The following is a 230,686-nucleotide window of genomic DNA, read 5'->3' as shown; positions in this document are numbered from 1 at the left end:
GACATCCGCTGGGTGGGCAACGAGGCAGGCGTGGGACGCGAAACGGAGTGGAGCTCCACGGTGCTTCCCCCATCTACGGCAACCGACTCGGAAAAAACTCTTGCACAGCTCGGCATCAACAACATGTCGAAAGACTTGGGCAGCCGCGACATGTTGCAAAAGGTGGACAGGCTCTTCTGGTATCCTTCGGAGGTAGACGTGTCCATCCGTCCGGGATGGTTCTACCATACGGCGGAAGACGACAAGGTGAAGCCGCTCGCCCACCTCGTGGATATTTACTTCAAATCGGTGGGCTACAATTCCGTGCTGCTGCTCAACATTCCGCCCGACCGCCGCGGACGGATTCATGAAAACGATGCCGCACGCATCAAGGAACTGGCCGATTACATCGCAGCAACATTCGCCACCGACTACGTGCGCAAAGGCAGCGCACCGTGGCAACCTGCCGAGGGCGAAAGCCGCGTGTACAAACTGAAAACGAAGGCAAGGATAAACGTCGTGATGCTGCAAGAAGACATCCGTCGGGGGCAACGTGTGGAGGCCTTCAAGGTAGAAGCCCTTACATCCGAAGGCTGGACGGAAGTGGCGCAAGGCACAACCGTGGGCTACAAACGCCTGCTCCGTTTCCCCGCCATAGAGGCGAAAGCCTTGCGCGTCACACTGATGGCATCGCGCCTGAAAGCCAACATAGCCAAAGTGGGGGCTTATTTTGCCGGGCCCGTGAAAGAGGCATCTAAGGCGAAAGAGCCTGACGCAATGAAACGCGACGGCTGGAAGCTGCTCTCAGAGGCTCCGCTCACGGTCGATTTGGGAAAAAACTGCCTGCTGAAAAGCTTCACCTATGCCCCTGCCAACGGCGAAGCCACACCCGACATGGCCTATAAGTTCTGCTTCTTGGTGAGCAACGACGGCGAGCACTGGACGGAAGTACGCACGCATGGCGAGTTCAGCAACATCATGCACAACCCGCAACCGCAGACCGTGGTCTTCGACAAAGCCGTGGAAGCCCGGTACGTCAAGCTCGAAGCCACTTCGCCCAACGGCCGCAAGGCAAAAGTGACGATGGGTGAGATAGCGTTGAGCGATTAGCCATCATCCCAGCGACTGCATGTCGTTCAGCCGCTTGTAGTAGCCGTTCTTTGCCAGCAGCTCTTCGTGCTTGCCGCGCTCCACTATTTCGCCTTCGTAGAGCACGCAGATTTCATCCGCATTCTTGATGGTGGAGAGGCGGTGGGCAATGGCAATGGTGGTGCGTGTCTTCATCAGACGCTCCAAAGCCTCCTGCACAAGGCGTTCGCTCTCGGTGTCGAGAGCGGAGGTGGCCTCGTCGAGGATGAGGATGGGCGGGTTCTTAAGGATGGCACGGGCAATGCTGATGCGCTGGCGCTGGCCGCCCGAGAGTTTGCCTCCACGGTCGCCGATATTGGTTTGGTAGCCCAGTTCGGTTTCCATGATGAAGTCGTGGGCATTGGCAATCTTGGCCGCTTCCATCACCTGCTCCGGCGTGGCGTTCTCCACCCCGAAAGCGATGTTGTTGAAGAACGTATCGTTGAAGAGGATGGCCTCCTGGTTCACGTTGCCTATCAAAGCGCGCAGATCGTGGATGCGGAAGTTCTTGATGTTCACGCCGTCTATAAGGATTTCACCCTGATGCACATCGTGGTAGCGCGGAAGCAGGTCTACCAGCGTCGACTTTCCCGAACCCGACTGCCCCACCAAGGCGATGGTCTGTCCTTTGGCCACGGTGAGGTCGATGTGCTTCAGCACTTCACGCTTTCCGTCGTAGCTGAACGACAGATCCCTGAACTCGATTTGCCGCTCCATACCGGTCAGGGCAACGGGATGGGCGGGTTCCTTGATGGGATTTTCGGCATTCAATATCTTGTCCACACGCTCCATCGAGGCGAGTCCCTTCGGGATGTTATAGCCCGCCTTTGCAAAGTCCTTCAACGGGTTGATGATGCTGTATAGAATCACCATGTAGAAGATGAACGTGGAAGCCTCCATCGAAGTGCCCTCGCCCAGAATGAGCAGACCGCCGAACCACAGTACGAACACGATGAGCAGTGTGCCGAGGAACTCGCTCATGGGGTGCGCCAACGCCTGACGGGTGGCCACCCTGTTGGTTGCGTCGCGCAGTTCGTCGCTGCACTGCTTGAAGCGGTCCACCATCTTGTCTTCGGCAATGAATGCCTTGATGATGCGCAGTCCGCCCAGCGTCTCTTCCAATTGCGACATGGTGTCGCTCCACTTTCCCTGCGCTTCGAGCGACCTGCGTTTGAGTTTCTTGCCCACCTTGCCCATGAACCAGCCCATGCCGGGCAGCACCAAGATGGTGAACAGCGTCAGCTGCCAACTGGTGACAATCAGCGTAGAGAAATAAAGTATTATCAGGATGGGATTCTTGAGCAGCATATCCAGCGAGCTGGTGATGGAATTCTCTATCTCGCCCACGTCGCCGCTCATTCGGGCGATGATGTCGCCCTTTCTCTCTTCGGAAAAAAAGCCCAGCGGCAGATGCATCACTTTGGAGTAGACCATCACCCGGATGTCGCGCACCACGCCTGTGCGCAACGGAATCATCACGGCCGAAGAGCCGAAGTAGCAGGAGGTCTTCAGCATCGTCATGAAGGCGAGGAAGAACCCCAGGAAGAGCAACGTGGTAGACGGCCCGTAGACTTCAATGAGACGGGTGACGTAGTAGTAGAAGTTGTTCACCGCCACCTCTTTCAGGCTTCCGGCACCCCACTCCATGAAGCGGTAGGCCTGCGCATTATCTCCCGTCTTGAAGAGGATGTTCAGAATGGGAATCAACAAGGTGAACGAAAAAACGTTGAAAATGGCAGACAATACATTGAGCACGATGGCCCGGCCGATATACTTCTTATAAGGCGTCACGAAACGCCGCATCAGTTGCAGAAATTCCTTCATTGCTAATTGTTAGTGGATTGCAGGGACAAATATACGACAATAAACGGAAATACGGGACAAAGGCAACGCCTTTAGTACGCCAAGTCCACTTTTTCCGGAAAAGCCGCCAAGCTTTCTCTCCTTTTTATTTACCTTTGCGCCGTGACGGGAAAAATGCCTGCACAAACCAACGCTTAAACTCTTATTTCGTATGACAAGACCACGCTTCACGCGTTGCCCCGCCAACATCGACCGGATGGTACTTTGGTTCGGCACCGCCCTGTTCTTCAAGTTCCTGCTGTTCGATTTCATCTGGAGCATACCCACCACGTTCGCCTCGTTCTCCACCGTAGAGTTCTACGCCACGAAAGTCATCGCCACACTGCTGCTGCTCGTGCCCTACCGTTTCTTCCGGCTGTGGAAGACGCAAATCGCCGTCATGCTGCTGATGGACATGCTGCTGGTGGCCAACCTGATGTATTTCCGCACCTACTACACGGCCATCCCCCTGAGCAGCTATGCCCTGTCGGGCAATCTGGCCGACTTCACCGGAAGCGTGTACGACTCTTTCCGTTGGTACGACGCCTTTTTCCCCCTCTCAACCCTTGCCTGCATTCCGCCGGCACTGCGCCGCAGGCAGATGCGTGAGCGCACGTCGTACCGCCGCTACGCAGTGCTTTCAGGCACCGCCATCGTGCTCTTCGCCACAACCACCTTGCTGAAGGGCGGTTTCGGCGCGGCCTATAAAGCCGTCCGCCAAGACGCCTACATGTGCGCAAGCACCACCTCCATGTACACCGTGTTCGGAGATATGTGCCACGACCTGATGAGCCGCAAGCAGACGCTCACCCCCGAAACACGGCAGCAGATAGAGGCGTGGTTGAGCCGGAAGCCCGTGCACCGTGCCCTGCCCGACTCCATCGGCACACGGAACAACTGCATCGTCATCCTTGCCGAGTCGCTCGAAAGCTGGGTATTGGAGACGGAAGTGGAAGGGCAGGAAATCACGCCCTGCCTCAACAGGCTGATAAAGGACTCCACCACCCTGTATGCTCCCCGTGTGCTGACGCAGGTGAAAGGAGGACGATCCATCGACGCGCAGCTGATGCTCTGCGCCGGACTGCTGCCCATCAACAGCGGCACGTACAGCAGCCTCTACCCCGACCATACCTACCACACCTTGCAGAAAGCCATGCACCAAAAGAAAGCCTCGCGCAACTACCTCCTCACCATCGACAAGGTGTCCACATGGAATCAGGGCGTCATTGCTTACAGCTTCGGCACGGACACCATCATAGCCTATCACGACTTCAAGCTGGAGGAAGCCTTCGGCACGCACAAGCGCACGGGCGACGGCGCTTTTCTGGCACAGTGCCGCCGCAAGATAGAGAACGGCGAGATATGGAAGCAGGGCGAAAACGTGTACATGCAGCTCGTCACCTATTCGGGACACGCCCCCTTCAAACTGCCCGAAGAGCTGAAAGAGGTGCGTTTCTCCCCGGCCATCCCGCAGAAGATGAACGACTACATGACCACCGCACGCTACACGGACAAGGCCATAGGACGGTTTGTGGAATACCTGAAGACGCTGCCGCAATACGCCGAAACCCTCATCGTCATCACCGGCGACCACGAGGGGCTGGCCTCGCACCGCGAGGAGTTGTGCAACGCCCCCGGCGGCAAGGGTGTCGTGTCCGACAAGACGTTTACGCCCTTCATCGTGGTGAACTCGCCCGTAGGCATGCGCTACGACAAGGTGATGGGGCAGATAGACATGTATCCCACGCTGCTGAACCTGCTCCGCCTCGACGATTACTGCTGGAGCGGGCTGGGGCAAAGCATCTTCGACCCCTCGAAGAAAGGGTTTGCCGTCAGTTCCCAACTGAAGGTGGAGGGAGAAAGCGTCACGCCGCAGGAAGCAGCCTATGCGCAAGAGGCATACGAAATCTCCGACCGCATGATACAATTCGACTATCTGGGGCGATATGCCGGGGAATAGCCTTTTTCGGTAGACGATCATCCTTACCGCCTCATAATCAGCAGCTTTCCCGGCATCCGTCAGAGGCTTGTGTGTGACGCGACAAAGGCTTGTGCCTGACACGACAAACACTTGTGCCTGCCGGCTCAAAGTCCGGTGTTTGTCAAGACATAGACTTGCGCCTGTCCTTACGGGCACAAACCCTCGCTCTCAACCGGCAAGCAGGCATGCCTCTACAAAGCCCCGGCAAAACACGATGGGCAAAATTAATTATAGAAACTTGGCTAAATATTTGTTTCTCTAATATTTAATCTGTTATTTTGTAATAATATCTTTTGTTGGCTTCTGTCCATTACACTGCGCAAAGATGGTCGAGCCACATTCTTTAATATAAACCTCTAAAAACCTTACCGCTATGAAACATTTTATTCCTTTCAGCATCCTCTTTTGCCTGACGCTCTGCCTCGGTTGCAGCAAAGAAGAACCCACCACAAGACGGATTTATCCGGAGAAACCGCAAAAGCCCATCGAACTGAGCGCGTTCGAAGGAAGTATGAAGTATCACAACGAATTAGAAAAGTGGGTTATCTATGCGAGAGTTGAACCCGGAGATGAAGTAGTAAATGTGCTCATGATAGAGAACATGAAAGACGAGTACAAGGTGTACGAAAATCAGCGGATTGTCTTTAGCGGCACAGCCCAGCACTTGTACACGGATATTAATTTGCCGGATAATGGAGCAAGAGGATACACAAAGTATTACTCTCTAAAGCTAAAGGATATAAAAACACGCGCAAAGTGTGGAACGCCCGCCCCTCCCCCTCCCGCATGGTTCTTTGAACCGCAATCACGTGCCATAGGAAGTGGCAACTATCTTCTGAACGTTTATGTGCATGTCATAAGAAGCTCCGCCGGAAATGGACTTAATAAAACTACCGTTTCACCGGGAGTGATAAGTTCCTTAAACAACTACTATTCCGGATCTAATATCAGTTTCTGTTTATCCGGCGATGAATATATTGACTCTGACGCGCATAACAACACGCTCGGAACAATGGCAGAGTTAGCCAATATCTTCAATACCAATCCTCACCCAGATGCTATAGACATTTATATTATTAGTTCAGAAGAAAATTCAGACAAATTCATAGGACAAGCCAAGAACATTCCTTCCTCCGCATGCATTATCAGATCACGATACCACGAAGGTTCTACCCTGCCACATGAGGTAGGACATTGCTTAGGCTTGTATCATACACATCATGGGACATGGGATGAAGAACCCGGAATAAAAGAGTTGGTCAACGGAAGCAATGCGACTACGGCCGGTGACTATATAGCCGACACCCCAGCCGATCCGCAAAAGTGGCATCCATATTTTTGCGAATACATAGGAACAAGCGTGGATGCAAATGGGGACAGCTACAACCCAGACCCTACAAACATGATGTCATATTCCCATAAGCCATGCCGCACTAATTTCACTCCCTTACAGATACAACGGATGCATGCATCCATTAACCAGAGCAGCATTCTCCGGCAAGTGATACATCACAAGAAAATAGAAGGACCGAAAATGTTTTGCAGCAATGCCTCCTATTCCATTTCCGCACTATCTCCGAATGAAAGCGTTTCTTGGACAGTGAAAACCTTCTTCCCCTCTTCAGTAATGGATGACCAGCCTTTATCGAACTCGACAAATACATATAACGGGCCGACTATCACACTGAACTCCAACGGAATGAATTCCCGATACCATACAATCGAGGCTGAGCTGACTTCTCCGGCAGGAACAACTTCTCTGACAACCTTTGCCACAAGCGGTCCTCCATCGCCCTACATAGGAAATTTGTATTGGTTTGTAAACGGACAATCCGGAATGACTACGAATATGAATCACGGTAATCCTATTTACGTTTCGGACGACTTTACGCTAAGGTTAGAATATACCGACAAAGCAAGTAATAACTCTTCTACCAACAACACATCGAATTATTTCACTTTTAAAATGGTAACTTCCGCACATCGCTATTTGCAGGGAAACCCCACGTTTAATTTAAGGGTAGGCGATTGTACCGATGGTTGGCTGAAAATCAGAACAGAAAACAATTGCGGAACCTCCGCCAATTTCTTCACAATTCCTTGTGAGATAATCGTTCCTTATTACAATATCTCTTTTGATGACAGTAGAGGGGAAATCACAATACGAGTGGTGAAACCTGAAGTAACGCAGAAAACGGAAGTGACAAACCGCAATCTTTCAATAAGTAAAGTTGAAGTATATACGGGTCGAGGCGTAAAACTCTTTTCTGACACCAAGAAAGAGAAAACCTACGAAATGAAAATAGATACACGTACATGGACTTCGGGAGAGTATCGCATTGTCGTTTCTGACAACACCTACACTCAAGAACGAAGAGTGATTATTGAGTAGCACTTCAGTTAGAATTTTAAACAGCGATTTATGTTATACTTAAAACCTTACCATTATGAAACATTTTATTCCTTTCAGCATCCTCTTGTGCCTGACGCTCTGCCTCGGTTGCAGCAAAGAAGAACCCACCACAAGACGGATTTATCCGGAGAAACCGCAAAAGCCCATCGAACTGAGCGCGTTCGAAGGAAGTATGAAGTATCACAACGAATTAGAAAAGTGGGTTATCTATGCGGAAATTGAGCAAGGAGATGAGGTAACAGATGTACTCATGATAGAGAACATGAAGGACGAGTACAAGGTGTACAAAAATCGGCGGATTGTCTTTAGCGGCACAGCCCAGCACCTGTACACGGATGTTATTTGGCCTATTAATGGAGCAATCACAATTTATTACTCTCTAAAGCTAAAGGATATAAAGCTGAATAAGGATGCGTCTAATATAAGTCATTAGAAAAGTACGGGTTGTAACAGATAAATAATAAAGAGCCCTATCACACTCTATTTCTTGAGTAATGATATGGCTCTTTTTTTCTGAAATTGAGTTTTCCCATATAGGCATCTTCCGCCGGAACGCTCATTTGTAAAATATTATACATAGATACGACAGGTGCAAATCGTATCTCGGTGCCGAAAGCCTCGTTCCTCGGTGAGGAAGAGGGTGTTCCTCGGTGTGGAACGACGTGTTCCTCGGTGCCGAACATACGCCATCTCGAAGAAAAGAGAAAAGGAGAGTATTATCCACTGAAAATCAAGCCAATACACACTCTTCTTCTGAAAGGCACACACAAACTGTCTATTGTCATGTTTTTTCCACGTCAATCGAGCAAAAATGCACGAAACAAAACACTGCTAAAAGCTGTATTTGGCCTTGACCCACACTTCCGAGTTGCGTTTGTACAGACCAAGCACACCCTCATCGCCGCCAAACCAAGCAAAACCGGCAGAAAGACGGACGAGGTCGTTTAGGGCATAATCGGCGGAAAAGCGGCTGAACCGTCCTCGATGATTCAAGTCGAAACAGGTAAGGGCAAAATTAATCGGGCCGCGAATTGGATATGCAAGAAAGTTTGCTTAGCTTTGTTCTTCTTAACAACAACGCTTTCTTTCTCATTCGAGAGGCGTAACAACAGATGCTTATGAATTACTTTATAGCCATACAGTCGGCCAACAAGGCCAAAAACGACATTGACGACATCGTAGAAGGAATGGGATTCCGGAACCTGACGCCGACAAGGAAGCAGAACGGCATGATGGCCCGTTTCACGGCCAAAGTGTGCGGGGTGGCACGCATCCTCACGAAGATGAAACGCGGAGACATCCTGTTCCTGCAATACCCCATGAAGAAATTCTACAAAACGGCTTGCGTCTTCGCACACCTGAAAGGAGCGAAAGTGGTAACCGTCATCCACGATTTAGGGGCTTTCCGCCGCCACAAGCTGACGCCGGAGCAAGAGAACGCCCTCCTGTCGCGCACGGATTTCATCATCGTGCACAACGAGAAGATGAAAGAGCACCTGCTTCGGCACGGTTGCTTGTCGCCCCTGCATTGCCTCGGCATTTTCGACTACCTGTCGCAGGCCGAACCCGCCCGATACGCCACACCCCACCATCCCCGGTCGGTGGTCTATGCCGGCGGACTGGGGAGATGGAGAAACGAATTCCTGTACAAACTGGATCCTCACATCCGCAACTGGACTCTGGACATCTACGGCAAAGGATTTGAAGAAGCTTACGCCAAAAACTGGCGGCACATCGCCTATCACGGCTTCCTGAACTCCGAAGAGTTTGTAAACCGTGTGGAAGCCGACTTCGGGCTGGTATGGGACGGTGACTCCGTCGACGAATGTTCGGGCAACTGGGGGGAATACCTGCGGATAAACAATCCGCACAAGACATCGTTCTACCTGCGGAGCGGACTTCCCGTCATCGTATGGAGCCAAGCCGCCATGGCGCCGTTCGTGTCGGAACACCGCATAGGCATAGCCATAGACTCGCTGGCCGACATCGACAATGCTCTGGAAGCACTGACCGAGGAAGAATATGGCATAATGAAAGAGAACGCCCTGAAGATGGGCAGACAGCTGGGCGAAGGCTACTTCATAAAGCAGGCACTCGACGAGGCTTTCAACGCATTGAACTAAAGGGAATGGAAACAAAGAAACAATACGATTACCTCATCGTGGGGGCAGGCCTGTTCGGCAGTGTCTTTGCCCACGAGGCCAAAGCGGCCGGGAAACGCTGTCTGGTGATAGACAAGCGTCCGCACACCGGCGGAAACATCTACTGCGAAGATATCGACGGCATTCATGTGCATACATACGGCGCCCACATCTTCCATACCGACCGGGCCGAAGTGTGGGAGTACGTCAACCGGCTGGTAAAGTTCAACCGCTACACCAACTCTCCCCTCGCTCTTTTCGACGGCAAGCTGTACAACCTGCCTTTCAACATGAACACGTTCTACCGGCTGTGGGGCGTGCGCACTCCCCAAGAGGCCAAAGCCAAGCTCGAAGAGCAACGTGCGGCGTATGCCCACATCGAAACGCCCCGCAACCTCGAAGAGCAAGCCTTGAAACTTTGCGGAAAAGACATATACCTCCGCCTCATCAAAGGATACACGGAAAAACAGTGGGGACGCTCCGCCACCGAACTTCCGGCATTCATCATCAAGCGCATCCCGTTCCGTTTCACGTTCGACAATAATTACTTCGACGACCCTTATCAGGGCATTCCCATAGGAGGATACAACAAACTGACGGATGCGCTGCTGGAAGGGATAGAAGTGCGTACAAGCACCAACTACTTTGAACAACGTCAGGAACTGGACCGGATGGCCGGCAAGATTCTCTACACGGGGTGCATCGACGAGTATTTCGATTATTGCTTCGGACGCTTGGAATACCGCAGCCTGCGCTTCGAGCACAAGCGGCTGGACGATACGGACAACCATCAGGGCAACGCCGTGGTGAACTACTGCGAGCGCGAAGTGCCATACACGCGTCTCATCGAGCATAAGCACTTTGAGTACGGCACGCAACCGTTCACCGTCATCACCTACGAGTTCCCCGACTCCTTTGAACCGGGCAAGGAACCTTACTACCCCATAAACGACGAACGGAACATGCGCATCTTCGGGCAATATCAGGCATTGGCACGGCAGCAAAGCCGCGTGCTGTTCGGCGGCCGGCTGGCGCAATACACCTATGCCGACATGGACGACACCGTTGCCGCCGCCCTTGCGCTTTGGCGGACTACCGCTTCAAAAGATAAAAACGGATAGTCAGCCAGACGTGCTTGACGAAGAGTTCCAGTTTACGTCCGAACTTCCGCTTCCTCCAACTCCCGTAGATGCGATGCTCTGCAAACGTATCGGGTGTGGAGGGGTATTTGTGACGGGGAATCACGTAATGCGAGGGGTATATGGTGATGTCATCAGTCGGATGCTGCTCCCTGTCTTCGGGAAGGCAGCCTTTCTTGCTCGCCATGTCGAACATCACCACCGGTGATATAATGGTGTTGTAGCTGCCGTCGGCATTCAGGAAAGGAGTTGCCTGATAGTGCTCGAACATCTCCTTGCAGAACAGGTTTCCTTTCTCTCCCATGAAGAAAGCCGCCTGCAACTGCGTGTTCTCATTCTCGAAAGTGGTGACAAATCCGCGTTCGGGTATGAGGTGGTCGAAACGCTTCCTGATAAAGATGTCGCTATCCATATAGATACCGCCTTCGCTATACACGGCATAAAAACGTACGGCATCGGCGGCAAAAGCCCACTTCTTGGCTTCCAATGCTTCATCTATGAATCGGCAACCGATGGCTTTGGCATCCTGATATGTCCAACGCCTCACCCGGAAATCGGGCAACAGTCGTTTCCATGTCTCGAGACAGAGTTTTATTTCCACCGGAAATGGGTCGTCACTGAACCAACATAAATGAATTACTTTAGGTATCATAAGCTGTTAGAGTTTGCTTTCAGGCTACAAAAATACTATTATGCTACATTATATTCAAAAAAGAAAGAAATAAAAGTCAGTACATACTCAAAGAACACTATCTTTGCAACATTTTCAGAACTATATGTTCTGATTGTATCAGAAAACCCAACAGGCTTACACTATGATTATCTTTGATTGTGAACGAATGAGGCATGCCAATTGCGGATTCTTCTCTTTCTGCAATTATCTGGCACAGGCATTGCACGAAGAGGCTCGCCAGAATCCTGAATATCCTTTGAGTTTTTACATGCCCAGAAAGCTTATCGGTTTGTGGGGAGACGACTACCGGTATATGAAAACAAATCATTTTCTTCATAAGCATTTCCTCTACAACCCGAACATCACCCTGTGGCACTCGTGCTGCCAGCTGACGCGCTACATGCCGCTCCGCACCAGAATCGTACAAACCATTCATGACTTGAACTATCTGTACGAGCCTGTTCCGCAGGAGGAAAAACAGCGCATCATCAAACGAATAGGGAAACATATAGAGAAGGTTTCGCAAATCGTTGCCATATCGGAATGGACCAAGAAAGACATCCTGAACAATTTCGACGTGAAAGATAGGCCGGTCAGGGTAATATACAACGGATGCAACGTATGGAACGGTCCTGTCGAAGAGCCCAAACGAAAACCCGCCCGTCCTTTCCTCTTCTCCATCAGCTCCATGTATCCCAAAAAGAACTTCCACGTACTGGCATGCCTGCTGAAAGACAATGATTATGAACTGATACTTGCCGGCGCTCACAACTCTCCGGAGTATGTACGGCAGATTTACGAAGAGGCTGCACGATGGCAGGTGACGGACAGAATCCATCTGCCGGGTGCCATTCCCGAAAGCGAAAAGCACTGGTATCTGCGCCACTGCACCGCTTTCCTGTTCCCCTCCATAGCCGAAGGGTTCGGGCTTCCCATTATCGAAGCCATGCAATACGGCAAGCCGGTGTTCCTCTCCACACACACCTGCCTGCCCGAAATAGGAAAGGAGCACGCCTACTATTTCAACCACGACTTCGACAGGGAGGTGATGAGAAGCGAGTTCCGGAAAGGGCTCGACGACTTCTACAACGGCCATAAAGATCCGGAGAGAATCAAAGCCCACGCACTGAGTTTCTCATGGGAAAATACGGCGAAGCAATATTGGGAAGTCTATAAAGAAGTGATTAACCGGTAAGAAACGCTTCTTTCCCCCGATAAAACAGACCCCGAAAATCGGATATAACTCTTTTAGGATGTACCTCAATACGGACATCGAAAAAGTAAGAAAGTACGGAGACCTCGGGTAACCTCCCTCGCCCGAAATCACCGGAGAAGAAACCATCGCTTTTCAAAAGTATGCCGAAGGAAGCCGGAGAGCCTGTTTTACTTTTGCCCGATATTCTTTTGAAGAGAGTTCGGACAAACTCTTAAGCAGGCTCTGAGTTTTGGATATGTAAGAAACTTTGCTTAGTTTTGTCCATCAATAAACTGTTTATCATTTAATCCCTGAAGTTATGAGCTTTACAACACTCGGCAACCGCATCTTTACAGAGTCCATTCTTGAGTATCACAAGAACGACCATGTGGACACCCCTATCCGGAACCCTTACCCACTGAAAAGCATCGAGTACTACCTGTACCTGAAGAACTGGATCGACACCGTGCAGTGGCACTTGGAAGATATCATACGCGACCCCGCCATCGACCCGGCGGAGGCTTTGAAGATTAAAAGAAGAATAGACAAGTCCAACCAAGACCGCACGGACTTGGTGGAACTGATAGACAGCTATTTCCTCGACAAATACAAGGACGTGCGGGTAAGCCCCGAGGCCATCATCAACACCGAAAGTCCGGCATGGGCCATCGACCGCCTGTCCATCCTCGCACTCAAAATCTATCACATGCGTCAGGAAGCGGAGCGCACCGATACCACTCCCGAACACCACGCCCGGTGCGAAGCCAAACTGAACGTGCTGCTGGAACAACAAAAAGACCTCTCCTCCGCCATCGACCAACTGATTGCCGACATCGAAGCGGGAAAGAAGTATATGAAGGTGTACAAGCAGATGAAGATGTATAACGACCCCAGCCTGAATCCGGTTCTTTACGGCAAGAAATGAGAATACTCGTCATCCGTCTTTCAGCATTGGGCGACGTGGCGATGACCGTGCCGGTCATCGACGCCGTGGCCCGTCGATACCCGCAGTTGGAAATCACCGTACTGAGCAAGCCTTTCGTGTCTCCCCTGTTCGGGCAGATGCCTGCCAACGTACGGTTTCAGGGTGTCGACGTAGGCCGATACAAGGGAGCGGGCGGACTGTTCCGCCTGTTCCGTAAGCTCAGGAAAGAGAGATACGATGCCGTGGCCGACCTGCACGACGTGCTCCGTTCCAAACTCTTGCGCACCCTATTCGCCTTGCGCGGCACGAAGACGGCACATATAGACAAAGGAAGGAAAGAGAAAAAAGAGCTTACAAGAGCGCGAAACAAGAAGCTGGTTCCGCTGACGTCCTCCTTCAAGCGTTATGCCGATGTGTTCGGGCAGTTGGGTTTCCCCGCAGAAGCGGCCTTCCGCTCCATCTATGGCGAAGGCAAAGGAGAGGCGGACCTTTTCCGGGCCGTCGCAGGTCTGCCCGACGGCAGGCATTGGATAGGCATTGCCCCTTTTGCCGCACACGCAGGAAAGATATTGCCCGAAAGCACCCTCACAAAACTCATCGAAGAAGTCGCATCGAACAAAGACCGGAAGATATTCCTGTTCGGAGGCGGAAAGGACGAGGCGGAGAAGCTGGAACGCTGGAGCAAGCCCTACGACAACGTGGTGCCGCTGGCCGGAAAACTGAAACTGAGCGGCGAGCTGGCCCTGATGAGCCACCTGGAAGTGATGGTGTGCATGGACTCGGCCAACATGCATCTGGCTTCGCTCACCGCCACGCCGGTCGTATCCGTCTGGGGTGCAACGCATCCCTTTGCCGGATTCATGGGATGGGGACAAAGCCTTGACAATGCGGTGCAGACCGACTTGCCTTGCCGCCCGTGTTCCATCTTCGGCAACAAGCCCTGCCTCAGAGGTGATTATGCCTGCCTGACGGAGATATCCGCCCAAGATATCGCAAAGAAGATAGAATCAATCCTGTGAACGCATGAAAATAATCGTCCTGCCCAAATACCGGTCGGCTTCCGACTTCGTTGCCCGCCTGCCCGAAGCGTTCGAGAAGGAGGGAGAAGTGATATATGCAGGCCGCAATGTGGTCAAGAGATTCGATACCGCCTACGGCGAGTGGATTGTGAAGCGATACAAAACACCGAACCTCATCCAGCGACTGGCTTATACGTTCTGGCGCAAAAGCAAGGCGGAAAGAGCCTTCCTGTATGCCGGGAAACTGAACTCCATCGGGATAGACACACCCGAAGGCATCGGGTATGTGGAATGCAGGAAAAACGGACTGTTCCACACCGGCTACTTCATATCCACGGCATGCCATTACCCATCGCTCCATCCGGCATTGGTGACAAGCACCGACTTCGACAAACGGCTGGCTTCGGCCTTGGCCTCTTTCCTTGTATCCATGCACCGCAAGGGGGTGATGCATGGCGACCCCAATCCGGCCAACATCCTCTATCACACCGATGAGGAGGGGCGATTCCGCTTTTCCGTCATCGACACCAACCGCTCCGTATTCAAGGCTTCGCTTTCACGCAAGGAGTGTCTGGACAACCTGAAGCGGGTGACCCACCGGCGCGACTTGCTGCAATACATCGTAGAGGAATATGCCACGCTGCGCCAATGGGATGCAGGGCAGAGCGTGGAGCAGGTGATGCACGCACTGGGCAGGTTTGAGAAAAGAAGACAATTCAAACGCTTCCTCAAGCCCAAGCGTCCGTCCTGAAAGTTCGGCACAGACAGACTCTTTACCGGCTCTCTTTACCGTTCTCCCCAACGCATTCGATATTCGACGTAAGAAAAGAAGTCCGCGGGATACTTTCCGAAAGTCGACGACTCCTGCCCGGAAACATTCGCCGCCAAGGGGAGAGAACTCCATCTTAGCACCTGCGTTGTACATCGCAAGCCCTAAGATGTACATCGCAAGGCGCAAGATATACATCGCAAGCCCTGCGATAGAGATTTCCCCCTAATCTCTTCCTACTTTAGATAAGGCAGCGACGGACTTTACTCGCAGACGACGAGATTTTCCTGTTGCGCATAGTTCGCGCGGCACATCTCGTACACCAGCTTCAGCCATATCACGAAACAGGGCAATGCCTTCAAGGCATAGGGACGCACGATTTCTTTACGGATAAAGGCCGGGAAGAGGTCGGACGACGACATGCTCGTCAGCACGAAGGCAAAAACCATCAACGCCACGTCCCACTTCGACCGCTTCCAAGGAGCCGACCAATACCAGTAGCCCACTCCGGCAAAGGCGATGATATAAGTACTCGACTCGCTGCCCGTGCTGAAGAGCACCACGAACAGCAGCACCGAAGCCAACAGCGCATAGCGGAAAGAGGCGTACTTGTATTGCTCGCGGCGCAGATAGGGAAGACCGAAAAGAAGCAGGGCGGGGACTATGAGCCAGAGGTCGGAATAGGCGGCGCAGCCCGAAATCTTGCGTACCATGCCCAGCAGCGAGATGTTCTGGTAGCCCGAAAACATGTTCTCCACGTTCTTTGCCGAAAGGCTCTCCCACCAGTCGGCATACTGCGACACGATATAGTCGGGGCTGCTGATGAGCATGGGAGCCGCAAACATCACCGCCGCCCAAAGCAGCAGCCACAGCACGAACCTGGCCTTATGCCGTGAGAAGAAGAAAAACGCCAGCCCCACGATGCCGTAGAGCTTCACGAACGTTCCCGCCATGATGAGGCACGCCGCCCAGAACTCCTTTTCCTTCTCTATGCAATAGAAAGCGGCAATGATGATGGCCGCGACGGCAATGTTGAACTGCGACATGAAGAGTGCCGACAACAGCTCGTGGGCGCAAAACCAGTAGAGGAAGATGCGCTTGCGGTCGGGGAAAGGAAGCAGCCGCATGGCATAGTAGAGGCAGAGCGACAAGGCAATGTGCCAGAACAGCATCCCCACCCACTCGGGCAGCAGGGCGAAGGGGGCTATCACCAGACTGAAGAAAGGCCCGTAGTGGTTCGTGTCCCAATACTCGTCATAGGCCGCATAAAGCGGTTTCTGCTCTGTCGTATGCCAGAAGACATATCTGAAGATGAGGTAATTGTTGTGTTTCGATATTTTCAGCAAAGATGCAATCACCGGCAGCAGGAGCCACAGAGCGAAGAGGGTGCGGCCGTCGCTGAAAAAGGGTTTCTGCAAGAAAGCGCGAAAACGCCGCAACCGTGTCATAACGTCATTTTTCATACCATCGTTTTATACCATTCACGCCGCAAAGATAGATAATTTAACGAAGCCGGACGCTCCACATCCAAATATTACCTATATTTGTGCCTAAAAAAAAGTTCCTATGTTTAAAATCGGATTCGACGCCAAACGAGCGGCACAAAACAAAACCGGACTGGGCAACTACAGCCGGTTCGTCATCGAGAGCCTTGCCGAGACCATCCCTGCGGGGCGGTATCTGCTATACGTTCCCCATCCCGGAAAGACAGCGTGCATGGACAACCTCCTTCAACGATACAACGTGGACATGCGTTGCCCCCGCACAGGCTTCTGGAAAAGGCTGCGTTCGCTGTGGCGCGTATGGGGCGTCACCGCCGACTTTGAGCAGGACCGCATACGGCTGTTTCACGGCCTGAGCAACGAGTTGCCCCTGAACATACGCAAAGCCCGCCGTGTGCGCAGCATCGTCACCATCCACGATCTCATCTTCCTGCGCCATCCGGAGTATTACCCGTACATCGACCGCAAAATCTACGCCTACAAGTTCCGCAAGGCCTGCCAGAATGCCGACCGCATCATCGCCGTGAGCCAATGCACCAAGCAAGACATCATAGACTTCTTCCACATCCCCGAGGAGAAGATAGACGTGGTGTATCAGGGTTGCGACGCCAGCTTCAAACGCCCCGTCGACGCCGAAAAGAAAGAGAGCGTACGCCGGAAGTACCGCCTGCCCGAACAATACATCCTCTATGTGGGAAGCATCGAAGAGCGGAAAAACCTGATGCTGCTGGCGCAAGCCCTGCCTTTCCTGCCCGATGAAACAAAGGTGATAGCCGTGGGCAAGCGCACCCGCTATGCCAATAAGGTAGAAACCTTCCTCAGGCGGAACGGGCTGGAACACCGCATGCGGCTCATCAGCGACGTGCCCTTCGACGACCTGCCCGCCTTCTATCAGATGGCCTCCGTGTTTGTATATCCCTCCAAGTTCGAAGGTTTCGGCATTCCGCTGCTGGAAGCGCTGAACAGCGGCACGCCTGCCATAGGCGCCACAGGCTCGTGCCTGGAAGAAGCCGGCGGGCCGCATTCGCTGTACGTGAGTCCCACCGATGCCCGCGCACTGGCCCAAGCCATTACCCGCACGCTCACCGAACCCGGGCTCAGGGAAAAGATGATTACCGAAGGAAAGAAATACGCCATCAACTTCGAGCCGGAGAGAATAGCCACAGAGATAATGACGGTGTATGAGAAAGTAATATACACATAAGAAGAAATGAAAGTCATCGTAGACAACAAAATCCCCTTTATCAGCGAAGCCATCGGGAAGATTGCCGACAGCGTGGTCTATGCCCCCGGCGCAGGCTTCACGCCGGAGTTGGTAAGAGATGCGGACGCACTCATCATCCGCACCCGTACCCTGTGCGACCGCCGTCTGCTGGAGGGTAGCCGGGTACGCTTCATCGCCACCGCCACCATCGGGTTCGACCATATCGACACCGACTATTGCCGACAGGCAGGCATCACGTGGAGCAACGCTCCCGGCTGCAACTCCTCTTCCGTGGCCCAATACCTGCAATCGACGCTCCTGCTGCTGCAAGAGTTGCGGGGCATGCGTCTGCCGGAACTGACGCTTGGCGTTGTGGGCGTGGGCAACGTGGGCGGCAAAGTGGCGCAAGTGGCTCAGAGGCTCGGCATGCGCGTACTGCTGAACGACCTTCCGCGCGAGGAGCGTGAGGGAACGGCCGCTTTCCGGTCGTTGCAAACCTTGGCCGAAGAGTGCGACATCATCAGCTTTCACGTACCGTTATATAAGGAGGGAAGATACAAGACGTTCCATCTGGCGGACGAGGGCTTCTTCCGCTCGCTGAAACGCCGGCCTGTCATCATCAACACCTCGCGAGGCGAAGTGGTCGAAACCCGTGCGCTCATCGCCGCTCTGGAGGACGGGCTGGTTTCGGATGCCGTCATCGACGTTTGGGAGCACGAGCCCGACATCGACCTTACCTTATTAAATAAGGTGCTGCTCGGCACACCCCACATTGCCGGCTACTCGGCCGACGGCAAGGCAAACGCCACACGCATGGCGCTGGATGCCCTCTGCCGCTTCTTCCACATAGAGGCCGATTATCAGATTTCCCCTCCCCCACCGCCGAACCCCGTCGTCACCGCCGCCTCGCTTGCCGAGGCCTGCCTGCAAATGTACGACCCACGGCGCGACAGCGACGCACTGAAAGCCCGCCCCGGACAGTTCGAGGCGCTGCGGGGCGACTATCCGTTGCGAAGAGAAGAAGAAGCGTATAGGGTAGTGGTGAACGGATAGCGGTAACGTTAGCGGCAGCACAGGTTCGTCTCGCAGATACACCTGTCTACTCATCGCCAATCCCTCATCGCTAAGCACTATATACACCTCGTTTGCTGGATATATAGATGCCGCTCGGTGGACATATATCTCCACCGTGCTGGAAGTATATATCCACCAAAGGCTGAAAAACAGTATGTTAGGAAAAGGCTTTTGAATGGAAGTACGAGATGCGGAAAGATGCTCGCATAAGGTCACCGCAACAGTTGCTCTATCACCCTCGGATAGTGCTCGTACTCCAGTTGATGGATGCGCTGCGCCAGACTTTGGGGCGTATCTTCGGGCAGCACGGGGCACTTCAGTTGGCAAATCACGGCGCCCTCGTCGTAACGCTCGTTGGTATAGTGAATCGTGATGCCGCTCTCCCGCTCGCCGGCGGCAATCACCGCCTCATGCACGCGGTCGCCATACATGCCCTTCCCCCCGAACTTGGGCAGCAGCGACGGATGTATATTTATCATTTTATCGGGATAAGCATGCAAAACATTGTCGGGCACGCGCGCCAAGAAGCCCGCCAGCACCACAAAATCTATATCATACCGGCGAAGCATGGCCAAAACAGCCTCCCCACTCTCCCACTCCTCCTTCGAGAGAGAGGCACAGGGCACTCCCAAGCCCTTTGCACGCTCCAGAACAAAGGCTTTCTGCCGATTTGTCAAAACCAGAGCCACACGGGCCGAACCCTTTTCGCGGAAATAGCGGATGATATTCTCGGCATTCGTACCGCTTCCCGATGCCAAAACCGCAATATTTTTCCCCATAAACCCTCCTTTTGCTGCACAAAAGCGTAAAAAATGTGCAAAACTTTGCATTTAATTCATCAAATATTTGCGAGGAAAGATAAATATTCATTCCTTTGCACCGCAAAATTAAAGAAATAAAACCAATTATTAATTAAAAACTTAAAGTTATGTCTGAAATTGCATCAAGAGTGAAAGCGATTATCGTCGACAAATTGGGCGTAGAAGAATCAGAAGTTACTAACGAAGCTAGCTTCACTAACGATTTAGGAGCTGATTCTCTTGACACCGTGGAACTGATCATGGAATTCGAAAAAGAATTCGGTATCTCCATTCCCGATGACCAAGCCGAAAAGATTGGTACTGTGGGTGATGCCGTATCTTACATCGAAGAACACTCTAAGTAACTTTATCCATCGGTTTATAAACATGGAATTAAAAAGAGTTGTAGTAACAGGTCTCGGTGCCGTTACCCCCATTGGCAACAGCGTTCCCGAATTCTGGGAGAACCTGGTGAACGGGGTCAGCGGAGCGGGACCTATTACTTATTTCGACGCATCGCTTTTCAAAACCCGGTTTGCCTGCGAAGTGAAAGGCTTCGACGCAACAAAATACATAGACCGCAAAGAGGTCCGCAAGATGGACTTGTACACGCAATACGCCATCGCCGTGGCCAAAGAAGCGGTGAGTGACTCCGGGCTCGACGTCGAAAACGAAGATTTAAACAGAATCGGTGTCATCTTCGGCGCCGGCATCGGCGGCATCCGCACCTTCGAAGAAGAGGCGGGAAACTATGCCCTGACCGGCAAGGAAAACGGTCCGAAGTTCAATCCGTTCTTCATCCCCAAGATGATTTCGGACATCGCTGCCGGACAGATTTCCATCATGTACGGTTTCCACGGCCCCAACTATGCCACATGCTCCGCATGCGCCACTTCCACCAACGCCATAGCCGATGCCTTCAACCTCATCCGTCTGGGTAAGGCCAACGCCATCGTATCCGGCGGCTCCGAAGCAGCCATCTTCGCCTGCGGCGTGGGCGGTTTCAACGCCATGCACGCATTGTCCACCCGCAACGAGGAACCCGAAAAGGCATCACGCCCGTTCAGCGCAAGCCGCGACGGATTCGTCATGGGCGAGGGCGGCGGTTGCATCGTCCTTGAAGAACTGGAGCACGCCAAAGCCCGCGGAGCAAAAATCTATGCGGAAGTGGCCGGCGTAGGCATGTCTGCCGACGCCCATCACCTGACAGCCTCCCACCCCGAAGGCCTGGGAGCCAAACTCGTGATGCTGAACGCGCTGGAAGATGCAGAGATGAAACCCGAAGAAGTAGACTATATCAATGTTCACGGTACATCTACTCCCGTAGGTGATGTTTCGGAAGCCAAAGCCATCAAAGAGGTATTCGGCCGGCATGCTTACGAACTGAACATCAGTTCGACCAAGTCCATGACAGGCCACTTGCTGGGTGCCGCCGGTGCGGTAGAAGCCATTGCAAGCATCCTCGCCATCAAAAACGGCATTGTGCCTCCCACCATCAACCACGAAGAGGGTGATAACGACGAAAACATCGACTATGACCTCAACTTCACGTTCAACAAGGCGCAGAAGCGCGAAGTGAACGTGGCCCTTTCCAATACTTTCGGATTCGGTGGTCATAACGCGTGTGCTATTTTCAAGAAATACGAAGAATAACATACGGTCGTGTTACGTAACCAAATAGATAAAATAAGGCTCTTGTTCCGCAAGGACAGAGAGTCTTATTTTTGTTTTTACAGAATCCTCGGATTCTTTCCCCGCAACATCAAAGTCTACCAGCAAGCCCTGCTGCACAAGTCCACCTCCCTGCGCTCGGAGAAAGGACGCCCCATCAACAACGAACGGCTGGAGTTTCTGGGCGACGCCATCCTCGACGCCATCGTGGGCGACATCGTCTACAAGCATTTCGAAGGTCGTCGCGAAGGTTTCCTCACCAACACCCGCTCCAAAATCGTGCAGCGCGAAACGCTGAACAAGCTCGCCGTGGAAATCGGTCTGGACAAGCTGGTGAAGTATTCCACCCGCTCCTCCTCGCACAACAGCTATATGTATGGAAACGCCTTCGAGGCGTTCATCGGCGCCATCTATTTAGACCGGGGCTACGACCGTTGCAGGCAGTTCATGGAGAAGAAGATTTTCAAAAACCACATCGACCTCGACAAAATGTCGCGCAAAGAGGTGAACTTCAAGTCGAGGCTCATCGAATGGAGCCAGAAGAACAAGATGGAGGTATCCTTCGAGCTTATCGAACAGTTGCTCGACAAGGACTACAACCCGATGTTCCACACCGAAGTGCGCATCGAAGGCCTGTCGGCCGGCACCGGCACGGGATACTCCAAGAAAGAGTCGCAACAGAACGCCGCGCAAATGGCACTGAAGAAAATCAAGAACGACAACGACTTCATGGAAGAAATCCTCGCAGCCAAAGAGCAGAACAGCCCGGCAGAGGTGGAGGAGGTTAAAGAAGAGATGGCGGAGACGGAAGGCGCCGAAAACACCGAATACGACTTCTCCAACCCCGGTGAAGAGACGGAGAAAGCACTTATGGCAGAACCGGAAGAAGAATCATCCGAAGCAAATCCCCATTCTGCGCCCCTGAACCACTAAGTCACACTCTTCGGTCACCAACTTCAGCTTGCCGGCAACCTCTTCAAGCGGCATAGAGTCTATTTCATTTCCTTTCAAAGTAATCATGCGGCCGAATTGTCCGTTGGCTATAAGCTCCGTGGCATGCCCGCCCATACGGGTGGAGAGGTTGCGGTCGAACGGTGTGGGCGAACCTCCGCGCTGAATGTAGCCCAACACAGTCTCGCGGGTTTCGATGCCTGTCTCATACTCTACCTCTTGTGCAATATACTCTGCCGCACGCTTCTTGCCATCGGTTTGGATGCCCTCGGCCACCACCACGATGGAATAAGGCTTTCCCTTCTTCAGCCGGTTCAGGATGGTGCGGCCTATGTTATGGATGTCATAGGGAATTTCGGGAATCAGAATCACATCGCCCCCACCTGCCATGCCTGAGTAAAGAGCTATCCAACCTGCCTTATGCCCCATCACCTCGATGACCATCACCCGCTTGTGCGAACTGGCCGTGGAGTGAAGGCGGTCAATGGCATCCGTGGCAATGCTGACGGCTGTGTCGAAGCCGAAAGAGAAATCGGTTCCCCAGATGTCGTTGTCGATGGTTTTGGGCACGCCAACGATGTTCATCCCTCTGGCGGCAAACTTGGCAGCCGTCTTCTGCGTGCCATTTCCACCGATGCAGACGATGCAGTCCAGCCCCAGCTCCTTGGCATTCTTCTCTATCAATGCGGGTTTATCCACGTCGGACATCACCCCGTTCTTCTTGAACGGCTTCTCGCGCGAAGTGCCCAGCATCGTGCCTCCCAAGTTGAGCAAGCCCGACAAGGAACTTTCCGTAAAGAGTTCCACGTCTTTCGTCAGCAGTCCCTGGAAACCACTGTGAATACCCATTACTTCCATTCCATAATGATTGATGGCTGTTTTGCACACGCCGCGAATAGTGGCATTGATGCCGGGGCAGTCGCCTCCTGCGGTTAAAATTCCGATTCTCATAAGATGTGTCAGTTTTATCTCTCCGTAAAGATATAAAAAAAAGAGAAAAAAGATAGAGAAGAAGATAAATAAGATTACTTTTGCACTTTAAAACAAGATTTCACCAAGAACGATGAATGTTACAAGAATCCTGAATAAAGTCTATTTTTCTCCCCGTTTGAAAGAAATCGAGCAATATGCCGACCATGCCGGCAAACTGCAGCAAGACGTGTTGCAACGCCTCATGGGCATGGCCACGGATACGGAATGGGGAAAGAAATACGGCTATGCTTCCATCCTCACTTACGAAGACTTCAAGAACCGCCTCCCCATACAGACTTACGAAGAGATAAAGCCCTACGTGACCCGCCTGCGTGCCGGCGAGCAGAATCTGCTATGGCCTTCGGAGATACGCTGGTTTGCCAAATCGTCGGGCACAACGAACGACAAGAGCAAGTTCCTGCCCGTCAGCCGGGAATCTTTGCAGGACACGCATTACAAAGGAGGCAGAGACGCCGTAGCCATCTATTTGGGGCAGAACCCCGAAAGCCGCTTCTTCTCCGGCAAGGGACTCATACTGGGAGGCAGCCACGCCCCCAACCTGAATACCAACCACAGCCTTGTGGGCGACCTCTCGGCCATACTGATAGAGAACATCAATCCGCTGGTGAACTTCGTGCGGGTGCCAAGCAAGCAGACCGCACTGATGGAGCACTTCGAGCCAAAGATGGAGGCGATTGCCAACGAAACCATCCGCGCAAACGTAAGCAATCTATCGGGCGTGCCGTCGTGGATGCTGGTGCTCATCAAGCACGTACTCCAGAAGACGGGCAAGCAGAGCCTCGATGAGGTATGGCCCAATCTGGAAGTGTTCTTCCACGGAGGTGTGGCCTTTACGCCCTACCGCGAACAATACAAAGAGGTGATCCGCAGCAGTAAGATGCACTATGTGGAGACCTACAACGCCTCGGAAGGCTACTTCGGCACACAAAACGACCCGAACGACTCCTCTATGCTGCTGATGATAGATTACGGCGTCTTCTACGAGTTCATACCGTTGGAAGACGTGGGGATGGACAACCCGCGTACCTATTGTCTGGAAGAGGTGGAACTGAACAAGAACTACGCGATGGTGATCTCCACTTCCGCCGGTTTGTGGCGCTACATGATTGGCGACACGGTGAAGTTCACGTCAAAGAATCCCTATAAGTTTGTCATCACCGGACGCACCAAGCACTTCATCAACGCCTTTGGCGAGGAGCTGATAGTGGATAACGCGGAAAGAGGGCTTGCCAAGGCATGTGCCGCCACGGGCGCACTGATTTCCGACTATTCCGCCGCCCCCGTCTTCATGGATAAAGACGCCAAGTGCCGCCACCAATGGCTGATAGAGTTCGCCCAGATGCCGAACAGCATGGAAGAGTTCGTGAAGACGCTGGACGCCACGCTGAAAGAAGTCAACTCCGACTACGAAGCCAAGCGGCAGAACAATCTGGCTCTGCAACTGCCGGAGGTAGTAGTTGCCCGCAAAAGCCTGTTCCACGACTGGCTGGACAGCAAGGGGAAGCTGGGCGGGCAGCATAAAGTGCCGCGACTGAGCAACACAAGGGAGTACATGGAGGAGATGCTGCGACTGAACAGGTAGAAACAGCACGATTGCGCCGCCGACCGAGTATCCAGAATCTGTTATTCTAAAATGAAACATACATTGCTTTACATACTATTGCTCGTTGCCATCTGTCCGCTTTGGGCGCAAGACTCCTCCAAAGCAGCAGATGCTTACATCCGGTTCTATCAAAAATATATCAGCGAACAGAAGAACAGCCATTGCGCCATGTATCCTTCTTGTTCGGCATTCGGCCGCATGGTTTTCAAGGAGCGCCCGTTTGCGGAGGCCATCACGTTGGTTGCCGACCGAATGATGAGGTGCAGCCACGACGCGAAGTTCTACGACATCGCCTCTCCGCATGGCTACAGAAGCCTCATAGACTACCCATACTACCATACCCCCCACCGAACAGACTACCCCCTTCCGGGCACCGACATACTGAAACGCTCAACAGGAAGAGAAGACACACGGCTATTCATCAATCACCTCATCAACAGAAAAGAATATCAGACTGCCTTGCTCGAAATAGAAAGAGTACTCTTCTTCAATCCGCAGGCAAGCGATACGCTTTTTGCGCAAAAGTTGCTGTGCCGCCGAGCCACGCAAGGCATGGAAAAAGGAATATTCGAATACGAGACTGAATTTCCTGAACACATCCGGCAGTCGGACTACGTGGGAATGCAGGCCGCCATGCTCTACTACATCATCGACAATCGCCCCTCTGCCGCCGACATCCTCGACCGCATCATAGAGAGAAAAGGGCATACGGAGACCACCGAAAAGGCATATGCGCTAAGGGGTATCATAGAGGCCGATGCCCAAAGGTTTGCAGAGGCACGACAGTACTTCGCAAAAGCTTCGGCCACACAACCGGAAACACTATCCGCCAAGAACCTCGAGGTACTGAGCCGCATGGAACGGCAAAAAAAGAAGAGCCCCGCGCTGGCACGGATTCTCTCCATCATTCCCGGCGGAGGGTATCTCTACACCGGGCACAAAGGAAGCGCACTGACGGCTTTCGTCATCAATTCTTTATTGGGATATGCCACTTACACCAGCATCAAACAGCAGAACTACGGTGTAGCCGGCTTATGCGGTTTCATGTCCTTGTCGTTCTATATAGGCAACATCAACGGTGCGGGGCGCAGCGCTTCAAGGCACAATCGGAAAAAGCACAATACGTTAATCAAGCAACTTGAGAACTCTAACAATATTTTTATTAACTAAAAGACTTAATCTCATTATGTTTATCAAATTCATGAAATCGGTATTCTTCAAGCCGGTAACTCTGTTGATGGCCATCGCCATGCTTACAATGTCATTCACCCTGCCTAACGGTACGGTAGTGCTGAAAGCGGGAACCATCGTTCCCATGGAACTCATGAGCACAATCACCAGTGCCGGTGCACGCAGCGGCCAGATCGTAGACTTCAGAGTGCCGAACGACATCAAAGTGGATGGAAAGACCGTGATCGAGGCAGGTTCCATCGCACAGGGACAGGTGGTAAGAGCCAAGAAGAACAATCTGCTGGGTATGCAAGGTGAATTGGAAATCGCCGTAAGAAGCGTGAAAGCCGTCGACGGCACCACTATCTATCTGACTGCCGGCAATCTGAACGACGAAGGCAACAATCAGATGGCATTATCTATCATCCTGACCTTCTGCTGCCTCTTCGGATTCCTGATAAAGGGCGGCAACGCCGAAATTCCTGCCGGTACACAAGTCAATGCCATGGTGGGTTCCAACGTGGAAATCGACGCATAGAGACGTTGTTTCTATTATTTGCGCTTTCCATGCACACAAACCGAAAAGGCTATCGAAAAGTCTTTCAGGAGGATTCCTTCTTACTTTGGGCGACGAGCATAGCTGCTCCATGCCGATGTGTCAATTAATAATACCGTAGAGCTTTTGAGAGGAATCCCCTGCGAGAGATACCTGCAAGGCGGTTTTGGTGGAGATATATCTCCACCAAACTGCATGTATATTCCGAGCGTGCTGCATCTATACTTCCAGTCGGGGACATCTATATAGCGAGCCGGAGCGAGGGAAAACATCCTCTAATAAGTAAATATTTTTCCTCCATCCCATCGCTGTTTTTCCAATAATCAGAAAAAGCGTTTGCGGATTATCCGGATTCGCGTTAAATATCAAAAGCGCCGTAGCGATAAAGAGACATAAATCGGAATTTGGTTATGCAGAATAGGCAGAATAGGCAGACAAACATGCAAGAATCTCAATAAATCATTCCGAAAAGTCTACGTATTCAATTATATATCTCTATTTTTGCAACCGAATACGATTTACAAAACAAGAAAGCGTTATGGAACATCAACTGACCGTCTACAACACCCTGAATAGAAGAAAAGAACTGTTCGTGCCCCTGCACGCCCCCCACGTGGGCATGTACGTCTGCGGCCCCACCGTCTACGGCGACCCGCACTTGGGACACGCACGCCCCTCCATCACCTTCGACCTCCTTTTCCGCTACCTCAAGCACTTGGGCTACAAGGTGCGCTACGTGCGCAACATCACCGACGTGGGCCATCTGGAGCACGACGCCGACGAGGGCGAGGACAAGATAGCCAAGAAAGCCCGTCTGGAACAGCTCGAACCCATGGAAGTGGCGCAATACTACATCAACCGCTACCACAAGGCGATGGACGCGCTCAACGTTCTGCCCCCAAGCATCGAGCCGCATGCCAGCGGACATATCATCGAGCAGGAGGAGCTGGTTAAGAAGATAATCGACAACGGATATGCCTATCTGAGCGAAGGTTCTGTCTACTTCGACGTGGTCAAGTACAACAAAGACCATCACTACGGCAAACTCTCCGGCCGAAACCTCGACGATGTGCTCAACACCACCCGCGAGCTGGACGGGCAGGAGGAGAAGCGCAACCCCGCCGACTTCGCCCTCTGGAAACGGGCGCAACCCGAGCACATCATGCGCTGGCCCTCGCCGTGGAGCGACGGTTTCCCCGGCTGGCACTGCGAGTGCACGGCCATGGGCAAGAAATACCTCGGAGCGCACTTCGACATTCACGGCGGCGGCATGGACCTCGTCTTCCCCCACCACGAATGCGAGATAGCCCAAGCCGTGGCCAGTCAGGGCGACGACATGGTGCGCTACTGGATGCACAACAACATGATTACCATCAACGGGCAGAAGATGGGCAAGAGCCTCGGCAACTTCATCACCCTCGAAGAGTTCTTCACCGGTTCCAACAAGCTGCTGGCACAGGCCTACACCCCGATGACCATCCGCTTCTTCATCCTCCAAGCCCACTACCGCAGCACAGTGGACTTCAGCAACGAGGCCCTGCAAGCCGCCGAGAAGGGACTGGCACGACTGATGGATGCCATCCGCGGACTGGAGAAGATTGTGCCCTCCGCCACGTCTACGGTAGACGCGAAATCGCTGCGCGCCAAGTGTCTCGAAGCCATGAACGACGACCTCAACTCTCCGATTGTCATCGCCCACCTCTTCGACGGTGCCAAGATGGTGAACAATATTCTGGCCGGAAACGACTCCATCACCGCCGACGACCTGAAGGAGCTGAAAGAAACCTTCCACCTCTTCAGCTTCGACATCCTCGGACTGAAAGAAGACAACGCCTCCAACGAAGCCCGCGAAGCCGCCTTCGGCAAGGTGGTGGACATGCTGCTCGACGAGCGTGCCAAGGCCAAAGCCAACAAGGACTGGGCCACCAGCGACAAAATCCGCAACGAGCTCACCGCCCTCGGCTTCGAGATTAAGGACGGCAAGGAAGGCAGCGAGTGGAAGCTGAACAAGTGATGAATTCTGCGTCATCCTCACATAAAACAGGGGCATTATGGAAGAAATTCTTTTAAAAGACAAAGTGGTATATATAACCCCACACACATACGAGATAAAAAGGCTGAACGGGAAATGGTTCAGATCTTTTTTTCAAATCGATGTCATAAACCATGTATATATCATCGACTTCATGCTGGCATGGATGATTGTACTGTTTTCCTTACTGCAAATAAAAACAGCCTCTTTACATCTGTCGAGTCTCTTTGGCGGATTTCTCTTCTCTTTAGTGCTTTCTTTTTTAAGGTATTATCAACCTGTCTCTATTCCTGTGGGCGGAGTACGGAAAACATACGTCAACAACAACAATCAGTTGGTGATAGATTATATCCGCAAGAAAAGAAAGCTGAGTAAAGCCGTAAATCTGCCGGCAGAAGCATCCGAAAGAGAAAAGGCAATCCATGAGCTGCAAGAAGCGGGAGTAGTAACGCAGAGCGGAGTCCCCTATCCCCTTCGTGATGAGACAACACGCGTACGCAAAACAGGTACATATACGACTGTCGTAAATACTTTTGTCAACATTGCATTCTACATCGTATTGTTTCATGTCGTTGCCGATGGACAGGTGCTTGGTGTCAGTTCGTTCAGTTTCCTCTTTTGTGTTTTTATCGGCATATTCAGTGTTTATAATCTGTATAAAAGGGTGAAAGCCGTTTGATGAAAAGCGGCCCGTATTAAAAGAGAGAATATCTTAGGCGCAACATGCCGTACCTAAGATATTCTCTCTTTTTTATCAACCTGTCAGTCAAGGCTTTTTTCTACCCTGCATACAAGCATTGTCAATACGGAATCATATCCGGCAAGATTCTCTCTTCATACCACGGGTCGCCAATCTCTTTCAGCACCTTGCCCATCTCTGCGCAAAGCTCTTTCACGATTTCGGCGTTCTGTTCGAGCGGGAGGTTGTGCATCTGGTAAGGGTCGTTCTCGTCGTCGAACAGCAGGCTTTTCACCAAGCGGCGGCTTTTGCGGTCGATGTAGAGCGCCAGCGTGTAGCGGGCCGACTTGAAGCCGCGCGACGAGGGGAAGTAAGAACGAACCAGCCCCTCGGCATCCTTTTCTCCATCCATGTTCTGAATGTAAAGCGCACCGGAAGGACGCACAATTTCGGCCTTTTCATCGAAGAAAAGCGGTGCATAGTTGCGTCCCTGCACCTCTGCGGGAATGGAGTCGGAAAGGCCGGATAACCCCAGCAGCGTGGGCATGATGTCGGGCGAAGAGAGTATCAGGTTGTCTACGCGCGGTTTCACCTTCTGCGGATAGCGAACCAGAAAAGGTATGTTCATGGATTCGGAGTAGGGCGAGTTCTTCGGGTCGTCCGTGCGCTGGCTGCACATGGTTTCGCCGTGGTCGGAGGCAAACACAACGATGGTGTTCTCTTCCATCCCAAGCTCTTTCAATGCGTCGAGAATCTGCCCGAAGGCACGGTCTACGCCGGTGACGGAGGCGAAGTAATAAGGCGCGCTTCCGGCTTTGTGCATCGTGGGGTCGGCATTCGGACGAACGAGGAGACTGTCAAGCGAGCGGTTCTTGTAGAGGTCGAAGTCCTGCTCCATGCAGTCGTCCAACGAGCGATACGGGCTGTGCGGCGGATTCATGCCCACCATGATGAAGAAAGGCTTCTTGGGATTGCGCACGCCGCCCTCGTTCTTCAGATAAGAGACCACTTTGCCCGCCTCGTGCAACGGCGACCACTCGTGCGGGTCGTGACGCCGGCCTTCGGTGTCCCAATAGTGCGGGTTCTTATGTTCGTCGAAAGTTCCGTAAGCATACCAATGGTTGAAGCCGTGGCGGCGCGACGGGGGCGTGTAGGCATCCCATGCGGGTACGCGGTCTTCCACATAGCGGCCGGGACGTTCGGGGTCGTTGGGCGTGGGGAAGTCGGCATGCAGCTTGCCGAAATAGGCACAATCATATCCGGCACGGGCGAACACGTCGCTCACGCACACGGCATCCTCGCGCAGCGAACTGATGGGGCGGCTTGCATTACAGTTCAGGGGCACACCGCTTTTGTTGGGATACATGCCCGTGAGCAACGAGCCGCGATGCGGACTGCTCAACGGGCAGTTGCTCATGGCCGAAGTCAGCACCATCGACTGCCGTGCGAAGTCGTTCAGCCGGGGAGTGTGCACCGGGTCGTTACGGAAGTTCACCTTATCCCGAAACCCTTCCTGCCCCCAGAACTCCATTGCCTGATTGCGCATCTGGTCGGGGAACACGTAGATGACGTTGGGGCGGACGGCTTCTGCCGCCTGCCGGGCTTTGCAGCCTTGCAGGGCAAGCAGTGCCACACTGCCTGCCAATATGCCGTATCCTGTTTTCATTTCTCCAAGTCTCTTTTACGTTTCAGTCCTTCCAGAAAATAGTAGTCGGCATAGTTCAGGGGCACGTCTATTTCGGCACCGTGGGGAATGCTGCCTACGGAGTGCATCAGGATGAAGTTCCCGTTGGTTCCCACTGCGGCACGGTAGGCAGGCGAAGCAAGGCTTTCCATCACCTTGTCTGCCGTCTCCTTGTAGCCCTTGCCGGGCAGGTAGGTACTCAATTCATACAGGGCGGAAGCCGTGCAAGCGGCTGCCGAAGCATCGCGAGGCTCATTGGGGATGCCGGGAGCGTCGAAGTCCCAATACGGAACCAAGTCTTCCGGAAGATTCTTGTGGTTGAAGATGAAGCCGTAAATCTTTTCGGCCTGCTCCAGATAGCGTGCGTCGCGCGTGTAGCGGTAGCACATGGTGTAGCCGTACAATGCCCAAGCCTGACCGCGTGCCCAAGCCGATTCGTCGGCATATCCCTGCGCCGTTTGCCGGTTGCGCACTTCGCCGGTTTCGGGGTCGTAGTCCACCACGTGATAGCAACTGTTATCGGCACGGAAATGGTGGGCCAGCGTGGTGTCGGCATGTTTCTTGGCTATATGATAATAGGTAGAATCGCCCGACAGTAAAGACGCCTCGAACAGCAGTTCCAGATTCATCATGTTGTCGATGATGACGGGGCACTTCCAGCCGCGCTCTGCCTGCCAGCCCTTGTCAGCATCCCACGACTGGAGCACTCCGGCTGCCGGACGGAAACGGGTGGAGAGCGATTTCGCCGCCTGCACAACGACCGGCTTGTAGACCTCTTTCCCGGCAAAGCGGTATCCGTTCAGGTAGCTGGAGCCTATCATGAAGCCCACGTCGTGATGCCACGTCAGGTATTGCACGGAGTCGAGCGCTTCGGTATACTTCTCGGCAAGCGGCAGCCATTTCTTGTCGCCTGTCAGCTCGTAGGTGTACCACATGTTACCGGGGAAGAAGCCCGAGCACCAGTCGTCGATGGGCACGTAGACGATGTTGCCGTCCTTGTCCACTGTACGTGGATTGAGGACTTTGCCCGACTGCTCGATAATGTCCGTCTGGAGCGTTTCCTGCTTCACGGCGTTGTCTATGTTCTCCCGGATGAAGTCGTTTCCGGTCTGCTTCCGGCTTGCGCAGCCGGTCAATACGAAAAGGGAAATACCCAATGTAGCGAGTACTGTTTTCATGATAAAATGGGTTATTATGGTTTATGACATTTTTTCTACTTGCAAAGGTAGAAGAAAGACACCGGCCGCACCCTCCTAAATAATCCAATAAATGGATAAAATCGTTATTTTGCACCCCGTGGATATGCCGCACCGCTCTTTTAGGGGCTGAAATTCCTAATAAATGAGGATTGCCCGTTTCTTTGCGGCTGTGGGCTTCTACGTCGACGGCATTCCCCATTTCGAGACATCGGCCTTCGATGCCAATATGCTCGACCTCAGGGCCGTCGAAGTGTTTCGAGGTCCGCAAGGCACACTGTACGGGCGCAACACCATCGGCGGAGTAATCAACCTATATACTCCCACGCCTTTCGAATATCAGGGCACGAAGGTCAGGTTGGGCTACGGCAACTACAACCACACGTTGGCGCAGTTCTCCAACTACACCCGTATGGGGAACAGCTTCGGGACACACGTAAGCGGCTATTACCAGCACAACGGCGGATACTTCGAGAACACCTTCCTCGGCAGGAAAGCCGACAAGATGAACCTCGGCGGCAGAAAACTGGGCTTTTACTGGAACCCTGCCGCACGGTGGAACCTGCGTCTGATTTCCTCGCTCGACTATACCAATCAGGGCGGCTACCCGTATGCCGTGTATGATGCCGCAAAGCAGGAGGCGGGCAACGTGGACTACAACCGCGAAAAGACCGACCACACGGACGGCAGGCAAACCCATCTGAAAGACTTCACATCGAGCCTTAACCATACCCGGCTGATTCCGAAAATAGGCGTACAATATAAGTTCGACAACCGCAACACGGCTTTCGCCAACATCACGCAGGGCTATAAAGCAGGCGCTTTCAACCAGACGTTCCAGAAGGACGAGGAGCGCAGCTATGCCCCCGAATATAACTGAAACTACGAGGTGGGTGTCAAAACAGGCACCCGCAACGGCAAAGTATCCGGCGAACTGACCCTGTTCTACATCGACTGGCGCCATCAGCAGATAAGCAGAACCGTGCCCGAAGTGGGAAATATCATCAGCAATGCCGGACACTCCGAAAGCAAGGGGATGGAGGCGTCGCTGCAACTGCGCCCCGCCGGAGGATGGCTCGTACAGGCCAATTACGGATACACTTACGCGCGCTTCCTCGACTACAAGAAGAACGAGAAGACCGATTATTCGCACAACATGATTCCGATGGTTCCGCGCCATACGGTGGCGTTGAACGCAGAATACAGCATCTGCCCCCGCCGCATACTCGACCGCCTGACTTTCAGCGCCAACCTCACCGGAACGGGCAAACTCTACTGGATAGAGGACAACGAGCAGGTGCAGGATTTCTACATGCTGCTGGGCGGAAAGATCATTGCACGCAAGGGCATCTTCAGCCTTGAACTGTGGGGCAAGAACCTGACGAACACCGACTATCTGAGCTATTACTTCCGTTCCTCGGCCAAGTATGCGCAAAAGGGAGTGCCCCTGACGTTCGGCATCAACGCCGCAATCGAATTGTAAAGGCAGACGATTGGTGCCGAAACAATCGGCAAGACATATCCCTGCCTGTATTACCGAACCTGTTTATATGAATAACCGCCAATAAGAGCGAACAAATGATTCCGATAGAGAAATACAACGTCTCCGTGCCGCGCTACACCAGCTATCCGCCTGCCAACTTCTTCGGGCCTACGGACGGAGCATCTTATATAGAGGCGGTGAAACGGAGCAACTCGGAGGGTAGCGCAAACATCTCCTTCTATCTGCACATGCCTTTCTGCCATCGGCTTTGCCACTACTGCGGCTGCAACTCGTACGTGATGCCCCGCCGGGGCGACACCGTGAGGCGGTATGCCGGGGCGTTGCACAAGGAGATAGACATGGTGGCCGCACACCTCGACAAGAGCCGCCCGTGGCTGGTGGATTTGGGTTATTCCATGAAGGAGATAGGATTCATGAGCGGCATCCTCGTGTCGGTGCTGAGCGGACACGTGGCCGAGCAACTGGGCTACCGGTGGTTCTTCGCTTTCGCCACGGTCGTGGCATGCCTCGGTGCGGGGTATGTGTTCCTCGTGTTCAGGCGGAAATAGCGGTGAGTGGCGAACGGTTAGTAAGAATATGCAATTATAAGGTAGTAACTGCCGCCATCTCTTCTTGGTTCCAAAATAACTACATAAGATTCGTCTCTGTATTTTTTTCAACCAGTTTCATTTTAGGAATAGACTTTTTCTCTTTATCGTTTGCATTTTCATAATCAACGCCTTGAACTCTTCCTTGAAAATTTATATTTGAAAAGTATTGTTTCTTAAATAAAACCTTTCTTATATTTGCAAAGACAAAAACACATATTGTGACCATTCAGTGCAAAATAAAAAGAAAAGATTATATGAAAGATACACCCTGCATTTCCAATTCCGAAACCTTGCCAAGAAAGAAAAATAATTACTCGTCAGAGAAACCTCCGCCTCATTCCGGCTCGCCATACAGATGTCCCGACCGGGAAGTATAGATGCAGCACGCTCCGCATATATATGTATCACGGTGGAGATATATCTCCACCGAAACCCACCTACAGGTGTCTCTCACAAGGGATACCACAAGAAAAACTTATCGTATTAATTCTTAACAAAACAAAATCATGATGAAACAAAACACTGAAAAACGAACCCGCACCTGCGGATGTTGCCACCAAGAGCAACCCCTCGAAAACTTCTACGTGGACAAACGCACCCTCGCTGCCGACAGCTACTGCAAGGCCTGCCGACGGGAGTTGAGCAAAGCTCGGCACCGCCTCCGGGCACTGGCCCAAGAAGCTGACCGGCACTATCCCGTCATCACCGAAACGGCCGACCCCGAAGAACGCATGTCGCTCATCCTGAAAGCCTTGTCCGTGGTCCGAGAAAGCATGATGCGCAAGCGCACACGGCAAGAAGAAGAAGAAGCGTTGATAACGATGAGTGATTAACGTTTAAATCCTCATCCTAATCAACAAACGCTCATCATTAATCACTAATCGTTAATTCATTAATCACTTTTTTAAAACCCATGTCCAGAATCAAGAAACGGGGACTCGACTACTTCCCCATGAACACCGACTTTATGCACGACCGCCTCGTGCGCCGCATCATGAAACGCGAGGGCGACGGCGCCTTTGCCATCCTGCTGGGAGCCCTCTCCTGCATCTACGCCGACGAGGGCTACTACGTATGCGCCGACGAACTCTTCTACGAAGACCTCTCCGCCTGCCTCTACGAGAAGACGGCCGACGACGTGAAGCGCATCCTTGCCCTTGCTGTGGAATACGGCATCTTCAGCGCCCAACTCTTCGAGCAGTACGCCATACTTACCTCTGCCGAGATACAACGTCAGTACCTCTTCAGCACCAAACGGCGCAAATCGTCCGCCATCGACCCCCTCTACAGCTTGGTGGACGACACGCAAGCCGAAGAAGAGATGCCACAACCGGAGAAAAACGCCGAAAAACCCCGTCAGGAAGCTGTTTCGCAACCTGCGGAGGATGCCGTGACGCAACCGGTCTGCGCCCCTATCGAACCCCAAAATGTAACATTTAAGGGTCAAAATGCAACATTTGGTACACATAGCATAGCACAGCATAGCATAGCACACCCCCTCCTCAAGAGTTCCCCCGAAACCGGGGACACTGAAGGCGCGGCCGTTCCGTCCGCGGAGGAGGAATATCACCGGAAGATAGAGAAGCTGCAACCACCTGCCGACGGTATCAGCCGCAACCTCGACGGGCTTATCTTCAACCTGCGGCAGCTGCGCATCTCTCCGCAAGAACAGTACGCCATCATTCTGAAGAGCAACTTCGGCATCATCGGTCATCCGCTGTGGAAAGGATTCTACACCCTGCGAGAGAGTCGCGGCAAGATACGCCAGCCGGGCCGCTATCTGTTGAGCCTATGCGCCAAGTAGAGTTTACGCTGCGTAAACAAAGCCGTGACAGCGTCTGCATCGGAAACGTGATGAGACCGTGACAAGACCCTGTGGCGAGAGGGAACGGTAGGATTGTGATGAGGATATGGCAAGATTGTGATTATGCTGTGATGCGATTGTGATAAAACCACAGATAATTCCGCAGACAAAACCATCGGTGAAAACAGGATAAACCATCGGTGAAATCGTGGAAAAACATCGGGAGACACATGGAAATACGGCAACGGAAACATAAACGGATATGTGATGCAAGTGTGATTGATGTGTGATGCGGAGGCAAGCCGTATGTGATGAAAGCGTGATGAAAAACTTGAAGAAATTCTTGAAGAAAAACGGTGTTTATAATTTGCCCTCCTCTTCGGATGTCGTTATCTTTGCAATGTGATTAAGCTTGATACACATAAATAAAACAACATTCTATTCATTAAAAAAAGAGAACTATTATGCCAGTAATTTACAAATCATTCCAATCGGTTCTTGCCACCAAAAAGGGCAAGAAACTCTTCTACCCCCGTGTGGTGGTGACGGGAAACATAAGCACGACCCAAGTGGCGAAAGAGATAGCCGAACTCTCCTCACTCTCCACCGGCGACACGAAAAACGTCATCGACAACCTCGTCACCGTGATGACCCGCCACCTGCAAGCCTCCGAAAGCGTCACGCTGGATGGTCTGGGCACGTTCCGCCTTGCGATGAAGTCCACCATGAACGGTGTGGAAGAAGCCGCAAAGGTCTCCGCCGCACAATCCACGCTACGAGTGCGCTTCATGCCCGCCTCCAAACGCAAGCCCGACGGCACCGTCGCCACCCGTTCGCTGCTGAATGGTGTGAAGTGCGTGCGCTTCGACTTCAAAGATGCACCTCCCAAACCGGACGGCAACTCCCCGGCCGAAGATAACGGTTCATCGGAAAACCCTTCGGGCGGCTCTTCGGGCGGTGAAAATCAGAACGTAAACCCACTGGGCTGACGTTGAACACTCATCACTAAACACTATCTACGTATGAGAACAATCACACACATCGTGGTGCATTGCAGCGCCACGCGGGAGGGGCATGCCCTCACCCCCGAAGCCCTCGAAGCAGAGCACCGCCGCCGCGGCTTCCGTACGACGGGCTATCACTACTACATCCGCCGCGACGGGTCGGTGCTATCCACCCGCCCGTTGGAGCAGCCCGGCGCACACGTGCGAGGCTGCAACCGCCACTCCGTGGGCATCTGCTACGAAGGCGGACTGGATGCCGAAGGCCGTGCCAAGGATACCCGTACGCCCGAACAGCGTTCGGCCCTGCGCCTGCTCGTCTGCCAACTGCTGAAGCAGTTCCGCAACGCCCGTGTCTGCGGCCACCGCGACCTCAGCCCCGACCTCGACGGCAACGGCACGGTGGAGCCTGCCGAGTGGACAAAGCAATGTCCCTGCTTCGACGTGGCCCGCGAGTTGTAAGCCGGCGGCACACACAAACACAAAACACACACGCATTTTTTTATTAACCATCCTTCCGTCCCTCCTCCCGGCCGCAGCAAGCGACCGGCAAGCCTGCCCGAAAGCGCGCAGGTCCGGAACTGCAACTCCGGCAGGCCTGCCCCTCTGCTGCACGGTCGGGAACGGACGGAAAGAACTAAAAACACAAACATCATGAAAATAAGTAAAGACACCCTGAAAACCATTCTGAAAGTAATCGTCACCGTAGCCACCGCCATTGCCGGCGTGCTCGGAGTGAAGGCGATGACGCCGTAACGGCGGACTGACACCCTGCGGGCTGCCTGCCACGACGTGCGGACTGTTTGCCCAAAAGCATGCAGACTACTGCCTGAAACAGGCAGCCCCTTTTTCTTCAAAAACATCTCATTTTATAATTTACCGAACATGAAAAAAATAATCACTCTCTTATGCCTTCTGTTCCTGTCCGTAACGATTTGGGGACAGACCTACGACGTCAGCATACCGGTAATGTCACCCGAAGCAGCCTCTCTGGGCCGATTCGGAGCCTATCCGATATCTTATTATACGGGAACTCCCGATATCAGCATTCCGCTATATCAATTGAACGTGCATAATCTGGAAATCCCCATTACCTTACAATACGACGCCTCCGGCTTCATTCCCAACAAAGACTCGGGAAAGGTGGGACATGACTGGGTTCTGATGGCAGGCGGGGTCATCACGCGCAGCGTGAACAGCGTTCCCGACGAGCTATGGACAAACTTCGGCGAACGCCCCAACTACGGAGTGCACGGACATTGGTATGCCATCAAGGATTTGAACCGAAAACTGAATGAAGACTCGGTACGTACACTGAAATACATAACTACCTCGGCCGCTAAGGGCATCGATTTTGAGACTACACCCGATATGTTCTCTTTCAACTTCGGCAAACACCGGGGGCAGTTCTTCATAGCGCATGACGGCACACCCAAAGTAATAAGCGACGGAAACTACCGGATTGACCTGACAAACTTTGCCATTCAGCACATGGGGCAATTCACTGTGGACAGCAGTATTTCCATCACTACGGATGATGGAACCAAATATACCTTCGGCGGCAGCCCGGAATCTCTGGAGATTTCTTTACGTCTGCGTCTGGTAGAAGGAGAAGTTGACGACCTCATGGAAGATACTTACAACGGAGTCATCAATGCTTTCTATCTGACCTCCATCGAAACGCCGGACGGTGAAAAAGTGGAATTCATCTATAAGACCTATGAAAAACAAACCTCTCAATATGTGGATGATGACAATATTGTGAAGAATTGCTATTATGCCGATGGCGCTAATACAATCATGAACTACCCCGATAATTTTTGGTCGGGTAGCGGCATGACTCTCAAACGCCGTTACACATTCACCAAAGTAGCTTATTTGTCAGAGATCTGTTCGTCGGCAGGTACTGTGACATTCAATTATATGACTAAAGAGTACCCCTTCTGTGATACCCGAAAACATTTCTGGAATCAGAAAACTTTGCGCCTCGACAATATTCTCGTAACAAACAACAACGGCACCATAGTGAAAGGTATCAAACTATATCATTCTTACTTTGTTGCCAATGACAATACATCGTATCGGATGTTCCTGACAGACATCCTTTGCGGGAAAGAGAAATACTCTTTTACCTATACCGATCAGAAGAACCTCCCCAGACCTGAAACACGAGGAATCGATCTACGCGGTTATTACAACGGATACGACAATAATCGCTCACTACTAACTTCAAAATACGTATACAATCCTGATCAGGTTGACTTTTCTCACCGTCAACCGGATTTTAATTGTGCTTCTAAAGCCATGCTGAAAAGAATCACTTATCCCACAGGAGGATATACGGAGTTTACGTTTGAGAACCACCAATATGGAACCCGCATGCACCGAGTGTTTACTTCTCATGACATCGTAAACGACAGAGTATCGGGAATGGTGGGCGGACTACGCATCAAGGAAATCAGGAATGTGCCGGGAGAGGTACGTACCTTTACTTATGAAACCGAATCTCCGGAAACGAAAAAAACTATTTCCAGCGGTGTATTCAGCGACTTAAAGACGTATGCCATCCTTGCGCATTTCGAACACATCGGTCTCGGCATCAATGCATGGTTCATTTCAGAGGCCAGCAACGTGGTACATGCCAACTCTTTCTCCGAGTCGGAAATCGTTTATTCGCGCGTGACAGAGACACACGGAACCGGCAATGGAAAGACGGTATATGATTATTCCACATACCTCGACCATCCCGACTTGCCTACTTTAGGCAGCGGTACCTATGCTTACTATAAACAAACGGCATTGACAAACGATCAGAAGAACTTGCTGCGATACATGCTTGCCTATACCAGCCAACGCATCAAACGCGGAAAGCTGCAAAGCTTGACGGAATATGCCGAGGGAAACACACTGCCGAAGCGCAAGACCACTTACACTTACACTGTGAAGGGGAATATGGATGCGCAAGCTGTCTATGCCGCCGAAGTGCGAATGCTGATAGTTTCCCAATACGGCATCTGCAATTCACAGGCTTTTTATTATTATCCCTATCAACTGACCCGCGAAGTGGTCGAAGAATATTCCGGTTCTCAATGCCTCACCCGGCAAACGGACTATGTATATAACGACCACAACAAGCAACTGAAGGAGGTACGAACCATCGGCAGTGACGGAGTGGTGCATCGTACGGAATACAGCTATCCTGCGGATAATATGGGAGAAACGGCATGTGCTGCAATGGTAGGACGCTTTATGGTCGCTCCCGTTATTTACGAGAAGCAGTATGCAGGGAACGCACTCCTCAAGACCCGCCATAACAAGTATGCTTTGTTCCAAAATACATTTTATGCCCTTAGCAGTGTAGAAGAAGCTTACGGCAACGGACCTTACCATACACTTGTCACTTTTCACGACTATGACAAGCGACGCAATCTGCTTTCGTTTACTGAACGGGGTAAACCGACAGAAGTTTTTCTGTGGGGATATGGCTACCAGTATCCGGTAATCCGTATGGTCAACGCTTCGCTCGACGCTGTTCGCCATCATGCAGGTGCTGCCACACTGGACGTACTGGCCGATGAACCGATGCCGATGGGAAAAGACACTCTCCTTGCCGACCGGTTGGCGGCAGCCTTCCCCTCGGCGCAGATAACGACTTACGAATACAATCCGTTGGTAGGGATGACAGCGATGAAAAACCTACGCGGATTGCGGCACACCTATAACTACGATGTATGGGGCAGACTTCAAGAGCTCTATGTTGACGGCAAGAGAGTACAGGAACTGATATATAACCACACCCATACGGCTTCTGCTTTGTCGGCTTCGTTCGGCAGCAGCGCTTCCTCTTACGACCAAGGAACGCAAACATTCTCAATGAATGTATCGGGCGGCAGTGATGTTTACGATTACAAATGGGAACTGAAAGACAGTAACGGCAAACGGGTGGCCTCCTCTACCGGCAACACATTGACCTATACTTTCAAAGAAGCGGGTTCGTATACATTGACGTGCACGGTAAAGGATTTGATTACGCAGGAAGAGATAACGAAAAGCCGTAGCTTTACGATTAACAAATTCCAGGTAAAGTTCAGTAACATATCCGATTCTTCGTTTCCGTCTACCGGCGATGCATCGACCCGAGCTACCATCAATTGCCAGAAGCCTACTACGATAGAATTCAGGATGGAATATCGAGTGAAAGCGGCGTCTCCCACCACTCATTTTGAATGTCGTATAGGTAATTACTTCCATAGCGGCAGCGGAAGGGGCAAAAAAGATTTCACACTGACATTACCTCAAGGGAAGACGAATGTTTCACTAGACTTATTCAATATTTATGCGGAGAGTATGGTAGAACTCTATATAGTCAAAGTCACCGCCGAAGGCAGTCAAGTAGGTTCACCGAATTTTTTGGAAGTAGCTTTCTAACTTAAAAATGATGGATTATGAAAAAACTTATTCTTTTCTTATTATTGGCTTGCGGATGCTCAGCCTTGTGCGCGCAAGAGCCCACGCAGAATTATATCAATACCCGCACCATGCTGAACGAAGCGGGTACATCTCATTGGAACGACATTTCATATTATGACGGCATAGGACGCCCGTTTCAAACAGTGCAAAAAGCGGTAAAAAACGGGGTACAAACCGGAACGATGCTTGCCACCCTCCAAGAGTACGATGCCCTCGGCCGTAAAAGCAACAGTTGGCTACCTGTCCCGGTGACGGCGAATTATGTCGAACCTGCTGCTTTGAAATCCATTGCCGTCGGCCATAACGGATATGCCGACAGCCGCCCCTACAACGAGCCTGTTTACGAAGCCTCTCCGCTGGGACGCGTCGTGCAGCAGTACGGCCCCGGCGCGGCTTGGCACGATGCGGGTCGTCCGGTAAAGACGGAGTATCTCGTAAACGGCAGCTCCGCCCCGTTGAACTGCATCCACTACTCCGTGAACTCGTCTTATGCGTTATCCGCTGCCGGAGTCTACGCCCCCGGTCAACTCTCCGTGGTGAAAACCACGGATGAGGACGGGAATACGGGCTACGCCTTTACCGACAAGTTGGGACGTCTGCTGCTGGAACGACGCCTGAACGGCAAAGAGTCACACGACACCTATTATGTGTACAACGACCTCGGCAACCTATGCTTTGTACTCCAACCCAAGTATCAGGAGGAGGCTGCCTTAGGAAAGTTTGCCTTTCAATACCGGTACGACGACCGTAACCGATGCACCTGGAAAAAGATGCCGGGAGTGGAACACGTCGTATCTGTCTATGACGACGCCGACCGTTTGACGTTCTCGCAAGACGGGGTTCAACGTGCTGCCGGTCGCTGGACGTATTACAAGTACGACGCCTTCAGCCGCCTGACCGAACAGGGAGAGTGCAAGAACCAAAACTCCGCATCCGGCACCGTCGTACACCTCAGAAACTATTACGACGATTACAGCTTCGTGGGCAGCGCGGGGTTCCGGAGGTTTCCGAAAGACGCTTCCGGACACGGAAAGGGGTTACTGACGGGCAGCGTGATTACGGTACTCGGCAGCAACGAGAAAATATACGTCGCACAGTATTACGACCTCAAAGGGCGTGAGACGCAAAGGGTGCAGAGCAACTTGCTCGGCGGACATGACGTGACGAACACGGTCTATACCTTTACCGGAAATCCCGCCACCGTGACGCATACGCATACCGCAATAAAGAAGCCTACCCGCACGGAAGTCTATACGTACACCTACGACCACGCCGACCGTTTAAGCAAAGTGCAGCACCGTCTTGGCAACGCTACGGTTACACTGTATGAAGCCTTTTATGATGATTTCGGCAGAGTGTCGGCGAAGCAGCATCACGGGGCAGCAGCCAACAAGCTGACCTACGCTTACAATGTGCGCGGCTGGCTGACGGGCATCACGGGTGCCAAGTTCAACCAGAACCTGTACTACAACACAGGCGCAGGAACGCCAAGCTATAACGGAAACATCAGCAGCCTGACGTGGAAGTCGGGCAATGAGAGCGCCGTGCGCGGCTATAAGTTCACCTACGACGGTCTGAACCGCATGCTGAATGCCGTGTACGGCGAAACGGCAGCCCTCAATGCGAACGCGAACCGCTTCTCGGAAAACGTGACGGGGTATGACAAGAACGGGAATATCAGGGGTCTGCAACGCTTCGGGCAGACGGGTGCAAACAGTTACGGACTGATAGACAACCTGACTTTCAGTCTGGATGGCAACCGATTGAACCGTGTGGACGATGCTGTCACTACTTCCGCTTACAACGGTGGCTTTGAATTCAAGGACGGTGCAAAGCAGGCAGGCGAGTACGCCTACGACGCTAACGGCAACTTAACCAAAGATTTGAATAAAAAAATCACTGCCATTCAATATAATTGTCTAAATTTGCCAAGCACAGTTACCTTCAGTGACGGCGGCGCCATCTCTTACACCTATGCGGCGGACGGCACGAAGCTCCGCACCGTTCATAAGACGGGTGGCGCGGCCGTAACAACGGACTACTGCGGCAGTGTGATCTATGAAAACGGCACTCAAAAGCTGTTGCTCACCGAAGAGGGTTACATCACCCTTGCCGATGGCAAGTATCACTACTACCTGAAAGACCATCAGGGAAACAACCGGGTAGTCATCGACCCATCAGGAACGGTAGAGGAGGTGAACCATTACTATCCTTTCGGCGGCATATTTGCCGGAACTGGAAATGTGCAGCCTTACAAGTACAACGGCAAGGAGCTTGACGCAAGAAAAGGCCTGAACTGGTACGACTACGGCGCAAGGCATTATGATGCAGCATTGGGACGGTTCACTACGGTAGACCCGCTGGCGGAGAAGTATTACGGGATGAGTCTGTATGGGTATTGCAACAATAATCCTGTGAGGTTTATTGACCCAACAGGCAAATTTCCGATAGAAACGATTTGGGATATTGGAAATGTGCTTTATGATATTGGTGCTGTCATTGTTAATCACATAAAAGGCGACCACCAAGCGGCGAAAGCCAATTGGGCCGATTTAGGATTAGATGCTGGGGCTATGCTAATCCCTTATGTTCCCGCAGGAACAAGTAAAGTCTTGAAAGCGGGAGCAACAGGAGCCAAGGCTTTGGATAAAGCGGCTGATGGCATAAAAACAATGGATAAAGCAGTAGATGCGAGAAAAAGTACTAAAATCTTTGATGGTGGAGTATCTACTAATAGCAAAACGAGCAATGAGGCTCTTCGAAAAGCTAAAGATGCTAATGGAATACCTCGCTCACAACAACCTGATAAAACAGTTAAACCTAACACTCCAGAAGGCGAAAAAGCAGGATTAGATTCTCGTAATATTAAACAATATGAATATACAAATTCTAAAGGAGAAAAAGTTACTATTAGACAGGATAAACCTGCTAATTATCTAGATGGAGGTCGACAACCAGCTCATTATAATGCAGGGAAAAATAAAAAATTAGATCAACATCATAACTATTAAACCATATATGTATGGTAGAAACAAATGTAATAAAAGAAATTTATAAAGGACATTATCAAGTTGTTTTAGATTTTCCAACTCCAAGTGATTTAATAAATATCATAGATACATCTTATAAATATGTATGGAGTATTGAACATCATGAAAATTCATTAGAATGGCAGAAATACGATTATTGTTTATATGGTAAAAAGGTAAGCCCCAACTCTGTGTTCGCAAGAAATATAGAAATGGAATATTTAATGAAAACATCTGATTTTTTACAATTGATTTTCGATATTAGAAAAACTGTAAAGATTATACAGACAAATATTATTCCACCTCACTATATAAACATCAAACAATTATCAGGTAAAGGGAGGTATGATTTATTGAAAAACAAAATTGATTATTTATTTGAATTGGAAATACCTGGAGCTGTTGATTATGCTCCTATAATAAGTCCGCATGTTGATTTTTTAGAGACTGTTATTAAAAAGATCACTTCTGCAACTTTTCCAAATATTAAATAGATGGTGGTAATACTCCAAATCGGAAGTTCTTTCATAACAATCTGATAAACAGTATTAATATTTAAGATTAAGGCAAAAGGCAAGACTAAATTTCTTGCCTTTTGCTATTTAATGTCATTTATGGATAGCTTAGTTAATTTCAAAACCAATTCATCCATCCTATCACATATTTTCCTACATTTGCCAAGCACGGTAACTTTCAGCGACGGAAGTGCGATCGCCTACACCTATGCTGCGGACGGAACGAAGCTCCGCACCGTTCATAAGGCAGGCGGCGCCACCGTAACAACGGATTACTGCAGCAATGTGATCTATGAAAACGGCATCCAGAAACTCCTGCTCACCCAAGAGGGCTACGTAACCCTGAAGGACGCCAAGTATCACTACTACCTGAAGGACCATCAAGGAAATAACCGGGTAGTCATCACCCCTTCGGGAACGGCAGAGGAGGTAAACCACTACTATCCCTTCGGCGGCGTGTTTGCAAGCACGGGAAATGTACAACCCTACAAGTACAACGGCAAGGAACTTGACGCAAGGAAAGGCCTGAACCTGTACGACTACGGCGCACGGCATTACGATGCCTCACTGGGGAGGTTTACTACGGTAGACCGGCTGGCGGAGAAGTATTACGGGATGAGTCTGTATGGGTATTGCAACGATAATCCTGTGAGGTTTATTGACCCTACAGGCGAATATATAAGTCCTATCTATGATGAAAACGGAATATTGTTAGGAACAGACGATGAAGGGCTGAAAGGCAGACCTATCATTATGAGTGAATCGAACTTTAAGCAAGGGATGTCTCATAAAGAAGCATTAAAGCATAGCTTAGGTTATGAGGGCCTAACTAACGATGAAGCACGCTCTAATTATATAAAAAGCTATAATAGTTTGAAGGATAGACCGGATTATGATGGTCATTTGACTTTTAAAGAAGCAAATAAGTGGTATAGAGAAGGAAATGGAGAGCCTTTATTTGTGGATTTAGACAAAATTGATTTATCAGGAATTGTTTCTTTGGGAGAAAAATATGTTGGACAAGTTAAAGCTTTTAATCTTCTATTAGTTAGCAATTCGGTAAATGACGGTTTAGTTTATGGGCAAATCACATTAAAACGTTATCCTAATCACACAGTAAGAGCATTTGCGGATAAATATAATTTTGAAATGCACAGTTGGAAAAATCCTTTGAATTGGGGAAGAAATGCCGAGACAGTAATAGGAGGTATCGTAGCAGGAAAAGGAACTGGTTACGAGATTAACATTTATGGTAGTAAGAAATTAAAACCAATATTGCCGTGGATAAAATAAAATTTTTTGCTCTTTTCTTATTAATACTATGCCTTTTTTTGCTCTTTCCGCTGATGTGTGATACGGAGAATAAAAATTTAGGCAGTGGTTTTGTTTATAATGCAGAGCATAAACATATTTTAGGGAAAATAGATATACCACCAACAATTATCTCGTATAATTATGATGAACATTTTATTGTTGCCAAGCAAAGACCCCAAAAATATAACGAGGCAATTTATGATAAAACAGAATATGTATATCCATTAGGATGTGATACTATTTACTATTGGCTGATTATCAAGCATGAACAAAAAGTTTTTGGTGCTATGGATTATGAAAGTTTTCAGAAACTGAAAAAAAAATATAAGGTCCCTGATAAATTAGTATTAGAATAAAATTAAGGTAATACTCCAAATTTGAAATAGAATAGTATATTAAATTCTAACTTAAAGCGTAAAGGCAGGGATATATTCCTTGCCTTTTGCTATTTACCTCTTATATATTACTTCCATAACGGTAGCGGGAAGGGCACAAAAATTTCACACTGACATTACCTCAAGGAAAGACGAATGTCTCAGAACAATCTGCTCGGTGGCTATGAGGTGACAAACACGGTCTATACCTTTACGGACAATCCCGCAACGGTGACGCATACGCATACCGCAATAAAGAAGCCTACACGCACGAGCAACATCAGCAGCCTGACGTGGAAGTCGGGCAGTGAGAGCACCGTCCGCGGCTATAAGTTCACTTACGACGGTCTGAACCGCATACAGAATGCCATGTACGGCGAAACGGCAAACCTTAATGCCAATGCGAACCGCTTCTCGGAAAACGTGACGGGCTACGACAGGAACGGGAACATCAGAAGCCTGCAACGCTTCGGGCAGACGGGCGCAAGCAGCTACGGATTGACAGACAACCTGACTTTCAGTCTGGACGGCAACCGCTTGAACCGTGTGGACGACGCCATCTCCGCTTCTGCCTATAACGGAGGCTTCGAGTTCAAGGACGGTGCGAAGCAGGCCGGTGAGTACGCCTACGACGCTAACGGCAACTTAACCAAAGATTTGAATAAAAAAATCACTGCCATTCAATATAATTATCTAAATTTGCCAAGCACGGTTACTTTCAGTGGCGGCGGCGCCATCTCTTACACCTATGCTGCGGACGGCACGAAGCTGCGCACCGTTCATAAGACAGGAGGCGCCACCGTAACAACGGATTACTGTGGCAGTGTGATCTATGAAAACGGCACTCAAAAGCTGCTACTCACCGAAGAGGGCTACGTCACCCTTGCCGACGGCAAGTATCACTACTACCTGAAAGACCACCAAGGGAACAACCGGGTAGTCATCGACCCTTCGGGAACGGCAGAGGAGGTGAACCATTACTATCCCTTCGGCGGCACGTTTGCCGGAACAAACAGCATCCAGCCCTACAAGTACAACGCCAAGGAGCTCGACACAAGCAAAGGATTGAATTGGTACGACTACGGGGCAAGGCATTATGATGCAGCATTGGGACGGTTCACTACCGTAGACCCGCTGGCGGAGAAGTTTTATGGGATGAGTCTGTATGAGTATGTGGGGAATAATCCGGTAAGGTATATTGACCCAACAGGTATGATTTGGGAAGACCCACAAGAAGCGGAACGGCTAAAAAGAAATATAGATAATAGAATTACTTCTCTTAACAAAGACATAGCCAAAAATCAAGATAAACTTGACAAAGGAGGTTTGAGCGTAAAACAAGTCAGCAAACTTGAAAGTAAAATATTAGAAGCCAATAATCGTATATCAAACTTGAATGCAAGTAAGGCAGATATTGATGTATTAGGAGCAGACCAAAACAATGTGTATGTTTTAAGCTCAATTAGCGGTGGAGAACATAAAGTGCGTCAGAGTAGCGATGGAAAGGTTTATATTGAAACTTCTTCGGATGCTCTATCCATACATGAAATCACGCATGTTCGACAATCATTGGATGCAGGAGGCTTAAAGTTTTCCACTAATGGAGAATTGCTTAATGCAGGAGTTGGTATAAAAGGTGTAGCAAAAATGGAGATTGAAGCCTATAAAATGCAATACTCCTATGATAGGTCTTTCCCTGGTAGTTTAGGTGGAAGAGGATTACAAGGTATAGATGTACACTCTGTAGGTGGTATAATAAATGACGGAAAACATGTTTATCCGGTTATTTATCAGTATTCTTTTGACTTAAATAAATTCTTTAAACAGCAAAAAAAACTGATAAGGGGAGGAAAGTAATATGAAAACACGAGTTTTGTTATATCTTTATATTTGTTTTAGCCTTTACGCGTTTGGACAAAAAAAAGATATATCAGGAACCTATTTTAGCAAATCTGGAACAAAAATAGAAATTATAGGAAATGAATTAAATTACATTATACCTCAAATTCATTCTCCTGTTTGGAGTAATGATACATTGGCTAAATGTACTTTCAAGTGGATTGATGTTGATTTTATTGAATTAAATTCAACTTCGCCGAACATCCTTGCATTAAAAGGATTAAAAGTTGCTCAATTTTCAGATTCTACTATAAATGACAGTATAAAAGTTTCTTTTTTAATTCCTTATCAAAGGTCGAATCTTAAAATATCAGTATATACCAATACTTTCAAAACATTTGATTTTATTTACTCCAAGAGTAGTAGTGAGTTGATGTTGCCTAATAATATTGAATCAATAACATTTTATATTGTGCCTGAACATATGCTACCTCATACTTCTGATGGTCTATTTTATGGTATAATTGGATTTGATTCATTTCAGGAATATAAAATAAAAAAGAACATTAATCATATTTCGATAGAAATTCCCGCAATAGATGATTCTTTTTTTGAAAAATATTATGTTAAAGGCGATTACATTAAAATATCGAAAGACATCATTACTTGGAAAGGGGAAGTTTTTATGAAAGAAAAATAATTTATCACGAGGGTGTGTCAAAATAGGCACATCCTCTTTTTTTCTTTTTCGGTAGAGTTCGGAAACTGTTCCACTCAAGAAAAAACACAATCAATTTCTCCGTTCTATTACATAATTTTCTAAATTTGCCCAAGCACGGTAACTTTCGGCGACGGCAGCACCATCTCTTACACCTATGCTGCGGACGGCACGAAGCTCCGCACCGTTCATAAGACAGGCGGCGCCACCGTAACAACGGACTACTGCGGCAATGTGATCTATGAAAACGGCATCCAGAAGCTCCTGATCACCGAAAAGGGCTACATCACCCTTGCCGACGGCAAGTATCACTACTACTTGAAAGATCATCAGGGAAACAACCGGGTAGTCATCGACCATTCGGGCACGGTAGAGGAGGTAAACCACTACTACCCCTTCGGCGGCACGTTTGCCGGAACAAACAGCATCCAGCCTTACAAGTACAACGGCAAGGAGCTCGACGCAAGCAAAGGCCTCAACTGGTACGACTACGGCGCACGGCATTACGATGCCGCATTGGGACGGTTCACTACGGTTGATAGATTTGCGGAAAAATATTATTCACTTTCCCCCTTTCAATATGGGGCAAACAATCCGGCGAATAATATTGATATAAATGGAGACAGTATTATTATCAAACCTAATGAAAATGGAGTGGTTGATAAAGTAAAACAATTATTGGGATATGACACCAAATATCAGAAAGATGTAAAAGCGGATCTTTGGCAGCTTAAGCAAGATGATAGTGAAGTGGCCAAAATTATTTCCCAATTAGAAGAAAGCAAAAATATTCATTACATTACGATGCCTAAAAAAGGAGCATACAACTCAACAAGAATTGATGCAGAAAAAGTGAGAAGACAAATTTCACAAGGCAGTGAAATTTATTATAATCCTTACAGTCAACGAAAAAATGAGATTAACAAGGAAGTGAGATTACCCAGAATAGGCCTTGCTCATGAACTTCAACACTCATTCGATGTAGATAAGAAGATAGCTACTTATGAAAGTACTAAAAATGGAATCTTACTAATGGAGGTGCGTGCCATTAACACTGAAAATCGAATAAGAAGAGTTGTCGGTGCACCCAAAAGAATAACATATGGAAGTCAAAAAGTACCTGAAGAATTATTGGAGTAATTTGTTGATTCTGATAATGACTATTGTTGGAGCGATGTTCATATTCCGGAGTATAAAGTCTTATTCAGTGGAGAAAGAGGATTGTGATTCTTGCATGATGGTTACAACCTCGCCTCGAGTGGTGTCAGGAAGTGTAGAATGGCAAGACTCCATTTGTACGATTATATTAGATGAACTGAAGCTAATGTCTGCTTTGTATGAAAACGAAGACACCACGATACAACATCGTAAGGACTTGGCCGAACAGTTTGAAAAGGATACCTTAATTGTAGATAGTCTTTTGTATATGCAGTTGAGCAAGTACCGTGTTATTCCGCAATATCGTATTGATTCCATTTATAAGAGCAAGGGTATAGACGGTCTGCTGTTTTCTTTCTTTGACGGTGTATGGTTTATACCCCAATGCAGTACTGATAGTATGTTGACGCCACCGGAACAAAGATATGTGATTTACCTACTTCAACAGCACGGCTTTTCTGTAAAAATAGATTGTGAGTCGGGTTGCCTGTATATAATAAAAGCTACGACTTCTGAAAGATAAAATATTTAACAATCTAATCTGTTGATACCTTTCTCTCCCGATGGCAGTGGAAATTTTTACTGCTTTGACACGAAGGTAAAAACGAAGAATGGAGATTCTAATCAGATTGTATTCTGGTATTCGAATTATATATACTGAATCGGATTCTCCCGAGATAGCGCACGAGTGCTTGGCAGATTTTATCAACGAGTGTATAATCGGTTGGACATTGAGCGATTATAACTACGACGGAAGCGATAGGGAAGTTACTTCGGAAGAATAGACGTTCCCCGACGGACATCGGATAGTGAGAGTAAATAATCTGAGGCTGTGTCATAATGCCAAAAAATAAGAATTTACCCCTGCTACAGCTATCTGTGGCAGGGGTCGTTTCTTCAAAAAAGGCATTTTTACCCCTCATTTTCTTTTTCTGGTAATTGAAAAGGGGGTATATCGAAAGATGTAAACCTAAAAATCACCGGTTTATCATAGATTTGTCTAAATTTGCCAAGCACAGGAAATGTGTAGCCCTACAAGTACAACGCCAAGGAGCTCGACGCAAGCAAAGGCCTGAACCTGTACGACTACGGCGCACGGCATTACGATGCCGCACTGGGACGGTTCACTACGGTGGACCCGCTGGCGGAGAAGTATTACGGGATTAGCCCGTATGCGTATTGCGGGAACGAGCCGGTGAGAAGGATAGACCCGGATGGAAAGGATTGGCGCGTGCAGATTTACTATGATGAAGAGACCCGGAGAATGCAATATCTCTTGACAGTGAACGCTGCTCTTTATAATACCTCCAACGATCAGAGTCTTGATATGAAAGCTTTGTCCGACGCAATCACCAAGCAAGTTGCTGACGCTTATAATTTCTCAGGTAAAGATTTTGATGTGAAGATGAATTTTAATTTGAGAGTCATTGATTCGGCAGACAAGTTAAAGGAAAGGGAACATTTGATTCAAGTGGTGAATCAGAATGAAATTGGCAGTAGTAGTCCTAAGACTATGGGACGTGCTTATACATTTCTGCATGGCTTGGATATCAAAGTTGGCACAGTGGCCGTTTCCGATATGTTGAAAGGAAGCGATAATCGGACGATAGGGCATGAACTGGGACATACGGGAGGATTATTCCACAAAGATGAAAAAGAAAGTGACGACAATTTAATGTTACAGAAATCATCCCTCCAAAAAAATCAGATAGACCCTCTGACTGCTAACAAGCTGGAACGGAAACAAATAGAAATCATCCAGCAAAACTATATTCATGGCAAGTTAAATAGACGTATTCCACACAGTAAAACGAGGAAATAAGATGAAGAAAACATTTTTTATTATCATGTGCCTCTGCGTTTTAATAGGCAGTTGCGGCAAGAAAAATACGCAAAAGTCTTGTCTTGTAACCGTAGAGAACTATGCTGAACACGCCAATCTCGATGAGCGCGACAGTAAGGACTATATTAAGTTCTGGATAAACGACAGCTTGTATTTCAGCGGATTGTATCGTACCCCTTACGATTCCGTATGGATTACTAACTTTGGAACAGACGTTGCGAACTTTGTTCCTCAGACGGACAGTGTAAAGATGCGGATCAGAATCATCTCTTTGGACTCTGTGCTGTTCGGCAGCAAGAGGATAATCGACACGGTGTTTCATTACAAGGTAAAAGACATCCCGGCCATGATAATTGTTACCGTGAGACCTTATGAGAATTTCAGTGTATTTGATTTTGTTAATCATCCCGGGTGTTTTGAATTAGGAGGATAATGGACACTGTTTTCCCAATAAACAGACTTCATTTATAATCGCATCCTACGATTTGGAAGTGCTTTCATTCGATAAGCCGATTCTCAAATGCTCTTGATTTGGAAACCGAACAGATTCCCTGCTTATGTCTCTGACATGGGCAGGGAATTTTATTTCATCCCAAGCGCAAGAAGCGTGCAAACATCGGTTTACTCGCCTTCGGAGGACGGCATCCGAAAACGAATAGCAATCGGATTGTTTCTTTTTTTGCTCCCGGCTTTCCAAATAGTGTTAAAAAACGGCTTCCTTTTGATTTTTCAGACATCTTTTTTTATGTTTGTAAACAAATAAACCTGAAAAAAAACAATGTTATGATGACTTTTATTATTGTAGCAGTGGTTGTTGTGCTGCTTGTTATGTGGCTTGTAGGCATATACAACAATCTTGTCAAATTGAAGAACAATCGTGAAAACGCTTTCGCCAATATCGACGTGCAGCTTAAGCAGCGCTACGACCTCATCCCCCAGCTGGTGGCATCGGTCAAAGGGTATGCCGACCACGAGAAGGAAGTGCTTCAGAAAGTGACCGAAGCACGCGCCGCCGCGATGGGAGCAACGTCCATCAACGATAAGATACAGGCAGACAATGCCCTATCGGGCGCATTGGCCGGACTGAAAGCAGTATTGGAAAACTACCCGGAACTGAAGGCAAACCAGAACTTCCTGCAACTGCAATTCGAGATTTCGGATGTGGAAAACAAACTGGCGGCCGTGCGCCGTTTTTTCAATTCGGCCACCAAGGAGCTGAACACGGCGGTAGAGACTTTCCCTTCCAACATCTTCGCCAAAATGTTCGGTTTCTCAAAACAGCCGATGTTTGAAGTTTCCGTACAAGACCGTGTGGTGCTTGACAAAGCGCCCGAAATCAAGTTCTAATCCCCCCTCTCTCTCCTTCATTCCATCAGCAGTGGTGATTTACGCATGAAATACGTAGGATTGCAGACCCAGATCGATCGCAACAACCGCCTGAGCGTCTTGTTGTTGCTGTTGTTCCCGTCCATCATTTTGGGGATGGTGTGGGTGTTTCTGGCCTTAGCCGATTACTTCGGGACAGATTACCGGGACGAGTATGGCGAACCGGTGCGGCAGTTGGATGTGGCAACGGTCAACTATTATTTCATGACCTCCATACCGTGGGTGGTGGCGGGTGTGGCAATATGGTTTGCCATTGCCTACTTCTTCAATGCCTCGATGGTGAAGCGTGCCACAGGCGCACGGCCGTTGACCCGGAACGAGAACCCGCGCATTTACAATATCGTAGAGAATCTTTGCATGGCTTGCGGCATGGACATGCCTCAAATAAACGTCGTGAACGACCCGATGCTGAACGCCTTTGCAAGCGGCATCGACAAGCGGAGCTATACGGTGACCGTAACCACAGGGCTGGCCGACAGGCTGGACGATGACGAGCTGGCCGGAGTGATAGCGCACGAGCTGACCCACATACGCAACAAAGACACCCGCCTGCTCATCACAAGCATCATCTTCGTGGGCATCGTCTCCACCGTCATGAACCTCACTACGCAAATGATTTACCGCACGCTCCTTTCAGGCGGAAGCAGCCGGCGCAACGGTAAGAACAACGGCCTTTCCATCATCGTCGTGATGGCTGTCGCATTGATATGCATCGCCATAGCCTACTTCTTCACTTTGCTGACGCGTTTTGCCATTTCGCGTAAGCGTGAGTATATGGCCGATGCCGGCGGTGCGGAACTTTGCGGAAACCCGCTTGCTCTGGCATCGGCCTTGCGGAAGATTTCCGAGAAGCCCGGCTTGAAGAACGTGAAGAGAGACGATGTGGCGCAATTGTTCATCGTGCATCCGAAGTCCGTAGGGCAAGGCATCGTGAGCTTCCTGAATTCGCTTTTCGCCACACACCCCGACACCGCCAGACGAATAGAAATCTTGGAGCAGTTCTGACGCCCTTTCTTGCTGTAAAAGAGACCTCTTAGGTGAAAATACGCTAAACCATAGAGGAATATTGCAGGATAAACTTTATTTTTGCGGCATGATAAAGATTAAAAACATTTCATGCCGATGAAAAGAATCTTCCGTAAGCTCTACGTGCCGATGGCCGTGCTGGCAGTGCTCTACTCTTGTGCAAGCGTAGGCCGGATAGAGGGCGGGCCGATAGACGAGACGCCTCCCCGATTCGTTGGCGGAACCCCGTCGCAGGGTGCGCTCCATGCCCGAAAGAACAAGATTGTGCTTGAGTTCGACGAGTTCATCAAGCTGGACAAACCGAACGAGAAGATTGTGATTTCTCCTCCGCAGGTGCAGCAGCCGGAAATAAGGTCTAACGGCAAGAAGGTGGTCATCACACTGCAAGACACACTGAAGGACAATGTCACTTACACGTTCGACTTCGGCGATGCCATTCAGGACAACAACGAGAGCAATCCGCTGGAAAACTTCTCTTACTCTTTCTCCACCGGCGACCGTCTGGACTCTATGGCCGTAGCGGGAACGTTGCTGAATGCTTTCAACCTCGAACCGGTGAAGGGCCTGCTCGTGGGATTGCATTCCAACCTCTCCGACTCGGCTTTCACCAAGTTGCCCTTCGAGCGTGTGGGACGTACGGACAGTCGCGGGCATTTCTCCATCCGCGGAGTGGCTCCCGGCACTTACCGCATCTATGCCTTGCAGGATGCCGACCAGAACTTCGCCTACTCGCAACCTACCGAAATCATCGCTTTCAACGATTCGCTCGTAATTCCCTCCATGGAACGACGCATGCGCCAAGACACCACGTGGGTGGACTCGCTGACCGTGGATACAATCGTGGAGAAGGAATATACCCACTACCTGCCGGACAACCTCTTGCTGCGCAGCTTCAAAGAGCCCAACTTCTCGCAACGCTTCCTGAAGTACGAACGGCTGACGCCCGAAAAATTCTCCCTCTTCTTCACTGCCCCTGCCGCCGAACCGCCCCTGCTGAAAGGGCTGAACTTCGACGAGCGCGATGCGTTCATTGTGGAGAACGTCACCGGGCGCAACGACACCCTCTGCTATTGGATAAAGGACTCGCTGCTATACAGACAAGACTCGCTGAGGATGAGCATCACCTACCTCCACACGGACAGTCTGAAGCAGCTGGTTCCGCGCACCGACACGCTGAACGTGCTGGCCAAACTGACCTACGCCAAGCAGCTGAAGCAGAAGCAGGAGGCCAAAGAAAAGGAGCGGAAAGAGCGCGAAAAGAGAAAGAAGAAGAACGACAAGGAAGAGGCTGAGCCGGTATCTGCGGAATTCCTGCAGGCCGACGTATATGCGCCATCGTCGATGGACGTATACGATTACATCACGCTCTCTTTCAACGAACCGGTGACGAGGGTAGATACCGCCGCTTTCCACTTGAAAGAGAAGGTCGATTCGCTGTGGAAGGACATCCCGTTCGACTTGGCACGCGATTCGGCCGACCTGAAACGGTATAACCTCTATGCGGAGTGGGAGCCGGACAAGTCGTACAGCTTTGAGGTGGATTCTGCCGCCATAGGAGGATTGTACGGCCTGCACACGGACAAGATAAAAAAAGAGTTCAAAGCCAAGAAGCTGGAAGAATACGGACAGATTTTCTTCAACGTGCACGGTGCCGGTTCGCCGGCTTTCGTTGAGTTGCTCAACGGGCAAGACAACGTGGTGCGCACAGTGCAGGTGACGGACGGAAAGGCCGACTTCTACTTCCTCAACCCCGACAAGTATGGGGCGAGACTGATATACGATGCCAACGGAAACGGCGTGTGGGACACGGGAAATTATGCCGAGAAACGCCAGCCGGAAATGGTCTATTATTACCCGATGCTGCTGGAGCTGAAGGCCAACTTCGACCTGACACAGGAATGGGACGTCGAAGCCAAGCCTCTGGACAAGCAGAAACCGGAAGAACTAAAAAAGCAAAAACCGGATGAAGACAAGAACAAGAAGAGAAACAGGAGCGGCAATCGTGCCAACGACAACCGCAGCAACAACATTCGCGGCAACAGTGGCAGGGGTTACAGCTATTAAACGGAGTTCCCTGCACCTGCTACTGATGGCGGGGCTGCTCTGCCTGACGGCTTTCTCATCGGTACGCGCCCAATGCACGGCCAAGAACGAGGCCTTCCAGTCGGGCGAGCACGTGATGTACGACCTATACTTCAACTGGAAATTCATCTGGAAGAAGGTGGGTACGGCCAGCCTCACCACGAACGCCACCACTTACCAATCCAAACCGGCATATCGTTTCAACCTGCTTTCCGTGGGAAGCAAGCAGACCGATTTCTTCTTCAAGATGCGCGACACGCTGACCTGCTACGTCAGCGACCGCTTGGAGCCGCTCTACTTCCGCAAGGCAGCCGAAGAGGGAAGCCGCCACACGGTGGACGAGGCTTGGTTTTCTTACGAGGGCGGCCTGTCGAAGGTGAAGCAACGCCGCATCTGGCGCAATCCCGCACGCGAGACTCAGGAGATGGAGTACAGCGACAGCCGTTGCATATTCGACATGCTGAGCATTCTGGCACAGGCACGCTCCTACGACCCGAAGGACTACAAGGTGGGCGAAAAGATACGTTTCCCTATGGCCACGGGGCGCGAAGTAGAAGAACAGACCCTGATCTATCGCGGCAAGGAAAACGTGGAAGCCAATAACGACACCATCTACCGTTGCCTTGTATTCTCCTTCGTAGAGTACAAAAAGGGCAAGGAGAAGGAGGTTATCACCTTTTTTGTGTCCGATGATAAGAACCATCTCCCCATCCGCCTCGACATGTATCTGAACTTCGGCTCGGCCAAGGCATTCCTCAAGAGGGTACGGGGCAACCGCTCGCCCATGACGTCGGTGGTGGGACATGAGTAAATAAGCGGCACTTCACTTTTATTTCCGGACTTTTTTCGCACTGCGCGGATATTTGTCCGCACAGTGCGAACATCTGTCCGCAGGTTGCGTTTTTGTATCCGCACGGTGCGAACAGAGATTTATTCAAACAGTGAACAAGTTTACTGTTTACCGCAAACGATTTTATTCTATGAACACAAGATGTTTTTTCTATAAGTGCAACAATCCTCTTAAACATTCCAACGATCGACTCGGAATTACCTCTGTTGCCAAAGATTCCATCCGGTACATGCTGCCGATATAGCCCGGATCGGGAAAGGGCATAGGGCTTTTTCCGTCCGTCGCCCGATTCCCTGTCCGGCAAGAACTTTAAAAAAAAGGCTTAAAAGCAACGGCTTATGCAAAGAATGGATTATCTTTGTCTTTTGATACCACCGATAAACATTGTTCAGATATGCTGGAAGATTACAGAAGATTCCCGATAGGGATACAGAATTTTGAGCAGTTGCGCAACAACAATTGCGTGTATGTGGACAAGACGGAACTTATCTACCGACTGACGCATACCGACCAAGTGTATTTCCTCAGCCGTCCGCGCCGCTTCGGCAAGAGCCTGCTTGTGTCCACGCTCGAAGCCTACTTCCGGGGGAAGAGGGAGCTTTTCGAGGGACTGGCCATGGAGCGGCTGGAGCAGGAGTGGGACGCCTACCCTGTGCTGCACATCGATTTCAGCCTGACGAAGTACACCGAAGTTTCCGAACTGACGGGACAACTGAACCTGTTCCTCTCCCGATGGGAAGAAGAATATGGAAAGAATGAGGCCGAAAAAACAGCCGCCGAGCGTCTGCAAGGCATCCTGATGCGTGCATACAGACAGACGGGAAAGCCTGTCGTGGTGCTGATTGACGAGTACGACGCCCCACTGCTGGACAGCAATTCGGACGTTGCCCTGCAGCAACAACTCCGCACCGAGATGCGCAAGTTCTTCAGCCCCCTGAAAGGGTTGGGCCAATATCTCCGCTTCCTCTTCATCACGGGCATCAGCAAGTTCAGCCAGATGAGCATCTTCAGCGAGCTGAACAACCTGAAGAACATCAGCATGCGCGATGACTTCAGTGCACTGTGCGGCATCACCGAGAACGAGCTGCTGACCGTATTGAAGCCGGACATCGAACGGATGGCCCAAGCCAACGGCGAGACCTACGAAGAGGCCCGTGCGCACCTGAAACACCAGTACGACGGCTACCACTTCAGCAAGCAGTGCGAAGACATCTACAACCCCTTCAGCCTTTTCAATGCTTTCGATGCCAAGGAATACAAAAACTTCTGGTTCTCCACCGGCACGCCTACCTTCCTGATAGACCTGCTTCGGGAGGCGGACTTCGACATACGCTGCCTCGAAGGCATAGAAGCCACCGACGAGCAGTTCGATGCACCCACCGAGCGCATCACCAGTCCCGTGCCCGTGCTCTACCAGAGCGGCTACCTCACCATCAAGGGCTACGACCCCGACTTCCGCATTTACCGGCTGGCCTATCCCAACGGCGAGGTGCGCAAGGGCTTCATCGAATCACTGTTGCCCGCCTACGTCCACCTGCCGGGAGAGAACAACACCTTCTACGTGGTGTCGTTCATCCGCGATTTGCGCAAGGGTGACATCGAGAGCTGTCTGGAACGCACACGCTCTTTCTTCGCCTCCATTCCCCACGATTTGGAGAACAAGACGGAGAAGCACTATCAGACGGTCTTCTACCTGCTGTTCCGCCTCATGGGGCAGTACGTGGATGCCGAGGTGAAGAGCGCCGTGGGCCGTGCCGATGTAGTGGTAAGGATGAAAGATGCCGTCTACGTCTTCGAATTCAAGTTCGACGGTACGCCCGAAGAAGCGCTGGCACAGATTGAGAGCAAGCAATATGCCATCCCCTATGGGGCGGAGGGACGCCGGATAGTCAAAGTCGGAGTGAACTTCGACAGCGCCACCCGCACCATAGGAGCGTGGAAAATAGAATCATAGAGCGTAGGTCAGAACTTCACTTCCGTCTTACTTCCGTCGTAGGCCACGGCCATCACCTTGATGCCGGAGCCTGCCTCCGTATCCAGACTGAAAGAAGGCCTGTTGGATACGAATACCGGCGTATCGCCATCATACACTTCGTAGGCCGCCACGTTTTGCCAGCCCGTCATGGTAATGGTTTTACCGCTCTTCACGGCAGTTCCTTGGCGTACGGGCAAACGGTCCTTGAATACCTTCCAGTTGGAATCGCAGATATACTCTATCTTTTCGCCGGCCGACGGATAGTTTTTAGCTTTTATCTCGGCCACGGCTTTGTCTATCCGGTTCTGCTCAAGCAGGAAGCGTCTTTTCCCGTAGTCGTCTATCTCGCCGTCGAAGGGCGACAGGTAGCCCCACTTCCGGAAGAAATCGGTCAAGTCGGCCTGCGCAATGTCGCACACCATCTTCACGAATTCCAGTTGCTGGGCTCCGGGGTCCGGCCGGTCGGGCGAGATGCGTATCTTTTCATACAAATCCTTGTAGAAGTCCGTCTTGCCGCGCGCATTGGAGAAGTAGAGCTGCAACTGCCACAACGAAACCAGCTTGCAGAAGACATCTTCCTCGCCGGGATGGGGCACATGCTTCACGAACGAGTTGTAGTAAGCCTTCTCGTAGCGGTTATTGAAACGCTCCAACGCTTCCGTCTCGATGCGCGAGGCGTTGCCCCATTCGGTTTGCACGTAGAGAGAGTGGACGTTGTTCGTCACCTCGGTCATGCCGTGCCATTTAAATCCGGGACGGGTTTGAAACGAGTGCCCTTGCTCGTGTGCCGGACCCCACGGCGATTTCTTCAGTTCGTTCACGTCCAGCAGCGTCCGGCGTTCGTTTTCGCCCGTCACATTATAGGCCGTGCGATAGGAGGTGGAGTAGAAATAGTCATGGTACATGGCATGGAAATAGGCGCGGTTCACGGTGGGACGATTGTACTTCATCAGTCCCATGAACTCTTTCTCCATACGCACCAGCTCATCGTAAGCATCAATCAGTTGCTTGCCGTTGTTGGCCGCATAGGTCTTGAAGTGTGCGGTGGAGAATGTGAGGTGAGCGTGCTTGCCCAACACGTCGAAATACTCGTCGACGGCTGCATGGAGGTACTTCTGCCAATCGGACGCCTGATGCTTCTGCGAGTCGAAATATCCGTTCACCTTTCCGGTGGCAAAGTGAATCTTGACCTGAGGCGCCGACTGATAATCGGGGGTATGATAGAATACATAGACCAACCCTCTGTTCCTCATCTTCAGTTTGTTCACTCCCTCCGAAAGCGAATAGTGCGACGCGTTCCCATAACCGTCGCCTCCGGGTTTGTTCAGGTTCTGTACCTTCAAGCCGAGTTTATATCCTCCGGTGGGGCCTACGAAGACAATAAGCTCGTCGCTTTCGTCGACACTGATACCCGTGGGATTGTCGAGCAGGCTCAACGTGGAGGTCTTGTTCACACGTGCCCAGTCGTCGGGATGCGGCCAAGCACGGTAGTTCTGGATGCGGAACTCGTGCGGATAACTTCCTTTGTGCAGATAGTAGGCTATGTTGCGGTAGAGGCTGTTCGGCACTTTCTCAATCTCTTCGAGAGAGATGCCGGGTTTCAGTTCCGAGCAGGTGAGGTCGGTAAAGAGCGTAAGCGGGTCGAAGTTGTCGGGGTTGCGGCGATAGAACTCCATTTCGGCACAAGAGGCAAACCCTTGCCCGTCGCCGTGACCCGACTTCACGATGAACTTGATGGACAGCGGTTTTATCAGAGGCTTGTCCAGCATGACTTTTGCCGCCAGCGGAGAGCCTTTGAAGTCATAGTCCGTCACTTTCGCATAATCGGGGGCGGCCTGTGTGGACGCCCAAATCTCCACTTCCTTGAAATGGCCGTTGTAGCCCTCGGTGCGGGGATAGTAAATCAGGTAGTCGATGCTTTCCTGATGCTCGAAGAAATACTCCAGTGTGATGGGAAAATAATGCTCTCCCTTATTGTTCCACGACGAGTGGTAAATGCTTTTGTAATCGCCGTCGAACGATTTCTCTATTTCTCCGCCCTGCTGTGAAGAGCTTGCCGCGGCACGGCTTACGGGCACTTTTACGTCGTCCTTGATGTCGCCGGAAGTTTCTCCCGTATAGCCTGTTTGTGCTTTCTGCGTCACCGGAACTTTCTTTTCAAGTGTTCCGCCTTTCTGCTTTACAACCAGCTCGGTGGTGCGCGCCGCATCTGCGGCGTTGAACGACACGCTGAAGCGATGCGCCTTCTTCACCATCTCCACGGCGCGCGTATCGGCCATGGGCTTAATCCAAGCGGCATCTGCCGGAATGCTGATGTCGTACTCTACGTTGGCCGTAACTTCCAGATTTATCTCTCCGCCGCTTGCGGCAACGGTGAACATCTCGGAAGAAAGCAGCAGGGCCGGAGCCATGCCCAGTTGTTCCACAACGATGATTTCGGACAGTCTCCCGGCTGTTACCTTAATCTCTCCGCGGCGTTTTTCCATCTCCTCGTTGGCAGACACACTGATTTGCAGTATAGAGCCGCGGCCCTGCGTCTTGAGCCATGTTGCGGCATCGCCTTGCACGGTTGCCGTCCAATGGCTGTCGTTCGTCTTTATCTGAATGTCGGATGAGGAAGCCGTCTCGGCGAAGTTCACCGTTTTCTGCCCGATGATGAGGGACAAAGCTTCGTCTTCAGGTTTGTCACTGCACGCAGGCGTCAGGAAAACGGATATGGTTAAAAGAAAAAACAAGTGCAATCTCATGGTAAGTGTTTTTATAGGTTTTCTTAGAAAAGTCTGTTTGGATTTACCACGCCGGTTCAGGACAGAGGTCCTAAATCCTGCCGGCATCTTGTGCCCTTATTACGGTTGAATCCGCAATGGTTTCAGACACTTGCCCCTATCGTGACAAAGGCTTGTGTCTGTCACGACAGGGGCTTTTGCCTGTCGGCCTGAACACTTGCATCTGTCACGACAGGGACATGTGTCTGTCAAAAAGAAAATCAAAACAATATCTTGCTTCTAACCGGCTGCTACAATACGGTTGTTTCTCCGGTCTCCGGGTCGAACATCTCCAGCTTGTATTTGTAAAGCTTGATTTCGGCCAGGGCGAAGTACAGTCCGCTGCCGTGAGGCTCGAGAACTTCGAACCATACATACTGCATCGGAGACGGAAGAACGTAACCCGGAGATTCCACTTCGCTGCCGCTTCCTTCGGGCATGCCTCTGAACTCGGCCACCTTATGCGCCGAGAACCCGGCCGGGTTGAAAGTGGTTCCGTCAAAGGTTTCGCTCACCCAAAGATTCATATTCTTCGGACGATTGTTGTTGTTGGCATGCGTACGGTTTTTGAAGAAGAAGCTCAATGCGCCGATTGCCTCGGGGGCCTTCATCACAATGTAATGCGGGAAAGGCTTGGGGCTGCTCCAACTCATGTGAAAATACGTGTTATAATTATTATCCACCAAGTTTGCAATTACGCCTTCGCCATAGAGCGGCTCGGGATTGCTGGCCCAGATTTGGGTTGCATCTATCTTCATTTGCTCCTTGGAGTCGGAAATTACTTTGATTTTCTTGGGCAACGCGAGCGACTCGGCAGTTATGGTACGCACTTCTCCTTCGCGTCCTTTGGCGGTTACGGGCATCAGCTTGAACTCGATGGCCCCGTAGCGCTTGAGCAAACCGTCAATGACGATGTGGTCGGCATAGACGCTGGCCAGGCGGATGTGCTCCTTGCCCGTGCCGGGATGCGTATAAGTGACCCGGATGTATTCGTAGTTGGCCGCTTCCGGAATCTTCCAGCTTATTTTGACGGCTCCTTCCTGCGGCTCGGCAGTGAGTGAAGAAGCTTCGATTGCCACGGGCTGCGGACCCATATCTTCTTTCTGGCAACCCGAAAGTGCAAGCAGCGCAATGGTCCCTGCAAAGGCATACAAAAATAAAGGTTTCATATCGTAAAATAGATTTAAGCGTTAATAACCGGGATTGTTCACAAGTTTGGGATTTCTGTTGACGTCATCGCTCGGTATGGGCAACAGATAGTTTTTCGGCGCCTCGAATTTGCGTTCGAAAGAGATTTCCCTGAGTTGTGCAAATTCGTCGATGTCGTTCCCCTCGATATTAAGTCCCTGAGCTTTCTTGCTGAAGGTTTCTTGGGCAATCATCCAGCGGCGCATATCCCAGAAGTTCTGATTTTCGAGATAAAGTTCTATCTGGCGTTCCCGGCGTACGATTTGGCGCAGTTTGTCCTTATTGAGTTCGGCCACGCCCTCCCATGATTTCTCTACGGTGGGAATGCCCGCACGCGTACGCACTTTGTTCAGGTAAGTCTTTGCGGCATCCGGTTCGTCCGTCTCCACGCATGCTTCGGCGTAACCCAGATAAAGGTCGGCCAAACGGATGACCGGCCATGGATATACCGTGCGGTTGGGGCCGCTTTTTCCCATCACCATGTTGGGGTCTGTACCTTTCTTATTGAGGTATCCGCCGGGAGAATAGTTGTTGGTGCGGTTCTTGCGCCCCTGATTGCCATCCTTGAAGAAGTTCAGGAGGACACGTCCCCGTTCGCTCATGTAACCGGGAATGGGGTATGCGTTGTCGGTTCCGTTCAGCACTTCGAAATATCCGCCATGAAAACCCACCCAGGCATAAAAGCGCGGTTCGCGGTTGAGGTTGAAGGCGATGGTCTTCTCTCCCTCCTTGCCATAGGCGGCATGGCCGGCGTCTATGCTGACAACCGCCAGCTTGTTGTCCGACTTGAATTCAGGGTCTTCATCCCACGGCAGTCCGTTCTTCGTATAGAAACGGTTCAGCATGGTCCACGTGAGCGACACACCGTTGGCACCTTGCTCCACGGAGGTTTTCGGCATACATTTCAGTTGTATGTCGTAGTAGCCTTCTCCCCGCGTGTCGGCAAACAACACTTCGGGGTTGGCTGCGCCTTTCCAGTCGAGGGTCAGGGTACGCATACGTCGCACGATGCCTTTCTCCGGGAACTTGTTTGCCGAGCCGTCTTCGCCCCGGTAGGCGTCGTTGACGTAGAGGCTGTGACCGTTGCTCTCGGCCAGCTTGATGGCTTCCATCAGTGCGTCGCGTGCTTTCATCCACTTCTGCGCGTCGTATGAGGCGGGCATCAACGCTACGCCTTCTTTATCTTTGAAACCGGCATACGCACTGTTTCCGTTGAACAGGGGCGAAGCGGCGTAGAGCAGCATTTTGGCCTTTACCGATTTGGCCATGATGCTGGTGGCCAATCCGTATTGGTTCTTTATGTCCCGCTTGGCAGGCAGGTCTTTGGCGGCTTCGTCAAGCAGGTCGCAAATCCAAGCCACACACTCGTCGTAAGGCACACGGGTGGGATATTCGGAGGCAAGAATGTCTGTCGACGGCGTTTCCTTAATCAGCAGGATGGGGCCGTAGGCACGCGAAAGCAGGAAGTGATAGTAGGCGATGAGGAACTTGGCCTGTGCCCGATAATCATTCTTCTCGGCATCCGTGGTGTCGGGAAACCTGTCTATTCTTTCCATGAACATGTAGCACTGGCGTATTCCCTGGAAGAAAGTATTCCAGTATGAGATGACCGGTGAGGAGGCCGAATAATTCCCTTTGGGGAAGGCGGCGAACGTTTCGTGCTCGAAAGCGGTTATCACCTCATCGCCCGTGAGCAGATCGAGACCTCCGGGCGTGTTGGACGGGTTGGGCAGATAGGCATAGCAGGAATACAGATAGTCGATACCGTTGTTGCGCCCCGCATACGTGTCGGTGTCCGTAGTCCGCTCGTCGGGCACTACGTCCAGAAAATCGCAAGATACACTGCATATCATGGCCAGTGTCAGGGCAAATATTTTGGATAATAATTTCATATATGTCTATATTTAAGGATGCAAAACTTATTTATCATTGAAGCGGACTTGCACACCTACGTTGAACGTGCGTTGCAACGGATACTTCATTCCGCTTCCTCCTCCCAGTTCAGGATCCCAGAGCTTGAAGCCGGAGAGCGTGAACAGATTGGTTACGCTTGCGTAAACGCGCATGCCCTTATAAGTATAACCCACTTCGAGGTTTTTCAGCTTCAGGAATGCGGCATTGCGCAGCCAATGCGTGGAGGTTTGCTGGTTGTTATTGTTGTAATAGTGCGTCAGACGCGGATAGCGGGCACGGTTGTTCTGGTTGTCTTTGCTCCAGTAGTCATCGGCTATCCATTGCAGCACGTTGCGCCTCTCTTGTGTGCCGAAGGGGTGAAAACCGCTCATCATGAGCGACACGTTGGCCTGGCCTTGGAAGAAGAGCGACAGGTCTACGTTTTTATACTTCATGGAGGGGCCGAAACCATATACGATTTCCGGAACATGGGGATGTCCTATTTCAATCCGGTCATCGGACGTTATCTTTCCGTCATACTTGCCGTCGGCATCGGGCTGGTCCACATACTTTATATCGCCCGGAGCAATGGTGATGTTGCCCAGCGTGGAAGTGGGGTTGTTGGCTATATCCGCTTCGTCGATGTAAAGGCCGTCGGCCACGTATCCCATGTAGGTGTTCAGCCGTCGACCCACTTGGCGCAGGGCGGGACGCAGGCCGGGAGCTTCGTCGTATTCGAGCACCCGGTTGCGGGCAAAGGTAAACGTGCCTCTGAACTGCAAGGAAAAGTCCTTGGTGATTTGTTTCCCGTAATCCATGGAGGCGTCGATACCCCAGTTCTTCACTTTGGCGTAGTTTCCGAAGATTTTCGTGTCGGCCGTTCCGAACGAGTTCGGGATGGATTGCTTTTGCTGGAAGATGTCGCTGCGTATTTCCTTGAAGGCGTCGATGGTGAGGTTCAGCGAGTTGAAGAACTGCAAGTCCACCCCGACGTTGTATTTCCGTCCTATCTCCCAAGTGATGTTGTCGTTTTGCAGGCGCGAATAGGTGGGGCCTTTGCGTTCGCCCGTCCGGGCGTCGTCGTAGCCGGTGATGTATCCGGGCGTATTGTTCAATGAAACGATGCCCATGTAGATGAAGCGTTCGCCACCGATCTGGTCGTTTCCTACCAATCCGTAAGAAGTGCGGATTTTGAAATTGGACACGATGGACTTGAGCGGAGTCCAGAAATTCTCTTCACTGACGTTCCATCCTGCCGACACGGAAGGGAAGAATCCGAAGCGGTGCCCCTTTGCGAAGTTTTCCGAACCGTTGTATCCGGCATTGACTTCGAACAAGTATCTGTTGGCATAATCGTAAGTGATACGTCCCGCAAAGCCGAGCTTGCGTTTGGGAAGCGAGCCTATCAGATTATTGTTGCCTATCACGTTATTGTTGTACTCGCTCATGTTGTATAGCAGCATGGCCGACACGTTGTGATTGCCGAACGAGCGATTGTAGTCGAAGTAGCTCTGGAAATAGTAGTTGCGGTCTCCGGCCACGCCCGATCCGGCATTCAGGTTCGGTTTGGAGGGGTTTCCGTCTACGGGAGTCTGTACATATACGGTGTTGCCTTCGGCGTCGGTTTCCACTCTTTCAAGGATGTATCTGTTGCCACCCTGATAGCGGAAATTCGTAGTCCGGCTCCAGTTCTTGAACGAGAAGAGCGCTTTGAAACCCAGTCCCTTGGTGATGAAGTCGAGTTTCTGTTCGTAGTTGAGGATGGACACAACGGTGCTCTCGAACATGTCCTTGTAGCCCGCAGTGGCCACCACCATGGGGTTTTCTATGGGGGTGGAGCCTATCCGTGTGCCTCCCCAATGATACCACGGGTCGCCGCCTTGCGGATACATGACGGGGAAGTCGACGGCGTTGTTCTGCATGATGGCGTTGAAGATGTTGCCCACTCCTCCGCCGCCGTCGCTGGCCGTAATGGGACCGTGCAGGCTGTTGAGCTGCACATTGAGGTTAAGCCCTATCTTGGCGGTCTTGGAGAGGTTGAAGTCGATGTTGTTCTGGAAGGCGTACTTCATGTAGTTGATGTTGTTGTCGAACGAGAAGAACTCCTTGCTGCGTCCTCTCAGCATACCGGTTTCGTGCACGGTGTTGACATTCATGAAGTAGGTGATTTTGCTTGTACCGCCGCGAACGTTGAAGTTGGCTTTCTGGTTGAACGTAGAGTTGTTGAACAGCTCGTTATACCAGTTTACGTTCGGGTACAGATAGGGGTCGAGCCCTTTCAGGGTTCCGTTGATTTTGTCTTCGGAATAGAGCAGGGCGTCGGTTCCTTGGTTGGTGACCGCTTCGTTGAACATGCGCATGAACGTGACGGGGCTTACCACTTGCGGCACGTTGATGGGCTTGTTCACATAGCCTTCCACACGCACGCTTATCACCGGTTTGTCGAGGTTGGCGCCGCTTTTGGTCTTGATGATGAGCACTCCGTTGGCACCGCGCGTACCATACATGGCCGAGGCCGTGGCATCTTTCAGCACCGAAAAGCCTTCGATTACTTCCGGGTCCAATGCGTCGAGGTCTGCTTTACTCACTTCCACGCCGTCGAGGATGATGAGCGGATTGGTGGCGCCGCTCATGGTGGAGACGCCGCGCACAAAGAAATTGGCTCCGTTGCTTCCCGGTTCGCCGCTTCGCTGATAGGCGATGACTCCCGAAAGGCGTCCGGCAAAGGCGGTGGAGAGGTTCGTTGCCGGCACTTTCAAGTCGCTGGGGCGCAGTGTCTGTATCGAACCCGTCATGGTGGCTTTTTTCTGACCCATGTTGAAGGCCGTCACCACCACTTCGCCCAGCGCGGTCGCGTCTTCCGACAGGGAGATGCTGAGTATCTTCCGGTTGCCTATTTTTACTTCTTGGGACAGGTAGCCGATGAAGCTGACCACCAGCACATCGTCGGGCGACACCGAAAGTTCGAATTTTCCGTCCACATCGGCTGTGACGCCGTAGGGGGGAGTGGCGTTCTTCACGAGCACGGAGGCACCGGTCAGCGGGTCGCCCGTCACGGCATCTACCACTGCGCCTATCACCTTGCTGCGGCGCGAAGATTGTTGCTTGGCATTTGTTCCGGCTTTCTTCGGAGAGGTAATGATTACGTTTTTTCCTTTTATGGTTACGTTGTAGCCCGCAAAAATGGTTTTGGCCGCCGTTTCCACGGTTGCGTTCTCTATGTTTACGCTGATTTTGCGCGAAACGTCTACATCGGCATTGTTGTACACAAATTTGTAGGTGGATTGTTTTTCGACTGCTCTTACGGCTTCTACTACCGTTGCGTTATCCAGCTTTAAGGTTATCGGCTTGTTTTGGGCCACGGCCTCTATGCTGAAGGCGGAGGCAAGCAAGCCTATGACAAGCAGGCACAATTGTGTGCAAAACGTTATTTTTTTGCAACAGAATGAAAAGTCGTTCTGTTTTCCTATGTAATTCATACTATTTATTTATTTTTGTTGAGTAATTAGCTTCCTCCTCTTGCGCTCTCTCGGTTTTGGGCAAGAGTGGAAGAAATAGTTAGAACGAGGGGCGGATAGGTGAAGGCATCCGCTCCTTATTTTTTTATGTATGCTTCGTTTTTATGTTTTCATAGGCATTCAGGTTTTAAGGGGTTATTATTCGATTGTTATTTCGTTGGTTCCGGTTTTTTCCCATGTCAGAGGCGTGATGCTCTGCAAGATGCTCAGGATGTCGTCCACGGTTTCATTGTCGAGCGTGAAAGATACCGGTGTGTCCAGCAGTTTCGGGCTGCACGTCTTGCACGAGATGCTTATGTTGTACCACTTGCCCAACTGGATAAACACGTCTCTGAGCGGCGTATTCTCGAACAGGAGATATTCTTTTCGCCAGTTGGTGTAGTCCGAAGCGTTCACCACTCTCATCTCCGTGGATTTCTCTTTTTTATTGTAGATAAGCTGGCGGTCGGGCTGCATTTCCAGTTTCCGGCCCGTCTCTTTCACCGTCACGTCGATCTTGCCCGTCTCCAATACGGCCTCGGCATGCGGCAGTTCTTTCCTGTCGGTGACTACGAAAGTGGTTCCGGACACTCTTACGGTCATCGTCGGCGTATTCACCGAGAAGGGTCTCTTCTTGTCTTTCCTCACGTCGAAGAAAGCTTCGCCCTTCAAAGCCACGTTGCGGCGCTTGCGGCCGAACTTCTTCGGATACGTCAGCTCGCTTCGGGCATTGAGCCAGACGATGGAGCTGTCCGGGAGGATGACCTCTTTCTTGCTGTCGCAAGTGGCAACGGTCAGCATCCGCTCGCCGAACGGGAGTCCGGCGTCCCACATCTGCAATCCCAGCAGCAAAAGAAGCACTGCCGCCGCCGAACTTGCCACCCACCGATACAGCTTGCGGCGTTTCTTTGCCTGCATTCGTGCAAAGAACATATTCGCCGCTTTCCGGGCCGATTCTCTGTCTTGAAGTTCGATGGTCGATTCTTCCCACACTTTCGCCATCTGCACAAAGTAGTCTTCGTTCTCTTTCGATGCCCTTACCCATTGCATAAGCGCGTCTTTCCCTTCCGGCGTGATATGGCCTTCCAGATAATTGGCGATGAGTACATTATAATCTGTCATATTCTGTTTCATAATACCTATTCTTTTACTGACTTTATCTATCACGACTCACAAAGAAAATACCCTACCTCATGATTGCAAATTATTTTATTAACACACCTATCCGCATAACGGTTACGCACCACGCACTCCCGTTCGCGAGAGCTTTCAGGAAAAGAAAAAACGTTACTTATCAGAGAATTTCCCTCCTCGCCCCGGCTTGCTATATAGATGTCACCGGCTGGAAATATAGATGCAGCACGCTCCATATATACATGCAGCACGGTGGAGATATATCTCCACCAAAACCCTCCTGCAAGTATCTCTCGCAAGGGATAAGCCCTCAAAAGGCATACAGTATAAATTATTAACAAAGAAAGGTTCTGATGAAGCAGAAAGCACGCATGCTTCGCCCGCCGGGAAGGAACATCGCCGGAAAGCTAAATGGCGGCATGCCGCTTCCTTGCGCAAAGCGTGTTAAATACAGTTAAAAATGGGGGGGGGGGTAAAAGAGAGTGAGAGTATCAAAGCCACAACAGGCATATATCCGTTCTGCAACAGATGGGTACGAATATCTTTGAGCGCTTTCGAAATGTGCTTTTCCACCGCCTTTACCGTGATGTTGAGTTTCTCGGCTATTTCTCGGTTCTTAAGATCATGATAACGGCTCATCATAAAAACCTCTTTACACTTATCAGGCAGAAGGGACACACAATGCGCTATTTCCTTTTTTATCTCATCCGTACTCAATTGCTCGTCCACGGTGAACGAAGTGAAAAGCAGGTTATCCAGATAAGAAACGTCGTCAGACAATTCTTTTCGGGCGTATTGGGATGATTTCAGCAGGTCGAGACAACGATGATAGGTCAATGTATAGAGATAAGATTTTATAGGGATAGAGACGTCTATCCGTTTTCTATTCTCCCAGCAGTGGGTAAAAACCTCTTGAACAATATCTTCGGCATGCGACATATCGCCGACGATACGCATGGCAAAGAGGCGCAGTACTTTATAGTAATCGGCGTATATACGTTCGAAACATGCTCTATCCATTGTAGAATTAAAAAGATTTACTCAATAAGATAAGTAACAAATAGCAAAATTAGCAAAAAATCTTCTGTTGCACACGAATCTGTTTGAAAAAACAAAAAGAGAACAACGGCCGGCCCTTCCGGTTTTGTTTACGGTTTGCTATTTTAAGGGGATAAATGTAGTGATTTAATTCGCCTTTTTACTACTTTTGCACCCATGAACGCAGAAAAACGTGTATTGCTGGGCATGAGCGGCGGGACAGACAGCTCCGTGGCAGCCATGAAATTGCAGGAGGCGGGGTATGAAGTCACCGGCGTGACGTTCCGTTTCTACGAGCAGAACGGGGCCACGGAGTATCTGGACGATGCACGCGCACTGGCGGCAAGGCTGGGAATAGAGCACATAGCCTACGACGCACGCGAGGTGTTCCGTTCGCGCGTCATCCGCTACTTCATCGACGAATACCTGTCGGGGCGCACACCCGTTCCCTGCATCGTATGCAACAACGAGCTGAAGTGGGCGCTACTGGCAAAAACGGCCGATGAAAAGGGAATTTATTGGATTTCTACCGGACACTACGTGCGCAAAGTGCAGCAAGGCGGAAAGTGGTACATAGCCCCTGCCGCCGACCGCGACAAAGACCAAACGTTTTTCCTTTGGGGCTTGAAGCAGGACATCCTGCGGCGCATGCTGCTGCCGATGGGCGACATTACCAAAAGCGAAGCGAGAAGATACGCCGCCGACCGGGGATTCCGGCACGTGGCAACGAAGAAAGACAGCATCGGCGTATGCTTCTGCCCGCTCGACTACCGTTCTTTCCTGCGCCGTGAGGTTGAAGAGTGCCCAAAAACTGCCCAACCGACAACAGTCCACTGCCCAAATAGTGCCCAAAAACTGCCCAAAAACTGCCTAAGCAGTGCCCAAAAACTGCCCGGAAAGGGGAAATTCATTGATGAGAAGGGCGATTTCTTGGGATGGCACGCAGGTTACCCCTTCTATACCGTAGGCCAACGGCGCGGATTGGGCATACACCTGAACCGTGCCGTCTACGTCAAAGAAACAAGGCCGGCGACCAACGAAGTGGTGCTTGCCCCGCTCTCCTCCCTCTATAAGCAAGAGATGCTGCTGAAAGAGTGGAACCTGACGGAGAACAGCCGCGTGCTGGATGCCGCCGAGGTGATTGTAAAGATACGCTACCGCAAACAAGCCAACCGCTGCAAGGTGAGCCTCACGCCGGAGGGACTGCTGCACGTCGGCCTCACCGAGCCTCTGGAAGCCATTGCTCCGGGACAAGCGGCCGCTTTTTACGATGAGAACGGCTTGCTGCTGGGCGGAGGAATCATTGTTTGAGGAGTAACGAAACAAGCCGACAGTGCAAAACGCTTGACAGCATCCCGACCAAGCACATAGATCGCCTTTTATTTGCGTTTATAAAACACATCTCCTATATTTGTCGTCGGAATATATCTTTTGAAACCCTACGCACCAGTCCAACGAAAAGACTCAGAGCAAGCAAAGGATCGAATCTTACGCATAGAAAGCATAAATAAAGGACAAAAAAGATGAGCAAAGACAAAGACCTGATGTTCTGCGCCGCAGACATCGTGAAGCGCGCCAAGATGGTGATGGACTTCCGCACCGACGCGCAACTGGCCGCCTGGCTGGGCATTTCGCGCTCCACCCTGAGCAACTGGGTGGCACGAAACAGTATCGACTTCCCGCTGGTGCTGGGCAAGCTGAAGCATGTGGATTACAACTGGCTGCTGACCGGTAAGGGAAAACCTTCCAATCGTACAAAGCGCATAGAGAGCGAACTGGTGCAGGGCGAACTGGAAATCCTTCACAATCCGAAAACAACCGAAGCCATGGACGACCGCAGCGTAACGCTCTACGACATCTCTGCCGCCGCCAACCTCAAGACCATGCTGGCCGACCGCCCACAGTATGCGCTGGGCAAGATAGTGATTCCCAATGTGCCCGTATGCGACGGTGCCCTCTACATCTCAGGCGACTCGATGTATCCCATCCTGAAGTCGGGCGATATCGTAGGCTTCAAGTCCATCCAGAGCTTCACCGACGTCATTTACGGAGAGATGTATCTCGTCTCCTTCAGTCTTGGAGGAGACGAATACCTGGCCGTGAAATACGTCAACCACTCAGAGCAGCCCGACTGCATCCGCCTTGTCAGCTACAACACGCACCACGACCCCATGGATTTGCCGCTGGCATCCATCAGCGCCATGGCCATCGTGAAATTCTCCATAAGGAAGAACATGATTATGTGATGCCTCACTCCATCTTCAGGACTCCGAAGAACTCCGGACAGTGGAAGTTGGGTTTCTCCAATCCGATGGGACTCCAAGAAAGGAAGTGCGGAGTGCGGAGCTTATCGCCGCATTTATAGAAGTTGGCACGGATGGCCTTTCCCTCCAGCGAGGTGATGTGATGCAGGAAGAAAGTGGTGTAGGGAATCACCAGCGCCACCTCCCAACTGCAATCTCCTACCCGCTCTTCAAAGTCCTCGCAACCCAGAGACGACCAACGTTGCACCTTGTCCATCACCTCCTGCGGGGCATGGCGGCGATTCTCGCGACCGACACCGGCACCCACAAGCAACGTACCCACGCAGTTGCATTCTACGTTGTAATACACCCCGTCATCGGCAGGTATGGAAAAGAACTCCACACAAGCATCTTCCCAAACGGGACCGTTGTCGTGTCCTGCCACCGCACGCACGCTCTCTTCTCTCACCTTGAAGTGGAGCAAGATTGCATCCTGCGTATAGGCTATGCGGAATTCTACATCGGGACGGTAAGGGAATGCGGACCAATTCACCGTGTTGACAGGCTGAAAAGCCACCTTTTCTTTATCCAGAAGGGCGGGCACCGATTCCACCGGTATGTTTGCCGCGCTCACCTTCTTCACGCTTAATTCTTTCATTCTATTCTTTTCGGGGGTTATGGCAGACAGCGACAGCACGCAAAGCGCCGCCGCCGTCAAGGTAAGATACTTTTTTCAGATACATGAGGCAATGAAGCTTTTCATTTCCGGCGTATGTTCTTCCGCACTTTGCAGCAGTTTGAACTGCGCCTTGGCACGCACGAGGTTGTGCTCCGGATAGCGGATTTTATAATAGGTGTCGCCGTTGATGTAGTCGGCCAAAAAGCGCACGCACTGCATGTAGGGGAACAGGGCGGCAGCATATGGCAGGTTCTCTATCTCAATAGGTAGCAAGAAGCTGCGGGCAGACTCCAGATAACCCTTGGTGAAAGCACGGAAGATATCCATGTTGAAATTCACATTCGTGAGGTTTGGGTCGTCTTCCAGACCGGTATTGGCGGCCGAACGGAGAAAGTCGCCGTAGTCGGAGAAAATGAAGCTGGGCATCACGGTGTCGAGGTCGATGACGCAAAGCACCGTGCCGTCCTCATCGAACATCATGTTGTTCACCTTCGTGTCGCAGTGGCACACGCGCTTGGGCAGACGTCCCTCACGGTGCAGACGCTCGGCCTTGCACATCTCGTCGGCACGCTTCTCCAGTTCGTCAAGCAACGGACGTACCTCCTTCACCCGTCCGGCGGCATCGACAGCCACGGCCTCTCGAAGCTGCTTCAGGCGGAATTCCATGTTGTGGAAGTCGGGGATGGTTTCGCCCAACGTGTCGGGGATATCGGCCAGCATCGCCTGAAAGTGGCCAAAGGCACTACCTGCATAATAGGAATACTCAGGATTGACGGTCTCGTAGGTTTTGGCACGGGGAATGAACACCATCATGCGCCAGTAGTTCTCGCCGTCGTGCCAATAGGTCTTGCCCGTATCAGTGGGGAGAAAATGCAGCACTTTGCGCTCGATGTCGGCTTCGCCTTGCTGCCCCAGCTTCTTGCGGATGTGACGGGTGACAGCCTCGATGTTGCCCTGCAACATATCCACATCGCGGAAGATGGCATGATTGACACGTTGCAGCACATAGTCCGGGGCATCCGCCTCGACGGTAGTCACTTTATACGTGTCGTTAATCAATCCCGAACCCAAAGGGTTGACAGTTCCGGTCGTTCCCTTCAATTGAAAATGAGATACAATAGATAAAAGGTGTTTCATAATGATTTATTTATTAATAAACTGTTTACTAAAATGTGCTTTCCGATTCATATCAGAGGCAAAAAAGTACGGCAAGCATACAAAATTATATATTTAAGCAGACATAGACGCTAAAACCGGACGACAAATAAGCCTTTATGCACAAAATATAACTATATTTGTGACAGAAACCTTAAAAAACATCCGAAAAGTGCGAAAGTTTACTACCCGGCTGCTGATTGTCCTATTGAGCATGGTTGCCATAACCCTGCAAGGGCAGAACATCACCTTCAACCATCTGACTACCGACGACGGACTGTCTCAATTCTCCGTAAACAGCCTTTACATCGACGAGAACGGTGTGCTGTGGATAGGAACCCGCGAAGGACTGAACCGCTACGACGGCAGGGAGATACAGACCTACAAACTGCGGAAGAACGACCCGCACAGCCTCTTCTGCAACACCGTGCTGCGTCTGGCCGGAAACCGCAACGGGAAAATCTACCTGCTCTGCACCGAAGGCGTCGCCGAGTTCAACCTCGCCACCCGGCGATTCACCACTCTGCTACAAGGAAACATCAACAGTATCTACTACAAAAATGCCCTTTTCATCGGTAAAAAGAACGAAATATACCGCTACAACGAGCAGACCGGGAATTTCGATCTGTACTATCAACTGGCGGGCAACAACCTCGAAATCTTCTGCATGCATCTGGACAAGGACTACCTGTGGATGGGAACTACCGACAGAGGTGTGTACCGCCTGAGACTGGCCGACAAGGAACTTACCCACCCCATACCGGAAGGAAACATCACCAGTATCTACTGCGACAGCCGGAACGAGTTGTGGATAGGAAGCTGGGAAGAGGGACTGCACCATGTGAAAACCGACGGAACAATCGAGACCTTTACTTACGATGACAAGAATCCGCACAGCCTCTCGTCCAACTTCGTCAGGGCATGTTGCGAAGACAATCTGGGCAACATCTGGATAGGAACTTTCAACGGGCTGAACCGATACGACAGGAGCACGGGACTGTTTCAGAACCACACCGCCGACGACGTCCGTAACGACGGGCTGACGCACTCCTCCATCTGGTGCATCGTGAAAGACAATCAGGGCACACTGTGGCTGGGCACTTACTTCGGAGGCGTCAACTACTTCAATCCGGAATACGAGATATACACCCGTTACACCTACTCGCCCACAGAGAAGAAAGGACTGAGCTATCCCGTGGTGGGACGCATGGTGGAAGATAAGCACGGTGACCTCTGGATAGGCACCGAAGGGGGCGGACTGAACCACTACAACCGACGTACGCACGAATTCAAATGGTTTCGCCCCGGAAACGGACCCAACAGCATTTCGCAAAACAACGTCAAGGCGCTCTATTACGACCCTTCCAAGGAGATTATCTGGATAGGGACGCATCTGGGCGGACTAAACAGACTGGACATCCGTTCGGGACGTTTCACCCACTACCGGGCCAAACCCGGCAATCCGGAGACGTTGCCCTCCGACATCATACGCGACATCGCTCCCTACCGGGACTCGCTGATTGTGGCTACCCAAAACGGCATCTGCCTCTTCAACCCCGCCGACGGGAAGTGCCGGCAACTCTTCACCGACAGCAAGGAGGGGAATAGAATCAAGATGGTGGCCGACATCACTTTCGACAAGAAAGGAACGCTTTGGATTGCGGCCACCGGCGAGGGTGTGTTCAGCTACCGCTTCGACAACGGACAACTGACGAACTACCGTCACGACCCCGCCACTCCGCACAGCCTCAGCAACAACAACGTGAACAACATCATGCAGGACGGCAAAGGACATCTGTGGTTCGCCACATCGGGCAGCGGACTGGACTTGTTCAGCCCCTCGACCGGCAACTTCGAGAACTTCGACCGGGCAAAGAACGGGCTTTCCAGCGACTGCATATACGAGGTGCGCGAGTCTCCCGTAAGCGAGCAACTGCTGCTCATCACCAACGAGGGCTTTTCCATCTTCGACCAGAGAAGCAAACGGTTCAGGAATTACAGTGCCGAGAACGGTTTCCCACTGACGGCCGTCAACGAAAACGCCCTCTGTGTGACCCGCGACGGCGAGATATTCCTCGGAGGAACGCAGGGCATGATTTCCTTCCACGAAATGGAGCTGAACTTCACGCCGAAACCCTACAACATCATCCTCTCGCGCCTCATCGTGAACGGTACGGAGATAGAGGTGGGAGACGAAACAGGCATCTTGCAGAAAGCCCTCCGCTTCACACGGGAGATTACACTGAACGCCGACCAATCGATGTTCAGCATCGAATTTGCCACCTCCAACTACGTGGCGGCCAACAAGGACGACATCATCTACAAATTAGAGGGATTCTCCGACGACTGGAACAGCACGCGCGGCCTTCACAACATCACCTACACCAACCTGAATGCCGGAACCTACACACTGCTTATCAAGCCCAACGGAAAGGACGAAAGCCTCTGCCCGCAAGTGGGCCTGACCATCCGCGTGCTGCCTCCCTACTACAAGACACCTCTTGCCTACCTACTCTACCTGCTGGTGACGGGAGGCCTGCTCTGGTATCTGGTGCGCACGTACAAGACGAGAATCAAGCTGCGCGAATCACTGAAGTACGAGCAGAAACACATACGTGATGTGGAGGCGCTGAACCAGTCGAAACTGCGCTTCTTCACCAACATATCGCACGAGTTCCGCACCCCGCTGACGCTCATCGTGGCGCAGGTGGAGGCACTGATGCAACTGCAGAACTTCACGCCCGGCATATATAATAAGGTATTAAGCATCTACAAAAACAGCATACAACTGCGCGAGCTTATCACCGAACTGCTGGACTTCCGCAAGCAGGAGCAGGGGCACATGAAGATAAAGGTCAGCCCGCACAACATCGTGGACTTCCTTTACGAGAACTACCTCCTCTTCCTCGAATACGCCTCGGCCAAGCAGATAGACTTCCGGTTTGAGAAAGAGACGGACGAGCTGGAGGTGTGGTACGACCAGAAGCAGATGCAGAAGGTGATAAACAACCTGCTGTCCAACGCCATCAAACACACCAAGGCCGAAGGCAGCATCACCCTTAGTATCAAGAGCGAGGAGAATCGCGCCATTATCCGTGTGACGGACACCGGAAGCGGCATCGAAGCCGGCGAGGTCGACAAAATCTTCGACCGCTTCTACCAGATAGACCCCACGGACAGCACCGATGCCGACAAAACAGGCACGGGCATAGGGTTGGCACTGACCAAGGGCATCGTGGAGCTGCATCACGGAACCATCCGCGTGGAAAGCGAACCGGGCAAGGGAGCCAGCTTCATAGTGAGCCTGCAACGGGGCAACGCGCAGTTCGACGAGGAGCAAATCAGCAGGAACCCCGACAACGTGCAACAGATAGAAGCGCCCGTGGCGGAGAACGACGCCCTGCTGAAAGCCGAATTGGAGGAGAACGCCCCCAACAAGCGTCTGCCCGACGCCACGATACTGATAGTGGAGGACAACGACTCCATCCGCCGGATGCTGGCAGCCCTCTTCAAGCCTTTTTACGAAGTGCTGACGGCTGCCGACGGCGAAGAGGGGCTGGAGCAGGTGCAAAGCCGTATGCCCCACATTGTGGTGAGCGACGTGGTGATGCCCCGCATGTCGGGCACGGAACTGTGCAAACGGATAAAGAGCGACTTCAACACCTGCCACATCCCCGTGGTGCTGCTCACGGCCCGCGCTGCCGTAGAGCAGAACATCGAAGGGTTGCGCATCGGTGCGGACGACTACATCACCAAGCCTTTCAACACCGGCCTGCTGATTTCGCGCTGCAACAACCTTGTGAACTCGCGCATCCTCCTGCAAGAGAAGTTCAGCAAGCAACCGCAAGCCACAGCCCGGATGCTGGCCACCAACCCCATCGACAAGGAGATTCTGGACCGTGCCACCGCCATCATCGAGCAGCATCTGGACGACACGGGCTTCAACGTCAATGTCTTTGCCCGCGAAATGATGATGGCGCGCACCAACCTCTTCACCAAGCTGAAAGCCATCACCGGCCAGACGCCGAACGACTTCATCCTCACCATCCGCCTGAAGAAGGGCGCACTGATGCTCCGCAACAACCCGGAGCTGAACGTCACCGAGATTTCGGATAAGATAGGGTTCAGCTCTCCGCGCTACTTCTCGAAATGTTTCAAGGAGGTGTATCAGGTGAGTCCGTTGGCATACCGCAAAGGAGAGTGAAGTAATTTCTTCTGTTTTTTGAGTAAAATTACAGAGCCTTGCGTCTGACGTGTCAGAGGTAAGACTTTGTCATGTCAAACACAGGACTCTGTCGCGTCAGACACAAGACTTTGTCGGGACAGACACAGGCCTTTGTAACAAAGGGGAGTATGTACTTTTTCTTTTGCTTGCCCAAAAGAAAAAGATACCAAAAAGAAAAGGCCCGGGCTAAGCCTCCGGCGCTACTCCGACACTGCCATTCGCAGACGGGGTTATAACTCGCTTCGCTCAAACAATCGCCCCTTACCTGCGCCTGACAGCGCCTCCGCTTTACGCGCCTGCGACTATGCCCTAGGTTGCGCGGTGAGGGCGTTTATACCTTTTTCTCACTAACATTATTTATAAGGAAGAATAGAACAAAACCATCACGCCGCATGTTTTCGGCCTCATCGCAGGGACGTTAAGCGGAGGAAGCCTTTTACGCGTTAAAAAGGGCAGACCTGTTTGAGCGAAGCGAGTTTTCTGTCCTTTAGTGTAAAAGGTTTTCGGAGTGGCCCCGGAGGTGCAGCCTTGATTTTTTCTTTTGTATCAAGACAAAAGAAAGTACATCCGCTTTTTGTACGTTTTTACCTCTTCCCCGTACTTCCTTGTACGTCCGGAATCCACAAATCCCTTACCTTTGCCTGCCGAATCAGAATCTTAACACAAAGAACTATGAAGCAATTCTCCCCCTTATGGTCTTTAATACCCGGTGCCGTCTTGGCAACGGGATGCGGAAGCCGCCCGAAAGGCGAAGCCACCGACCACTCCCGGCAAAAGCCGAACGTGGTCTACCTGATTGCCGATGACCTCGGCATCGGCGACCTGAGCTGCTATGGCGCTACCAAAGTCAGCACGCCCAACATCGACCGTCTGGCCGGACAAGGCATGCAGTTCACCAACGCATACGCCACTTCCTCCACCAGCACGCCCTCGCGCTTCGGACTGCTGACGGGCATGTATCCGTGGCGGCAGCAGAACACCGGCATTGCTCCGGGTAATTCGGAACTCATCATCGACACCGCCTGCGTCACCATGGCCGACCTCTTCAAGGAAGAAGGCTATGCCACAGCCGCCGTGGGCAAGTGGCACCTTGGGCTGGGGCCGAAGGGCGGAACCGACTTCAACCGCCTCATCAAGCCGAACACGCACGATATCGGTTTCAATTACGAATACATCATCCCCGCCACGGTAGACCGCGTGCCCTGCGTGTTCGTGGAGAACGGACGCGTCGTGGGCCTCGACCCCGACGACCCCATCACCGTGAGCTACGAGCATAAAGTGGGCAACCGCCCCACCGGACTGGAAAACCCCGAACTGGTGAAGATGAAACCCAGCCAAGGACACAACAATACCATCATCAACGGCATCCCGCGCATCGGCTGGATGGCAGGCGGAGAATCAGCCCTCTGGACGGACGAAGACATTGCCGATGTGATTACCGCCAAAGCCAAAGACTTCATCAGCACCCACAAGAACGAGCCTTTCTTCCTCTATATGGGCACGCAGGACGTGCACGTGCCCCGCGTGCCTCACCCCCGTTTTGCAGGGAAGAGCGGCCTGGGTCCTCGCGGAGACGTCATCCTGCAACTGGACTGGACGGTGGGAGAAATCATGCGCACGCTGGACAGCCTGAACATTGCCGACAACACCATCTTTGTGCTTTGCAGCGACAACGGACCCGTGATTGACGACGGCTATCAGGACCAAGCCCTCGAACTGCTGAATGGGCACACCCCGATGAAGCACTACCGTGGCGGAAAGTACAGCGCTTTCGACGCCGGCACACGCATCCCCTTCATCGTGCGCTGGCCCTGCGGCATCAAGCCGGGAAAACAACAGGCACTCTTCTCGATGATAGACGTGTATGCCTCGTTCGCCGCCCTGCTGAACCATCCGTTGCCTCCGGGCATCGCCCCCGACAGCCGCGACCGGCTGGGCACTTTTCTGGGTACGGACACTGCCGGATGTCCCTACATCGTGCAGCAAAACCTGAACAGCACCCTCTCCATCGTTCAGGGAGACTGGAAGTACATAGAACCCAGCGACAAACCTGCATTGGAATACTGGACGCGGATGGAGATGGGCAACGCCCCCACTCCCCAACTGTACTGCCTTTCGGCCGACCCGTCGGAGAAAGAGAATGCCGCGGCAACCCATCCCGAAAAGGTGAAAACCCTCTCCACTCTGCTGGAGGAAGTGAAACAGGGAAAGAATCAAGCCGAAAGAAGATGACGAAGCACGGAACGCCGCACCCGTTATGTACGAATTCGTACTATTTGCGAACGATTGACTAACACCCCTGCATCGCCTTTCTTTTACCTTTGTTTTCCCATCCGGCAGGAAGAGCGGATGGGAAAACAAAGAACAACCTTTATTAATAACTAACAAATTAATATGTATGAAACAAAGAGTAACCTTATTCTTATTGCTGACCCTATTCTGCTCCGTATTGTCCATACAGGCACAGACGGGTGGTCAAGTTACGGGTAAAACGGTAGACACGATGGGAGAACTTCCCGGTGTAAGTGTCGCCGTCAAAGGAACCGCCAACGGAACCGTGACCGGGCTCGACGGCTCTTTCAAGCTCAACAACGTGAAGCCCACCGATGTCTTGCAATTCTCCTTTGTAGGCTATAAGACTCAGGAAATCAAAGTAGGAAACCGGAAAGTATTCAACATCACCATGCAGGAAGACGCGCAAGCCCTCGAAGAGGTGGTGGTAGTGGCCGTGGGCTACGGCGACGTGAAACGCCGCGACCTGACCGGCTCCATCGGCAAGGCCAACATGAGCGACCTGACGAAGACACCCGTAAACAACGTGACCGAAACGCTGGGCGGACGCATTGCCGGTGTACAAGTATCGTCCACAGACGGTGGTCTGGGCGACAATTACAGCATCGTGATTCGCGGCGCAGGCTCTCTGACCCAAAGCACCGCCCCGCTCTACGTCATCGACGGTTTCCCCAGCGAAACATCGGGCATGAGCGCCCTCAACCCCAACGACATCGAATCCATCGACGTGCTGAAAGACGCTTCGGCCACCGCCATCTACGGTTCGCGCGGAGCAAACGGCGTTGTCATCATCACCACCAAGAAAGGCAAGGCAGGAAAAGCCACGCTTACATACAACGGCAGTGTCACCATGAGCAACGTGAAGAACCCCATGAACCTGATGAACGGTTACGACTTCGTCAACCTGCAAAAAGAAATCATGGAAGGCAATACAAAGGAGGTAGACGGACAGACTGTTGACGAGTTTACCTACTTTTATCTGAAAGACGGCATCACGCTCGACGATTACAAAAAATTCAAAAGCTACGACTGGCAAGACGAAATCTACCGCACTGCCGTCAGCCACAACCACCACATGGCTCTGAGCGGAGGAAGCGACAAGATGAACTACTCCGCATCGCTCTCTTACAGCAACCAACAGGGTGTCATCATCAATTCAGATCTCTCCCGTTATCAGGGTCGCTTCAACTTCAGTCAACGAATCAACAAGCGGATAAAAATAGACGCTAATGCCAACTTTGCAAGCAACGTGCAGAGAGGTTCCAATCCTTCGTCTGCCACTTCAGGCCTCACCAACTCGCTGATGTATAGCGTATGGGGATACCGGCCGGTTTCTCCCTCCGGCTCCGACCTCCTTGCCGAACTGTATGACGACGACATCGACATGAGCAACGACTACCGCTTCAACCCCGTATTGTCTGCCCGCAACGAATACCGGCGCAACACCACCGACCACCTGCAAGCCAACTTGGGCGTGGAATGGGAAATCATCAAGAACCTGAAGTTCAAGACCACCGCCGGATACACCGGACGCGACATAAAAAGAGAAGAGTTCAACGGAAGCCAAACCCGCACCGGAAACACACATCCGAAGAACACGCAAAGCAAGGGCATCAACGCCTTCCTTGAACAGGCTCAGATGCGTAACTACCTGAACGAAAATACGCTGACTTACGTTTACAAGAAGAAGAAGCATAACCTGAATGCTTTGGCGGGTGTCACATTCCAAAAATACACCAGCTATAAGAGTTCCATCACCCAAGAGGAAATCACCAACGAGAGCTTCGGCATGTCCGGCATCGGGAAGAGTTCGGCAACGCCCGTCGTAAAAGCCTCGCAGGGAGAAAACGCCATGGTGTCTTATCTGGGACGCGTTCACTACAACTACGCTTCCAAGTATTACCTCACAGCTTCCATGCGTACCGATGGCTCATCCAAGTTTGCTCGCCAGAATCGTTGGGGATACTTCCCCTCGGGTTCGCTGGCATGGGCATTCGGACGCGAAAAGTTCATCACGCAGGCACTGCCTTGGCTGTCCAACGGTAAACTGCGAACCAGTTGGGGACTCACGGGAAACAACCGTATCGGCGACTTCGACTATATGGCGCAGCTCGTCACCAGCTCCGACGTTTACAAATATCCTTGGAACAGCACCTTCCACCCCGGCTATGTGCTCGGCTCCATGGCCAATGAAAAACTGAAATGGGAAACCACCGAACAATACGACTTCGGCCTGGACCTCGGATTCTTCGACGGACGCATCAACCTGACGCTCGACTACTACATCAAAACCACCAAAGACCTGCTGCTGAAAGCCGACGTTCCGGCAAGTTCGGGTTATTCGAGCGCAACCTTGAACGTGGGCAAACTACGCAACCAAGGTTTAGAGGTGACGCTGGAAACCACCAACGCCAAGACAAAGAACTTCACGTGGACATCATCTTTCAATATCGCCTTCAACAACAACAAGATTCTGGAACTCAACGACGGACAGGAAAGCATGATAAGCTACATCAACTGGGATAATAAATACCGCACGATGCCCGCCTACATCAGCAAGAAAGGAGAGGCGGCCGGAAAGATGTACGGCTTCGTCTACGATGGAACGTACAAGTACGATGACTTCAACACCTCAACAGATGCCAACGGCAACACAACCTACAAGTTAAAAGACAACGTGCCCCGCATAGCCAACAATGTGCAACCGGGTGACCCCAAATACAAGAAACTGACCAACGACGGCACCAATAAGATTACCGATGCCGACCGTACCGCCATCGGCAACGGACATCCCAAGCACACCGGAGGTTTCAATAACAACTTCACCTATAAGAACTGGGACCTGAACATCTTCATGCAGTGGAGCTATGGCAATGATATACTGAACGCCAACCGCATGATATTCGAGAACCCGCAAAGCAGGAAGAATGCCAACATGTTTGCTTCCTACAACAACCGTTGGACGGCCGAAAATCCCAACAGCAACATGCCGCGCGCCAAAGCCATCGGCTCTGAATATTACAGTTCGCTGTACATAGAAGACGGTTCATACCTGAAGCTGAAAACTATCTCGTTAGGATATAACTTTACCCGCAGGACATTACGCCCATTGGGCATCAGTGCCGCCAGAATCTTCGCTTCGGCCGAGAACATCGCAACCATCACCGGTTACTCCGGTTCCGACCCCGAAGTATCCACACGCAACAGCGTGCTGACTCCCGGTTTCGACTGGTCGGCCTATCCGCGTTCGTTCAACGCTTCGCTGGGCGTCAACATCACTTTCTAACCACCTGTAATCAAGACAATGAAATATGAAAAGTATCAATAGCATCTTCAAAAAGATTTGTGTCCTCACCATTGCCGCATCTATGGCCGGTTGCGACATGCTCGACACCAAACCTTACGATTTTGTGGCCCCCGAAACATTCTACAAAAACGAAACGGACTGCAGCATGGCTCTTGCCGGCATATACTGGACAATGGCCACCGAGAACGTGTACGGCAACCGCTACTCGTGCATGTTGTCCAACGTCGACGACCTGAGCTACTACTACCGTCAGAACCAGACGGGAGCCGTATTTGCCAATGCGCACAACACCGGCAACACCGACTTGTGGTACACGTGGACATCGCTCTACTCTGGCATCAACAATGCCAACGTGCTGCTCGACCATATCGACAATGCCGACATCTCCGACGGAAAGACAAAACAACGCATCAAAGGAGAGGCCAAGTTTCTGCGTGCCTATTATCACTTCCTGCTAGTACAAGGATGGTACGAAGTGCCCATCCGCAAAACAGCCGTGACCGACATTGCAACCGGTAGCCTGAAGGGAACTCCTCATGCCGAAGCGCTGGACTGGATTATCCAAGAAATGGAAGATTGTATTGACATGGTGGATAACAGCAGTTACGACTTGTCTCCGTCGCACGTGAAAAAGACTGTGGTGGAAGGAATCCTTGCACGCGTATGCTTGTGGCGCGCAGGCGAACCGTCAAATGGCGGAAAGCCCTTTTATGAAAAGGCCGCACGGCATGCCAAGAACGTCTGCGACTCTCAAAAGCACAAACTGAACCCCGACGTATCCGAATTGTGGAAATCCTTGAATTCCGACCGTTATGACAAAGTATACAACGAAAGCATGTGGGAAGTGGAATTCATCGGCACTCGCAATGACGGAAACTACACCGAAAGCCGCATCGGAAACGTCATCGGCAACCTGCAAGAAAACTCCTCTCCCACAGGTGCGGGATATACGTATGCTTTCTATGCGGGCAGCCTCATCCTTTGGGACCTGTTCGACGAGAAAGATACTCGCCGCGACTTGTCCATGGCTCCTTACAAGCTGAACAACAAAGACGTGCAAGTGGCATGGAAAAAAGGCCAAATCACCGACCGCCGTTGTGGCAAGTATCGCCGCGAATGGGAAACCAGCAATCCCAAGCACAAGAACTATACGCAAGAGAACTACTGCCTCCTGCGCTATGCCGACGTGCTGCTTATGTTGGCCGAAGCCGAGAACGAAGCACACCAAGGTCCTACGGAGTTGGCTTACAACTGCATCAACGAAGTACGCAAGCGTGCCGGTATCAGCGAAGTGAAAGGCCTTTCGTTCGCCGATTTCCGCAAGCTCGTTCAAGACGAACGCGGCAGGGAACTTTGTTTCGAGTCGCTGCGTAAGTACGACCTCGTGCGTTGGGGTATCTACTACAAGACCATCAAGGAAAGCCTCGGCACTGCCGTGAAAGATCCGCGCTGGTCTACCGCCAACAACGCCAAGGGAGCTGCGCAATACGTAGGCAACACGGAAGAGAAGCACCAGTTCCTCCCTATTCCCACCAAAGAATTGGGTGTAAACACCAAATTAGAGCAGAACAAGTATTGGAAATAAAGAACCGACGACACAACGATTCTAACCTTATACAAAAAGACCTTAATCATTTTGTGAAAGAAGATGCGTAAGAACATCTTCGTACTCCCCCAAGGCACGGACTACACAGCTCTCATAAATTTAGACCATACTAACCGAGTGAAGCTGTGAAATCCGTGCCTTTTTATTCGTATCTTTGTCCTCCGATAAAGACATATCCGCAATGAATCCACTTCCCATCCATTTCGCACCGTTGCAAGGTCATACCGAAGCGGTCTACCGGCAGGCACACGCCCGTGTCTTCGGGGGCGTAGACACCTACTATTCCCCTTTTGTACGCATAGAACACGGCGAGATACGTCGCAGAGATGTGCGCGACATAAGTCCGGAACACAACCAAGCCCTGCACCTCATCCCCCAACTCATGGCTCCGGATGCCGACAAGTTGGAACAGATAATGCCCCTTTTCATCGAGAAAGGCCATCGCGAAGCAAATATCAACTTGGGCTGTCCCTTTCCTCTGCTGGCCAAACGGCACAACGGCGCAGGCATGCTTCCCTATCCCGAGGAGGTGAAGGCGTTGCTGGAGGCGGCCATACAGAAGTACCCCGACGTGCATTTCTCCGTGAAACTGCGACTGGGATGGGAGAATGCCGAAGAATGCCTCGCCTTGCTGCCTTTGTTCAACGAACTGCCTTTGTCGCACCTCATCCTGCACCCCCGCCTCGGCAAGCAGCAGTATAAGGGCGAAGTGGATTTGGATGCTTTCGAGGCATTCTACAACGGATGCTCCAAGCCCCTGTACTACAACGGAGACCTGCACACCACGGCAGACATCCATACCATTGCCGGCCGATTCCCCCGACTGGCAGGCATCGTCATCGGGCGCGGGCTGCTGGCCAACCCCGCCTTGGCGCAGGAATATCGGGAAGGGAAGTCACTTTCCACCGATGAAATGGCTAAAAAAGTGGGGCAACTGCATGCGATGGTCTTTGCCGGCTATCAGGAGCAACTGCAAGGCGGAGAGGCCCAACTGTTGATGAAGATGAAGAGCTTCTGGGAGTATCTTTTGCCCGATACAGACCGCAAAGCCAGAAAGATTATTCACAAAACCTCCAAGCTGTCCAACTACCGGGCGGCGGTGAGCAATCTGCTCGGTTCTTACCGATAGAGGGCTTCCGCCTGCTTGTCATACGCTTTGGGCAGGCTCTCTCTCTTCACGAAGCAACGTTTTTATACTTCTTATGTACGATTCGCCCTCTTCCCTTTGAAGAAATGGAGGTTTCTTTGTACAATACCTATAAAATAACCAGATATGACGCAACTCAATAAATGGAAGACGGGAGCGGCAATGCTCCTTTGGATGTTATGCCCCGCGAACGGGCAAGCGCAAACAGTGAAGAACGAACGCCTGCTCTCTTTCGAAGAAACGCAAGTTCCGCCCTTTATAACGGGCACAGACTCTCAACTATCCGTCAGCGACGAACATTACAGAGACGGCGGGCACAGCCTGAGCTGGAATTACGCCCCTCATGCCGTGCTCTCCATCAAGAAAGACCTGAAGTTTGAGCCGAAAGACCCGACGGGACGCGATACCTATCTCTCTGCCTTCATCGTATGGATATATAACGAGCAGGCACAGGACAAAACCATCCGGTTCGAGTTCTTGAAAGACGGCAGATTGTGCACCTCCTTTCCCTTCGGCATCAACTTCACCGGCTGGCGCGGAGCGTGGGTGTGCTACGAGCGCGACATGCAAGGAACGCCCGAAGAGGGGATGGACGAAGTGCGCATCGTGGCTCCGGATGTAAAAGGCAAGCTCTTCTTCGACCATGTGCTGACTGCCTCGAAAGTGGATGCCCGCCAACAGACGCCCGACTTGCAAGTGCCCTTCGTCAATAAAGGCACCACCAACCACTGGCTGGTGGTCTACGAGCATTCGCTGTTGAAGCCGGACATTCCTCTGACACCCGTAACGGATGCGCAAAGGCAAGACATGCGGAAGATGGAAAGGCGCTTCCGGGATATGCTCTACACACCTGCCGCCCTTTCGGACAAGGAGATGGAAGCCATCCGCCGGAAGTACGACTTTTACAACATTGCCACCGTGGAAGGCAAGGTGACGGGACGCCCCATTTGGTTCGTACGCCAGTCCGAGGCCTACGAACGGCTTCTGCCCGACTGGGACAAGGACATGTTCACCAAGCTGGGAGTGGAAATCAGCGATTACTTCAATCTGATGAAGCGCATCTCCGTGGCCTACCACAACGCCGGCAATGCCACCCTGAAGAACGAGCTGAAGCAGAAATTCCTTGCCATGTACGCCAACGCCACCGACCAAGGAATCGTCTACGGCAGCTGCTGGGGAAACATCCACCACTACGGATACAGCATGCGCGGCCTGTTCGTCTCCTACTTCCTGATGAAAGACGTGCTGCGCGATGCAGGCAGGCTGGAAGAGGCCGAACGCACCCTGAACTGGTATGCCATCACCAACGAAGTATTTCCCAAACCCCTCGTCGACGGCATCGACATCGACACTTTCAACACCAAGATGCAGGGACGCATGGCCAGCATCCTCATCATGGAAGATTCGCCGGAGAAACTGCAATACCTGCGTTCTTTTTCACGCTGGCTGGACCACGGTTGCCGGCCTGCCGAAGGGCTGGCGGGTTCTTTCAAGAAAGACGGCGCCTGCTTCCACCACTGCAACAACTATCCGGCATACGCCGTGGGCGGGCTGGACGGCGCAACGAGCATGGTGTATCTGCTGAGCGGAACGGAGTTCAAGCTCTCGGAATTGGCGCACCGCACCGTGAAGAATGTATTGCTTGCCATGCGCTTCTATTGCAACCTGAAGCAGTGGCCGCTCTCCATGTCAGGCCGGCATCCCAACGGGAAAGGCGAGCTGATACCTGTTCAATATGCCACGATGGCACTTGCAGGCACACCGGACGGCAAGCAAGCATACGACCCCGAAATGGCCGCCGCCTATCTGCGCCTTGTCTCTGATAGCGGAACAGCCGGAGAGGATGCCCCCGATTATCTGCCCAAAGTCTCCGCACGGCAGGAGCGTGAATTGAAGGAACTGCTCGAAGCGCAAGGCTTCCGTCCCGAACCCGAACCGCAAGGCAACTTGGCGCTGGGCTACGGCTGTGTGTCCGTACAACGGTGCGACAACCGGGCGGCAGTGGTGCGCGGACACTCCCGCTACCTATGGGCCGCCGAGCATTATCTCCCAGCCAACTTCTACGGCCGCTATCTGGCACACGGCAGCATGCAGATACTGACCGGAAAGCCCGATGAAAAGGTCACTTTTGCCACCGGTGGCTGGCAGGAAGCAGGCTTCGACTGGAACCGCATACCCGGAACAACGACCATACACCTGCCCTTCGACCGGTTGCGCGCCCGCGTGCTCAACGTAGACGCCTTCTCCGGCATGGAGGAGATGCTCTACTCCGACGAGGCTTTTGCCGGAGGATTGTCGCACTTCCGAACCAACGGCAACTTCGGCATGAAGCTGCACGAACACGACAAGTATAACGGCTCGCACCGGGCACGCAAGTCGTTCCACTTCTTCAACGGTGTCATCGTTTGTCTGGGCACGGACATAGAGAACAGCAATGCCGACTTCCCCACAGAAACCACCGTGTTCCAGCTGGCCGCCCTCACCCCCGAAACCCGCAGCTATTGGAATGGTTTTCATGATAACGGACAGACTTACATCGACCCCAACGGCGTGGGATATTATATAGGAAAACCTTCGATGAAACGGGGCAAATTCGAGCGAAACTTCCCGCAAGTCACCGTGGGCGAGCGCAGCACCAAGCCCACCACGGGCAACTGGGTTTCGCTGGTGTTGCAACACGGCAAAGCCCCACGGGGCGCATCGTACGAGTATGCCGTACTACCTCGCACGGACGCCGCTTCGCTGAAGGCTTTTGCCAAGCGACCCTCCTACCGGATTCTACGGCAAGACCGCACCGCCCACATCGTTCGCTTGCAGGCCGACGGGCTGACGTCTTATGTTCTCTTCGAGACCCCGCAGCAACTTCCTTCGGAAGGCGTGTTGCAGAAAGCCGACACTTGCTGCCTTGTGATGACACACGAGAAAAAGAAGGACAAATTACTGCTGACCGTTGCCCAGCCCGACCTTGCCTTGTATCGCGGTCCTGCCGACGAAGTTTTCGACCAAGACGGAAAACGTATCGAGCGCAGCATCTACTCACGCCCATGGAAAGACAACGCAAGCGGCGAGATACCCGTCACCCTCACCTTAAAAGGCCGATGGACGGTTGCCGAGACACCATACTGCAAGGTACTGTCTGCCGACAAGAGGCAGACCGTACTACGCTTTACGTGCAAGGATGCGGCAAGCTTCGATGTGGAACTGACGGCGCAGAAGGAACGCTGAAAACAGGCTATATACATCCGGCAGGCTGCATCTATAGTTCCAGTCCGCTGCATCTATAGTTCCAGTCCGCTGCATCTATAGTTCCCGCTCACTGCATCTATAGATGCAGTGAACCGCCGACGGAAGCAGCTTGGGCAGGGGTATCGATTGCACGAAAATGACACAGGTTAGCATATAAGTGGCATCGTTTCTACTACGAAAACCCTATTTTTGTCCTGACATACGAACTCACTTCATTCTCTAAACAATATTCTATACTATGGTTCCATTGAGAAAACTTTTGTATTGCACCACGTTGGCACTTCCCTCCCTCTCGGCGGCAGAAGAACGTCCCAACATCATTTACATCATGACCGACCAGCAGACGGCTTCCGCCATGAGCTGCATGGGAAACCGCGACCTGCACACTCCCCACATCGACCGGCTGGCAAAGGCGGGAGTATTGTTCGAAAACGCCTATTGTTCCGCTCCGCTCAGCGGGCCGTCGCGTGCCTCCATGTTCACGGGACACACCTCGCACGAGGTGGGACTGGCCGTGAACGGCACCCCGCTACCCGACTCGCTACGCGTACGCACACTGGGCACACTGATGCAAAATGCCGGATACGAATGCGCCTATGCCGGCAAGTGGCATCTTCACACCTCCTCCATTCCCGATGGCGAATTCGGCTTCACCAACATCCATCCCCACGATGACAACGGTCTGGCAGAAGCGTGCGCAGGCTTTCTGGAACAGGAACACCGCAGCCCCTTCTTCCTCGTTGCTTCGTTTGACAATCCGCACAACATCTGCGAACATGCACGCAGCCAAAACCTGCCTTTCGCCACTCTGGAGGAGCTGCCGCAAGACGAATGGCCGGGACTGCCCACGAACTTTGCACGCAATCCCTACGACGCCGACGTCATCGCTTACGAGCAACGCTCAAACTATTCCGCCTATCCCACCCGAGACTACACTCCGGACGACTGGCGGCGTTATCGCAGTTTCTACTTCAGACTGGTAGAGAAGGTAGATGCCGAAATAGGAAAGATTGTCGACGTCCTCGACCGAAAGAAGCTCTGGAAGAATACGGTCGTTATCTTTACAAGCGATCATGGCGACGGTGTGGGCGCTCATCACTGGAATCAGAAGTCGGCACTCTATGAAGAGGTGGTGAATGTACCTCTGATAGTGGTCTCGCCCGAAAAGAAGAATGCGGGCGTAAAACTGCCGCAACCGGTGAACAACGGAGTGGATTTCTTCGCTTCGGTATGCCATTGGGCCGGCATCCCTCTGCCGCAGGGAGTACACGGAGTTTCGTTCAGAGAGCTTGCCGAAAAAGGTAATCCCGGCACACAGCATCAGCCATACGTAGTAAGCGAAACCACCTTCGACAAAGGCGTGAGCCGGGGCTGGGCCTTGCGCACTGCGCGCTACAAATACGTGCTCTACGATAAGGGCCGGTATCGCGAACAACTGTTTGACATGGAGAACGACCGAGGCGAGATGAGGAACCTGGCCATAGAAAAGAAGTATGCCGATGTACTACTATCGCACCGTGCTCTTCTGAACGAATGGATGAAGCTGCACCGCGTTACACAGATACGCAAAGGCCTTCACCTCATACCCGGCATGTAATTTCCTACCTGAATCCGGGATAAGAAGCAGGCCGATAACCTTACACGGGGACTTGTGTTTCAGAGTAAAATTTCATTGGTTATCAGAGGTTTAATCCAACCCTTTCAGACACTTGTGTCTGAAAGGCTCAAACACTTGTGTCTGTCGGCTTGAACATTTGCGTCTGTCACGACAAAGGCTTGCAGCTGTCAAACAGGAGGGGGGGAGGGCGCTTGACGTAAAAGGCTCTCTTCTCTTCTGCCTGACCGCTGTAAACCGCTGCATTCAGGAAATATCCGCCCGACAGGATGCAGTCCCTCATCTTTAGAAGAAGGAACCGCCTATCGCGGATTCAGGTAATTTCTTTCCCTTTTCGGGAGGACTCGTATCATACAAACCAATACGCTTATACACTCGACCGCCTCTGCCAAGAATCTTCTCGACAGAGGCGGTCTTTTTTCGATGCATCTAAGTTCTTAGAGCATCTCTTGTTTCTTTCAAAAAAGAAGAATGCTCAAGAAAATAACACAGAGCAGCCTTTCAACAGGCCCTTAATAGCCCGCGTTGTTGCTCCATCCCGTCAACTGAATCTGCTGATAAGGTATGGGCAGGTAGTAATGGTTTTGCGCCTTGAACAAGGAGTTATCCCATTGCGCGGCTTTCACTTCCTTTACCTTCTCCAAGCGTACCAGTTCGAACCAGCGTTTCATCTCTGCGAAGAATTCCCATCCCCGTTCGTCGGACACAGCTTTCAGGAAAGCGGCAGGCTCCGTGGTGTCCGTCAGCTTATCGGAGGCATATCCGGCACGCTTCTGTACGGCCTGAATGGCGGCCAATGCCTGGGCGTTGACATTGCCGGTGGCTCTTGTCGAGGCCTCGGCATAAGTGAGCAGCGCCTCCGCATACCGGTAAATGCAGGTCATGCCGTTTGAAAGCTGGCTCTTGCCCGGAGCTCCGTCATTGTAATCATAATACTTGGAGATGGCCGGGAGCTTATCGGCCGAGGCTTTATACTGCACGAGGCCTTTTTTTGTTTTCCATTGAGTCATGTAATTCCATGCCTTGCGCTCATCGTCCGGATAGTTCAGATAGAAAGCCTCGTTGCCGTAGTAGTCGGCCCATCCTGCATTGGGACTGAAGTCCGACGGATAGTAGGACTTTCCGTATTGGCTTGCGCTTTTGTTGGCCACGCTGTGCAGTAGTGCGAACATCACCTCGTCCGTGCTGTTCTTATTGCTCTCTTTCCAGATTTCGGCATACTTCCCCGTCAGTTTCAGGCCGGAATTGTCGATGATGTCTTTCGTCAGTTCGGCAGCCTTTGCATAGCATTCCGTTCTCTTCAGGGGCCATCCGGCCATGCTCATATAAGCATCGGCCAAGCAGAGCTTGGCAGCCCATCGGGTGGGTGTGGCAGGGTTGCCTTTCCGGGCGGTGGCAGGCAGCCATTCCACAGCCCTTTGCAGACTGGGAACAACGGCTTTGTCATACACCTCGGCAACGCTTGTACGCGGCATGCGGGCGTCTGATTCGTCTTCGTTCAAGACCAAAGGCACATCTCCGAAAAGACGGACTAAATAAAGGAAAGAGAAACCACGCACGAAATAAGCCTCGCCTACTATCTCGCGGAACTTGCGGAGCTGCTTCTCGTCATTGGGGAATACCGTTTTGTTGATAACGGCATTGGCATCGTTTATGGCTTTGAAGAATAAGTTCCACGTCGTACTTACGTCCGCATTGTTCTGCATGATGTCCGGAGAAAGGTTATTGAAATTCCCGAGACGATTGTCGGGTTTTGCGGCCCGGAAAGTCACATCGTCGGCACATACGTTGATGGACTGCATGCGGCAGTTGAAGCCGTAATTACCGCCCCAAAGGTCGTTGTAGAGGGCAGTGGTGAACTTCTCTAAAGAAGACTGGTCTAAAAGCTTAAAGTAGCTGTCCACGGTGGAAAAGGACTGGGGCTCTTGAGTGAGATCTACGCAAGAGGCAGTAAAGGCAAGACAGCCGGCAAGTGTTATGGAATAGAGTATCTTTTTCATATTATTCTTCTAAATGGGTTAATTGTTAGAAAGCAAAGTTCAAACCGACCAGATAGTTCCGGCTGTTGGGATAGTTGCCCCAATCCACGCCCTGTATCAGCGGATTTCCCAAAGTAGCTTCGGGGTCCAGTCCGGAGTATCGGGTGATGTGGAACGGGTTCTGCACGGAAGCATAAACGCGAAGATTGTTGATGCCCAACGACTTGCAGCATTTCTCGGGCAACGTATAGCCAAGTGTGACGCTCTTCATCTTGATGAAGCTGCCGTCTTCCACGTAGCGGCTCATGTATCTGTTGACATACGTGTTGCCGCCCTTGACGAAGCCCGGAATGTCGGTATCGGTATTCGTGGGTGTCCAGCGGTTCTGCAGCTTACGCAGAGGAACCACAGGGGCTTTGCTCTGCGCCCTGATGCCGCTGATGGCCATGTGTTCGTTGGCATTGTAGATGTCGAAGCCATGAAATCCCACCACGAAGAAAGAGAAGTCGAAGTTTTTATAGCTGAAGGTGTTGCTCCATCCCCAGTTGAAAGTGGGTTGGCCGCATCCTATCACGCTCTGGTCTGCCTCGTTGATTACACCGTCTTTGTTCAGGTCGGCCAGCTTCATGTTGCCCGCAACCACCTTATAAGTCTGTCCGTTGGTTTTGCCATTCTTCACTCCCTTGGCATCGACAAAAGGAGCGTTTACCTCATCTTCCTGCCAGATGCCGGCGGATTTATATCCGTAGAAAGTACCCAGCTTCTGCCCTTCTATCATTTGGAAGATTTGATTCTGGTATTCGCCGGCTTGTTGCTGACGGCGGTTTTCAGTCGGGATGTTCTCGAAAGTACCTTTATTGTGAGACAACGTGAGGTCTGAATGCCATCTGAATGTCTTCCCGGCAATCGGGTCTGCGCCGATGGTAAATTCCACACCGGTGTTCTTTATCTTGCCCGAGTTCCTCAATGCCGAGCCGTGACCCAAATGTGTGGGTTGGGCCAATTCCAGCAGAATATCCTTCGAAATCTTGTTATACCAATCGGCACTGATGCGCAGGCGGCCGTTGAAAATGCCGAAGTCCAAACCGATGTTTGTTTGGTCGTTGCGTTCCCACTTCAGGTAGGGAGCGGCAGGGCGGTCTATCTTGTAAGATGTACTTCCGTCGGAATTGCGCACGTTGACAAGCTTCGAATAGATGCGATAGGCCTCTACCGACTGGTTCCCTACCGAGCCGTAGCCCACGCGGAACTTCAACTGGTCGATGAAGTTGTTGTCTTTCAGGAAAGCCTCTTGTTTCAAATCCCAAGCCAGTGCGGCTGACGGGAAATAGCTCCACTTATCCGCCAGACGGGAAGAGCCGTCGGCACGGATGGAAGCCGTGAGCATATAACGGTTCATGAATACATAGTTCAACCGGAACATGCCGGACATCAGCGTGGTGATGATTCGATTTGAGCCGATGTTAGCCAAGTCGCCGGCAGACCATCCCAAGGCGTCCCATCCCAGTTCGGGCCGGTCCAAGCCATTGGCCACAGTCTGGTGGTTGTAGTCATTGTCATACGACTGCTCGAAAACGGCAGTGGCATTGACACGATGGTTCTTATTAAACTCCTTCACATAGCTCAGCGTATTGGTGTTGAGCCAAGACATGTTCCAATAGCTTTGAGAACGGGCCGTCGTGCGGTTGTTCTTGAATTTCTCGTAACTGTTCTCGCCGGCTGCGGATGAATTCATCCTGTTTTCGAAGGTCACTCCCAGTTGCGAGCGGAAATTCAGCCCGTCCATGAGTTTGAAGTCCACATAGCCCTGCAGGTTGTTGACCAACGTCTGGTTGGAATTGTTCGCTTCCCAGATGTGCCCCATGGGATTGTAGTTAGGCGAGCCGTCGAAGAAAGCGTTGTTGTACTCTCCCCGCTCGTTCCTGGGGTTGACGGTATTGGGGAAGAGTGCGGCTTGCTGTATCAGGCCGTCATATTCGGAAACGCGCGGATTGGCGCTTTTTCTGTAATGACCGTAGAGGTTCAGTCCGGCCTTCAGCCACTTGCGGATGTCGGTATCTACCTTCAAGCGCCAGTTGTAGACGCTGCTTTCAGAAGCCTTGATGATGCCTTCGTCGTTTTGGTAGCGGACAGATGCCAGAAAAGTGCTCTTTTCTCCGCCGCCGGCCACAGACAATTCGTAGTTCTGCGTCAGGGCAGGTTTCCTGAAAATCTCTTTCGCATATTCAAATCCCGCCTTTCCCGTGCGGAAAGCTTCCAGTTCATCGGCATTGTAGTAATGGTAATCTCCGCCTTTGAAGTATTCTTTGCCATAGTCGTTGACAAGTTGCGCATACTCGTAGGGAGAGAGTGTATCTATATACTTGGCCACCGTCTTGAAGTTGGCGAATGCGTTGAACGAGACAGTCAGTTTGTCTTTGGCCGGATTCTTGGTAGTGACGAGGATGACGCCATTGGCTCCGCGCGAACCGTAAACGGCTGTTGCCGACGCGTCCTTCAACACTTCGATGGAGCGGATGTCCGCCGGATTGAGAGACTGAAGCGAGCCGCCGATAAATCCGTCGATGACAACCAGCGGACCGGTTTCGGCCGTGATGGAGTTGATGCCGCGCACACGGATGGTGTTCTCTTTTCCCGGGTCGCCCGAACCGGACAGTACCGATACGCCTGCCATGCGTCCCTGCAAAGCGTCGGAGACATTGCCGGTAGGAGTGCTTTTCAAGGCATCGGCGGCTTTTACCGAGGCTACCGCGCCTGTCAGGTCGCTCTTGCGCTGAACGCCGTAACCCACTACGACGACTTCCTCCAGCAGTTGGCTGTCTTCCGTTAGTTTCACATCGATTTTAGATTTTCCGCCTACGGCAACCTTCCGTGTCTGATAGCCGATGTAGGAGAATACGAGGGTGGCGTTCGCGGGAACATTGTGCAAGGTGTAGTTTCCGTCGATGTCCGTGATACATCCGTTGCCGGTGCCGTCCACTTGGATGGAAGCACCGATCACCGGACCTTGGTTGTCGGTCACCGTACCTGTCACTGTGAGGTTCTGTGCCTTTGCCTGTATGGCAAAAAGTGCAGAAAGCAGCAACACGATACCCAATACTTTTAAAAAGCCGGTTGTTTGTTTCATAAGTATGAATTTTGTAGATTATTAATAAAGATTGTTTCACTACATTCGCCACTTTGAGCGAATAGCATTGCAAATGTAGGGATGAATGAGGGGGATGGGTTGGAGAATCGTTCGTGTTTTGTACGAATTCGTACAAAACACGGGCAAAAGATGGAACAAAACGTCTTCTGATACTCCGAAAGCCACAAACAAGAAGTACGTAAAAGTAAACGAAGAAAAACGGAACCGCCCGGAATCCAAAGGAGAGCGCACTGTTCTATAATCAAAAGATATTCAACTTCTTAACAGGAGAAAAGTGGAAACTCATCTTGAAAGAAACGTAAGCCCACATTTAATCAATCCTAAGCCCACACTTGAGCAGACACAAGCCCACACTTGGGCGAATGCAAGCCCACACTTCGGAGCACGTATGCCCACACTTCGGAAAGCATCAGCCCACACTTCAGGGAAGGTAAGATTTGCAGAAAGAAGATTCATGCAAAGGGGAACGAAGCAGAGCCGACAGAGGCTTGCAGCCGTGCCGTCAGACACAAATGTTTGTCACGACAGACAGAAGTGTCTGTCAGCACAAGGACTTGCCTTTGTCAGGACAAGGACTTGTGTTTGTGGGCGTGCGTTTTTCCGCTTGTTTGTTCCGAAGAAGAGGGGGAAAACACCCCGAAAGGCAGCAAGGCAAAGAAAGCTTACACACAGCAGGGATGATGAAGCGGGGAAAGCACACATTTAAGGATGCAGTTTCTCGAATGCCTTGTTCTCTTCCTGCACCATACGGATGGTTTCTTTGAGTTCGCTGATGGGGAGGTCGGAGTTATACCAGTCGATATAGCAGTCGGTGACGTACCATTTGCCGCCTATCCGCTCGAAGACCACACGCAGCGAGGCTTCGGACTCATCGTACCCGGCTTCGAACTCCTTATGGGCAGGCTCGTCCACCGTGAAGTGGGAGATGTAGACACCACCCTCCTCTTCCGTAATCTTTCCCTCTTTCAAGGTCTCCTCGTCCAGCAAGGCCCACTTCTCGCGGGTGAAGGGGAAAGTCTGTTCCGTCTCTCCGTCGTCCTTCAGCAAGACAATGGGCGACTTCAGCGGAAACTTGATGCGGGAATACTGGAAGGAAGCACCGGATGTGAAATTCCTGAGGAATGTATTGAAATCTTCCTCATCGGCTGCTGCCCGCCCACTCGAAACCGACAGCAAAAGCACTGCGAACAGGCACAGCGCATAGCGAATTGCCTTCATCATAAAACAGGTTGTTTTTATGGGCGCAAATATAAGATATCTTACCGAATTCCTAACAAAGAAAGCACATAAATCAACGCTTCATGAATTCCCTCCGCTCCTCTTCCGGAAACTTCTCGATGGCATAGCGCAGCATGGTGCGGGGCATCGTCTTGCAATGCTTCTCCAGAAATTGCACCAACAAGTCCTTGTCGCGCTTGCCCATTTCGCGAAGCATCCAGCCCACGGCTTTCTGCATCAGGTCGTGCTTATGGTGGAGCAGGCGCTCGGAAAGAGCCAGAATATCGATGAAATCGTGGTTTTTGATAAGCGTATAGGTGGCCACCACCGCTATGCGCCGCTCCCAAAGCAACGGGCTGTCCGCCAAGCGATACAATTCATCGCGCGATTTGTCTTTCAAGTACTCGCCCACGATGCCGGGAGCGGACAAGTCCACCAAATCCCAGTTATTGATGCGAGAGGTTTGCGAAAGGTAGAACTCGTAGATTGATTTTCTTCCCTTTTCATCGCTCTTTTTAAAGCGTTCCAGCAACATCAGCAAAGCACAGAGCCTGCATTCGTGCCATGGGCTTTGCAGCAATGCCGCCATCACCCCGAAAGGCTCGTCCTTGTGCATCTTGGCCACCAAACGCGTATTAGGCACAATCACACCCAGAAACTTGTCGCCTTCGCCATACTGCCCCTTTCCGATCTTGAAGAAACGGGGCAGAACCTCTTTCTTTACAGGGTCGATATATGCTTCCAACTCTTGCTGTATGCAGGCTACTCTTTCGGCCACTTCCTCCGCCGAAAGGAGACACTTCAAATCAACGCCTTCCGGTGTGTCACTCTTCTTTTTCATCATTCGCTATTTCATTTACACTTATTCCGAATACATTCGTCAGCAGACAAAAATACTATATTTATATAGAACTATCGAAAGTTATCCGTAATTTTGCAACTGATTATGTGTACCATCCATAAAACCGTACAACGATGTATAAAGTCTTTTTAGGAATAATCTGTTGCCTTTCCTTCACGTTGTCCTTGCATGCGCAATCACCGCAAGAAAAAGGACTGCAAAGCATCAACCGCGCTTCGGCCGAAGCCATTGTACGCTTTTTGGCCGACGACGAGCTGCAAGGACGCGAAGCCGGCACGCACGGTGCACGCATAGCGGCACGCTACTTGGCCTCCTGCCTGAAAGAAGCCGGTATTGAGCCGTTAGATAGCACGTATTACCAACCTTTCGAGGCATGCGGCAAAGAACGCCGGCAACGGGACAGATGGGAAGTACACCCCGACTCCGTCGTCCGTTTGAAACAAGGCGTGTACCGTTCGTTGCACATGAGCAACGTGTTAGGAGTCATTCCGGGGCGGCGTAGCGATGAGTATGTAGTGGTAGGTGCGCACTTCGACCATCTGGGCATGGACTGCACCCTTGCCGATGATGCCATATACAACGGCGCCGACGACAATGCTTCGGGCGTTTCGGCCGTATTGCAGATAGCACGCGCATTCCGGGCTTCGGGGCACCGACCGTTGCGAACGGTTGTCTTCGCTTTCTGGGACGGCGAAGAGAAAGGACTGCTCGGCTCCCGGTATTTCGTACAGACATCCCCCTTCATCAGCCAAGTGAAAGGCTACCTCAACTTCGACATGATAGGCCGGAACAACAAGCCCGAACAACCGCAACACGTAGTCTACTTCTATACCGCCGGCCACCCCGCTTTCGGCGACTGGCTGAAGCAGGACGTTGCACGCCACGGACTGAAGCTGCAACCCGACTACCGTGCCTGGGACAATCCCGTAGGCGGAAGCGACAACGCCTCCTTTGCCCTGCAAGGCATCCCCGTCATCTGGTATCACACGGACGGACATCCCGACTACCACCGCCCTTCGGACCATGCCGACCGCCTGAACTGGGAAAAAGTGGTCGAAATAACCAAAGCGGCGTTTCTCAACGCATGGAACCTCGCCAACGAGAACAACTATTAATCCATATACAAAACAACGTAACGATACATGGTTTTAAATTATATCTGGGTAGCATTTTTCGTCATCGCATTCATCGTGGCCCTTTGCCGGCTCATCTTCATGGGCGACACGGAGATATTCACGGAACTTGTCAACTCCACGTTCTCCTCTTCCAAAACAGCGTTCGAGATATCTTTGGGATTGACGGGAATACTCGCCCTCTGGCTGGGCGTGATGAAGATAGGCGAAAACAGCGGCATGATCAATGCGCTTTCGCGCTGGCTGAGCCCGGTGTTCTGCCGCCTCTTCCCCGAAATACCGAAAGGACATCCCGCCATGGGTTCCATTTTCATGAACCTCTCCGCCAATATGCTGGGATTGGATAATGCCGCCACGCCCATGGGGCTGAAAGCCATGAAAGAGCTTCAGGAGCTCAACCCCAAGAAAGACACCGCCACCAACCCGATGGTAATGTTCCTCGTGCTCAACACTTCGGGGCTGATACTTATCCCTGTCAGCATCATGATGTATCGCGCGCAGATGGGTGCGGCACAGCCCACGGATATCTTCATCCCCACACTGATAACGACCGCCGTCTCTACCCTTGTCGGTGTAATCGCCGTCAGCATAGCCCAGCGCATCAACCTGCTGAACAAGCCCATACTCATCCTGATAGGCTGCATCAGCCTCTTTTTCGCCGCACTGGTTTATCTGTTTACACGCATCGAGCGTACCGAAATGGGCACATACTCCACCCTGATAGCCAACATCCTGCTGTTCTCCATCATCCTGCTGTTCATCCTTTGGGGATTGTGGAAGAAAATCAATGTGTACGACGCCTTCATCGAAGGAGCGAAAGAGGGTTTCACCACCGCCGTGCGCATCATACCTTATTTAGTGGCTTTCCTCGTTGGAATCGCCGTTTTTCGCACTTCCGGAGCAATGGATTTATTGATAGACGGTATCGGCCGTGCCGTAGGGCTGCTCGGAGTGGACACGAGTTTCGTAGGAGCTTTGCCCACCGCCCTGATGAAGTCACTGAGCGGCAGCGGAGCCAACGGGTTGATGATTGACACCATGAAGCAGTATGGAGCCGACTCGTTCGTGGGCCGCATGAGTTGCGTGGCCCGTGGGGCTTCGGACACCACGTTCTACATCCTTGCCGTATATTTCGGCAGCGTGGGCATCACCAAAACACGCAATGCCGTGACCTGCGGTCTGATTGCCGACTTCTCCGGCATCATCGCCGCCATCATCATCAGTTATATTTTCTTCTTCGGGGAGGTTTGACAGATGGTAGAGGGAAGAGGCGTAAGATGTTAGACGTTAGAGAAACAAGACATAAGAGACGTAAGAGATGTCAGATGTCAGGCTGTATGTGGGCGATGAGGGATTATTAGAAACCGGAAAGGAAACGAAATATTAAAAAACGATATACAGACATGATTAGCTACCACGCTGAAGGCATCGAAATGCCCGCCCTCAAGAAACGCGAGACAACGGAATGGATCAGGTCCGTGGCCGCCTCATACGACAAAAGAATCGGTGAAATCGCCTATATCTTCTGTTCGGACGAGAAAATCCTTGAAGTGAACCGCCACTATCTGCAACACGACTATTACACGGACATCATCACCTTCGACTACTGCGAGGGAAACCGCCTCAACGGCGACCTCTTCATCAGCCTCGACACCGTGCGCACCAATGCGGAACAGTTTGCCGGCAATGATTATGAAAGAGAATTGCACCGCGTCGTCATCCACGGCATCCTCCACCTTTGCGGTATCAACGACAAAGGGCCGGGCGAACGGGAACAGATGGAGGCGGCGGAGAACAAGGCGCTGGAGATGAGAGCACCGAAATGATATGCTCGCACTTGCATCACAGGTAAATATTAATAACCTGAGGTCTTAGAATTCAGGTTAACAGATATCTTTGCCAATGATTACCCAACCGAAATTCTTTTATCACCATAATGAATAGAAGCATAGAATATGAATCGTTGTTCAACACCGTTTACCGCACATACAAAACGGCCTTTTTGCGGTTTGCATTCACTTATGTACACGATTACACAGTAGCAGCCGACCTTACGGCAGACGCTTTTTCCGATTTCTGGGAAAAGAATCTGCTCTGCTCAGAAAAAGAGGCTGCTTCTTACATACTGACTTCCATCAAGAACAAATGTCTCAACCATTTGAAACACCAACGTGTGGTAGATACCGCTTCTATCAGTCTGACAGAATATCAGAAGTGGGAACTACATGCACGTATCAATCAATTGGAAAGTTGTGACCCCACAGATTTCTTCTCAAATGAAATAAGACAAATAATTAACGAGACACTACAATCACTTCCGGCACGCACCCGCCAAATTTTCATAATGAGCAGATTCGATGGAAAGAGCTACTCCGAAATAGCCACGGCTACAAACATTTCCGTAAAAGGAGTAGAGTTCCATATAAGTAAAGCATTGAAAGCTTTTCGAATATCGCTAAAAGACTATTTTCCTTTCCTTTTCTTGTTTTTTCCTTTTTCTCACTAGGGGGACGATGGGGGTAGTTGTATTATAATAAACCCCCAAAATCTGCTTATAATGAAAAAACAATATGCAGACAGCACACAATATGTACAGAAAGAGGCTCTTTTTCGTTTTTTTAGCGGCGAAGCAAGTCTTGACGAAAGAATGGAAATAAAAGAATGGGTGGAGCGTTCGGAAGAGAACTTACGGGAATTCAATGCACAACGCAAACTCTTCGATATGATCAACTTCATACAGGAAGAAGAGAATGCCAAGCATATAAAAGCAACCCCAGCAAAGCGCATACAAATCCGTAATCTGATAAAAATAGCAGCAGCAGTAATATTGACGTTTCTCGTCACACAGATATATCACCAATATACCGCACACGATGAAATGATTCCGGCTTTATGCTCGGTATATGCACCGGCAGGACAACGCACGCAGGTAACCCTGCCCGACGGCACAACCGTATGGCTCAATGCCTGCACTACCTTAAAATACCCGACATCTTTTGCTTCCTCCGGTCTCAGACGTGTAACCCTGAACGGAGAGGCCTATTTCGAAGTGACCCATCAGGCGAAAAATCCGTTCATCGTAGAAACCGACAAATGCGATATCGAAGTGTTGGGCACTCATTTCAATGTAGAAGCCTATCCACATACAACAAAATTTGAAACCTGCTTGATGGAAGGTAGCGTAAAAGTAACTTCTAAAGGAAAAGAACCCGATTCTGTTATACTAAAACCGCACGAAAAGGTCTCATTAGAAAAAGGACGTCTGAAAGTAAGCACCGTGACCGACTATAATGCTTATCTCTGGAAAGAAGGAATAATCAGTATAAGAAACCAATCGTTCAGCGACATCATGCAAACTTTTGAAAAATACTTTGCCACCAGAATACTTGTCAAGAATCAGAATGTTTTAAAGTACTCTTATACCGGCAAGTTCCGTCAAACAGACGGTATCGACTATGCACTGCGCATCCTGCAAAACGATCTTCACTTTACTTTCCACTACGACATGGAACAGCAAACAATCACCATTGAATAAACACATCATTGCAGAACCCTTAAAAAACAATATGCCTATGAATAAACCATAATCCATTGCTAAAAAAGGGCAAGTGCTGCAACACCTGCCCCGACTAAGAAAGAACACTTAAAAACTTAAATGTTTAACCATAATCGAAGCTAATTTATGAAAAAATATCAGATTCAGCACTTTCTATTGATGAAAGGATGCCGATTTAAACAATCTTTTAGAGTTATGCGTATTTCCACACTACTTATCATGTTTTGCGTACTATGCTCTTATGCCGGAAATATAAATTCGCAAAATGCCAAAGTTTCGTTGAATATGAACAACGTATTATTAGAAAAAATACTGAATGAAATCGAGCTTCAGACAGAATATCTATTTATCTACAACCACCAAGTCAATATCAATAAAACAGTATCAGTGAATGTGGATAAACAAACCGTCAGTAAAGTTCTCGATAAAATTTTTGCAGATACAGACATTCATTACAGACTTAAAGGCAAACATATCATTCTGTCTCCGGCAACAAATGCGGTAAACGAAACATTGCAGCAAAACCTGACCATAAAAGGTTTGGTAAAAGATACCAAAGGATTGCCCATTATCGGAGCCACAGTGATTGAAAAAGGAACGACCAACGGAACGGCCACCGATATAAACGGGAACTTCACCCTTACAGTGTTATCAGCCAAATCATTACTGGAAATCTCCTATATAGGATATAAAAAAGAGGAGGTTAAAGCAATGATTGGCAAACCCATCTCTATCGTTCTGCACGAAGACAATGAACTGCTTGATGAAATAGTAGTAGTAGGATATGGCTCGCAAGTCAAAGTCAACCTTACTGGCTCGGTAGCATCCATTGATAGCAAAGAGCTGACAGACAGACCGGTTACTTCTGTTTCATCCGGCCTCCAAGGGCTTGTTCCGGGTATGACAGTTACTTCAGGTGAAGGGCGTCCGGGACAAGATGGTGCTTCTATCCTCATCAGGGGATTGGGCACGTGGAATTCCGCATCACCCTATATTCTGATTGACGGTATCCAATCCGGCTCAATGAATCAAATCGACCCCAATGACATTGCCTCCATCTCCGTACTGAAAGATGCCGCTTCGGCCGCTATCTATGGCTCTAAAGCCGCCAATGGAGTGATTCTTATTACCACCAAACGCGGAAAGACCGGACGCGCAACTGTGAACTACTCTGGTAAAATCGGGTGGCAAAAAGCCACAGGATTTGTTGAGCGCATGCACTCCGGCGATGCTGCCGAATACTATAATAAGGCTTTGGAAAATAGCGGAGCCGCCCCCCGATTCACCGAAGAAGAGATTAAGAAATTCAAAGATGGCTCCGATCCTTTTGCTTATCCCGATACCGATTGGAATAAATTGGGATTTGACGGCAGCGGCTTTATGAACCAACATAACGTAAGCGTATCAGGCGGTAACGAACATGTAAAATACATGACTTCTGCCGGTTTCCTCGACCAAAACGGCATCATGCGCAATTGCAACCGCCGACAATTCAATATGCGCTCCAATATAGACATTGTCCTATCCGATAAGTTTACACTACGCTCCGGCATGTCATATATCAACAATTATTATAAGGATGCCGACAATTCGTATATCGGCGGAGGCTCCGATCAAATCATACGCCAAATCAACCGCATAGCTCCATGGATTCCTTATAAGAACGAAGACGGCACATACGGAACCATCGGTGATGGAAATCCCATAGCATGGCTCGACCTGAACCAGACCATCAACCGGAAAAACCAGAACTTTGCAGGAAACATTGAGCTGGAATACCATATAACAGATGGGCTTCAACTCTCTGCAAAAGGTGCATATACGGGAAACAATCAAGAGTACGATGCTTTCCGTAAAGATATTCAATACAACAAGAACAAGTATCATGGCCCCAATAAACTTAGTTCGAGGGCATACTTTTGGGATCGCGAATCGATCGACTTGCTGCTGAATTATCAGAAGACTTTAGGCAGACACCATCATCTGAAAGCTTTGGCAGGGTATCGCATGGAAGACTACCACTACAAAGAGTTGAGAGGAGAACGCGAGAATTTCCCCAACAACACACTAACAGACCTAAATGCCGGAACAGAATCCACACAAACCAATTCAGGATATACCCGCGCACTGAGCATGATGTCGTACTTCGGACGCATCAATTACGACTACAGGGGACGTTACCTGCTTGAAGCCAACCTCCGTGCCGATGCCTCTTCCCGTTTCAGTCCCGACCATCGGTGGGGATATTTCCCTTCCGTATCGGTGGGGTGGAGAATATCTGAAGAAACGTTTATGAATTGGTCGAAGAAATGGATGGATTCGATGAAGATACGTGCCTCTTGGGGACAGCTGGGTAATCAAAGTGCACTGAACAGTGATAATAGCAATGATTATTACCCGTGGATGGTGACTTACAGCATCGGGCACAATTATCCATTTGACGATACGGTAGAAACCGGTATCGCACAAACGTCACATCGCATATCATCCATTTCGTGGGAGAAATCCACCACGTGGGGAGTGGGAATCGACATGGTTTTGTTGAATGCCGTCGACCTGAGCATCGATTTCTACAATCGTAAGACCACAGATATAATAATGAGCGTTCCCGTACCGGGTACTTTCGGTTTGAAAGCCTATAAGGATAATGTCGGAGCCATGTCCAACCGAGGTCTGGAAATCAGTGTCGGCTATCATAAGGAATGGAAAGACTGGAAGTTCAGAGTAAACGGCAATTGGAGCACCAACCATAACAAGGTTCTCGATTTGGGTGGGGTAGATAAAATGTACGACGGCAATAAGATACACCAAGTAGGGAAACCCTACGCCTCGTTCTACACTTACGAAGCCGACGGTTTATTCAAAACGCAGGAAGAAGCCGATGAGTATACCAAAACTTACGGCAATCCTTTCGGGCCGAAGTTCATGGCCGGAGACATCCGTTACAAAGATACGTCGGGTGACGGTAAACTGACCTCCGCCGACCGTGTCATCGGCAATAGCGAGAAACCGAAGTTTACCTTCGGGCTGAACTTATCGGCAGCATGGAAGAGTCTGGATCTTTCTCTTCTGATGCAAGGAGCTTCGGGTGTTCAGCGCTACTTTACCGAAGAAGTTTTCGGTACTTTTGAGGGAGACACCTCACATCCCTCTACAGCTTGGTTTGATGCATGGTCGCCCGAAAACCCCAATGGTTCATTCCCACGATTGTATTCTGATAAAAATTCATCCAGTCGCCCGGGCAACTACTCCACTTTCTGGCTGTTCTCTACCAATTATCTGCGAATAAAGAATATACAGCTGGGATGGACACTTCCCAAAGCATATACGGCCCATTTGGGTATAAGCAAAGCCCGTATCTTCTATTCGGGAGAGAATCTGCTGAAGTTCGACAATCTTCCGGTCAATATAGATCCGGAAGCACCTTCCGGCCGCGGTTCGCACTATCCGCAGGTAATGACAAACTCGTTTGGTATAAACATAACCTTTTAATTGAACTACCTATGAAATCATATAAACCGATAGTTTGGGCATCCATCGCCCTGTTATCCACCTCTTCGTGCGACAGCTTCTTGGATAAAGTTCCTCACGATTCCTTATCGCCTTCCACTTTCTGGCAGACAGAGAAAGATGTATACAGTGCCGTTACAGCCTGCTATGAAAAATGGTCGAACCCCGTCGGCTCCGATGACATTCTATTTGCCGATTGCATGTCTGACATTGCCTATAAAGCTTCATCATCGGGCAACTATAAGTTCGTGGCCAACGGCACCATGTCGCAAACCCGTACCATGGCATATTACGACTATTCTCTCATCCGTCGTTGCAACACATTCTTTGCCAAGGCCGATAAAGTGGACTTCGACGAAAAAGTAAAGAACGATTTGTTTGCTCAGGTACGCACCATTCGTGCTTATCGCTATTTCCAAATGAATTTCTGGTATGGTGGCGTACCATTGATTACCGATTTGCCCGAAACAGCGGCAGAAGCCCAGGTGGAAAGAAGTTCCGAAGAGAAAATAAAAGAGTTTGTCTACAATGAACTGGATCAAGCCATCCCGATGCTGAACATAAAACCTGCACAAAAAGGGCGTATCGCTCGAGGTACAGCTTTGGCCGTCAAAATGAGGGCTGCCTTGTATTGGGGAGATTATCAGAAAGCGCGCGAAGCGGCTAATGCCATCAGGCAACTGGATATGTACGAATTAGACCCTGATTTTCTCGAAATGTTCAGCCTGCAAGGACAAACTTCAAAAGAAATAATCTACGCCATGCAGCACGTGCCTACCACGTTTCCGTTCGAGAACTGCATCCGACTTTTCAACAACGCCGACGGAGGATGGGCTTCGATGGTGCCTACAAGCAACCTCGTAGACATGTTCGAAATGAAGAATGGCCTGATGCCTGACGAACCTGATTCCGGATATGACCCCGAACATCCGTTTGCCAATCGCGACCCGCGTCTTGCTCAAACCGTCATATATCCGGGTATGGACTGGTTAGGTAAAAATGGAAAAATCAGAGTTTTCAATACATTGGACAAGAAAATCAATGGAGCATCGAATCCCGATTTTTACAATGCCTCGAACAATGCTTCAAAAACAGGAATGATATGGGCCAAATACACCGTGCCAATTTCTCAATATTCAGCGTCGCTGAGCAACGAAGCCTTATGCCCCATCCTGTTTAGATATGCAGAGGTACTGCTCACCATTGCCGAAGCCAATGTGGAACTGAACGAAAACCTTGACGAAGCCCTCGATATAATCGATCAATTACGTGTACGTGGCGGTATGAGTAAGGTGAATCGTTCGAAATATGTGGATCAGAAGAGCATCCGTGCTTTGGTGCGCCGCGAACGTACCATCGAACTGGCCGGCGAAGGTATGCGCCGTGCCGACATTGTCCGTTGGAAAGACGATAATGGCAAAATGGTAGCTCATACAGTACTGAACGGAACGCTTTATAGAATAATAGGTACAGTGAATGGGAAAGAAAGCAACCCTGAGATGCGTGCCCGTATAGAACCGCGCACATCGGCCAATGAGAAGCAGTGCCGCATCGAAGACCGTGTATTCAACGACCACAACCGCTATCTGCCTTTCTCGCTAAGCGAGCTTGAAAAGAATCCGAAGTTAAAACAGAATGACGGCTATGCAAACTAGTAATTAACAACATGAGATGGCAGATGACTTACTCGTTTTTGGGATAATCTGCCACCTCTTCTAATTTTTATTTTATGAAAAGGATCTTTTTTCTCTGGATATACACACTGGTAACAGGCTTTGTATATTCGCAAACAATCGAACAAGTAATCACAGAAAACCGTTCGCTGACAGCCAACAACTATCAGGCATATCCCGAACCTACATGGCAACAGTCGCCCGCGCCCCGGGGGTATGTGCCTTTCTACATCAGCACGTACAACCGGCACGGCTCAAGGTTTCTAATCAATCCTAAAGACTACACCTACCCGCAGCAAGTGCTGGGAAAGGCGGATTCGGCAAACGTCCTTACCTCCGTAGGCAAGCAGACACTGGACATAGTGAACAGAATGAATGCCATGGCCGAAAAACGTCTGGGCGAATTGACTCCTGCCGGCGCTCGCCAACACAGAGGCATAGCCCGAAGAATGTATCATAACTTCCCCGAAGTCTTTGCCGACAGCGCAGGAATAGATGCGCGCTCCACCATCGTCATCCGCTGCATCTTGTCCATGATGAACGAATGCATGGAGTTGCAGGGACTGAATCCCGCTTTGCGCATATCGACCGACGCCAGCCTGCACGACATGCCTTACCTGAACAGGGATAACGCCAAACTGAACGAGCTCTCGCACCTGCCCGAAGCCGAAGCCACCCGCCGCTACATCGCCCAAAAGTACGTACACCCGCAAAGGCTGATGGCTGCGTTGTTCAGCGACTCACTCTTCGTGAAACAGCACGTAGAGCCCGCACGGCTGATGAACAACCTCTTCGACATAGCCTGCAACATGCAAAGCCACGACACCGATATGGAGCTGTATTCGCTCTTTACCACCCGTGAGTGCATTGACCTGTGGAGTAAGAACAACATATCGTGGTACCTCTATGGCGGCGCGGCTCCTCAAACCAAAGGATGGATGCCCTATAAGGAGGCGGAACTCCTGCGTAACATTCTCCGTACTGCCGACGAATTCCTCGCCACGGGCCGGCACGGTGCCACGCTGCGCTTTGGGCACGAGTCCTGCCTGCTGCCTCTGGTCGCCTTGCTTGAACTGGAACACTACGGCAGGACGTACACCGACATGGACAGTCTGGCGGAGCACTGGCGCTCGTTTGAGGTCTTCCCCATGGCTTCAAACGTCCAGTTCGTCTTTTACCGGAAACCCGGCAGCGATGATATCTTGGTCAAAGTCCTGCTCAACGAGAAAGAAAGGCACATGCCCGTATCCACCGACATGTATCCCTACTATCATTGGAAAGACGTCAAGCAATACTATGACGTCAAGTTGCGCAAATACGACGAGAGCGAATATAAGAACTGAATGAAACCGTACTTCCTCGATGACTGAGAAGTGTTGGACGAAGTTTCGTCAAGAGTATGTTATGAGTGGAGAATGAAAAGAAGTATCGGATAAAATTCTGTATCCATGCATAACATACCGCTTTCCAGTACTATTTCTTCAACAAGAACCGCTCGGCACGTCCCGGAGTGAAAAGCTCCCACAGGGAAGCAACCGTCCAGCCCGGCGCGAAGATATTGTTGTAATATCCCTTTCCGTTGCGTCCGTAATCCCAATTGGTGTGTTGCACTACTTCAGGGTAGTAGCCGGCCTTCGCAATGCCGCACATGTGCCCTTCATAGGGGAGCAACTGCCGCATGGAGGTGGAAATCACCCCGGCAAAGTCGGAAAAACGAGGTTCGTCGTACTGTTTGGAAAGCCAGTTCAACACATCGGCAAACTCGAAAACAAATACATCGATGTGGTTGTTCTCAACCGACACGTTGCCCCATCCACGGGTTTTCAAACCGATATCGCCCAGCATCTGACCTTGGGCAAAGGGGACATCCCAAGTGTAATACCAAGACAAGGCGAAATAAGCGGCTTTCTTGGCCAAGCCGGCATAGTGTGCACGTTCTTCGCCTTTGGTGACCAAAGCCAGGTAGTAAGCGGCCGTGGCAGCATACAGAGAAGCCTCCTTGTCCTCGCAATTAGCATCCAGTGTAGATGAGAAGTAATCGGCTTTGGATATCAGTTCTTTCTCTAAGTACTGCACCGTGCGTTTGGCACTTGCCAGATAGCGTTTGTCCTTGAAATACTTGGAAGCCATCACCAAGGGCAATGTGGCCGAGGGGGTACTGCCGCCGCTGCCATCTACAATGGAAAAATCGTCCTTGAACTTGCGCGGGAAACTGCCGTCCTCGTTCTGCAATTTGAGGAAATTGTCCAACATGCTTTTGATACGCTTCTCCCATTCGGGATGACTTCGTTTTTGCTGTTTCTCGTAATTCAGATAGTTCAGAATGGCATACACGCCTTCGGATTGACGGCGGATGCTGTGGTGAGGTTCTTTGAAGCCACGGTTGTAGTGTACCACCTCGTTAAAGAAGCCGGCCTGCGAAAATCCGTTTTGAAGATATGTATCGAAGATGTTGTTGGCATTCTTTGCCAATTCGGGGCGATTCTTCAACATACCGTATTCCAATGCATTGAAAGCATTGAGCAAAGTGCGTCCCACAAAACCGACTTCTGCCACATCCGTATTGGCACAAGTGGCTGTCTCCAGTTCAACACCCGAATAATAATAGGTGGGCGTATTGTCGACATAACTCTCCACAAAGAAGTTGCTCATCACTTCCTTCATCCGGTCTACGGTGTAAGGGGTTTCCACCGGTTTCGGACGATTGGTGTCATAACTGTACTCCCACGTGCGCTGCACGCATTCCGAGAAATCGGCCGCATCGCGTTCGGAAAGCTCCCAAGTCAGCGAAATGCTTTCGCCCTTACGAAGTAGTTGGAAAGCCTCAACGGCAGGAGCCAACGTCAATTTGCGGATATAGGTCTTTGGTGCCTCTTTATAAGGAAAGCCATAAGCAAGTACCGTCATTCCGTCCACATTCAGGAATCCGGTGTAGCCGATGGAGGTTTCTCCGGACAATATCACTTCGCCCTCTTTATGGGTGGACAAGGCTTCTTTGTCGAACTTATCAATGCGGATGACTGACATGGATTTCCCGTCGACGGGATTGAAAGCTGCCGTCAGCGGGCTGCTCAGACGGTCTTCGCGTACCAGCCAACTGTCCGAAGTATGGAACGAAGGCGCTTCTTTCGGCGAACGCAGATTGCGGCGATACCAGAAGCCGGGCATATAGAATTGGCTTTGGGCATGCTTATAGGCCGTTTTCACCTGTTCTCCATAATTGAAATAAACATCCTCCACGGCTTTGATAACCACCGTGAGGCGCTGCCTGCCATCCACATCCTCTACAGTACGGGTAATGGTCAACGGCAATTCTTCCGAAGCCCGACAGCTATACATACTGCCTTGCTGTTTTTCAAGAACCAATGAATATCGCTTGGCTGCATTTCCCGGAACTTTCAAGGAAACAGAGGCCGACACGTCTCCGACTCCAACATTCATGGCCTCCACACTTGTAATACTAATCAAAAGCACTATCCCTGCAACTAAATTTTTTAATCTCATCATAAGTATGTCTTTTTTATTTATTCATAATTATCGGCTGATATCTCTCTTATTCAGCGTTGTGTAAATACCGGTTTATGTGATTCTGTCGAAGGGCTGTTCCCCTCTACTGACGGCCACCCGTTTTTCCATTCTATTTGGTCCATCATCAGTACCCGCCCTTCGGGTTTCTTTGTACTCACGGCATGGTAGAAAATCCAATCGCTACCGGCATCGTCGGTCACAATCTCCGAGTTGTGTCCTGTTCCCACAAAGGAGTTATTCTTCCCTATGAGGACTTCGTGCTTATTGTCGAGCATGCGCCCGCCGTTCTTGTCCACATAAGGTCCGAAAAGGCTTTCGGAACGTCCTACAACCGTGGTATAAGTACTCTTCAACCCCTCGCAGCAACTGCCTATGGAGGCAAAGAGATAATAATAACCGTCTTTCTTATGGATATAAGTACCCTCGTAGGCCGTGCCCGCCACTTGACGCGGCACAGCACCCTCTTTCAGAAAAAGTCCGTCATCCGAAAGTTCGATGGCATAAATTCCCCGGAAACTACCCCAAAACAGATATTTTTTCCCGGCCTCTTCTATATAGAAAGGGTCAATGGAGTTTTGCACATTGATTTCATTGCTACGAAACATCTTGCCATGATCCGTGAAAGGGCCTTCGGGCTTATCGGCTGTGGCGCAACCTATGCCACACGTCCACTCGCCTCCCCATACAGACATGGAGTAGTACAACACATATTTATCGCCTATCTTATTGATGTCCGGCGCCCACAAACCGCCTTTCTCCTCGAAGGTGGGGCGGGTATGATTGGTAAAGGCAGTGCCCACATAATCCCAGTCGACCAGATTCTTGGAACGGTGAATGGGCAGGTTGCGGATATCTTCGGTGGCATAGAGGTAGAAATAGCCGTCATTGGCCTTTATGACCGAGGGGTCGGGCAGGCTGTAATCTATCACCGGGTTGCGGTACACATTCTTCGGCTGTTCGGCCGGTGTTTCTTCCTTAGCCGATGTTGACGAAGAACAAGCCGTCAGGCTGCATAGCAGGCATAATTCAAAGAAAATCTTCATACGCATGTTTCCTGTTTTTATACGATTTCATTTCACGACCTTGGGGGTCATATATTCCTTACTGATTCTCATACGCTCCACCCCATCCACTTTCTCAAAACAGACATCGCTGATATACATGGCACGCGGATGGATGTTGCTTTTATCCTTGTGCGCATGGAAAACGATGCGGAGCTTTCCGGCCTTGTCCGTAAACATGGCGCTATGCCCCACTCCTACCAGCTCGCCGGGTTTCTGCAAAAGCGGATTTTCATCGTACTTGGTCCATGTCCCCATCACGTCGGTGGCCGTGGCGCAACCTATGCCATAGAAAGGGCTCTCGTAGCTGTTGGCTGAATAGGTCATATAATAGAGCCCGTTGCGCTTCATTACAAACGGCCCTTCGTTGACACGCGGCCAGACCTCCTCCCATGCCTGCGAAACATGAATGCAAGGGTGCATGGTCTCTGTTTTAATCGTAACGAGGTCTTTTTCAAGCTCGGCCACCCAAATGTTAAGCCCGTCGTTGAAACGGTCGAAAAACAAGTAAGGCGTGCCGTCATCGTCGACGAACAGAGAGTTGTCGATGCATTTCTCGCCGGCAATCATAGGCTGCTTCTCGCTCTGTACAAAAGGCCCTTCAGGCTTATCGGCCGTGGCCACGCAGATGTGTTCGTCGGCGGAATAGTACATGTAGAACTTCCCATCGACCTCGTAGACCTCCGGAGCCCAGAACCAACGATCGGCCCATACATCTTTCTTGTTCAGTGCCATACCTTTGTATTTCCAAGTCTGCAAGTCATCCGAGGTATATACTTCAATGCCATCTGCGGCATTCGTGCCATAGGCATAATAAGTGTCGCCATGCAACATGATAAACGGGTCGCCGAAAAGCACCGGTGTTTCAACGCCCTCGACAACGATGTCGTCCACATTCTTGTATTCCGAAGAACACGACTGGCAGGAAGTCAGTACAGCCAGCAGAAACAGATACATACTTATAAAATTCTTCTTCATGACTATTTTCTTATGATATTCTTTTAAGATAAATAATTACTAAAAACGCGTTTCTCTATCTCCCTCGTATAGAGAGGGGGGCTAAGTAGTATACTTAGATACCCTAAGTCGTATACTTAGGCACCCTAAGTCCTATACTTAGATAGGCTCTATTTAGGTTTGCTGATAATCAATCTGTTACAAGAACGTCTCACGGTGTATATTTTTTAGGACAAAACACCGTCCCGACGCCCGGTTAAGGTTGCACCTAACGAAAAGGCTGCCCGATGTGGTAATACAATACTCCCTTATAGGTCGGAGCGCCGCTTTCCGCACAGAATCCGATGCGGGATGCAGGATACCGGATACCAATGGCACTCATTTCCTTGCCGTCGACCAAGAGATACAGTTTCCCGCCCCGGCGCACCACACGGAAATTGTAGGATGCCTTCAGCATCTCGTGTATACCGATTTTATAGATATGGCGTTTCAAATCTTCCGCATCCTTATTGATGAACCGGATTCTTTCAGCTTTCACCGGGGAAAAAGACAAACGGTTATAAGCCGGATGCCGTGGGTCGACCCCCGCACCCTGCACATCTATCGGATGCCACTCACCGTTACTCAAATAATCCACCGTGAACTTACTGAACATGTCTTCCACAAACCGGGACTTGTCATCGGCTTCGTGGCGATTCAAGTAGAGGGCATCCACCCATGCAGGTGTAGCAAAACAGTAAGATTTCTCGATGAAATCGGTATATTTCACATCCGGATAGACCGTTTGCAGGCATTCCAACGGGAAGTCTTCGCGCCAAGTGGTTTTTCCTTTTTTCACGGCAATCACCTCAAGCATACGGGTCGTGCCGTTGAACCGGGCCTTCACATAATTATCCTTGTCTACATAAACCGGATAGCAGCCTGCCACGTCTTGTTCGGAAAAGCCGGACAACTGAAAGCTGAACTCATAATCGTTCAGGAAATCCCCCTTCAACATCTCCGCCTCCTCCGCAAGCTGCCATTCCATATCGTCGAAACCGATAGTATAGACAGCGCCCTCGAACAAGGCGTCTCTCTTCTCGTCAAACACGCCGGGAACTCCCTCCTCCTGGGCGGGAATAATTTCCGTAAAGATATGTTTTCCCGGTGCAGGAATCTCGTCCAACCAGACTTTTATGCATCCTCCGTTACGCTCGATGCGCCAATGATGGTAAACACCCCAGCGAAAATCAGTAGGCAAGGTAAAAAAATCTTTCTTCTCTTCGCCATTGATACGGGTGCGCATATACCAGCATCGATGGCCGGCATCCAAGCCAACATAAGCGCAATTGTCGGCATCTTTCCACCATGCAACGACACCGGCTTCGGCTTTTGTCTTAATCCCCGTCTCGAACAGATAGGCAACAGACGCTTGCACCCCCTGCAACACACCGAACGAAGATGTTTCGGCCATTCGGGCAAAAGTAGGTAAAGCAGGCTTCGGATGATAGCCCTTTGTACGAGGCCCGGTTATGCCGTCCACATACATCGTTTTATCAAAAAACTGTATGCGGTCGATATACTGCCCGCGATGTTCGTTGTTTTTGTTTGCCATATAAATCAACCACCACTCAAACCCATTCGGCCCTCTCAGAATATTGGGCTGTCCGGGTGTCATCAGTATATCATCGGACACATCGTTCTTCATGTCGAACAAAGCGACATCAAAGAACTGCGAACTTTTTCCTCTCCTTGTCTCCACGGCAAGAAGGTTCGCTCCTTCTTTCAGGGCAGCACGCAATTTCCCATCAAGATTGACGATGCAATAATCACGCCCCTGCTTCTCATAAACCGGCGTACCGTTCAGATAAATCTTAGTATCTCCGTCGTGAGCCACCCGCAAAGCCAGATTGCCAACCTGCTTACCGGCGGAAAAGGCTTTACGCAACCACAGAGCAGGCGATTTCCACCAAGTACCCATGCGCCGAACCGTAGAACCTTTCACCTCGTCGGACGAAAAACCTGTTTCTCCTTTCTTCCAGCCCGAAGCCTCATAGGTTTCCTTTGTCCAGTCTCCTTCCGGCATGTTTTCCGTATAAGCAAACAGCGGCTCATACGCATCGCCATACCGCAATAAGTCTACATACTTCTCTTCGAGTTCTGCCTGATTGCATCCCACAACCGGATGACTATATTTACTACCATTTTGAAAACCTAAAGGAGAGTCGGCCTCGGCCACTCCCAACTGATAATTGCCCCATTCCGTAGAGGTGTGGTTGGCATTGTACATCATGTAATAACGTCCTCTGTATTTCATTACCCAAGGGCCTTCCGCCACCCTGTTATCCATCGTCTCCCATGTATCGGGCAACGAAGCGAACTGGCATACGGGCTCGCCGTCAAACTCTGCCGGGTTCTTCATCTTGCGCCCCCATATCGTATTCCCATCCGTGAAGCGCACCATATACATGTATAATTGTCCGTCGTCATCCTTAAAAACCATCGGGTCGATACGGTTATCCATCCAAGTTTTCTTATTCGGCTCGACATAAGGCCCCAAGGGCTCTTTGCTTTGCGCATGTGAGATATGAACGACATGCTTATCCTTCCCCCAGTAATTGACAGACCAATACAGATGAAAATCGCCGTTCAGGTAGCGGATGTCATTGGCATGAATCTGGTCATTCCCGGCTCCGGTGCCTTTTGTCCATTCATTATCCATCGAAAGGACATGGACAGGCCTCCCCCAATGAACCAAATCATCCGAAACATAAAAGTCTCCATTCGTATGCACGCCGCCGATATAATATTTGCCGTTGTACTTCATCACACCGGCATCCGCCACTCCGGGAAGTACCGGATTTAGGACGTTCTGTGCAAACAGTGTGCTGCAACAAGCAAAAGCCAGTAATAATATGGTTTTTCTACAAATAAGCATGTGCCACATAAAAATTAAGGGAAAAGGCTATGCCGGAAATCTCTGAATGAGCAGGAATTTCCAGACACAGCCTTCCTTGAATTATCAATAACCCGGATTCTGATTCAGGTGCATCACACCATCCACCGTGCTGTTCATCACCTCGTCTCTCGGAATGGGCAAACGTCTGTGCTTGCCAATGATAAAGTTGTTGAAATCCTTGTCACGAGCTTTCAGCTCATCGATACCTGCCTGAGAATCGAGCAATCCCCAACGCTTCAAATCGGCCCAACGCCATCCCTCGAAACAAAGCTCCAATGAACGCTCTGTCTGAAGACGTTTGATAAAGGCATCCTTTGAATTCAAGCAGTCTTTCCATTGGCTGTTTTGCAGTTTAACCAATCCTGCACGCTCTCTGACCTTATCTACATAAGCGGCGGCATCTGCTGCGCTGCTCCCTGTCTCGACCAAGCATTCTGCATAATTCATCAGGATATCGGCATAGCGCATGATGCGGTAGTTGTTGCGTGCAAAATAATCTTCCGCGCCACGATAATAGAAAGTGTTATACTTGCGGATATAACAATCCTCCGGGTCCGTTCCCCATCCGTCGTTCCAATCCGCATTCTCAAACTTGTAATATTTCTTAGAAAAATCGGGGAAGTCATGCGAGAATCCTCGATAAAGAATGCTGCTATACAAGCGCAAGTCGTTCTGCCCATCAGCACGCTTCTCTTTCAAGAACTCGTCTACCAGCCAACGACGAGCCTTTCCGTCGCCCCAACCGATACCGCCGGGAGCATAGAATTGGGTACGCTGAAAGCCGAACGCCATGCTGGCGTCATTGCCCGTACCACCTTTGTTCTTGTCATCGAACTGAATTTCAAAGATGCCTTCCTTGTTGTTCTCGTCCAAATCGGTAAAGTTATCTTCGCGATTATCGATAAGACCATACAAAGAACCTTCCTTGTCAATCAGCCATTGCAACTGTTCTTTTGCCTTGTCATATTTGTGTTGCTGCATATAGGCTTTGCCCAGCAGGGCTTTCGCAGCCCCCTTGGTGGCACGCCCCAGATTGGCCGCATCCCAAGATTCGGGCAAATATTGCATGGCAAAAGTCAAATCTTTTTCTATCTGGTCCCATATCTCCTGTTCGGAAGCGTCTTCCGGGATGTAGGTGGCATCCTTTGGCTCAAGAGGCATGGTGCCTTTGTCCCACAACAGATTGACTTGGAAATACCACAAAGCCCTCAGGAACGAGGCTTGTGCCAATACCCGGTTTTTCGTCGTCTCGTCCATCTCTATTTTAGGAACATAGGTCAACACTTGGTTGCAACGGAAAATGCCCACATAGAAATGTTCCCAATGGATGGTATTCCCTTCATAAAAATTATAGTTGTTATAGAGGAAGCGAGTCCAGTCGCCCAACTCAATCCACGGAGAAGAGCTCCACCCTTCATCAGAAGTCAAATCGTAACGGAACGAGAGCCAACGCATCCATGTCCCTTCCTTATAAAGAAAGCTGTAACAAGCATTTACACCGGCTGTAGCATCCTCCGGCTTGTTCCAATAAGTGACGTTAGTAACTTCGTTCGGATTATCGATATCCAGTAAATCAGAGTTGCATCCGGTGCAGAACGTCATTGCACCGGCCAGCATCAATCCGTAATATATCTTTTTCATAATTTCTAAAATGATTTAAAAGTTAAAAGGTCAAATCTAATCCAAACATTACCGAACGAGTGTTGGGGTAAGCAAAGCCATCCGTACCACTGTTCCAAACAGGATTCGCCCCCTTAAAGTCCGGATCCAAGCCTGAATAACCGGTGATTGTAATCAGGTTGCTTCCGGTGGCAAACAGACGAAGTTTCTCAACGCCCAGATTCGTCAGCCACTTCTGCTTGAAGTTATATCCCACAGAAATGTTCTTCATACGGAAATAAGAACCGTTCTCCAAGAAGCGGTCGGCATCGCGGGAGTTGCGGAAGTCGCCATATATGATACGCGGCGTATCGGAGTCGGGATTCACCTGATAGGGCTCTTCGCCTTTCTTGAAACGGATATAATTGGAGTTGTCGGCAAACAGACGTCCTTGCCAACGGGGAACATTGTATATCTTATTACCGAACTGGCCGTTCCACATCATGCTGAAGTCGAAATTCTTCCACTCGGCATTGAACACCAACGACATTTGCATCTTGGCCCACGGGCTGCCGCAATAATCGCGGTCGGCATCGGTGATTTCGCCATCATCGTTCAAGTCGAGGTATCTCACATCGCCCAACTTCGGACGCTTTCCTTCGATGATAATAGGAGTCCCTTTCGAGGTTACATAACGATCGATTTCTTCTTGTGTCTTGAAAATTCCGTCCGTTTTTCTCAGATAGAACTCGGCCAACGACCTGCCCGGTTTCGTTCTTGCCTGACCAGAGTCGATAAAGTCCCTTTCAGTATCGTCACGTCCGAGGCTCAACACCTCGTTGCTCATCGTTGTTACATTCAGCAAAGCACTGTATTTGAGGTCCGACACCTGATCTTTCCAGCCCAACGTTATTTCAAAACCTTTGTTGCGCAAGCTGGCTGCATTCTTCCACGGTGAGCCACCTTGATTACCGGTGGAAATGGCTATCGGAGTCTCGGCCAATACGTCGCTGGTCTTGGAGTTATAATATTCCGCGCTGACAGTCAGCCGCTGGTTCAGGAAGCTGGCATCAAAACCAATATTCACTGTTTCTTTTGTTTCCCACACAAGGCCGGTATTCACTAGTTTCACTTGAGTGGAACCGGGAACAATGGTTCCGCCAAACACGGTCACGATACTTTGATTGATGGTTCCGATATAGTCCCAATCGCCGATGGAGGCATTACCCAGCCGTCCCCAGTTTCCTCTAATCTTCAAGTCATTAATCCATGATACGTCAAAGAAGTCTTCTTTCGATATTCTCCAAGCACCAGAGAAAGATGGGAAGTTGCCCCAACGGTTTTCCTTCGCCAAACGGGAAGTGCCGTCGCGACGGAAAGTGGCAGTCAAATAGTATCTGTCGTCGTAGATATAGTTCGCACGTCCCAGATAAGAAATCATCGCATTCTTGCTGATGGCATTAGAATTCTGTTGGTTACTTTGTCCGGCATTCAATACGGTGAGATAACCATTGTTGCCAAGCATCGGGAAGTTCAGACGCGAAGCCCAAAGCCCTTCCCATTCATGGTGTTGATAGGTTGTACCCACCACAGCGTCCACATGATGTTTGCCAAAGTCTTTGTTGAAGTTCAACGTGTGCTCTATCAGCATGTTGTAAGTATTATCACGAGCTTTCTGGCTTTCCGGATCGCGATGCTCTTGGTTCTGAGTCCAGTTACCCTCACCGCGGAACCATGAATTCTCATAGAAATAGAGGTCGACACCGCCGTTGAATTTATAAGAAAGGAAATTGAAAGGTTTGAACTCCAACCATACAGAACCATTCAAGCGATTCTGACGATAATGGCGGTATTCCAAATCCTCACGCGCAATCGGGTTCACACCGAACGTATTGTATTTGGAAGCGTCGCCGTAACCATACCCTCCCGGATTATTCTCATCATAGATAGGAATGGTAGGCATCATACGCAAAAAGTCATTGTATGTATTTGTCTGGTTCGGGTCTGTGTTCGTCAGTGAATAAGCCATGTTTTCACCGAAAGAGAACCAACCCTTTTTGCCTTGCGTGTTTACGCGGAAGCTGTAACGGTCGAACGTATTTCCATAAGACACACCATTGTTTTTGTAATATCCGGCGGAGAGGAAATAGTTGCCGGAATCGCCTCCACCGGAGAGAGATACGTTGTAGTCCTGCACCAAAGCCGTCTTCAGTACTTCGTCCTGCCAGTTGGTATCATACGGCGAGTGCTTCTGGGTGCTGTTTACGGTGGCAATGCCATCCTTAATGGCTTCATTGTAGGCAATATCATTATATTTGATGTATTCCGCCGCATTCATCAGGTCGTACTTCGGACTCCATTCCAACGTTTCCTTTACACTGACATTCACCTTCATGGGGCCTTTTGCACCTTTCTTGGTAGTAACGATGATTACACCGTTGGCTGCACGAGAACCATAGATGGCCGCCGCAGAAGCATCTTTCAATATCTGGATGGATTCTGCATCTGCCGGGTTGAAATCAACGCCCGGATCGGTAATCATTCCGTCGACAACCCACAGCGGGGAGTTATTGCTTAAAGACCCTACACCGCGAATCTGAATGGAAGCATCCTCTCCTGCCCGTCCGCTGCTACGCACGTTCACACCGGTGGCCAAGCCTTGCATCTGGCTGACAAGCGTTCCGGCAGCGCTTTTTTTCATTTCTTTGGTGTCTACCACAGCCACGGCCCCGGTCAGGTCGGACTTCTTAACTGTCTGATAGCCGATGACAACGACTTCTTCCAAAGCCTTCGCATCATCTTGCATCACCACATGCAGCGCAGTTCCTTTGTAGACCACCTCCTGACTAATCATACCGATATAAGAGAAGACAAGCGTACTCCCTCTCTTTCCGCTTACAGAGAAATTACCGTCGATGTCGGTAATAGCACCCGTAGTAGTTCCTTTCACCACTACATTCACACCCGTCAAGGGTTCTTTATTTGCATCCGTCACCGTTCCCGTTATAGTCACATCTTGTGAATAAGCGGTAGCTGCAAACAAAACGAAGAATAAGAATAAGATTTTCTTGATCATTTTTTATAGAATTAGATTTTCAAACTGTACGGAAATCAAGATCCGCTTTCTTATTGCAAATATATCCGCATCAAGACAAACCGAATGCAAATATCGCTTCAAACAATACAATTATAAAACCAAAAAAGCCTCCGGGAGGTTACCCTGAAGGCTTTTGGCGGAATTGTTCTATTTTAGTGATTCCATTTTATCATTTACCTGAATTCGGGATAAGAAACAGGGTCGATAACCTCACCCGGAGATTCTTGTGTTTTCAAGTTAAATCTCATTGGTTATCAGGTATTTGTGTCCGTCTTGTCAGAGGCTTGTGTCTGACGGCTCAAACACAGGTGTCTGACGGCTCAAACACTGGTGTCTGTCGGCTTAAACACAAGTGTCTGTCACGGCAAAGGATTGTAGCTGTCAAAACAGGAGGAGGGCGGTTGGTCTGAAAGGCTCTTTTCTCTTTTGCCTAATCTCGTTGTAAACCGGTGCATTCAAGAAATATCTTTCCCACACAGGATGCAGCCCCTCGTCTTTAGCAAAAGCAACTGCCTATACCGAACTCGCTGTTCATTTCACAAAATCTTTAGGCAAAATTCCGAATTGTTTCTGAAAACATTTGGTAAAATAAGAAGGTGTATTGAAACCGGTCATATAGCAGACTTCATTGATTCGGCATTCTTCTTCTTTCAAGAGCTGTGCGGCCTTCTTCAGCCGTTCCAAGCGTATATAGTCGTTCGGGGTCATATCCAAGATGCCTTTTATCTTGCGGTTCAGGCTCGAACGGCTCATGTTCAGCAGCCCGGCCATGTCGTCCAGACAGAAATCCGGATTTTGCATATTGGCCACAACCACTTCCTTCAATGTCTTCAGGAAGGCCTCGTCCGCCTTTGTCATTGCCATACTGCCGGTCTGCACAAAAGGAGAGTTGACAAAAGATGCTCGCAGCTTTTCGCGATTATTCAGCAAATTGGCCACGCAGACCTTCAGGTATTCCACAGAGAAGGGCTTCTCTATATATACATCCGCGCCGAGTTTCATTCCCTCTATCTTGGCTTGCAGGGTGGTCTTGGCCGTCAGGAGGATGATAGGGATATGACTATAATCCAGTTCGGACTTCAAACGGTCGCACAACTCCAACCCGTCCATTTCGGGCATCATAATGTCCGTAACAACCAGATGTACGGTGTGCTCTTGCAGCACTTTCAAAGCCTCCACTCCATTCATGGCCGTCAATACGCGGTAGTCCGACGACAATTGTTTGGCGACAAATGCCTGCATCTCCGGACTGTCTTCCACTATCAAAAGGGTGTAGCGATGCTGATTGGCGACGAATCTCGTGTCGTTGTCTTCCGGAAGCTCTTCGGCTTTTACTCCTTCTTTGTGTTCCATAACCACCGTTTGTTCATGCCGAAGCGGAAGTGACAATAAGAAAGAGTTGTTTTCCGTTGTTTGCTCCATCCACAAACCGCCCTCATGAAGTTCGGCCAACGAACGGGCCAATGCCAGCCCTATGCCTGTGCCGGTTACGGTACGCAACGCCCCTGTCTTGTATTGGATAAACGGTTTGAAGATTTCCTCACGCATCTCGGCAGGAACGATAGGGCCATCGTTGCATACCGAAAGCAATAACCTTTCGTTTTCCGTGCGCAAACTGATACGTATATAGGTTTCTGAATACTTTATCGCGTTGGTAAGCAGATTACTGATGATTTTGATAAGCCCCTCGCGGTCTACCGAGGCATACAAGCTTTCAGGAACCTCTATGTTCAGTTCCAGTCCTTTTGCACGTGCCAAAGGAATAAAGCGTTTGTAGGTTTTTTGCAAAAGCTCCGATACATCACATTCTACAAAATTCAATTGGAAGCCTTGTGTTTCCGTTTTTCGGAAGTCGAGTAACTGATTTACTAAATCGAGCAAACGGTTGGTGTTTAGCTCCATCGTTTCCAAATCATCTCTGATATCTTCCGAAACGGCGTGCGAGGCAAGTACGTTTTCCAATGGGCTCTTTATCAGCGTAAGCGGTGTACGTATTTCGTGAGCCACATTGGTGAAGAAGTCTATTTTGGCTGCATAGAGTTCTCGCTCTTTCTCCCTTTCGAATTTATCCATGGCTCGACGGTGCTTCTGCATGGTTCGCCTTCTGAAATAAAAAACGATACCAATCAAGGAAGATAAAATCAACACGGTATAGATGACATATGCCCAGACTGATAAATAGAAAGGAGGACGGATGTGAATGGCAAGCCTGCGCTCGGCCTCGTTCCATTTGCCGTCGCTGTTGGAACCTTTTATACGCAGGGTATAACTCCCGTAAGGGAGGTTCGAGTAGTTGATGATGGAGTTACGCCCTACAGTGTACCATTCACGGTCGAATCCTTCCAGTTTATATTCCAAACGATTCATTTCGGGTGCCTGATAACTCAGGGCAGCCACTTGAAAGGAGAAGGAGTTCTGATCAGCATCCAGCTGCATCTCATCCGCACAGGTGATACTTTTCTTCAAAGGAGAGTCCGGACTGCCTACCGACAGCCGCTTGTTGAACAGAAAGAAATCCGTAATGACCACCGGGGGCAGAAACGTGTTCTCGACGAAGGTTTCCGGGTCGAACACGATGAATCCGTTGATGCTTCCCAGATAAATGCGCCCTTTCTTATCACAGTATCCGGATTGGAAGTTAAACTGGTTGCTCAACAGCCCGTTGGCCGTGGTATAAATGCGCTTGCTGTCCGTGTCGGGGTTAAAGCAGACCAGCCCGTTATTGCCGGTTATCCATAGGTTCCCGCGCTTGTCTTCAATCATCTTGTAAATGGTATTGCTCGGAAAGCCTTTCGACATGTCATAACGTGTAAAGTCGTCTGTTTTCGGGTTATAACGGCAAAAGCCCTCGCCCAATGTCATGAACCATAGCCGCTTCTTGCTGTCTTCATAAATGCTGATGACTTTATTGTAGGGCAGAGAAGATGGTTTTTTCGCATCGGGCAGATAGTTCTTCCACTGCCGGCTGCTGACATTGTAACAGAACACCCCGTTGGAAAAAGTGGCAAACCACAGATTGCCGTTGAAGTCTTCCAGAATATGGTAGGTGAACATATTCCTTAGCTGGGGAATGCGCGTAAAGTCGTCGGTGGAACGGTTGTATTTCAACAGCCCGGATGTGGTGCCAATCCATACATCGCCCGTGGTGGTTTTACAAATGGTAAAGGCATCGTTGGCAGGCATCGAGTTCTCGCTCTCTCCCTTAGCATAATGCCTCACTTGCCGGGTATGCAGATTTACCCGGTTCAAACCGCCAGAGAAAGTGCCTACCCACAACTCATCCCCATCCGGACAAAGACCATGTATGTTTTGATAGATGGCAGGATGCTCAAAGCGTTCTATCTTTCCGGTCTCCGGATTGAAGTTAAACAAGCCTTTGTCTTCAGTACCTATCCACAAACGGCCGTCGTTGCCCTCGCATATTTCGCGCACACGGCGTCCGAAATGTCTGAGGTCGTCTCGCGGGTAGAACTTCTCGAAATAGGTCCATTGATAGGGACAATAATTCACACCTCCAAAATAAGAGCCTATCCACATGCCGTTTTCTCTGTCGCAACAGAGTGAATAAATAGCATTGTCCGATAGGGCATACGAGTCATCTTGGTCGGGGACAGTCAGATGGGTCAACTTATTATTTGCCAGATTGTATATGTATAATCCGGTTTCCGCGCCTACCCACAGCTCATTGTCTGACCGAAACTGCAAGGCTCGCACATAGGTATTGAGCAACCTGCGCGCCTTGCCGGTAGTGAGGTTTACCTCGGTCAGTCCATTGAGCGAAGCGACATAGATGCAGTTGTGCGGGCCGTTGACCTGCCAGTTTATAATGTCATTTTTGAAGATTTCGTTTCCATCTGCATCTTTGAACGGTTGCATGGGTGTTTTGAAGTTATCTTTCGTATGATAGAGATTGTCTGCATACAAAGCCACCCAGCAGGTATTTCCGTTGAGCCAGAAACGTGTGACGTTGGCCAAGCCCGAATCGTACAGATGGTTCAGCAGTTTCTTTTCGTGCTGCCGGTAGCAGAAAAGCCCTTGATTTTCTACCGATATCCAGATATTGTCGTATTCATCACTTCCAATCATGGTGACAAAATCGTCGATAACACTTCTCTTGTCGCTCATCTCTTTGAAGGCTGCAAACGAGTCGAGCACAGGGTCGTAGATGAATACTCCTCCGTCGGTTCCAATCCAGATATTGCCTTGTCGGTCTTCATAAAGCGCAGTTATGAAATTCTTGCCCAAACCGGAGTTCTCTTTCTTGTATACCCGGAAAGAAAGGCCGTCATAACGGTTCAGCCCGTCCTTGGTTCCGAACCACATAAAGCCCCTCTTATCCTGAAGAATTTGGTAGACCGTGTTCTGCGAAAGACCGTTGCGGATATCCATCGTCCTGAAATAGTAGTGAACGGCCTTTTCTGCGTGAGCAGACAGTGCGACCAGTGAACAAAACCCCAGAAGAATTTTTATAATCATTCGTTTCATAACGCTGCGCTTTAATATAAATGACAATGATGAGTGACCGGCAATTTACACCCATCACTCATCATCAGAAAATAATTGCCCGATTATTTTTTCAATGTGCCGCAAATGCGTGCATTTATCTCTTTCAACCGTTTCTCGTCCAGCTTGATTACTTTACGGTCGTAGGTCATCAGGCCGTTCACTTCTATTTCCACATCGGTGGTCTGTGTATACACCGCCGCCGAAAAGCCCCTGTCGATGAGTTGGTACAGCATGTCGGCATACTTTGCGTATTCATCCGTCACTTCTTTGGAAGAGTTGAACTGAATATATCCCCAATTACGGTTCGGTTCCCAAAGATGGTCTTTCAGCACGAGGCCGATGCCGCCGTATTCGCCCAATACCGTGGCACGGCCGGCGTCATACAGATACATTTCGGGATGCGGATAATTGTGGAGGTCGAGCATATCGCCACAGGCATAATAGTTGCCTCCGCTCGCCGGATTGACAAGACGGGTGGGGTCATATTGTTTGGTCCATTGGGCTATTTCGGCTGTTTTGAACTGTCCCCAAGCCTCGTTAAAGGGCACCCATGTGCCGATGCACGGATAGGAATAGAGATAATCCATTATTTCTTTCCATTCCTTGCGATAGCAAGCCTCGGATTGGGCAGTGCGTTTCAGTTCCGTTCCGTCGAAATAGCTGCGGTTCTGCCACTGCGGATTACGGTCGCCGCTTGGCATATCCTGCCATACAATGATTCCAAGCCTGTCGCAATGCGTATACCAACGCGCCGGCTCCACTTTGATGTGTTTGCGAATCATATTGAAACCGAAATCTTTCGTCTTACGGATGTCATACAGCAAAGCTTCATCCGTGGGAGCCGTATAGAGTCCGTCGGGCCACCATCCCTGATCCAAAGGGCCGAACTGAAACAAGGGTTCGTTGTTCAGCTCCAGACGCACGATTCCGTCGGCGTCGCGGCGGGTGGAGTATTTGCGCATGGCGGCATAGCTGCTCACCTCGTCCACCACCTTGTCGCCGTTTTTCAGCGTCACCTTCAGCGTGTAAAGGAATGGAGAGTCAGGGTTCCACAGCTTGACGTCATCGGGCATAGCCACTTCCACCGCCTCGGTATGGATGCTTTTGCCGGCAGCCACCAGTCGGTTGCCGTCATAAACACTCACTTCCACCATGTCTGAAGAGGTATTCATGCTTAATTCAGCCTTTACCGTCAACAGGCCACGGTCTATATCGGGTGTAATGCGGAGGTTCGCGATGTGCTTCTCGGCAACCGGCTCCATCCATACCGTCTGCCAGATACCGCTTACGGGAGTGTACCAGATGCCATGCGGATTGTTCACCTGTTTACCGCGCGGCTGGGGGCCGTTATCGGTCGGGTCCCACACCTTCACCAGCAGACGGTTATCGCCTTTGGCAGACAAGGCGGCAGTGATGTCGAAAGAGAAAGGAGTGAACCCTCCCGTATGGCTGCCTACCTTGATATCGTTCACCCATACATCGGCTTTCCAGTCTACTGCTCCGAAATGCAGCAGCACCCGCCTGCCTTTCCAGCCGGAAGGGATGGAAAAACTCCGCTGGTAAACCAGCTCCCGGTTTTCGTCTATCCTTTTTCCCACACCGGACAAGGACGACTCTACGGCAAACGGCACAAGTATCTCTCCGTCGAATGCCGCCGGCATACGTCCGCCCTTATCAATGATGGCATAGCTCCATAACCCGTTCAGGTTTTTCCAGTCTTTTCGTTCCATAATGGGGCGCGGATATTCCGGCAATACATTGGCAGGGTTTATCTGCAATGCCCATTCGGTTTTGATTTTATCGCCTGCCGGTTTCCATTGTGCTCGGCTTCCGGTTGCAAACATTGCCAGAAAGGACGATAAGAGGAGTATTTTTCTCATGGTATGATTGTTTTATGGTTTTTCGCATTGACAAAGATAGGCAGGTGCAGAAGAAAAGAATGGAAATTCCGAACCAATAAATAGCATTATCGAGGATTTTCGCACACAACCCGGCATATCTTTGTTCGGGTATAAGAAGACATTATAGAAACAATCAATAACGGGAACAAAGAATCCCTCTGCCTTAGCAAAGAGGACTTTACTAAGGCAGAGGGATGAAAATGATACTTACGTCTGATTATAGCCAAACCATTGGCAACCTGTTCCTCATATCAAGGAGCTGGCGGCAATACAATATCAGCCGGAGAATCACCCCATTCTTCAACCGTAGGCTCGAACTTCATCGGTGTCAACATCACGGTACCATCTGCTTTATAGCCGCCACCGAAGTTGAGCGTATAGATATATTTCTTACCCGCTTCCCAAGCCGTACCTCCAAACGGGACATACACCTTGCCATAACCAGTTTCGCCTATCAAGAAAACACCGTTTACAATTAGCTTCAATTCTATCTCAAGATAGCATTGGTTGTTTGTATCTGCCGTAGTAATGGGAACAGCAGCTCCCTCAGTAGTTGTCCATTTCGTTGCTGTTTGAGGTAAAACCAGTAAAACCCCGTCAGATTTGGTAAGGTCAGTCAGTGTAGCGCCATTAATAGTGGCCTCATTCAGAGGAGGATTACTAACCGTGCCGACAACGTAGTCTGCATCAGCAGTTCCGGTAAGTGCCCAACTTCCCTGAGCGGAACCATCGGCTGTTTCGGTTGCAGGAAAAGTAAATGTACCGCTCTTCTTGAGATTATGCACTTTAATGCTCTTTATTCTTACAGTCATGGCAGAAGCCGCTTTTCCTTTAAAAACAATTTGAGACAACGCATGCTTGAACTTCAGAGGCACCGTAGCATCACCAGGCTTAGAAAAATTCAGTTTGGAGGCATACATCACGTCTGCCTGCTCCGTATTAGTCTCCGACGCCGTATAAGTAAAATTTAAAGCAGAACTGGTTCCAAACCCCGGAGTGAGATTGGTATGCACAGCCGGACTAACGGCATAAATATTCAGAGCCGACGAAGGCCAATAATAAACATCCGACGAACTTGCATAATCCCACTTAGTACCGTTATGCTTAATCTGACCCCCCCTCATATACTTTGTAGTACCGGTAAAAGCCCATACCTTGAAATCCGCAGAAGTCAAATTAGCCGAAGTAATCGGTGTAGCACGGGTTACAGCATTGTCCGATAGCACATTAAACGCTATCTTCGCTTCTTTACTTTGCTCCAGAATTTCCTCTTTGGAGCAGCTCGCCATCAGCAATAGCGCCGCAGCGGCAAAATAATACATTTTTTTCATACTTTCCTTCTTTTAAGTTTGTAAAACATTTTTATAAAAAAACAATATCATATATTAATATCAATATCAATGTACACGGCATCCCATTCCTCGGCATCCACCACCAGTCCGTCTTCATCGGACACGATAGGCGACGGCAACTCTATATCGCCCTCGATGACGACGTTCGCCTTGATGACATAGTGCCCGTCGTCTTCTTCTATCTCAATGCGATCGCCCACGTTGAATGAAAAGGCACTTATGCCTGCATCGGTGCGGAAGTAGAGCGTCAGCACCTTATCTTCGGGTTTTACGGCTTGGGGATGAAGCCCGAAGACGAGGAAATTCCCTCTGACCACTCCACCTTCCATCTCGCCATCGAAGTAGACGGTGGAGGGAGCGGCGGGAAACGTCCCCGTGCCCATGAAAAGCGAGCCTGCCACGCCGGAAAGCGTGCCTATGACACCCTTCACACGACCCGGATTCTTTATGCCGCGCACCTCGCAGGTGAACTTCGACACGGCAGAACGGGGAGTGAGCACTATCTGCTTCGGACTTTCGCCCTGTACACTGCCTATATGCACCTCATCAAGCGATGCACGGCACATCCAGTCGGGCGTACCCACCAACGGCAGCGTTTTGGTCGACGTCTTTCCCCCTTGCGAGGAGTTGAGGGTAAGCGTGCGCCCTTGGGTATAAGCTTCAAATTCCAAATGAGAATTTTCTTTTCTATAGAGAATGTATTCGGTATCTATGTTGAAACTCACCACTTGGTAGGTTCCTTCTTCGAGAAAGATTTCGGAACCTTCGGCACGGGTCAGGGCAGAGACATCGAACACATAGGGTTCAGTGCGGCGGCTGTTGTTCACGGGATAGAAGAATACGCGCATGGCGCCGGGCACGTCGTTGATGTACCGCCAGTCGAAGACAAGGCGCACGGTCTGCCCATGGGGATGCCCGTAGCAAAGTTCTTTGTGCCGGCAGGAGGCAAAGAAAAGGAGTGTCAGCGTGACGATGCAGGCCAAGGCGGTATACGACGTCGCTGTTTTCATCGGGCACCTCCTTTCGCCTTGCGATGACGCAAATCCTGCATGATGAGCCACACAATTGTAACTTCTGCCTTGGTAGGCCCCACCCAATGGCGGTTCTTGGTGGCTTGCCACACGTAGCATCCGTCCACGGGAAGGTATTCTTTATAGCGGCCGGTAAGATAGCCGATGCCGATGGAACAATCCAGATTGAGGTAAGGGGCAATGCGCCACGAGTAGCCGTAGGACAGTCCGTAGTGGCGCGTCCAGCGATCGGACAGGTTTCCGCGACGCCCCAGCTCGAAATCGTAAGTGAGGCTTCCGGCATAAATGCCGGCATGATGCCCAGTGAGTCGTTGCGCAGCTTTTGTTCCGAACCATTTACGCACTTCCAACTCGCCCCCGTAGGTGCGCCAGTAGTAATGCCGGCGGTCGGTCTTCCACCATGCGTGCATCCACGTAAAAGATATGGAGATGTTCTTGCCCACATAAAGTTCTGCCCCCAGATTGGGCACAAGCAGAGCGTCGTAAAGCAGGTTCGATTTCAGCGCAAGATTGAAATGGGAGAAAATCAGGGTAGTAAATCGCTGGTTATCAGCGATATAATCGTATGGGGGGGGGTAATTTTCTTCTGTGGATGATTCCTTTCCTACTTGTCGCAGTAGAAAATCATCTTCCACTTTTTGCCCGGCATAAAGGCAATTACAGATTCCAAATGTCAATAATAGTACAGAATGGAACAATTTCATTAAGTTAACCTGCTTTGTCTGTGTGGCACGAAATAGTTGTGATTAATTATGCGGCAAATATACAACTAAGTCCGACATCCTACAACTTTCCATTAGATATTTTCAAAAAATCAGCTTTTTAGAGCCGTCCATCTATCGGTCAGATAGGTATCATGGACGTAAGTGGTTGATTTTCAGCGACTCACCTTCTTTCGGCAAAGCTGTGGCCGGTTCCGCTTCTTCTTTCCGAAATATGATTACAAAAAAGTATTGAATGAAAAGTCATGATTTTTCCGGCACCGAGGAAAGGCTCGTTCCTCGGTGAGGAAGAGGGTGTTCCTCGGTGAGGAACGATGCCTTCCTCGGTGAGGAACGCATACCCCTGCCAGAACGTGTTCTGAGAGGGGTACGGAAAAAGGAAAGGAGATTTAAATAAATATCAACAAATAAGGGGCATACCGATTGCCGATAGCATAGGGAGCTTTCAACAAGACAGGCAGCCTCATTTTGCCATCAGGGCATCCAGCGAAGAAGTCAGAGCCACCAAAGCGGCACTCCAGTTGATGGCTATCTCATTGGAAGCATACGAACCCTCTACATCCGCATAAGACTCATCCGGCAGATTTGAAGGATAGGATACGCCGTCTTGCCTGCCGGGATTGGGCCCTCTCACCAAGAAGCCGGGCACGGGCATTCTGCACACCGCAAATTTACGAAAAAGCTGTTTGCCCCTCTTACCCTCCATCTCCTTTCAAGAGGCTAAATTGATTCCTATTGCGGCTCCTTTTGAGTCTGCGCCTTTGAAAAAATACATTTCATGACGTTATCGGCTACAAATCGCCACCCTCTCTTTCCGTCTAATTTCGTATTTTAGCGGAGTATTACATAACTTTAAAAAACAAATGCTGTGAAAAAGAGAGATTTACTATTCGCATCGGTCTTTGCATTGTTCTGCGGTCAAAGCGAGCTGCATGCGCAAGATTTTGAACTGACATCCTCGGGCTATTTCAGAAACCGGGGAGTAGACGTGATGGCTTTCGATGACATCTATCCCGAAGGGCATCAGGGCGGTGTATGTATCATCATGCACGGACACCGCATAGCCACCAACGGAGATATCCGGCTGGAAGCCACTCCCGGACAATGGCAGCCCGTACCGAAACAGCTCGACCGCCGGCTCGACGGCAACAGCATCATCACTACCTTATGCTACCCCGATTCCTCACGCCACCTCACGGGATTCAACCCCATGATTTATCCCGCCCTCAACCTGAAATACACCGTAAAGGTGGAAACGAAAGGAAAGCATCTGGAAGTAACCGTAGATTTGGATCGTCCCATTCCCGAAGAGTTTATCGGGAAAGCAGGCTTCAACCTTGAGTTCTTTCCGGGTTCCTTATTCGGCAAACCGTGGCTCATGGACAAGCAAAGCGGCATCTTTCCGCAACAGCCCAATTCACCCCTGATGACAACCCGCCCCAACCTTCTGCATACGGGAAATTACCACGACGGCAAACAGTCGCTGGCCGACATAAACAATCTGATAGGGAAAGGATACAGCCCGATAGTGGCGGACGACATCATCGCCCGGCCTTATGCCACGGGAAGCAAATTCACCGTCCGCCCCGATGATTCCTACAACAAAGTCACCATCGAGTCATTGAACGGCGACCTGCAACTGTTTGACGGCCGAATGAACCACAACAACGGGTGGTTCGTACTGCGCAGCCACATAAAGCCGGGCGTCACCAAAGGCGCCGTCAGATGGATCATCACCCCGAACGTGGTGGACGACTGGATGTATCGGCCGGTTATACAGACCTCACAGATAGGCTATCATCCCGCTCAAGAGAAGGAAGCCGTCATCGAAACGGATATCCGCGACCAAAAAAGACAAACGGCACAAATCATCCGCATTGACGCAGACGGCGAAAGCGTCGTCAAAACGGTAAACCCTGCCGAATGGGGTAAATTCTTGAGATATAACTATCTTAAGGTAGATTTCACCGACGTGAAGGAACCGGGGCTTTATAAGATAAAGTACGATACTTCCGTATCTCCCATCTTCCGCATCGACAATGACGTTTATGCCCGTGGCGTGTGGCAACCCGTCCTCGAATATTTCCTGCCCGTACAGATGTGCCACATGCGAGTCAACGAGAAATACCGCGTGTGGCACGACTGCTGCCACATGGACGACGCCCAAATGGCGCAGTCCCACAACCATATCGACGGATACGACCAGAAAGAGGGGTTGTCCGAATTCGCGCCGGGACAAGTGGTTCCCGGAGTGAACATAGGCGGCTGGCACGATGCCGGCGACTTTGACCTACGCATCGAGTCTCAAGCCGGAGAATCATACATCCTCGCATTGACCTACGAAACTTTCCGCCCGGACATTGACGTGACTTCCATCGACCAGATAAACCGTGTGACGGAGATTCACCAGCCCGACGGAAAGAATGACCTGCTGCAACAAGTGGAGAACGGCGCGCTCAGTGTGGTCAACGGCTATCTGGCGCTGGGACGCCTGTACAGAGGCATCATCTGCAACGACCTGCGCCAATATGTGCTTTTGGGCGATGCCGCCGCCATGACGGACGGGAAGACAGGCAACGAGGACGACCGCCGGATATTTACGGAGGATAATCCGGAGCGGGAACTGTCGACAGCCGCCCAGCTGGCTGCTGTGTCGCGCGTATTGAAAGGCTTCAACGATACGTTGAGCGTGCATTGCCTTGGCATTGCACGCAACATATACGCCTCCACCGCAAGCGGAAACGACAGGATATTGTCCTCCAAAGTGCAGGCGGCCGTGGAATTATATCTGACCACCGGCGAACAAACTTATATGGATTTCATCTTGGATAACCGGGAATTCATCGTCAAGCAGATAGAACACACCGGCTGGTACACGGCACGTGTGGAGAAACAGCTTGCGCAAATGAAAGACAAAAGAGCCAAAACCTTCTCTGCCGCATTTCGCAAAGCCTTGGCCGGATACGAACAAAAATTGGCCGTACTGGTACGGGAGACGCCTTACGGAGTTCCTTATCGTCCCAACATCTGGGGAGCAGGTTGGGATATACAACACTTCGGTTTCCGGCACTATTTCCTGACGACAGCCTACCCGGAACTGTTTTCGCAAGCACCGGTGTTCAATGCCCTTAACTTTATTCTCGGATGCCATCCGGGCTCCAATCAGGTCTCTTTCGCATCGGGTGTCGGCGCGCAATCGGCCACGGTGGGCTACGGCCTCAACCGTGCCGACTGGTCCTACATTCCGGGCGGTGTCATTTCCGGCACGGCGCTTATCCGTCCCGATTTCCCGGAGTTGCTCACGTTCCCGTTCCTTTGGCAGCAGACAGAGTATGTGCTGGGAGGAGGGTCATCCCACTATATGTTTCTGGTGCTCGCGGCACAACAACTATTGAAATAAGAAGACGTGGCGTAAAATGGTGTGCCCCCTGTCTCGTGCAGAGGCAAGAGGGCACACCATCTTCACTGCAAACTGCCATGCAGACCGTATAAACGTTCATTTGCAGACTATACTTCCATAAGAACCCAACCTGAAAAAAGTCTTGAAAAAAACGGGGGAAAAATATTTTCCGGGTTTTAGACTTGTGTTTATCTTTGCAATGTGATTAAGCTTAATACACGAATACAAAACAAAACTTTTTATTAATTATTTAAAAACAGAAACATTATGGCTATTTTATTTCGCAAACACGAACGTTTAAGCAAACCGACAGACAAAAACTCTGCCAAAAGGGTATATCCCATCATCACCTACAAGTATAGCAGCGCGGCAAAGCTGAAAGAAGTGGCAAAGGAAATCAGCGCCATGTCCGGCGTAAGCGAGGGTAACTCTTACAGCGTGCTGAAAGACTTCCGCACCTATCTGAAGAAGACTTTACTGGCCGGACGAATCGTAAATATCGACGGACTGGGAAACTTCTACCTTGCCGCCCAAAGCAAAGGAACGGACAAGGCCGAAGACTTCAGCAGCAATGACATCACCGCGCTAAGAATCTGCTTTCGTGCCAATAGCGACATACGCATCACCACATCGGGCACCACACGCTCCGAAGGTCTCGTGCTGAAAGACGTGGACCGCATCAACAAGGATGAAACAGGCAGCGATGCTCCCAAACCGAAAACCGAGAATGGGAATACAAGCGGCGGCGAAAGCGGCGACCAAAACGAAAACCCTTTGGGATAACGGCCGACGGCATAGATGCAAAACCACTGCAAAATAGCACATGGAGGCGCCACAGAAACGCCTCCATGTTTTTCTATCGGGCACGGATTGCATGGATTAACATGGATTTTGTTTATAAAAATCACGTTAGTCCGTGAAATCCGTGCCTTTTTAGTAACTTTGTGCGGTTTTTAACTTCATTGAATGAATGGAATTTAAGTACGACGTTATTGTAATAGGTGCCGGGCATGCAGGTTGCGAGGCCGCAGCCGCAGCCGCCAACTTAGGCTCGAAGACATGCCTCATCACGATGGATATGAACAAAATCGCACAGATGAGTTGCAATCCGGCCGTGGGGGGTATTGCCAAAGGGCAGATAGTACGCGAGGTGGATGCATTGGGCGGATACATGGGACTGGTGACAGACCGAACCGCCATCCAGTTCCGCATACTGAACCGCTCGAAAGGACCGGCCATGTGGAGCCCGCGCGCGCAATGCGACCGCAACAAGTTCATCTGGGCGTGGCGGGAAATATTGGAGAACATTCCGAACCTGCACATCTGGCAGGACACCGTGCGCGAAATCCTCGTTGAAAACGGAGAAGTTACGGGATTGGTCACTCTGTGGGGAGTAACCTTCCGAGCCAAATGCATCGTACTTACGGCAGGCACTTTCCTCAACGGACTGATGCACGTAGGCCGAACCATATTGCCGGGCGGACGCATGGCAGAACCCGCATCGTACGAATTGACCGAATCCATCGCAAAACATGGCATCGCCTACGGACGGATGAAGACGGGCACACCGGTGCGTATAGACGGGCGAAGCGTGCACTACGAGGAGATGGAGATACAGGAGGGCGAAGCCGACTTCCACAAGTTCTCGTTCATGAACACCGGCGTGCGACACCTGAAACAACTCTCCTGCTGGACTTGCTTCACCAATGAGGAAGCACACGGGGTATTGTGCAAAGGTCTGTCCGATTCTCCGCTTTTCAACGGACAAATACAGAGTATAGGGCCACGCTATTGCCCCAGCATAGAAACAAAGATTGTAACCTTCCCCGACAAACCGCAGCATCAACTGTTCCTCGAACCGGAAGGCGAAACCACGCAGGAACTCTACCTCAACGGGTTCTCTTCATCGCTGCCGATGGACATACAGATTGCCGCACTGAAAAAGATTCCGGCATTCAGAGACTTGGTCATCTATCGCCCAGGCTATGCCATCGAATATGACTTCTTCGACCCTACCCAACTGAAACACTCGTTGGAAACGAAGAAAATAAAGAACCTGTTCTTTGCCGGACAGGTGAACGGAACTACCGGATATGAAGAAGCTGCCGGACAAGGAATCATTGCCGGCATCAATGCACACATCAATTGCCACGGTGGAGAACCATTCACCTTGGCACGAGACGAAGCATATATCGGTGTATTAATCGACGATTTGGTGACAAAAGGAGTAGACGAGCCTTACCGTATGTTTACCTCGCGAGCCGAATATCGCATCCTGCTCCGCATGGACGATGCCGACATGCGCCTCACGGAGAAATCATGGAAACTGGGACTTGCCAAGGAAGACCGCTATAAGTTGCTGACGGAAAAGCGTGAAGCCGTGAACCATATCATAAACTTTACCCGCGAATATTCGATTAAACCGGCATTAATCAACCCGGTGCTGGAACAGCTCGGCACTACCTCGCTCCGCCATGGATGCAAACTGATCGATTTGATAAACCGCCCGCAAGTGACGATTGAAAACATTGCCGAACACGTCAACTCCTTTAAACGTGAACTGGATAAACTATCGGACAGGAAAGAGGAAATAATAGAAGCGGCCGAAATACTTATCAAATACGAAGGCTACATCGGACGCGAACGAATCATTGCGGACAAATTGGGGAGACTGGAAAGCATCAAGATAAAAGGAAAGTTCGACTATGCTTCCATCCAATCTCTCTCTACCGAAGCCAGACAGAAACTGGAAAAGATTGATCCGGAGACGATAGCGCAGGCAAGCAGGATTCCCGGCGTATCTCCCAGCGACATTAATGTGCTGTTGGTACTTTGCGGGCGATAAGGAACAAAGTTCCACGTGAAACAAGTAATTAAATAAATATATAAAACAGACTGATTATGAGCAAAGAAACACTTGCCAAGAGCATTCGGGAGATTCCCGACTTCCCCATACCGGGAATTCTGTTCTACGACGTGACCACACTATTCAAAGACCCGGCCACCTTGCAGGAACTTTCGGACATCCTGTATGAGATGTATAAGGACAGAGGTATAACGAAAGTAGTAGGCATCGAGTCGCGAGGATTCATCATGGGTCCTATACTTGCCACCAGATTGGGCGCCGGATTCGTGCCCATCCGTAAACCGGGAAAGCTGCCGGCAGAAACCATCGAAGAAAGCTACGACAAGGAGTATGGCAAGGACACCGTGCAGATGCACAAAGACGCCATCGGCGAAGACGACGTGGTATTGCTGCACGACGACCTGCTGGCAACCGGAGGAACCATGGAGGCTGCCTGCAAGTTAGTGAAGCAGATGCATCCGCAGAAGGTGTATGTGAACTTTATCATCGAACTGAAAGAGCTGCACGGGAAAGAGGTCTTTGGAAACGATGTTGACGTGGAAGCCGTGCTGACACTATAAACCAATGATTGACCCAAGGGCATCCTTACAACAAGATCGGGAGGCAAGAGGAGAAGCCCTGCGGCTGATTGTATCCAACCTGCCCGAAAGCCCCGGCATTTACCAATATTTAGATGCCGGAGGAACCGTTATATACGTAGGCAAAGCCAAGAACCTGAAACGAAGGGTTTCCTCGTACTTCAACCGCGAGCACGAGCCGGGGAAAACACGGGTGCTGGTAAGCAAGATTGCCGACATCCGATACATCGTGGTGAACACGGAAGAGGATGCCCTGCTTCTGGAGAACAACCTGATAAAGAAATACAAGCCACGCTACAACGTGCTGCTGAAGGATGACAAGACCTACCCCAGCATCTGCATGCAGAACGAATATTTCCCGCGCGTATTCAAGACCCGGAAGATAATCCGCAACGGCTCGTCCTACTACGGGCCGTACAGTCATGTTCCATCCATGTATGCGGTGCTCGACCTCATCAAACACCTGTACCCTCTGCGCACATGCAATCTGAATCTCTCGCCGGAGAACATCCGTGCCGGAAAATTCAACGTCTGCCTGGAGTATCACATCAAGAATTGCGCAGGCCCTTGCATCGGCAGGCAGAGCCACGAGGAATACATGAAAAATATCGATGAGATAAAGGAAATCTTGAAAGGAAACACGCAGGAAGTGGAACGGATGATGCTGCGACAGATGCAGGAACTGGCCGCCGAGATGAGGTTTGAGGAGGCGCAAAAAGTAAAGGAGAAGTACCTGCTGATAGAGAGCTACCGAGCGAAGTCGGAGGTGGTGAGCAACGTGCTTCACAACATCGACGTATTCTCCATCGAGGAAGACGGAGACGGCAAATCGGCTTACATCAACTACCTGCACATCACGAACGGAGCCATCAATCAGGCCTTTACGTTTGAATACAAGAAACGGCTGAACGAGACGAAAGAGGAGCTGCTGTGCTTGGGCATCATCGAGATGAGAGAACGGTACAAGAGCCTTTCGCACGAAATCATCGTACCTTTCGAGCCGGACATGGAGCTGAAAGACGTGACGTTCACCGTTCCGCAACGGGGCGACAAGAAGAAACTGCTGGAACTCTCCACCCTGAACGTGAAGCAATACAAGGCCGACCGGCTGAAACAATCGGAAAAGCTGAATCCGGAGCAACGAACCGTGCGCCTGCTCAAGGAAATTCAGCAAGAACTGCACCTCGAACGCCTTCCGATGCGGATAGAATGCTTCGACAACTCGAACATCCAAGGCTCCGACCCCGTGGCCGGATGCGTGGTGTTCGTGAAAGGAAAACCCTCGAAGAAGGATTACCGGAAATACAACATCAAGACCGTGGAAGGGCCGGACGATTACGCCTCGATGAAAGAGGTCGTCAGAAGGCGTTACCGGCGCGCCATAGAAGAGAACACTCCCCTGCCCGACCTCCTCATCACCGACGGCGGAAAAGGGCAAATGAGCGCCGTAAAAGAGGTGACGGACGAGTTGCGGCTGAACATTCCCATTGCCGGGCTTGCCAAAGATGGCAAACACCGCACTTCGGAACTGCTCTACGGCTTCCCTCCCCAAACCATCGGCCTGAAACAGAACTCTCCGCTCTTCCGCCTCCTGACGCAGATTCAAGACGAAGTGCACCGCTTCGCCATCACTTTCCACCGCGATAAACGAAGCAAGCGCCAGATAGCTTCGGCGCTGGACGAGATAAAAGGCATAGGGGAGAAAACCAAATCGGCGCTGCTCAAACACTTCAAGAGCGTGAAGCGCATACGGGAAGCCTCGCACGAGGAGCTGGCAGCCGTGGCGGGCAAGGCGAAAGCCGACATCATAAGGAAACATTTCGAAGACACAATTGATTGATTATCAGCAGGATAATCTTTTGATTTGCAGGCTGAGGAAAGTAAATTCTTCAGACGCAGATGGCACGGATGACGCAGATTTTTTATTTCGCCTCGCTGTGGTTCCCACATGGAAGCCCCGGTTTCTTTCTTCCGGTTTTCCGGTTTTCTCTTATATCCCCCTTGTATGTTTTTACTTTAAATCTGCGTCATCCGTGCCATCTGCGTCTGAAAATCCCCTTTCCTCCTCCTCACCTACCCCCTCCACAAGCCCCCTGCAGGCCGTTCCCGACAGATACAAGCCCCTGCCGTGACAAACACAAGCATCCAAGCCGACAGACACAAGCATCCGACAGAACAGACACAAGTGTTTGCCACGACAGGCACTTGCCCCTGTCAAAGCAGAAAACAGAGATGATAAAATCGTAGGGCAAAAGCCACGCAACACAACGAATTTATTTGTAACTTTGCCTGTTCAAAAAAGGAAAACAAACAGCATGAGAGTAGTGATACAACGCACCGGACACGCCTCCGTCAGCATAGACGGGGCTTGCAAATCGGCCATCGGAAAGGGACTTCTGGTACTGCTGGGCATCGAGGAAGCCGACGGAAAGGACGACATCGACTGGCTCTGCAAGAAAATCGTGAACCTGCGCATATTCGACGACGAACAAGGGGTGATGAACAAGTCCGTCATCGAAACCGGCGGCGACATACTGGTAATCAGCCAGTTCACGCTGCACGCCTCGACCAAGAAAGGCAACCGCCCCTCGTACATACGGGCAGCCCGGCCGGAAACAGCCATCCCCCTCTACGAGCTGTTCTGCCGGGAACTGAGCACGGCGCTGGGCAAAGAGGTGGGCACAGGCCGCTTCGGAGCGGACATGAAAGTGGAACTGCTGAACGATGGTCCGGTAACCATCTGCATGGATACAAAAAACAAGGAATGATGACACTGGAAGAAGCACAGCAACAAGTGGATGCTTGGATAAAGGAATACGGAGTGCGCTACTTCAGCGAACTCACCAATATGGCCGTACTGACCGAGGAAGTGGGCGAAATGGCCCGCGTCATGGCACGCAGATACGGCGACCAATCCTTCAAGGAAGGCGAAAAAAACAACCTCGGCGACGAAATGGCCGATGTGCTCTGGGTGCTGCTCTGCATTGCCAACCAGACGGGCGTGAACCTGACCGAAGCCTTTGCCCGCAACCTTGAAAAGAAAACCAAACGTGACCAAACGAGACATATCAATAACCCAAAACTGAAAGACCATGGAAAAAACTGAGTCTACGCAAAACAAGTACGAAGCCACTCTGGCCAAGTACAACACCCGGATGAACGATGCAGAAGTAGCTGCACAAGTAGCCAAAATCGTTGCAGAGAAAGTGCCTGCAAACAATACGCCCGACGTGAAGAAATTCCTCTTCAACTGCATCGACCTGACTACGCTCCGAACCGAGGACAGCGATGAAAGCGTCATGAAGTTCACCCGGAAAGTGAACCAATTCGACAACGAATTTCCCGACCTGAAGAACGTGGCCGCCATCTGCGTATATCCCAACTTCGCCGAAATCGTAAGGGACACGCTGGAAGTGGAGGACGTAAACATCGCCTGCGTATCGGGCGGTTTCCCCTCCTCGCAGACTTTCATCGAAGTAAAGGTGGCCGAAACGGCAATGGCCGTGATGGAAGGCGCCGACGAGATAGACATCGTGATTTCGGTGGGCAAGTTCCTTGCCGGAGACTACGAAACCATGTGCGACGAGATACAGGAACTGAAAGCCGCCTGCAAAGAAAAGCACCTGAAAGTGATTCTCGAAACCGGAGCCTTGCAGACAGCCTCCAACATAAAGAAAGCCTCCATCCTGTCCATGTATGCCGGCGCCGACTTCATCAAGACCTCCACCGGCAAACAGCAACCTGCCGCCACGCCCGAAGCCGCCTACGTGATGTGCCAAGCCATCAAGGAATATCATGCGCTGACCGGAAACAAGATCGGATTCAAGCCTGCAGGAGGCATCAACACCGTGAACGACGCACTGATTTACTACAGCATTGTCAAGGAAGTACTTGGCGAAGAGTGGCTGAACAACAGCCTGTTCCGTTTAGGCACAAGCCGTCTCGCCAATCTGCTGCTGTCCGAAATCAAAGGCGAGGAGATAAAATTCTTTTAACAGCACAAAACAGGTAAACGGTTTCAAAAGTTTGTTGAACAAAAATTTAAACAGCCGTTAAATAGGAATAATCAAAAAAAAACCTTACCTTTGTGACATAAGGGCCAATGGCGTTTTGGCTAATATAGTGTATCAGAGAACGTTTCATTTATTATCTTTTTCTCGGAATTCAGCAAAATTTCATTTACGAAAGGTAATAAGCAAACGGGTCTCACGTACTTTCACGTATATACTCTTGTTATATATCGAATAGCGCGTGAGACTGTTGCTTATATTTCGTAAAGGGTTTTTGCTGAAACCTCGAGAAAAATATAGGGCAACAGTTCTCACGCCTTTTGATAATAGGCTAAATATCAAGAGTATGGAAACAATAAATTCATTACCTTTCAATGCCAACCCGCAACCCGGAATTGCAGGCTCTGACAAGTTGCACGCCTTATTCACCGGACTGATGGCCGGAGAACAGTATGGATTTTATACAAACAGCCTGACTACCGGAGCCAATCGGCAATCGCTTGGAAAAATCCTGTCGGCCAACAACATCGAAAGCTCAATCCAACTGCCGCCCCTAATGCACTTCCTGAAAGAAGAAGGCGAACGAAGCGCATACGACATCATGCTCCCCTTATACTTGTCGCACTGCGACGAAACCCAACGGGAAGCGGCCATCAGGAAGAAGTTCATAGGCATTGAACGATTGGTACACTATTGCAGGAATCTGGACATCTCCTTCCGGCACATCCGGCTACACGGCAAAATCAGCATAACAAACGAGGACTTGCAGCGCGGCATATTGGCTTGGGACTTGGGCAAAATAATAAAGCTATCGCGCACGGCCTACGATTGCCGCCTGATTAGCGAGCAAGAAGCATGGGAATACATCGAATTTTCCGACAAGAAGTGCCGCGAATACTTCGCATCTTGGGAAGAGATAGGCAAAAGCTACCTATTGGGACAAGCGGTAAACTATCCCGGTGAGAAAAAATTCAGAAACGTTATTGAATGTTACTGCACTGCGACGAGAAATACAGAAAGTCCGTGGATGTGCACACCGTTCCGACGAGCCTATTTCTCCCGCTCCACCACATAATCCAGATAGGCGGCAAGTGCGGCTTTGACATCCGTATCGGGCATGGAAGCCAGCAGCGAAAGCGCCTTTTCTTTATAAGCATACATGGTCTGCAAGGCATATTCAATTCCGCCGTGCTGCTTGGTGAACTCAATCAAACGGGCTATCTCATCCGAAGCGGCCTGTCCGTTTTTAACCCTTACGGCAAGTTCGCGCATCGCTTCATCCTTCACGGTATTCAGCACATGGAGCGCCGGCAACGTCAGTTTGCCCTCCGACATATCGTTTCCGGTAGGCTTACCTATCTCCTTGCTATCGAAATAATCGAAAATATCATCCTTGATCTGAAAACAGAGACCGACATACTCGCCGAACAGACGCGCCAGCTCAACCTTTTCGGCATCGGCACCTACCGAAAGCGCGCCTGCCTTTGTACAAGCGGCAAAAAGCACGGCCGTCTTCTTACGTATCACATCGAAATAAACAGTTTCGGAAAATTGCGGATTGCTGACGTTGGAAAGTTGCAGAAGCTCGCCATCGGCCAAGTCGCGCCCCAAAGCGGAGACGATACCTATAATATCGTGGTTACGAGTCATGGCCACCTGCACCAATGCCGTTGCCAGCAGGAAATCGCCCGACAACACGGCCACCTTATTATTAAAAATGGCATTGACGGAAAGCTGCCCGCGACGTTCGGTACTCTCGTCCACCACATCGTCGTGCACCAGACTGGCATTGTGAAGCAGTTCCAGAGAAACTGCGGCATGGAGGGTTGCAGGGCAGACATTGCCATATAGCTTTGCAGACAAAAGCACCAGAATGGGGCGCATCATCTTCCCGTTCTTCTGCCGGATATGCGCGATGACGCTGTTCAGCAAAAGATTGGAACTGGAGAGCGAACTTTCAAAAAGCTCCTTGAAGTCTTCCAATTCCTCGGATATCGGAGATTTTATAAGTGAAGAATGGTCCATGCGTCGCTATTTGCCCACAAAAATAACAATAAAACGGTTAATACCGTATTTTTTTGTACTTTTACCATGAAAAAAGAGGAATAAATGTATGAAAACTACCGATAGACTGTTTCTGCTCGATGCTTATGCGCTGATATACCGGGCCTACTACGCGTTCATAAAGAATCCGAGAATCAATTCAAAGGGATTCAACACATCGGCCATTCTGGGCTTCGTCAACACCTTGGAAGAGGTACTGAAGAAAGAAAATCCCACCCACATAGGAGTGGCCTTCGACCCCGCGGGTCCCACCTTCCGCCACGAAGCCTACGAACAGTACAAGGCACAACGGGAAGAGACGCCCGAAGCCATCCGCCTGTCAGTACCTATTATAAAGGATATCATCCGCGCCTACCGCATCCCCATTCTGGAAGTGCCCGGCTACGAAGCCGACGACGTGATAGGCACGCTTGCCACCGAAGCAGGCAGGCAAGGCATCGCCACCTACATGATGACCCCCGACAAGGACTACGGCCAACTGGTATCGGACAACGTATTCATGTACCGCCCCAAGCATAGCGGCGGCTTCGAAGTGATGGGCGTGGAAGAAGTGAAGGCGAAATTCGACATACGGTCTACCCTTCAAGTCATCGACATGCTGGGACTGATGGGCGACGCTTCCGACAACATCCCCGGCTGTCCGGGCGTAGGAGAAAAAACCGCACAAAAGCTCATCGCCGAATTCGACAGCATTGAAAACCTGCTGGAACACACCGACCAACTGAAAGGCGCACTGAAAACCAAAGTGGAAACAAACCGGGAGCAGATCCTTTTCTCCAAATTCCTCGCCACCATCAAGACCGATGTGCCCGTAGCACTCGACATGCACTCGCTCGTGCGCGAAGAACCGGACGAAGAAGAACTGCGCAAGATTTTCGAGGAGTTGGAATTCCGCACCCTCATCGACCGGGTGTTGAAAAAAGGAAACGCAGCTTCTGCTTCTTCCCCATCCCCGGCCTCTGTCTCCGCACCCGACCTTTTTGCCGGAACGCTGTTTGCCCGACCGCAAACCGACACCGGTTCCGAAAACAACGCTCCCGTTCAAGGCGATTTGTTTGCAAATTCTGCGGGCAATTGGACGGGTGAATCTGAAAATTCAAATCTCGCACGGTTAGAAACGCTCGACACGGACTATCAACTTATTGATACAGAAGAGAAAAGAAGAGAAATTATTCAAAAGTTACTTACAACGGAAATTCTCGCGATAGACACGGAAACCACCGGAACTGAGCCGATGGAAGCCGAACTGGTAGGAATGAGCTTCAGCGATGCCGAAAACCGCGCCTACTACATCCCCGTTCCTGCCAATCGTGAAGAAGCCTTAAAAATAGTGAATGAGCTTCGTCCTGTCTACGAAAACGAGAAATCCATGAAGGTGGGACAAAATATCAAGTATGACATGATTGTCCTTTGGAATTACGGAGTCTGCGTCAAAGGTCCGTTGTTCGACACCATGCTCGCCCACTATGTGCTCCAACCGGAGTTGCGCCACAACATGGACTATCTGGCGGAAATCTACCTGCACTACCGCACCATCCATATCGACGAACTGATTGGGCCGAAAGGCAAAAACCAGAAAAGCATGCGCGACCTCCCACCCTGCGATGTCTACCGCTATGCCTGCGAAGACGCCGACGTCACCCTGAAACTGAAAAACGTGCTGGAAAAAGAATTGAAAGAGCAAGGCGCCGAACACCTGTTCCACGAGATAGAGATGCCGCTTGTGCCTGTACTCGTACACATGGAGACCAATGGCGTGCGGATTGACACCGAAGCCCTGAAGCAATCGTCCGAACACTTCACCGTGCGCCTGCAAGAGATTGAAAAGGACATCTACGAAATGGCCAAAGAAACGTTCAACATCAGTTCGGCCAAGCAGGTGGGCGAAATCCTGTTTGACAAGCTGCGAATCGTGGAGAAAGCCAAGAAGACCAAAACCGGGCAATACGTCACTTCCGAAGAGGTGCTGCAAAGCCATCGCGGCAAACATGCAATCATCGACAAGATATTGGAATACCGCGGACTGAAGAAATTGCTGAGCACCTACATCGACAGTCTTCCCCAACTCATCAACCCGCGCACGGGGCGCATACACACCTCGTTCAACCAAGCCGTAACAGCCACCGGACGACTCAGCTCCAGCAATCCCAACTTGCAGAACATCCCCATCCGCGACGAAGACGGGAAGGAGATTCGCAAGGCTTTCATCCCCGACGACGGCTGCGAATTTTTCTCTGCCGACTACTCGCAGATAGAACTGCGCATCATGGCCCATCTGAGCGGAGACAAAAACATGACAGAGGCTTTTTGCAGCGGGCACGACATCCATGCCGCCACCGCCGCCAAGATATATAAGCAAGACATAAACCGGGTGACCGCCGACATGCGCCGAAAAGCCAAAACCGCCAACTTCGGCATCATCTACGGCATCTCCGTCTTCGGACTGGCCGAACGTATGGACGTCTCCCGGCAGGAAGCCAAAGAACTGATTGACGGATATTTCGAAACCTATCCGCAGGTTAAGGAATACATGGACAAAAGTATCCAAGTGGCACGCGAAAACGGATACGTGGAAACCATCTTCCGCCGCAAGCGCTTCCTGCCCGACATCAACTCAAGAAATGCCGTTGTGAGGGGCTATGCCGAACGGAATGCCATCAACGCTCCCATACAAGGAAGCGCAGCCGATATCATCAAAGTGGCCATGTCGCGCATCTACGGGCGTTTTCAAAGTAACAATCTGAAAGCAAAGATGATTCTGCAAGTGCACGACGAATTGAATTTCAGCGTTCCGGAAGCCGAAAAAGAGCTCGTACAGAAAATTGTAATCGAGGAGATGGAACAGGCATATCGCATGCTCGTACCCCTGAGGGCCGATTGCGGATGGGGAAAAAACTGGCTTCAGGCACACTGAGCCACCCAATAACTTTATTTAACTTACAATCAGAAAGCAACGGAAGCAATCTTTTCAAAATACAGTTTGCTCATCAGAATATCCGGCAACCTCACTGCCGGATATTTTTTGTTCATCAATCTTGCCAAAAAGAAAGAAAAGGAAAAACAGAAATCTGACATATTGATAAAAATAACGCCTAATATTATATTTGTGTCAATTTATTCCATACCTTTGCGGCGAAATTAATGACATATTGATAGACAATAGAAAGTTAAACTCAAAAAACAAATAACCATGAAAGCAAAAGTTTCTTTAAAAACAGTGTTTCTCTCAGCATTTATTTTGGTTTGCGGATTAAGCGCATCGGCCGACAATAAAAGCAACCTCATTTACAATTCGGAAGAAGTAAACGGCGTGAAAGTGGCCGAAACCATTTACAAGATGGAAAACGGAGCATTGACCAACTACATGAAGTACAACTATAAGTACGACGGGCAGAACCGCATGACGGAAAGCCAAGCCCTGAAGTGGGACAGCATCAAAGAAGAGTGGGCCAACGACATGTGCATCCGCTACGCCTATCAGGGAAAGAGCATCACTACCACCTACTATAAATGGAACAAAAACAAAAAAGAGTATATCCTGATTCCCGCAATGACGGTAACGATGGACAATCCTAACATGTAATTGAAGAAATTTATTCTCTCTTAGAAATAAAATTGTTTTTCACTCCTAACAATTAACTAAACCTTTTCATAACACTGAGAGCCGGAATGCGCGACGCACTCCGGCTCTCTCATTTTGAGAAAAAGAGCGCCTTTTAAGGCAATAAGCGGAAGAATGCCTATCTTTGCAACCGGAAAAGCGGCAGTAACCGAATCTTTCGGCCGTCATAACCAAGAAGATAACTCTAAAATAACGAAATAGACAATGGCTTTACAATGTGGTATTGTCGGACTGCCGAACGTAGGCAAATCGACACTTTTCAACTGTTTGTCCAATGCAAAAGCGCAAGCGGCAAACTTCCCTTTCTGTACAATAGAACCGAACGTAGGCGTCATCACCGTGCCCGACGAACGACTGACCAAGCTGGCCGAACTGGTGCACCCCGGACGCATCGTTCCCACCACCGTGGAGATTGTTGACATTGCCGGATTGGTGAAAGGAGCCAGCAAAGGCGAAGGGTTGGGCAACAAGTTCCTTGCCAACATACGCGAGACGGATGCCATCATCCACGTGCTGCGCTGCTTCGACGACGACAACGTGACGCACGTAGACGGCAGCGTGGACCCCGTGCGCGACAAGGAAATCATCGACTACGAACTCCAGCTAAAAGACCTCGAGACCGTGGAAAGCCGCATACAGAAAGTACAGAAACAGGCACAGACCGGCGGAGACAAAGCCGCCAAACTGGCTTATGACGTATTGGTGCGATATAAAGAGGCGCTGGAACAAGGCAAATCGGCCCGCACCGTGCAGTTCGACACCAAAGACGAACAGAAAGTGGCAAAGGAACTCTTCCTGCTCACCAGCAAACCCGTGATGTACGTCTGCAACGTGGACGAAGCCGCTGCCGTAAGCGGAAACCGATACGTCGACATGGTGCGCCAAGCCGTAAAGGACGAGAACGCCGAGATACTCATCGTAGCCGCTAAGACCGAAGCCGACATCGCCGAACTCGAGACTTACGAAGACCGCCAAATGTTCCTCGAAGAAGTGGGTCTGGAAGAATCGGGCGTCAGCCGCCTGATAAAATCGGCCTACAAACTGCTGAACCTCGAAACCTTCATCACCGCCGGCGAAATGGAAGTAAAGGCATGGACGTATCAAAAAGGCTGGAAAGCTCCGCAATGTGCAGGCGTCATCCACACCGACTTCGAGAAAGGCTTCATCCGTGCCGAAGTCATCAAATACGACGACTACGTGAAGTACGGAAGCGAAGCCGCCGTGCGCGAAGCCGGAAAGCTGGGCGTGGAAGGCAAGGACTACGTGGTGCAGGATGGAGACATCATGCACTTCAGGTTCAACGTGTAAGCGTGTGAGGATAAAGACATACGATAATCGACATGAAACAGTTCCTATTTTTATTTATTCTGTTATTATCCGTAGCCACCTATGCGCAGCAAAAAGACTCTGTAATCATTAGAGGACGAGTGACAGATTTTAACGGGCAACCGATAGACAGTGCTTCTATTTGGTGGAAAACTCCCCGATTCAGTAACATCATAGAAGCTGTTACCGATAAAAATGGAGATTACATGATCTGTATTCCTAAAGGAAAGTATCAAAGTATAGCCTCCATCTACCTCCCTTCCTATGCACAAATTGCCATGAAAAACAACCTGCCCGAAGCCGACCACAGACTGGAGTTTTGGGCTTGGAATTTCATTGCCGACCGCGACACCACACTCAACATACGCTATCACCGCATGGAAGCATACGGTCTGCATGTCTTCCGCATTCCCGGAGCCACCCCCGCTTATCAGATATACGTGCGTCCCATAGGCCTGACACGTACCTATCAATGGATGAAAGGGATGAACCCGGAATCATCGGTACATAGTGAAATTTCCGGCATAGAGCAGCCCGAACAAGGCCAAAAGGCAAAAGAATGTCGTATGGCTCCTCCTTCCGGACAGCTAAAAGCCATTGTATGGATAGACGGTGAAGAAGTGCCCATACTGATGAAACAAGAAATAAAAGAATATTTTGCTGCCAATCAGTATGGGAATACTTATCTGTTGACCGTGGCACTTCCAAAACATCCGAAAACAAATCTTCCTTACCGCATTTTCAGAATAGAATTGACAGACTTGGAAAATGGCGATCAAGGAGAAGGGCTTTATTATATGGAGAAAGAGAATTACATCAAATAACCATTCCCTACAATATTCTCTGCAAATGACAAACAATAAATTAAGATACCTCATTGCAGGCACAGGCGGCGTAGGAGGCTCCATCGCCGCTTTTTTGTCTCTGGCAGGAAAAGACGTCACCTGCATTGCACGAGACGGACATCTGGCAGCCATACGCACCCGTGGACTGCAACTGCATTCCGACCTGAAAGGCGAGCATACGCTGAACATACCCACCTGCACGACGGAAGAGTTTCAAGGCAAGGCAGACGTCATCTTTGTCTGCGTCAAAGGGTATTCGGTCGATTCCATCACCGATTTAATCAAACGTGCCTCACACCGGCATACGGTGGTAATCCCCATCCTCAACGTCTACGGCACAGGGCCGCGCATCCGGCGGCTTGTCCCCGATGTCACCGTGCTCGACGGCTGCATTTATATCGTGGCATTCGTCTCTGCTCCGGGAGAGATCACGCAAATGGGAAAGATTTTCCGTGTGGTATACGGGGCACATCAAGGCACCGATGTTTCCCGCGAAACACTGGAGGCCGTGCAACAAGATTTGCAGGAAAGCGGAATCAAGGCCGACATTTCGACGGACATACGGCGAGATACGTTCGTCAAATGGTCGTTCATTTCGGCCATGGCTGTCACAGGTGCCTACTATGATGTGCCTATGGGCGAAGTGCAGAAACCGGGCAAGGCACGCGACACTTTCATCGGACTGTCGCAAGAAAGTGCCTTGCTGGGCAAAAAAATGGGCATAGAGTTCACGGAAGACTTGGTGGCGTACAATCTGAAAGTAATGGATAAACTGGCCCCCGAAAGCACCGCCTCCATGCAGAAAGACATGGCCAAAGGGCATGAAAGCGAAGTGCAAGGACTGCTGTTTGATGTAATTGCCGCAGCCGAAGAGCAAGGCATCGAAGTGCCGACATACAGAATGGTGGCGGAAAAGTTCGGAAATCCGACTTGATATTCCAAAATGGGATATCACAGACAGACCACCCAACCGGATTTTTTCATACCTTTGTCAAAACAAACTTTTGATATATATCATTAATATGCTATCACCACTGTTGCTCTCCATCAACTGGAACCCCGATCCCGAACTCTTCAGGCTCTTCGGAAGCATCCCCATCCACTATTACGGCCTGTTGTGGGTTGTGGGCATTATACTTGCTGGTTTCATTGTTCAACGCGAATACCGAGACCGGAGAATCAGTGACGAGAAATTTGCTCCACTCTTTTTCTATTGTATTGTAGGTATCACACTCGGAGCACGGCTGGGGCACTGTTTTTTCTATGGATGGGAATATTTTCAGAACCATCCTTGGGAAATAATATTTCCCATACATTTCCTGCCCGACGGCAGTTGGAAATGGATTGGCTATAGAGGTCTTGCCAGTCATGGCGGTACGCTGGGGCTGATTATCGCCCTTTGGCTCTATTGCCGCAAAACAAAAATACACTACATGGATGTGATGGATATGATAGCCGTAGCCGCTCCCATCGCCGCTTGTTTCATCCGCCTTGCCAATCTGATGAATTCCGAAATAATCGGCAAACCGACCGATGTGCCTTGGGCATTCGTCTTCGAGCGGGTGGATATGTTGCCCCGCCATCCGGCACAGCTATACGAAGCAATCGCCTATTTCATCTTCTTCATAGGAATGATTTATCTTTATAGGAAAGGACAGAAACAACAACAACGCTATCACCGTGGATTCTTCTTCGGGCTATGCCTGACCGAAATATTTATCTTCCGATTTTTTATAGAGTTCTTGAAAGAAAATCAAGCCGATTTTGAAAATACAATGGACTTCAATATGGGACAATGGCTCAGTATCCCATTCATCATTGCCGGAATATATTTCATGTTCTTTTACAGGAGAAAACAAACCATAAAGAAGTAGTCAACCATATCAAGAAATAAAAATATGATATCACCACTGTTACTCTCCATCAACTGGAACCCCGATCCCGAACTCTTCAAGCTCTTCGGAAGCATTCCCATCCGCTATTACGGCCTGTTGTGGGTTGTGGGCATCGGACTGGCTTACCTCGTGGTACGCCAACAATACCGCGACAAGAAAATAGGCGACGACAAGTTCGAGCCGCTCTTCTTCTACTGCTTCTTCGGCATACTCATCGGGGCGCGGTTGGGGCACTGCCTGTTCTACCAACCCGACTATTACCTCAATCATTTCTGGGAGATGATACTCCCCGTACACTTCCTGCCCGGCGGAGGCTGGAAATGGACGGGATACGAGGGACTTGCCAGCCACGGTGGAACGCTGGGCTTGATTATCGCCCTCTGGCTCTACTGCCGCAAAACGAAGATGCACTACGTGGATGTGGTGGATATGATAGCCGTGGCCACTCCCATCACCGCCTGCTGCATCCGCCTTGCCAACCTGATGAACTCCGAGATAATCGGCAAACCGACCGATGTGCCTTGGGCATTCGTCTTCGAGCGGGTGGACATGCTGTCCCGCCATCCGGCACAGCTATACGAAGCAATCGCCTATTTCATCTTTTTCTTGGGAATGATTTACCTCTACAAGCAAGGCCGGATAAAGCAGAGCGAGAAACCCCAAACAGACTTCAGCAAAGCAGCCGCCGGCAAAGCCACCGCCGGCATTGCAGCCACATCGCGCCATCACCGCGGATTCTTCTTCGGCCTCTGCCTGACGGAAATCTTCGTCTTCCGCTTCTTCATCGAGTTCCTGAAGGAGAACCAAGTGAATTTTGAAGACGGTATGACGCTGAACATGGGGCAATGGCTCAGCGTGCCCTTCATCATCATCGGTGTGTACTTCATGTTCTTCTACAGAAAGAAGAAGGGCTGAACACAATAAAACGAACGATATAACGTTTCAGGCTCGTATTGCGCGGATTTCGCAGGATAAATGTGGTCTCTATTGACCCAATCCGTGAAATCCGCGCAATACGAGCCTGATTCTTTTATTATGACAAGGTGGGTTCGGAGTAATAATATCAGACAAGGTATGCTTTTAAACCCCATCTGAAAATCAGTACAACAGAATCTTAAAACAACTCCGGCAAATTTTTACTAAGAACTCTACGCCAGTCTGCATAATCCGCTTTTATGGCATATCGTAATGTAGTCATATTTTATATTTACACGCCCTCACCTCTATCATCCAAAATTAGAAAAACATTCAGATTTCCAGATACATCTCCTCCCTTAATAAAGTCTAAATATTACTACCAGATATTCGCTTTTCCATTTTTTTCCATACATTTGTTGTTAGTGATTATAATCACCAACAACATTATTAAAATAAAAAAACATTGCAAATGCCTGCCTATAACTTCCTGCCGGCTATGAGAAAAAAGAATTTACCCCCCCCCGCCAATGTAAATATTATTCATCAAAACATAACCCTAAGGAATCATTCTGTTGATGTGGAGCACAAGCTTGATGTGTATATAAACAAACATTTTGGAATCCACACCTATTACCCTTTATTTTATAAATCATATTTTTTTACCACCTTTTCAACATGAATGATGAACCCAGATATCAGAAGAATGACCGCGTGTGGATAGAATGTTCCACAGAGGATGGATGCCTTCGGAAACGTCCCGCCATAGTGATAGCCTACCTGAAACGACTGTATAAATTCTATGCGAACGAAAACTTTGTAGCTATTCGATATGAAGATGTCAAGGAGGATGAGAATCCCGAAAATTGCTTCGAATGCGTACTCGAAAGCCGGGTCAGCCATCGGAAAGAAAAGGAGTGAACCGCTTTCTTCTTATTTCCCCTTCACTATCCTCTTGATGTCATTCAGCTTGTTCAGCGCCTCCAGCGGAGTGAGGTTGTTCACGTCCAGATTCAGTATTTCATCGCGTATCTGACAAAGCACCGGGTCATCGAGCTGGAAGAAGCTGAGCTGCATACCCCCTGCCGAAGAGGCTCCCTCGGTAATGGTCTTTCCGCTCACCGTTCCGGTCTGGCGATTCTCCATTTCAAGCTGACGCAGAATTTCGTCGGCACGCCTCACAATGCTTTTAGGCATGCCCGCCAACTTCGCCACATGGATACCGAAAGAGTGTTCGCTGCCTCCGCGCTCCAACTTGCGCAGGAAAATGACTTTATTATCCACCTCCTTCACCGAAACGTTGTAGTTTTTGATGCGCTTGAAGCTTTTCTCCATCTCGTTCAGCTCATGGTAGTGCGTGGCAAACAGCGTGCGTGCTTTGGCTCTGGGATGTTCGTGAATGTGCTCCACGATGGCCCAAGCAATAGAGATGCCGTCGTATGTGGAAGTGCCCCGTCCCAATTCGTCGAAAAGCACAAGGCTGCGCGGAGAGAGGTTGTTCAGGATATCGGCGGCCTCGTTCATCTCCACCATAAAAGTAGACTCGCCTACGGAGATATTGTCGCTGGCGCCTACACGGGTGAATATCTTATCCACCAGACCGATGTGGGCACTCTCAGCCGGAACAAAACTGCCGATTTGGGCAAGCAGGGTAATGAGCGCCGTCTGCCGGAGCAAAGCGGACTTACCTGCCATGTTCGGACCGGTGATGATGATGATTTGCTGCGTATTGCTGTCGAGCATCACGTCGTTGGCTATGTACTTCTCTCCTATCGGGAGCTGCTTCTCGATGACCGGATGACGGCCTTGCCGGATTTCCAGCACGTCATCGTCGGCAACGACGGGACGGATGTAATTGTTTTCGCGCGCTGCCGTGGCAAACGAGAGCAAGCAGTCCAACCGGGCTATCTGGTTGGCGTCTATCTGGATGGCGGGGATAAACTCGGCCAAAGACTGCACAAGTTCATTGTACAACTGCGTCTCCAACGCCAGTATCTTGTCTTCCGCACCCAGAATTTTCTCTTCATACTCTTTCAGTTCCTGCGTGATGTAACGTTCGGCATTGACCAGCGTCTGTTTGCGAATCCACTCCTGCGGCACTTTGTCTTTATGCACGTTGCGCACCTCGATATAATAGCCGAAAACGTTGTTGTAGCCAATCTTCAGACTGGGAATGCCCGTCTGTTCGCTTTCGCGCTGCTGCACCTGCAAAAGGTAGTCCTTGCCCGTGTAGGCTATCCGGCGCAATTCGTCCAGTTCGGCATTGACACCTTGTTTGATGATGCCTCCCTTGTTGACCAGCAGTGGCGGGTCGTTGTTGATTTCCCTATCGATGCGGTCGCGAATGGAACGGCAGATGTTTAGCTGTTCGCCGATGCGGTTCAGACTGGCATTATCGGCCTGCATACATGCTTCCTTGATGGGTTCGATGGCTTGTAAAGCCACCTTCAAAGCCACCACTTCGCGAGGAGAAACACGCCCCACCGCCACTTTGGAAATGATGCGTTCCAAGTCGCCTATCAGGTGCAGTTGCTCTTCTATCAAATCCTTGAAATCGGGCTGGCGAAAGAAATACTCCACCACATCGAGGCGTTCGTCGATAGGCCTCACATCTTTCAACGGAAATACCAGCCAACGCCTCAGCAGACGCGCGCCCATCGGACTGATGGTCTTGTCTATCACGCTGAGCAGGCTGCTTCCGCCGTCGTTCATCGACCCCATCAACTCCAGACTGCGCACCGTGAACTTGTCCAGACGGACGTATTTGTCTTCTTCTATGCGGGCCAGCGAGGTGACATGTCCTATCTGCGTATGTTGCGTCATGATGAGGTATTGCAGGATAGCCCCCGAAGCGATGACACCGTTTCTGAGATGCTCCACGCCGAACCCTTTCAGGTTTTTCACTTCGAAATGCTTCAGCAGTTTTTCGCGGGCGGTGGTTTCGGTAAACACCCAGTCGTCCAGCTCGAAAGTAAAGAACTTGCTTCCGAAGTTACCTTCGAACATACCCCTCCGGCCTCGTTCGAAAAGCACTTCTTTGGGCGAGAAGTTGTTCAGCAGCTTGTCCACGTAGTCGAAAGGACCTTCGGCTGTGAGAAACTCACCGGTGGATATATCCAGAAAAGCCACTCCGCAAGCGCCTTTGCCGAAATGCACGGCGGCCAGAAAGTTGTTCTCCCGATGGTTCAATATGTTGTCGTTGATGGATACACCCGGTGTCACCAGCTCCGTGATGCCCCGCTTCACGAGTTTCTTTGTCAGTTTCGGGTCTTCCAGCTGGTCGCAGATGGCTACGCGCTTCCCGGCGCGTATCAGTTTGGGCAGATAGGTGTCTAACGCATGGTGGGGAAAACCTGCCATTTCAACCGTCTTTTCTTTGCCGTTGGCACGCTTGGTCAGCGTGATGCCCAAGATTTCGGCAGCCACCACGGCATCGGTAGAATAGGTTTCATAGAAGTCGCCGCAACGAAACAGCATGACGGCATCGGGATGTTTCGCCTTCAAGTCAAGAAACTGTTTCATCATCGGGGTGAGGACAATATCTTCGTGGCTCATGTGAGTTTTTTATGTTTATAGGATTATAAGTCTGAAAGTTCATAAAGCACCGCAAAGAGGTCGGGGAAAACCGTAAAGATACGGGCCTTTATCAACTCAAAGGCTTGTCATGCAAAGATAATTCTTTTTTAGAAACAGATGCGGCGGGGCTTCAAAACCTTAGCAAGCCTTAACAAAGAGGATGATTTTGCTAAAACATGTTATTAAACACGCTTTTTTATTTGTTTTATTTGGAGGTAAGCAGAAAAGCCGTACCTTTGCAATGTGTTTTTCATAGTATTAGATTTAAGGTTAACAAAGGTTGGAGTACAGCGGTACTCCTTTTTTATGCCTGTACGTTTCGGTTCATGGGAGGGCGATACAAGGGATTTAATATCCCCAAATCGGAATAATTTCCGATTTTATCATTTTGATTTCACACATCTGAAAAGACAAATGGAGCGATTGTTAGATAGTTGCACATTCTCGCCGAACAACGAACGGAGTTTCTTCTCTACTTCAGAAAGAGTATAGTGCGGTGGCACAAAGTATCCCCTTCTGTTCAACACATTTCTCACAAACCAATCGCCCACTCCTCGCTCACCCTCCACATAGAAGCAGCCGCACAACCTTCCTGAAGGTTTTAACACTCGAAAAATCTCGGCAAAAGCCTTCTCTTTGTCCGGGAAAGCATGAATACCATTCATCGTAAGTACACAATCGAAACATCCATCCTCAAAAGGCATATCACCAACGTCACCACGAACAAGTGTCAGATTGTGCAGCTCATCACTTTTTTTCCGCAGCGATGCAAAGCGTATCATTTCTTCAGAATAATCCAAGCCAACAATCTCCGCATTTGTCATACGCTGATATTTGGCATGCGTAAACACCATTGTCCCCACCGGAACATCCAATATCTTTCCCTCAAAATCATCAGGAATAAAACTCAATACTTTACGAGCTATTTCATTATCATCAACCCCCCACAGCCAATGCATGTAAAGCCACGACCACCATTTACGTCCCGTCAGCACATCATCGTAACGAGACATCATACGATCATACGCATTTTTCTGTGCCATTTTCGCAACTGTTGAATTTAACATGAAACACAATATCAGTAGATAAATTTTATTGCAGTTTCAAGAACGGCAATGTATTTCCGCTTGTGGAAAGCGGCAATTTGCCATCCCATTTTTCCACGGCTTTGAGCTGAATCAGTTCCGGCGTGATGCTTTGCTGAAGGATGCGGTTAGCATCGGCCTTACCTTTGGCGGCAGCCACCACTTTCTCGGCTTCGGCAATGGCGGCTTTCTTCTCGTTCTCCACTTTCAAGGCGTTTTGCACGGCTGTGTTTTTCTCGTCGATAGCGGCTTGCAGCACGTCGTTAGGCTTCACGCTGGACTGTATGTTGGTGAACGTAAATCCGCGTGTGCTCAAGCGTTCTTTCAGCAACGCTTCCACCTCTTTCTCGAAGGCGGGGCGATTGTTGATGAGCGAATCCGTCTCATACAATCCGGCCACATCCTTATAGGCATTCTTCACTTCGGTCAGGATGACGGACTGTTCCAGTTCTTCGGTTGTTTTTCGATAGCGCAGAAAGACGATTTTCGCATTCTCGCGCTCGATGTAATACTCAATGGTAGGGTCGGTTTTGAAGATAGTTCCTTTCTTGTCTTGTATGTCGAAGGGTTCGTAATCGACAATCTGTGCAAAAGCAGGATATTCGAATAATTGTTTGGAGAACCGGTTGTACATCACCCATCCGGTTTCTACCTTTGCATCGTCCACGCCACGCTCGCTGCCGGCTAAATTAACGATGATTCCCGTCTGACCGGAGTCGATGCGCTCCACGGCAAATATTATCATCATCAACAATGCGATTCCGATGATTGCGACGCCTGCCGCTCCGAATTTTACGGTTGTTTTCTTTGTTACTCCCATGATGATATACTGATTTTTAATGAAACAATGCCCAAAGATATTTATTTTTGATAGAAAAACGACCGGCAGTATTGTTTTTTATTCTTCTGCCCGATGCGGACTGCATAAAACACGGCATAACTCCATTCGTTCACTCTTCGGATTGATGAGGGCATAAACAACAAATGGAGAGCGAAGCATCTCCATTGAACTTCGCCCTCCACTTCACAGTAGTTTTTACGATTTAGCAAGATTATCCCAACGGATTTCCCGTCTGACCGCTTTCACCGCTTTCCGAAGGCTTCGGGCCGGTGTTTTCGCTCTTCTTTCCGCCATCGGTATAATCGGTGTCGGGCATTGCCATCCGGGTGATGCTCATACTGTTCAGCATCTTGCTGAAGGCTTTTCCAGGAAGAAAGAGAATGCGCTTACGCACGATATTGCCCACCGAAACGTCTTTTTCCTTATCCGCGCTCTTCGCCTTAAAGGAAGGACGGAAACGCCCGAAGTCGCCCAAAGCGATGGTCTTCCCATCGTCAATCTCTTCCGTCATGATATCTACCAAGCCTACGGCCACCAAATCGACCACCTTACGGTGTACACCTATGATTCGGCTTACCTTGGCACACAACTTGTCAAAATCCACCTCACCGCTTCCCACGGATTTGGCTACATACTTTTCGGTTTTTGTCTTGTCAAAACCAAACACACGTTTTGCTACTACATACTGAAGTCCCATAGTTTTTCTGTTTTTAAATGATTAATAATATAAGATATCAAGGCTGATGCCCTTTCTCCTTCGAGGGAGCAGAAACGCAGCGTGAGGCCTCAACGATGCAGCATCTGTTTCTCAAATTCGATGTTGCAAAGTTAGCGCGGGAAAAAGGAGAAAGCAAGAAAACGACATCTACAACGGAAAATGTTAAAACGCTGTTTATCAGGGATTTTAAAAAACAGTGTCTCTACAACGCATAAAAGGAAAATTGGTGGAAAAGAAAACCGAAAGAGCATCATCTCTACAACATGAGAAGCTAAATATCTGATAATCAAATATGCGGTTTACGGTCGTCTCTACAATTTCACTTCAGGCCGTTTTTTCCTCGTATCTCCCCAAAGAACCATTCCTTTCCCGAATTTCCACATCGACGGTATGCTTCGCCAAGCAACGGAGCACATGGGGGCATGTAGGATATTAAGGGATAAAAAGCATGCAGTATTTTTGAAAAAATCAAGACAAAAAATCCGCCATCAAAAAGCCCTTTCTAACGTTTACTAAAAGTTGGCCGGATTTTTACTAAATTTCCACCCAAGATTTACTAAAAATCCGGTGAGTTTTTACTAAAAATTTTCAGCCCCCTCCAAAGCGCCTTGAAAGCGGGATTGAGAAGAGATTTTCGATTAAATAAAAAAAGCGGACATAACAGCCTGCAGAAAGAAAAGTGAATACAAAAAGCGTTGCGGAAAGTACATTCCTATTTTCGTATATCCACTTAAACCCACAAAAAGCACATTTTCATAAAAGAGTGTTTTGTTTGTAACTCTACAAAGCGGTTATAAGGCAAGATTTCAGGCAGCGATAACCGCCAAGACGGAAAAGAACAAGAGTGAAGAGATAGAGGTAGTCGAGAAGAATTAGAGGAAGCTAAGGGAAATTAGAGGGAAATTTCCTCTAATTTTTTCTATTGTCAACTAAACGATTATTTTTGCAGGCGAAACAAAACAGATATGCCAACAACGACTTATTTAGCATCCAAGCCTCGTTATGAGATATTGGACGGGCTTCGCGGCGTTGCCGCAATGATTGTGGTGGCCTTCCACCTTTTCGAGACTTACTCCGCCGGCCCCATGTCGCAAATATTGAATCACGGCTATCTGGCCGTAGACTTCTTCTTCGTGCTTTCCGGCTTCGTCGTCGGGTATGCCTACGACGACCGTTGGGACAGGATGGGCACGTGGGACTTCTTCAAACGGCGCTTGGTGCGCCTGCACCCCATGGTGATTATGGGAACACTGCTGGGCGCATTGCTCTTTTATTTCAGCGCATGCACGGCCTTTCCTTTAGTCGCCGACACCACATGGTGGATGGTGATACTGATGGCGCTGCTCGGCTGCCTGATGATTCCCACACCGACAACGTGGGACATTCGCGGATGGGGAGAGACAAATGCACTGAACGGCCCTACATGGTCGCTGATGTGGGAGTACGTGGCCAACATTCTTTATGCCTTATTCATCCGGCATTTTTCCAAACCGGCATTAACCCTCTTCGTGGTTCTTTCGGCCTGTCTTACGCTGGACGTCACACTGAACACCGACGTATTCCATCTGCTGGCAGGAAGAGGAGAAGCCACCCATACCCTGATAGGTGGTTGGAGCCTTACTCCCGACCAACTCTACATCGGCATTTCCCGCCTGCTCTATCCGTTCTTTATGGGACTGCTGCTATCGCGCATGGGCAGGCTGATAAAAGTGAAGCGCGGTTTTTACGTATGCGCCCTGCTGATTACGGTGATTCTCGTGATGCCACGCATAGGAGACGAAGCACATCAATGGATGAACGGCACTTACGAAGCCATAAGCGTGCTTGTATTTTTTCCTCTGATTGTGCTCATGGGAGCAGGCAGCAACGTCACGGGAAAACGTTCCGTGGCTGTATGCAGATTTTTCGGAGAGATATCCTATCCTCTTTACATTACTCACTTTCCATTGATATATATGCAGATAGCATGGGCAAGCAAGCATCCTGACGCATCGTTGGAAACACATGTGTTCATTGCAGTGTCTCTCTTCATCCTATCCATCGCCATTGCCTATGCTTGCTTGAAGCTGTACGACGAACCGGCAAGGGAATGGCTGAAACAACGGTTCCTGATGAAAAGAAGGTAGCCGTTTTCTGCCTTCCCTACTCTATTTCACAGGTACTTGAAACCGTGGCGGGCCGATGGTAGGTCCGCCTCCACCGGATCTACCGCTGTAAATTTTACTGCGAAGAATTTCATAGATAATTCCCCCTACATCCAATCCTAACTTGAACTTGTCGAAATTATAAGTAGGAATCACCATCGGAACCGTTTCCCAACGTCCACGCATGGCATTGTAGTAGCGCTGCACACCCACTTCCATGCTGAAACGTTCGGAAACGTCGAACAGCACACTGCCTCCATATCTGTGAGTTGTCATTCCATACGTATTGCCGATGGCATACGAACCGAACACTTTGAAAGCAAGACGGTCGGCAGCCTGATACATCAATGCTCCCGAAGCGGTAAATGCCTGTCCGCTGATGTGCGACATGTTCAGCTTCAGGGCATCCATGCCGAGTTGAAAACTCAGATTCCTGTCAATCACCTGCCGATAGAGCAGTGAAGCTTCATTGAAACGCCCTATGCCGGGCAAGGTCGTTTGTCCGCCTGCTCCCGATAAAGCTCCTCCATGAAACTGCATGATGATTCCGTTCGTGCGATAGTCACCTCTGAAGAGCGGCGAAGGATTGGTGTAATAAGGTATGCGGAACGTTTCTTTCAACGAAAAACGGGGCAGGCTGTCAACACCTTCGGAATGGAGAGGGGGAGCAGACAGGAGGGTTTCAGGAGAAACGTCGGACGAAGAATGGACGGGCCGGCTCATTTCGGGCGTTATGGACACTGCCCGGCGCACACTGTTGCCGACAAGACGCGTACTGTCTTCTTGCGCAGAGAGCCGTTGCGGAATGAAAACCGGCAGCAAGAAGCATCCTAAGCAGATTACTGTTTTCCGTATCATCATACACATAACTTAAATATGAGACATACCACAAATATAGCAAAATTTCAGAACCTTTTGCCTATTGAAATACGTTTACTTCCGCCCTGCCAGATAAACCCCGCTCAATATCAGCACACATCCTGTCAATGCCACCGCAGTAAGATGTTCGCCAAGCAGCAGTATGGAGCCCGTCAGCGTGAAAACCGGGTTAAGGTAAAGATAGTTGGAAGCCGTAATCATGCCGATGCGCTTCAATATGACGTTCCAAACCACAAAGCATATCAACGAAGCCAACACACCTAAATACAAAAGGTTGAACAAAATGGCAGGCTCAAGCAGCTTCGACACATCAAACTGCCACGGATAGACGGCAAAGAAAGGAAGAATAGTGATTACGCCATAAAAAAATACTTTACGAGTGATGAACACCGCAGAATAACGACTTGAAAGTTTTCTGATTATCAGACTGTAAAAAGCCCAAAGCAAAGCCGAAAACAAAGACAAAAAATCGCCGAGCGGAGAAATCTTCAGAACGAAATTTCCATTATACACCACCAAAGCCACTCCCAGCAAAGCTATCAGCGAACCGCCCACCAACCAGCGTGTGGCTTTCTCTTTTTTGTAGATGAGCAAAGCAAGAATCGTGGTAAGCAACGGAGCCGTACAGACAATGAACGACACATTGCTGACTAAGGTTATCTTTATCGCTACGTTTTGTGCAAGGAAAAAACCCGAACCGCCCGTGACACCGCTTGCCAGCAACAAAAGTTCATCCTTCCAGTCATAGGCGAACAGTTTGTGCGGAGAAATAAACCAAATGCCCACATAGGCTATCAGGAAACGGGCAAAAAAGATTTCTTGCGGAGACATGCCGCTTTCTATCAATACTTTCGTTGAAATAAACGTCAATCCCCATACCCCCACTATGAGGGCGGCGACAATGTGCCAAATATGATTCTTCACTTCGTTTTTGTTTTAAACATGCAAATGTATACAAAAACTCTGTTTCTTTATCAGAATATGAAGAAATTCAAAAATACCCTCCGCGTTTTTACGTTGGGATATAAAAGTCTATGTTTAAATTTTCCTCCATATCATGTAGGGTATTCTTTTTGAGCAAAATTAAAACAGACTCTGAGGTAAAAGCATGTTTTTTAGTCACTAACGATACAAATCTGAAAATAAACAATTACCTTTGCACCGCTTATAAACCGTATTTTAACCGATTTCAACAATATAACAAACAAGGTTTTCAACAATATACTAACAACTATCATCATGGAATACAATTTCAGGGAGATTGAAAAGAAATGGCAGAAAAAGTGGGTGGATAACAAAACCTACCAAGTGACGGAAGACGAAACGAAACAAAAATTCTATGTACTGAACATGTTCCCCTACCCCTCCGGTGCAGGCTTGCACGTAGGACACCCGCTGGGTTACATCGCTTCGGACATCTACGCCCGCTACAAACGACTGCAAGGTTTCAATGTACTGAATCCCATGGGATACGACGCATACGGACTTCCGGCAGAGCAGTATGCCATACAGACGGGACAGCACCCTGCAATTACCACCAAAGAAAACATCGACCGCTATCGCGAACAATTGGACAAGATAGGTTTCTCTTTCGACTGGAACCGCGAAATACGCACTTGCGAACCGGAATATTATCATTGGACGCAATGGGCTTTCCAGAAGATGTTCAATAGCTATTATTGCAACGATGCCAAACAGGCACGCCCCATTGAAGAACTGATTGAGGTCTTCCAAAAACAAGGTAACAAAGACTTGAACACGGCTTGCAGCGAAGAACTGCACTTCACTGCCGAAGAATGGAACTCCAAAACCGAAAAGGAACAGCAGGAAATCCTGATGAACTACCGCATCGCCTATCTGGGAGAAACAATGGTGAACTGGTGTCCGCAACTGGGAACCGTACTCGCCAACGATGAAGTGGTGGACGGAGTATCCGAACGGGGCGGTTTCCCCGTAGTGCAAAAGAAGATGCGTCAATGGTGTCTGCGTGTATCCGCTTATGCGCAACGTTTATTGGACGGACTGGATACCATCGACTGGACCGACTCCCTGAAAGAAACCCAAAAGAACTGGATAGGCCGCAGCGAAGGTGCCGAAATACAATTCAAAGTGAAAGACAGTGATTTGGAATTCACCATTTTCACCACCCGTGCAGATACCATGTTCGGTGTCACCTTCATGGTATTGGCTCCCGAAAGCGAATTGGTATCGCAACTGACAACCGATGCACAGAAAGCAGAGGTGGATGCCTACTTGGAACGTACCAAGAAGCGTACCGAACGCGAACGCATTGCCGACCGCAGCGTTACCGGCGTATTCTCCGGAAGTTATGCCGTGAATCCTTTCACAGGCGAAGCAGTGCCCATCTGGATCAGCGATTATGTATTGGCCGGATACGGAACAGGAGCCATCATGGCCGTTCCTGCCCATGACAGCCGTGACTATGCCTTTGCCAAACACTTCGGATTGGAAATACGTCCGTTGGTAGAAGGTTGCGATGTCAGCGAAGAGAGCTTCGATGCCAAAGAAGGCGTTGTATGCAACTCTCCGCGCAAAGATGCTGTTCCTTATTGCGACCTTTCATTGAACGGGCTCACCGTCAAGGAAGCCATCGAAGCGACCAAGAAATATGTAAGGGAACACAATCTGGGACGCGTAAAGGTCAACTTCCGCCTGCGTGATGCCATCTTCTCGCGGCAACGTTATTGGGGCGAACCTTTCCCTGTGTATTACAAAGAAGGTATGCCCTACATGATTCCCGAAAACTGCCTGCCTCTGGAACTTCCCGAAGTAGCAAAATTCCTACCTACCGAAACCGGCGAACCTCCGTTGGGACATGCCGTGAAGTGGGCTTGGGACACTGTAAAAAATTGCGTCGTAGAAAACGAAAAGATAGACAACAAAACCGTTTATCCACTCGAACTGAACACCATGCCGGGATTCGCCGGTTCGAGCGCTTACTACCTGCGCTACATGGATCCTCGCAATCATAAAGCATTGGTCGATAAAAAAACGGATGAGTATTGGCGCAACGTAGACCTTTATGTGGGCGGAACGGAACATGCCACCGGACACTTGATTTACTCCCGCTTCTGGAATAAGTTCCTGTACGACCTCGGTGTTTCCGTAACGGAAGAACCGTTTCAAAAGTTAGTGAACCAAGGCATGATTCAGGGACGAAGCAACTTTGTATATCGCATCAAGGACACCAACACATTCGTGTCTCTGAACCTGAAAGACAAATACGACACTACCCCACTCCACGTGGATGTAAACATCGTATCGAATGATGTATTGGACATTGAAGCCTTCAAAGCATGGCGTCCCGAATATGCAACTGCCGAGTTCGTCTTGGAAGACGACGGCAAATACATCTGCGGATGGGCTGTGGAGAAGATGAGCAAATCGATGTTCAATGTTGTAAATCCCGATATGATTGTCGAGAGATACGGAGCCGACACGCTTCGTATGTACGAAATGTTCCTTGGTCCGGTGGAACAGTCGAAACCATGGGATACGAACGGCATAGACGGTGTGCACCGCTTCATCAAGAAATTCTGGTCTTTGTTCTACGACCGCAACGGCAACTATTTAGTGACGGACGAACCGCCCACCAAAGAAGAACTGAAATCGCTGCATAAGCTGATTAAGAAAGTGACGGGAGACATCGAGCAGTTCTCTTACAACACCAGCATCAGCGCCTTTATGATTTGCGTAAACGAATTGTTCGGCATGAAATGCAGCAAAAAGGAAATCCTGAACCGATTCGTCGTCGTACTGGCTCCTTTTGCCCCGCACGTATGCGAAGAATTGTGGGAAACAATGGGAAATACAGAATTCGTATGTGATGCCGAATGGCCTGCCTCCAAGGAAGAATATCTGGTGGAAGACACTGTGAACTACACCGTTTCTTTCAACGGAAAGGCACGCTTCAACATGGAGTTCCCGGCAGATGCAACACCGGATACCATTCAAGCCGATGTATTGTCCGATGAACGTTCGGCCAAATGGATAGAAGGAAAGACCATTGCCAAGGTAATCGTCGTGCCGAAGAAGATTGTGAACATCGTTTTCAAATAACAGATATGCAAATTACAAAACCAACCAAAGCAGAAGTGACGAGAGAATTGCGAGACTATGTCTTCATCACTTTCGGACTCATCAGCTACGCACTGGGATGGGCGGCATTCCTCATCCCTTATCAGATTACTACCGGAGGCACTACCGGTATCGGAGCCATTATCTATTACGCCACCGGATTTCCAATCCAATGGTCGTACTTCATCATCAATGCCATTCTGATGACATTTGCCATTAAGATACTCGGACCGAAGTTCAGTATCAAAACCACATATGCCATCTTCGGACTGACTTTCCTGCTTTGGTTTTTCCAGTTGTTAGTGAACGGAGCGGACGGTGTTCCGCCGCAGATACTCGGTCCCGGACAAGACTTCATGGCCTGCCTGATAGGCGCCACGATGTGCGGAATCGGATTAGGCATCGTGTTCAACTGCAACGGAAGCACGGGAGGTACCGATATTATCGCCGCTATCATACACAAGTACCACGACGTCACCTTAGGACGCATGGTAATGGCATGCGACATAGTCATCATAAGTTCCTGTTACTTCATCTTCAACGACTGGCGACGGGTAATATTCGGTTTTGTAACTTTGTTTGTCATAGGATTCGTGTTGGATTACATCGTAAACAGTTCCCGACAATCCGTGCAATTCTTCATCTTCTCAAAAGAATATGAGAAAATTGCCGACCGAATCACCAAAGAAACCCATCGTGGTGTAACGGTACTCGACGGCATCGGCTGGTACAGCAAACATAACGTGAAAGTATTGGTTGTGCTTGCTTACAAACGCCAGTCGATAGAAATATTCCGGATGGTGAAAGACATAGACCCGAATGCGTTCATCTCGCAAAGTTCCGTCATCGGCGTATATGGAGAAGGATTCGACCGACTGAAAGTGAAGTAGTAATACAGGCGAGCCACAAATATAAAGGAGATATTCAATGAGTATAAAAAAGAAATTCGTATTTGCTACCAACAACACACACAAGCTGGAAGAAGTCAGCGCCATTCTTGGTAAGAAGATTGAACTTCTCAGCATGAAGGACATAGACTACAACGTCGATATTCCCGAAACAGCAGATACGCTCGAAGGAAATGCTTTGATAAAAGCAAGATATATCTTCGAAAATTATCACTTGGATTGTTTTGCCGACGATACCGGTTTGGAAGTAGAAGCTCTCAACGGTGCTCCCGGAGTATATTCAGCCCGTTATGCCGGCGATGCACACGATTCGGAAGCCAATATGAAAAAACTGCTGAAAGAGATGGAGAATGTAGAAAATCGCAGAGCCCGATTCCGCACCGTATTTGCCCTTATCATCAACGGAAAAGAACACTTGTTCGAAGGAATCGTCAAAGGAGAAATCATCAAAAACAGAAAAGGAACTTCCGGCTTTGGATATGACCCTGTATTCGTGCCCGAAGGTTATTCACAAACCTTTGCCGAAATGGGCAACGAACTGAAGAATAAAATCAGCCACCGGGCAATGGCCACCCAAAAGCTTTGCCACTTCCTATTGATGAAATAATACTTGAGTTTGGGATAAGAAGCAGGTACACAGTAAAGCCCCCTATAAATGGCAATCGTTTATAGGAGGCTTATATTTTAGATAACTACAATCCCAATTCGGCCGATATTTCCAACATCCTTTGTATGGGCTTCACTGCTTTGGCAACAATTTCAGCATCCACTTTTATTTCGGGCGACTCATTTTTCAAGCAGTCATAAAGCTTTTCCAACGTATTCAGACGCATGTAGCTGCATTCATTGCAGGCACAGGTACTGTCGTTGGGAGGAGCAGGAATAAAAGTTGTATGCAGACACTTCTTTTGCATTTCGTGCAGGATGCCCGACTCCGTAGCCACAATATAACTCTTTTCAGGATGAGCCACGGCATATTTCAGCAATGCAGCCGTAGAACCTACCACATCGGCCAGCTTCAGAACCGTGCTTTTACATTCGGGATGCGCCAATACCAACGCACCGGGATGCCGCATCTTTAATTCAACAATCTTTTCAACCGAGAATTGCTCGTGTACATGGCATGCACCATCCCATAGTAACATCTCTCTTCCGGTGATGGAGTTGATATAATTACCCAGATTCCTGTCCGGCCCGAAGATTATTTTCTCATCTTTAGGGAAGCTTTCCACAATCTGCCTGGCGTTGGTAGAAGTGACCACCACATCGGTCACTGCCTTCACGGCTGCCGTTGTGTTGACGTAGGATATCACCGTATGTCCGGGATGCTCTTTGACAAACTTACCGAACTTATCGGCTGGACAACTATCAGCCAGCGAACAACCTGCCTCCATATCCGGAACCAGTACTTTCTTGTCAGGACAGAGAATCTTTGCCGTCTCGCCCATGAAGTGCACACCGCACATAACGATAATGTCAGCCTCCGTGCGAGCTGCCCATTGTGCCAAGGCCAGACTGTCACCCACATAGTCGGCTATATCCTGTATCTCACCTTTCTGGTAGTAGTGCCCCAGAATGATCGCGCTCTTTTCTTTCTTCAGCTGTTTGATGGCTTCTGTCAGATTATCCATAATTATATTTTTTATTCCTCTTCTTTTAAAAAATCCTTTGATGGTGATGATAGTCGGTTAATAGTGTGGATAAATAAAAATGATTTTTCTTGCTTATTAAGTTATTAGTTACAAGCCATGTACTATCCTTAAGTTATCAACTCATTTTAAAGTATTCTATCAGCTGATTATAAGCTTACTACAGCTTTTATTATCTTTTCTATTAACAACAGTTCACAAGGCGCAAAGTTAATAACTTTAGAGAGATTAATGGTCGAAACAATGCTTAAAAATGTGTTGATATACCCTTAGAAGATTTTTGCTAACTTATTTGTTTTGTTAGTATCAGTATCGTAATATATTTTTCAATGAATAATGCAAGGATTACTTTTAAAAATGTTTCCACGCTGTATCGATACCTTTTCCACGGTTATTAACAGGGATGTTAACGGAAAGAATTATCTTTGCATCAGATAAATATAAATAGAGCGGCACATGAATCGAAAACTGAAGATAACGGAGTTGAATCGCATCAGTGTGGAAGAGTTTAAGGAAGCGGATAAACTGCCTCTGGTGGTCGTGCTGGACAATGTTCGCAGTCTTCATAACATAGGTTCTGTGTTTCGCACTTCGGACGCTTTCCGCATAGAGTGCATTTATCTTTGTGGCATCACTGCCACTCCTCCCCACCCTGAAATGCACAAAACGGCACTTGGAGCCGAATTCACCGTAGATTGGAAGTATGTTGATAACACTGTTGAAGTTGTTGATAACCTCAAGGAAGAAGGTTATACGGTCTATTCCATAGAGCAGGCAAAAGGCAGTGTGATGCTGGATGAACTTACGTTGGATAAGAGCGAAAAATATGCCGTGGTGTTGGGAAATGAGGTGAAAGGTGTTCAGCAGGAGGTGATAGACCATTCTCACGGTTGCATCGAAATACCCCAATACGGAACGAAGCATTCTTTGAACGTATCGGTCACGGCAGGTATCGTTATTTGGGATTTATTCAAACAATTGAAACAGCTGTAAGGCTTATTCCTGGTTTTGTGCATGTATATATGCAGTAGATTGGTTCTATGTACTTAAATTTATGCCTGTTCGGTACATTGATATGTTTTTATGTTTTCGTATATTTGCTGCATAAATATATAGATATATAATTCTGATTGATATGAAAAAAGTAATATCTTCGTGGATAGGTGTTTTTGTAGGTTGCATCATTATGGGAGCAGGGTTTGTATACTTTATCAATCCCTATAATTTGGTTCCGGGTGGGGTGTATGGAGCGAGTATTGTGCTTCATAATCTGGTTCCTTCCATTCAGGTGGGTACGTTCGGATATATGTTCGACATTCCGTTGCTTATTATTTCCGTGCTTTTTCTTGGAAAAAAACTCGGAGCGCGCACCATCGTTGCAGCGCTTTTCACTCCGCTTGTCATGAATACTTTGTCCATCTTGTCTTATCCTTCCAAGGAAGCACTCCATCGGTTGGATCCTACACAGTTACTGGGAGGTTGCATCGACATGACAAATCATCTGATGCTGACTTCCATAATCGGTGCGGTGGTCATCGGCATCGGTTGCGGCACCGTGGTGCGCAGTCAGGCTACAACGGGAGGCACGGACATTGTGGCAATGTTGTTGCAGAAATACTGTCACATACGTTTTTCAAAGTCCATTTTGCTGGTAGATGGCGTTGTGGTATTGTTCGGTCTGTTGGTCATCGGTTTCGGTATCGGCAATCCGGGCGATTCTGCCCAGCCTTCTTGGCATTTGTCTTTCTATTCGCTCATTGCCATTTTCGTCACTTCGAGGGTGATGGCCTATGTTATCAACGGAGAGAAGAACGATAAGATATTGTTTGTCATCAGTGATATGCGCCTGACTGCCTTGCACGACTATATTATCAAGGATTTGGACCGCACGGCCACCTGCATCAAGAGCAGCGGCCTGTATACAAAGTCCGATAAGGAAATGTTGTTTCTTGTGATGAGTTATAAAGAGGTGGCGGGCATTAAGCAAAAAATAAGAGAGGTCGACCCGAAAGCTTTCGTAGTGGTGACCGATGCTTACGATGCCTTTGGCGAGGGATGGAAAGAGTTGCCGATGGCGGGAGAACTGCAACCGGAATAAGGGGCGGGGGATAACAGTAAATAAAGCTATTCAATGATCAGGGGTGTCGTCGTGACATCCCTTTTATGTTTATAGGGGATTGTGAATATAAATCGTGCTCCTTGCATGTATTCAGAATCAATCCATATTCTGCCTCCCAGTTTTTTTATGGTAATCTTGCAAATGGAAAGTCCCAGCCCGGTGCCTTGTACATATTCGTCCAGTTTGTAGAATCTTTCGAATACGGCTTTCTGTTTGTCCAACGGAATGCCGCATCCGGTGTCGGTAACGGAAAATACCCATTCTTGTGCTTCATCATCGGGTTTCACACTCAGTTCGATGAAACCTTCCCGGGTGAACTTGGCAGCGTTTCCTATCAAGTTGATAAGGATCTGATTAAATTTTGTAAGGTCGGTTTCCGCGTTGGCGGTTAGCGTGGAGTGACGGAAATACAGCTTTGTATCTTTGTTGATGCTTGTCTGTATGCTGTTCATAACGTTTTGGCAATGTGGTATCAAATCTGTTTTGGAGAAGTTGAAATTCTGCTTGTCCGATTCCAGCCGCGAAAGGTCGAGGATGTCGTTGATGAGTTTCAACAACAAGTCCGAATTATAAGAGATGATGTTTACATATTCCTTTATATTTTTATTTTGTTTGGTCTCTTCTTGTAAGATGGTGGAAAATCCCACTATGGCATTGAGCGGAGTGCGTATTTCGTGGCTCATGTTCGATATGAACGCCGATTTCAGCCGGTTGCTCTCTTCGGCTTTATCCTTGGCTGAACGCAGTTCCTTTTCGGAATCCTCCAACCGTTTCTTGTCGTCCATCAGTTTGTTTTTCAGTTGGTGGATGTGCCAGGAATAGTGTATGGATATAATTATTCCCACGATAAGACTTATCATGACCACTGACATTAGCAGCAAATACCACCTGTAATTGTGTAATACTTCTTTCCAATTTAAGGTGGTGTCATTGATGTAGATGCTTTTATCGGGTAACATTTCTTTTGATAAATTGAATTTTTTCAATTTATCCATGTCAAAACGGAATTCATTGTAACAACGATGGAGGTATACAGGAAAGTCTTTCTTTTCTTTATCGATGTGTTGATAGACGTGTTGTGCAAGTGTCACTCCTACTTCTTCATTATATTTTGGGATGGAACCTCCGATGCACCAATAGCCTATACCTGTTCCGGTAAGGCTGAATACGGGTAGTTCGTTGTTGGCTTCCTTGAAGAGGTATTCGGCGTTTTTCATGTAGATTACATTCTTTTTGTCAAACCTCCAGATGCAGAGAATGGCCGCGGTGTTTTCGGGCAGTGAGGCCGTGGTGTGCAAAGCTTCTTCAAGATCCATCCGGCTGCCGTTTATGTAGATAAGGTTCATGTGCGGATAATTTTTCTCAAGCGTGTGTTTTACGATTCTCATCTCACTCAGTCCGAGGTAGGTATTATCGCTGATGATGGCTATGTTTTTGGTAGAGGGGAATAAGCGGGTGATCAGTTTGTAGTCGGAATCTGTGTCGTATTCATAGTAGTCAAAGAATCTTACGTTGAACTGTTCCATCACTTGTTTGTAGTCCACGATTCCTTGTTTTTGGGTATCAGCTACTTGCAGTGAAGGGATGGCATTGTCTGTGAATGTGGCACCGTATCGTTGGCCCATGATACATCCTAAAGGGATTTTCTTGTATTTCTCTTCGGTCAGCGAAAAGTAGCACGACCATGCTTCGGGTCCTAAAAGCAGGATGAATTTTGCGTCGGGATGTTTGTCGAGTATCTTTTTCATCCTGTTCATCCAATTGGTTCTTTCGTCCAAAGACAAGCAGTTGATCGATTCTACCACCGGTGAATATTTACCGTCCAACCGTGTGTATTCATTTACGAATTTCGTGATATTGCTGTATATATATTTACTTTCGTAACTATAGGAACTGATAATCAGTATTTCTTCCTTGTTTTTTTCTTGTTGTTGTGCGTATGCGGCTGAAAGGCAGAAATAAAGGAAAAAGAATGTTTTTATAATGCGTTTCATGGGAAATGGATTTGTTCGTCCGGACAAAAATAAATATTAATTTAGTAATAATGAAAGAATAATCCTGGAAAATGAAATTTTTACAAGTTTATAGCGAATCCTCCCGTAAAAGTCTTGATTTTTCAGTTTGGGGATGGTTCACAATTGTCCGTTTTCCACTAACTTTATTACTCGTTCGGTCAGCGCATCTTCTCCTGCGGGGTCATACTTTTTTTTCAGGCTGGCACCGAACAATGTGGCAAAGGTTTGGTAGAATCCCGCCTTGAAAGAGCCCATGAATGCCTTTACTAGTTCATAACCCGTGGAGTGCGTCTGTCGGTCTACCAGCTTTATCAGCAGCTTGCCCTGCGTAAGGGTCAGTTTCTTCAGCCGGGGGGTATATTGTTCTTTCATGCCTTTCTCTACGGCCTTGATGTGCTGCCGGCGTGCTTTCTCGTTGGGTAGGGTCATCATGTACTCGTAGGTTTCGATGATGGCACGGTTCACTTCTTTGGCGATGGGAAGCACTTTCTTCACGTCGCGGATAAGTTTATAGTACTTTTCCATCTCTCGCTTGTTCTTGAACGTTAGCGGCTTGAATATGTAGACGTTGGGCAAGTCGATACACGGAATGGTGTCTCCCTCGTACACGCACATGGGCACAAGGTAAACATTCTTTTGCGCATCGGCCCTTGTGGGCTGTCGCTGTGCAAGAGCTTTCGGGCCGATGCAGAGCAGAAACACAATGAATATTACGATATTAAGTCTAATGTTCATGTTACAAAAGTATATCATTCCACGGAATGTTGTTGCATTCGGTTGTTTTTTCCTCGGTATCTTAACTTATTTATTGAACTTTTGAGAATCGCGCAGCCAGCCTGTGCATTTGTGGGGATCGGTATTGCCGGAGCGGAAGCCGAGGGGGCATACGGTTCTGTTCGCCTGCGGATATATGCGCTCCATGCACAAGATGCCATCTTGTGTATCATGAGATGTGCATGTCATGCAACATAAGATGACATCTTGTGCAGCGTAAATCAATATCTCGTGTTCATTGATACGCTTGTCTTAGGGGCATCGGGAAATATCTGCCTTATTTTCCGCCAATGGGTTGCTTATGCAAGTCGTACTTTTACGTTAAGTTTTCAGGAGAGTTCTTTCCTATTTCCGTTTAATAGCCGTATTTTCGCATGCCGATGACCATCAACAACGAAACGAATATAGAGAGAATGAAATACATCAGATTGGGAGTTTTTGTGAGTATGCTGCTGACGACCGCTGTGCTTTGGGCGCAAAACACGCCCTTGTCTCTTTGGGAAGAGCATCTGGAACAATTATCTGCCGATGCCGGAGAAGAGCATGATTGGGAAAACGAGCTGCAAGAACTCTCCCAACTGCTGCAAGAACCCCTCAACCTCAACGAGGCGACCAAAAGCCAATTGGAGCGATTTCCTTTCCTTACGGATATTCAGATAGAAAACCTGTTGGCATACATCTACGTGCATGGGCCGATGCAGACCGTATATGAACTGCAACTGGTGGCGGAGATGGATAAACGCACCATCGAACTGCTGCTGCCCTTTGTATGCGTACAGCCGCTGAAAGGGGAGGGTAGGCGTTATCCCACCTTGAGAACCATCATGAAGTATGGTCGGCACGAAGCCCTTGCCCGTCTGGATTTGCCTTTCTATACGCGCAAAGGATATGCCAAGAACTACCTTGGCCCTTCGCCCTACCACTCCATGCGTTATGCCTTCCGCTACGGCGACTACCTGCAAGCAGGCATAACGGGCGAGAAGGATGCCGGAGAGCCGATGTTCGGCCTGCACAACGGCAAAGGCTATGATTCCTATTCGTATTATTTCATCATCAGGAACTTGGGCAGACTGAAAACGCTGGCTTTGGGCAATTATCGCCTCAGCTTCGGGCAAGGGCTGGTGGTCAGTACCGATTTCCGTTTGGGCAAGACCTTCTCCCTGTCCGCCGCCGAACATCGTGCCGGAGGCATACGCAAGCATGCCTCTACGGACGAATACAACTACTTCCGCGGAGCGGCGGCAACGGTGCAGGTCATTCCTTCGTTGGAGCTGTCGGCCTTCTGCTCGCACCGCCTCATGGATGGTGTGGTGAAGGAAGGAGAAATTACCTCCATCTACAAGACCGGCCTGCACCGCACGCAGAAAGAAGCGGACAAGGCAAATGCCTTTGCTCTTCAGCTCATGGGCGGCAACCTGACCTACGCGAAAAAGACATTAAGGTTGGGGGCAACGGGCATCTGTTATTTCTTCGACCGCCCTTATGAGCCGAAACGGGACGGTTATAGCCGATACAATCTGCACGGCACAGCGTTTTATAACATCGGTGTGGATTATCAATATCGTTTGGGACGTATTGTGTGGGTAGGGGAGGCGGCCATGGGCAAGCAGGGATATGCTTTATTGAACAAGTGGAAGTATGACTTCTCACCCGACTATCGGTTGTTGCTCGTTCATCGCTACTATTCCTTTGATTATTGGGCTATGTTCGCCCGCTCCTTTGCCGAAAGCAGCGCACCGCAAAATGAGAACGGTTGGTATCTGGTGGCAGAAACTGCTCCCTTTGCCCGTTGGAGGTTCTTCGCTTCGATAGACATGTTTTCCTTTCCTTGGTGGAAGTACCGCATCAGCAAGCCGTCGCAAGGAACGGATGTCATGTTTCAGGCATCCTATTCGCCCCGGCGCAATCTGTCCATGTATCTTAATCATCGATATAAGCGGAAGGAAAGAGACGTGACGGGCAGCGGCGGTGCAGTTACGTCGCCCATACGCCATCATCGGTTTCGGTATAGGCTGTCCTATGCGCCGGGGAGTTTTACATTCCGCACCACGATCGACTACAATCATTTTCGTCAGCAAGACAAAGCAGGCTATCACTTCGATGGGAAAGACGGATATCAGTTCACACAGTCTTGCGCCTACTCTCCTTCTTCCTTCCCCTTGTCGCTTGCCTTGCAAGCCACTTATTTTGATACGGACGATTACGATTCGCGCATATATGCCGCTGAAAGAGGCTTGCTGTACACCTTTTCTACGCCGTCTTTCTCCGGCAGAGGCTGGCGTTATTCCGCTGTTCTCCGTTACGACGTGGGCAAGGCCTTTATGTTTCTTGCCAAGTTCGGACAGACCGTTTACGGCGACCGCGAGACCATCGGTTCAGGCAACGAACAGATAGACAGCCATCGCAAGGCAGACTTGCAGATGCAGCTTAGAGTCAAGTTTTAGGCGGATTTCCATCCGTTGTTCCATTTATTCACTATATTTGCTCTTGTCTCAGGTTCATTCAGGTCAAAATAATAATTCATCAAATCATACGCTAACGATGACGGTCATTTATCCTTCTCCAATATTTGGTCCCGTTCATTCCCGCCGTTTGGGAGTATCATTGGGAATCAATCTGTTGCCTGCCGACGGCAAGGTGTGCACTTTCGACTGTATTTATTGCGAATGCGGCTTCAATGCCGACCGTCGCCCTAAACAGCAGTTTCCCACGCGCGAGGAGGTACGTGCCGCCCTCGAAGCGCGCCTGCAGAACATGCGGCAGAACGGCCCTGCGCCCGATGTGCTGACCTTTGCCGGAAACGGTGAGCCTACCGCTCATCCCCGCTTCCCCGAGATCATAGAAGACACGCTGACCCTGCGCGACCGCTATTTCCCACATGCCAAGGTAAGCGTTCTGACCAACTCCACCTTTATCCATAAGCCTGCCGTGTTCGACGCCTTAAATAAGGTGGATAACAACATCCTGAAGCTCGACACGGTGGACGAGGCTTACATCCGCGAACTCGACCGTCCAACCGGTTCTTATTCCGTGAATAAAATCATCGAAGGCATGAAAGCCTTCAAGGGCAACTGCATCATACAGGCCATGTTCCTGAAAGGCAGCTACGCAGGCAAGAATATGGACAATACCTCGGACAAATACGTTCTTCCTTGGCTGGAAGCAGTGAAGGAGATAGCCCCTCGTCAAGTGATGATTTATACCATCGACCGCGAAACACCCGGTCAAGACTTACGGAAAGCCACACACGAAGAGCTGGATCGCATTGCAGCCCTGATAAAGAAAGAAGGAATAGAAGTAAGTGTATCTTATTGAATTATCTCACATATTTGTCACTTTTACTCATTTTTCCTTTCGTTTTTATAGATAAATTAAAATAAAGTCCTATATTTGCTTACTATTTGATAAGAATAAAACTTTACTTATTTACTATTATGGAAAAAATAGACAATCTTGACCGGCAAATTCTGGAAATCATTTCCCAAAATGCCCGTATTCCTTTCAAAGACGTAGCTGCCGAATGTGGAGTATCACGTGCTGCCATTCATCAGCGCGTACAGCGTTTGATTGATCTTGGGGTTATTGTTGGATCAGGCTATCATGTAAACCCCAAGTCCCTTGGATACAGAACCTGTACGTACGTGGGAATCAAGTTGGAAAAAGGTTCCATGTATAAAACGGTGGTTGCCGAGCTGAACAAGATTCCCGAAATCGTAGAATGCCACTTCACCACAGGCACATACACCATGTTGACCAAAGTGTATGCCCGCGACAACGAACATCTGATGGACTTGCTGAATAACAAAATGCAAGAAATTCCGGGTGTGACAGCCACAGAGACACTGATATCCTTGGAGCAAAGCATCAAGAAAGAAATTCCTATTTGTCCTGAGAAATAAAAAAGAGTTATAAGTGATTTGTCATCAGCTTATAGTCAATAGCAAACAATAATGGATTTCTTGAACGAATATCATCTGTCTGGTCTTGTCATCGGTATCTGTACATTTATCATTATCGGACTGTTTCATCCCATAGTTGTAAAAGCCGAATATCATTTGGGCACCAAATGTTGGTGGATTTTCCTTCTGCTCGGCATCGGCGGCGTCATAGCTTCTCTTTGCACGGAGAATATTATGGTTGCTTCTCTGTTGGGCGTATTCGCTTTCTCTTCCTTCTGGAGCATCAAAGAAGTGTTCGAGCAGGAAGAGCGGGTAAAAAAAGGCTGGTTTCCTAAGAATCCTAAAAGAATCTATAAGTTCTGAGGAGTTGCTGGTATATTTTACCGGTCTTTTTCGCAAGGCTGTTTTTGGTGTGTTTTTCTTTTTTAAGCGAAATTCTTGCATATTTCAATGGAAAACACTACTTTTGTCCCCGCTATCCGTAGAAGGATACATCGGACTTGTAGCTCAGTTGGTTAGAGCAACAGACTCATAATCTGGAGGTCCCTGGTTCAAGCCCAGGCTGGTCCACACTGAAAACAAGCAGTTACGAATTTCGTAGCTGCTTGTTTTGTATAATCGGGTAAACAAACTGTTTGAGGCGGGAATTGATAGATGGTGATGTTCTATGGTGTAATCAGGCTTTCTCATCTTTTAATATATAGTTCGCAAAATACATTTCATTCATATTTTTTCTTTAATCCACGTTTATTGTACCCAATAAATAATTGGGTATTAAGCAACTTTCCAAGTCGATTTTATTATATTTGCAATCGGATGGGGAGGAACTCTATTCAATACATATTAGAAAAAGAAGAAGCGTTATGCTTATCTTGTAAGTGAAAACGTAGGAAATTTTCAATTGAGCAAGGATAGCATGGTGGTTCTCACGCATATGGCGTGGGCTGCTATTGTTACATCTGCTCAAAAGGTTTCCTACGACCTTCGCTTAAGACGTGGCATTGCAGTCCGCGTTTCTGCATTTAGTAATCCGCTCTATTGGACTGTGGGGCAAAAAGAAAAACGATATGGAACAACTATTCTGTCAGAGTTGCGGAATGCCACTGGTCGCTGACAATAAGGGAATCAATTCCGACGGCAGCCGCAATGAGGATTACTGCATTTATTGCTACAAAGACGGCAAGTTCACGCAAGACTTCAACATGAACCAGATGATTGAGTTCTGCGCGCAGTTTACCGACCAGATGAACGAGCAGACAGGCTGGAATCTCACTCCCGAACAGGCAAAAGAACGGATGCGCCAATTCTTTCCGAATCTGAAACGGTGGAAATAGAAGGGCGAGAGGACAATTCTTGAAAAGGCAATGGATTTGCTGGCTCAATGCAACGAGATGACACTGGCTTCAATCAATGCCGATGGAGTTCCTCGCCCCGTGCCGATGTCAAAAGGTCATACCGTAGGATACAATGAGGTATGGATGGCTACGGGAGCGGATTCGGTGAAAGTTGCCGATTTCAAGATGAATCCCAAAGCAGGACTTTGTTATTCTTTTTATGGAGACAGTGTTGCTTTGCGCGGAGCGGTTGAAATCGTCACTGATGACAGCATCCGCAAGAAAATGTGGCAAGACCGGTACATCAACCATTTTTCCGGTGGCCCGACAGACCCGAACTATGTGCTTCTCCATTTCATCGGAATCGAAGCTACCCTTTGGATAAATGGAGAGTTTGTTCATCGACACATTGAATGATAGCCAATATGGAAGTAAATAAAGAATATATAGCAGCCTGTGGACTTTATTGCGGAGCCTGTCGTAAATTTATATCCGGCAAATGTCCCGGTTGCCGCCAAAATGAGAAGGCTGCTTGGTGCAAGATTAGAACGTGTGTCATAAGCCACGATTTTCACACATGCGCGGAATGTGTTAAGGATGTTGCCGGATGCAAGACATATTCAAATCTCATAGGAAAGGTATTCGCTTTCTTATTCAGATCAGGCCGTCCGGCCTGCATCCGCTACATCAAGGAACATGGAGAAAAGGCTTTTGCCGAGGAAATGACGAAGCGCAAGTGTCAGACAATAAAGAGAAACTGTCACTATTAATTGCAGACTGGCAAAAAATAATCAGGTCTTGAAAGAGTAATCTTTCAAGGCCTGATTACAAGAAGTTGGACTACCAGGATTCGAACCTGGACAAACAGAACCAAAACCTGTTGTGCTACCATTACACCATAGTCCAAACTTATACGCTTTCTGTTAAAAAGCGGTGCAAAGATAGAGGTCTGTACCGAAATATCCAAATATTCCGGGACTATTTTTTCTATTCTCTCCTTATTTGACGATAATCAGGTAGTAGTTTTTCTTTCCACGCTGCACCAATAAATACTTTCCGTCCAGCAAATCGGCTGCTGTAATCGTTTGGTCGAAAGCGGTTAGCTTCTCTTTGTTCAAGGAAACACCGCCACCTTGCACCAGTTTGCGCATCTCGCCTTTGGAGGCGAATACAGCCGCATTATCCACAAAGAAGTCCACAGCCTTTACGCCTGCCGACAGTGCGCCGCGAGACACCTCGAACTGGGGAACGCCTTCGAACACAGCCAGCAACGTGTCTTCGTCCAACTTCTTCAAGGCCTCGGAAGTGGCATTGCCGAAGAGGATGTTTGAGGCATCTACCGCGGCATTGTAGTCTTCTTCGGAGTGCACCATGATGGTGACTTCCTTTGCCAGACGCTTTTGAAGCGCACGCAAGTGAGGGGCTTCGGCATGTTCCGTTGTCAAGGCTTCTATCTCTTCTTTCGACAATGAGGTGAAAATCTTGATATAGCGTGCCGCATCTTCGTCGCTGACGTTGAGCCAGAACTGATAGAATTTGTAAGGAGAGGTGTAGCGGGGATCGAGCCAAACATTCCCTGATTCTGTCTTTCCGAACTTGCCGCCATCGGCTTTCGTAATCAACGGACAAGTCAAGGCAAACACTTCACCGCCATTGGTACGGCGAATCAGTTCGGCGCCGGTAGTGATGTTGCCCCATTGGTCCGAACCGCCCATCTGTAGCTTGCAGCCTCTGGTTTCATATAAATGCAGAAAATCGTAGCCTTGCAACAGCTGATAAGTGAATTCCGTGAACGAAAGACCGTCGCGTGCTTCACCGTTCAGACGTTTCTGTACGGATTCCTTTGCCATCATGTAGTTCACGGTGATATGCTTGCCTACATTGCGGGCAAAATCAAGGAAAGTGAAGTCCTTCATCCAGTCATAGTTGTTCACCAGTTCCGCCCTGTTGGGAGCGTCGCTCTCAAAATCGAGAAACTTGGCCAGTTGCTTCTTGATGCATTCCTGATTGTGACGGAGGGTTTCTTCGTCCAGCAAGTTGCGTTCGGCCGATTTGCCCGAAGGGTCGCCTATCATACCGGTTGCACCTCCCACAAGTGCCAAAGGCTTGTGTCCGCAACGCTGGAAATGGCGCAACATCATCACTCCGCATAGGTGACCGATGTGCAAAGAATCGGCAGTAGGGTCGATGCCTACATAAGCCGTAACCTGTTCCTTAGCCAATAATTCTTCGGTGCCCGGCATCATCGTGTGCACCATTCCACGCCATTTTAGTTCTTCTACAAAATTCATCGAATGATTGTCTTTATTAATTATTTTCGCAAAAGTACGACACTTTATTGAAGAAACAAACTCTTATTGTTTAAAAAAGAGTTTGATAACATTTTCTTCCACAGAGTTTTTGAGTTCAGAGGAGGGGACACCTCGCACGGTAGCAGCCCGTGCATACAGCTCGTCAATGGAGACATCGCTTTCGTCCGTTTCGATGAACAATCGGTGGGCCGGCATCAGACGAAGCGCCTCCTCCTGGTATTTCTCTCCGAATGAAAGGAAGAAGCCGTGTCGCAGATATTCTTCGGCGAGTGCCGCCTTGCCACGGAAGCCGTGAATAATCCACGGATTGGTAGGACGCAAGGTGTGCTTCAGTGCCAACAGCTCGTCGGTGGCTCTCACCAGATGAATAACCAAAGGTTTGTCTGCCTCCATTGCCAAGCGAGCCTGACGTTCGAACACTTCCAGCTGCAAGGTCATGGGTGCGTCTGCCAGCTTGTCCAGTCCTGCCTCGCCCACAGCCAATACGAGGGGATGGCACACCTGTGTCTCAAGACGATTCATGCGTTCGCTCACGATGAGATTTGGGGTAGGGGAATTATTCCGGCAAGCATAGGGTGCGGTGATGCTCCAAGGGTGTATCCCGACCGAGTACCATCCTTCTTTCTGCGGAAGAAATGTTTCGGGTTCGCAGTTTACGATTGCCTTTCCGAAGGTTTGCGGCAGCCGGTGCGTATGTATGTCGATAGGGATGTTCATGGCACAGGGTCATAACCGGAACCTCCCCAAGGATGGCAGCGCAGAATGCGTCTCACTGCCAGATAAAGCCCTTTGAAAGGTCCGTGTTTCTTGATGGCCTCCACGGCATATTGCGAGCAGGTGGGAGTGAAGCGGCATGATGGGGAGGTCATGGGCGAGATGAACTTCTGATAAAAATAAATGGGAAGCAACAGCAGATATGAAAGTGCTCTTTTCATGGCTCCGAGGTCGTTACTTTCTCGGCAATGCGTGCCAAGGCCGTCTTTACGCGGTTTTCAATGACAGAAGAATCCTCCGGGCGATCGGAAAGATAGATGAAGGTAATGGCCAGACGGCATTGTTTTTCGGCCAGCACGCTCAGCAACTTGTGCTTGTTGACGCGATAGGCTTCGCGTATCTGGCGTTTCACACGGTTGCGTTTCACCGCGCGCTTGAAACGGCGTTTTGAAACGCTGACCAAGATGGAAGCGGTAGCCTCCAGTTCCTCTACCTGCAGATACACCACGCGCAAAGGGAAAATAGAAAACGAATGCGAGCCGCCCGCAAACATCTTCTCTATCACTTTCTTTTTATCCAACCTTTCGGACTTGCGCAGGGTATTTGCCACTTTTTTTAGAATTACAATAGGTTATAAAATCAAATTACGAACCACGAATTACGCATGCACGATTGTCTTCACACACTATGCCGCCGTAATCTGTGGTTCGTAATCTGTTATCCGTAACAATGAGGGTTACTTCCCTTTGTTGTTCTCTTTGATAAACATATCGAGTGCCGCCGTCATCGAAGGTGCTTGTACGCTGGGAGCTTCCAAATCCAGACGAAGTCCGGCGTCGCGGACAGCCTGTGCCGTGGTAGAACCGAACGTGCCGATTTTGATTTCTTTTTGGTCAAAATCAGGGAAATTCTTTTTCAAAGAGGTTACACCCGCCGGACTGAAGAATACCAGCATGTCATAGTCGAACGCTTCGTCTGCCCCGAAGTCGTTGCTGACGGTGCGATACATCACCGCTTCGCTATGTTGAATCTTGTGCTTGTCCAGTATGTTCTTGATGTCATCATTATGTACATCCGACATGGGTACCAAGTACTTTTCCGTTTTGTGCTTTACGATGGCCGGTATCAAATCGTCTATTTTTCCTGTACTGCCAAAGAAGATTTTACGCTTGCGATATTGCACATACTTCTGTATATACAAAGCAACAGCCTCCGTCACACAAAAGTACTTCATGGTTTCGGGGATTGTTACGCGTAACTCGCCGCAAAGATGAAAAAAATGGTCGATAGCATGACGCGAAGTGAAAATAACGGCGGTATGATCGAGGATCGCAACTTTCTGCTGTCTGAATTCTTTCGCTGAAAGGCTCTCCACTTTGATGAACGGGCGAAAATCTATTTTCACACCGTACTTTTCGGCGATGTCGTAGTAGGGAGATTTCTCCGATGCCGGTTTAGGCTGCGACACAAGTACTTTCTTAATTTTCAACGTCCTAAAATTTTATTATCAAATAATCGTTTAATTGCACCATGCCTTGATATAAAACCAGACAAGGGATGATTTCAAGGGCACAAAAGTATAAAATTAAAAGCAAACCGCCATGTAAATCATGACAAAAAAGCTTTATCCACTTGTAGAACATCAATATTTTAGCAAAAAAGACCAAAATGAGGCCGATTATTATTGCCGAATGCAGATTCAAATCAAAATAAACAATGAATAAACTAAACGGGAAGAGGGTAAAACCAAGATGATAAAGCAGCGTGGAATAAGATTCCAACCAAAGCGATGTGGTGCTTTCGTCAAAAAAAATCCAACCCAGTAAGGAGTAAAGCAGCCATTTTGTCACCAGATAAAAAACACATATCCCGATATATATGCTTAGCAAGATTCCGGGATAAATATGATGTACAAGTTCCGGCTGCGCGTCATTGAAATAATTGAAGATGCACACGCCGCCAAGCACGCAAGTTTGCAGAATCAGCAACAACATATAGCGCATGTCGGCTGCCGTGGAAGTAGCGAATATGCTGGTGCGTTCGCGATGAAGCAGAAAATCTTTCACTAACTGAAACAGGAACTTGCGGCTGCGAGACAGGACATAAGCCGACAGGAAGAAGCAACACAAAAGGATGACGGTGATGCCGTCGTCCATCCGCGGAGAATATGGAAGGGGAATTCCTTCTGTTACCCCCGTTGCCCAAGCCATCAACATCCCTATCATATCGCGGCGAATTTACGGATGGAAGCATCCCATAACGGCAGTGTATGTATCAGTTCGATTGCCTCTTGCGGTGTTTGTACCGTGTGCCAGATGGCGCCGTGCTGCGTACGCATGAAGTTCTCTTCCACCGCTTTGCCGAGCATATCGAGCAGAGGGTCGAAGTAGTTCTTGGTGTTCAGGATGACAATCGGGTTCAGATACAGTCCCAGTTGTTTCCAAGTGATGATTTCCAGCAGTTCTTCCAATGTGCCGCATCCGCCGGGCAGTGCAATGACGGCATCGCTCAGGTCTGCCATCGTTCTCTTTCGTTCGTGCATGCTTTCTACCTCGACGAGTTGTGTGAGTCCCGTATGGTGCCATCCCTGTTCCACCATGAACCGGGGAATGACGCCCGTCACTTCTCCTCCCGCACGAAGTGCGGCATCCGATACGGCCGACATCAGTCCCATGTTTCCCGCTCCGTTAATCAGGCGGAGATGTTTCCTGCCCAGCAAAGTGCCCAGCTCGCGGGCGGCATCGAAATAAACAGGGTCTATCTTTGTGCTCGATGCACAATATACGCATACGGAATCTATCTTATTCATCGTTTTTTCCAACCTTTTTTGCAGATACTGCAAAGGTACATGATTTCAAGAAAATCTGAAACGATCCGGAGTATCGTGTATGGATTCTAATTTCAGTTTTTGTTGGCACGTTTACGCTCCGTTTCATCCAGAATCACCTTGCGCATGCGCATGGATTTCGGAGTGACTTCTACATACTCGTCTTCCTTGATGTATTCCAGCGCCTCTTCCAAAGAGAACTGAACGGGCGGAATCAGGCGGGCCTTTTCATCGGAACCGCTGGCACGCATGTTTGTCAGTTTCTTGGACTTCGTGACGTTCACCACCAAGTCGTTGTCGTGCGAATGCTCGCCCACTACCTGACCGGCATATACTTCATCTTGCGGGAAGATGAAGAACTTGCCGCGATCCTGCAACTTGTCGATGGCATAGGCGAAAGCCGTACCTGCCTCCATGGCAATCATAGAACCGTTGGTGCGGCGTTCAATATCCCCCTTATAAGGCTGGTATTCTTTGAAGCGGTGTGCCATGATGGCTTCACCGGCCGAAGCGGTCAGCACGTTCGTGCGCAGGCCGATGATGCCGCGCGAGGGCATGTTGAATTCAAGGTTGACACGTTCGCCGGTACTCTCCATTTTCACCATTTCACCTTTACGGCGCGTCACCATGTCAATCATCTTGCTGGAGTATTCTTCGGGCACATTGATGGTCAACTCTTCGATAGGTTCGCATCTCACGCCGTCTATCTCCTTGAAGATAACCTGCGGCTGTCCCACTTGCAATTCGTATCCTTCGCGGCGCATGGTTTCAATCAGCACGGACAGATGGAGCACGCCGCGGCCCGAAACAACCCACTTGCCGTCTTCCTCGCTTTTGTTTACGCGGAGTGCAAGGTTCTTGTCCAGCTCTTTCATCAAGCGGTCGTGTATGTGGCGTGAAGTGACGAACTTGCCTTCTTTGCCGAAGAACGGAGAATCGTTGATGGTGAAAAGCATGCTCATGGTAGGTTCGTCGATGGCGATAGGCGGCAATGCCTCCGGATTCTCGTAATCGCATACGGTATCTCCGATTTCAAAGCCCTCTATGCCTACCAGTGCGCAGATGTCGCCGGAAGATACTTCCTGCACTTTCACGCGTCCCATGCCCTCGAAGGTGTGCAGCTCTTTGATTTTAGACTTCAACACCTTTCCGTCACGCTTCACCAAAGAAACATTCATGCCCTCCTTCAATGTGCCGCGGTGCACACGTCCCACGGCAATACGCCCGGTATAAGAAGAATAGTCCAAAGAGGTTACCAATATTTGCGGCGTACCTTCCAATTGCTCGGGAGCGGGGATATTCTCCAAAATGCAGTCCAGCAACGGATAGATGTTGTCGGTGGGATGCTGCCAGTCCGTACTCATCCAGTTGTTCTTGGCCGAGCCATAGACAACGGGGAAGTCCAGCTGTTCTTCGGTAGCATCCAAGCTGAACATCAAGTCGAACACCATTTCATAGACCTCTTCGGGGCGGCAGTTCGGTTTGTCCACCTTGTTCACCACCACGATAGGCTTCAATCCGATTTGCAAAGCCTTCTGGAGTACGAAGCGCGTTTGCGGCATAGGACCCTCAAAGGCATCTACGAGCAAGATGCATCCGTCCGCCATATTCAGCACGCGCTCCACTTCGCCTCCGAAGTCGCTGTGTCCCGGAGTGTCGATGATGTTAATCTTGGTGTCTTTATAATTGATAGAGACGTTTTTGGAAAGAATCGTTATACCTCGTTCACGTTCAAGGTCGTTGTTATCCAGCATTAATTCACCTGTGCTTTGGTTGCTGCGGAAAAGGTTTCCGGCCAAAAGCATCTTGTCAACGAGCGTTGTTTTCCCATGGTCCACATGGGCAATGATTGCAATGTTTCTAATATTTTGCATATAATACCTATTAATTAAGGCAAAGACAGGCTATGCAGAAAGCCGATACGATTTCATTTGCCGTTCGCATCCATGGGGCCTGTTTTTGCGGTGCAAAGGTACGAATTTTGCATCATATATGCAGATACATAGAAGAAAAAGCTGAATGTCATTGCAATATAAAAGATTATATCTATCTTTGCAGCCCCGAAAGGGAATAATCATAATAACTTTTTAATTAAACAACTATGTATTTAGACGCTGCTAAAAAGCAAGAAATCTTCGGCAAATACGGAAAGTCTAACTCTGATACTGGATCAGCTGAGTCTCAGATAGCTTTGTTTTCCTACCGTATTGCCCACCTGACTGAGCACCTGAAGCTCAACAGAAAAGATTATAGCACTGAAAGAGCTTTGACTATGTTGGTAGGTAAACGCCGTGCGTTGCTCAACTACCTGAAAGACCGCGACATCGAACGCTATCGCGCCATCGTCAAAGAACTTGGCTTGCGTAAGTAATTCTACTTGCGACGAAAGCATTAAGAAAGGGAAATTCTCGAAAAGAGGGTTTCCCTTTTTGTTTGCATAAAAGAAATGTGTAACTTTGTTTCTATGAAACAGAAAATATCAGCAGCTAATCACTCGGTAGCAATCTTTTTCCTTTTGATACTGCTATCGTTTGGCCTCGGATATCGCAACTATTCGCAAATGAAACTGCGCATAATCTCCGACTTGAATCAGGCACTGAGACATACCGTATTACAGCATAAAGGGAAGTGGTTGGAGGTAGATACCATTCAGACCTATTCCAAATTGCAGGAGGCAATGGGAGCTCCCGTTTTCATAAACAGTTCCAACGCCACTTTTTCCGAAGCATTGTCCATAACCGAATTGAAAGATGTATCCGGACTCTCTTTGCACATTTTGAAAAAGAACGACCCGAATGGAACATTCAACGAGTTTTCTGCCGGATATCTCGTCAGCGACACTTTAGTATGGCTTTCCGTCGCATCCGATACTTCAGAGCTGACACTTTCTTTCCGGGGATATGCCCGCTGTCCGGCCACAATGCTGTTCGGCTTATCTCAACAGACAATACCGGCGATATTGCTATTGGCTGCACTGTTATGGGGTGGGTTTGCTTTCTTTCGTCTCCGGAATGCACGAAACAATAATGACAAGAAACGTCGGAAAGAGCTTATTACTTTCGGTAATCTGTCGCTCTCTCTCCAAGAGACCTGTTTCTACAACGAACAACAAGGCAGACTGAAGTTGACTCCCATGCAGTATACATTAATGGAGATGTTCTTCCTTTCCTCCTCTCATCTGCTTTCCAAGCCCGACATCTGCCAATCTCTATGGCCGGGAAAAGAGAATGCGGAAGAAACGCTCTATACATTGATACGACGCCTGAAGCCCATTATTGAAGAAAACAGCAACTTAAAAATAACGACAGACCGTGGGCGTGCCTATGGGCTGGAGATAAGAGGTTGAACGCTGCAAACGGCATTGTCAGTCTGTTGTCAGGCAAATGTCAGATACTTATCCGCTTTCTGTTTCTTGCCTCCTCATGGAAAGCAGATACCTTCGTGTCCCGGAATCAAACGATAATCGGAACATGAAACAGATGGCATACCTTTTCATTCTGCTCTTGATGGGCACTGTGGCGACAAATGCGCAAAACGATTCCTCCCGGCTTTCCGTTCGGGGCAGAATTCTGAATGAGGAACGACAACCGATAGAATTTGCCAACATCGTTCTTCTTTCGACCGACTCCATTTTTATAGAAGGCACTTGTAGCCGTAGTGACGGGAGTTTCGAGATAGTTCCGCCAACTCACGAGGAATATCTACTGCAAATCACCTCCATCGGCTATAAATCTCTCTGCCGTTCATGCCGTAACGGGGATACGGGCGACTGGATGCTGGAAGCGGATGCCATAATGCTTGCAGAAACCGTTGTCGAGGCACAGCGTCCTGTTTTCAGGCTGAAAGGCGGGAAGTTAGAAACGAACGTACAACAGTCTCTGCTCGCTTCTCTGAACAATGCCAACGATGTGTTGAAACATATCCCCGGACTGCGTCATTCCGACGAGGGTTATACCGTCTTCGGCAAAGGTACACCTATTATATATATAGACCACCGGCTCTTGCAAGACAATTCTGAACTGGAACGTCTCTCGGCCGCCGACATCGAGAAAGTGGAACTAATTACCAATCCTGGTGCGGAATACAATGCCACTGTAAATGCCGTTGTGCGCATCCGCACCGTAAGGGGCAGGGAAAACGGCTTCGGCGGTAACGTCCGCGCAAACATCACACGACGCAGACGTACCACTCATTACGAACAAATCAACCTGAACTATCAGAAGAAAGGGCTTTCGCTGCTGGGCATGCTATATGCCCGATATGAAAATACCTTGCGGCATCAGGAAGTGCGATACCAAATACCGTCCGAAGTAGACTGGGACATCAACAGCCAAGCTCATTTGCATCATAAAGGTTTGATGGGCGGCGGAAAAGCAAGTGTCAGTTATGACTTCAGCTCCCGGCACAGTCTCGGCGCTTCGTATGAGTTTCACCGCACTCCCGACTTTCATACCGGCAACAGCTCGGAATATACCGTCAAGGAAGATGGGAAACCGGTAGACCGTACCGGCCACTCTTCTGAGAATTTGGAGCAAGACAGCAAACATCAAGTGAACGCTTATTATCAAGGTTCTTTAAAACAACTTCAAGTCAATCTTACGACGGATTTCGTATATGGCAAAACCTATAACCGTCAGGAAGCGCAAGAAGTCAGTCGGACGGAGGACTATCGCAACATTAGTTCTTTCAATCGTGCCGACAACCGTCTCTATGCTGCCAGACTGCTTCTGACGCATCCCCTGTGGAAAGGCGAGTTGAAGGCCGGTGCAGACTACACGTTCATCCGACGTAACGATCGGTTCCTGAACTTACAAGGCGTTCTTCCCGATACGGACAGCAGAATTGACGAAAGCAAAACAGCCGCCTTCGCCGAGTACTTCCTTGCATTCGGAAAAGTCAGCCTGCTTGCCGGACTGCGTTTCGAGCATGCCGTATCGGAGTATTGGAAACAAGGTGAGTTCATTTCCGGACAAAGTCGTACTTACAATGACTGGTGTCCCAACTTTTCCGTAGATTTTCCCATAGGCAAAACGCAAGCCAACTTCAGCTATACGGTTAAAAGCAACCGCCCCACTTTTTTTCAGTTGCGCAGCACTCTCAGCTACAACAACCGCTTTATCTACGAGGGAGGCAATCCGTTGCTTACTCCCGAAACAAATCACGATATGCAGTTCAGCGCTCTCTATAAATGGATGCAGTTCAGCATCAGTTACAAATATCGTCGTAATGCCATTGCCTTCATGACTAAAGAATATGCGGAAAATCCGAATGTGGTTATCTTCACTACCGAAAACTTCAAACGGATGCAATATCTCACCGCTTCTATCTACCTCTCACCCGCACTCGGCATCTGGAGACCCGAATTCGGCATCTATTTCGGACAGCCCTTTTTCAAAGTCACCAATCAAGGAGCTACCAAAAACATGAACCGTTGCAGCGGTTACTTCCTTTGGCAAAACAGCCTGAATCTGCCAGGCGGATGGATTCTGTCTTTAGATGCCGATTATCAGAGCGAAGGCAACTTCGGCCCCACATTGCAAGGTTCTTATTGGGGGATGGATGCAGGGCTTCGTAAAATGTTCCTGAATAAGAGGTTGAACTTCAACCTGCAAATCAATGATTTATGGAAATCACGTCACGGTTCTCTCATGTTGTTCGGTCCTCGGCTGACTTACACTAAAAAGGCAAATCCCGACTCGCGCAGTCTCTCGTTGAGTCTGAGCTATAGCTTCAATGCTGTAGGTAAGGCTTATAAAGGGAAACATGTATCGGATGAGGATTTAAAAAGATTGTAAAGCCGGTTTTGAGATAATCTTACCTAAGTTCGGGATAGGCTGTTCCTTTTGCTGAAGATGAGGGGCTGCATCCTGTCGGGCGGATATTTCCTGAATGCACCGGTTTACGGCGGTCGGGCAGAAGAGAGCCTTTCAGACCGGCCGCCCTTGCCCTGTTTTGACAGCTGCGATCCTTTGTCGTGACAGAGGCACGTGTCCAAGCCGACAGACACAAGTCTCTGACGTGACAGACACAAGTGCCTGACAAGGCAGGATTAAACACCTGATAACCAATGGAATTTGGCTTTAAAACATAAGTATCCGTGTGAGGTTATCGCCCTGCTTTTTATCCTGAACTCAGGTAATCTTTAAAAAGATTAAATAAAAGAGGATGTGCCATTTCCTGACACATCCTCTGCTTTGAGTGATAGAGTCTGTTTTATGACGAATGGCTCAAGTATATTCGAACATCAAACAGCTTCTCAATTAAAATCGTTTTTCCTTTATCTTTCGGCATGTCCACCACCCATAGTCGGCCAATAGATGTTCTGGTAGAGGTTGCTTGTTTCCACTTTCTTGTCCGGAGAGGCCAGACGCAAATCCTCGTTTCCGATGGGATAGAGATAATATGCCTCGTGCCAAATATAACCATCGCGCAGTTCGTTGGTGCTTTGCATGCTTCGGCTGTAGGGACGCAGATAAATGCTCAGTTCCTTGCCCGAAACAAAGGCTTCGGCCGAACCGTCGGCTTTCAAATCACCGTATTTCTTGTAAGCTTCGGTCCAGAAGTTGATACCTTCGGGAATCCATTTGGTAGTAATCATGCGGTCGAAAGCGCGCCAGCGTATCAGGTCAGGAAAGCGTTGTCCTTCGCTGAAGAGTTCAGCCATGCGTTCACGACGTATGTTGTAGAGTGTCTTGTCTACCATTGCCGTACCGGAATAGACAGCAAAGTCGTTTTCCTTCGCCAGATCGGTGGCAGTAATCGTGGCGTCGATGTCCGTGCTTACCCCTGCACGTGCACGCAGCTTCTGCCAGTAGGTTCTGGCTGTGGCATCCAAAGTCTTGTTCAGTTCATAGGAAGCCTCCATATAGTTCAGAAGCGCTTCGGCAGAACGGAAAATAGGACAAGCATTGGTACCCCGGCGTTCGTCATTCTCTGTCTGGTTATAGTCATAAGTATAGTACTTGCGCGGCTGGTAACCGGTGATGGCACGCTTCTCGCTTACGCCTGTGGTAATATCGGGCTTGGTGAAGGGAGTACCGACAGTGGGAGCCTTCGGATCGGAATCGAGCATGTCGCTCTCTCCCCATACGAAGAGTTGCAGGCGTTCGTCGCGTCCGGCTTTGGCATTGTCAATTGATACGTCGCCTTTGTATGTATTGTCAGCATAGATGGGAAGCCCGTTCTTTGTCAGGAAAGTCTCGACAAAAGTGCGGGTATAACCGTCGGCGCATCCTATTTTGACGCGGTAAGGAACTCCGTTCTTGATGTTCTGCGCTGAGCTGTACTCTTTCCACAGCAATACTTCAGGCACATTGGCCAATGAAGGCTGGCTGTACATCTCGAAGTAACTGTTCCATCCGTAAACGGTTCCGCTTTCAGGATTCATCGCGTGAGAGTTCTCCGTCAGTTGCGCATTGTCTGCCACTTGCTTTGCGGCATTCATCGCTTCGGTCAGAGTGAAATTTCTTGTAAAAAGCCATAATTTTAAAGTTTTAGTTTATTAATAATAATGTATTGGTTTCTCTTATCTCATCCGAGGAACAGAGTTTTTTCACCGCGAGGCCTCAACGGTTCCGTCCGTCCGCTTTTCCCGGATTCGATGTTGCAAAGTTAGGGGCAGACAAAAGAAAATGCAAGAAAACGGCATCTACAACCGAAAATGTTAAAGCAATGATAACCAATACATTAAAAAACAGCACTCTCTACAACGAAAAAATGGCCGGAGGTGCAAAAAAAGAGGTTTGGAACCGCAACATCTACAAAACAAAACGTAAATCGCTGATAATGAACAGGGGTGTTTGAGCGTATCTCTACAATAGAAGAAAATCGTTTCAAAAGCGGCGCGGAAGCAACACGTAAGAAAAGCCACATGTACTCTTTTTTTCAATAAATATAATTATTTATTACCATTACCCGGCTTATGCCGCAAGCCACTCATACCCCCATCGAGAAGGTGTTCTGAGAGGGGTACAATCAGTCGGCGACTGAATCCCGTTCAGTCAGGGAGTGAATAAAAAAGCATCGGGAAGGGGGTGGGATTTCTCTCGGATATGTAAAATAAAATCGAAAGAAAGGTCGGATTCTACTCGTACTGACATATACAATATATTCACCCCTGTTTTACCCTTTTCCATGCGCAGCGAACCAGCTACGGTGGTTACGCTGTTGGCATCGAACGTCACAAATACACTTGAAAGCAGAAAAAACATCAACAGATTTATCGGTTACAGATGATTTTCTCTTTATTTGTAATAAAATAATCGGTTATGAACGAAAGATTGCAGGCTGTTAGAAAATACAATCTATGGAAATGAGACGAAGCGGCTGACCGGCCTTGAACGGGCGAAACCCTATACTGACATCACTGAATTGTAACCTCGCACGATATGCCCCACATGCTCAAATTTTCTTCCCTTGTTTCCTGCAAACCCCAACTTTTTCCCTCAGAATGTTGCAATAAGTAAAAGTTTCCCTTATTTTTGCGGTTCAACAACTATAATTCATAACTTTTCAGACCGTAAACGCTTCATTATGGATACCAGCAAGATTGTAGGAGAGAAAATAAAAACTCTCCGCGAAAACCAGTCCATCAGTATGGAAGAACTGGCACAACGTTCGGGGCTTGCCATCGAACAGATTGAACGCATAGAACGCAACATCGACCTTCCGTCGTTGGCTCCTCTTATCAAGATAGCACGTGTGCTGGGGGTGAGGTTGGGTACATTCCTCGACGATCAGGACGAAAACGGCCCCGTAGTATGCCGCAAAGACGAGTCGCAGAACAGCATCAGTTTCTCCAACAATGCCATACAGAGCCGCCGTCACATGGTTTATCATTCGCTCTCCAAGTCGAAGGCCGACCGCCACATGGAGCCTTTTATCATCGACGTGGCAGCCACCAACGACAGCGACTTTGTGCTTTCCTCGCACGAAGGCGAAGAGTTTATCATGGTGATGGAAGGAATCATGGAAATAAGTTACGGAAAGAACACTTATCTGCTGGAACAAGGTGACAGCATCTACTACGACTCCATTGTTCCGCACCACGTGCATGCTTTCGAAGGAAAAGCTGCCAAAATCCTTGCGGTAATCTATACACCTATTTAATATAAAGAAAGTGGAAGGTGAGAACTTTCCACTTTCCTGTTTTCCACTCATACAAATATGCTATACGAACGTACGCTCGGCCAATGGCTGGAGCATTGGGCGGAGACTACGCCCGACAAAGAATACATTGTTTATTCCGACCGTAACCTGCGTTTTACGTGGAGCCGCTTCAACCGCCGTGTGGACGACATGGCCAAAGGGCTTATCGCCATCGGCGTGCAGCGAGGGACGCATGTGGGCATTTGGGCGGCCAATGTTCCGGATTGGTTGACACTGCTCTACGCCTGTGCCAAGATAGGCGCCGTCTATGTCACGGTGAACACCAATTACAAACAGTCGGAACTGGAGTATCTGTGCCAGAACTCGGACATGCATACCCTTTGCATCGTCAACGGCGAAAAGGACAGCGACTTTGTGCAGATGACCTACACCATGCTGCCCGAACTGAAGACCTGCGAGCGCGGACACTTGAAGAGCGAACGCTTCCCGCACATGAAGCACGTGGTCTACGTGGGACAGGAGAAGCATCGAGGCATGTACAACACTTCCGAACTGCTGGTCTTGGGCGAGAATGTAGAGGACGACCGCCTGAATGAGCTGAAGAGCCGAGTGACTCCGCACGATGTGGTGAACATGCAATACACGTCGGGCACCACCGGCTTCCCCAAAGGTGTCATGCTGACGCACTACAACATCACCAACAACGGCTACCTGACGGGTGAGCACATGAAGTTCACCGCCGACGACAAGTTGTGCGTCTGCGTGCCTCTGTTCCACTGTTTCGGCGTGGTGCTTGCCACCATGAACTGCCTGACACACGGTTGCATGCAAGTGATGGTGGAGCGTTTCGACCCGTTGGTTGTGCTGGCCTCTATTCACAAAGAGCGTTGCACGGCGCTCTATGGCGTGCCCACCATGTTCATTGCCGAACTGCACCACCCGATGTTCGATATGTTCGACATGAGCAGTCTGCGCACCGGCATCATGGCCGGAGCCCTCTGTCCGATAGAACTGATGAAGCAGGTGGAGGAGAAGATGTTTATGAAGGTGACCAGCGTTTACGGACTGACGGAAGCCTCTCCCGGCATGACCGCCACACGCATAGACGATTCGTTTGAGGTGCGCTGCAACACGGTGGGGAGCGACTTTGAACATACCGAGGTGCGGGTCATCAACCCCGAAACGGGTGAGGAGTGTCCTGTAGGCGTGCAAGGCGAGATGTGCAACCGTGGCTACAACACCATGAAGGGCTACTACAAGAATCCCGAAGCCACGGCCGAGGTGATAGACAAGAACGGTTTCCTGCACTCCGGCGATTTGGGCGTCAAGGACGAAAACGGCAACTATCGCATTACCGGACGCATCAAAGACATGATTATCCGTGGGGGAGAGAACATCTACCCGCGCGAGATAGAGGAGTTTCTCTATCAGCTGAAAGGCATAAAGGATGTGCAGGTGGCAGGCATCCCGTCGAAGAAATACGGCGAGGCTGTGGGGGCTTTCATCATCCTGCGCGAAGGGGTGGACATGCACGAGTCGGACGTGCGCGACTTCTGCATCGGCAAGATAGCACGCTACAAAATTCCGAAATACATCTTTTTCGTCAAAGAGTTTCCCGTGACGGGAAGCGGCAAGATTCAGAAGTTCAAACTGAAAGACGTGGGGCTGCGGCTCTGCGAGGAACAGGGAATCACGATTATCTGAGAGAGTTCAACTGACATCCGAACGGGCTTTTTGAATATCCTGCTCCGTCAAGAAATGATGAGTAGCACGCACAGACCTCTCCCATGCGTTTATAAGAGAATCAAGAAGTTTGTCCATTCTTGGCTTATCAATAGGGTAAAATTCTATGGTCATATTTTCAATTCCTTTCTAAGGTAAATCATATCTACGAGTTGTATATCTCTCTCAAAAATTGGACGATCGTAATTGTTCGTGAAAAAGTTCTCTATTCGATGAGACTTTTTAAAGCCGCAACCCTCATAAAACAATAGAATAGCAGGAACTTCGCCTGTACCTACAAGCATTGCCTTATAGTCTTTTTTGTAGAAGTCGGAAATATAATTTATCAATCTTCTACCGTAACCTTTGCCCCGATACTGCTCGTATGTCGCTATGTTTTTCAATTCACAAACATCATCATTTACAGGCACTACAACGCAAATACTTTTCAAGTCATCATCGTATAAGGCAAACAAGTCTCCACTCGACAAATATTTGTCAATCATATCTTCCTGTTCATCTGCTAATAATAACAGGTCGAGGAATTGCTTCTTGTTTTCGGTTACTCTTTCTATTCTAATCACTGCTTTATCCGTGGTTTTCCATAACAAATCCAACAGGCATATATCTTTCTCGGTCCCATTCTTCCAAGTTATTGATGTTTGATTTTCAGCAGACCGAAGAACGGGGTTATTTCTTGAACCTCCACAAGTTTCAAACGGACTTTTCTCAATGTCGCTTTCAAATCTTCGATAGAGTGGAACCAATATTCAGGAGGCGTATTCTCTTTCATGTCCTGCCAAGTATAGATATGTCCCTCTTGCAGATATGGCTTGATATGATTTTCATACACTTCTTTCGGGGCGGTATGTTCCAACAGATAGCGATAGACTTCATTGAACTTTTCGAGAAATGTGTCCGGATTGAACAAGATGATTTCATCTGCCATTATCATTTCGCCATCTGCTTTCAGCACCTGTTTCACGGCTTCAAACAGTCTTTCCTGCTCGTTCCATTCCACTTGGTGCAGAACCAGAGAGGAAATGATTAAATCCACACTTTCTGCCGACAGTTCCAAATCTTGAATGAAGCCACACTGAAAAGAAACATTATCATAATCCTTATAGACTTCTTTTGCCCGTGTGATATTTTCTTGACTCGTATCTATTCCGAGAGCGGATAGAAAATGAGGAACGAATGGCTGCAAAGATTTCCCCCAACCGCATCCCAAATCCATCACCTTGTTCCCTTTCTTGACTGTCGCAAATTCGAACATCCGTTCGCTCAATGCTTGTGTGGACTCAAACGTGTCTCTGCCGTCAGGACTAATTGTTCTGTTGATATATACGGATAAGTTATTCTCCCAATTCTTTTCCATACGCAATCATCTATTATCTCACGAAACCGTTTTTGTAAAAATCGTACCAAGCATCTATCTGTTCGGGACTGTTTGCTTCCAATAACAGAAGCATCTCACGAGTGAATTCTAAATGTCCTACACCGTTTGCCGTAACAATATTCCTATCACTGACAGCCTGTGCTTCCACATACCCTGCCTCATTTGTGTATTTTTCTCTACCCCAGTGTTTAAGTTGATCAAGACCGTTACCCGTATGCTTTACATCGTTTAGGAAGCCGTGCGAACATAGGAACGAAGCACCGTTGCATATCGCTCCGACGATTTTACTTTTATCCAAAGCCTCTTGTACCAATGGTGCGACAGGTTTTGCTTCGGGCGAGTCCCAACGGTTGCCACCGATAAGCACTAAGGCTGCATAATCTTTCGGCATATTCTTAAAAGAATGATCAGGTAAAGTCTTAACACCACCGATAGAACGGACAGCGTCCGATGTAGGGGCAACGGTATGCACTTCATACTTTATTTCACCGCCCGGTATCACGCCCACATGAAGAGCTGTAGAGAGAAATGCCCCTTCCCAATCTGTGTATTCATTCAATAAGATAAATAAAACTTTCTTTTTCATTGATATATCTTTTTTACTTCAATAACTTCGCTGCAAGTTTGTAAGTGAACAGAACTCGAGGATAGGATAAATCCCATTGCTGCACTTCCTGCCGGATCAATTCTGCGTGCTTCTTGCTTATATCCCTTAAAGCGTTTCCAACGGATTTCCTAAGATATTCGCTTTCGTGTGCCTTGTGCTTAGCGATTAGAGCAATAGCCACCAATGGGTTTTCTTTAAAGAACGGGCAACTTGTCCAAATTCTCAATCCCTCTGTTACAGCACGGATAACATTCGGATTATCGTCATTTATCCACTCTTCGACGAGAGGTAGAGACGCTTCGTATCCTCTGTGTTTGCAAATCTCATCAAAAGCCTTTGCAAGCATTTTTGCTACAATATCACATAATATCTTATCTATGCGCATCATTAAATTGATAATACCTTTAGAAACTGTTTTGAATTTATTTAAATAGTTATCTATGAGCATTTCCTAATCTTCTTTTTGGTCTTTTTCTCCTTTCACATCCGTCACATAGCCCGCTATGCTCCTCATGAGAAAGATGAAAAATCCGCAAAAATACCCCTTAGTAAATAGCGCAAATAAATTCAAAACAGTTTCTAAGTGTTTTAACCTCCCTCTTATCTTATTAAACTACGCCTATACAGTACGTTTTATTGCAAAAGCGCATATCGTTATAGAAAATAAGCTTATAAGTATACCTATCCATAAGCTACTTAAAGTTTGCATAATTTGATGGATATATAAATAAACAATTACCAAATTCTGTACAATCAGTAACAGATAACATCCCAAGGCTATTTCAAACGATTTGTTTTTTTTGCCTTTTGTTATTTTCTTTAGAAAGAGATATAGCATAGCTAACATCATGATATAAATGACTACAAAAAAACAGTAATATATCAAGCTATAGCCTTTATCTTCTTTAAGAAGATGACCTGCTATTATCGGTAACCATATAAAAGGTACAATAGCCAATCTTGCTGCAAGTTTGTTACCTGTACTAATGTCTTGAAAAAACTGAATATTCATATACACTAATTATAAACCAAATAAAATTCCTAAAGGAGGATATATAATTCCCATTGAAGTAGAAAGAGCGGTGCCATAAATTAGTGCTGCATCGGCTTCTCCTCTGGTCATCTCAGAACGATTCATCATTAATCCCCAAGCTTGCTGGCTGCTTAGAAACTGTTTTGAATTTATTTAAATAGTTATCTATGAGCATTTTCTAATATTCTTTTTGGTCTTTTTCTCCTTTCACATCCGTCACATAGCCCGCTATGCTCCTCATGAGAAAGATGAAAAATCCGCAAAAATACCTCTTAGTAAATAGCGCAAATAAATTCAAAACAGTTTCTTAAAATATAAAAGCTGTTTTTATACTTTACACTGTTTATGCACAAATATATAAAAGTTTTTTTATAATGTGCAGCCATATCGCACGTTTTTATTCCACAACTATTTCATTTAAAACCGATAAAAAGAATCAGCAAAGGCTATGATACCGTATTTTTCTTTCATCATCTTCATCCTGCTATATTCTTATCAGGTTCTTATCATCTTCTTATCAGGTTCTTGTTGAGGTGTTCGCTATAGACAGGAAGAAAACAAGAAGATGGCAAAAGTGCGTATCCGCTTTTTCTGAAGTGGGAGAGACTTTTATTTGTGATGTTTTCATAAAATAAAAATAAAGAAGAGGCTCATATCAAGTTGTCGCTCCAAATATCGGCCGTTTTTTTTTCTTAGATGAAAGAGCCCGTGCTGGGAAGTAAAAGAAATTTTGTTGAACGCTTTTGCCTTTTTTCATTTGCAAGAGAAAAACATGCGTCATATCTTTGCCGGCGTAACGGAAACACAAACACCGATACACGACGGACGGAGGAGGTAAGGAAATTGCTGCAGAAGTTTCTCAGGCATCCCCCCCGGCAACACAAACTTATTTTATTCACACACAAAAAAGAATTTCATTATGGGAACAATTACAAGAGGAATCCTCGGAGGATTTTCAGGAAAAGTAGGCACTGTGGTAGGCAGCAACTGGAAGGGCACCAGCTACATGAGAGCATTGGCCTTGAAGGTAAAAGACGCGAACACGGAAAAGCAACGGTATCAGCGAAACAAATTCATCATCACACATAGCTTCTTGAAAACGATGACACCGTTCATACGGTTCGGTTACCGGGGATATGCGAAAAGACAATCGGAATACAATGCGGCCACGTCGTACGTCATGAAGCATGCGATGGCCGACACCAAAGGCACTCCGGTCATAGATTATGACAAGGTGCTGCTGACGCGGGGCACCCTGACGACCGCAGCCAACCCCGCGGCAGTCATAGCCGAGAACAAGGCATCATACACGTGGAAAGACAACAGCGGCACGGGCGATGCGCAAGCCACCGACCGCGCCATGCTGCTGGTCTACAACAAGAAGAAGAATGAGGCTGTGTATGATGTCGATGCCGCCGCTCGCTCGGCCGGCAAGGCTCAGCTGGACCTGCCTGCGGCATGGAGCGGTGACGCCTTGGCCGTGTACATCGGCTTCCGGAGCGAAGACGACCGAAGCGTGGCCAACAGTGCCTGCCTGAAAAACGATGCTTTCAGCACCGGCAGCGAAGAGCAGGGAGGAGGCCAACCGGGCAGCGAATCGGGAGGCGGTGAGAATCCGCTTGGATAAACGCTAAGCCGGACACAGCAGCGGGAAGCGGCATTTTCGATATGCGGCTTCCCGCTTTTCCGTTATTCCTAAGGATTCTATGAATGTCCCTGTATGAGAAGCCTTATCTGCTGTTCTTCTTTTACCGCTCCGGATACTTCATGTTTTCCTCTTTCATCTGCTCCAGCACTTCGTGCAGATACTTGGCCGACTCCCATTTGGCCATAGGGAGGTCGTGAAGCAGGCAGTTGCCGCAGTCTTCCGGTGTGGTGCCCGGAATCTCACCCGTGTATTCGGCCACAAAACGGAATGTATCCTGCATCAAGGCTACAATATCTTGAGGTTGCAAGTCGCCTTTCATCAGCAGGTAATTGCCGGTGAGGCATCCCATAGGTCCCCAATAAATAATCTTGTCCTGCCAATGCGGTTCATTGCGCAGGTAAGTGGCCGCCAGATGTTCGATGGTGTGCAGTGCACCCTGTCCCAATGCCGGTTCCCGATTGGGCTCTTTCATGCGTATGTCAAAGGTGGTGATTACTTCGCCGTTCACTTCATCCTTGCGTGATACGTAGATGCCGCGCAGCATACGGATATGGTCGATGGTAAAACTGGGAATCTTCTTCATGTCTTTTTCTTCTTTATTTTTTTAAGTTTAGTAAGCAAGCGTATCGGGCAGTGAAGACAGGAACGCCCACGTGGTATGGAAAGAGCGTTCGGCCATCGTGCCCCAAAAGTCGAGGTATTGCAAGAACTGGTCTTCGCTTCCGGGCGTGTCGCTGATGATGCGGAAGCTCAGGAAAGGTACTTGATAGAGGTGGCAGGTCTGTGCTATGGCAGCCGATTCCATATCCACCGCCATGCCTTCGGGAAAATGAGTACGCACAGCAGCCAGTCCCGATTGCTCGGTGATGAATTGGTCGCCCGTACAGATGAGGCCGCCATGAATACGGCTTTCCGGTCCGGCGTCGTTCAGCTTCAGGGCATGTTGCAGCAACACGGCGCTCGATTCGAAAAAGAGCGGAAGGCCTTGTATCTGTCCGTAGGCATTTCCGTCGCCGCACCATACGTCGTGATAAACCGTGCGGCCGCCCGCCACCACGTCCGTCACCTTCAGGCAAGGGTCTATGCCGCCTGCCACTCCCGTGCTGATGACACAATCGGGATTGAAGCGCCGGATAAGCTCCGTGGCGCCGACGGCTGCATTCACTTTGCCTATACCGCTTTGCGTCAACACCACCTCGTTTTGTCCGATGCGTCCGGTTATATACTTGAAGCGTGCATCGCCTGTATCTTTCTTGTCCTGCAAGCGTCCGGCCAACTGCCGGTGCTCGCTGTCCATTGCGCTGATTATTCCGATTTTCATGAAAAAAAGTTCTTTATTGAAGATGAATCGGATGCAAAGATACATAAAATGCTGATTGCAAATGACACACCACAGAAAGAAATATCGTACCTTTGCAATCGCAAACCCTCAATCAAAACCATATAAAACAGCAGTCATGAAGAAGATTCTACCCGATTTGATTGCCATTCTGGCATTCGCCCTGCTTTCTTTCGCCTACTTTTTCCCGGCGGATATAGAGAACCGCATCCTGTTTCAACACGACACAGCCGCCGGTGCCGGTGCCGGACAAGAAATCAAAGAGTACTACGAACAAACGGGTGAGCGCAGCCGTTGGACCAACTCCCTGTTCGGCGGAATGCCGGTGTATCAGATAGCTCCTTCGTATGAATCTACCAAACCCTTGCAGTGGGTGCAAAAGACTTACCAGCTCTTTCTGCCCGACTACGTCTGCCTGACGTTCATGCTGATGCTCGGCTTCTACATCTTGCTGCGCGCCTTCGGCATACCGGCATGGCTGGCGGGATTGGGCGGAGTGATGTGGGCATTCTCTTCCTACTTCTTCATTCTGATATCTGCCGGGCACATCTGGAAGTTCATCACGTTGGCATACGTTCCGCCCACGATGGCAGGCATCGTTCTTGCCTATCGGGGCAAACTGTTGGCGGGAGGCATCGTCACGGCACTGTTCGTGGCCTTGCAGGTAACCTCCAACCACATACAGATGTCCTACTATTTCTTCTTCGTCATCTTGTTCTTCGTCGGTGCTTATTTGGAGGACGCATGGCGAAACAAGACGTTGCCCCGATTCTTCAAGGCAAGCGCCGTGCTGGTAGTGGCTGCCCTTATCGGTGTGGCCGCCAATCTGTCGAACCTCTATCACACCTATGCTTACAGCAAGGAAACCATGCGCGGTAAAAGCGAATTGGTGCAAACGGGAGAAACCGCCAAGCAGACCAGCGGCGGACTGGACCGTGACTATATCACCGGATGGAGCTACGGCATCGGCGAAACTCTGACCCTGCTCGTGCCCAACTTCAAAGGTGGGGCATCCGTCCCTTTGAGCCAAAGCGAGACGGCCATGCAGAAAGCGAATCCGATGTACGGCAGTTTATATAACTCATTGACGCAATACTTCGGCGAGCAGCCCATGACCTCAGGCCCTGTCTATGTGGGTGCTTTTGTTCTTTTCCTGTTCATTCTGGGATGTTTCATTGTGAAAGGTCCTCTGAAATGGGCGCTGATAGGGGCTACTCTTTTCTCCATCGTCTTGGCTTGGGGAAAGAATTTCATGCCTCTGACGGATTTCTTTATTGACCACGTGCCGATGTACAACAAATTCCGTGCGGTGTCGTCCATCCTTGTCATCGCAGAGTTCACCATTCCGCTGTTGGCCATCTTTGCTTTGAAACGCATACTGGACGAACCGGAGGTGCTGAAGCGTGAAAAGAGGGCTTTGGGCGTCAGTGCGGCTCTCACTGCCGGGGTAGCTCTGCTGCTGGTTGTGGCACCGGGTAGCTTCAGCTCAGGCTATGTATCCGTTCAAGAGGCCCGGATGCTGCAAAACGCCGTCGACCGGAATATGATACCCACCGAGGAGTTGTCCGGCATCCTTGCCAATCTGGGGGAAATGCGCGCCGCGCTTGTCAGCTCCGATGCGCTGCGAAGCTTTATCATCATTGTCATCGGTTGCGGCTTGCTTTGGCTTTACGTTGCGGGCAAGATGCGCGGTTCGCTGATTGTGGTGGGTATCACACTTCTTTGCTTGTTCGATATGTGGAGCGTCAACAAACGATACCTGTACGACGAGCAGTTTGTTCCCCGCTCTATCCGGACCGAAACGTTCAAGAAGACGAAAGCCGACGAACTGATTTTGCAGGACAATACTCCGGGATATCGCGTCCTGAACTTTGCCGGCAACACCTTCAATGAGAACAATACGTCTTATTGGCACAAGAGCGTCGGCGGATACCATGCCGCCAAACTGCGCCGTTATCAGGAGATGATAGAGCACCACATCTCTCCGGAGATGCAGGCTGCTTACAGTGCCATTGCCACCGCTGGGGGCGAAATGGACAGCGTGGATGCCGATAAGTTCAGGGTTCTGAATATGCTGAATACAAAATATTTCATTCTTCCGGCGGGGCAACAAGGGCAGACGGTTCCTGTTCTCAACCCATACGCCTATGGCAATGCGTGGTTTGTGAACAAGGTGCGGTATGTGAACAATGCCAACGAGGAAATAGATGCCTTGAATGATATCCATCCGGTAGAGACCGCTGTTGTAGACGCACGTTTCAAGAAAACTTTGAAGAGCGTTACGGAAAGCCACAAAGACAGCCTTTCGGTCGTTGAATTGACAAGCTATGCACCGAACCGTTTGACCTACAAGACGAATAATTCCAAAGACGGCGTTGTTGTATTCTCCGAAATCTATTATCCGGACGGATGGCATGTCACCATTGACGGACAGCCGGCTAAACTGGCACGTGCCGACTACATCCTGCGCACCATGTATGTCCCTGCCGGAGAGCATACCATCGAGATGTATTTCGACCCGGTGAGCCTGCATGTGACGGAAGGCATTGCATACGCTGCATTGGCTCTTCTCATCATAGGAGTGATGGTTGTGATTGTGAGGGGAAAGAATCTAAAAAAACTATAAATGCCCGGCGGAACAATATATTTCAGTAACTTTGCTTCTTAAATAAACAACTAAACTGTATGGAAACTACCAGACAAAACAAAATAGCCCGCTTGCTCCAGAAGGAATTAAGCGACATCTTTCTGATGCAAACCAAATCCATGTCCGGCACATTGATTTCAGTGAGCGCGGTACGTATCAGCCCCGATATGAGTGTGGCCCGTGCCTATCTCAGTGTGTTCCCTTCAGAAAAGAGTGAAGAAATCATCAGAAACGTCAACGCAAACATGAAATCCATCCGCTTTGAACTGGGCACACGTGTCCGCCATCAACTGCGCATCATACCCGAACTGAAGTTCTTTGTGGACGATTCGTTGGATTATCTGGAGCGGATTGACGAACTCTTGAAATAGTGAATCTGCCATTCTACATAGCCCGTCGTTATCTCTTCTCAAAGAAGAAGCACAACGCCATCAATATCATTTCCGGCATTTCGGTATGTGGGGTGGCATTGGCCACGTTGGCATTGGTATGTACCTTGTCCGTGTTCAACGGCTTTCAGGACATGGTGGCAGGATTCTTCACGGCTTTCGACCCGGAATTGAAGATTACCATCCGTGAAGGCAAAGTTTTCGACCCTCGCGAGTCGCGCATCCGGCAAGTACGTGCCTTGCCCGAAATTGATGTCTGGACGGAAACATTGGAGGAGAATGCGATGGTGCAGTACAAAGACCGTCAGGCAATGGCCGTGATAAAAGGGGTGGAAGATAACTTCGAGCAACTGACTTCCATCGACAGCCTGCTGTATGGCACAGGCCGGTTTGTGCTCAACGATTCATTGGTGGACTATGGCTTCATGGGGGTGGAGTTCATGTCCGAACTCGGTACAGGCATTCAGTTCGTAGACCCTTTGCTGGTCTATGCCCCCAAACGGAATGTACGGGTGAACATTGCCAATCCTACCGCCGCTTTCAATCGGGAGTACCTTTTTTCGCCCGGAGCCATATTTGCGGTCAATCAGAAGAAATACGATTCACGCTACATCCTGACTTCCCTCGGCTTTGCCCGTCGCCTGTTCAATTATGATACGGAAGTCTCCGCCATCGAACTGAAGCTGAAGCCCGGATTCGGCGTCGATGCCGTGCAGAAGAAAATAAAGCATATCCTCGGCGACCGGTTTGTCGTGCAGAACCGCTACGAACAGCAGGCCGATGTCTTCCGTATTATGGAAATCGAGAAGCTGATTTCTTATCTATTTCTCACTTTCATCCTTGTCATTGCGTGCTTCAATGTCATCGGTTCCCTCTCCATGCTGATATTGGACAAGCGGGAAGACGTGGAGACCTTGCGTAATCTGGGAGCGGACGAACGCCTTGTTTTGAGCATCTTCCTGTTTGAAGGGCGGCTGATTTCTGTTTTCGGAGCTACTGTCGGCATCGTGTTGGGATTGTTGCTCTGTTTTCTGCAACAGCACTTCGGTCTGATTTCGCTGGGCGGAGGAAACGGTGCGTTTGTGGTAGATACCTATCCGGTAAGCGTACATGTCATAGACATCGTTCTGGTGTTCATCACTGTGATTGCCGTGGGTTTCTTCTCTGTCCGCTATCCCGTGAGATACCTTGGCAGGAGATTGCTCAAGTCTTCGTCGGCAGAATAAAGTGATAGGTTGCAAAAGTCTGTTGAGGCTTTATTTTCCCCTTGCAGTTTACCGTTCACAAGGTGTGGGCTTACCTCTTCTAAGGTGTGGGCTAATGCCTTCTGAAGTGTGGGGATAGGCTTCTTAAAGTGTGGGCTTAGGACTGCTAAAGTGTGGGATTAGGTTTGCCGAGATGCGGGCAGACTTCAGCTCCTTTTACGAATAATGGTCAGCCCGTCGCGCAACGGAAGAATCACTTTCTCCACACGCCCGTCGCGTGCCACAATATCGTTGAACTCCTTGATGCAGATGGTCTGCCGGTCGGAAGCGTGAGGATGCTCTTCCAGTACATGTCCATCCCACAAAGTGTTGTCGGCAATGATATATCCTCCATCGGAAAGACGGGCAAGCACCATTTCGTAATAATCCGCGTATTTGCGCTTGTCGCCATCGATGAACGCCAAATCGAAAGTGAGGTCGAGGCGGGGAACTAATTCCAAGGCATCGCCGATGTAGAATTTGATTTTGTCGGCATAGTCCGAACCTTCCAGCCACGGACGTGTGAAGTCCTCCTGCTCATCATTGATTTCAATGGTGTGCAGCATTCCGCCCTCAGGCAACCCTTCGGCAATGCAAAGGGCGGAATATCCGCTGTAAGTTCCTATCTCCAGAACCCGACGGGGGCGTATCATACTGACAAACATCTTGAGCATGCGTCCCTGCAAATGCCCGGAAGCCATGCGGGGATAGAGCAACTTGACGTGCGTGTCGCGATAAAGCGCTTTCAGGTAGTCGCTCTCTTCATCGATATGTTGCAGGATATACTCGTCTATTGTCATTATATCAGGCTGGCGGTGAAGCTGTGCCGAAATGTATCTTGCTCTTCCGGCACAACCTCATTTACAAATATCGGTTGCTGTTGGGAAGCACGCTTTCGGGTGCATGTTTCAAGGCATCCTCCACTACGTTTATCTCAAGGAACGAGGTCTGCGTGCCTGCTTTGCCGCTACTCAAGTAACCCACCATATCGGTCGGTTGCAGGCGGCCCTCCTTCAACAGGCGGCGCAAGGCGGTAAAATAGTATTCCTGTCCGTTGGCAAGTTCGGGCATATAGATGGCCTCCACACCGTAAGAAAGGGCGAGGTGACGCATGGTCTTCTCCTTGTAGCAGATGGCGAGTACCGGGAATTTACCGCGAAACGCAGCCAGATTGCGGGCCGTCCGGCCACTGTAACTGTCTGTGATGATGGCGCGTATTTTCAGTTTTGTAGTGGCTTTTACGGCTTGTTTGGCAAGGAAAGCCGTCACGTCGTTGCTGTTCTCATCCAAAGGAATACGGATGTCGTTGTCGGCCAGTTTATCCTTTTCGGCTTGTGCCGCAACTTTAGTCATCGTTTTCACCGCTTCCAAAGGATACTTTCCGTAGGCAGTCTCGCCGCTCAGCATCAAAGCATCCGTACGATAATAGATGGCATTGGCGATGTCCGTCACCTCCGCACGGGTAGGACGCGGATTGGAAATCATCGTGTGAAGCATCTGAGTGGCAACGATAACCGGCTTCTTGGCCAGAATACATTTGCGAATCAGCACACGCTGTATGCCGGGGATGCGTTCCTGAGGAACTTCTATGCCGAGGTCGCCGCGCGCCACCATCACACCGTCGGCCACTTCCAGAATCTCGTCGATATTGTCTACGCCTTCCTGATTTTCAATTTTGGCAATGATGCGGATGTCGCTGCCATGTGCGTCCAGAATGGATTTAATGTCCAGAATATCCTGCTTGTTGCGCACAAAAGAGTGGGCGATGAAGTCGATGTCTTTCTCGATGGCATACAGAATGTTATTGCGGTCTTTTTCCGTCAGCGACGGCAAGTTGATGCGCACTCCCGGCACGTTGACACTCTTGCGGCTGCCGAGCGTCGTGTCGTTCTGCATTTCGCACAGCAGATAGTCTGCATGCTTCTCTATAACCACCATTTCCATGTCGCCGTCATCGATAAGGATGTGTCCGCCTACATTCAAATCCTGAACGAAGTTAGGATAAGAAACCGAGATGCACTCGCGGGTTGTCTGCAACTCAGGGTTACCTACAACCTTGACGCGGTCGCCGGTCTTGAAAGAAATCGGTTCGCCGGCCAAGGGGGTGGTGCGCACTTCGGGGCCTTTCGTATCCATCAAAATGGCAATGCGGTTGGACACCGCACGTACGTTGCCGATCAGCCGTTCAAAACCTTCACGATTGAGATGCGCGGTATTCATACGAACCACATTCATACCGGCTTCAAACAACTGCTTTATAAAATCGACGTCGCAACGTTGGTCGGAAATCGTTGCAACAATTTTGGTTTGCTTCAATAACATAATCTATACCTGTTTATTAAATAATGAATCATGGATAAAGGACCATGAACCGCCTATAATTCTTTCAGTGCCTCTACGGCCAACCGGTAGGAGTCTAAGCCGAAGCCGAGAATGACACCCTTGCAAGCGCAGGAAATCATGGAGACATGGCGAAACGCCTCGCGTGCATGCACATTGGAAATATGCACTTCGACCACCGGAGCAGTAACCGCACGGATAGCATCTTGCAGAGCGATGGAAGTATGGGTGTAGGCACCTGCATTCAGCACAATGCCGTCTGCCTCGAAACCCGCCTGCTGAATCTTGTCTATCAATTCTCCCTCGATGTTGGACTGAAAATAATCAATCTCTACATCAGCATATCTTTTGCGGAGGTCGGCAAGATACTCTTCAAAAGTAACGCTGCCGTAAACGGAAGGTTCGCGTTTGCCTAGGAGATTTATGTTGGGGCCGTTGATAATCTGTATCCTCATAACACATTTTTTTATACCTTTGTCTCTCAATTAAATCCGCAAAGAAGATGCGAATGGGTAAGGCGACGCAGATTTTATGATGCTTTTCGCCATGTCACGGCTCGTCTCTGCGGTGCAAAGGTAGAAAAAAGAAATGAAATCAGAAGAAAAAACAAAGAATAAGGAAAGGCAAGCGCTGATAATCAGAAAGTACCGTCAATACCTGAAGTTAGAAAAATCTCTTTCTCCCAATACGCAGGATGCTTATCTGAGGGACTTGGAAAAGTTGCTTCATTTCCTTGACGGAGAAAACAAAAGTTTTCTCGACACTACCTTGGACGATTTGCACCGGTTTGCTGCCGGATTGCACGATATTGGCATTCACCCCCGTTCGCAGGCGCGTATTCTGTCGGGTGTCAAATCGTTTTTCCATTTCCTTGTCATGGCCGATTATCTGGAGGGTGATCCCAGCGAATTGCTCGAAGGCCCTAAAATAGGATTCAAACTGCCGGAAGTGCTGACACTGGATGAGATAGACCTAATAATCAGTGCCGTGGACTTGAGTAAAAACGAAGGACAACGCAACAGAGCCATCCTCGAAACACTGTATAGCTGTGGTCTGCGCGTGTCGGAACTTTGCAACCTGAAAATTTCCGATCTTTATTTTGAAGAGGGTTTCATCAAAGTGGATGGCAAGGGCGGCAAGCAGCGCCTTGTCCCCATTTCTCCGCGTGCCATCAAAGAAATTAAGCATTGGTTCATAGACCGTAATCAGGGTAAAATAAAGAAGGAGTTTGAGGACTATCTGTTTCTGGCACGTTGGGGGAACAAGATTTCGCGCATCATGGTATTTCACATGATCAAAGAACTGGCAAGCAAGGCCGGTATCACCAAGAACATCAGTCCGCATACCTTCCGCCACTCCTTTGCCACCCACCTGCTCGAAGGAGGAGCCAATCTTCGTGCCATACAATGTATGCTTGGGCATGAATCCATCGCAACAACAGAACTTTACACACACATCGACCGCAACAGATTGCGTAGTGAAATCATTGAGCATCATCCCCGTAATATAAAGTATCGCGAGGAGCAAAAGATTCATTAAATTATGGTAAAAATGGCGTTAAGGTTAACAAGCTCTAAGAGGATTTAATATCTTTGCGTTGTTGTGTTCATGCTTGATGAAGCACAATTGCAGAATAGATAAATCCAATTTACAAACAAAATAATTTTATCTGAAATGACTAAGAAATTGTATCTGCCTTTTTTAATGGCAATGGTTGTTGCGTTAATGACATCATGTAGCAGTAAGATGGGTGAATTGTCATCGGACTATTTCACCGTAACTCCTCAGGTATTGGAAGCTGTGGGCGGTAAAGTTCCCGCTACTATCAATGGAAAATTCCCTGAAAAGTATTTCAATAAGAAAGCCGTGGTGGAGGTGACTCCCGTGTTGAGATGGAACGGTGGCGAAGCCAAAGGCCGGCCGGCCGTATTCCAAGGAGAGAAAGTAGAAGGTAACGACCAGGCTATCTCTTACAAGATGGGCGGCAACTATACCCTGAGAACTTCTTTCGATTATGTTCCGGAAATGGCCAAATCGGAATTGTATCTGGAATTCAAAGCCACCATCGGAAACAAGACGGTGAACATTCCTGCCGTGAAAGTGGCCGATGGCGTAATCTCTACTTCCGAATTGATTGGCAAAACATTGGGCAGCGCCAATCCGGCTAACGGCGACGACGCTTTCCAACGCATCATCAAAGAAAAATATGACGCCAACATCATGTTCTTGATTCAACAAGCCAACGTACGGGCCGGCGAGCTGAAGACCGCCAAAACATTCGGCGACGAAGTGAAGAGCGTGAATGATGCTGCCAACAAAAAAATCAGCAACATCGAAATCTCTGCATACGCTTCTCCCGATGGTGGCGTAAGCCTGAACACCACATTGGCCGAAAACCGTCAGGACAATACTGCCAAAATTATCAACAAGGACCTGAAGAAAGCCAAAGTTGATGCAGCTGTAGATACCAGATATACTGCTCAGGACTGGGAAGGTTTCCAAGAACTGGTTTCCAAATCGAATATCCAGGACAAAGAACTGATTCTTCGCGTTCTGTCCATGTATTCCGATCCGGAACAAAGAGAACAGGAAATCAAGAACATCTCTTCCGTGTACAAGACTTTGGCTGATGAAGTGCTTCCGCAACTGCGTCGTTCTCGTCTGACCTTGAACTATGAAATCATCGGCAAGTCCGACGACGAAATTGCAAACCTTGCCGACAGCGATGCCAAGCAGCTGAATATCGAAGAACTGCTGTATGCTGCGACTCTGACCAAAGATGCCGCCAAGCAAGAGGCTATCTTCACAAAGGCCGCTCAAATCTATCCTAATGACTTCCGCGCTTACAACAATCTGGGTAAGTTGGCATATCAGGCAGGTAACCTTGACAAGGCTGAAAGCTACTTCAAGAAAGCTGCTGCTATCAAAGATGCTCCCGAAGTGAACACCAACCTTGGCTTGATTGCATTGAACAAGGGCGACAAGAGTGCTGCTGAAAGTTTCTTAGGCAAAGCCTCGGGTGCTAAAGCGCTGAACGAAGCATTGGGTAACTTGTATGTTGCTCAAGGTCAATATGACAGAGCTGTAAACGCATTTGCCGAAACAAAGACCAACAGTGCCGCTTTGGCTCAAATCTTGGCTAAAGACTACAATAAGGCAAAGAGTACATTGGCTGCTATCGAGAAGCCGGATGCATATACAGACTATCTGATGGCTGTGCTTGGCGCAAGAACCAACAACTCTTCCATGGTGATCAGCAGCCTGAAGAATGCCATCGTAAAAGAGCCTGCATTGGCCAAGAAGGCGGCTTCCGACTTGGAATTCACCAAGTTCTTCACAAACCCCTCCTTTATGGATATCCTCAAATAATATAAGGTGAGAACCGAAAGGAAGATGCCCGGTATAGAAATATGCCGGGCATTTCTTTTGATGATAAAACTTGGGGAAAACACAAGTCCGCGCACTGCGAACAAAGATTCGGAAATAAAAGTTGAAGTGTGTAAGTCAATCGGTCGGAGGAAAGTTTTAGCGGACACGAATAAAAATAAACTTCAAACAGCTTCTCATTTATATCAAAAAGAAGTACTTTCGCAACGAGTATCAGAAAAAAGAATCGCAATGAAGAAAATCTATCTCGCATACTTTCTGCTTTTCACTTTGTCCGCTTGCAGCAGCAGGACAACAGATTCCGTCCGCCTTAGCGGTGAAATCAAAGGATTGGGAAATGACACTCTTTATATCTATGGTGCGGATAATCTGCATAACCGCATGGATACTTTGATTGCCAAGAACGATAAATTCTCTGCAACCCTCGCGATAGATACATTGGTGGCTGCATGGCTGCAATTCAGTGACGGCACCGAGTATCCTCTTTACCTGAATAAGGGAGATGAAATCAAAATAAGCGGCTCCGTTGCCGAACTTTCCTCGCCGGATATCACCGGCAATGCTCCCAATGAAGAGCTGACCGCCTTCCTGAAAGAACTGAAAAGTATAAGCCAATCTTCGGAGAAGGCCTTGCAGGAAAAGGCCGAAACTTTCATCAACAGCCATCCCGGCTCTTTGGCAAGTATCTATCTGCTGGAGAAATTCTTCGTGCAGAAGCCTCATCCGGACTTTGCGCTTATCAAAAGGCTGACAAACCGCATGAGCGGAGAGTTGAAAGACCGTCCTTACGTGAGCGAATTGATGACCCTTATACAGGAAGAAGAAAGGGTGTCTGTGGGGAAAGTGCTTCCATACATTTCTTTGCCCAATGCCAAAGGCGTACAAATCAGCCGTACCGGCTTTAAAGATAAATACCTGTTAATACACTTCTGGGCTTCGTGGGACTTGCCAAGCATGGAAAACAATGCTGCCTTGCGTCGAATCTACAAGAAAGAAGAGAAGAATAAGATGTTTGCCCTCTGGGGCATCTCTTTGGATGTGGACAAGAAAGCGTGGGAGGATGCTATCAGTAACGATACGTTGAAGTGGGAGCAAACCTGCGATTTCCTGGGCTGGAATACAATGCCGGCCAAACAGCTTTCCATACATGCCTTGCCTGCCAATCTGCTGATTGGCCCTTCCGGAAGGATAGAAGGCAAGAACCTGACTACGGCAGAGATTGAGAAGAAACTGGAGGAGTTGAAACAGAAAGCAAAATAGACCAACGTATATGCTCATAAAAGTTTTCGGGGCGGCTGTTCAAGGTATCGATGCAACTCTTATCACCATCGAAGTCAGCAGTTCCAGAGGTTGCATGTTTTATTTAGTAGGCCTGCCGGATGTGGCCGTCAAGGAAAGCCAGCAACGCATACGCTCCGCCCTGCAGGAGAACGGATACCGGATGCCCACATGTACGCTCACCATCAACATGGCGCCGGCAGACATACGCAAGGAAGGTTCTGCCTACGATCTGCCTTTGGCCATAGGCATGCTTGCCGCCAACGAAATCATGCGGGCGGACAAGCTGGCAGATTACCTCCTCATGGGAGAACTTGGTTTGGACGGCAACCTGCAACCTATCAAAGGAGTGCTTCCTATTGCCATCAAAGCGAGGGAACTGGGTTTCAAAGGTATGATTGTGCCCCGGCAGAATGCTCGTGAAGCAGCAGTGGTCAATAATATAGAAGTATATGGAGCAGGCAACATCAAGGAAGTCATCGAATTCCTCGACGGCAAGCGAGATTTGACGCCTACCATTGTCAACACACGCGAGGAGTTTTATAGCCGTCAAAGCAGTTTTGAGGCAGACTTTGCCGATGTGAAAGGGCAGGAGAACGTGAAGCGTGCCTTGGAAGTGGCCGCAGCGGGCGGACATAACATCCTGCTTGTCGGTGCTCCGGGCAGTGGAAAGTCCATGCTTGCCAAGCGGCTTCCATCCATATTGCCGCCCTTGTCGCTGGGCGAGAGCCTTGAGACGACCAAGATACATTCTGTGGCAGGCAAGCTGGGGCAGAATGGCGGACTTATCTCCCAACGTCCTTTTCAGAGTCCGCACCACACCATTTCCACCGTAGCCATGACCGGTGGCGGCAGTTTTCCGCAGCCCGGTGAAATCAGTCTGGCGCACAATGGTGTGCTCTTTCTGGATGAACTTCCGGAGTTCAACCGCAGTGTGCTCGAAGTGCTTCGCCAGCCGTTGGAAGACCGCAGAATCACCATCTCACGTGTGAAGTGCAATGTAGAATATCCGGCCAGCTTTATGCTCGTGGCAGCCATGAATCCTTGTCCCTGCGGTTACTACAATCACCCGACGAAAGCCTGTGTATGCAGTCCGGGACAAGTACAGAAATACCTTAACCGTATTTCCGGCCCCTTGCTCGACCGCATAGACCTTCAGGTAGAAGTCATTCCCGTGCCTTTCGATAAGATTTCCGATGCCCGTCCGGGCGAGGCGAGTGCCGCCATCCGCGAACGCGTGGTGCGTGCCCGGTCGGTACAAGAAAAGAGATATGCCGAACTTCCCGGTATCTACTGCAATGCGCAGATGAGCAGTAAACTTCTCTCCCTTTATGCCCGTCCCGACGATCGGGGACTGGCCTTGCTGAAAACCGCCATGCACCGTCTCAATCTTTCAGCACGTGCCTACGACCGTATATTGAAGGTTGCCCGCACCATTGCCGACCTTGAAGGCAGTGAGACTATTCAGCCGGCGCATCTGGCGGAAGCCATCGGATACAGGAACCTGGATAGGGAAGACTGGGCGGGATGAATGTAAAACCCATGGCTTATCGGAGGCGGTTTCTGCAGCAAACCGGTTTTCTTTATTCGTGGGCATGTTTGTGCTCTCCCAATATTCTGTGGGGTAGCGTTCCGTGGCCCAGCAGCTCTATCGGACAGTTGAAGTTCCTCTCCAGCCACTCTCCCGTGATGCCGGTATCGGGATGGTAATCCAGCGTCTCGTTGACGCAGGCGATGGATTTGACCTGTTGCAGCACAGTGCCGATGTCGTGGCTGACGAGGATAATGGCACACTCTTTATTGATTTCCGCCAGCAATTCGTAGAGGCGGGCCTCGAAACGCTTGTCGATGTATGTGCTCGGCTCGTCGAGAATGACGACTTGAGGGTCGGAGATAATGGCACGTCCCAACAAGGCACGCTGCAACTGTCCGCCGCTCAGCGCACCGATGGCGCGTTGCTCCATCCCTTCCAACCCCATGCGTGCTATTACATCGCGTGCTTTTTCTCGATGGCGGGAACTGAAACGGGAAATGAGCGTTTTTTTGCTGCTTAGTCCCGATAAAATGACTTCCTCCACCGTGATAGGGAACTTACGGTCTATGCTGTTATACTGAGGAAGATAGCCGATGGTTAGCGGTAAGCGATGAGTGTTTAGCGGTGAGTGCCGAGTGATTGTCTGCTTACCGCTCGTCGCTAACCGCTCACCGTTATATAAAATTTCTCCGGAAATTGGCTTTAACAATCCCAGGATACATTTGATCAGGGTTGTTTTTCCTCCGCCGTTAGGGCCGATTATACCCAGAAAGTCGCGCTCGTGAACGGTCAGGTTCACGTCGCGCAATACGATGTGCCCGTCATATCCGGCATAGAGGTTCTTTATCTCAATCATACGTTTTGTGATCTTTCTAATCGTTCTTAATGCAAATGACACCGCATTTCTTTATTCAAGCTATGTGTGTTACTATCTGCTTCCAGGAAAACGCTTTATTCAGGCATATTGTTTACTCTTGGGGTGTTTGGGTCGGGTTGGACGATAGATTCTTCGCCACATTCAGCATCTCTTCCTCCCAATCGTAGTACAGGGGATTGATGTTTACCACCTGTGTTCCTGTCTGTCGGGCTATTAGCTCGGCATTGCGGCGGTCGAACTCCGGTTGTACGAAGATGACACGTACTTTTTCAGCCTTGCAGGTCTTCATCAGCTCTTTTAAGTGAGCGGGCGAAGGCTCTTTGCCGCCTGCTTCGATGGGGATTTGGTGCAGGTCGTAGTCGCGGGCAAAGTATGACAATGCAGGATGGTAAATCATAAAAGCACGGTCGGCGTTGCCGGCAGAAAGCATTTGGCAGATGAGGTTGTCCGTATGCTTTATTTTTCGGATAAGCTCCTGATAACGCTTCATATAAAACGCTTCGTTATTCTTGTCAAGGGTGCAGAGAGCGTGCAGAATGTTTCCCGCAATGATTTGGGCATTGGTGGCAGAGCTCCAGATATGAGGCTCTATGCCTGAAGCATGGGCATGGTCTGTGTGTCTATGGTTGTCGCCCTCTTCGTGATGATGCGCATGGCTATCGTCCGAAATAAGCTCCACGCCTTTGGACATGTCATAAAACTGCAAGTGCGGAGCATTGTCCGTGAGTTTCTCTATCCATGCCAACTCAAAACCGATGTATCCGATGCGGAAGTAAGCTTTACTCTTGGCAAGGTCTACGAGTTGTCCCGGAGTAGGGTCGTAGGTCTCCGGACTCATTCCTTTGGGCACCATGCTGACAACGGTAAACTTATCACCGGCAATGGCTTCGGTGAAATATCGCAAAGGTTCGATAGTGACGGTAATAACAGTCTTGCCGTCGTTTTTCTCCGTTTGTCGGTTTGCCTGCTTGCAAGAAACGAGCAGAACGGCTATGAGGAATAATGCATAAACTTTTTTCATTTGGCAGAGTATTTTATTTGTTGTTAGTTGGTTAGCGATGGTTGGTAAACAGTGGTTAGTGATAAGTGCTTAACGATTGGCAAGGCGTTGACGGGGCATGCTAATCACTGATCACCCACCGCTGACCGCTATTTTCCTTCCTCTCAGTATTTCTCGTTTTCCACCGGGAGGACCCGGAAGACGTTCTACCTCGAACCCTATGCCTTGCAGCATGCGGCGTATCACTCCTTTGGAGCAGTAAGTTGTCAGTATGCCGTTGTCATTCATCACGGCATACAGACTGCGGAATATCTCTTCTTTCCACATCTCCGGTTGCTTTTCGGGAGCAAAAGCGTCAAAGTAAACGAGGTCGTATTTTAGCGATAACCGCTCATCACTGACAACCAACCACCCTCCGCTAACCACGTTTTCCTGTATTTTGAGCAGGGTGAAGTAGGGAGTGATGTTTACTTCTTCTTCCCACGGTGCTTGGTGCAGCATCTTGAACAGCGGGTGCTCGCTATATTTTAACGCATCCACTTCCTGCCATGCAAGCGGATAAAGCTCGATGCCGGTGTAGTGTATGTGTCGTTTTTCTTTCTCGGCAGTCTCCAAAGTGAGCAGCGCATTCAGTCCCGTGCCGAAGCCTATCTCCAGCACACGGGGGTGCAAAGCGGTCGAAGCCTTCAGCCCCATGTCGATAAAGATGTGCTGAGACTCGGTGCGTGCTCCCTTCACCGAATGGTAATGCTCATTCAGTTGGGGTACAAACAGCGTTGCACTTCCGTCTTCTGTCTTTTCAATCACACGTTTCATTTTCCTCTACCGTTTATTGTTTGTTTCTCAGTCACCCGCTTTGTTCCTCCCCTCTTTTCCAACCATTCGCATTTTCCTCCATCCGCCTTATCCTATCATCGAAACCGCTCCTTGCAGCGCCCATAGCATCACGACGTATCGTGCCAGTTTTCCTGCAAACATGGAAGTGGCAGTCAGCGCAAGGTTGCTGCGCATAAAGCCCAGCGCAATGGCTATTGCCTCACCCACAAAAGGCAGAAAAGTGAAGAAAGCCATCAGTGCACCTTTTCCTTGCAGGAAATGCTGCATCTTGTCTATCTTCTCTTTCTTCACCTTGAAGTATTTCTCAATCCGGTCTATCCGTCCCAGATGTCCCATGTAGTAGCACGTCAGGCCTCCTATCGTGTTGCCCAGCGTGGCTGCAAGGATGCAGAGTGCGGGGCTTAGCCCCACTTTGACCAATGCCACCATCACCACCTCCGAACTGAATGGCAGGATGCTGCCCGCCAGCAAAGCGGAGAAGAACAAACCGGGGTAGCCCCAGTCTATCAATAGCTGCACGAGTGTCTCTATAAAAGCGTCCATATATTGAATCCGAATAGAACGAACAGCCCGGCAAGGGCACAGATAAAGAAAAGGTTGGAACTGCGGCTATTGGTAAGCACAAACAAATGTCCCTCCAGGATGCTGACCCCGATAAGCAGGAACGACATCAGATGAATGGTTAAAGCCGGTTGCAGTCCGATACAGACAAAGATGCAGAAGTTCATCAGGATGAGGAATTGCAGGTAGCTTCGTGTGCGTATCTTGTCCTCGTAACCGGTCACCAGACAATGTGCCGAACTCACGATGAACAAGATAAGGAGGTATCCGAGGGTGGCTTGCTCCCACGGTGCGAAATCGAACCCGACAGGTGAGAAAGACGCCAATTCCCGGAAGGGATGGTAGAATGTCTCCATTTGTCCGTAGTAGAAAGCATGTCCCAATAAAAACCAGTAGGGTACGCTCCATCCTATCAATGAGGCAAGAAAGCTTTTGGGATGAAGCGATTGGAAGTTGTAGGCTCCTATCCAGAAGATGGGGATGAACAGCATGGTTTGCGGCAGTAGCAGGCTACCCAGCCCGATGAATGCAAAGGCATGGAAAAGACTATCCATGGGACGTGCCTGCTGATAGCTCCTGAACAGGAAGTACAATGCCACGAGGAATGCGGCAGCCGCCAAGTCTCCGGCGTACAGTGTATGAATGCAGGGACAGACGGATATCAGCAGGATATAGACGGAGGTTTGTACCGATGCCCGCATGCGGATAAGGGCGAACGTATTGTTGAGCTGTATCAGGAAATAACCGATGAGGGCATACAAGACAAAACCTGCGAGACGATTGGCCCAAGCGGGGATGCATAAGTCGCAAAACGTCTGCCAGAGCGGATATTCGTTTGAGTGCACTTGCAAGTCGGGCAACAGAACGCCTGACAGTAACCAGCAGGCCACCGATATCAGGATGGCCGCAGGCAACGTCAGTCGTCCTGCCGTTATCCGGCTCTGGAATCGTTTGGTTCTGTACATACCGCAAATTGCTTTTATAAGTCGAAGCCGATGTCGCGGCGGAAGTATTTCTTTTCGAAGTCTATCCTATCGGCCACTTTATAGCTCTTGGCAAGCGCTTCTTCTTTCGTATCTCCATAGGAGCATACGGCAATCACACGTCCGCCGTTGGTCACCGTCTGTCCGTCTTTCATGGCCGTGCCGGCATGGAACAGGATGCTGTCGGTTTGTGCAGCCTGCTCTAATCCGCTCATCACTTTGCCCTTTTCGTAGGCTTCGGGATAGCCGCCGCTTACCAGCATGACGCAAGCTGCCGTGCGCGGGTCGAACTCCAATGTACGGCGGTCGAGGTCTCCTTGTGCAACTCCTTCCAGCAACTCTACAAAGTCGCTCTTGATGCGCAACATGACGCTTTCTGTTTCGGGGTCGCCCATGCGCACGTTGTATTCGATGACCATCGGTTCGCCCTTCACGTTAATCAATCCCAAGAAGATGAAGCCCTGATATCGGATTCCTTCTTCCTGCAATCCGTTCACCGTGGGTTCGATGATGCGGGTGCGCACCCTCTCCATGAACACTTCGTCGGCAAAAGGAACGGGTGTCACACTGCCCATGCCGCCTGTGTTGAGGCCTTTGTCGCCTTCGCCGATGCGCTTGTAGTCTTTGGCCACGGGCAACACTTTATAGTGCCGGCCGTCGGTCATTACGAACACCGAGCACTCTATGCCGCTGAGAAACTCCTCGATGACTACCGTGGCGCTGGCATCGCCGAACATACCGCCCAACATCTCTTTCAGTTCGCTCTTCGCCTCTTCCAATGTGGGCAGAATCAGTACTCCTTTGCCGGCACACAAGCCGTCGGCTTTCAGCACATAGGGAGCTTCCAGCGTTTCAAGGAAATCGAGCCCTTCTTGCAGGGTGGCAGACGTAACGCTTTTGTAGCGGGCGGTAGGTATGTTGTGGCGCACCATGAACTCTTTGGCAAACTCCTTGCTTCCTTCCAACATGGCTCCTTTGGCTGTGGGGCCGATGACGGCGATATGGGCGGTGGCGGCATCGGCTTTGAAGTAGTCGAAGATGCCTTGCACCAATGGGTCTTCGGGCCCTACCACAATCATGTCGATTCCTTTCTCAAGAGCAAAGGCCTTGAGTGTGGGGAAGTCGGTGGCTTTCATGTTCACATTCTCGCCTGCTGCGTTTGTTCCGGCATTGCCGGGGGCAATATATAGTTTCTCTACTCTGGCGCTTTGGGCAATCTTCCATGCCAAAGCGTGTTCGCGGCCGCCTGAGCCTAACAATAATATCTTCATGGTTGCTGTCATATATGGTGTTATCGTTTATTTTAGTTCGATATAAAAGGCTGTCTGAAATGACTTCCGTTAGTCGTCACTGTTGACTTCCGTTAGTCATCACTGCTGACTTCCGTTAGTCATCACTGCTGACTTCCGTTAGTCGTAGCGATGACTCCTGCGTTTCGTTTCACAGACTGCCGGAAGGGTTTTGCAACGCCCTTCTGTATTAGAGATAATCCTCAAAATACCTTGTTATCTTTTCGTGCAGATGCACGCGGTCGCGTCCCAGCACATTGTGCTTGTGGCCGGGGTAGATGAACAAATCCGGATAGGTGCGGGCATCCACGCAGGCTTTCATGAACGAGAGCGTATGCTGGGGCACGCAGGTGTCGTCGTGGTCGTCGTGGATGATGAGCAGACGCCCCTTCAGGTTGCCGGCAAGGTTCTTCAGGTTGGTGGCCTTGTAACCTTCGGGATTGCTTTGCGGGGTATCCATATATCGTTCGCCGTACATCACTTCGTAATATTGCCAGTCGATGACCGGACCACCGGCTACGCCTACCTTGAAGATTTCGGGATGGTGCAGCATCAGGGCGGTTGTCATGTGTCCGCCGAAGCTCCAGCCGTGCACGCCGATGCGATTGCCGTCCACGTAGGGCAGGCTTTGCAGGAATTCGGCTCCTTTCACTTGGTCTTTGCACTCTTCGATGCCCAATTGGCGGAAGGTGACATTCTCGAACTCCAGTCCCCGGTTGCTGCTGCCCCGGTTGTCGAGCGAGAAGAGGATATAGCCTCTGTTTGCCATGTAAAGGTCCCAGCCGCGGGCATCGTTCATCCAGCCGTTGGTTATCATTTGGGCATGCGGACCGCCATATACGTAGACGATGGCGGGGTATTTCTTGTTCGGGTCGAAGTCCGCAGGCTTCACGATGCGGTAGTAGAGGTCGGTTGTGCCGTCGGCGGCTTTGATGGTTCCCGTCTCTATGCTTGGCATGTCGAAACCTTCGTATGGGTTCGAAGCCGTCAGCAGGTTGGCAAGCTGCTTGCCGTTCCGGGTGGCCGTCAGATGGATGGAGCGCGGCACATCGGGTGTGGAATAACTGTCGATGAGGTAGCTGCCCGATGCGGAGAGCCGGGGACGGTGCACGCCTTCGCCGTTATCCAGACGTGTGATTTGGCCGTTGCTTACGTTTACCTTATATATATTGCTTTGCAAGGGCGACTCTTTGGTAGCGGTGAAGATGATTTCCTTCTTCTTGACATTGAAGCCGAGCACGTCTTTCACTATCCAGTTGCCGGAGGTGAGCTGCATGCCGGCTGCTTCTTTCGGGCTCTTGCCTTTTCCGGCGGCTTTTATCAGCCCCCACATCTTTTCCATGCTTTCCGCAGTGAGGGGTTGGGGGTGCGAGGCGAGCTTGCCGAGGTCGTACAGATAAAGGTGGTCGTATCCGCTGCGTTGGCTGCGGTAGATGAATTTCGTGTCGTCCCACGGCAGGAAGAGGATGGGGTTCTGCGGTTCCACGTATTTGGGATGCGTCTCTTCTATCAGCACTCGCACGAGTTCGCCCGTCTCAACATCGTATTGGCAGAGTTTGGAGTGGTTCTGGTCGCGGTTCAATTCTATCAGGAAGAGGCTGCGGCCGTTCGGTGCCCATGCGATATTGGTGAAATAACGGTCGGTGGGGTCGCCGGTGTTGAGGTAGACGGTCTGTTCGGTAGCGGGGTTATAGATGCCCACCTGCACCTTATGGCTGGTCATGCCCGCCATTGGATAGCGGATGGCGTTCAGTTCGCCCACGCGTGCGGTGATGTCTACCAACGGATATTCCGTCACCATGCGTTCGTCCATGCGATAGAAAGCGAGGAAATCGCCGGCAGGACTCCAGAAAGTACCTTTCGAGATGCCGAACTCGTTGCGGTGCACGCTTTGCCCGCATACCACGCCGAGAGGTTCGTCGGTGATACGGTGGCCGTTGACGTAGAGGTTGTTCTTTACGGTGTAGGCCAGATTCCGGCTTTCGGTGCTCAGGTCGTAGTTGGCGGTGGGTTCTTTCGGCAGATTGTCTTTATAGGTCAGTTGACCTGTCTGCCAGTTATAGACGGCATACTTCTGGGCCAGAGGGAGCAGCAGCTCTTTCTTTTCAGCCCACGGCAGGCTGACGCTGTAAAGATGCGACAGTTCTTTCAGCCCGGCCTCTTTCAAGGCGCGGTTTACCGTTTCGCGGGTGACGAGCACGGTTTCCTTTCCGCTTTGCGGGTCGATGGCTTTCAGTTCGTCCATATCGGGCTTGATGCAGACATCGCCCCACCATTGCAGCCCGTAGAGGTTCTTGGTGTAGCGGTAGGTTTCCCCGCCGGGGATGAGGTCTTCCAGTGTGGGGCGTTTCAGTGTCTCGGCATTTCGTTCTTGTGCCATGATGTGGGTTTCGCTTGGGGCAGACATTGCAAACAGCAGTGCCAGCATGCCCTCGGTTATTGTTTTCTTGTTCATGAGTATGGTTGGTTTAAGGGGCTAAGATTCTTCTCGATGGCCTGAGGACTGCGCAGAAGGCCGGAAAGCATGGCTACTCCCTGTTCGGTAAAGGCGAGAGGGGCGTAGCGTGTACCGCCCCAACTTGAGGTCACAATTTGTGACCTCAAGTTGGTCATCAGCCATTTTACTTCCTCGTCAGTGAGTTGAAACATAAAATCTTGAGGAAACCGTTCGCTATTTCGGCGTACAGCTTGATTCAAACGTTTTGTCTCCACTCCATACATCTCAGCCAAATCAAAGTCCAGCATCACTTTCTGTCCTCTGATTTCATGTATCTTGTTTTCTATGATAATCAAATCATTCATTGCGATAGCTTTATGTTTCCGATACATCTACCGGTCGCAATTTGTGACCGGTTCGTAAAGGCGGGCTATTCTTCCGGCTTTTTCTCCCGTCTCTTCCTTTCCGGGTAAGACTCTCCCGACCGCGGTTTGCGTTCCGTGCGGAACTCCCTCTTCTCGCGCGGCTTGAACTCTGGCTTCTCGCTGTCGTTGAACTCTCTGCGTTCTCTTGGACGAAACTCTCGTTTCTCTCCGCCTTTGAACTCCCGACGTTCTCTTGGACGGAACTCCCGTTTTTCGTCACGGAAGTCTCTCTTTTCGCGGGGACGGAATTCTCGCTTCTCTCCATCTTTGAACTCACGGTGTTCTCTGGTGCGGAACTCCCGTCTTTCACCCTCTTTGAACCGACGCTTCTCGCCCGATTCCTCCGGTCCGGATTCTTTGTTCAATCCTTCTCCGCTTTCACGGAACTCCTTGTACTTCCCGTCGAAGATTTCGTATTGACGGAATTGGCACTCCAGCGCACCGTTGAACAAGGGTATCTTTGTAGTGGCCTTCAGACCGATTTGGTCGAAGCACTCATCCCGGTAGGAGAGCACCCACGCCGTATTGCCGGTGAAGGCATGTTTCAGCCGTTCGCCTATCATGGAGTAAAGACCCAGCAGGTCGTTCGTGGATATGCGTTCGCCATAAGGAGGGTTGGTGATGATGATAGACTTCTCGGCGGGCTGCTCGAACTGCTGGAAGGGTTGCAGCTTCAGCACCACATCCTTGCTGACGCCGGCGGCCTTTACATTGCGCATGGCTATCTCGTTTGCTTTCGGATTGTTGTCGTAGCCGTAAATCTTATGAGCGAACTCACGCTCCTGACTGTCGTCGTTGTAGAGGGTGTCGAACAGTTCTTGGTCGAAGTCCACCCACTTCTCGAAAGCAAATTCCTTGCGGAATACACCCGGAGCGATGTTGCGGGCGATGAGAGCCGCCTCGATGGGTATGGTGCCCGAACCGCACATGGGGTCTATCAGGTCGCATTCGCCTCTCCAGCCGGTCATCAGTATCATTCCGGCGGCCAGCACTTCGTTGAGCGGAGCTTCCACAGCTTCCTGACGGTAGCCCCGTCGGTGGAGCGATTCGCCGCTGGAATCGAGCGAGAGTGTGCAGTAGGTTTCGGCGATGTGGATGTTGAGCAGTACGTCGGGCTTGTTGACACGTACGCCGGGACGCTCACCCGTCTTCTCGCGGAAGTAGTCCACAATGGCATCCTTCACCTTGTAGGCTACGAACTTTGAGTGACGGAACTCTTCGCTGAAGACGGTGGGTTCTACGGCAAAGTTTTTGTCCGTGTCCAGATACTCTTCCCAACGGATGGTTTTTATCTGTTCGTAGACCTCGTCGGTGTCTTTGGCCTCGAAGTGCTTGATGGGTTTCAGGATTCGGATGGCTGTGCGCAGGCAGAAGTTTGCTTTGTACATCATCTCTTTGTCACCGCTGAAGGACACCATGCGGCGGCCTATCTCGATGTCGTTGGCTCCCAGTGCAGTGAGTTCTTGCGCCAGCACTTCTTCCAGTCCCTGAAAGGTTTTGGCAATCATTTCAAAAGATTGTTTGCTCATTTATTTTTTTACTATTTTGAGTATTCTTTGATTCTTGGTTTCGGTCTCTCGGTTCTGTGCTCCGTGGTCTGTGGCTCACTTATCTTCGGGCTTTTGTCTGTACGATTCTTGTTCCGGCCGGCACATCTTCGGTCACCCAGATATTGCCGCCCACGGTAGCACCTTTCCCGATGGTGATGCGCCCCAATATGGTAGCGTTGGAGTAGATAATGACATTGTCCTCCAGGATGGGGTGACGGGGAATGCCCTTGATGGGTTTGCCGTCTTCATCGAGCGGGAAGCTCTTGGCGCCGAGTGTCACGCCCTGATACAGCTTCACATTGTTCCCTATGATGCAGGTTTCACCGATGACGACACCTGTGCCGTGGTCGATAGTGAAATAACGTCCTATCTCGGCTCCCGGATGGATGTCGATGCCGGTTTCGCTGTGCGCCATTTCGGTGATGATGCGTGGAATCAGAGGGACACCTTGCTTGAGCAGTTCGTGTGCGATGCGATAGTTGCTGATGGCACGGATGGCCGGATAACAGCTGATGACCTCGCCGAACGAGTGGGCGGCGGGATCGCCGTTGTAGGCGGCTTCCACATCTGTGGCAAGTATGCGTCTCATCTCCGGCAGGCGACTGATGAATTTGGCGGCCAGCAGGGTCGCTTCTTCGCGTTGCATCTCGGTACAGCAACTGCATTCGCCACCGTCGCCGGCAAAGCAGAGGCCGGCAAGAATCTGTCCGGTCAGCAGGTCGAACAGACGTTCTACGTTGACGCCGATGTGGTAGGTCACCGTGCGGCTGTTTACCGTTGAGTTTCCAAAATATCCGGGAAAGATGATGGCTCGTGCCAATTCTATGATATCGCGCAGGATTTTCGCCGAAGGCAGTGGATTGCCGTCCGTATGCTGTTGGAACAGTCCTTTGTATGACTCGCTTTCCGATAGCTCGTCGACTGCCTGTGTCAGAATGTGAGTAAAATTGAGTGGACTCATTACGTGATATCCTTAAGTTTAAAAGTGGCAACAAAGATATGAAATACTCGTTAAATATCCTACATATCCCTCATTTATAGTATGTATTTACCATATTTGTGGTATTTCGGGCAAGGTGGTTTCGCACTATTTTTGCTGTATGAAAAATAAACCATTCTCGCTTCCTCCCGAAAAGGAAGAGCAATACCGTCGTTCGAGTATAACCGGGCGCTCTTCGTTTCAAGGAGATGAGATTAAAAAAGAAGAAGAATATGAAGAAAGTAGCGCAACGCCTCACCGATTTGGTGGGCAACACTCCCCTGCTGGAGCTGAACAATTACAATCGAAACAAAGAGCTGAAAGCCGATATCATCGCCAAGCTGGAATACTTCAACCCCGCCGGTAGCGTAAAGGATCGTGTGGCGCTTGCCATGATCGAAGATGCCGAGACAAAAGGCTTGCTGAAACCGGGCGCCACCCTCATCGAACCCACCAGTGGCAATATCGGTGTAGGGCTGGCTTTCGTGGCTGCTGCCAAAGGATATAAGCTGATATTGACCATGCCCGATACCATGAGTCTGGAACGGCGCAACCTCTTGAAAGCGCTTGGAGCCGAATTGGTGTTGACCCCGGGTGCCGACGGCATGAAGGGAGCTATTGCCCGTGCCGAAGAGCTGAAAACCGTCACTCCCGGCTCGCTGATTCTTCAACAATTCGATAACCCCGCCAATCCCGCGGCACATGAGCGTACCACAGGGCAGGAAATCTGGCGCGATACGGATGGAAAGGTCGACATCTTCGTGGCCGGCGTGGGAACAGGAGGTACTGTAAGCGGTGTGGGCACAGCCTTGAAAGCACATAACCCGAAGGTGAAGATTGTCGCCGTTGAGCCGGAAGATTCTCCCGTTCTTTCGGGTGGGAAGCCCGGTCCTCACAAGATACAGGGTATCGGTGCCGGATTTGTTCCGAGAAACTACAACAGAGCAGTGATAGATGAAATCGTACAGGTGTCCAACGACGATGCCATCCGCACCGGGCGCGAATTGGCGAAGGACGAAGGCTTGCTGGTGGGTATCTCCTCCGGGGCTGTCATTGCCGCTGCAACCCGCTTGGCGCAGTTGCCCGAAAACGAAGGAAAAACCATCGTGGCCCTGCTGCCCGATACGGGCGAACGCTATCTCTCAACGCTGCTCTATGCGTTCGAGGAATATCCGTTGTAGAGAGACTTTCTCATTTAAGGTTCACGCTGTATTTTTGCGTTCAAATCAAAGAAACGCAAAACCATGATACAGATGTTCAATATTCTATCTTATTTCAGAAGGGCAGACGGACTCCGAAGAGTAAGCTCCGCCGGCAAAAGAGAGAAGGAAAAGAAAGTAAGGAACGTAAGTAAAGAGCGGAGCACCGTCCTCACGCTTTCCGTTTTCATCAATGTGGCAATGAAAGGCTTAAGCCGCTCCACTGCCGACAACTACCGCACGGCCGTGCGCTCTTTCGTCCGCTTCAACGGCGGCAGGGACCTGCCGCTATCCGCGCTGGATGCCGACACCGTGCGTGCATACGAGCGTTGGCTGCGCGAAAGGGGCGTATGCCCCAACACCTCCTCGTGCTACCTGCGCTCCCTGCGTGCCATCTACAACAAGGCGGCGGCAAAGCGGCTCGTGAAGGACAGGACGCCGTTCAAGGGCGTGTTCACGGGCAACGAGCGTACCGTCAAGCGGAGCATCGGGGCGGAGGAGATGCGCAGGCTGGTCCTTTCCTCCTTTCCCCCTCCCTGCGGGGGAGGAAAGGGGAAAGGGGCCGCACCGGCTCCGGGTGCTTCCGCCCTCGACCTCTTCCTCTTCTCCTTCTACGCCATGGGCATGCCCTTCACCGACCTGGCGCACTTGAGGAAGCGGCAGGTAAAGGACGGGGTGCTTACCTACCGGCGCTGCAAGACGGGACGGCAGGTGAGGGTGAAACTCGAAAAGTGCATGCTCGACATCTTGGGGAAGTACAAGGCTGAGGGCACGGACTATCTCTTTCCTATACTATATAAGGTGAAGGACGGACGGATATGCCCTGTCTCCTACCCCTGCGCCCTGAACCGCTACAACCGCTCTTTGAAGCTGCTTGCCCGGCAGGCGGGGATTGCGGTCAACCTCACCTCCTACGTGGCACGCCACTCCTGGGCGAGCATCGCCTACGAACAGGGCGTCGACCTGCCCGTCATCTCCAAGGCGCTGGGGCATACCGATACCAAGACCACGCTCATATACATCGAAGGGATAAAAGACGAACGGCTGGCGGAGGCCAACCGCGGGCTGCTGGAGAGGATCGGGGCATGAGCCCCCCAAGGCATTCGCCTTACCGACAACGTTTTACATCCCACCTCTTACGAAGAGGTGTTGTCTTGCCCGTAAGTCTCTGCAAATAAACCACTTTTATCCCATATTAACAAGCTTTAGGATGAATATTTTATAAATATTATTTACACGAACGTTTGCGTCCCCCGCCATTTCGCCTCCGCATCCGCCGGGAAGCGTGTCCCCGCCATAAGGAATCCGCCCCGGAAAGTCCCGCCCATGCCCCCCTCCCTCCTTCCTTCCCTCACCTCTTCGTAAGAGGCGGCTTGCCCTGACCCCCTTGCCCACGGCCTTTGCGGGAGATTCCGGCAGGCCTCCTCCCCCTTGCCGTGCACAAGGGCAAGCAAGATGAAAAAGATGTATAACCCTTATTCACAGGCAATGAAAAGACCCTTCCTTCTCCTGCTTTTCCTGCTTTCCCTCGGGCATTCCCGGGGGCAGGAATCCGACTTCCGCGGCGGCACGGACTCCGTGCGCGTCTATTTCCGTCAGGGCGAATCGCGCCTCGACCCCTATTTCCGTGAGAACGGCGCGCGCGTTCGCGCCTTCACCGAACGTTTCAGCGCCCTGCTCCGGGACCCCTCCCGCCGCATCCGCGGCCTGCGTGTCACGGGGGGCGCCTCCCCCGAGGGAAGCACGGCATTGAACCAGCGCCTCTCCGAGCGGCGCGCGGAGGCCATCCGCCGGATGGTCTCCGGCTACTTCCCCCACGAGTTCGGCTGGCTCTCGACCGTTCCCAAGGGCGTGGACTGGGAGGGGCTTGAAAGGCTCGTGCTCTCCGACGAATACATGCCCTACCGCCACGAGGTGCTCGACATCCTCCGTTACACCCCCGAGTGGGTCACCGCCGGCGGCAAGGTGTCCGACGGTCGCAAGCGCCGGCTGGCCATGGCGGGCGGCGGCCACGCCTGGAGGTACATGGAAAGCCGCTTCTTCCCCGAGCTGCGCGCCTCCACCCTGCGCGTGTGGTACGAGTCCGAGGAGGCGCAGCAAGCCGTGAAGGACACCGTCTACATCCTTCCGCCCGAAAAGGAGGGAGCGGTCCCCCCCTCCCGCGACCGCAGGCCCTTCTACATGGCCGTGAAGACCAACCTGCTCTACGACGCCGTGGTGCTTCCCAACCTCGGGCTGGAGTTCTACCTCGGGCGCGGCTGGTCGGTGGCCGGGAACTGGATGTACACCTGGCTCAAGAGCGACAGCCGCCACCGCTACCACCGCATCTACGGCGGCGACCTGGAGGTGCGCCGCTGGCTGAGCTACGGGCGCAAGCCCCTGACGGGGCACCACATAGGGCTGTACGGGCAGCTGCTTACCTACGACCTGGAATGGGGCGGCAAGGGCTACCTCGGCGACCGCTGGAGCTACGGCGGGGGCATCGCCTACGGCTACTCCGCCCCGATAGGGCGGAGGCTGAACCTCGACTTCACCATAGGCATCGGCTACCTGGGCGGGGAGTACTTCGAGTACGTGCCCAAAGGTTGGTGCGAAACCCACCAAAGGGAGTGCTACCTGTGGCAGGCCACCCGGCAACGCCGGTGGTTCGGCCCCACGAAGGCCGGGGTGTCGCTGGTCTGGCTCATAGGACACGATAATGTAAACACAAAGAAAGGAGGCAAGAGATGAAAACCTGTCATACGATGAAAACCGGAAAGCACCCGTTCCCTTCCCGCACCCTGCGGGCCCTCGGCACCACAGTAGCCGCCATGGCGCTGGCACTCTGCGCGGCCTTAGCAGCCGCCATCATCGCCGGCACGCT

Annotated in this window: 171 protein-coding genes, 2 tRNA genes and 9 pseudogenes (1 of these 182 cut by a window edge); 109 read left to right on the top strand and 73 right to left on the bottom strand. The window is 49.8% G+C overall.

What is annotated here, in order from left to right; genetic code table 11:
* On the top strand, positions 1 to 1,089 hold the 3' portion of the coding sequence (locus EV202_RS00895) for an alpha-L-fucosidase (protein ID WP_131924715.1). The gene continues 720 nt to the left of window position 1, outside the view; the window shows 1,089 of its 1,809 coding nt (coding positions 721-1,809); its start codon lies beyond the left edge, outside the window; the stop codon is at positions 1,087 to 1,089.
* Between the two features lie 3 nt (positions 1,090 to 1,092).
* Here the strand turns inward: EV202_RS00895 and EV202_RS00890 are convergent, their stop codons facing one another.
* On the bottom strand, positions 1,093 to 2,931 hold the full coding sequence (locus EV202_RS00890) for an ABC transporter ATP-binding protein (RefSeq protein ID WP_131924712.1): 1,839 nt from the start codon (positions 2,929 to 2,931) through the stop codon (positions 1,093 to 1,095).
* 190 nt (positions 2,932 to 3,121) lie between these two features.
* Between EV202_RS00890 and EV202_RS00885 the strand changes: the two genes are divergently transcribed.
* The 3 genes from EV202_RS00885 to EV202_RS00875 all read left to right on the top strand — a co-directional run bounded on the left by EV202_RS00885 (position 3,122) and on the right by EV202_RS00875 (position 7,776).
* Positions 3,122 to 4,909, top strand: a complete 1,788-nt coding sequence (locus EV202_RS00885) for an LTA synthase family protein (protein ID WP_131924710.1) — start codon at positions 3,122 to 3,124, stop codon at positions 4,907 to 4,909.
* A gap of 394 nt (positions 4,910 to 5,303) precedes the next feature.
* The gene (locus tag EV202_RS00880; protein ID WP_131924707.1) at positions 5,304 to 7,322 is read left to right on the top strand and encodes a M43 family zinc metalloprotease; all 2,019 of its coding nucleotides are present in this window, start codon (positions 5,304 to 5,306) and stop codon (positions 7,320 to 7,322) included.
* Positions 7,323 to 7,377: 55 nt separating this feature from the next.
* The gene (locus tag EV202_RS00875) at positions 7,378 to 7,776 is read left to right on the top strand and encodes a hypothetical protein (protein WP_131924705.1); all 399 of its coding nucleotides are present in this window, start codon (positions 7,378 to 7,380) and stop codon (positions 7,774 to 7,776) included.
* A 398-nt stretch (positions 7,777 to 8,174) separates the two neighbouring features.
* On the opposite strand, the pseudogene EV202_RS00870 reads toward EV202_RS00875, so the two are convergent.
* Positions 8,175 to 8,348: pseudogene (locus EV202_RS00870) on the bottom strand (DUF1302 family protein); the annotation flags it as partial.
* Positions 8,349 to 8,461: 113 nt separating this feature from the next.
* Between EV202_RS00870 and EV202_RS00865 the strand changes: the two are divergent.
* Together EV202_RS00865 and glf are read left to right on the top strand one after the other, a co-directional pair.
* Positions 8,462 to 9,466, top strand: a complete 1,005-nt coding sequence (locus tag EV202_RS00865) for a galactofuranosyltransferase (RefSeq protein WP_131924701.1) — start codon at positions 8,462 to 8,464, stop codon at positions 9,464 to 9,466.
* A 5-nt stretch (positions 9,467 to 9,471) separates the two neighbouring features.
* A complete protein-coding gene (gene glf / locus EV202_RS00860) occupies positions 9,472 to 10,605 on the top strand; it encodes a UDP-galactopyranose mutase (protein WP_131924699.1) in 1,134 nt (377 codons plus the stop codon).
* Here glf and EV202_RS00855 read toward each other — a convergent pair.
* On the bottom strand, positions 10,577 to 11,275 hold the full coding sequence (locus EV202_RS00855; protein WP_131924696.1) for a glycosyltransferase family 32 protein: 699 nt from the start codon (positions 11,273 to 11,275) through the stop codon (positions 10,577 to 10,579). The genes glf and EV202_RS00855 overlap by 29 nt on opposite strands.
* 163 nt (positions 11,276 to 11,438) lie before the next feature.
* On the opposite strand from EV202_RS00855, the gene EV202_RS00850 reads away from it, so the two are divergent.
* The 4 genes from EV202_RS00850 to EV202_RS00835 all read left to right on the top strand — a co-directional run bounded on the left by EV202_RS00850 (position 11,439) and on the right by EV202_RS00835 (position 15,186).
* On the top strand, positions 11,439 to 12,491 hold the full coding sequence (locus EV202_RS00850) for a glycosyltransferase family 4 protein (protein WP_131924693.1): 1,053 nt from the start codon (positions 11,439 to 11,441) through the stop codon (positions 12,489 to 12,491).
* Positions 12,492 to 12,810: 319 nt separating this feature from the next.
* Positions 12,811 to 13,416, top strand: coding sequence for a DUF4254 domain-containing protein (locus EV202_RS00845; RefSeq protein ID WP_106069700.1), 606 nt, complete (start codon positions 12,811 to 12,813; stop codon positions 13,414 to 13,416).
* Entirely contained in the window at positions 13,413 to 14,435 is a 1,023-nt protein-coding gene (locus tag EV202_RS00840; protein WP_131924691.1) for a glycosyltransferase family 9 protein, read from the top strand. Before EV202_RS00845 ends, EV202_RS00840 begins: the two co-directional genes overlap by 4 nt.
* A 4-nt stretch (positions 14,436 to 14,439) precedes the next feature.
* The gene (locus EV202_RS00835) at positions 14,440 to 15,186 is read left to right on the top strand and encodes a lipopolysaccharide kinase InaA family protein (protein WP_131924688.1); all 747 of its coding nucleotides are present in this window, start codon (positions 14,440 to 14,442) and stop codon (positions 15,184 to 15,186) included.
* A 281-nt stretch (positions 15,187 to 15,467) separates the two neighbouring features.
* Here the strand turns inward: EV202_RS00835 and EV202_RS00830 are convergent, their stop codons facing one another.
* The gene (locus tag EV202_RS00830; RefSeq protein WP_394364497.1) at positions 15,468 to 16,667 is read right to left on the bottom strand and encodes a glycosyltransferase family 87 protein; all 1,200 of its coding nucleotides are present in this window, start codon (positions 16,665 to 16,667) and stop codon (positions 15,468 to 15,470) included.
* Between the two features lie 103 nt (positions 16,668 to 16,770).
* Here EV202_RS00830 and EV202_RS00825 point away from each other — a divergent pair, with 103 nt between their 5' ends.
* Positions 16,771 to 17,910 carry a glycosyltransferase family 4 protein gene (locus EV202_RS00825; RefSeq protein WP_131924685.1) on the top strand — a complete coding sequence of 380 codons (1,140 nt, stop codon included), beginning with the start codon at positions 16,771 to 16,773 and terminating at the stop codon, positions 17,908 to 17,910.
* 6 nt (positions 17,911 to 17,916) lie between these two features.
* Positions 17,917 to 18,963, top strand: coding sequence for a 4-phosphoerythronate dehydrogenase PdxB (gene pdxB, locus EV202_RS00820; RefSeq protein ID WP_131924682.1), 1,047 nt, complete (start codon positions 17,917 to 17,919; stop codon positions 18,961 to 18,963).
* 233 nt (positions 18,964 to 19,196) lie between these two features.
* On the opposite strand, the gene purN is transcribed toward pdxB, so the two are convergent.
* Positions 19,197 to 19,763, bottom strand: coding sequence for a phosphoribosylglycinamide formyltransferase (gene purN / locus EV202_RS00815; protein WP_131924679.1), 567 nt, complete (start codon positions 19,761 to 19,763; stop codon positions 19,197 to 19,199).
* A gap of 149 nt (positions 19,764 to 19,912) precedes the next feature.
* Here purN and EV202_RS00810 point away from each other — a divergent pair, with 149 nt between their 5' ends.
* Genes EV202_RS00810 through rnc form a run of 3 tightly spaced genes read left to right on the top strand, consistent with a single transcriptional unit; the run spans position 19,913 to position 22,388 of the window.
* Positions 19,913 to 20,149: an acyl carrier protein gene (locus tag EV202_RS00810; RefSeq protein ID WP_106069694.1), complete on the top strand. Its 237-nt coding sequence runs from the start codon at positions 19,913 to 19,915 to the stop codon at positions 20,147 to 20,149.
* Positions 20,150 to 20,171: 22 nt separating this feature from the next.
* The gene (fabF, locus tag EV202_RS00805; protein WP_131924676.1) at positions 20,172 to 21,437 is read left to right on the top strand and encodes a beta-ketoacyl-ACP synthase II; all 1,266 of its coding nucleotides are present in this window, start codon (positions 20,172 to 20,174) and stop codon (positions 21,435 to 21,437) included.
* 9 nt (positions 21,438 to 21,446) lie between these two features.
* The gene (gene rnc / locus EV202_RS00800) at positions 21,447 to 22,388 is read left to right on the top strand and encodes a ribonuclease III (protein ID WP_131924673.1); all 942 of its coding nucleotides are present in this window, start codon (positions 21,447 to 21,449) and stop codon (positions 22,386 to 22,388) included.
* Here rnc and EV202_RS00795 read toward each other — a convergent pair.
* Positions 22,347 to 23,357 (bottom strand): ATP-dependent 6-phosphofructokinase, encoded by a 1,011-nt coding sequence (locus EV202_RS00795; RefSeq protein ID WP_125238753.1) that lies wholly within the window; start codon positions 23,355 to 23,357, stop codon positions 22,347 to 22,349. The two genes, rnc and EV202_RS00795, sit on opposite strands and share 42 nt — an antisense overlap.
* 112 nt (positions 23,358 to 23,469) lie before the next feature.
* Between EV202_RS00795 and EV202_RS00790 the strand changes: the two genes are divergently transcribed.
* The 5 genes from EV202_RS00790 to EV202_RS00770 all read left to right on the top strand — a co-directional run bounded on the left by EV202_RS00790 (position 23,470) and on the right by EV202_RS00770 (position 29,439).
* Positions 23,470 to 24,981, top strand: a complete 1,512-nt coding sequence (locus tag EV202_RS00790) for a GH3 auxin-responsive promoter family protein (RefSeq protein WP_131924670.1) — start codon at positions 23,470 to 23,472, stop codon at positions 24,979 to 24,981.
* Positions 24,982 to 25,032: 51 nt separating this feature from the next.
* Positions 25,033 to 26,172 carry a membrane protein insertion efficiency factor YidD gene (gene yidD, locus EV202_RS00785; protein WP_106069689.1) on the top strand — a complete coding sequence of 380 codons (1,140 nt, stop codon included), beginning with the start codon at positions 25,033 to 25,035 and terminating at the stop codon, positions 26,170 to 26,172.
* A 16-nt stretch (positions 26,173 to 26,188) separates the two neighbouring features.
* A complete protein-coding gene (locus EV202_RS00780) occupies positions 26,189 to 26,710 on the top strand; it encodes a hypothetical protein (protein ID WP_106069688.1) in 522 nt (173 codons plus the stop codon).
* Positions 26,711 to 27,266: 556 nt separating this feature from the next.
* On the top strand, positions 27,267 to 28,742 hold the full coding sequence (gene cysS, locus EV202_RS00775) for a cysteine--tRNA ligase (RefSeq protein WP_131924667.1): 1,476 nt from the start codon (positions 27,267 to 27,269) through the stop codon (positions 28,740 to 28,742).
* Positions 28,743 to 28,779: 37 nt separating this feature from the next.
* Positions 28,780 to 29,439 (top strand): hypothetical protein, encoded by a 660-nt coding sequence (locus EV202_RS00770; RefSeq protein ID WP_131924664.1) that lies wholly within the window; start codon positions 28,780 to 28,782, stop codon positions 29,437 to 29,439.
* Positions 29,440 to 29,560: 121 nt separating this feature from the next.
* On the opposite strand, the gene EV202_RS00765 is transcribed toward EV202_RS00770, so the two are convergent.
* Together EV202_RS00765 and EV202_RS00760 are read right to left on the bottom strand one after the other, a co-directional pair.
* Complete coding sequence (locus EV202_RS00765) at positions 29,561 to 31,105, bottom strand: sulfatase family protein (protein WP_106069685.1); 1,545 nt, start codon at positions 31,103 to 31,105, stop codon at positions 29,561 to 29,563.
* Positions 31,102 to 32,301, bottom strand: a complete 1,200-nt coding sequence (locus EV202_RS00760; protein WP_131924662.1) for a glycoside hydrolase family 88 protein — start codon at positions 32,299 to 32,301, stop codon at positions 31,102 to 31,104. The genes EV202_RS00765 and EV202_RS00760 overlap by 4 nt, the downstream gene beginning before the upstream one ends.
* Positions 32,302 to 32,464: 163 nt before the next feature.
* On the opposite strand from EV202_RS00760, the gene EV202_RS00755 reads away from it, so the two are divergent.
* The 26 genes and pseudogenes from EV202_RS00755 to EV202_RS00645 all read left to right on the top strand — a co-directional run bounded on the left by EV202_RS00755 (position 32,465) and on the right by EV202_RS00645 (position 59,776).
* Entirely contained in the window at positions 32,465 to 33,199 is a 735-nt protein-coding gene (locus EV202_RS00755; protein ID WP_131924660.1) for a TonB-dependent receptor plug domain-containing protein, read from the top strand.
* A gap of 9 nt (positions 33,200 to 33,208) precedes the next feature.
* Positions 33,209 to 33,802 carry a TonB-dependent receptor domain-containing protein gene (locus EV202_RS00750; RefSeq protein ID WP_131924657.1) on the top strand — a complete coding sequence of 198 codons (594 nt, stop codon included), beginning with the start codon at positions 33,209 to 33,211 and terminating at the stop codon, positions 33,800 to 33,802.
* Positions 33,803 to 33,897: 95 nt separating this feature from the next.
* Positions 33,898 to 34,191 (top strand): annotated as a pseudogene (locus EV202_RS15200) (oxygen-independent coproporphyrinogen III oxidase); the annotation flags it as partial.
* A gap of 728 nt (positions 34,192 to 34,919) precedes the next feature.
* Entirely contained in the window at positions 34,920 to 35,246 is a 327-nt protein-coding gene (locus tag EV202_RS00740) for a hypothetical protein (protein ID WP_234878218.1), read from the top strand.
* An 80-nt stretch (positions 35,247 to 35,326) separates the two neighbouring features.
* On the top strand, positions 35,327 to 36,217 hold the full coding sequence (locus tag EV202_RS00735) for a DUF4373 domain-containing protein (RefSeq protein WP_131924652.1): 891 nt from the start codon (positions 35,327 to 35,329) through the stop codon (positions 36,215 to 36,217).
* Positions 36,218 to 36,681: 464 nt separating this feature from the next.
* Positions 36,682 to 37,206 (top strand): HU family DNA-binding protein, encoded by a 525-nt coding sequence (locus tag EV202_RS00730; protein ID WP_131924649.1) that lies wholly within the window; start codon positions 36,682 to 36,684, stop codon positions 37,204 to 37,206.
* A gap of 33 nt (positions 37,207 to 37,239) precedes the next feature.
* Positions 37,240 to 37,680 (top strand): N-acetylmuramoyl-L-alanine amidase, encoded by a 441-nt coding sequence (locus EV202_RS00725; protein ID WP_106069677.1) that lies wholly within the window; start codon positions 37,240 to 37,242, stop codon positions 37,678 to 37,680.
* A 192-nt stretch (positions 37,681 to 37,872) separates the two neighbouring features.
* Positions 37,873 to 37,974 carry a smalltalk protein gene (locus EV202_RS14985; protein WP_164996240.1) on the top strand — a complete coding sequence of 34 codons (102 nt, stop codon included), beginning with the start codon at positions 37,873 to 37,875 and terminating at the stop codon, positions 37,972 to 37,974.
* Between the two features lie 129 nt (positions 37,975 to 38,103).
* On the top strand, positions 38,104 to 41,646 hold the full coding sequence (locus EV202_RS00720) for a PKD domain-containing protein (protein WP_131924646.1): 3,543 nt from the start codon (positions 38,104 to 38,106) through the stop codon (positions 41,644 to 41,646).
* Positions 41,647 to 41,663: 17 nt separating this feature from the next.
* Entirely contained in the window at positions 41,664 to 44,699 is a 3,036-nt protein-coding gene (locus EV202_RS00715) for an RHS repeat domain-containing protein (protein ID WP_131924643.1), read from the top strand.
* Positions 44,700 to 44,710: 11 nt separating this feature from the next.
* Positions 44,711 to 45,211 (top strand): hypothetical protein, encoded by a 501-nt coding sequence (locus tag EV202_RS00710; protein WP_131924640.1) that lies wholly within the window; start codon positions 44,711 to 44,713, stop codon positions 45,209 to 45,211.
* Positions 45,212 to 45,382: 171 nt separating this feature from the next.
* Positions 45,383 to 45,913 (top strand): annotated as a pseudogene (locus EV202_RS15195) (RHS repeat-associated core domain-containing protein); the annotation flags it as partial.
* A gap of 599 nt (positions 45,914 to 46,512) precedes the next feature.
* Positions 46,513 to 46,902, top strand: a complete 390-nt coding sequence (locus EV202_RS00700; RefSeq protein ID WP_131924634.1) for a hypothetical protein — start codon at positions 46,513 to 46,515, stop codon at positions 46,900 to 46,902.
* A gap of 180 nt (positions 46,903 to 47,082) precedes the next feature.
* Positions 47,083 to 48,777 (top strand): annotated as a pseudogene (locus tag EV202_RS00695) (RHS repeat domain-containing protein); the annotation flags it as partial.
* A gap of 1 nt (position 48,778) precedes the next feature.
* Positions 48,779 to 49,459, top strand: coding sequence for a hypothetical protein (locus EV202_RS00690; protein WP_131924628.1), 681 nt, complete (start codon positions 48,779 to 48,781; stop codon positions 49,457 to 49,459).
* A 113-nt stretch (positions 49,460 to 49,572) separates the two neighbouring features.
* Positions 49,573 to 50,617 (top strand): annotated as a pseudogene (locus tag EV202_RS15435) (RHS repeat domain-containing protein); the annotation flags it as partial.
* Positions 50,618 to 50,684: 67 nt separating this feature from the next.
* A complete protein-coding gene (locus tag EV202_RS00680) occupies positions 50,685 to 51,158 on the top strand; it encodes a hypothetical protein (RefSeq protein ID WP_129588748.1) in 474 nt (157 codons plus the stop codon).
* Between the two features lie 21 nt (positions 51,159 to 51,179).
* Positions 51,180 to 51,296: an SMI1/KNR4 family protein gene (locus EV202_RS15430; RefSeq protein WP_394336136.1), complete on the top strand. Its 117-nt coding sequence runs from the start codon at positions 51,180 to 51,182 to the stop codon at positions 51,294 to 51,296.
* Positions 51,297 to 51,707: 411 nt separating this feature from the next.
* Positions 51,708 to 51,794, top strand: a pseudogene (locus EV202_RS15485) (RHS repeat-associated core domain-containing protein); the annotation flags it as partial.
* Positions 51,795 to 51,830: 36 nt separating this feature from the next.
* A complete protein-coding gene (locus EV202_RS00675; RefSeq protein ID WP_234878217.1) occupies positions 51,831 to 52,457 on the top strand; it encodes a hypothetical protein in 627 nt (208 codons plus the stop codon).
* A 1-nt stretch (position 52,458) separates the two neighbouring features.
* A complete protein-coding gene (locus EV202_RS00670) occupies positions 52,459 to 52,911 on the top strand; it encodes a hypothetical protein (RefSeq protein ID WP_131924624.1) in 453 nt (150 codons plus the stop codon).
* Positions 52,912 to 53,264: 353 nt separating this feature from the next.
* Complete coding sequence (locus EV202_RS00665; RefSeq protein ID WP_106070549.1) at positions 53,265 to 53,825, top strand: LemA family protein; 561 nt, start codon at positions 53,265 to 53,267, stop codon at positions 53,823 to 53,825.
* 45 nt (positions 53,826 to 53,870) lie between these two features.
* Entirely contained in the window at positions 53,871 to 54,869 is a 999-nt protein-coding gene (locus EV202_RS00660) for a M48 family metallopeptidase (protein ID WP_106069668.1), read from the top strand.
* A gap of 117 nt (positions 54,870 to 54,986) precedes the next feature.
* Entirely contained in the window at positions 54,987 to 56,954 is a 1,968-nt protein-coding gene (locus EV202_RS00655; protein WP_131924622.1) for an Ig-like domain-containing domain, read from the top strand.
* 25 nt (positions 56,955 to 56,979) lie between these two features.
* Positions 56,980 to 57,783: a DUF3108 domain-containing protein gene (locus EV202_RS00650; protein ID WP_234878222.1), complete on the top strand. Its 804-nt coding sequence runs from the start codon at positions 56,980 to 56,982 to the stop codon at positions 57,781 to 57,783.
* A 433-nt stretch (positions 57,784 to 58,216) separates the two neighbouring features.
* Positions 58,217 to 59,776 (top strand): ATP-binding protein, encoded by a 1,560-nt coding sequence (locus tag EV202_RS00645; protein ID WP_131924620.1) that lies wholly within the window; start codon positions 58,217 to 58,219, stop codon positions 59,774 to 59,776.
* Positions 59,777 to 59,784: 8 nt separating this feature from the next.
* On the opposite strand, the gene EV202_RS00640 is transcribed toward EV202_RS00645, so the two are convergent.
* The 6 genes from EV202_RS00640 to EV202_RS00615 form a co-directional block, all read right to left on the bottom strand.
* Entirely contained in the window at positions 59,785 to 62,544 is a 2,760-nt protein-coding gene (locus EV202_RS00640; RefSeq protein WP_131924618.1) for a M60 family metallopeptidase, read from the bottom strand.
* Positions 62,545 to 62,813: 269 nt separating this feature from the next.
* Complete coding sequence (locus tag EV202_RS00635) at positions 62,814 to 63,731, bottom strand: DUF4959 domain-containing protein (protein ID WP_131924616.1); 918 nt, start codon at positions 63,729 to 63,731, stop codon at positions 62,814 to 62,816.
* Between the two features lie 21 nt (positions 63,732 to 63,752).
* Positions 63,753 to 65,642 carry a RagB/SusD family nutrient uptake outer membrane protein gene (locus tag EV202_RS00630; RefSeq protein ID WP_131924614.1) on the bottom strand — a complete coding sequence of 630 codons (1,890 nt, stop codon included), beginning with the start codon at positions 65,640 to 65,642 and terminating at the stop codon, positions 63,753 to 63,755.
* A 27-nt stretch (positions 65,643 to 65,669) separates the two neighbouring features.
* Positions 65,670 to 69,122, bottom strand: a complete 3,453-nt coding sequence (locus EV202_RS00625; protein ID WP_131924612.1) for a TonB-dependent receptor — start codon at positions 69,120 to 69,122, stop codon at positions 65,670 to 65,672.
* 177 nt (positions 69,123 to 69,299) lie between these two features.
* Entirely contained in the window at positions 69,300 to 70,274 is a 975-nt protein-coding gene (locus EV202_RS00620) for a FecR family protein (protein ID WP_131924610.1), read from the bottom strand.
* A 444-nt stretch (positions 70,275 to 70,718) separates the two neighbouring features.
* Positions 70,719 to 71,294 carry an RNA polymerase sigma-70 factor gene (locus EV202_RS00615; protein WP_131924603.1) on the bottom strand — a complete coding sequence of 192 codons (576 nt, stop codon included), beginning with the start codon at positions 71,292 to 71,294 and terminating at the stop codon, positions 70,719 to 70,721.
* A 195-nt stretch (positions 71,295 to 71,489) separates the two neighbouring features.
* Between EV202_RS00615 and mnmA the strand changes: the two genes are divergently transcribed.
* Both mnmA and EV202_RS00605 read left to right on the top strand, forming a co-directional pair.
* Positions 71,490 to 72,623: a tRNA 2-thiouridine(34) synthase MnmA gene (gene mnmA / locus EV202_RS00610; protein ID WP_131924601.1), complete on the top strand. Its 1,134-nt coding sequence runs from the start codon at positions 71,490 to 71,492 to the stop codon at positions 72,621 to 72,623.
* 212 nt (positions 72,624 to 72,835) lie between these two features.
* Positions 72,836 to 73,558 (top strand): LexA family transcriptional regulator, encoded by a 723-nt coding sequence (locus tag EV202_RS00605; RefSeq protein WP_106069657.1) that lies wholly within the window; start codon positions 72,836 to 72,838, stop codon positions 73,556 to 73,558.
* Between the two features lie 4 nt (positions 73,559 to 73,562).
* Here the strand turns inward: EV202_RS00605 and EV202_RS00600 are convergent, their stop codons facing one another.
* Together EV202_RS00600 and EV202_RS00595 are read right to left on the bottom strand one after the other, a co-directional pair.
* Complete coding sequence (locus EV202_RS00600) at positions 73,563 to 74,213, bottom strand: carbohydrate-binding family 9-like protein (protein WP_131924599.1); 651 nt, start codon at positions 74,211 to 74,213, stop codon at positions 73,563 to 73,565.
* A gap of 75 nt (positions 74,214 to 74,288) precedes the next feature.
* Positions 74,289 to 75,371: a phosphotransferase enzyme family protein gene (locus EV202_RS00595; protein WP_131924597.1), complete on the bottom strand. Its 1,083-nt coding sequence runs from the start codon at positions 75,369 to 75,371 to the stop codon at positions 74,289 to 74,291.
* Positions 75,372 to 75,603: 232 nt separating this feature from the next.
* Between EV202_RS00595 and EV202_RS00590 the strand changes: the two genes are divergently transcribed.
* The 7 genes from EV202_RS00590 to EV202_RS00560 all read left to right on the top strand — a co-directional run bounded on the left by EV202_RS00590 (position 75,604) and on the right by EV202_RS00560 (position 92,809).
* Positions 75,604 to 79,593, top strand: a complete 3,990-nt coding sequence (locus tag EV202_RS00590; RefSeq protein ID WP_207903425.1) for a hybrid sensor histidine kinase/response regulator transcription factor — start codon at positions 75,604 to 75,606, stop codon at positions 79,591 to 79,593.
* A gap of 693 nt (positions 79,594 to 80,286) precedes the next feature.
* Positions 80,287 to 81,846, top strand: a complete 1,560-nt coding sequence (locus EV202_RS00585; protein ID WP_131924593.1) for a sulfatase family protein — start codon at positions 80,287 to 80,289, stop codon at positions 81,844 to 81,846.
* Positions 81,847 to 82,012: 166 nt separating this feature from the next.
* Positions 82,013 to 85,192 carry a SusC/RagA family TonB-linked outer membrane protein gene (locus tag EV202_RS00580; protein WP_131924591.1) on the top strand — a complete coding sequence of 1,060 codons (3,180 nt, stop codon included), beginning with the start codon at positions 82,013 to 82,015 and terminating at the stop codon, positions 85,190 to 85,192.
* A gap of 25 nt (positions 85,193 to 85,217) precedes the next feature.
* On the top strand, positions 85,218 to 86,798 hold the full coding sequence (locus EV202_RS00575) for a RagB/SusD family nutrient uptake outer membrane protein (RefSeq protein WP_131924589.1): 1,581 nt from the start codon (positions 85,218 to 85,220) through the stop codon (positions 86,796 to 86,798).
* Between the two features lie 202 nt (positions 86,799 to 87,000).
* Positions 87,001 to 87,948, top strand: coding sequence for a tRNA-dihydrouridine synthase family protein (locus tag EV202_RS00570; protein WP_131924587.1), 948 nt, complete (start codon positions 87,001 to 87,003; stop codon positions 87,946 to 87,948).
* A 144-nt stretch (positions 87,949 to 88,092) separates the two neighbouring features.
* A complete protein-coding gene (locus tag EV202_RS00565; protein WP_131924585.1) occupies positions 88,093 to 91,191 on the top strand; it encodes a chondroitinase family polysaccharide lyase in 3,099 nt (1,032 codons plus the stop codon).
* Positions 91,192 to 91,450: 259 nt separating this feature from the next.
* Entirely contained in the window at positions 91,451 to 92,809 is a 1,359-nt protein-coding gene (locus tag EV202_RS00560; protein ID WP_131924583.1) for a sulfatase family protein, read from the top strand.
* Positions 92,810 to 93,339: 530 nt separating this feature from the next.
* Here EV202_RS00560 and EV202_RS00555 read toward each other — a convergent pair.
* The 4 genes from EV202_RS00555 to EV202_RS00540 form a co-directional block, all read right to left on the bottom strand.
* Positions 93,340 to 94,827: a RagB/SusD family nutrient uptake outer membrane protein gene (locus tag EV202_RS00555; RefSeq protein WP_131924581.1), complete on the bottom strand. Its 1,488-nt coding sequence runs from the start codon at positions 94,825 to 94,827 to the stop codon at positions 93,340 to 93,342.
* Between the two features lie 25 nt (positions 94,828 to 94,852).
* Positions 94,853 to 97,933, bottom strand: a complete 3,081-nt coding sequence (locus EV202_RS00550; protein ID WP_131924579.1) for a SusC/RagA family TonB-linked outer membrane protein — start codon at positions 97,931 to 97,933, stop codon at positions 94,853 to 94,855.
* A 723-nt stretch (positions 97,934 to 98,656) separates the two neighbouring features.
* Positions 98,657 to 99,172, bottom strand: a complete 516-nt coding sequence (locus EV202_RS00545; RefSeq protein ID WP_131924912.1) for a DUF4348 domain-containing protein — start codon at positions 99,170 to 99,172, stop codon at positions 98,657 to 98,659.
* A gap of 73 nt (positions 99,173 to 99,245) precedes the next feature.
* The gene (locus EV202_RS00540) at positions 99,246 to 100,013 is read right to left on the bottom strand and encodes a DNA alkylation repair protein (RefSeq protein WP_131924909.1); all 768 of its coding nucleotides are present in this window, start codon (positions 100,011 to 100,013) and stop codon (positions 99,246 to 99,248) included.
* Positions 100,014 to 100,147: 134 nt separating this feature from the next.
* Here EV202_RS00540 and EV202_RS00535 point away from each other — a divergent pair, with 134 nt between their 5' ends.
* The 8 genes from EV202_RS00535 (at position 100,148) to EV202_RS00500 (ending at position 111,249) form a co-directional block, all read left to right on the top strand.
* Entirely contained in the window at positions 100,148 to 101,149 is a 1,002-nt protein-coding gene (locus EV202_RS00535; RefSeq protein WP_131924577.1) for a M28 family metallopeptidase, read from the top strand.
* A gap of 27 nt (positions 101,150 to 101,176) precedes the next feature.
* Positions 101,177 to 102,418 carry a nucleoside recognition domain-containing protein gene (locus EV202_RS00530; RefSeq protein ID WP_131924575.1) on the top strand — a complete coding sequence of 414 codons (1,242 nt, stop codon included), beginning with the start codon at positions 101,177 to 101,179 and terminating at the stop codon, positions 102,416 to 102,418.
* Between the two features lie 152 nt (positions 102,419 to 102,570).
* On the top strand, positions 102,571 to 102,993 hold the full coding sequence (gene ybeY / locus EV202_RS00525) for an rRNA maturation RNase YbeY (protein ID WP_131924573.1): 423 nt from the start codon (positions 102,571 to 102,573) through the stop codon (positions 102,991 to 102,993).
* Between the two features lie 110 nt (positions 102,994 to 103,103).
* On the top strand, positions 103,104 to 103,673 hold the full coding sequence (locus EV202_RS00520) for an RNA polymerase sigma-70 factor (RefSeq protein WP_106069644.1): 570 nt from the start codon (positions 103,104 to 103,106) through the stop codon (positions 103,671 to 103,673).
* 51 nt (positions 103,674 to 103,724) lie between these two features.
* Complete coding sequence (locus EV202_RS00515) at positions 103,725 to 104,702, top strand: FecR family protein (RefSeq protein ID WP_131751820.1); 978 nt, start codon at positions 103,725 to 103,727, stop codon at positions 104,700 to 104,702.
* Between the two features lie 306 nt (positions 104,703 to 105,008).
* Positions 105,009 to 108,215, top strand: coding sequence for a TonB-dependent receptor (locus EV202_RS00510; protein ID WP_234878216.1), 3,207 nt, complete (start codon positions 105,009 to 105,011; stop codon positions 108,213 to 108,215).
* A gap of 11 nt (positions 108,216 to 108,226) precedes the next feature.
* Positions 108,227 to 109,888 (top strand): RagB/SusD family nutrient uptake outer membrane protein, encoded by a 1,662-nt coding sequence (locus EV202_RS00505; RefSeq protein ID WP_131924568.1) that lies wholly within the window; start codon positions 108,227 to 108,229, stop codon positions 109,886 to 109,888.
* Positions 109,889 to 109,962: 74 nt separating this feature from the next.
* Complete coding sequence (locus EV202_RS00500) at positions 109,963 to 111,249, top strand: histidine-type phosphatase (RefSeq protein WP_131924566.1); 1,287 nt, start codon at positions 109,963 to 109,965, stop codon at positions 111,247 to 111,249.
* 130 nt (positions 111,250 to 111,379) lie between these two features.
* Here EV202_RS00500 and EV202_RS00495 read toward each other — a convergent pair whose 3' ends face one another.
* From EV202_RS00495 to EV202_RS00440, 12 genes are all read right to left on the bottom strand, one after another.
* Complete coding sequence (locus EV202_RS00495) at positions 111,380 to 113,410, bottom strand: hypothetical protein (RefSeq protein ID WP_131924906.1); 2,031 nt, start codon at positions 113,408 to 113,410, stop codon at positions 111,380 to 111,382.
* 53 nt (positions 113,411 to 113,463) lie between these two features.
* The gene (locus tag EV202_RS00490; RefSeq protein ID WP_131924564.1) at positions 113,464 to 114,477 is read right to left on the bottom strand and encodes a family 43 glycosylhydrolase; all 1,014 of its coding nucleotides are present in this window, start codon (positions 114,475 to 114,477) and stop codon (positions 113,464 to 113,466) included.
* Positions 114,478 to 114,504: 27 nt separating this feature from the next.
* Positions 114,505 to 115,473, bottom strand: a complete 969-nt coding sequence (locus EV202_RS00485) for a glycoside hydrolase family 43 protein (protein ID WP_131924562.1) — start codon at positions 115,471 to 115,473, stop codon at positions 114,505 to 114,507.
* A gap of 247 nt (positions 115,474 to 115,720) precedes the next feature.
* A complete protein-coding gene (locus tag EV202_RS00480) occupies positions 115,721 to 118,369 on the bottom strand; it encodes a family 43 glycosylhydrolase (protein WP_131924903.1) in 2,649 nt (882 codons plus the stop codon).
* Between the two features lie 84 nt (positions 118,370 to 118,453).
* Positions 118,454 to 120,031, bottom strand: a complete 1,578-nt coding sequence (locus EV202_RS00475) for a RagB/SusD family nutrient uptake outer membrane protein (RefSeq protein ID WP_131924560.1) — start codon at positions 120,029 to 120,031, stop codon at positions 118,454 to 118,456.
* Positions 120,032 to 120,053: 22 nt separating this feature from the next.
* Positions 120,054 to 123,065 carry a SusC/RagA family TonB-linked outer membrane protein gene (locus tag EV202_RS00470; RefSeq protein WP_131924558.1) on the bottom strand — a complete coding sequence of 1,004 codons (3,012 nt, stop codon included), beginning with the start codon at positions 123,063 to 123,065 and terminating at the stop codon, positions 120,054 to 120,056.
* Between the two features lie 552 nt (positions 123,066 to 123,617).
* Positions 123,618 to 127,571, bottom strand: coding sequence for a two-component regulator propeller domain-containing protein (locus tag EV202_RS00465; RefSeq protein ID WP_131924556.1), 3,954 nt, complete (start codon positions 127,569 to 127,571; stop codon positions 123,618 to 123,620).
* An 83-nt stretch (positions 127,572 to 127,654) separates the two neighbouring features.
* The gene (locus tag EV202_RS00460) at positions 127,655 to 129,472 is read right to left on the bottom strand and encodes a glycoside hydrolase family 2 protein (protein WP_131924554.1); all 1,818 of its coding nucleotides are present in this window, start codon (positions 129,470 to 129,472) and stop codon (positions 127,655 to 127,657) included.
* A 272-nt stretch (positions 129,473 to 129,744) separates the two neighbouring features.
* Complete coding sequence (locus EV202_RS00455; RefSeq protein WP_131924552.1) at positions 129,745 to 130,824, bottom strand: fimbrillin family protein; 1,080 nt, start codon at positions 130,822 to 130,824, stop codon at positions 129,745 to 129,747.
* A gap of 47 nt (positions 130,825 to 130,871) precedes the next feature.
* Positions 130,872 to 131,855, bottom strand: coding sequence for a DUF5119 domain-containing protein (locus tag EV202_RS00450; RefSeq protein ID WP_165899381.1), 984 nt, complete (start codon positions 131,853 to 131,855; stop codon positions 130,872 to 130,874).
* Positions 131,852 to 132,580, bottom strand: a complete 729-nt coding sequence (locus EV202_RS00445; protein ID WP_131924547.1) for a DUF3575 domain-containing protein — start codon at positions 132,578 to 132,580, stop codon at positions 131,852 to 131,854. The genes EV202_RS00450 and EV202_RS00445 overlap by 4 nt, the downstream gene beginning before the upstream one ends.
* Positions 132,581 to 133,061: 481 nt before the next feature.
* Entirely contained in the window at positions 133,062 to 133,304 is a 243-nt protein-coding gene (locus tag EV202_RS00440) for a glycoside hydrolase family 9 protein (protein ID WP_234819805.1), read from the bottom strand.
* 162 nt (positions 133,305 to 133,466) lie between these two features.
* Between EV202_RS00440 and EV202_RS00435 the strand changes: the two genes are divergently transcribed.
* The 9 genes from EV202_RS00435 to EV202_RS00395 all read left to right on the top strand — a co-directional run bounded on the left by EV202_RS00435 (position 133,467) and on the right by EV202_RS00395 (position 144,527).
* Positions 133,467 to 135,998, top strand: a complete 2,532-nt coding sequence (locus tag EV202_RS00435; RefSeq protein WP_131924545.1) for a glycoside hydrolase family 9 protein — start codon at positions 133,467 to 133,469, stop codon at positions 135,996 to 135,998.
* Between the two features lie 267 nt (positions 135,999 to 136,265).
* Entirely contained in the window at positions 136,266 to 136,781 is a 516-nt protein-coding gene (locus EV202_RS00430) for an HU family DNA-binding protein (RefSeq protein ID WP_106069631.1), read from the top strand.
* 187 nt (positions 136,782 to 136,968) lie between these two features.
* Entirely contained in the window at positions 136,969 to 138,843 is a 1,875-nt protein-coding gene (gene mnmG / locus EV202_RS00425; RefSeq protein WP_106069630.1) for a tRNA uridine-5-carboxymethylaminomethyl(34) synthesis enzyme MnmG, read from the top strand.
* Between the two features lie 56 nt (positions 138,844 to 138,899).
* A complete protein-coding gene (locus tag EV202_RS00420; RefSeq protein ID WP_164996239.1) occupies positions 138,900 to 139,424 on the top strand; it encodes an adenine phosphoribosyltransferase in 525 nt (174 codons plus the stop codon).
* Positions 139,425 to 139,428: 4 nt separating this feature from the next.
* Entirely contained in the window at positions 139,429 to 141,282 is a 1,854-nt protein-coding gene (uvrC, locus tag EV202_RS00415; RefSeq protein WP_106069628.1) for an excinuclease ABC subunit UvrC, read from the top strand.
* Positions 141,283 to 141,757: 475 nt separating this feature from the next.
* Complete coding sequence (dtd, locus tag EV202_RS00410) at positions 141,758 to 142,210, top strand: D-aminoacyl-tRNA deacylase (RefSeq protein WP_106041255.1); 453 nt, start codon at positions 141,758 to 141,760, stop codon at positions 142,208 to 142,210.
* On the top strand, positions 142,210 to 142,548 hold the full coding sequence (locus EV202_RS00405; protein ID WP_106043254.1) for a nucleotide pyrophosphohydrolase: 339 nt from the start codon (positions 142,210 to 142,212) through the stop codon (positions 142,546 to 142,548). The genes dtd and EV202_RS00405 overlap by 1 nt, the downstream gene beginning before the upstream one ends.
* Positions 142,535 to 143,437 (top strand): deoxyribose-phosphate aldolase, encoded by a 903-nt coding sequence (deoC, locus tag EV202_RS00400; RefSeq protein ID WP_106041254.1) that lies wholly within the window; start codon positions 142,535 to 142,537, stop codon positions 143,435 to 143,437. The genes EV202_RS00405 and deoC overlap by 14 nt, the downstream gene beginning before the upstream one ends.
* 361 nt (positions 143,438 to 143,798) lie before the next feature.
* On the top strand, positions 143,799 to 144,527 hold the full coding sequence (locus EV202_RS00395) for a DUF1266 domain-containing protein (protein ID WP_234819804.1): 729 nt from the start codon (positions 143,799 to 143,801) through the stop codon (positions 144,525 to 144,527).
* Here the strand turns inward: EV202_RS00395 and EV202_RS00390 are convergent.
* On the bottom strand, positions 144,503 to 145,477 hold the full coding sequence (locus EV202_RS00390; protein WP_131924543.1) for a polyprenyl synthetase family protein: 975 nt from the start codon (positions 145,475 to 145,477) through the stop codon (positions 144,503 to 144,505). The two genes, EV202_RS00395 and EV202_RS00390, sit on opposite strands and share 25 nt — an antisense overlap.
* 88 nt (positions 145,478 to 145,565) lie before the next feature.
* Here EV202_RS00390 and polA point away from each other — a divergent pair, with 88 nt between their 5' ends.
* The 8 genes from polA (at position 145,566) to EV202_RS00350 (ending at position 155,040) form a co-directional block, all read left to right on the top strand.
* Positions 145,566 to 148,430 (top strand): DNA polymerase I, encoded by a 2,865-nt coding sequence (polA, locus tag EV202_RS00385; protein ID WP_131924541.1) that lies wholly within the window; start codon positions 145,566 to 145,568, stop codon positions 148,428 to 148,430.
* A 276-nt stretch (positions 148,431 to 148,706) separates the two neighbouring features.
* Positions 148,707 to 149,099 (top strand): DUF3836 domain-containing protein, encoded by a 393-nt coding sequence (locus EV202_RS00380; protein WP_106069624.1) that lies wholly within the window; start codon positions 148,707 to 148,709, stop codon positions 149,097 to 149,099.
* Between the two features lie 243 nt (positions 149,100 to 149,342).
* Positions 149,343 to 150,446, top strand: coding sequence for a redox-regulated ATPase YchF (ychF, locus tag EV202_RS00375; RefSeq protein ID WP_131924539.1), 1,104 nt, complete (start codon positions 149,343 to 149,345; stop codon positions 150,444 to 150,446).
* Positions 150,447 to 150,478: 32 nt separating this feature from the next.
* Complete coding sequence (locus EV202_RS00370; RefSeq protein ID WP_131924537.1) at positions 150,479 to 151,288, top strand: carboxypeptidase-like regulatory domain-containing protein; 810 nt, start codon at positions 150,479 to 150,481, stop codon at positions 151,286 to 151,288.
* Between the two features lie 25 nt (positions 151,289 to 151,313).
* Positions 151,314 to 152,243: a ketopantoate reductase family protein gene (locus tag EV202_RS00365; RefSeq protein ID WP_106069621.1), complete on the top strand. Its 930-nt coding sequence runs from the start codon at positions 151,314 to 151,316 to the stop codon at positions 152,241 to 152,243.
* Between the two features lie 88 nt (positions 152,244 to 152,331).
* Positions 152,332 to 153,183, top strand: a complete 852-nt coding sequence (gene lgt, locus EV202_RS00360) for a prolipoprotein diacylglyceryl transferase (RefSeq protein WP_106041247.1) — start codon at positions 152,332 to 152,334, stop codon at positions 153,181 to 153,183.
* Positions 153,184 to 153,207: 24 nt separating this feature from the next.
* On the top strand, positions 153,208 to 154,119 hold the full coding sequence (gene lgt, locus EV202_RS00355; protein ID WP_106041246.1) for a prolipoprotein diacylglyceryl transferase: 912 nt from the start codon (positions 153,208 to 153,210) through the stop codon (positions 154,117 to 154,119).
* A 678-nt stretch (positions 154,120 to 154,797) separates the two neighbouring features.
* Complete coding sequence (locus EV202_RS00350) at positions 154,798 to 155,040, top strand: hypothetical protein (protein WP_106041245.1); 243 nt, start codon at positions 154,798 to 154,800, stop codon at positions 155,038 to 155,040.
* Between the two features lie 12 nt (positions 155,041 to 155,052).
* Here EV202_RS00350 and mutS read toward each other — a convergent pair whose 3' ends face one another.
* The 4 genes from mutS to EV202_RS00330 all read right to left on the bottom strand — a co-directional run bounded on the left by mutS (position 155,053) and on the right by EV202_RS00330 (position 160,318).
* A complete protein-coding gene (gene mutS, locus EV202_RS00345) occupies positions 155,053 to 157,674 on the bottom strand; it encodes a DNA mismatch repair protein MutS (protein ID WP_125240130.1) in 2,622 nt (873 codons plus the stop codon).
* A gap of 404 nt (positions 157,675 to 158,078) precedes the next feature.
* Positions 158,079 to 158,738 (bottom strand): class I SAM-dependent methyltransferase, encoded by a 660-nt coding sequence (locus EV202_RS00340; protein WP_131924535.1) that lies wholly within the window; start codon positions 158,736 to 158,738, stop codon positions 158,079 to 158,081.
* Between the two features lie 49 nt (positions 158,739 to 158,787).
* Positions 158,788 to 159,600 (bottom strand): SPFH domain-containing protein, encoded by an 813-nt coding sequence (locus EV202_RS00335; protein WP_106041243.1) that lies wholly within the window; start codon positions 159,598 to 159,600, stop codon positions 158,788 to 158,790.
* Positions 159,601 to 159,832: 232 nt separating this feature from the next.
* Positions 159,833 to 160,318, bottom strand: a complete 486-nt coding sequence (locus tag EV202_RS00330) for an HU family DNA-binding protein (protein WP_106041242.1) — start codon at positions 160,316 to 160,318, stop codon at positions 159,833 to 159,835.
* A gap of 986 nt (positions 160,319 to 161,304) precedes the next feature.
* Between EV202_RS00330 and EV202_RS00325 the strand changes: the two genes are divergently transcribed.
* The gene (locus EV202_RS00325) at positions 161,305 to 162,465 is read left to right on the top strand and encodes an acyltransferase family protein (RefSeq protein ID WP_131924533.1); all 1,161 of its coding nucleotides are present in this window, start codon (positions 161,305 to 161,307) and stop codon (positions 162,463 to 162,465) included.
* A 21-nt stretch (positions 162,466 to 162,486) separates the two neighbouring features.
* Here the strand turns inward: EV202_RS00325 and EV202_RS00320 are convergent, their stop codons facing one another.
* Together EV202_RS00320 and EV202_RS00315 are read right to left on the bottom strand one after the other, a co-directional pair.
* A complete protein-coding gene (locus EV202_RS00320) occupies positions 162,487 to 163,344 on the bottom strand; it encodes a hypothetical protein (RefSeq protein ID WP_394364496.1) in 858 nt (285 codons plus the stop codon).
* A 72-nt stretch (positions 163,345 to 163,416) separates the two neighbouring features.
* Entirely contained in the window at positions 163,417 to 164,286 is an 870-nt protein-coding gene (locus EV202_RS00315; RefSeq protein WP_131924529.1) for a DMT family transporter, read from the bottom strand.
* Between the two features lie 315 nt (positions 164,287 to 164,601).
* Between EV202_RS00315 and leuS the strand changes: the two genes are divergently transcribed.
* From leuS to EV202_RS00300, 3 genes are read left to right on the top strand one after another with little or no spacing between them, the layout of a single operon-like run.
* Positions 164,602 to 167,442 carry a leucine--tRNA ligase gene (gene leuS, locus EV202_RS00310; protein ID WP_131924527.1) on the top strand — a complete coding sequence of 947 codons (2,841 nt, stop codon included), beginning with the start codon at positions 164,602 to 164,604 and terminating at the stop codon, positions 167,440 to 167,442.
* Positions 167,443 to 167,447: 5 nt separating this feature from the next.
* A complete protein-coding gene (locus tag EV202_RS00305; RefSeq protein ID WP_131924525.1) occupies positions 167,448 to 168,350 on the top strand; it encodes a YitT family protein in 903 nt (300 codons plus the stop codon).
* Positions 168,351 to 168,393: 43 nt separating this feature from the next.
* The gene (locus EV202_RS00300; protein ID WP_131924900.1) at positions 168,394 to 168,975 is read left to right on the top strand and encodes a non-canonical purine NTP diphosphatase; all 582 of its coding nucleotides are present in this window, start codon (positions 168,394 to 168,396) and stop codon (positions 168,973 to 168,975) included.
* 85 nt (positions 168,976 to 169,060) lie between these two features.
* On the opposite strand, the gene nadA is transcribed toward EV202_RS00300, so the two are convergent.
* Positions 169,061 to 169,999 carry a quinolinate synthase NadA gene (nadA, locus tag EV202_RS00295; RefSeq protein WP_131924523.1) on the bottom strand — a complete coding sequence of 313 codons (939 nt, stop codon included), beginning with the start codon at positions 169,997 to 169,999 and terminating at the stop codon, positions 169,061 to 169,063.
* A gap of 474 nt (positions 170,000 to 170,473) precedes the next feature.
* On the opposite strand from nadA, the gene EV202_RS00290 reads away from it, so the two are divergent.
* On the top strand, positions 170,474 to 171,010 hold the full coding sequence (locus EV202_RS00290; protein ID WP_106069612.1) for an RNA methyltransferase: 537 nt from the start codon (positions 170,474 to 170,476) through the stop codon (positions 171,008 to 171,010).
* Positions 171,011 to 171,152: 142 nt separating this feature from the next.
* Entirely contained in the window at positions 171,153 to 172,115 is a 963-nt protein-coding gene (locus EV202_RS00285; protein WP_131924521.1) for a YitT family protein, read from the top strand.
* 26 nt (positions 172,116 to 172,141) lie between these two features.
* Here the strand turns inward: EV202_RS00285 and EV202_RS00280 are convergent, their stop codons facing one another.
* The gene (locus EV202_RS00280; protein ID WP_131924520.1) at positions 172,142 to 174,130 is read right to left on the bottom strand and encodes a sensor histidine kinase; all 1,989 of its coding nucleotides are present in this window, start codon (positions 174,128 to 174,130) and stop codon (positions 172,142 to 172,144) included.
* Between the two features lie 138 nt (positions 174,131 to 174,268).
* The gene (locus tag EV202_RS00275) at positions 174,269 to 174,904 is read right to left on the bottom strand and encodes a DUF4294 domain-containing protein (RefSeq protein ID WP_174704387.1); all 636 of its coding nucleotides are present in this window, start codon (positions 174,902 to 174,904) and stop codon (positions 174,269 to 174,271) included.
* A 434-nt stretch (positions 174,905 to 175,338) separates the two neighbouring features.
* Between EV202_RS00275 and EV202_RS00270 the strand changes: the two genes are divergently transcribed.
* The 7 genes and pseudogenes from EV202_RS00270 to EV202_RS00240 all read left to right on the top strand — a co-directional run bounded on the left by EV202_RS00270 (position 175,339) and on the right by EV202_RS00240 (position 180,928).
* The gene (locus EV202_RS00270) at positions 175,339 to 177,369 is read left to right on the top strand and encodes a helix-hairpin-helix domain-containing protein (RefSeq protein WP_131924518.1); all 2,031 of its coding nucleotides are present in this window, start codon (positions 175,339 to 175,341) and stop codon (positions 177,367 to 177,369) included.
* 97 nt (positions 177,370 to 177,466) lie between these two features.
* On the top strand, positions 177,467 to 178,240 hold the full coding sequence (locus EV202_RS00265; protein WP_106069609.1) for a radical SAM protein: 774 nt from the start codon (positions 177,467 to 177,469) through the stop codon (positions 178,238 to 178,240).
* A gap of 119 nt (positions 178,241 to 178,359) precedes the next feature.
* Entirely contained in the window at positions 178,360 to 178,824 is a 465-nt protein-coding gene (locus tag EV202_RS00260; protein WP_106069608.1) for an Lrp/AsnC family transcriptional regulator, read from the top strand.
* A gap of 51 nt (positions 178,825 to 178,875) precedes the next feature.
* Positions 178,876 to 179,187, top strand: a complete 312-nt coding sequence (locus tag EV202_RS00255) for a DUF4491 family protein (RefSeq protein WP_106069607.1) — start codon at positions 178,876 to 178,878, stop codon at positions 179,185 to 179,187.
* A gap of 133 nt (positions 179,188 to 179,320) precedes the next feature.
* Positions 179,321 to 179,394 (top strand) — tRNA-Ile (locus tag EV202_RS00250).
* Positions 179,395 to 179,891: 497 nt separating this feature from the next.
* Positions 179,892 to 180,575 (top strand): annotated as a pseudogene (locus tag EV202_RS15425) (zinc ribbon domain-containing protein).
* Positions 180,572 to 180,928 carry a DUF3795 domain-containing protein gene (locus tag EV202_RS00240; protein ID WP_131924516.1) on the top strand — a complete coding sequence of 119 codons (357 nt, stop codon included), beginning with the start codon at positions 180,572 to 180,574 and terminating at the stop codon, positions 180,926 to 180,928. The pseudogene EV202_RS15425 and the gene EV202_RS00240 overlap by 4 nt, the downstream one beginning before the upstream one ends.
* A gap of 65 nt (positions 180,929 to 180,993) precedes the next feature.
* On the opposite strand, the gene EV202_RS00235 is transcribed toward EV202_RS00240, so the two are convergent.
* From EV202_RS00235 to typA, 9 genes are all read right to left on the bottom strand, one after another.
* A tRNA-Gln gene (locus EV202_RS00235) sits at positions 180,994 to 181,064 on the bottom strand.
* 92 nt (positions 181,065 to 181,156) lie between these two features.
* The gene (tyrS, locus tag EV202_RS00230) at positions 181,157 to 182,449 is read right to left on the bottom strand and encodes a tyrosine--tRNA ligase (protein WP_106069601.1); all 1,293 of its coding nucleotides are present in this window, start codon (positions 182,447 to 182,449) and stop codon (positions 181,157 to 181,159) included.
* 63 nt (positions 182,450 to 182,512) lie between these two features.
* Positions 182,513 to 183,187 (bottom strand): TatD family hydrolase, encoded by a 675-nt coding sequence (locus tag EV202_RS00225; RefSeq protein WP_131924514.1) that lies wholly within the window; start codon positions 183,185 to 183,187, stop codon positions 182,513 to 182,515.
* Complete coding sequence (yidD, locus tag EV202_RS00220) at positions 183,184 to 183,405, bottom strand: membrane protein insertion efficiency factor YidD (RefSeq protein WP_106069599.1); 222 nt, start codon at positions 183,403 to 183,405, stop codon at positions 183,184 to 183,186. Before yidD (EV202_RS00220) ends, EV202_RS00225 begins: the two co-directional genes overlap by 4 nt.
* Positions 183,402 to 183,794, bottom strand: coding sequence for a ribonuclease P protein component (gene rnpA / locus EV202_RS00215; protein ID WP_131924512.1), 393 nt, complete (start codon positions 183,792 to 183,794; stop codon positions 183,402 to 183,404). The genes yidD (EV202_RS00220) and rnpA overlap by 4 nt, the downstream gene beginning before the upstream one ends.
* Before the next feature lie 126 nt (positions 183,795 to 183,920).
* Positions 183,921 to 184,673, bottom strand: a complete 753-nt coding sequence (locus EV202_RS00210) for a uroporphyrinogen-III synthase (protein ID WP_106069597.1) — start codon at positions 184,671 to 184,673, stop codon at positions 183,921 to 183,923.
* 4 nt (positions 184,674 to 184,677) lie between these two features.
* Positions 184,678 to 185,409 (bottom strand): DUF4271 domain-containing protein, encoded by a 732-nt coding sequence (locus tag EV202_RS00205; protein ID WP_131924511.1) that lies wholly within the window; start codon positions 185,407 to 185,409, stop codon positions 184,678 to 184,680.
* Positions 185,406 to 185,993 carry an LOG family protein gene (locus EV202_RS00200; RefSeq protein ID WP_106069595.1) on the bottom strand — a complete coding sequence of 196 codons (588 nt, stop codon included), beginning with the start codon at positions 185,991 to 185,993 and terminating at the stop codon, positions 185,406 to 185,408. Before EV202_RS00200 ends, EV202_RS00205 begins: the two co-directional genes overlap by 4 nt.
* Positions 185,994 to 186,085: 92 nt before the next feature.
* Entirely contained in the window at positions 186,086 to 187,885 is a 1,800-nt protein-coding gene (gene typA / locus EV202_RS00195; RefSeq protein ID WP_131924510.1) for a translational GTPase TypA, read from the bottom strand.
* A 227-nt stretch (positions 187,886 to 188,112) separates the two neighbouring features.
* Between typA and rpsO the strand changes: the two genes are divergently transcribed.
* From rpsO to EV202_RS00180, 3 genes are all read left to right on the top strand, one after another.
* Positions 188,113 to 188,382 (top strand): 30S ribosomal protein S15, encoded by a 270-nt coding sequence (gene rpsO / locus EV202_RS00190; protein WP_125239700.1) that lies wholly within the window; start codon positions 188,113 to 188,115, stop codon positions 188,380 to 188,382.
* 93 nt (positions 188,383 to 188,475) lie between these two features.
* Positions 188,476 to 189,357: a helix-turn-helix domain-containing protein gene (locus tag EV202_RS00185; RefSeq protein ID WP_131924509.1), complete on the top strand. Its 882-nt coding sequence runs from the start codon at positions 188,476 to 188,478 to the stop codon at positions 189,355 to 189,357.
* Positions 189,358 to 189,481: 124 nt separating this feature from the next.
* Positions 189,482 to 191,806: an outer membrane beta-barrel family protein gene (locus EV202_RS00180; protein ID WP_131924507.1), complete on the top strand. Its 2,325-nt coding sequence runs from the start codon at positions 189,482 to 189,484 to the stop codon at positions 191,804 to 191,806.
* A 482-nt stretch (positions 191,807 to 192,288) separates the two neighbouring features.
* Here the strand turns inward: EV202_RS00180 and EV202_RS00175 are convergent, their stop codons facing one another.
* Complete coding sequence (locus tag EV202_RS00175) at positions 192,289 to 193,455, bottom strand: RagB/SusD family nutrient uptake outer membrane protein (RefSeq protein WP_234878215.1); 1,167 nt, start codon at positions 193,453 to 193,455, stop codon at positions 192,289 to 192,291.
* 1,088 nt (positions 193,456 to 194,543) lie between these two features.
* Between EV202_RS00175 and EV202_RS00170 the strand changes: the two genes are divergently transcribed.
* The gene (locus EV202_RS00170; RefSeq protein WP_106069592.1) at positions 194,544 to 195,119 is read left to right on the top strand and encodes a helix-turn-helix domain-containing protein; all 576 of its coding nucleotides are present in this window, start codon (positions 194,544 to 194,546) and stop codon (positions 195,117 to 195,119) included.
* A gap of 57 nt (positions 195,120 to 195,176) precedes the next feature.
* Complete coding sequence (locus EV202_RS00165; RefSeq protein WP_131924505.1) at positions 195,177 to 196,823, top strand: AMP-binding protein; 1,647 nt, start codon at positions 195,177 to 195,179, stop codon at positions 196,821 to 196,823.
* A 6-nt stretch (positions 196,824 to 196,829) separates the two neighbouring features.
* Here the strand turns inward: EV202_RS00165 and EV202_RS00160 are convergent, their stop codons facing one another.
* From EV202_RS00160 to EV202_RS00135, 6 genes and pseudogenes are all read right to left on the bottom strand, one after another.
* Complete coding sequence (locus EV202_RS00160; protein WP_234878214.1) at positions 196,830 to 196,976, bottom strand: hypothetical protein; 147 nt, start codon at positions 196,974 to 196,976, stop codon at positions 196,830 to 196,832.
* Positions 196,973 to 197,422, bottom strand: coding sequence for a GNAT family N-acetyltransferase (locus tag EV202_RS00155; protein WP_131924897.1), 450 nt, complete (start codon positions 197,420 to 197,422; stop codon positions 196,973 to 196,975). The genes EV202_RS00160 and EV202_RS00155 overlap by 4 nt, the downstream gene beginning before the upstream one ends.
* 71 nt (positions 197,423 to 197,493) lie before the next feature.
* Entirely contained in the window at positions 197,494 to 198,219 is a 726-nt protein-coding gene (locus EV202_RS00150; protein WP_131924503.1) for a class I SAM-dependent methyltransferase, read from the bottom strand.
* 13 nt (positions 198,220 to 198,232) lie between these two features.
* On the bottom strand, positions 198,233 to 198,826 hold the full coding sequence (locus tag EV202_RS00145; RefSeq protein WP_131924501.1) for a type 1 glutamine amidotransferase family protein: 594 nt from the start codon (positions 198,824 to 198,826) through the stop codon (positions 198,233 to 198,235).
* A 13-nt stretch (positions 198,827 to 198,839) separates the two neighbouring features.
* Positions 198,840 to 199,202 (bottom strand): annotated as a pseudogene (locus EV202_RS00140) (DNA alkylation repair protein); the annotation flags it as partial.
* A 264-nt stretch (positions 199,203 to 199,466) separates the two neighbouring features.
* Entirely contained in the window at positions 199,467 to 199,859 is a 393-nt protein-coding gene (locus tag EV202_RS00135) for a hypothetical protein (protein WP_131924499.1), read from the bottom strand.
* A gap of 940 nt (positions 199,860 to 200,799) precedes the next feature.
* Between EV202_RS00135 and EV202_RS00130 the strand changes: the two genes are divergently transcribed.
* Positions 200,800 to 201,507: a DUF6266 family protein gene (locus EV202_RS00130; RefSeq protein WP_131924497.1), complete on the top strand. Its 708-nt coding sequence runs from the start codon at positions 200,800 to 200,802 to the stop codon at positions 201,505 to 201,507.
* 121 nt (positions 201,508 to 201,628) lie between these two features.
* Here the strand turns inward: EV202_RS00130 and EV202_RS00125 are convergent, their stop codons facing one another.
* Positions 201,629 to 202,111 (bottom strand): S-ribosylhomocysteine lyase, encoded by a 483-nt coding sequence (locus tag EV202_RS00125; RefSeq protein WP_106069589.1) that lies wholly within the window; start codon positions 202,109 to 202,111, stop codon positions 201,629 to 201,631.
* Positions 202,112 to 202,138: 27 nt separating this feature from the next.
* Positions 202,139 to 202,849 (bottom strand): 5'-methylthioadenosine/adenosylhomocysteine nucleosidase, encoded by a 711-nt coding sequence (locus EV202_RS00120; protein WP_131924495.1) that lies wholly within the window; start codon positions 202,847 to 202,849, stop codon positions 202,139 to 202,141.
* Between the two features lie 136 nt (positions 202,850 to 202,985).
* On the opposite strand from EV202_RS00120, the gene EV202_RS00115 reads away from it, so the two are divergent.
* From EV202_RS00115 to EV202_RS00105, 3 genes are read left to right on the top strand one after another with little or no spacing between them, the layout of a single operon-like run.
* On the top strand, positions 202,986 to 205,493 hold the full coding sequence (locus EV202_RS00115) for a YfhO family protein (RefSeq protein ID WP_131924493.1): 2,508 nt from the start codon (positions 202,986 to 202,988) through the stop codon (positions 205,491 to 205,493).
* 59 nt (positions 205,494 to 205,552) lie between these two features.
* Positions 205,553 to 205,885: a 30S ribosome-binding factor RbfA gene (gene rbfA, locus EV202_RS00110; RefSeq protein ID WP_106069587.1), complete on the top strand. Its 333-nt coding sequence runs from the start codon at positions 205,553 to 205,555 to the stop codon at positions 205,883 to 205,885.
* Positions 205,885 to 207,129 (top strand): FtsX-like permease family protein, encoded by a 1,245-nt coding sequence (locus EV202_RS00105; RefSeq protein ID WP_131924490.1) that lies wholly within the window; start codon positions 205,885 to 205,887, stop codon positions 207,127 to 207,129. The genes rbfA and EV202_RS00105 overlap by 1 nt, the downstream gene beginning before the upstream one ends.
* Before the next feature lie 185 nt (positions 207,130 to 207,314).
* Here the strand turns inward: EV202_RS00105 and EV202_RS00100 are convergent, their stop codons facing one another.
* The 3 genes from EV202_RS00100 to aroQ form a co-directional block, all read right to left on the bottom strand.
* Entirely contained in the window at positions 207,315 to 207,947 is a 633-nt protein-coding gene (locus EV202_RS00100) for an O-methyltransferase (protein ID WP_131924488.1), read from the bottom strand.
* Between the two features lie 61 nt (positions 207,948 to 208,008).
* Positions 208,009 to 209,469, bottom strand: coding sequence for a pyruvate kinase (gene pyk, locus EV202_RS00095; RefSeq protein ID WP_106069584.1), 1,461 nt, complete (start codon positions 209,467 to 209,469; stop codon positions 208,009 to 208,011).
* Between the two features lie 53 nt (positions 209,470 to 209,522).
* Complete coding sequence (aroQ, locus tag EV202_RS00090; RefSeq protein WP_106070536.1) at positions 209,523 to 209,942, bottom strand: type II 3-dehydroquinate dehydratase; 420 nt, start codon at positions 209,940 to 209,942, stop codon at positions 209,523 to 209,525.
* A gap of 133 nt (positions 209,943 to 210,075) precedes the next feature.
* Here aroQ and xerD point away from each other — a divergent pair, with 133 nt between their 5' ends.
* From xerD to EV202_RS00070, 4 genes are all read left to right on the top strand, one after another.
* Positions 210,076 to 211,026, top strand: coding sequence for a site-specific tyrosine recombinase XerD (gene xerD, locus EV202_RS00085; RefSeq protein WP_106069583.1), 951 nt, complete (start codon positions 210,076 to 210,078; stop codon positions 211,024 to 211,026).
* A 135-nt stretch (positions 211,027 to 211,161) separates the two neighbouring features.
* Complete coding sequence (locus EV202_RS00080; protein ID WP_106069582.1) at positions 211,162 to 212,856, top strand: tetratricopeptide repeat protein; 1,695 nt, start codon at positions 211,162 to 211,164, stop codon at positions 212,854 to 212,856.
* Positions 212,857 to 213,105: 249 nt separating this feature from the next.
* Entirely contained in the window at positions 213,106 to 214,134 is a 1,029-nt protein-coding gene (locus tag EV202_RS00075; protein ID WP_131924486.1) for a TlpA disulfide reductase family protein, read from the top strand.
* Positions 214,135 to 214,144: 10 nt separating this feature from the next.
* Positions 214,145 to 215,683 carry a YifB family Mg chelatase-like AAA ATPase gene (locus EV202_RS00070; RefSeq protein ID WP_106069579.1) on the top strand — a complete coding sequence of 513 codons (1,539 nt, stop codon included), beginning with the start codon at positions 214,145 to 214,147 and terminating at the stop codon, positions 215,681 to 215,683.
* Between the two features lie 52 nt (positions 215,684 to 215,735).
* On the opposite strand, the gene EV202_RS00065 is transcribed toward EV202_RS00070, so the two are convergent.
* From EV202_RS00065 to epsC, 10 genes and pseudogenes are all read right to left on the bottom strand, one after another.
* Positions 215,736 to 216,542, bottom strand: coding sequence for a metal ABC transporter ATP-binding protein (locus tag EV202_RS00065; RefSeq protein WP_131924484.1), 807 nt, complete (start codon positions 216,540 to 216,542; stop codon positions 215,736 to 215,738).
* 112 nt (positions 216,543 to 216,654) lie between these two features.
* Positions 216,655 to 217,584, bottom strand: coding sequence for a metal ABC transporter solute-binding protein, Zn/Mn family (locus EV202_RS00060; RefSeq protein ID WP_131924482.1), 930 nt, complete (start codon positions 217,582 to 217,584; stop codon positions 216,655 to 216,657).
* A 111-nt stretch (positions 217,585 to 217,695) separates the two neighbouring features.
* Positions 217,696 to 218,379: a tRNA (5-methylaminomethyl-2-thiouridine)(34)-methyltransferase MnmD gene (gene mnmD / locus EV202_RS00055; RefSeq protein WP_106069576.1), complete on the bottom strand. Its 684-nt coding sequence runs from the start codon at positions 218,377 to 218,379 to the stop codon at positions 217,696 to 217,698.
* An 87-nt stretch (positions 218,380 to 218,466) separates the two neighbouring features.
* Complete coding sequence (locus EV202_RS00050) at positions 218,467 to 218,943, bottom strand: YqaA family protein (RefSeq protein ID WP_131924480.1); 477 nt, start codon at positions 218,941 to 218,943, stop codon at positions 218,467 to 218,469.
* Positions 218,928 to 219,926 (bottom strand): hypothetical protein, encoded by a 999-nt coding sequence (locus tag EV202_RS00045; protein WP_131924478.1) that lies wholly within the window; start codon positions 219,924 to 219,926, stop codon positions 218,928 to 218,930. The genes EV202_RS00050 and EV202_RS00045 overlap by 16 nt, the downstream gene beginning before the upstream one ends.
* Positions 219,927 to 219,940: 14 nt before the next feature.
* A complete protein-coding gene (gene purD / locus EV202_RS00040; protein WP_131924476.1) occupies positions 219,941 to 221,215 on the bottom strand; it encodes a phosphoribosylamine--glycine ligase in 1,275 nt (424 codons plus the stop codon).
* A gap of 208 nt (positions 221,216 to 221,423) precedes the next feature.
* A complete protein-coding gene (locus tag EV202_RS00035) occupies positions 221,424 to 223,688 on the bottom strand; it encodes a S9 family peptidase (RefSeq protein ID WP_131924474.1) in 2,265 nt (754 codons plus the stop codon).
* 20 nt (positions 223,689 to 223,708) lie between these two features.
* A pseudogene (locus EV202_RS00030) lies at positions 223,709 to 224,035 on the bottom strand (ORF6N domain-containing protein); the annotation flags it as partial.
* Between the two features lie 65 nt (positions 224,036 to 224,100).
* Positions 224,101 to 225,624 (bottom strand): THUMP domain-containing class I SAM-dependent RNA methyltransferase, encoded by a 1,524-nt coding sequence (locus EV202_RS00025; RefSeq protein WP_131924470.1) that lies wholly within the window; start codon positions 225,622 to 225,624, stop codon positions 224,101 to 224,103.
* 79 nt (positions 225,625 to 225,703) lie between these two features.
* Entirely contained in the window at positions 225,704 to 226,606 is a 903-nt protein-coding gene (gene epsC / locus EV202_RS00020) for a serine O-acetyltransferase EpsC (RefSeq protein WP_106069570.1), read from the bottom strand.
* 251 nt (positions 226,607 to 226,857) lie between these two features.
* Here epsC and cysK point away from each other — a divergent pair, with 251 nt between their 5' ends.
* The 3 genes from cysK (at position 226,858) to EV202_RS00005 (ending at position 230,553) form a co-directional block, all read left to right on the top strand.
* Positions 226,858 to 227,805 carry a cysteine synthase A gene (gene cysK / locus EV202_RS00015; RefSeq protein ID WP_131924468.1) on the top strand — a complete coding sequence of 316 codons (948 nt, stop codon included), beginning with the start codon at positions 226,858 to 226,860 and terminating at the stop codon, positions 227,803 to 227,805.
* Between the two features lie 72 nt (positions 227,806 to 227,877).
* Positions 227,878 to 228,912: a tyrosine-type recombinase/integrase gene (locus EV202_RS00010; protein ID WP_165899380.1), complete on the top strand. Its 1,035-nt coding sequence runs from the start codon at positions 227,878 to 227,880 to the stop codon at positions 228,910 to 228,912.
* A gap of 366 nt (positions 228,913 to 229,278) precedes the next feature.
* The gene (locus EV202_RS00005) at positions 229,279 to 230,553 is read left to right on the top strand and encodes a DUF3575 domain-containing protein (RefSeq protein WP_234878213.1); all 1,275 of its coding nucleotides are present in this window, start codon (positions 229,279 to 229,281) and stop codon (positions 230,551 to 230,553) included.
* The last annotated feature ends 133 nt before the right edge of the window (positions 230,554 to 230,686 follow it).

It is taken from the genome of Prevotella heparinolytica (assembly GCF_004342845.1).
GTDB classification, from domain to species: domain Bacteria; phylum Bacteroidota; class Bacteroidia; order Bacteroidales; family Bacteroidaceae; genus Bacteroides; species Bacteroides heparinolyticus.
Note: the sequence above shows the minus strand (reverse complement) of the source record. Positions and strands in the feature narration are given on the sequence as shown.

Coding starts and splice junctions, on each gene's coding strand:
- EV202_RS00890 (WP_131924712.1), bottom strand. CDS start 2,931: ATGAAGGAATTTCTGCAACTGATGCGGCGTTTCGTGACGCCTTATAAG.
- EV202_RS00885 (WP_131924710.1), top strand. CDS start 3,122: ATGACAAGACCACGCTTCACGCGTTGCCCCGCCAACATCGACCGGATG.
- EV202_RS00880 (WP_131924707.1), top strand. CDS start 5,304: ATGAAACATTTTATTCCTTTCAGCATCCTCTTTTGCCTGACGCTCTGC.
- EV202_RS00875 (WP_131924705.1), top strand. CDS start 7,378: ATGAAACATTTTATTCCTTTCAGCATCCTCTTGTGCCTGACGCTCTGC.
- EV202_RS00865 (WP_131924701.1), top strand. CDS start 8,462: ATGAATTACTTTATAGCCATACAGTCGGCCAACAAGGCCAAAAACGAC.
- glf (WP_131924699.1), top strand. CDS start 9,472: ATGGAAACAAAGAAACAATACGATTACCTCATCGTGGGGGCAGGCCTG.
- EV202_RS00855 (WP_131924696.1), bottom strand. CDS start 11,275: ATGATACCTAAAGTAATTCATTTATGTTGGTTCAGTGACGACCCATTT.
- EV202_RS00850 (WP_131924693.1), top strand. CDS start 11,439: ATGATTATCTTTGATTGTGAACGAATGAGGCATGCCAATTGCGGATTC.
- EV202_RS00845 (WP_106069700.1), top strand. CDS start 12,811: ATGAGCTTTACAACACTCGGCAACCGCATCTTTACAGAGTCCATTCTT.
- EV202_RS00840 (WP_131924691.1), top strand. CDS start 13,413: ATGAGAATACTCGTCATCCGTCTTTCAGCATTGGGCGACGTGGCGATG.
- EV202_RS00835 (WP_131924688.1), top strand. CDS start 14,440: ATGAAAATAATCGTCCTGCCCAAATACCGGTCGGCTTCCGACTTCGTT.
- EV202_RS00830 (WP_394364497.1), bottom strand. CDS start 16,667: ATGAAAAATGACGTTATGACACGGTTGCGGCGTTTTCGCGCTTTCTTG.
- EV202_RS00825 (WP_131924685.1), top strand. CDS start 16,771: ATGTTTAAAATCGGATTCGACGCCAAACGAGCGGCACAAAACAAAACC.
- pdxB (WP_131924682.1), top strand. CDS start 17,917: ATGAAAGTCATCGTAGACAACAAAATCCCCTTTATCAGCGAAGCCATC.
- purN (WP_131924679.1), bottom strand. CDS start 19,763: ATGGGGAAAAATATTGCGGTTTTGGCATCGGGAAGCGGTACGAATGCC.
- EV202_RS00810 (WP_106069694.1), top strand. CDS start 19,913: ATGTCTGAAATTGCATCAAGAGTGAAAGCGATTATCGTCGACAAATTG.
- fabF (WP_131924676.1), top strand. CDS start 20,172: ATGGAATTAAAAAGAGTTGTAGTAACAGGTCTCGGTGCCGTTACCCCC.
- EV202_RS00795 (WP_125238753.1), bottom strand. CDS start 23,357: ATGAGAATCGGAATTTTAACCGCAGGAGGCGACTGCCCCGGCATCAAT.
- EV202_RS00790 (WP_131924670.1), top strand. CDS start 23,470: ATGAATGTTACAAGAATCCTGAATAAAGTCTATTTTTCTCCCCGTTTG.
- yidD (WP_106069689.1), top strand. CDS start 25,033: ATGAAACATACATTGCTTTACATACTATTGCTCGTTGCCATCTGTCCG.
- EV202_RS00780 (WP_106069688.1), top strand. CDS start 26,189: ATGTTTATCAAATTCATGAAATCGGTATTCTTCAAGCCGGTAACTCTG.
- cysS (WP_131924667.1), top strand. CDS start 27,267: ATGGAACATCAACTGACCGTCTACAACACCCTGAATAGAAGAAAAGAA.
- EV202_RS00770 (WP_131924664.1), top strand. CDS start 28,780: ATGGAAGAAATTCTTTTAAAAGACAAAGTGGTATATATAACCCCACAC.
- EV202_RS00765 (WP_106069685.1), bottom strand. CDS start 31,105: ATGAAAACAGGATACGGCATATTGGCAGGCAGTGTGGCACTGCTTGCC.
- EV202_RS00760 (WP_131924662.1), bottom strand. CDS start 32,301: ATGAAAACAGTACTCGCTACATTGGGTATTTCCCTTTTCGTATTGACC.
- EV202_RS00755 (WP_131924660.1), top strand. CDS start 32,465: ATGAGGATTGCCCGTTTCTTTGCGGCTGTGGGCTTCTACGTCGACGGC.
- EV202_RS00740 (WP_234878218.1), top strand. CDS start 34,920: ATGATGAAACAAAACACTGAAAAACGAACCCGCACCTGCGGATGTTGC.
- EV202_RS00735 (WP_131924652.1), top strand. CDS start 35,327: ATGTCCAGAATCAAGAAACGGGGACTCGACTACTTCCCCATGAACACC.
- EV202_RS00730 (WP_131924649.1), top strand. CDS start 36,682: ATGCCAGTAATTTACAAATCATTCCAATCGGTTCTTGCCACCAAAAAG.
- EV202_RS00725 (WP_106069677.1), top strand. CDS start 37,240: ATGAGAACAATCACACACATCGTGGTGCATTGCAGCGCCACGCGGGAG.
- EV202_RS14985 (WP_164996240.1), top strand. CDS start 37,873: ATGAAAATAAGTAAAGACACCCTGAAAACCATTCTGAAAGTAATCGTC.
- EV202_RS00720 (WP_131924646.1), top strand. CDS start 38,104: ATGAAAAAAATAATCACTCTCTTATGCCTTCTGTTCCTGTCCGTAACG.
- EV202_RS00715 (WP_131924643.1), top strand. CDS start 41,664: ATGAAAAAACTTATTCTTTTCTTATTATTGGCTTGCGGATGCTCAGCC.
- EV202_RS00710 (WP_131924640.1), top strand. CDS start 44,711: ATGGTAGAAACAAATGTAATAAAAGAAATTTATAAAGGACATTATCAA.
- EV202_RS00690 (WP_131924628.1), top strand. CDS start 48,779: ATGAAAACACGAGTTTTGTTATATCTTTATATTTGTTTTAGCCTTTAC.
- EV202_RS00670 (WP_131924624.1), top strand. CDS start 52,459: ATGAAGAAAACATTTTTTATTATCATGTGCCTCTGCGTTTTAATAGGC.
- EV202_RS00665 (WP_106070549.1), top strand. CDS start 53,265: ATGACTTTTATTATTGTAGCAGTGGTTGTTGTGCTGCTTGTTATGTGG.
- EV202_RS00660 (WP_106069668.1), top strand. CDS start 53,871: ATGAAATACGTAGGATTGCAGACCCAGATCGATCGCAACAACCGCCTG.
- EV202_RS00655 (WP_131924622.1), top strand. CDS start 54,987: ATGAAAAGAATCTTCCGTAAGCTCTACGTGCCGATGGCCGTGCTGGCA.
- EV202_RS00650 (WP_234878222.1), top strand. CDS start 56,980: ATGGCGGGGCTGCTCTGCCTGACGGCTTTCTCATCGGTACGCGCCCAA.
- EV202_RS00645 (WP_131924620.1), top strand. CDS start 58,217: ATGCTGGAAGATTACAGAAGATTCCCGATAGGGATACAGAATTTTGAG.
- EV202_RS00640 (WP_131924618.1), bottom strand. CDS start 62,544: ATGAGATTGCACTTGTTTTTTCTTTTAACCATATCCGTTTTCCTGACG.
- EV202_RS00635 (WP_131924616.1), bottom strand. CDS start 63,731: ATGAAACCTTTATTTTTGTATGCCTTTGCAGGGACCATTGCGCTGCTT.
- EV202_RS00630 (WP_131924614.1), bottom strand. CDS start 65,642: ATGAAATTATTATCCAAAATATTTGCCCTGACACTGGCCATGATATGC.
- EV202_RS00625 (WP_131924612.1), bottom strand. CDS start 69,122: ATGAATTACATAGGAAAACAGAACGACTTTTCATTCTGTTGCAAAAAA.
- EV202_RS00620 (WP_131924610.1), bottom strand. CDS start 70,274: ATGAAACAGAATATGACAGATTATAATGTACTCATCGCCAATTATCTG.
- EV202_RS00615 (WP_131924603.1), bottom strand. CDS start 71,294: ATGGATAGAGCATGTTTCGAACGTATATACGCCGATTACTATAAAGTA.
- mnmA (WP_131924601.1), top strand. CDS start 71,490: ATGAACGCAGAAAAACGTGTATTGCTGGGCATGAGCGGCGGGACAGAC.
- EV202_RS00605 (WP_106069657.1), top strand. CDS start 72,836: ATGAGCAAAGACAAAGACCTGATGTTCTGCGCCGCAGACATCGTGAAG.
- EV202_RS00600 (WP_131924599.1), bottom strand. CDS start 74,213: ATGAAAGAATTAAGCGTGAAGAAGGTGAGCGCGGCAAACATACCGGTG.
- EV202_RS00595 (WP_131924597.1), bottom strand. CDS start 75,371: ATGAAACACCTTTTATCTATTGTATCTCATTTTCAATTGAAGGGAACG.
- EV202_RS00590 (WP_207903425.1), top strand. CDS start 75,604: ATGGTTGCCATAACCCTGCAAGGGCAGAACATCACCTTCAACCATCTG.
- EV202_RS00585 (WP_131924593.1), top strand. CDS start 80,287: ATGAAGCAATTCTCCCCCTTATGGTCTTTAATACCCGGTGCCGTCTTG.
- EV202_RS00580 (WP_131924591.1), top strand. CDS start 82,013: ATGAAACAAAGAGTAACCTTATTCTTATTGCTGACCCTATTCTGCTCC.
- EV202_RS00575 (WP_131924589.1), top strand. CDS start 85,218: ATGAAAAGTATCAATAGCATCTTCAAAAAGATTTGTGTCCTCACCATT.
- EV202_RS00570 (WP_131924587.1), top strand. CDS start 87,001: ATGAATCCACTTCCCATCCATTTCGCACCGTTGCAAGGTCATACCGAA.
- EV202_RS00565 (WP_131924585.1), top strand. CDS start 88,093: ATGACGCAACTCAATAAATGGAAGACGGGAGCGGCAATGCTCCTTTGG.
- EV202_RS00560 (WP_131924583.1), top strand. CDS start 91,451: ATGGTTCCATTGAGAAAACTTTTGTATTGCACCACGTTGGCACTTCCC.
- EV202_RS00555 (WP_131924581.1), bottom strand. CDS start 94,827: ATGAAAAAGATACTCTATTCCATAACACTTGCCGGCTGTCTTGCCTTT.
- EV202_RS00550 (WP_131924579.1), bottom strand. CDS start 97,933: ATGAAACAAACAACCGGCTTTTTAAAAGTATTGGGTATCGTGTTGCTG.
- EV202_RS00545 (WP_131924912.1), bottom strand. CDS start 99,172: ATGAAGGCAATTCGCTATGCGCTGTGCCTGTTCGCAGTGCTTTTGCTG.
- EV202_RS00540 (WP_131924909.1), bottom strand. CDS start 100,013: ATGAAAAAGAAGAGTGACACACCGGAAGGCGTTGATTTGAAGTGTCTC.
- EV202_RS00535 (WP_131924577.1), top strand. CDS start 100,148: ATGTATAAAGTCTTTTTAGGAATAATCTGTTGCCTTTCCTTCACGTTG.
- EV202_RS00530 (WP_131924575.1), top strand. CDS start 101,177: ATGGTTTTAAATTATATCTGGGTAGCATTTTTCGTCATCGCATTCATC.
- ybeY (WP_131924573.1), top strand. CDS start 102,571: ATGATTAGCTACCACGCTGAAGGCATCGAAATGCCCGCCCTCAAGAAA.
- EV202_RS00520 (WP_106069644.1), top strand. CDS start 103,104: ATGAATAGAAGCATAGAATATGAATCGTTGTTCAACACCGTTTACCGC.
- EV202_RS00515 (WP_131751820.1), top strand. CDS start 103,725: ATGAAAAAACAATATGCAGACAGCACACAATATGTACAGAAAGAGGCT.
- EV202_RS00510 (WP_234878216.1), top strand. CDS start 105,009: ATGAACAACGTATTATTAGAAAAAATACTGAATGAAATCGAGCTTCAG.
- EV202_RS00505 (WP_131924568.1), top strand. CDS start 108,227: ATGAAATCATATAAACCGATAGTTTGGGCATCCATCGCCCTGTTATCC.
- EV202_RS00500 (WP_131924566.1), top strand. CDS start 109,963: ATGAAAAGGATCTTTTTTCTCTGGATATACACACTGGTAACAGGCTTT.
- EV202_RS00495 (WP_131924906.1), bottom strand. CDS start 113,410: ATGAGATTAAAAAATTTAGTTGCAGGGATAGTGCTTTTGATTAGTATT.
- EV202_RS00490 (WP_131924564.1), bottom strand. CDS start 114,477: ATGAAGATTTTCTTTGAATTATGCCTGCTATGCAGCCTGACGGCTTGT.
- EV202_RS00485 (WP_131924562.1), bottom strand. CDS start 115,473: ATGAAGAAGAATTTTATAAGTATGTATCTGTTTCTGCTGGCTGTACTG.
- EV202_RS00480 (WP_131924903.1), bottom strand. CDS start 118,369: ATGCTTATTTGTAGAAAAACCATATTATTACTGGCTTTTGCTTGTTGC.
- EV202_RS00475 (WP_131924560.1), bottom strand. CDS start 120,031: ATGAAAAAGATATATTACGGATTGATGCTGGCCGGTGCAATGACGTTC.
- EV202_RS00470 (WP_131924558.1), bottom strand. CDS start 123,065: ATGATCAAGAAAATCTTATTCTTATTCTTCGTTTTGTTTGCAGCTACC.
- EV202_RS00465 (WP_131924556.1), bottom strand. CDS start 127,571: ATGAAACGAATGATTATAAAAATTCTTCTGGGGTTTTGTTCACTGGTC.
- EV202_RS00460 (WP_131924554.1), bottom strand. CDS start 129,472: ATGAGAAAAATACTCCTCTTATCGTCCTTTCTGGCAATGTTTGCAACC.
- EV202_RS00455 (WP_131924552.1), bottom strand. CDS start 130,824: ATGAAAAAAATGTATTATTTTGCCGCTGCGGCGCTATTGCTGATGGCG.
- EV202_RS00450 (WP_165899381.1), bottom strand. CDS start 131,855: ATGAAAACAGCGACGTCGTATACCGCCTTGGCCTGCATCGTCACGCTG.
- EV202_RS00445 (WP_131924547.1), bottom strand. CDS start 132,580: ATGAAATTGTTCCATTCTGTACTATTATTGACATTTGGAATCTGTAAT.
- EV202_RS00440 (WP_234819805.1), bottom strand. CDS start 133,304: ATGGAGGGTAAGAGGGGCAAACAGCTTTTTCGTAAATTTGCGGTGTGC.
- EV202_RS00430 (WP_106069631.1), top strand. CDS start 136,266: ATGGCTATTTTATTTCGCAAACACGAACGTTTAAGCAAACCGACAGAC.
- mnmG (WP_106069630.1), top strand. CDS start 136,969: ATGGAATTTAAGTACGACGTTATTGTAATAGGTGCCGGGCATGCAGGT.
- EV202_RS00420 (WP_164996239.1), top strand. CDS start 138,900: ATGAGCAAAGAAACACTTGCCAAGAGCATTCGGGAGATTCCCGACTTC.
- uvrC (WP_106069628.1), top strand. CDS start 139,429: ATGATTGACCCAAGGGCATCCTTACAACAAGATCGGGAGGCAAGAGGA.
- dtd (WP_106041255.1), top strand. CDS start 141,758: ATGAGAGTAGTGATACAACGCACCGGACACGCCTCCGTCAGCATAGAC.
- EV202_RS00405 (WP_106043254.1), top strand. CDS start 142,210: ATGACACTGGAAGAAGCACAGCAACAAGTGGATGCTTGGATAAAGGAA.
- deoC (WP_106041254.1), top strand. CDS start 142,535: ATGGAAAAAACTGAGTCTACGCAAAACAAGTACGAAGCCACTCTGGCC.
- EV202_RS00395 (WP_234819804.1), top strand. CDS start 143,799: ATGGAAACAATAAATTCATTACCTTTCAATGCCAACCCGCAACCCGGA.
- EV202_RS00390 (WP_131924543.1), bottom strand. CDS start 145,477: ATGGACCATTCTTCACTTATAAAATCTCCGATATCCGAGGAATTGGAA.
- polA (WP_131924541.1), top strand. CDS start 145,566: ATGAAAACTACCGATAGACTGTTTCTGCTCGATGCTTATGCGCTGATA.
- EV202_RS00380 (WP_106069624.1), top strand. CDS start 148,707: ATGAAAGCAAAAGTTTCTTTAAAAACAGTGTTTCTCTCAGCATTTATT.
- ychF (WP_131924539.1), top strand. CDS start 149,343: ATGGCTTTACAATGTGGTATTGTCGGACTGCCGAACGTAGGCAAATCG.
- EV202_RS00370 (WP_131924537.1), top strand. CDS start 150,479: ATGAAACAGTTCCTATTTTTATTTATTCTGTTATTATCCGTAGCCACC.
- EV202_RS00365 (WP_106069621.1), top strand. CDS start 151,314: ATGACAAACAATAAATTAAGATACCTCATTGCAGGCACAGGCGGCGTA.
- lgt (WP_106041247.1), top strand. CDS start 152,332: ATGCTATCACCACTGTTGCTCTCCATCAACTGGAACCCCGATCCCGAA.
- lgt (WP_106041246.1), top strand. CDS start 153,208: ATGATATCACCACTGTTACTCTCCATCAACTGGAACCCCGATCCCGAA.
- EV202_RS00350 (WP_106041245.1), top strand. CDS start 154,798: ATGAATGATGAACCCAGATATCAGAAGAATGACCGCGTGTGGATAGAA.
- mutS (WP_125240130.1), bottom strand. CDS start 157,674: ATGAGCCACGAAGATATTGTCCTCACCCCGATGATGAAACAGTTTCTT.
- EV202_RS00340 (WP_131924535.1), bottom strand. CDS start 158,738: ATGGCACAGAAAAATGCGTATGATCGTATGATGTCTCGTTACGATGAT.
- EV202_RS00335 (WP_106041243.1), bottom strand. CDS start 159,600: ATGGGAGTAACAAAGAAAACAACCGTAAAATTCGGAGCGGCAGGCGTC.
- EV202_RS00330 (WP_106041242.1), bottom strand. CDS start 160,318: ATGGGACTTCAGTATGTAGTAGCAAAACGTGTGTTTGGTTTTGACAAG.
- EV202_RS00325 (WP_131924533.1), top strand. CDS start 161,305: ATGCCAACAACGACTTATTTAGCATCCAAGCCTCGTTATGAGATATTG.
- EV202_RS00320 (WP_394364496.1), bottom strand. CDS start 163,344: ATGATGATACGGAAAACAGTAATCTGCTTAGGATGCTTCTTGCTGCCG.
- leuS (WP_131924527.1), top strand. CDS start 164,602: ATGGAATACAATTTCAGGGAGATTGAAAAGAAATGGCAGAAAAAGTGG.
- EV202_RS00305 (WP_131924525.1), top strand. CDS start 167,448: ATGCAAATTACAAAACCAACCAAAGCAGAAGTGACGAGAGAATTGCGA.
- nadA (WP_131924523.1), bottom strand. CDS start 169,999: ATGGATAATCTGACAGAAGCCATCAAACAGCTGAAGAAAGAAAAGAGC.
- EV202_RS00290 (WP_106069612.1), top strand. CDS start 170,474: ATGAATCGAAAACTGAAGATAACGGAGTTGAATCGCATCAGTGTGGAA.
- EV202_RS00285 (WP_131924521.1), top strand. CDS start 171,153: ATGAAAAAAGTAATATCTTCGTGGATAGGTGTTTTTGTAGGTTGCATC.
- EV202_RS00280 (WP_131924520.1), bottom strand. CDS start 174,130: ATGAAACGCATTATAAAAACATTCTTTTTCCTTTATTTCTGCCTTTCA.
- EV202_RS00275 (WP_174704387.1), bottom strand. CDS start 174,904: ATGATATACTTTTGTAACATGAACATTAGACTTAATATCGTAATATTC.
- EV202_RS00270 (WP_131924518.1), top strand. CDS start 175,339: ATGAAATACATCAGATTGGGAGTTTTTGTGAGTATGCTGCTGACGACC.
- EV202_RS00265 (WP_106069609.1), top strand. CDS start 177,467: ATGACGGTCATTTATCCTTCTCCAATATTTGGTCCCGTTCATTCCCGC.
- EV202_RS00260 (WP_106069608.1), top strand. CDS start 178,360: ATGGAAAAAATAGACAATCTTGACCGGCAAATTCTGGAAATCATTTCC.
- EV202_RS00255 (WP_106069607.1), top strand. CDS start 178,876: ATGGATTTCTTGAACGAATATCATCTGTCTGGTCTTGTCATCGGTATC.
- EV202_RS00240 (WP_131924516.1), top strand. CDS start 180,572: ATGATAGCCAATATGGAAGTAAATAAAGAATATATAGCAGCCTGTGGA.
- tyrS (WP_106069601.1), bottom strand. CDS start 182,449: ATGAATTTTGTAGAAGAACTAAAATGGCGTGGAATGGTGCACACGATG.
- EV202_RS00225 (WP_131924514.1), bottom strand. CDS start 183,187: ATGAACATCCCTATCGACATACATACGCACCGGCTGCCGCAAACCTTC.
- yidD (WP_106069599.1), bottom strand. CDS start 183,405: ATGAAAAGAGCACTTTCATATCTGCTGTTGCTTCCCATTTATTTTTAT.
- EV202_RS00205 (WP_131924511.1), bottom strand. CDS start 185,409: ATGATAGGGATGTTGATGGCTTGGGCAACGGGGGTAACAGAAGGAATT.
- EV202_RS00200 (WP_106069595.1), bottom strand. CDS start 185,993: ATGAATAAGATAGATTCCGTATGCGTATATTGTGCATCGAGCACAAAG.
- typA (WP_131924510.1), bottom strand. CDS start 187,885: ATGCAAAATATTAGAAACATTGCAATCATTGCCCATGTGGACCATGGG.
- rpsO (WP_125239700.1), top strand. CDS start 188,113: ATGTATTTAGACGCTGCTAAAAAGCAAGAAATCTTCGGCAAATACGGA.
- EV202_RS00185 (WP_131924509.1), top strand. CDS start 188,476: ATGAAACAGAAAATATCAGCAGCTAATCACTCGGTAGCAATCTTTTTC.
- EV202_RS00180 (WP_131924507.1), top strand. CDS start 189,482: ATGAAACAGATGGCATACCTTTTCATTCTGCTCTTGATGGGCACTGTG.
- EV202_RS00175 (WP_234878215.1), bottom strand. CDS start 193,455: ATGAATGCCGCAAAGCAAGTGGCAGACAATGCGCAACTGACGGAGAAC.
- EV202_RS00170 (WP_106069592.1), top strand. CDS start 194,544: ATGGATACCAGCAAGATTGTAGGAGAGAAAATAAAAACTCTCCGCGAA.
- EV202_RS00165 (WP_131924505.1), top strand. CDS start 195,177: ATGCTATACGAACGTACGCTCGGCCAATGGCTGGAGCATTGGGCGGAG.
- EV202_RS00160 (WP_234878214.1), bottom strand. CDS start 196,976: ATGACCATAGAATTTTACCCTATTGATAAGCCAAGAATGGACAAACTT.
- EV202_RS00150 (WP_131924503.1), bottom strand. CDS start 198,219: ATGGAAAAGAATTGGGAGAATAACTTATCCGTATATATCAACAGAACA.
- EV202_RS00145 (WP_131924501.1), bottom strand. CDS start 198,826: ATGAAAAAGAAAGTTTTATTTATCTTATTGAATGAATACACAGATTGG.
- EV202_RS00135 (WP_131924499.1), bottom strand. CDS start 199,859: ATGAATATTCAGTTTTTTCAAGACATTAGTACAGGTAACAAACTTGCA.
- EV202_RS00130 (WP_131924497.1), top strand. CDS start 200,800: ATGGGAACAATTACAAGAGGAATCCTCGGAGGATTTTCAGGAAAAGTA.
- EV202_RS00125 (WP_106069589.1), bottom strand. CDS start 202,111: ATGAAGAAGATTCCCAGTTTTACCATCGACCATATCCGTATGCTGCGC.
- EV202_RS00120 (WP_131924495.1), bottom strand. CDS start 202,849: ATGAAAATCGGAATAATCAGCGCAATGGACAGCGAGCACCGGCAGTTG.
- EV202_RS00115 (WP_131924493.1), top strand. CDS start 202,986: ATGAAGAAGATTCTACCCGATTTGATTGCCATTCTGGCATTCGCCCTG.
- rbfA (WP_106069587.1), top strand. CDS start 205,553: ATGGAAACTACCAGACAAAACAAAATAGCCCGCTTGCTCCAGAAGGAA.
- EV202_RS00100 (WP_131924488.1), bottom strand. CDS start 207,947: ATGACAATAGACGAGTATATCCTGCAACATATCGATGAAGAGAGCGAC.
- pyk (WP_106069584.1), bottom strand. CDS start 209,469: ATGTTATTGAAGCAAACCAAAATTGTTGCAACGATTTCCGACCAACGT.
- aroQ (WP_106070536.1), bottom strand. CDS start 209,942: ATGAGGATACAGATTATCAACGGCCCCAACATAAATCTCCTAGGCAAA.
- xerD (WP_106069583.1), top strand. CDS start 210,076: ATGAAATCAGAAGAAAAAACAAAGAATAAGGAAAGGCAAGCGCTGATA.
- EV202_RS00080 (WP_106069582.1), top strand. CDS start 211,162: ATGACTAAGAAATTGTATCTGCCTTTTTTAATGGCAATGGTTGTTGCG.
- EV202_RS00075 (WP_131924486.1), top strand. CDS start 213,106: ATGAAGAAAATCTATCTCGCATACTTTCTGCTTTTCACTTTGTCCGCT.
- EV202_RS00070 (WP_106069579.1), top strand. CDS start 214,145: ATGCTCATAAAAGTTTTCGGGGCGGCTGTTCAAGGTATCGATGCAACT.
- EV202_RS00065 (WP_131924484.1), bottom strand. CDS start 216,542: ATGATTGAGATAAAGAACCTCTATGCCGGATATGACGGGCACATCGTA.
- EV202_RS00060 (WP_131924482.1), bottom strand. CDS start 217,584: ATGAAAAAAGTTTATGCATTATTCCTCATAGCCGTTCTGCTCGTTTCT.
- mnmD (WP_106069576.1), bottom strand. CDS start 218,379: ATGAAACGTGTGATTGAAAAGACAGAAGACGGAAGTGCAACGCTGTTT.
- EV202_RS00050 (WP_131924480.1), bottom strand. CDS start 218,943: ATGGACGCTTTTATAGAGACACTCGTGCAGCTATTGATAGACTGGGGC.
- EV202_RS00045 (WP_131924478.1), bottom strand. CDS start 219,926: ATGTACAGAACCAAACGATTCCAGAGCCGGATAACGGCAGGACGACTG.
- purD (WP_131924476.1), bottom strand. CDS start 221,215: ATGAAGATATTATTGTTAGGCTCAGGCGGCCGCGAACACGCTTTGGCA.
- EV202_RS00035 (WP_131924474.1), bottom strand. CDS start 223,688: ATGAACAAGAAAACAATAACCGAGGGCATGCTGGCACTGCTGTTTGCA.
- EV202_RS00025 (WP_131924470.1), bottom strand. CDS start 225,624: ATGAGCAAACAATCTTTTGAAATGATTGCCAAAACCTTTCAGGGACTG.
- epsC (WP_106069570.1), bottom strand. CDS start 226,606: ATGAGTCCACTCAATTTTACTCACATTCTGACACAGGCAGTCGACGAG.
- cysK (WP_131924468.1), top strand. CDS start 226,858: ATGAAGAAAGTAGCGCAACGCCTCACCGATTTGGTGGGCAACACTCCC.
- EV202_RS00010 (WP_165899380.1), top strand. CDS start 227,878: ATGTTCAATATTCTATCTTATTTCAGAAGGGCAGACGGACTCCGAAGA.
- EV202_RS00005 (WP_234878213.1), top strand. CDS start 229,279: ATGAAAAAGATGTATAACCCTTATTCACAGGCAATGAAAAGACCCTTC.